Origin of the sequence: Paenibacillus sp., from assembly GCF_048976745.1 — a bacterium.
Classification (GTDB): Bacteria; Bacillota; Bacilli; order Paenibacillales; family Paenibacillaceae; genus Paenibacillus.
Map to the genome: position 1 here is coordinate 1499457 of NZ_JBHGUU010000006.1, position 197706 is coordinate 1697162.

Here is a 197706-nt window from a genome sequence, read left to right on the forward strand (position 1 = left end):
TCTTGCCCATGAGTGGTGTAAGGGTCTAATGCAACATCACCGATTAATCCCAGTTCCGGGAATGCCTGCTTAAGCTGGCGGGCTGCCCGACAAATCAAATTATCCGGATTTGTCGCCTCACTCCCATCAGCATCTTTTTTTCCTGACTCGATAACAGGAAATAACGCAACTGCTGGAATTCCCAATTCTACGGCCTGTCCTACATGCTCAGTAAGACGATCTAGTCCGACTCGCCACTGCCCCGGCATTGAAACAATTTCTTCTGGCTCTCCCGATTGTTCCCGAACAAAAACAGGCCAAATGAAATCATTAGCCGACAACCGATTTTCGGCTACCAATCTGCGACTCCAATCGTTGTTTCGATTTCTTCTCATCCGAATTGACGGAAAACTCCCCATCGATATCTCCCCTACTCTAAATGCTCTCTGAGCTACTTATTATTCTGCCATGCTTGCTTGAGTTTAATAGTTAAACTTACTAGTTCTTCATCACTTATATCTTCACCACTTTACGTTTTACCATAAGAGTCAGAAAATTCTTATTATTTTCCATAATTATTCCTCTCCTAAGTTATCTTTTTCCTATTGGTTTCACTATTACTCAATCATATACCGACATTGAAACAAAAACTCGATTTTCGGCTGGAATTAACTTTTTCCTGTCGATATAATACCTTTGATTACTGCCTTGAACCCTAACAGACGTAACTATCCTCATTAAGGTATAAGGTATACTACTTTACAAATATAAAATCCACTAAAATTAGCGACTTCAATGGGCCCATGTTCTTGTCCCTCGACATTTATTGTTGTCGTGGTTGTTTATTGTCAGTTTTCAAGGTCATTTATTTAAAACTGAAGTTAGCAGATCGTACATATAAGAATCTCTCGCCGTTTGAGTTAGAGACCATAGACAGTAGATTAATTAACTTGAGATCACATTTGTTGGAAAGATATCATCTGGACCCTTGATATGGCTGTGTGCAAATTACATCCGATGTGTATGCTCATATTTCTAAAAAGCTAGAAAAGAGAAACATTGACAAATATGAAGAGTACACTTCCCGTATTTTTGGATCAGAGAATCAAAAACCGGGGGACGTTTGGGGGACGCAACCTCAATAGAAGTGCAATCTCCTCAAAACGTCCCCCGGCTAGATACTTCAAAACCCCGTAGTTACAAGGTTTTTTCTATTAGTACAACGTGATATATTGATCGCGTTCCCATTGGTGGACTTGTGTTCTATACATATCCCACTCAATTTCTTTCAGCTCATAGAAGTGAGCCAAGGCGTGGTCGCCGAGCGCATCACAGATGACTTCGCTGCGGATCAATTCGTTCAATGCTTCTTTCAGGTCAGCTGGCAAGCTTGGAATGCCTTCTTCCACACGCTCTTCTTCTGACATGATGTAGATGTTACGGTCAATTGGAGCTGGTAAGGAAAGCTCACGTTTGATTCCGTCCAAACCTGCTTTCAACAAAACAGCCAAAGCCAGGTAAGGGTTAGCAGCCGGATCCGGGTTACGAACTTCAACACGTGTGCTCAGACCACGGGAAGCTGGAATACGGATCATTGGGCTACGGTTACTAGCAGACCATGCTACATAACAAGGAGCTTCATAACCTGGTACCAGACGTTTGTATGAGTTCACAGTTGGGTTAGTAATTGCTGCAAACGCACGCGCATGCTTCAGAGTTCCAGCCATGAAGTGACGAGCAGTTTTGCTCAGACCCAACTCGTCCGACTCATCAACGAATGCGTTCTCATTGCCTTTGAACAAGGATTGGTTACAGTGCATACCGGATCCGTTCATACCAAACAGCGGTTTCGGCATGAATGTAGCATGTAAACCATGCTGACGTGCAATCGTTTTAACAACGAGTTTGAACGTTTGGATCTGGTCAGCTGCTTTCAGAGCATCAGCATATTTAAAGTCAATCTCATGCTGACCTGGAGCTACCTCATGGTGGGAAGCTTCGATTTCAAAGCCCATTTCTTCAAGTGTGATAACAATGTCACGACGACAGTTTTCACCAAGATCCGTAGGGGCAAGGTCGAAATAACCACCTTGGTCATTCAGTTCGTTAGTTGGGTTCCCTTTTTCGTCTGTTTTAAACAAGAAGAATTCCGGTTCAGGACCAACGTTGAAGGAAGTGAATCCCATATCTTGAGCTTCCTTCAGGTTACGCTTCAAGATGCCACGTGGATCTCCTGGGAATGGATTACCATCTGGAAGATATACGTCGCAAATCAGGCGTGCAACACGATTCTCTGCAACCCATGGGAAAATAAGCCAAGAATCAAGATCTGGATAGAGATACATGTCGGACTCTTCAATACGTACATAACCTTCAATGGAAGATCCATCGAACATCATTTTGTTATCCAGAGCCTTAGTCAACTGGCTCACAGGAATCTCAACGTTTTTGATAGCTCCAAGCAAATCGGTAAATTGCAATCGAATGAATCGTACGTTTTCTTCTTTCGAAATGCGGAGAATGTCTTCTTTTGTATAACTCACTATAACCTCTCCCTTTCTTATCTGCGTATTTGGTTTGCCTGTTATATTTGTACATGAGAAAGTTCCACGGGTCAAGGAGTCTCACACCAAAAGTGCATGTTTTCCCCTCACTCGCCAAGTTATGCGAATTTACTTTTTATTAAAGAATCGGGAAAGCTCTCCCTGAATGAGAGATACTTGTCCAGGTCTCTTACCTGATACAAGCTGCTGCTTCAGCAAGCGGTGCAACTGCGTATCGGACAACTCTCTGCGTTTAACTTCAGTATCTGGCGTGATAACTGTAGCTTCCTCGGATTCTTTCGATACAGGATTCATCACTTGTTTGATCCCCGCGATGTTAACTCCCTTTTCAATCAAAGCCTTGATCTCTAGCAATCTCTCTACGTCATTAAAAGAGAACAAACGTTGATTACCTGACGTTCTCGCAGGAACGATCAAGCTGTGCTGCTCATAATAACGAATCTGACGTGCAGACAGATCCGTAAGTTTCATTACAATACCAATCGGGAATAAGGCCATATTTCTGCGAATTTCATCACCCATGTTCATCAACCTTCCAGTCATCTATTCTTCACCCTATTGTACATTTAGTTGTTACCAAGTGTCAATGACGTGTTAGATAAACTCACAATAATTTACGATCTTTCATGGTCTGTAATGCCATCAAAACGCCATATTTGACATGAGAGTACGTTAATCCGCCTTGCATATACCCGATATACGGCTCCCGAATAGGCGCGTCGGCTGATAATTCCAGACTTCCACCCTGAATGAACGTACCTGCCGCCATAATGACAGGATGTTCATAACCAGGCATATCCCACGGTTCAGGAACCACATGACTATCTACAGCTGCTGCACGCTGAATCCCCTGCACAAAAGCAATTAAATGCTCAGCGGAGCTGAACTGAACAGCCTGAATCAGATCTGTACGAGCTTCATTCCAGGCGGGTTTGGTTACAAATCCGGATTCAGCAAACATCGCGGCAGCAAATGTACTTCCTTTAATAGCTTGTCCTACAATTGTCGGAGCCATGTAAAGTCCTTGGTAGATGCCACGTGTTGTCCCCAGCATGGCTCCCACTTCTCCCCCGATTCCCGGGGCTGTCAGGCGATAAGCTGCAAGCTGTACGTACTGTTCCTTCCCACATATGTATCCACCGGTTTCCGCAATGCCTCCACCAGGATTCTTGATCAGTGATCCGGCCATCAGATCAACTCCGACTTCTGTCGGTTCACGTTCCTCCGTGAATTCACCGTAACAATTATCCACAAATACGATGACATCTTCCTTCATTGCTTTAACACGTGTAACCATCTCAGCGATCTCAGCAACACAGAAGGATGAGCGCCAGTCATAACCACGTGAACGTTGAATCCCAATGACTTTTGTAGCCGGTGTTATGCTTTTCTCAACTGCTTCCCAGTCCACTCCACCTTCAGCAGTTAAGGCCGTCTCCCGATAGCCGATGCCAAAATCGCGTAAGGAACCTGTGCCATCACCGGGTTTGCCAATCACTTTATGCAATGTGTCATAAGGCTTACCCGTGATGTACAATAATTCGTCACCTGGGCGCAATACTCCAAACAGAGCTGTGCTAATCGTATGTGTACCTGAAGCAAAATGAGGACGTACCAATGCGGCTTCCGCACCGAACACATCAGCATATACTTCATCAAGCACTTCACGCCCACGATCGTTATACGCATAACCTGTTGAACCTGCAAAGTGAAAATCACTTACTTTACGCTGTTGGAAAGCATTAATCACCTTCCATTGATTGTGATCTGTGATTCGATCAATCTGTTGAAGTTGTCCTTCAATCTGACGCTCCACTTGATGTTGAAGTTCAGATATTTCTGAATCAAAACTTACCATCTTACTTCATTCCCCTTCATAGCACGAATCTGACGTTAAATATCCATTATCGTGTCAACTTATCACATCAATATGTCATGAGTATTACAATTCAATGAAATCTTCAAGCATATAACCAAATTTCTCGTATTCACCTTTTTGCAATTCCACTTCATAAATGACATCATTTTCTTCAAAACTGGTATCCACTACATCACCAATTTTGTAGAGTACCGACGTAAGATCGCCACGCTCTGCTGGAATACGGAAACGTTTTGTGTCACCTGTCAGCTCTGTCTGAATTAATTCACGGATTTTTAGCAGATCTTCCGAGTCTAATGCGCTTACTTTGATATGATCCTTATCCAATGGAAGCATCTCAAGTTGTTCTGGTGTACACGCATCTTTTTTGTTATACAGGACTAACTGCGGCTTGTCCCCTGAACCTAGTTCTTGCAGAATCGTGTTAACCGTCCGCATCTGATCTTCACGCATAGCTGATGAGGCATCCACAACATGCAGGATCAGATCTGCTTCATTCACTTCCTCCAGCGTTGCCCGGAATGCTGCAATCAGATCATGCGGGAGATTTTGAATAAATCCAACGGTGTCGGTAAGTACGATCTCTTTGCCACTTGGAAGTTCCATCGTACGTGATGTCGGATCCAATGTAGCGAATAACTGATCTTGAATATACACATCTGCAGCCGTCAACTGCTTGAGCAAGGTTGATTTGCCAGCATTGGTATAACCAACAAGGGCCACCTGAACAATACCTGTCTTTTTGCGGCGTTCACGATGCAACTTGCGATGACGAGTCAATTCTTCCAGATGACGCTTCAGATCATCGATGCGACCACGAATGTGACGACGGTCCGTTTCCAGCTTGCTTTCACCCGGACCTCTTGTTCCGATTCCCCCGCCCAGTCTGGAAAGGTTCTTACCGTGTCCCGACAAACGTGGCAGCAAGTAGCTATGTTGAGCCAATTCCACTTGAATAATACCTTCTCTGGTGTTGGCACGTTGTGCAAAGATGTCCAAAATTAATTGGGTACGGTCAATAATTTTGAGATCGAGGGTTTCTTCCAGATTTCGAACCTGTGCGCCTGACAATTCCTGATCAAATATAGCTGTAGTTGCTCCGAGTTCCTCTGCAATCGCACGAAGCTCTTCTACCTTACCTTTACCAATGAACCATTTGGTATCCCGTTTTTCCCTGTTCTGAGAAAGCACACTTAGTACTTCCACTCCGGCTGTCTCAGCAAGTTTCACCAGTTCCTCTAAAGAGTACTCCGGATTGATACCTGTACGTTTTACATCATCCGTAACAAGACTCACCAAGACGGCGCGATCTTTTTTGACCATATCTGTATCATGCGTGCCATTTGTCATGTATATGTTCACTCCCTCTAATTACTGATCCGTTGATATACATTACCACGAATATGCCATGGCATGCCTTAAGCCGAACCGGTTGGCCCGGCCGGCTGGTGTAAAAACTATATTATCGCTTACTTTCGCTCAAAGTTCAAATCCTCTGTCCGGATTGTCATCAGCTCCAGTTTCCCTGGACTGCCTTCTGAGTATTGTTCCAACAAACGAACCGCCTGATGCCTAATCGAACGCTCAATGGCATTACGAACGTATCTGGCGTTACTGAACGCGTGCAGCGAATCATTTTTTTCCTGAAGCAAATGCTGCTTTAGTTTGAGTATGGTCTGAGGCATTAGAATATAATCACGCTCTTTGGCCATAATCTCAGAGATTTGAATCAACTGATCAATGCTATAGTCTGGAAACTCCACTTGAATGGGAAAGCGAGAAGGTAATCCAGGATTCGTCTGAAGAAAAAAATCAATTTCTTCCGAGTACCCGGCAAGAATCAGTATAAACTGATTTTTGTTATCTTCCATAGACTTTACAAGCGTATCAATGGCTTCCTTTCCAAAATCCTTCTCTCCCCCGCGGGCCAAACTGTAAGCTTCATCAATGAACAATATCCCACCGAGTGCCTTCTTAACCAGATCTCTTGTTTTCTGCGCCGTGTGACCGATATATTCTCCAACCAGATCCGCACGCTCTACTTCAATAAGATGACCTTTACTCAACACACCCATCTTCTGAAAAAGTTTGGCAACGATCCTCGCTACAGTTGTCTTACCAGTCCCCGGATTGCCTTTGAAGATCATATGATACACGTGCGCACCACTAAGTAAGCCTGCTTCAGTACGCATCTGAGCAATCTGTAGAAAAGCATAGATCTCAAATACCAGGTCTTTGATATTTTCAAGTCCAACCAGTTGCTCCAATTCACCCTGTATCTCCTGGAAGTGCGCATGTTTGGTTATGCTCTTGGCTGCCTGTACTGACGCTGCTTCATCTTTGACCAACATCTGAGGTTCCTGGTTGCGCAACACAATATTAATTTGTCTGGATGGTCTGCCTCCTGGTTGCTCTCCTGCAGCCATGACCCGTCCGTTCATTCGCCATCACCTCTATTTTATCGGGCTGAACTCTCCTGATTATTAATGTATTCTATCAGGTGCTCCAATATTAGAAGGATCATGAAGAATTCTACGGCCAGGTACATGTCTCAAATCTGAATGTTTTTTCGAAACTCTCCGTTCTCAAATAAACTTTGTCTGTGCTTTAGTGATAACTGAAAGTATGGGAATACATGTGCATCAATGGCATGCAGCAGTTCCTTTGCCGTCTTGTTAGCCAAGTCATAATCACCTGTCGTAATATGCTTCCGCGACAATGCATCTTCAAGCTCATCCTCATCCAGCAAAAATACTTCTCCATCTTTCAGCACAACGACATCCAGATACAGGTCATCAAACCAAGGAACACCCTGATCCGTTATCCCCTGACTACGACATGTATCAATATACCATTCCACAATCCGTTCCTGATCGTCAAACATCGCCGTAACTACAAAATGTTCTCCCTTCGGATAGTATTGCAGCCAGGAATAACCTTTATCTGCGATACAGAAGGTGCTGCCTCCATAGGTTTTCCACAAAGGTTCTTTCAAATCCTGTATGGTGTACAGCGTAATATAACCTGTGAAAATTTTGGATTGAACGAACCGGCATGTGAATTGTCGGTTCGTAATCCGGCGCCAGTTCGCGCGGTCCCCGAATTTCCGTTTCATACGAACCCCTCTTTGCCGACTACAGGTCCGTGACCTGCTCTGATGTTATTGGTGAACAATGTAATAACGTCCGCATGATGGGTTCCAGCGCTCTGGACCCGCCCTTGCACAACGTATTACGAATAGTTACAGCTTACCATATTTAAGGTTTACACTCAAAATCAAGCTTTGTCCCACTTATTCATTAAATGATCTTCTATTCAAGAAGGTCCGTATAACAAAAAAACTGCTTCACCGGGTTCCCGGGAAACAGTTTTTCAAATTTGCTATGATGTAGCTATTTAGTCATTCATTGGCTTAACCGCCGGTTCCAGCTTGAGAATCTGCAGGTGTGTCTGTTCCTCCAGTGTCACCACTCGTTCCGCTGTCCGGAGTTACAACCTCGCCCGGTGTTGTTACGCCCCCATCATCGGAGCCTTCACCGGTACTGCCTGGCTCTGTGGTCCCCTGACCAGGTGGAGTCGTGTTTCCTCCCCCAGGTTGACCGTTTCCTTGGCCGGGTCCACCGTTATTACCATTATTACCGTTGTTTCCGTTATTACCATTTCCATTTCCATTTCCATTTCCGTTGTTGCCATTTTCATTGCCATTCCCATTACCGTTATTACCGTTCGAGTTGCCATTATCCGGTGAACCATTGTCTGGATTCTCCGTACCTGGCTGCTCAGGATTGGTTTCTGTCCCAGGATCTATACCAGGATCAGGTTCCTCCGGTGTCATTTCCTGCGCTTCAATCATCAGGGAAATGGTGTTGGAAGGATCCGTCTCCTGTCCTGATGCCAAGTCGTAGGCTGTCACATAGTACTCGTAGGTCAGACCTGGCAGCGCACTTAAATCTTGCGCACTCGTCGATCCTACGGAATCAATGAGATGCGTGAACTGGCCTTCGGAAGTTTCTTTACGATACACCCGATATTGCGTGCTCGCGTCACCCGTCCCAGTCCAACTCAGTGATACGGTTTGAGCATTTGGATCATATGATCCACTCAGACCACTAACAGACAGAGCTGGTTGTTCTGGTTCTTCTACTGGCGGAGGTGCTTGCCCTCCAGCGGGTGTTTTGAATTGCTTCACTGGAACGCCTTTCAAAGCGTCTCCCATGACTTTGGCAAAGAAAGCTGCGGACAGCTTACTGCTGTTCTTAAGCATATGATTGGCATCCGGATTGTCATAACCCATCCAGACTGCGGCAGTCCACTCCGGTGTGTATCCAACGAACCATACATCACGGTTGGCACTGTTGCCAGAGATACCACTTTGAACAGTTCCTGTTTTACCCGCTACCGGACGATCCAGACGCGCTGAACGTCCCGTACCGTCATTAACAACGTTCTGCAGCATCTGTGTAAGCTGATACGCATTTTGCTCGCTCATGACTCGTGTTGTGTCCGAGTTATCGTGTTTGTACGTAGTTTTGCCGGCGCTATCCTTTATTTCCTTAATCGAATAAGCTTGTCGGTATTCTCCGAGGTTGGCAAATGCACTATAGGCTTGCGCCATTTCCAGTGTATTTGTACCTTTACTTAGACCACCGAGGGCAATCGCCAAGTTTTTGTCTTCATCTGTCAGCTGTATACCTACACTCTTGGCAAAATTAATGCCTGTGTTAACGCCTATTTTATCAAGTAGCCAAACCGCTGGAATATTTTCCGATTTCGTAATGGCTTCCGTCATACTGATCGTCGAAGAATATCCATGCAAGTTACCCGGACAATAGTTACCAAAACATTGCTTCGCATTACTCAGCGCCGAATTGGCACTGTAATTTCCTGATTCAAGAGCCGGTGCATACGAGACAATCGGTTTGAAAGCAGAACCTGGTTGTCTTCGACTCTGCGTTACACGACTATAACCTTTAGTCTGATAATCACGCCCACCCAAGAGGGCAACGAGACTGCCATTCTCGTGATTCATGATAACCATGGAGCCTTGAACCTGTTGATCGTCTTTACTAGCCTCGAAGAGACTATCATCTGTGAAGGCAGTTTCCATGGCTGTTTGAGCCTGAGCATCCATGGTTGTATAGATTTTGTATCCGCCAATATTCAGATCATCTTCCGTTTTACCTGTTACTCGTTCAGCTTCACGGAGCACATAATCAATAAAGGCTTGATACTTCATGTCTTTCTCAGGTCGCTTGTAGTTATAGTTAACTTCTTTTGCTTCATCCATCTCAGCCTTGGTAATGTAGCCTTGTTCATACATCAGCTGCAATACCACACCACGGCGTGCTTTAGAGTCGTTTGGATTACTTACAGGGTTATAGGCAGACGGCCCTTTCGGCATAGCTGCCAATGTTGCAATTTGCCACAACTTCAACCTCTTGAGATCGGTAACTCCAAAATAAAATTCAGATGCCGCTTTAATCCCGTAACGCTGATGGCCGAAGAAAATCCGATTCAGATACATCGTCAGGATTTCGTCTTTTGTGTACTTGCGCTCTAATGCCATGGCAATCGATACTTCCGTTGCTTTACGGAAGAATGTCTTGTCACGGGACAAGAACATGTTCTTCGCAAGCTGCTGGGTAAGTGTACTACCGCCTTCCACCATGGAACGAGCCATGACGTCCTTAACCGCCGCACGCCCAATGGACCAGATATCCACACCTTGGTGATCGTAGAAACGTTTATCTTCCGTCGCAACAAATGCTTGCTTCACCAGTTCAGGAATATCATCTTCTTTGACAGGTTCCAGCTTCTGAATGGAGAGTTCCCCCATGAGTTGGCCATTGCGATCATATACTTTTGAAGTTTCATTAATTGTGGTTTTGTCCTTGTTGGCTTTGAGCAGATTTTCACCACTCACCATAATAAATAAATATCCACCTAGTGCACAGAATATGGCGATTGCCATTGTGAAAAACAGTGTCCATCCAACGCGTTTACCCGTAATTTTTTTCTTTTTAGAGGTCTTTGGCTTCGCTTTTTTGGGTGACTTGTTGTTGTTGTTGCGATTGTTAGACCTCGACAACGGATCGTTTGGCATGTTACCTCCTGACTCCCTTTCGGTTGCATAAATTCTATTCGTCTGTGGGCTCAAGCATATATTAAACATATTTTGCCCGGAATGAAAAGAACAACCCTTTATTCAGGTTGCTCTGTTTCAATACCTATACTTGTAGACGAAATGGTTGGTGAAAAGGTTTCGTAATTTTTTAAGCTTCGCCGCTGTTATCTTGCTGCATCAGCGATACGCTGCGTTGCGGCGTGAACGTGGAGATGGCATGCTTGTAGACCATTTGCTGGCGTCCGTCGCTGTCAATGACGATCGTAAAATTGTCAAATGCCTTGATCGTCCCGCGGATTTGGAAGCCGTTGGTCAGATAGACCGTAGCAGGAATATTTTCTTTCCGCAGTTGGTTCAAGAACGTATCTTGGATGTTGATGGACTTGTTCATTAGCCGTACCCCCATTGGTTCATTTGAATTCGTGTTCAAGTAATATTCAATATCGCTGAGTAGCTTTCGTGCTATTATATCATGAACAGTTTCATATAATCCACAAAAACCCCTTGTCTGCTATTTTACACCCATTCTTGGCGAGGTGGACAAATAGAAGACTTATCCATTATACACCGCTTGTCAGTTTTGCAAAAGAGGGACAAATTCTTCATTTCAAACCATATTAATTCGTTGTTTGGGGAATTATTAATCTCTATCATCTGTTCTAGTGATAAATAAAAACCTCTATCCTTTTAATAACTTAAAGGTAGAGGTTTACATATCTTGATCTAATCGATGCCTGTCAGAAGAATACTAATAAACGCTTAAATCAATCAAATTTCCGTGTAATTAATTCACTTATCTGCTTGTATTTCCCTTCAAAATCCTGGGTATCGGTCATGTCCACCCATTCAATATCCTTCATATGGCGGAACCAGGAAAGCTGTCTTTTGGCAAACCGGCGTGTATCTCTCTTCAACCACTCCACCGCAGCTTCCCAACTCACTTCCCCTTGCAAGAACGCTGCAATTTCCTTATATCCCAGCCCTTGCATGGAAATATGACCTCTGGCCACTCCGCGTTCCAACAGGGACTTCACCTCATCTACCAGACCTTGTTCGATCATCAGATCAATCCGTTCTTCCACCCGGGCGTACAACTTCTGCCGATCCATTGTCAAACCAACAATAAGAAGGTCATAAGGTGACTCTTTCTTCTGTACGGCCAGCTGATCAGACCACTTCTCACCTGTAAGGTGATGGATCTCAAGCGCACGTACAATTCGCCGCTGGTCATTCGGATGCAGACGATCCGCACTAACTGAATCCACTTCCCTCAATCGATCATGAAGGGCCTGTGCTCCGTGTTGCTCTGCATAGATGAATTGTTCCTCTCTGAACGCTTCATCTGAACCACTATCCGAAAATTGAAAGCCGTAACATACGGATTCCACATAGAGACCGGTGCCACCTACGATAAAAGGCATTTTGCCGCGTTCATGAATTTCACCAATCAATCGGGTGCAACTCTCCTGAAACTCGGCTACAGAATACGGGTACTCCGGTTCATGAATATCAATGAGATGATGAGGTACACCCTTCATTTCTTCAGAGGTAATCTTGGCTGTTCCAATATCCATTTCACGATATACCTGCATCGAATCCCCTGAGATAATCTCACAATTGAAGGCTTGGGCAAGCTCGATGCTCATTCTTGTTTTACCTACTGCTGTTGGCCCAACCAGCACAAGCAGTTTAGGTTTTGGTTTAACTTCCACGTTCAACATTAATCACTCCGTACAGGGTTTTTGCATTCGCCCGATCAAGTATTTCAAATCCGAGCCTGTCAAACTCCGCGCTGCCGCGCTTTTCTTTCATCACTACCCGTTTACGGGCAACACGTCTCGCTTCCATAATGCTCTGTTCATCCAGCGCGTGAGCATTGGCATAATTACGCAAGGGCTGTATAGCACTTGAATCCATCATCGGTTCACGGAACATGGGGTCAAAATATACCGTGTCACAGCTTCGATCCGGCATGGAACGCAATAACTCAAGATGATCCACATGCCGCAGATCTATGCGCCGGAAAGCCTCATCCACCAAAGGCTGATTGCTCTTATAATGAGACATGCCCTCCAGGAGCAGAGTATAGAGCGGTTGCGAACTTTCACAGGCGATGACCCGTCCACGCTCACCAGCCGCAACCGAAAATACCAGCGCATCTGAACCGAGTCCAGCGGTACAATCAACAATCGTGTCTCCCTCAAGCACCGAACCAGCTTCCAGCATGGGATCGGCTTCCCCTCTTAGCACACGTTTAGCGCGAACAAATCCCATGCTGGGGTGAAATTCAAGCTCCGTCCCATCTTTGCGATACAAACGCGCTCTGCCATTGAGCACGACCAGTATTTCGTTGATACCATAATGTTCGATCAGTCTGGGTAAAGACGTTCTATTTCGCGGTACGTAGATACCTCCTGTCGTTTCGGCGAGCTTGCGCGCACGCTCCACCTGAGAGGCAATCTCCTTGTCACCGGTTGTAATGTACATAATGTCCCCCTAAATAGCTACATCACTCGTTTAAATAATTTTTCCAGATCATATGTTGAAAATGAAACCACAATCGGCCGCCCATGCGGACAAGTGTACGGCTGACGACACGAACCCAGACGCTGAATCAGCACTTCTGCTTCCTGATCCGTCAGCTTCTGGTTGGCTTTGATGGACGCCTTGCAGGAGCACATAATGGATGCGGCTTCCCGCATCTTGGCCACGTCTATGCTGCGTTCACTAAGGACCCATTCGGACATTTCTTCGATAATGTCTTTCTCGTCCCCTTTGGGGAACCAGAATGGATGAGAGCGTACACGGAACGTCTGTCCACCAAAATGTTCCAAATATACACCTGCCTGCTCGAACCAAGCCAGCCTTGTTTTCAGTTTTTCGGTCTCTGAAGGTGTGAACTCCAGCGTAATCGGCAGCAGTAACTCTTGTGAGGCCTGGGCAGGATTACCAAATTTCTCGTAATAGTACTCATAATTCACACGTTCATGGGCAGCATGCTGATCAATCAAATATAAACCTTGGTCATTTTGCGCGATCAAATACGTACCATGATGCTGTCCGATCAGACTCAGCTCCGGAAATGCGGGCATGGATGCATCCGATTTCATAGCAGCAGCAAGTTTGGTGGCATCAGGCAGATTTGAATTTTTCCACGTTCGTTCTTCTCTCGCAATCGAAGATGGATTGTAGGGTGAACGTGCTTCTCTAACCGGTGAAGTTACGGAATTGGACCGATAGGTAGCCGGGTTGCCTTTAGCCAGTGGTTTCTCTGTTGCTACACGATCTTGAGAAGAAGGGTCAGTCTTTGTAGAAGTTTCAGAAGAACCTGTACTTACATCCGTAGTCCCTTCCGGCACGTTAGCGGTTGTATGTCCCACATCATGACTAGTCCCCTTTTGCAAAATATCCCCGCTCCAACTTTCTAACTGCTCAGGGGGATGTGTAACCTCAGGTGGAGCTTCGGGCAAAGGCACTGCCTGTCCCTGTTCAGATGCAGTCTGTTCTGCGGACACATCCGCCGGAGCATCCAAATCCAGACCATCATCTTCCGCAATCAACTTTAACAATGCACTGGCAGGTTTCCCGAGTGGACCTTGTTGTCCATATCCTTCTGCTTCAGACTGGTCTTTCAGCGGACCACGTGGAAAGAGGAATTGCTCCTGAATAAAGGAACTATCATCTCCACGTCGGATCTGCTGTTTTTTGACCTGAGGAATCAATACCTCCTGCCGGAGTATCCCTCGTAACGTCGTCTCCACGAATTCATACAGTTCCGGTTCCTTGCTGAAGCGAACCTCCAGTTTGGCCGGATGCACGTTCACATCCACAAGGGACGGATGCATCTCCAACTGCACCACGACAAGTGGGAAGCGATTGATGGGCAGCAAGGTATGATAGGCTTTGAGAATCGCCTGATTGAGACCGTAATTGCGAACAAATCGCCCATTAACAATCGTTGACATCCCCCCACGATTCGCTCGTGTCCATTCTGGCAGGCTTATCAGCCCGCTTACCCTGTAGTCCAGACTTTCTCCCTGGATGGGAAGCATCGCCTTCGCTGCACTTGTACCATAGATTGCTGCAACCACTTGTAGCAGATCACCATTTCCCAACGTTTGAAGCAATACATTCTCATTATGGCGCAATCTGAACGAAATGTTGGGGTGAGACATCGCCATCCGGTAAAGAACATCTGATATATGTCCCAGTTCCGTCTGGATCGTTTTCATATATTTGAGTCTGGCTGGTGTATTGTAAAATAGTTCTCTCACTGCAAAATCTGTACCTTGGGGTGAGGTTGCATCTTCATGAGAGATTAGGTTCCCACCTTCAATTACAATGCGGCGTCCTCGCCCGTCATTGTCACTTGCCGATAATACCTCTACCTTGGACACAGCTGCAATACTCGCCAAGGCTTCTCCGCGGAATCCAAGACTTGTGATCTGGAACAGATCCCGGCCATGAATTATTTTGCTTGTCGCATGACGATAAAAGGCAGTTTCCATATCCTCTGGCTCGATACCTGAACCATTATCTTTGACACGAATACTGAGGAGTCCGCCCTCTTCCACTGTTACTTCAATCTTGGTGGCGCCTGCATCCACCGAGTTTTCGAGCAACTCTTTGACAACCGAAGCAGGCCGTTCGACCACTTCACCCGCCGCAATCTGGTTGGCAATATGTTCATCTAACACATGTATTTTCGCCACAGGTTTTCCCCTCCCTTATTATCAGGATAATTGCTGTGCCTTCAATTTGAGATCGTTTAGTATCTGCATCGCCTGAAGAGGCGTCATATTCATGACATCGATATCTTTCATCGTACGGATGAATTCTCGTGCTGGCTTATCTTCCACTACAGCTACATCCGTTTTCGTTGCCACGTCCGGCTCATCATCTCCAAAGATGGACAGTTGAACCACATCCGAATGGTTTGCGCTGGACTGTCCTTTGCTGCTTGATTTCTTGGTATGCGACGTTCCAGCCCCGGCTAAATCTTCTATAGAAGGTGTGTGATCTGCACTTTCCGCAGTATCATGCTCCCGGAGCATAGAAGCCGAATCCGTGTTCCGGAATTCTACACCTTTTACATTCTGGCCTGCTTCCTGCTTCTCATTCCCGATATATTCACTACCCACAGCTACTTGCGCAGCCGCATGTTCGAACCCATGCAACAGTCCATTCGCCCGCTCAATAATGCTATCAGGCAGACCTGCAAGGCGTGCACAATAGATACCATAACTGCTGCTGGCTGCTCCGGCAATCAATTTGCGCAAGAAATTAACCTTGTCCCCGCTCTCCTGTACCGCCATGGAGTAGTTGGCCAACTTGTCCAGACTCTCCTCCAGATGAGCAAGCTCATGGAAATGTGTAGATACAAGGGCTTTACAACCGATAATATCATGTACATATTCTATAACAGACTGAGCAATCGCCATACCTTCGCTGGTTGACGTTCCCCGTCCCAATTCATCGATAATAATCAGACTGCGTGGTGTCGCTTTGTCCGTCATGACCTGAATGTCGGCCATCTCCACCATGAATGTACTTTGTCCGCCTATGAGATCATCCGCAGCACCAATCCGTGTGAAAATGCGATCCATGATCGGCACTTCGGCCTGACCTGCAGGCACAAAACAACCCACTTGAGCCAAAATGGAGATTAAAGCGACCTGTCGCATATACGTACTCTTACCCGCCATATTTGGTCCAGTAATCAGCAGAATACGCGCCTCTTCCTTGGTCATTGCCGTGTGATTGGCAATAAATGCACCATCTCGCATGACCGCTTCGACAACGGGATGACGTCCTTCCTCCACAACCAGATCATAACCGTCGGTCAGCGTAGGCCGTACAAAGTTTCGCTCAGCACTGATCACCGCAAAAGATTGATACACATCAATCTCGGCTACCTGTTCGGCAAGCTTCTGCAGTCTTGCAATCTCATTGTTCAGCCGCTCACGCAGTTCTGCAAACAATCCATACTCAATATCAACCATTTTGTCCTGAGCTTCGAGAATCAGCGTCTCTTTTTCCTTCAACTCCGGTGTAATGTAACGTTCTGCGTTGGCAAGTGTCTGTTTACGTTCATAACGCCCCTCTGGCAACGCGGACAGATTGGACTTGGTGATCTCGATATAATAACCAAACACTTTGTTATATCCAATCTTCAGCGATCGAATGCCTGTCGCTTCACGCTCTCGCGCTTCCAGCTCGGCAATCCACTGTTTTCCGTTGACCGAAGCCTCACGCAATTCATCCAGACGTTCATGGTACCCTTCACGAATCAGACCTCCGTCCCTTACAGATACAGGCGGCTCGTCCACAATGGCTTGCCCAATCGCTTCACACAGATCATTGCAATCATCCATCGTTTCAGCAATATGCTGCAATGTTGCGGAAGATGATCCTGCGCAATGTTGACGAAGTCCTGGAATTTTCTCCAGTGATGATTTGAGCGCATTCAAGTCACGACCATTGGCATTACCAAACGCAATCCGGCCTACCAAGCGCTCCAGATCATAGATGTCTTTGAGTTCTGCCCGCAGGTCTTCACGCAATATAAATTGGTTGTACAGCGTGTCCACTGCTTCAAGACGCTCATTAATCTTCCCCTTTTGCAATAATGGCTTATCGACCCAGCGACGCAGCATTCTTGCACCCATGGACGTCTCCGTCCGATCAAGCAACCAGAGTAATGAACCTTTTTTGGAGCGTTCACGCACGGTTTCCACCAATTCGAGATTCCGGCGGGTAAATGGGTCCAAGATCATATAATGATCCGGCTCATACGTTGAGATTTGAGTTAATTGTCCCAGAGAACGTTTCTGTGTCTCACTCAAATAGGAGAAAAGTCGTGCAATGCACGCTTGACGTTCAGGCTCCAGTCTTGCCCATACGGCCTCGCCAAACTGCTGACGGACCAGGTCTTCCTTATTCTTTGTCCATGATGTGTAGACCACAGGGCGACCGATTGGTGACGCCTCGGCCTCAACTGTTTCAAGCAGCGCAGCATCACCTACCAGCTCCGATGGTTCGTAGATGCCGATTTCATCCTTCAGCCATTCCTTGGAGTAGGGTACGGATGTCACATACAACTCACCCGTTGACAGATCACAGGCTGCGAGTGCCAACGTATTTTGATTACCTGTAAGGCAGACCATGTAGTTGTTGGACTTGTCCCCCAGTGTCTTACCTTCCATTACCGTTCCGGGTGTAACCACACGTACAATTTCGCGTCGTACCATACCTTTAGTTACACTCGCATCTTCCATCTGTTCACATATCGCAACTTTATATCCTTTTTCAATCAGACGCTGTATGTAATTGTCAGCCGAATGATAAGGTACACCACACATTGGAATTTTGTCATCCGCGCCCCCGTTGCGTGCGGTCAGCGTGATTTCTAGTTCACGAGCTGCATTAATCGCATCCTCGAAGAACATTTCATAGAAGTCACCCAGTCTAAAAAATAAAAAAGCATCTTGTGCTTCGGCTTTCACTTGCAAATATTGTTGAATCATTGGCGTATACTGAGCCATGATGAATATCCTCCATCCCGTTCCTATAATGTCAGGAAGAAACGCGTCCTGGAAGGACAATAAGACGGTCAGGCACTGTCTTTGCGCCTCCGCCTTATATGTTGGCTATTCGCCAGTTCCTTCAAGGGTTGCTGCTCCATATCTTCCGTAATTACCACTTATAAAGGTTGTTCAATAAGTCCGCGACTTTTTGAACACGCACTAAAAATGACTTGTTTCTTATTATATCAAAAAAACGTGCGTTCTTCATGAACCTGCCCGAATATTCCAGAGTTTACGGATATCCCGGCTCTCATCCCAGGTTCTTCCCAGTTTAAATTGAAGGAGTAACGGAGATGCATACCTTTCATAACGTGCATATCCATCCAACCTCTTCAGATCATCTACCAAAGCTGGAATGTATTCCTTGATCACTTCGCGCCTTCCTTCATAAAAAGCGGTATGAACCTCCGCTTTCTCCAACGGACGCTGCCGTAATTGAGTATACCCGCTCGCGATTAGACCTGCCAAGGCCACAACACCCTTTGCAACAAGGGGCGACACAAGAAAGCTCGGTAACGTACGATACTCAAACCCACCGTAAGATTTCAGGCGAAAATCACCAAGTGCTCCATAACGCGGCCGTCTTCCCGATCCACGCGGATCTTGAAGAAATGCCAGTGGTAAGGCCAGATAATTATCCAGTGCGCGGAGCAGGTCTCCGGTAAGATTCACGCCGCTAAAATGAATATGACCGCCTAAAGGTAACCCCCGCTGTGGCATCCCTCCTGCCTGCCAGATGAGCGAGTGATCACTAATGCTGCGGGAAGCGGCTGCAAATGCCCTCATCAGATGAGCCAATAGCTCTCGTGGTTCGGAGCTGGGAGCGGGTCGCAATTCGGCAACCGGATATATGCGCCGGCCACCAATCGTCACGGAATCACAGCCTGCCATTCCGGTACGTTCAAGAAATCTGGAGGCGGGTACGATTTTGGATTCCGGCATCTGCACCAGCAGAAACTCGGGGTCCATGCCGAGGATGGGCGCGGTTCTGTGACTACGCTCCTCGTCCAGCAGTTCCTGATGCTGCTTCCAGCTTTCCCTGTAGGTAGCCGCAAGGTTGGTCACCCCTTTCCACGGACTCGGATCGATCGCAATGACTGCACACCCCCCGTTCCCTGAGGATTCCATTCGAACGGCTCCATGATCCAGTCCCAGCGTGTACAGCGTTTTGATCGCAAGTCGCTCTATACGCTTGAACAAGGTTGAACTCACTTCACGCTCCAACAGCGTTTCCTGTGCCCCTCCCATGCCACTGGTATCCTTGCGCTTGATCCGAATCGCCTGCAGGCAGCTTATCTCTGCATCATAGCGTACACGCAAGCCTGGTTCGCGTTTGCGCCGATCATGCAGTGACAACACTTCAATGCCTGCCTGTTTCAACCGTTCTGCACGCTCTCCAGAAGTCATCTTTTCATATCGGAGTAATGCCTCCTCCGCTTGTTCCATCACATTCATTACGTCCCCCCTCCCGGATCATGCAATTAAAATAAAAATAACCCCGCAATGCGGAGCCTTCCCGTGAAAGGTATTCCAGGCATATGGCGAGGCTCGTTAACACCCATTTTTCAATATTTAAGAAGAAAGAGGGCTTACGCCCTCTTCATCGCGCCTTCTGGCGCATATGATACCTTAGGTTAACAAATACATGATGAATCAAACTCACAGCTCATCGTCGAGCAGATCGGGATCGAGATCGTCATAATCTCCATCGCCACTGCCAAAGTCATAGTCCTTGTCTTCGTAATCACCGCAACCATCTGTGCAGACCTTTACACAAACTTTGGTTTCGGCAACGAGTTCCACAGCGAATTCCCGTTCTACCCGGATAATTACACTGCTTCCACCTGCGGATACTGTGGCTTCCACACAGCTAGGTTCCTGCGTTGCATCCGCAGATACCTCCACTGTGGAAGTCCGGTGTTTCGGGTCCAGATAGGACAAAGGCACATGTTCTACATACGAGACCGTTTCTTTGGCTACATCCGTCTGCGAATTCTTGTCATAGGAATACCAAATGTTGATATCGTAAGTACCAATAACTTCAATTCCGTCACCCGCTGATACGGCTTCATATTGGTGGTTGATAATCCAAGCCCCCAAAATACTTGTCGGACCATTTGGCGGAGTCACGGTATGTGTTACGGTAGAGAACTTACGACCTTTGCCGCAGATCGCCTTCGTGATAATCTCTCTACATTGATGTTTATGACTCAATGACATCTTTAAACCTCCTCCATACAATCATTCACTACAAGTGTATGCAGGGCATTCGTCTAGGGTGACAACTATTTTCTATTATTCGTTTGTAGATTGGGACCGGTCCGAGATTGGGGACGGTGCTTTGTCCTTCTTCGCGACTTTCAGATACAGCGCGAGTTCGCGGCACAACTGGAGAATTGCGGAACGAATCTCGAATTCTTCCCTTGTATCCGGCAGTTCCATACGTTTGAATTCTTCTTGCACATCCGCAAGAAGTTTTTCAGTTCGTCCGGTGTAAGATTCGGTAAGAACATCCTGACTAAGTTGATCGAACAGCTCCGACACCATTTCCGCATGTGGCATCTTCTGATAGATCTGGGACACCAGATGCATCATATGCTGGATGGAGTCCAGCTGCGTTTTGCGCATATAAAAGTAGACACTCCATTCCTCATTCGGATGAATCACCTGATTCTCCAGAGAACGCTTGGCTGCATCAATACCGCCAAGAATCGCTTTATCCGCTTCAATCAGCTCTCTCCCCGCCCATGCTTCATTGGGATTACGCAGCGTGGCTGCGAATTCCTTGAAAATCTTCGAAAAGAGTTCATCGATTCGTTTGCGAATGCGTAACATCTGTGGATCCGCTGCCGGCATATAGGCCAGATTAACCGCCATTGCGGAACCAAGACCAATCAGAAGCAAAGCAATTTGTACGAGGACAACATGCACGTCCATTTCCCCGCCGCCGAACACCCGAAACACTACGACTGAACCTGTTACAATACCTTCCTTGAAGCCAACCCGGACAATAACCGGGAATGCGATCAATATGTATACGGCCAGTACCCAGTAATGGAAGCCTAGAAAGTGAAAAAGTACACTTGCAAATAAAAGTCCAACTACTGAAGCAAAAAATCGGGCCGATATGGTACGAATACTTCGTTTTCTCGTTACATCCACCCCGAGAATGGCAAGCAATCCCGCTGAGGTTGGTCCTGGCAAGCCGCACCAGTCCGCAATCAGCACGGCCATTAATGCGGCAATTGCGGTTTTTATTACCCTAAAACCCATTTAACATTCCATCTCCTCTAAGCTGCAAAAAAATTCTTAGCCAGCTCGTCGCCTCATTCATTTATCATGACTAGTATGTCTCATCCAAATGTAACCTAGACGACATCAACCGACATGCGCATGCATGCCGGTCACAGCAACACGCCCCGAATGAGGGACGCTGGCAAGTTAGATCGTTGCGACAGAACCTCAAGGCCCTCTTCTCCAATCATCGCATTCATTCCGGATCTGTGCGGAATATTCATACTAAATATGGTACTTGATTTCTCGGTATCGGGCAACGTGACACCCCTTGTGAAATTGTATACATATGATACCCGGTCACATTACGAGTAAAACACGTCCGAATCACCTGCGGCCAGCCAGCATTTTACGTTCTGCATAGACAACAAGTTGATACATGGCTGTTGCAACTGCTGCAATAATTAACAGACTTGATAATACAAGTGTAAAGTTGAATACCTGGAATCCGTAGATAATGAGATAACCGAGCCCTTGTTTGGCGACCAGAAACTCACCCACAATTACACCCACCCAGGCCATGCCCACGTTCACTTTCAAAGTGGATACAATCGCTGGAAAAGAAGCGGGCAATACAACTTTGGTAAAAATCTCGGAACGTTCTCCACCAAACGTACGAATCACTTTAATATAATTGGGATCCACTTCATTGAAGCTGTTATACACCACCAGTGTTGTAATAATGACCGTGATGGACAACGTAGTCATAACAATTGCCGTGAAACCCGCGCCAAACATAACAATAAAGATCGGGCCAAGGGCTACCTTTGGCATACTGTTAAACACAACCATATAGGGGTCCAGCACTTTGGACAAAAAAGGAGACCACCAAATTAAAACTGCGAGCAAGGTTCCAACGAGTGTTCCCAGCAAAAAACCAACTGCCGTTTCCCCTACGGTTACCCCAACATGAGCCCATAATTCGCCACTAGCGATGTCCTTGCCGATCTGAGCAAAAATCTTACTTGGATAACTGAATAACAGTACATCAATCCAACGAAGTCTGCCTGCCACTTCCCATAACAAGAACATACATACGAGCATAGATAACTGTACGGCAAGCACTTGGTGTCGCCATCTGGCCACTTGCTGAATATGATTCCGATGCAGCTGTCCCATCCATTCGTCACGCTTTTCCTGCTTCGGATTCGTTTGATTCACGCGTCTTTCTCACCTCCCCCGGGCTGGTCCAGTTCACTCCATAATGCCTGAAACAGCTCATTGAACCCTTCTTGCTCCCTGGCATGGAAGGGCTGGGCCTTTCGAATTCCATCGGGAATGATAAATTCACGACGGATGCGGCCAGGATTGCGATCAAGTACAATGACGCGATCACTGACCGCAATGGCCTCAGACAAATCATGGGTGACAAGTACAGAGGTTTTGCCAAACTGTTTTAACGTATCTGAGACGAGATCCTCCAATTGCAGCTTGGTTTGATAATCAAGTGCTGAGAAGGGTTCATCCAGCAATAAAATTCCTGGGTCTGTCGCCAGCGTGCGCACCAGGGCTACTCGCTGTCTCATACCTCCTGAAAGCTCTGAAGGGTACTGACTCTCCGTTCCGGCCAGCCCCATACTTACCAGCAGTTCCCGTACACGCTCACGGCTCCGTTCATCCAGTCTGCCTGTCAGTTCAAGACCGATCAATGAATTATCCAGAATGGTCCGCCATGGAAACAGGTAGTCTTGTTGAAGCATATAACCAATCTGTGCTGAAGGGCCACCAACGAGTTTCCCTTTAACCTTGACCTCTCCTCGAGTGGGTGTGAGCAGCCCGGCGATGATCGACAACAGTGTCGTTTTACCGCATCCGCTCGGTCCAACCAGACTGACAAACTCTCCTTTTTGGATCTCCAGACTCAAGTCTTCAATCACCAATGAAGCTTCCCGCTCGCTGACGTATACTTGAGAGATCCCCTCCAGTCGGATCACACTTTCGGATTCAGGCATTCTGCTCACTTCCTTTCCTGAATACCCATCACTTTGATTTCGCAGCTTCTTCCGCATAGGCATTATCCACAATTGCATTCAAATCCACGCGTTCTTTCAACTCGCCGGCGGCACTCATGACATCAAGCAGATTATTCCACTCTTCCTCATCAATAATTGGGTCCGTTGCATAGCTGCCCTGTTCCTTATAACGGTTCACACTGCTTACCAAAATGGCTGGATCGATGTCTTTGAAAAAAGGAGAAATAACTTCAGCAATCTCTTCAGCCGTATGGGAGTCCACCCATGTCTGCGCTTTGTGCAGACCATCTGTAAACTTCTGTACGATATCCTTATTGTCATTAAGATAACTCTGTTTCGTCATGAAGACGGTGTAAGGCAGAAGACCACTTTCTGTTCCGAACGATGCAACAACCTTGCCCCGACCTTCTTGTTCAAAAATCGATGCCTGGGGTTCGAACAGTTGAACATAATCTCCCGTGCCTGAGGCAAAAGCAGACGCAATGTTGGCAAAATCCACATTCTGTATCAGCTCCAGATCACTTTGCGGATTGATGCCATGTTTTTTGAGAGCGAACTCTCCGGCCATTTGTGGCATGCCGCCTTTGCGTTGACCGAGAAATGTGGAATCCCTCAGTTGGTCCCAATCAAAGCTGCCTTCCGTGTTACGAGCGAACAGAAAAGTACCATCCGTCTGGGTGAGCTGGGCAAAGTTAATGACCGGATCTTCCGCTCCCTGCTGATAGACGTATATGGACGTCTCTGCTCCTACAAGTGCGATATCCACCGAACCTGCGAGTAATGCTGCCATCGTTTTGTCACCGCCAGCAGTCGTCTGAATGTCCACCTCAAGTCCCTGCTCCTCAAAAAAGCCTTGAGCCACGGCCACATACTCCGGTGCGTAAAATACCGAACGAGTCACTTCGCCAATCGTAATTTTGGCTTCATTCTCTTCCTTGTTACAGCTGGTGAGCGCCACAATGATAATCAGCAGAATAACGATGCCCCGGACGAACCATGGCGTATATTTCATGTTGTTTCCCTCCTTCACTGGTTTCAGCAGTTTCTCTCTATTATGGATATGCCGATGCCCAGCAAAAGGTTAAGAACTTGAATGCAAAAAAGAGCCGGGCAATCATGCCCGACTCTCTAGCTCTTCAAATTGTTATTCAATATGCTGTTTAAGGGATACCTACAGCTTGTAGATCTCAGCGTATTTGGCTTCCAGATAATCGGCAAGATAATCCGGGTTCAACTCTTCACCCGTTACGGCAACAATCAATTCGGAAGGTGTGCGGCTTTTGCCATACCGATAGATCTTGTCTGTAAGCCATTCCTTAATTGGAATCAGATTACCTTCGGCAATAAGGGTATCAAACTCCGGCATTTCCTTTCGCAATGTATGTAGAATTTGAGCTGCATACATATTGCCCAGAGAATACGAAGCAAAGTAACCAAAGTCGCCACCAGACCAATGAACATCCTGAAGAACGCCGTCTCCATCATTCGTTGGCATAATACCGAGGTATTCCTTGTATTTTGCATTCCAGGTCTCTGGCAGGTCCTTCACTTCGAGGCCATCGTTGAATAACATTTTCTCAATCTCATATCGGATAATAATGTGCAGGTTATACGTCAGTTCATCCGCTTCAATCCGAATAAGTGAACTCTCCACCCGGTTGATTGCACGATAGAAATCTTCCAGTTCAACCTCGCTCAATTGCGGGAAATGCTGCTGCAGATCTTGGTAATAACGTGTCCAGAATGGCAAGCTGCGACCAATCATGTTTTCCCAAAGACGGGACTGAGACTCATGAATCCCCATGGACGTTCCTTCAGCAAGAAGAGTACCTGCCAGACTGTCATCAATATTTTGCTCGTATAGGGCATGTCCGCCCTCATGCAGTGAACTGAAGACTGCGCTTGCTACATCATCTTGCAGATAATGTGTCGTGATTCGCACATCACCAGGGTTAAGGCCCGTTGCAAAAGGATGAACACTCTCATCCAATCGTCCAGCTTCAAAGTCATAACCCATTTGTTCCAGGATGAACAGACTGAACTTCTCCTGCTGTTTGGTGTCAAACAACTGATTCAGGAACTCTGTATTTGGTTTGCTGTCCGAAGCATTAATCTTCTCTTGCAAAGGTACCAAACGTGCTTTGAGTCGGGCAAATACAGCATCCACTTTCTCAACGGTCAGATCCGGTTCATACATGTCAAGCAGCGTATCATAACGCGTATCCTTTACACCCCAATAATCAATAAACTCTTGTTTGAGCTTAACGATATCTGTCAGATATGGCGAAAAACCTGCAAAATCACTGTTATGCTTGGCATCTTCCCATGCGGATTCGGATTTGGCCGCAAGCACGGTATAGGCTTGTACTTTCTCAGGTGGTACGGATTGACTGCGATCATATTCTTTCTTGCAATCTTCAACCAGACGACGATCTATATCTTGGAGTTGTTCCAATACCGCTGGAGTAGTCAATACATCAAGGTAAGTTTTCATGTCAGCCGAGGTTTGCAGCTTAAATGCTTCCGTGGACAACATACCCAGCGTCTCTGAACGAGTCGGAACGCCTTTTTTCGGCGCACCTGTACGCAGATCCCAGTGAAGCAAACCAATGGCTTCATGGTAACTCTTGATTTTACGAGCCAGATTACGGAAGGATTCCAGATGTTCCTGTGTTTGTTTATCCATTGTTAACGTCCACCTCTTCAAAAAAAATGTATGTACCCTATTGATGATACTTTTTGCATTGCGTATAATCAACTTTTAACAGAGGCAAATTGCATTATCCTCCTGAAGATACGTGTTCAAAAAGTCTGGTTTTCATTACCGAGAAGATAGAAATGCATTTCAACTTCAATGCTGATGATGCCCTCAGACATGACTTGTAATCAAAAGTGGACTTTTTGAACAACTTCTAAAAGGTTGGAGTAATGCCATCTGCTGACGGTGATATACTTTTAAAGTAAAGGCGCGTAGGACAAGCTGCATCAATTGCAAGTGGCCGTGCTCGTCGTATTGGATAACAGGAGGCAATGGACATGAACAACATTCAAGAGATTTTGGCTTACAACAAATCATTTGTCGAGACTAAAGAATACGAGAAGTATACGGCTAGCAAGTTTCCAACCAAAAAGATGGTCATCATCACCTGTATGGATACCCGTCTTGTAGAGATGCTGCCGAAAGCGATGAACCTGAAAAATGGCGATGTAAAAATCATCAAAAATGCAGGTGCAATTATCTCCCAACCTTTTGGTAGTGTTATGCGTTCTGTATTGGTTGCTATCTATGAATTGGGCGCTGACGAGGTGTTGGTGGTAGGTCATACAGAATGTGGTATGGCTTCCCTGCATGCTGAAACGATGATTGGTCACATGACGGAACGTGGAATTTCCGAAGAGGTCATGTCTACGCTTGAAAATTCCGGCATTCGTCTGCAAAAGTGGCTGCGCGGGTTTGACAGCGTTGAAGAAGGGGTAAAAGGAACCGTGGACGTAATCAAGAAGCATCCATTACTTCCTCCCAATGTACCCGTTCACGGCATGGTTATCGATTCTGCCACAGGTGAGCTTAATCTTGTCGCTGAGGGGTATGGACAACAGGCATCTCTCTAAATGGTTTGGAGTGCGGACCTTATGGTTCGCACTTTTTTTGTCTAAATTAAGGCAGTTGCTCTGTCAGGTTGTCAAACCATACAGTTTCAGTGTACACTTTTTATGAAAGCGGTCAAAGAAATTAAAATCGTTTATTTTTCTGACCTAGCCCTAATATTAAGGAGACATGTGCATGAACATACTTTCCTACGGATTGCTCGGGCTGCTTACCCGCGAGGAGTCATCGGGTTATGATCTGATGCTGAAGATTCAGCCTCATTGGCAGGCCAAACACAGCCAGATCTACCCCCTCCTGTCCAAGATGGAAAACGATGAGTTACTGGCCTCCCGCTGGGTACAACAGTCTGACAAACCGGACAAGAAAATGTACGCAGTTACGGAAAAAGGCATTGAGAAGCTCTTGGAATGGATGATTACTCCTGTTACCGCACCGGTTACACGCGATGAATTTAATTTGCGTATTTTGTGCGTCGGCATAGCGGAAGACGGAAGCATGAGACGCATTCTGAATGAGCGTAAAAGCTGGTTTATGGAACGCATACGTTATTTCGAGGATTTGAAGTCACGTATACCTCTGGATAATCTTCGTGTAGGCAACCGAGATTTTGGAAGCTACATCCTGGTACAAAAAGGTTTAATGCATGCGCAAACAGGGCTTGAATGGTGTAACTGGGTTACCCAATTACTTGATGGCCAAGCTGCAATTCAAGACCCAAGTCCAAGCGTTTCAGAAATTTAATCAAAATTTGAAACGTTCCTGCAAGTTGACCGTATTACTTGAGTAAGGCCCATTTTTGGGTGTTCAAACAAATTAATCGGGGGGTTACGATCTTTACAATGAAGAAAAAATTTGGAGTTAAACATCTAATGATGGTATTTATGGCCTTTACATTATTGTTCGCAACAGTGGGAGTAACAAATCCGGATTCTGCGGATGCAAGACGTGGTGGCGGATTCAAATCCGGTACAAAAAGTTATACCAACACACCTAAGAAATCCGATTCCAACAGCAACGTGAATCAATCCAATTCCGGTAATAACTCCGGTACTGGTGCAGCCGCAACCCGTGGTGGTGGATTCTTCGGCGGTGGCGGTGGCTTCATGAAAGGCATGATGCTTGGTGGTCTTGCTGGTATGATGTTTGGCGGACTGTTCGGTGGCATGGGCGCCCTGGGTAACATCCTTGGATTGCTCGTGAACGTTGCAGCAATCATGTTGATTGTTATGCTGGCTATGGCACTCTTCAGAGCCATCTCCAATCGTCGTAAACCTGCAGCGGATGGCCGTTATGACCGCCGCAATGATCGTGATGATGACCGTAACAGAAACGGACGGTACTAATCTCTATGGTTCTGAGCATGGATGAAATTGTGAATGCAATCTGTATTCATATGGCAGAACGTAAGGGTGTACGTCCAACGGATGTGAACGTAGAACTGAGCTGGGAAGAAGATACCGGTTATTCCGCTGAAGTATGGATTCAAGGCCGCAGTCAATATCTGGTGGAGTCCAATATGATTGAAGCGATTCTTCGTTACCTGCATAGTGAATACAACATCCGGGCGTACCGTGAGAACGTACGACTTGATCTGGATGAAGAGATCACAGCGATCGTCAATCAATAATATTAGGTCAAGCCATGACCTGTTATACAAAAGACCGTCTCCGCTCTGTCGCCTGACAGAGATGGAAGACGGTCTTTTTGTTTCTGGAGTTTGTACTGTACTAGGATTGAAGTTTAACCAGACTGTAATTCTTTTTACCTTTACGGATAATGATAAATTTACCGCCAATGGCATGCTCTGCGGACACCGTAAATTCAAGCTCCGTGATTTTCTCACCATTCATGGAGATTGCACCTTTGGTAACATCCTCACGCGCTTGGCGCTTGGATGGCTCCAGACCCAGATCCACGAGCCAGTCCACGATATTTTTGGCTTCGCCGTCCGTCTCAAATGTTGGCATTTCCTTGAAACCCTGCTCGATTTCATCGGCTGTCAGGGAACGGATATCACCACTGAACAGCGCCGCTGTAATACGCTTAGCCTGTTCGAGCATTTCTTCCCCGTGAACGAATTTTGTCATTTCTTCCGCGAGTGCTTTCTGTGCTTCACGTCTGTGCGGCTCTGTCTCTACCTTTTCAGCCAAAGCTTCAATTTCTTCTTTGCTCAGGAAGGTAAAGTATTTCAAGTATTTGATCACGTCACGGTCATCTGTATTCGCCCAGAACTGGTAGAATTCAAATGGTGTCGTTTTGTTCGGATCAAGCCAGATTGCGCCGCCAGCTGTTTTACCAAATTTCGTACCGTCGGATTTGAGCATGAGCGGAATGGTCAGACCGTACGCCTTCGCTTCAGATCCTTCTTTTTTACGAATCAGATCAAGACCACTCGTGATATTCCCCCATTGATCGGAACCGCCGATTTGAAGCTGTACATCTTCGTTCTGGAACAGGTGCAGGTAGTCGAGGGATTGAAGGATCTGGTAGGAAAACTCGGTAAACGAGATTCCGCCTTCCAGTCTGCTCGCAACGACATCCTTAGCCAGCATGGTGTTGAGGTTAAAGTTTTTGCCGTAGTCACGCAAGAATTCAATGACATTGATTTTGTGCGTCCAATCGTAGTTGTTCACCATGCGAACCTGATTATCACCGTCTGTTACAAACAACTTCTTCATCTGTGCTGTCAGTGCATCCACATTCTCCTGCACTTGCTCCATCGTTTGCAAAGAACGTTCTGCCTGACGACCACTTGGATCACCAATCGTGCCTGTAGCTCCCCCAATCAGAATGACTGGACGATGTCCTGCCAGTTGAAACCGTTTCAGCATCATGAAGGGAATGAGATGTCCGATATGCATGCTATCCCCCGTAGGGTCAACACCGCAGTACAAAGAAACGGACTTCGTTTCAGTCAATTCACGTAATCCCTCTGCATCCGTCTGCTGGTTAATGGCGTCACGCCACTGTAGTTCATCAATAATATTCATTCGTATAACCCCTTTTCCATCCTCAAAATTCAGTCATGATCTACGTTAAATTACGAATTTACACGCTGGAACGGCTTTTTTGGACACAAAAAAATCGCCTCCTTGTCTTCATTAGACACAGGGACGATTATCATAACCGTGGTACCACCCAAATTGCATGAACAACACATAACCTTAACACGTTATCCATACCACTTTTGGCAATATATCGTTTGCCCATCCGCTTGGCATTACCCAAGTACTCCAGAGTGTAATTCGCAGCCCTTGTATGTATCAGGTTCCATCAACCCCTGACTTTCTGTAACAGGGACAAAGCCGCTACTGCGCTCTATCAACGTGATTCATGTATTCAATTTATAGCAAGTATAGCCGAACGTTCAAGTCATTGCAAGACCAAGTATGCAATCTTTGAACAAACAACGGATGCATAATTGAAACCAGTTTATATAATCATCATGTTCAATTTTCCGTGATAATAACCATAGGCTTTCTCCGCGATCTGATCCTCATTGTTCCAAAATTGCTGATCCAGCGCATCTAACTGATCCTCTTGTTCCTTTGTCAGTAATTTAGGAATATTCCACAGTTCAGTAAGCCTTTCATCCTCTTTCAGATGCTCCAAGCAGCCGTATGCTGACGTTATAATCTCCACGACTTGAGTCGCACCAATGGTATGTAATGCCCGCAACGCGTAACGGTATACCTCTTCCCCCCAGTTGCAGAAAAACTGAATCAAACCGCCATTAAAGACATCTGCCTCCAATAGCCATAGAGCAGCAATTTCCTGCTCGTTCAAAGTTAACGAAGCCCATTCTTGTCCAGATTCATTCTTTTTTTCGACAAATGATACGGCATAGTCATACCAGACATCATGGATATCTTGCTCACTCACGTGCCACACCTCACTTTTCCCTATTTCATGCCCTCTAACTCCTGGCGTTTACCCGTCTGATGCCATTGGAAATACGGATCACCGATCTGTTGGAAGGCTTCCTGCATGCCCCTGTTCAGTTCCTCCATCACTTCATCTGAATAGTTCAGATGCGTCCGTATATTATCCACGCCATGTCTTTCCATCAATTGTACATGCGTCGCAGTGAAAATAATATCCTCCAGCAACCAGTAGATGACTTCGTCTGACTGTTTCATCCGTTTCTCCAACGAGACGAGACCACGTTCGTATATTCGAACCGTATATGTATTTTTTCCGCTCTCTACATAGGGGACACCATCCCATTTTAAGGTCTCGAACAAGCGGTTAACATATTTCTCCATCTGTTCCCTGGGGAAAGATGTTCGTTCTAACAACTGCAAAAGGATCTCAGCTAATTGTTGTTTGCTTAAGATGTTGGACAATGAATACACCTGCCTATAGAAGTAACATCGATGATGATATCTAAAAAATGAAAAAGCTGCCCAAGGCAGCCTTTTCTTTCATCCTGTTCAATCAGGTCCCACAAAAAGTCTGGTACGAAGTATTGCATTGTGCAGGTAGTTCAGCATATTCAGCCTGTTCGGGTGAATGCGCAAATGGATCTGAAAGAACAGCCAAAAGCTTCTGCATCACGCTAAGATCTCCATGATTCTCTGCTCGCTCAAGCGCCTCTTCGACCCGATGATTGCGGGGAATGACGGCTGGATTGTTTGTTCGCATCAACTGTACAGAGACTTCCTTCTCTCCTTGCTGTCTGTCCAATCTGGCTTGCCAACGTTCATGCCATTCAGCAAATTCTGACGTGCCAAACCAAGCTGTTCCTTCCAATGTATCAAAGGTCAAAGCCAGGAACGTATTGGTGTAATCTGCACCATGCTTCTCCATAAGTTCAAGAAGATCCTTGATCAATGCCTCATCTTCGGCCTCTTCATCCAATAAGCCCAGTTTGGCACGCATCCCCTTGAGCCAGTGATGATGGTACAATTCAGAAAATTGTGCGATGGCATCCTGCGCGAGTTGCACCGCCTGCTCTTCATCTTCATGCAACAACGGCAGAAGTGTCTCCGCAAATCGAGCCAAATTCCATCCTGCAATATAAGGTTGATTGCCATAAGCATAGCGACCTTGTCTGTCAATGGAGCTAAATACCGTTGACGGATTGTAAACATCCATAAAGGCGCATGGACCATAATCAATGGTCTCACCACTAATGGCCATGTTATCGGTGTTCATCACACCATGAATGAAACCAATACGCTGCCACTGGGCAATGAGAGCCGCCTGCCGCTTAATCACTTCCTGAAGGAGCAGAAGATAACAATTTTCGGCTTGAGCAACCTCAGGAAAATGTCGATGCAACGTGTAATCAGCCAACGCCCGAAGATCTTCTATAGACCCCCATCTTGCTGCGTACTGAAAGGTGGCCACCCTGATATGACTCGAAGCCACACGGGTCAAGATCGCCCCAGGCCGCTCTGTTTCGCGAATAATGTTTTCTCCAGTAGACACCACCGCCAGACTGCGTGTTGTGGGAATACCGAGTGCATACATCGCTTCACTAATGATATATTCACGCAACATAGGCCCTACAGCAGCCCGTCCATCTCCACCACGGGAGTAGGGTGTTCTTCCTGAACCTTTCAGCTGGATATCCACTCGCTCGCCCTGTGGCGTAATCTGTTCTCCCAGCAGCAAAGCCCGTCCATCACCAAGCATGTTAAAATTGCCGAATTGATGTCCTGCGTAGGCTTGAGCTAAGGGCTCGGCCCCTTCCGGAATCAGGTTCCCTGCAAAAATTTGTGCGCCTTCATCACTATCAAGAGATTCCACATTCAGCCCCAGACTGGATGCAAGCAGTCTATTAAAAATGATTAGCTTTGGTGATTCAACAGGTACTGCGCCCTGACTTGTAAAAAAGGGTTGCGGTAACTGCGCATAACTATTGTCCAAATTCCAGCCTTTGTTCGACGTCTCTTGTTGCATGGTGCTCACAACTCCTTTTCTGTATCCAGGGGATATCCCTTGGTTTTATTTTAGCCTTGTGAAGCAATGCTCATTTATGTAGTCGCATGGAAATTCAATTCAAAAGGTTGTTGACTTAAACGAACATCTAAAATGTTCTTGATGAAACTTTAGCATATTTACATCCCTTTTGCATTCCTCATGAACAGTAACTTTGATGTGGGAACTAACTCATCGTAGGTTTGACAAAAAAAATCCAAGTGGCCTCTCTGGCAAGTGGAGTCAATTCCTTTCATTCCACTTCCCAGAAAAACCGTCTTGGATCTACTCCGTCTACACGATGACATGTATGTTATTTCAAGAATTACGTGTGTGCTTCCTGAACCTGTACGGGTTGTACAGGCAAGCTTTCTTTTTTGAAACCGAGGTTAAAGAACACATTGAGCAGGATCGCTGACAAGCTTCCTGTAATAATACCGTCACTCACAATGATGCGAATACTTTGAGGAAGCTGGGCAAACAGATCGGGTACAGCGGTAACGCCAAGTCCAAGAGAAACGGAGCAAGCCACGATTAACAGATTGGATTGTTTGCCAAAGTCGACGTTTTGCAGCATTTTGATCCCGGATGAGACGACCATCCCGAACAGGACAACCGTCGCTCCTCCGAGGACAGCACTTGGAATAATGGTTGCAAAAGCAGCTACCTTTGGAATGAGTCCCAGAAAGATCAGAATACCTCCGGCTGCAACAACAACATTGGTCGTTTTCACCTTCGAGAGCTGAACCAAACCAACATTCTGTGCAAAGGTATTGTATGGAAAAGCATTAAATATGCCGCCGAGAATAAACGCGAGACCTTCAGCTCGATATCCCCGTGCCAGATCTTTCTCGTTAATGGGTTGATCACAGATTTTGCTCAAAGCCATAAATACACCTGTTGATTCGATGATCACAACCGTACCTACAATAATCATTGTAATGATCGGGCCAATTTCGAAGGTAGGCCATCCGAAGTAAAAGGGTTGGGGCAAATGGAACCAGGAGGCATCCTGCACAGCGGTAAAATTCACTTTTCCCATGAAGGCTGCGATGAGGGTCCCCACAATAATGCCAAGGAGAACAGCCAGGGATTTCACAAAACCGCGAGCATATCGATTCAGAATTAGAATGAAAAGTAATACGCCAAAAGATAAGGCCAAATTGTCCAAACTTCCAAAATTCTCGCTGTTTGCTCCACCCGCCATGTTTTTAATGCCGGTTGGAATTAAAGCAAGACCGATGATGGTTACCACTGTACCGATCACAACGGGTGGAAACAATTTGACGATTTTGCTGAAAAACACGGCAAAGATGACGATAAACAAACCCGCTGCAATGATCGACCCATATATGGCAGGAATTCCGTATTGCGATCCAATCGCAATCATGGGTGTCACGGCTACAAAAGAACTTCCGAGCACCGCTGGCAAGCCAATACCCAGATACTTCCCTTTCCGAGCCTGAAGCCAGGTTGCAATCCCGCACGTTAACAGGTCAATGGATACCAGATACGCCAACTGCTCTGCCGTCAGATTTAGTGCTCTGCCCACAAGCAAAGGTACCAGAATTGCTCCCGCATACATCGCGAGTACATGCTGAATCCCCAGTGAAAATACTCTCATCTTTTTCGTTTCTTTCATCCCACGTTGCCCCCCTGAAATTAGAATCAACTGAACCGCTGCAAAATCATGTTATGTTGATTCACATTATATAAATTATTCAGGGAAGTTCCATGATTCATAACATAGAATTGTGACAAGAGATAAAGAGCACAACTATAATTGGGCATCTTATACAAAAGGCACTCTCATACCGTTTAATCGGCGTTATGTTAGCTGACACAGAAAATTTGAAAGTGCGCTTTGACAGCCAAAGAAAAGAAAGATCAATGAGCAGTTCACTTCAATTATTCATGTAAAAATATAACTTCTGGACATCACTTTATTTCATATTCTCAGCTTGTCCAGTTGAGAGGCTTAATGTTAAAACGTTGCTCCATGACCTCTCCGTTCTGGTGAACCATCTCCGTGAAACACACTTCTTCTCTGTTCATCAGAACAACGGATGAAGCTCTGGTCCCATAGTCGAATTTCTCACTTCTAACGAAGATGGGTGATAACAAACGTTCCCACTCCAATGGAACACCTGTATGAGGCAGAAGTTCGTCGACGGAAGGATCTGCCATTTGCAGCAAACCTAATATTTGTTCAGCAAGAGTATCTTCGTCCACGTTTTTCCCTTGGATAATTTTCTCCAGCCCTTCTCTCCCACGTTTCACCTTGGGCCAATCTGTATTGATCAAGTGATTACTAATCCCGTATATTCCCGGTTTCAACTTCATCACGACATTACCCACATTCGAATAATAATAGAGGTTCTCCGGATTACCCACTAACAAATTGTAGCCAGGATAATGATCTCGGCTTTGCTCCGCATGTTGGATATATTGCTCAGGTGTGGACGTTCCCTTTAAAAAGTCAGCAACCAGATCTCCTCTTGAGCCCTTGGCATGCACCTCTTCATTCGGATCACGATAATTCGTAACTGCAGCCAGACGCCCACCGGTGGTTACGCCCATCCAAGTTCCCATTTTTGACAAGTCTCGCCCTGCCAATATTTGAGGGTAATCTTCCCAATAATGTGCTTGAGCCGTAGGTCTGTGATAGAATTCATCTCTGTTTGATCCCAGTATAAGCGGATACGTTGGATGCATGTTGTACGCAAATAAAATTAAACACATGGGAATCTTCAACTCCTATAGTCGTCAAACCTCTATAATTGCAGCTTTATATCGCATAATCAACGACAATGACATCTTCCACCCAACCATCGAGTGAAGCTACAAATGCCTGATGGGCAGGATGTGGTCCATAAGCACGCAGTCCGTCCTGATCTGCAAACGTCACTCTCAATCCAATCGTATAACCTTGAATACGGTCTGTTTCTTCCGTTACATTAATCCCTGCGGTCAACGCGATAATCCCCGGGATTTGTTCCTGTAAAGCGAGCAACTGGTCCACCAGCTCCTGCTGTTTGGCTAGCGTAGTTTTATCGTTAAATTTAAAAACAACCAAATGTTCAATCATCTTGTCACTTCTCCTCTGTCCATCGAATAGTAATGCGATTTCATTCATGAAGTTAACTCATCAAGTTAATTCAACAATTCCAATCCGCCCATCATATAGGGAACAACTCGCTGAGCCAAGTCAGCAGGCGATTCCTGTCTTCCATCCATATTCCAACGATACGTCATTCCATAGATCGACCAGCTTAGCATGGTTGCCGTTATTTTCAGCGTTTTGAGATCTACACGCTTCGCCACTTTGCTCATGAGTTCAAGCAGAAATTGTTCCAGCTGTGTTTTAATGTTTTCTTCAATTATCGGTGCAACCGTCTCATATTTCTTGATGCAATTATTGCTTGAGACGTGATAATCACATAATGAAAATATAAGTTGCTGTATCGTTTCTGCTGATATCCGGGCATCCGGGTCTACCCTTTTCGTAACATATTCCATAAAAGCATCTGATAACAAGGCTTCAAGCAGTGCATATTTATCCTGAAAATGGGCGTAAAATGTGGCTCTGTTAATTGTGGCTTGTTCCGTAATATTCTGAATCGTAATGCTGTTGAAATTTTTAAGATTTAATTGGTGCAAAAACGCATCAAGGATTAATTGCCGAGTGCGAATGACACGCGGATCGTTCGAGTTTGGAGACAATACACCGGACATGTCCCAATCCTCCTTTGTACACAACATATTTGCCTAGACTCCTTCATTATAGATAAGTGCTATTGGTTCAACAAGTGAAAGTAAGTGCAAAGACACCATACAATAATCCGTGTCTTTCGCTTAAGCAACAAAACAATAAAACTGTTGGTTGAGTAGGCTTGTTGGGATTGTTAACATAGCACTCGTACCCACTGAGAGGTACAACATAATGGAGGTGCATATGTTGAGTAATCCACAATATAACATTATTTCTACAGAGCGTTTGTTTCAACCATACACCGTTGCAAAGCTAACCCTGTCCTCGCGCATTGTCATGTCTCCCATGGCTCGATCCTTCTCCCCCGATGGTGTCCCGGGCCCCGATGTAGCCACATATTATCGTCGACGTGCCGAGCATGGTGTTGGACTCATTATTACCGAAGGCGCAACTATTGAGCATCCGTCTGCATCAAGTGAGCCTAGAATCCCTCATATGTATGGAGAAGCAGCTCTCCAAGGCTGGTCTGAAGTGGTCAAACAAGTTCATGATGCTGGCGGCAAAATCTTTCCTCAGATTTTACACATGGGCATCGTTCGTCCTTCTGGATCTGATCCACACCCGGAAGCTGTATCACTAAGTCCATCGGGAATTGATATGGAAGGTACTCAAGTAGGTTCGCCCATGACGGAGGCAGAGATCGCAACGGTGATTCAAGCTTATGCTGATGCAGCCGTTAATGCGCAACGCATCGGTTTTGACGGAATTGAGCTTCACGGTGCACACGGTTTTCTGATCGATCAGTTCTTCTGGAAAACGACGAATAGGAGAACAGACCGCTACGGTGGTGACCTTCGGAAAAGAACTCAATTTGCGATTGAACTTGTCATGGCAGTTCGTGCTGCTGTAGGTCCTGATTTCCCTATTGCAATGCGGATTTCCCAATGGAAGATGAATGATTATCAAGCCCGACTATTCGACACACCGGAACAACTGGAACAATTCCTCCGTTTGCTGGTTGACGCAGGTGTAGATATCTTCCACTGCTCCACACGACGCTTTTGGGAGCCCGAGTTTGAAGGATCTGATCTTGGATTTGCAGGGTGGGTGCGGAAGCTAAGTGGTCAAACCACGATAACGGTCGGTTCTGTAGGCATGGCAGATGAGCCTGGAGCAGAAGGCGATGAAGTCAAACATCCGGGGATGAGCGAACTTATGAAGCGATATGAGCAACAGGAGTTTGACCTGGTAGCGGTCGGACGTGCACTCCTTGGTGATCCGGCATGGGCTGCCAAAATACGCGAAGGCCGCGTATCTGAAATTCAGGACTTTACACCTGAAGCACTGGCTACGCTATACTAAGAACAATAACTTATTGTTCCAGACATTTTTTTCTCCCATATATGTAGGTTTGAACTCATGAATCAACTATACTATGCAAAGGGCTCGCTTTCCCTCCGGGATTGCGGGTAATTTGTTTTTGGAGATATCTGTACGATCAAACCCTTCGAGCAATAGCAATATCGTTCAAGAAAATTCCTTCTTTGCAACCTATAATGACATTAACATACCAGAAAGAAGGTGCATCATGACTCGGGAAGTCCGGACTGTGGTATTTGATACCGACTTACAGCTAGAAGCTTATCAGTTTGAAGGCATTATGCAGAAGTTTCCCAATCACTTTCATGACTATTACGTCATTGGATTTATTGAGCAAGGCAAGCGTCACCTCGTCTGCAACAATGAAGAATACATTTTGAATAGCGGAGACATGATTGTCTTTAATCCACATGATCCTCATGCCTGCGAACAGGTTGATGGCAGAACCCTCGATTATCGCTGTATCAACGTCCAGCCTGAGGTTATGCGAGAGTACGCGAGAGAGATTACCGGACAAGCTTACTTGCCACGGTTTACATCCCCCGTTCTCTACCAAAGTGAACTTGTGGGTTCCCTGCATGAGCTGCATCAGACGATTCTGGAGGAGCAATCGGATTTCTGTAAAGAAGAATTGTTACTCTTGCTGCTGGATCAGTTGATGCGAGATTATTCGGATGCTGAACCGCCTGTTTCCACTCAGGATGTTACTATGGAGATCAGACGCATATGCGAGTACATCGAATCTCATTACATGGAGAGCATCTCATTAAATGAGTTAGCCGACTTGACGGAGATGAGCAAATATCACCTGCTGCGCTTGTTCACTCGCCAGAAAGGCATATCACCATACCGCTACCTGGAGACCATTCGTATTAATCAGGCCAAACGCTTCTTAGAACAGGGTCAGCTTCCGATTGAAGTAGCCGCACAGACAGGATTTAGCGACCAGAGCCACTTCACGAATTTTTTCAAAAAACTGATTGGCCTGACGCCCAAGCAATACAGACGTATCTTCAATCATGATACCGAGCCGAAACGAACCACCGATCACATCGTATGACGAGTCATCATAACACCAAGGCCTCTACCGGACATTTACTCGCTTTGTTTACCATAGTGATCTGGGGCACCACTTTTGTCTCAACGAAGGTGCTGCTGATTGACTTTACCCCAGTGGAAATTTTGTTCTTTCGCTTCCTGATCGGGTATTTGGTCCTCTTGCTGATCTATCCGCGTTCACTGCGGACCGCCTCATTCAGAGAAGAATGCTTGTTTATCGGAGCAGGAATATGTGGAGTGACTCTATATTTTCTCATTGAAAATATTGCGTTGCTGTACACAACCGCTTCCAACGTGGGTGTTATTGTCTCCATTGCCCCGTTCTTCACTGCCGTACTCGCACACTTCTTCCTGGATGGTGAGAAGTTAACACGCCGCTTTCTTATCGGATTTGGAGTTGCATTGAGCGGCATCCTACTCATCGCACTGAATGGCAGTTTTGTGCTGCAACTGAATCCGGCAGGTGATCTGCTTGCTTTTATAGCACCTGCGGTATGGGCGATTTATTCCGTATTAATGCGTAAAATTGGCCAGCTTCGCTATCACACTATTGGTGCGACTCGCAAAGTATTTTTCTATGGCCTGATCTTCATGCTGCCAGCTCTTTTTCTATTCGAATTCCATTGGGAACTCGGGCGCTTCACAAGTATGACCAATCTTTCTAATTTTCTTTACCTCGGTCTGGGTGCCTCCGCGCTGTGTTTCGTGACCTGGAACCGGGCTGTAAATCTTCTCGGAGCTATGCAAACGAGTGTATATATCTATCTGGTGCCTGTCATTACTGTCGTGTCATCTGCACTCATTCTTCGGGAACAGATCACCTGGGTGATTGTAATTGGTGCGTTCTTAACATTATTCGGCTCCTACATTTCAGAGCGCAAAGTACACACGCTTAACAACAAAAACACTAATCCGCGGAGGGCTTAGTGTTTGCTTCATTTCATTTTTTTACTATATAACTGGAAATCGTGGTTGACCACCGTTGACATGAGCAGAAGTCATTCATTTTATCTCATTCAATTGAGACAGCAGAATCTCCAGTTCCTCTTGCTCCAGATGACGCCATTGCCCCCGCTCCAGTTGATTCAACGTAATATTCATAATTCGGATACGCTCCAGCTTCAATACGCGGTACCCCAAGGCTTTGCACATTCTGCGGATCTGCAGGTTAAGCCCCTGTGTCAAAATAATCCGAAATACATGTTCACTCTGCCTATGCACTTCGCAGGGCTTGGTCACCACGTTCAGAATCTCAACACCTTCGGACATGGACTTTACAAATTCAGCGGTTACGGGTTTATCTACAGTCACTACATACTCTTTATCATGATTATGCTCTGAACGCATCATTTTGTTCACAATGCCACCATCATTCGTAAGCAAAATCAACCCTTCCGATGCCTTATCCAGCCTACCTATCGCAAATATGCGAGAAGGATAATTCATATATTGAATGATATTCCCTTCCACATGTGCTGCTGATGTGCTGACAATACCGATGGGTTTATTTAGAGCAATATAGACAGGTTCGCTGTCATTACGAGGAATCTCATTGCCATCAATAAGGACCACATCATGAGGTTCAACTTCGGCTCCTTTTTCACAAACCCTGCCATTGATCGTTATGCGTCCGGCTGCTATTAATCGGTTCGTTTCCCTGCGGGAGCAGAATCCCGTTTCACTTATGTATTTGTTAATTAACATGTGTCACCGCTTCTCATCTGTAATAGTTCAGCTGGTTCATTGATTAATGATTCGTTCATTAACTTCACGCAAGAGTTAGTACCTTGTACTGATTCTTATTCCACATCATCTCATTTATACTGAAATGAAGCAATGAATGGTTATATGACAGCACATAGAGCAGTACATAGGAAAGCTACTATACACACTGAAGGGAGTTTCACATGTACAACGTTACTCGATTTACAGTTGACCCCGATGATCCACACCAAGACTCTGGCATGTGGATTGGTGGAGAGATGGCATATGTTGCAGACTGGCCGCTCAACCCTGATGGGCAACCTTTATTGCATCTGTTCTCCATCCATTGCAACACACTTTCACAGCAGGTCCATATCCCTTCTTTACCAGAAGATAAATATATCTCGGTCTTCTCGACCTACTCCGCTTCCGAATACTTTCTGGATCAGGTAACCTATACGGGGGATGAGCTGGAATGGAACGAGAATATTCTCGCCGGATGCACTTATGTCTCGGTATCTTCGAATCCACTAACTTCCGTATGTCCCGTTCCACCCATTCCATTAAGCGGCGTACGTTTGATTGAAATGGAGCTTCACGATCAGGAGTTTCCTGCATTTTCATTCTTTTCTCCCACTTTACCGAACAGTGTGAAAGGAATTGACCATCTGCTAGAGGAATATCAACTGGTGTGTCAGATATATTCCGGGGATTTTCCTGATCCATATCGGGATATATTGGGTCTTTCTGATGCAAATGGTTATTTATTTTTGCGAAGGGGTCCAGCGTCAGCTCACGCACCATTCGATGGAATTTTCTTTGTGCAGACTGCTTAATCGTGATACCTAAGGGCAGATTCATCATAAAGAACGGCTAATCAGAACGTTTCCTGTCTACTCAGACAGTAAACGTTTTTTTTATATATGTACGGTTTACAATCCTTGATCCTTACCAGTGACAACACTGTCAGAGTCATATGAATTGGATCGGATTTAACCTTCTACACGAAATCGTTTTAGAAAAATATATACGACGAGGAATATTTTCAGTCTTCAAAACTTAACATTATTTTACAATAAAAAGCATGTACATTTGGGCAATTATGGTTTAAGTTATATATGAAATAAACATTAATTACATAATATAAAATTTTTATCCAACTAGGAGGCAGACTTTTGAAAAGAATATTCGCTCTAAGCTGCGGTTTTTATCTGTTAATCGGCATAACCAGCGTTGTGCTCGGTGCCCTTCTCCCTGTTTTGTTGTCATATTATGAGCGCGGTTACAGTGATGGCGGATTTTTGTTATTTCTGCAGTTTCTCGGATTTCTTGTCGGTGTACTTGTAGCTCCTGCCCTGACAGCCCGTATCGGAAGAAAAACCATGCTGACCCTTGCCTTGATCTGTATTGTGGCTGCTTATGCTGTTCTCGGATTTTTGCCGTCTTGGACCAGCGTTCTTCTGCTTACCATTCTCATAGGCTTTGGCTCAGGCATTATTGAGCCTTCCGTTGGAGCATTCACGATTGAATTCACTGAGAATCAGAAGGCAGTCGCCATGTCCAAGCTGGATGTTTTCTTTGCACTTGGAGCACTTCTTATCCCGGCTGTCGCTGCTTTATTTATCTGGATGGATCTATGGCATCTTACTTTCTATGTCGTATCCGGGTTGTCACTGGTTCTCATGCTCCTGTGGATCACCATGCCCCGTCCAGCCGCACGATATCTGGAACAGGCTGGCGAGAATACAGTGGCACATGCAGCTGGTAAAACTAGATATTCGAGAAAACAGTTGGGGCTACTAATGATTTTTGTCATCTTCTTTTTCATCTACATGGGACTTGAACTGGGACTGATGAACTTCCTGCCCTCCATTCTCGTAGAACGATTGCAGCTTCAGGAATCTGTCGCATCACTGAGTGTCTCCATCCTGTGGATCGCGATGATTATCGGCCGTCTTTTCTCAGGAAAAATAGCGGAAGCGGTCAATTACATGCCTTTCCTGATCTGGAGTACGATCGGCACGCTTATGTTCGCAGTTGCTATGGTATTTGTAACGGGTCAGTGGGCAACGTACGTGCTGATCTTCGGAACCGGTTTGTTCATGTCAGGGCTGTTCTGTATCGCACTCGTCTATGCAAATGTTCTGATTCCCGGCATGACCGAACGCACAACCAGTATCCTCATCGCATCGGGTGGTATTGGAGGTGCCGTCTTGCAGTATGTGACTGGATGGAGTATGAGTACCTTGCCTGTTGTGAATACCATCTGGATTTTGGCCGGATTCTGTCTGATCCTGCTTCTCACATTGATGGTCTCTCATCTATGGACGGTAAAAAATAATGCAGTACGTGCTGCTCTCACACAACATAGTAAGCAAATGTAAACTTTATTCCTTAAGGGAGGTGATGCCCGCATCATCCGGAATTGTTGAGCTTCGTTCGAGTTAGTACACCATAATATTGGAGGAAATCGTATGCAAACTTTGACCAACAACCGCTTCGTAGCCGGAAAAGGGATTAAGTTGATTGACGATTCAGGTGTTGAATACCTCGATGGCGTGTCAGGTACGTTTAATCTGTCACTGGGCTATAATCACCCACATGTAGTCAGCAAAATTCAGGAACAAGTCGGCAATCTGACGCATATGTCTTCCTCCTTCACTGAACCATACGTAAATGAAGTACTTGATCACTTAATCGAATATGCTCCAAACGACATTAATGCCGGATGGATGCGGGATATTACCGGTTCAACTGCAAACGAATGTGCGACCAAAATTGCACAGAAGTATACTAAATCGACAGACATCATCAGCCTGTATCTATCCCATCATGGGCAGACCCAATTTGCCACCGGGATTTCAGGGAATGCCTTTAGACGGAAACGGTTCCCTAATTCAGCTGTACCTAACGCTGTTCATGTACCTGCCCCATACTGTTATCGCTGCCCATTCAAATCCTCAAACGGAGACTGCGGCTATCAATGCGTTGAAGCTATCTCTGATGCAATAGAATATGCAAGTTCCGGCTCAGTCGCCTGCATGATCATCGAACCCATTCTTGGGAATGGCGGCAATATTATTCCTCCTGCTGGATATTTCAAACGACTGCGTAAACTGTGTGATGAGTACAACATGCTTCTCATTGCCGACGAAGTTCAGACCGGCATTGGTCGTACGGGAACCATGTTTGCCAGCGAACTGTTTGATATCCAGCCTGACATGATTACCCTTGCAAAAGGTCTTGGCGGAATCGGCGTACCTGTGGCTGCAGTATTAATGCAATCCCGATTGGATGTGCTCGAAAAGCACGAACACTCCTTCACCTCTGGAAGCAATCTGATCTCCGTAACCGCTGCCAAATCCACCCTGGAGGTGGTATCCGAACCCGGATTTCTGGATGCCGTGAAACGCAAAGGTGAAATTCTGGGTGAATTGCTGCATGAATTGGCTGTGAAATACCCAAGTATCGGGGAAGCTCGTGGCGTCGGGTTAATGTGGGGCTTGGAGATCATAGGTGACGGTAATGAACCGGATACACTAAAAACCAATGCCATTGTTGACCGTGCTTTTACAGATGAGCATCTGATCCTGAGAAGTTCAAGATATGGCTTCGGTAACGTGGTTAAGGTCCGGCCTTCCCTTACCACAACCGAAGACGAACTGGTAGAGATTGTGGAGCGGCTTGATTCGGTGCTTGCCAGCGTTAATTAAAACATTTCAATGCAACTGTTCGAAGTGGTCGTTTCGGTTACGAATCGTTCTTATGATCGCTGTTATCCACGGATTTTCTTGATTTTCCTTTCCCAAGGGAAAATAATTATAAGGAGGTTATATCATGCTTGCATTGGTATACAAATCAGCCTGGGATGTCGCGCTTGAAGAACGTCCTGTCCCGGAAATCACAAGAGATAATCAGGTGTTGGTTCGGATTCGGGCGACAGGTGTGTGCGGTACCGATCTCGGTATTGTCAGCGGCAAATATCATGCGGTCCCTTCTGTCATTCTCGGTCATGAGTCCGCAGGGGAAGTCATTGATGTTGGCTCTGCGGTATCGACATTACAACCGGGTGACCGTGTTGTGATCGATCCTACCTACTATTGTGGACAATGTGACATGTGCAGAACAGGCAGACAAAATCATTGCACACATAAATCGGTTACGGAGACGGGTGTAAGTGCTGACGGGACATTTACAGATTATTATGTGACCGAAGATCGCTTTTTGTACAAATTAAAGGATCATGTGAGCTATGAGGAAGCGACGTTGACGGAACCGCTCAGTTGTATGCTGACGGGAATTAATCAGATCCAACTCCTGCCGAATTTCAGAACGATCATCCTCGGTGCAGGTCCGATTGGCATTCTGTACAGTTACGCGCTCGCTTCCAAAGGGGTTACTGGCTGTCTGGTCGACATCTCGGAGGAACGCTTGGCGATTGCCGACTCCATTGCACCCGATCGCTGGCAGGTTCATTCATCCTTCGAAAATGCAATAGAATCGCTGTCACCTGCAACCCATCAGGTTGATATGATTGTGGATACTACAGGTGTCGTAGGTACACAAGTACTCTCCCAGCTCGCCAGTGGCGGTTATCTGATGCTGGTAGGTCTAAGAGATGGAAATACGTCCTTTAATCCAAAAGAAGTCGTGGATCGTAGTCTGAAAATTATTGGCTCCATCGATTCTCTGGGCACATTCGCAACAGCACATTATATGATTGAGCAAGAGATCATTCCGGCTAAAAAAATCATTACCCACTCCTTCCCGTTAGAGGATTACGAAGAAGCATTCCGCACACTTGGCTGCGATATCCAGGGGCGCACACTTCAAGCCTCTTCACATGCAATCAAAGTTGTACTGCAATCCAGTGGTTCCCGTTTCTAAAGTGGAAAGCCATCCATGAATGGATTAGATTAGATATATATACTTACACAATCCTGGAGGAGGAATACAACATGGTAGCAAACCAAGAATTTGGCGGACTGGGTGCAGCCGATGATAACATCATTCAAGCAGTTATTTTTGATATGGATGGTGTACTGATTGACAGCGAACCGATATATTTCGAGATTGAGCGCAGCTCCTTTGCCCATTTTGGTGCAGTGATGACGGATGAAGAACACCACACTTATGTTGGAGTTACACTGGAGTCCATGTGGCAGCACGTTTTGGACAAACATCAACTGACGGCTACGCTGGAAGAAGTATTGGCATATCATCAGCATAATGTGATGCAAACCATGCTGGCTCATTCAAACTTGAAGGCAATGCCTTCCGTGGAACGCTGGTTAAGCTGGCTGCATGAGCAACACATTCCCATAGCCGTTGCTTCTTCCTCTCCACGTGCACTGATTGATTTGATCATGGACAAGACCGGACTTGGGCAATACTTTGAGGTACGAATGACCGGAGAGGAAGTCGAACATGGCAAGCCTGCACCAGATATTTTCCTGACCACAGCTGAAATGATTGGTGCATCCCCGTCGAATTGTCTGGTGATCGAGGACTCTCGCAATGGTGTTCAGGCGGCCAAAAGTGCAGGCATGCGCTGCATCGGCTATAACAATCCGGGTTCAGGCAATCAGGACTTGTCCAAAGCCGATCTTCAGATTTCCAGTTACGATGAGTTATGGACCTTGAAGGATAAAATGCCTTTTGAAGGCAGATCGCCAAGCCTAGCCAAGCTACGCTGAGAAGGTCGCCTGATCAGATCGTAATTTCTTAATGAGTATATAGAAAAAAACAGCCGGACCCGCTTCAATTCTTTCGAATTGGAGCGGGTCCGGCTTTGCTTGCTGCAATGGGTGTTACATTAGAACACATGTTGTAATATCAACTAAACCGAAAGATCGAGACTTCCACCCAGATTCGGATGAGGAGCCGGAAGTGACTTTAACATTTCCGTCATTTGCTGACCCTGCTGCTGTGCCATGTCTTTCGACATAGACATCACTTTCAAGCTTGCCGACTGCATTACTGAAGCCTGGCTCATCGCCATTGATAATGCTGCAATATCCATGCTCTGTACTCCTTTCTCTATCTTACTTATGGGCGTACTTATTATATATCGGTCAGTAAGGTTCAATTGTTGAAGAAATACACAAATCTACTTATATGTAAGCAGACTTCATCGGTTCTAGTTGATCTGTTAAACTCATGTGAGAGAGATGATCATGAATGGAAAAAAAGTTTGTTGTCCTATTCACGCTACTATGTGGTGACTGTCTTGGAACTTTCGGTATATTTATCTATTGGGTCCTGTCCGGGATTATGAAATAAACAAATGCCAAACAGGCAACTGCCCATCCGGGAGTTGCCTGATTCATTTCACTTTATACACTCATATATAAGTTTACTTACCCCTCAATCAATCCATACTTCACAAAACTATGATACAATCCATCTTCCTTAACGGTTCCCGTAATATCGTCGGCAATAGCTTTCAGACCTGGCTTTGCATTGCCCATCGCAATGCCGACATTACAAAACTCCAGCATCTCGGCATCATTCATGCCATCCCCGATGGCGAATGTATCCTCCTGGGACATGCCCAGATGCTTCAGCAGATCGAAGATTGCAATCGCTTTGTGAATGCCAGGGATCATCAGCTCACCACTTCCTTCACCAAAGATCGGCACCGTGCACTGAATGACTTCGAATTTGCCTTCGAACTCCTGCTTGATTTGTTCAAACGGGATCACCGAGCTCTCCAAGAAACATACTTTGTTCACGTCATCCTTGTACAGGTCTGCCTCTCCATACGTCAATCCGGCAATAAACGGATGCGGTTTCAACTCCTTCTTCTCTCGGGCTACCGGATCATTCTCCACATCACCATAAATGCGGCGTTCCAGGTGAGGTTGAAGATTGCTACTCGCATACAATGCCGAATTGGATTCAAGGTAGAAGTCAATGCCATGTTCATTGAAGAAATCGACCATATGTCGAACATCTTCCGCTGTGACCCTTTTGTGATATAGCACGTCCTTACCAAACTCCACATAGCCCCCACCTGCACCGATCAGACCGTCAAATCCGACATCCCAGATCGAATCATAAATCTCCGCCTTGGAGCGACCCGTACATAAATAGAGCAGATGCCCATTCTCTCTGGCCTGTTTACATGCCTTCTGTGCTGACAACGGAATATTTCCGTCATCATCTACCAAGGTACCGTCAATATCAATAAAAACAATTTTCTGCTTCATATCTTGCATTTGCCTAGCCCCCATTATGTATGTTGTCTATGTCTAACCGAGCGAGTGCCGAGAGGCATTTTCCTTATACCAAATTACCTATTCCATGCTGTTCGCTGATCGATCAACTTTTCCAAAAATCCAGCAAAAGAATCCGCGTATACTTCAGGTTCCCCATTAAAGTAATCCAAACGCATCACTTTATACTCTCCAAGGTGATCAGCCGTCTGCGTATCAAAGTAATAATATTCATCCTCGTCCGGTACAAACAGCTCCAGTTTCCCTTCCTTCTTGGCGTCTTCATCGGCAAGTCGGTATCTATATAAAATGTCAACATCTGTATACTCTCGGTGTTCTGAAGACGTAATCGTCAGAATTTCTGTTCCACTTCTACAATCCAGCTTTCTTGTACTTAATGATTCGGGAACCAGCGTATAGCCTCCGTATGCTCCAGTTTCTCAATCAGACTTGAATACATGGATGGATCTCCCCCGTTACTATCAAAATGTTATTTTCCTTCAATACATTCCAATGGTCACTTACATGCCAACTTGTCCATATGTACCGTTTGCCAATCGTCATCATCCTGCTCAGTAATAACCGTAAACCCTTGGCGTTTCCAGAAGTCTACGGCTCCTGGCAAAAAGCGATGTGTATGCAGATACAGTGTCGTATAGTGCATGTCCTTCACCACATTCTCCAGTTCTTTTACCAGCATCGAACCGATGCCGTATCTGCGATACGCAGGATCTACATAACATTTCACAATTTCGGCTGCAGACTCGGCAACATATCGACCGTCAACGGCTTCAATACGTCCATCATATGGTAATATCCCAATAGATCCGACGATGCCAGCATCCCCCATCATTGCAACGAGAAAGATCGAACCATCGGAATCCAGATAATGTTCTCTGAACTGCTCGAAGTCGAGAGGTAATCTCGTATGATCCAGCATCGGGAACACTTCTCTGCGTACACGCATGGCAAAATCAATAGCATCATCAATCTGGTGTACCTGAACTGGTGTTACTGTCAGTATATTCTGAAGTTGTGTCAATACATCCACATTCCTTATCCTCTGTAATAGGAGCTCTTACTGGCCCTTCCTTGAATCATATTCCTGCCAGAGCGGCCCTCTTCCTCTCATCTTACCGAATTTATCCCGTCCTATCAATCTATCTACACTACTAACCAAATTGAATAAGTGCCCTCGCAGTCTGATAGAGTTCGCATACGATAAGGCGTGTCACAATTCCATATTGGAGGGAGAAACACTCATGTGGTTATGGTTAGGTGTTTTTGGTTTCATTTTGCTAACAATCATCGTGTTCGTGTATCGTTATCTGGACCAACGTGCCGAGAGCAAGTTTCACCCTCATGCTCCCAAGCAGCTCTTAGTCAAATTCAAGAAAGGTACAACGGAGGATGAGATGCACACCCTTCACAAAAAAGGGAGATGTAAGGTCGCTGAGACTTATGAAGATTTAGGATGGTACCGTGTGGAATCCCGCAAAAAAATGCACCGGATCCTTAAACATTACAAAGATCATGAGCTGATTGAACATGCTGAGCCGAATTACCTTGTTGAGGCATCCTTCATCCCTAATGATCCGTTCTTTCCTTACCAGTATAACCTGTCAAAAATTAATACACCCGCCGCATGGGACATTACGCAAAGTAACAGCTCGGTCAAAATCGCCATCATCGATACCGGTGTACAGCTAAACCACCCTGAATTGGCTTCCAAGCTTCTCCCCGGTTATGATTATGTGGATTATGATAACATCCCTGAGGATGGGAACGGCCACGGCACCCATGTAGCCGGGATCGCTGCCTCCGTTACCAACAATGGTGTGGGTATCGCAGGTGTTGCACCACTCGCATCCATCGTTCCGCTCCGGGTACTGGATAACAACGGGCAGGGAACGGTAGGGAATGTCGGTAACGGGCTTGTTTACGCTGCCAATAACGGTGTACAGGTTGTTAACCTGAGCCTCGGTGGTCCGATGGGAGATGCTTTCCTTCAAGCTGCCGTACAGTATGCTTGGGATCGGGGAGCCGTGATTATTGCCGCAGCCGGTAACGACAACACTTCATTTCCGATTGTACCCGCATCGTATCCCAACGTCATTGCTGTCGCTTCAACCAACCCCTCCGATCTCAAATCCAATTTCTCCAACTATGGTTCCTGGGTGGATATGGCTGCCCCGGGTGATACCATTCTATCCACATACCTGGGTGGTTCCTATGCTTATCTTAGCGGAACCTCCATGGCTGCTCCTCATGTGGCTGGAGTGGCTGCACTTCTTGCTGCACGTGGGAAAACCAATGCCCAGATTCGGGATGCGCTTTGTTTTGCTTCTGATCCGGTATCCGGCTCCGGGATCTATTGGACGTATGGTCGACTGAATGCCTATCAGAGCTTGCAGGTCCCATAATACACCTACTATCGATCATAATTGTTCAATGTCATATCCTTACTATGTTAAGAATAAAAAACGAAGGGGCATCTGTATGTGAGATGCTCCTTCGTTCGTTAAAACGTATTCCTTGTTAAACTTTTGCCGCCCAAAGCTCTATTTCAATTTTAATCTCTGGTAGACCTAACTCCGTAATATATCCAATCGTCATTGCAGGATACTCCGTACCGAATAGTTGTCCCCACTCGGCATATAAGAAATCCCAATCGATTTTCTCGGTTGCCCAGACGTTCACTTTGATAATATGTTCAGCATCTAAATGCTCCGATTCGAGCACTGTTTTAATATTATTAAATGTATTGGTAACTTGCTCATTCAGACTTTCTGGAAAGAGTCCACTGCGATCTGCTCCAATTTGACCCGAAGTCACAAATAACTCTGCATTCCTCGGGATTCTTGTAATATGCGTGTACTGACCTACAGGAGCCGGCATATTTGTTGGATTTTTTCTAGTAATTTTGTCCATATTCATTTGTAATACCTCGTCATTTCCTAAGATTTTTCTGCGTTATTTCCTAGTTTTCTTCCGATTTTGGGCAGACTTCACCCTTGGAATAGATTCTAGAAAAAGACAGCAGTGGAGTATCCATATCCCGAAGATATAAACGCAAGTGATTTTTTCTTCATGAGTGGATGCTCCTCCCTTCTTAAGTGACAAGATTATCTTGATTTTTATTATATCCAAAACCCACATTATGGGTCAACTTCATCCCCTCATAAACAAAGAGCAATCTCGTAATAACGAGACTGCCCTTTATCTATTCTACAACGCAGAACACCTTGTATCAGAAATACTGTGCACCATTATTCGCGATAACATCTTTGTACCAGTGAAAACTTTTCTTTTTCACTCTGCGAAGTGTGCCCGTACCATCATTATTTCTGTCTACATAGATGTAGCCATAACGTTTCTTCATCTCTCCGGTACCCGCACTGACCAGGTCAATCGGTCCCCAGCTTGTATAACCTATGAGCTCTACACCGTCTTGAATCGCTTCAGCCATCTCGGCAAAATGACTATTCAAATATTCGATGCGATAGTCATCTTCAACGGCGTCATTGTCTAACAACACATCGGTTGCCCCAAGTCCATTTTCTACGATAAACAAAGGTTTGCCATAGCGGTCATACAGCTGATTACACGTAATTCGAAGCCCCTTTGGATCAATCGTCCATCCCCACTCGGATGCTTTCAGATACGGGTTCTTCACTGAGCCAAATACATTACCTTCAGTCGAATCTTTCAAAATTTCAGGGTCCGTACTTGTACAACGGCTTGCATAATAGCTAAAACCGATATAATCGACCGTATTCTGCATCAAAGTCTCTGCATCTTCCGGTTGCATCTCAATCCGAATGTCATTTTCCCTGAAAAATCTCTTCGTATAACCTGGATAAGCTCCCTTCGACTGCACGTCGATGAAGAAGAACGACTCACGATCTTTCTCCATAGCCTTCCATACGTCATCCGGGTTAGAGCTATATGGATAGACCATTCCTGCGGCTAGCATACAGCCGATCTGTGCATCCGGAATAATCTCATGACAAGCCTTAACTGCAAGTGCACTGGCTACCAATTCATGATGCGCTGCCTGATACAGGACCCGATCTTTGTCTTCACCCTCCTGTAGAACAATACCCGCCCCAATGTAAGGGAGATGTAACAGCATATTGATCTCATTAAACGTCATCCAGTACTTCACTTTATCCTTGTAACGATTGAATAACGTCGTCGCATATTTCTCAAAGAAACCAATCATCTTGCGATTCTTCCAACCGCCGTAGTTCTCAACAAGATGCACAGGTACATCGAAATGGCAGATCGTTACCACAGGTTCAATGTTGTATTTTAATAACTCATCAAAGACATCGTCATAAAATTGCAAGCCTGCTTCGTTTGGCTCCGTTTCATCACCATTAGGGAAAATCCGTGCCCAGGCGATGGAAAGCCTGAGACACTTAAATCCCATTTCTGCAAATAAAGCAATATCTTCCTTATATCGATGATAGAAGTCAATGGCTTCATGTGAAGGATAGAATTCCCCTGCTTTTGGCTCATACGAATCCAGATTACCCAGAGCAATATTCCATCGATTGGCACCAATCGGAATCAGATCTACAGTAGTTAACCCTTTGCCACCTTCCAGATAGGCACCTTCCAACTGATTCGCTGCGGTTGCTCCTCCCCAGAGAAAATTCTCCGGGAAGGCTGTAAATTTTTCATTCATTGAGGCGTTCCTCCTAAACCATCTGTAATTTCAATTAGCTTAATACCGTGATCAATTTATCTTTCTCATGAACAGATGCCTCTTTCGTTCCCACAATGTCCAGATAATTTGAAGTGTTCGTAACAATGATCGGTGTTACCGTCTCATATCCTGCGTCCTTAATCGCTTGCAGATCAAACTCAACAATCAGGTCACCTGCGTTAACACGGTCTCCATCTTTCACATGGGTTGTAAAATGTTCGCCTTTCAGCTTGACTGTATCCTGTCCGATATGGATCAGCATCTCTACACCATCATCGCTTACAAGACCAATAGCATGTTTGGTACGATATACGGTTTGAACGACACCTGTGATCGGAGATACCACTCTGCCACTGGTTGGACGAATTGCAATCCCTTTACCCATGTGCTCTCCTGCAAACGTTATGTCATTAATTTCGTTCAGTGCAACAACTTCACCAGCCATTGGACTTACAATTTCATATCTGCTGTTCGGATTTGGATCAAGTACAGGTGCTGGAGTAGCCACTTTTTCCACTGGATCTTTGAATCCAACCACATACGTCAATACGAAACCAAGAACGAATGCAATCAATGAAGCAACTATAGCCATGTAGAACGCGAAGTCTAATCCTGTTTCTTTATTAATAAAAGTGGGATAACCGAATACGCCAAGTCCGCCAATCATGTATATCTTCGAACCTGCATAACCGAGAATACCGCCTCCGATCCCCCCAGCAATACAACTCATAATAAACGGTTTTTTCAATGGAAGCGTAACACCATAAATCGCAGGCTCTGTTACTCCAAATATACCGGAGATAAATGCTGGTACACTGAGTGTTTTTATTTTCGTATTTTTTGTTTTGAATAACACGGCAAGTACAGCACCGATTTGAGCAAAAGAAGCAGCAAATGACATTGCGATAACCGGATCAGCGCCTGACGTACTAAGATTCAATAATGCAACCGGAACCAGTCCCCAGTGAAGTCCGAATAATACAAACACTTGCCATAGTCCACCGATAATCAATCCTGTAGCAATAGGACTTAATTCATAAATATTAGTAGCTCCCGCGCCAATCAGTTGTCCTGCCCATGTGGAGATTGGACCAATGACCAAAAAAGTCGCTGGAACAATTACAAGCAAGGTGAAAAAGGGAACAAGGAATGTGCTTACCACTTTCGGAATAACGTTCTTGAAGAATCTTTCTAATTTTACAGCTACAAATGTCGCTATAATGATTGGGATAACCGATGAAGCGTAGTCCATCAAGATAACCGGCATACCCAAGAACGTAATGTGGATAGGTGATTCAAACAATGTACCTGTAAACAAGGTGTACAGTGGATCTCCTGCCTTAAGACCGCCCAATGTCGGATAAACAAGAGATGCACCTATCGCCATACCCAGGAATGGTGAACCGCCAAACTTCTTGATTGCAGTGTAACCCAGGAAGATTGGGAAGAAGTAGAACAGACAGTCCCCCGTTGCTTTCAATAATTGATACGTTCCGGAATCCTGAGTTAACCATCCAAAGGCTACAAACATCTCATTAAAACCTTTGATCATCCCTGTTGCAGCCAGCAAACCGAGTAATGGTGTGAACACACCGGAGATCATGTCGATGAATCGACTGAACAATCCAACTTTCTTGCCTGAGTTGTCTGCTTCCTCCTCAAACTGACCTTCGGTTGGGAAATTGCCCGCTTTTACAACTGCTTTATATACATCCGGCACTTCGTTGCCGATAACGACTTGATACTGTCCACCACTTTGCATGACGGTAATAACACCTGGCAGATTTTTAAGCTCTTCTGTTTTGGCTACGCTTTCATCTTTCAGTTTAAACCGCAGTCTTGTTACGCAATGGAACACACTGTTTACATTCTCGCGACCACCTACACGTGACAGAATGTCCTTAGCTAATTGATCGTAGTTGCTCATTGTAATTCTCCCTCTCTAAGTAGACTCCCCAAGCCTTTTGAAACAAATAAAACCTGAACCACTGAACATACACAACATACCGGATCGTCCGGAAATCAGTCGTGTTATTCAGCAATTCAGGTTTTGCCCTTAACGGTTGCAACCCTGTAAGGCTGTACACATTGGTATTTAATTATTTGGATTACGAAAGTAAGTTGCATTCCACATCCTCTAACTGAGGATGGTCGGAATTGCCTGATTGAACAGTTACAACCCGATTGATGTATGCGCTTACTTCTTGAACTCATCATAGTACATCTGAACTACATTTGCAACACTTATTTTATTAAATTTACAAATACATTGGAGTGAGCGAAAATGAAGGTCGGATATACACGAGCTCAAAGCATATTGGAGAGAATAAAAAAACCTGAACATCTGAATGTATGGAACATCCGGTTAACGGTATATTCTGTCATTCAATCGTTCAGGTTTTGCCCTGTGGTTGCAACCCTGCAAGCTGATCTATGGGATTATTCAGAAGTTGCGTTCACAACTCTCTCAATATGAATCGTTAAGTACATCAATTCTTCGTCAGTGAGTTGATACGTGTAGTTGCTTTCAATGAATTTCTTGATTTTCTCCGAGCATTTGTGTGCTGATGGATACTTTTTCTGAATCATCAGGAACAATTCATCATCGTTGTTGCTCTTGTAATGTTTTCCCTTCACCAAACGTTGCGCGAAAAACTTCAAATGCGTGACAAAGCGATAAAATGTCAGTGAGTTCTCATCAAAATCAATCTTGAAATGATACTTGATGATCGTCAGGATTTCCTGCATGACCTGCGTCATACTCTTGATGTTGGGCATTTCCTCGTTCAAAGCTGCATTGACAAAGTGAAGTGCCATAAAACCGGCTTCGTCCTCGGGCAAGATCACACCAAACTGATCACAGATCATATTGAGTGCTTCCATTCCGACTTCATATTCCTCTTTGTATAACTGTTTTGTCTCCCAAATTAACCCGTTGCGTATGGGCAGATTCTTGTGATACCGCTCAATGGCAAAGTGAATATGATCTGTGAGATGCAAGTAAATGCTCTCATTTAATTTCTTGCCAAGTTTTAATTTGGCGTACGCGATGATTTCCTCGGATACTTTCATGTATTCCAGCGGAATACTTGAGATTAATGCCTTGAAGTTTTCCTGAATATCTTCATTCTGTAAAGTAAATATCTTATCGATATGCTGCTCGGAAACCATATCACCCGCCCGTTTTTGGTAAGCAATTCCCCGGCCAATAATAATAACTTCCCGTTGTTCGTCATTCATTGCAACTACAGCATTATTGTTCAGCACCTTCTCGATTTTCACTTTATCACTCCAATATACAGAAAAAGACAAACCAGTCCCTTTTCTCAAGGTAAACGGCTTTGCCTGATTCAACAGTTACAACCCGATATGTTGTATGCGCTTCCCTCATACTATTACAAAATTCTACACAGTGCAACAAAAAGTTAATATCACACTAGCATGACTCTCGATCTAGGTAAATATACTCATAGGAGTGAACAAAACAAGAATTATTTTACATGTATTCAAGGTTTATTTTTATTACTCTCTTTTTCCAGTTCCGCTTCAATTCTTCGATTAATCATGTCCATTTGTTCTGAATCCAAACGATCGACTTGCGTGTACTCTTTATCCATCTCGTACTCTTGCGCCTCGCTTTTGTTCATTAGCCCCATATGATTCTTGATGTCCCGGATATCTTCACGCATACGCATCGTCTGGCGATAATGGTCTACAACAAGCGCAAAAATAATGCCCCCGGCCACCATTGGACCAAATGGGAACAAATAACATAATACAAGCCCTATGAGCAAAAAAATAACAAAATACATATGTAATGCCCCTCTCATATAAAAAGTCTACTCTGCTAAACTCGATTTTTCTCAGATGCGTGACTCTAATCTAGCCTTATAAAATCGGAGTTTTCACTTGGATATTAGCTTTATCATTTCATCCAAAACAAGCTTTTCTTCATTCAAGCCATCTGATATCTGATTTCTGATCCTAGATAAAGAATTCTGGTCTTTTGTTTTGTTATATTTTAAAGTCATGTTTTGAATAATTTCGAATCTTCTCACTATGTTTTTATAACTTTCGGAAACATGTTCATACTTTAGTCTATTTTCATGAATTAAGTAATTAATTCGGCTCAACATTAGTTTCTTGTGTTCCAAAAATAAATGAAAAGCTCTTTTGTCTAATCGTTTGGTTTCGTCCTCTATCATTTTATCTACTGAAAATAATATTGCATTTTGACCAAATAGCGTTTTTTCTTTGAATGAAACATCCAGTGTAATAACTGAATTGAGATAATTTTCAATCGACATTATAATTTGGGGAAGATTTAAAGTATATTCCTCCTCCTCTTTCTTACTTAGTAAGTGAATGTTCAGAAAAAAATGATTGTTTCCTTTCATCGCGTTATATCCTTGTGCAACTTCTTCAAATGTACACTCCGTCTGTACATATTTCCCATCCGATAAATTGTCAGCGATCAAGAACTTCTTACTCTCCCAGTCGAACCCATAAATAAAAATCTCATGTAAATGAGACCATTTTAGATAGGCTGTAGAAGCAGATATGAAGTATCGATCAACATACAAGTAAACATAATGACCTAATTTTAATGAATCCACTATGAAATCTACTATCGAATCCCACTTACTCTCTATAACGAAACGAGGAACTACATGATGATTTAACCAAGGACAATTATCCATTAATAAATGATGGTTATCAAAAAAAAATGTATCCCAATCATACACATAGCGAATTTGAATGAAATTATTGTAAAACCAGGGTAAGCACTTTTTATTGTTAGATAAAATGGATGAAATACTACCATATACATTAAATGTGTTGATAATAGTATCTTGAATGGGTAATTCCATTTTCACCATAATAACGTCTCTCCCTAGACTTTGTTGTTAAACTTTCAGCATTATTTTAAGCCGAGATTATCTATTCCTAAAATAAATACCGGATTTCTTTCAGTCTGAAAGTCAGAAATTCCATTTTCAATGAGAGATCCTATTCTACTCCATGTTTAACAAAAGGGGAAATAGGCACTTTGTACGAACAAGTTTATTCATCCTCCATTTAATAATCCTTTAATTTCAAAATAATGTACATATGCAATAATTTAAAGGCTGAACTCATTTGTTTATGTTAGAACGTAGAAATCTAATGGAAAAGTGCTATTTTAACAAGCATGAATCACCTGTGATTATTTTAAATATTTGAATTTTTAACAAAAATATACTAAAATACAAATAAACAAGTATTACTCTCCCATAATCAAGATAGATGAGTAAAAAATTTATTAGTGAAGGGAGCACCACTGATGAAAACATTGCCTCTTTGTGATCCTCTCATTTCAAACTATCCTCAACATGCCTTTTATCTTTCCATTATTTCTGACCATAAGGAGTGCCAGCCTTGGATTTACTCCAATTATACGAATCTGTTTCTATCCGATTGGAAAAATGATGAGATTTTCCTGGACTTCTACGTACAGACACCGGAACATCACTTTAATCCCTGGTTCAAAGACTCACAGCGACTGCACCGTGATCTTATCCTGGGGTCAATTCCCGATTTTATCTCATTTATTAAGGATCAGATCGACTCCGGGCACTACATATGGACCCATGTGGATGAATATTATATTCCTGATACGCCTTCGTATCGCAAGTATCGGTTCGTACATGCCGTTATGATCTATGGATATGATGACACCACACGGGAGTTTCAGCTTGCTGGATTCTTCAAGCATCGGATTTATTCTCGTACAACCGTCTCTTATGATGATCTGAAGACGGCGTTCGAGCATTGTGATATCTATGATGATTATCTTAACTTCACACATCTGTTAAAGATTAACCCGGAGTACCACAACGGCAAAATTTATGAATTTTCCCTCTCCTACTTTGCCGAATGTATGGAAAACTATTATACCTCTCGTAATGAAACGGAAAGCTTCAAGAGCTTTTATACGCCAACGCTTTATGTGGATCGCACCTTCGGTCTGGATATCTATAATAAACTTATCATGTTTTTTGAGATGATGCTTTCCAAGCAGCGAACCATTGATACACGGTTGTTGTATACCCTTAAAGAACACAAAAAATTTATGAACCTCAAAATTAAATATATAGAACAGGAAGGCCACTATGTTTTTCCCGCAAAGTTCAAAGATAACTATATTCAAGTTGAACAAGAAACAACGATTATTCTCAACCAGTTTTTGAAATACGGCATGACCCAACGTGAGGATAATATCATCAGCTTGATGGCCAGATTAGGTGCTCTGTATCACTTGGAGAAAGAAACACTTGAGCTGTTATTAAATGATTTCAACAGACAGGGTGTTCGTAGCAGCAAACCGATATTAAGCCAAAGCTGACGGTCCGCTTTGGCTCAAACGCTGGAGAAGGTCCGATTGCTGTCCTTCTCCATTTAAGTCCTGAAGACTGACCATTTCCCGGTATAACCCCTCTCGATTCAACAGTTGATCATGCGTTCCTGATTCAACCATCTCGCCTTTGTGCATGACAAAAATCAAATCAGCATTTTGAATCGTTGATAGACGATGAGCAATAACGATGGTTGTTTTTCCTTCACGGTAACGGTCAACGGCTTGCTGCAGACGCCTTTCTGTCGTCACGTCCAGCGCAGAAGTCGCTTCATCCAATATCAGAATGTCTCTGTTCTGAATCAAGGCTCTGGCGATGGCGAGACGCTGACGCTGGCCTCCAGACAAGGTGATTCCCCGATCACCAATAAAAGTATCGTATCCCTCCGGCAGACTCAGGATATATTCATCGATTTGTGCGGCCTCGCAAGCTGATCTCATCAAGTTCGCAGACTGCTCCTCTTCTGTTCCCATTAACAGATTGTTTTGAATGGTATCCGGAAAAAAATAAGGTTCCTGAAATACAATGCCTATACGCTCGGTCCAGTCTGAACGGTACAATTGGTTGAGCGGCTTACCATTCACCAGTATACGACCTGCATCCGGATCGAAATAACGGATGAGGAGCTGGGCAATGGTTGATTTTCCGGAACCGCTGGTACCAACAATGGCGATTTTAAGTCCCATAGGAATGTCGAAGGTCAGATTATTCAATATAACATTTCGCCCTGGCTCATAGCTAAAGTCAACATGGTTAAAAGATAAACTTTGCAACGGCAAAGGTACAGGGGTGTTGCCTTCATCCATTTGCTCCCCTTCCATCACGTTGAGCAGTCTTTCCACGCTGGCGCCGCCTGCGGACCAGTCCATGAATGAATTGAACAGATCCTGTAAGTATTGGATAAACTGGAATCCTAGCTGGAACAGGACAACGAACATGCCGATAGATAATTCCCCTTGTAGGACCAGCCAACCTCCATATCCAAGAATGAGCACTCTTACCCCCCAGTTCAGAGGTTCGCTAGTGATCATTTTGAGATTCATTTGTTTACCTTCATGCATCACTTTCTCATAATACGTGTTGTACAGCTTGTCATATCTCTCTTTTTCCCAGTCCAGTCTGTGATAAGCCAGCACTTCTCGGGTGGACGAGATCCCTTGCTCAATATGAACGAGCACACCGGATTTTGCCTTCTGAACATGACCGGCTGCCTTCTTTAGTTTAACTGCGAAAACTCTGCCAAGACTCACGTATGCCACACCCAGTATAAAACAGGCAATCAGCATGACTGGACTGACCATCCCAATCATGACGGCTACAAACAGAACAACAAATAGCTGCTGAATACCGCGAGGAATCTGATTTCCGATCATATCGGCAACCTTGTCCAAATCCTGGGTAATGTAATGCACATATGTGGCTATGCGTTCTTTTTGCAATTGACGTATTGGGATTCTGTATACATAGGACATAAAGTCTTCAGCCATCTGAGACTGGATAACAGACTGATTTCGATGCATCATGTGCGGAGCATAGGTAAAAAGCACAGCATATAAAAGGAAAGCCAGCACAAAAAGACAGACAATCTCTGGCACAAGCTCATATTGGCCTTGTAATAAAATATCGTCAATGAGGCGCTGCTGGAGACCAATAATACTCAGGAAAGACAAAGATTCCAGGGACATCAGAATGACGGAGATGAGCAGTAATGATGGACGTGACAGGATATATTTTTTCAGAAAATGAATATGCTTTTTCAGCGACAAGCTCACCCCTCCTCTCCCGAATTCAGCTGATAGTAAACGCCCTGTCTTCTCATCAATTCCTCATGGCTTCCCATTTCCCGGATTTGCCCATGTTCAAGCACAACAATTACATCGTAATCCTTGATGGTAGATAACCGATGAGCAACCGCAATGGTTGTCCTTCCTAACAGGAGACGTTCCAGTGCTTGCTGTACTTCTTGTTCACTCGCTGTATCCAGCGCGGACGTTGCCTCATCAAGCAATAAAATGGAAGGTTTCTTGATAAACATACGTGCAATGGATATACGCTGCTTCTGACCTCCGGACAAGTTAACGCCTCTTTCCCCGAGCAGCGTGTCATATCCATCCGGCTGAGCCGAGATGAAATCATGTGCATATGCGGCCTTGGCCGCCTGGATCATGTCTTCTTCTGTCGCGTCCGGATGACCAAAAAGAATGTTATTGCGAATGGTATCGCCAAAAAGATACGTTTCCTGGGACACATATCCTATACTTTCTCGCAATTGTGCAAATGAAAGTTTTTGTATGGGTACACTGTCCAAAAGTATTTCGCCCTGCTGCGGATCGTAAAAACGAACCAGAAGCTGAAGCAGGGTAGATTTTCCGTGCCCACTTGGACCTACGATGGCCACTCGTTGACCCGCCTTAATCATCAAATTAAAATCCGAGAGCACTTCCGGACCATTGTTGTACCGATATGTGACATGGTCGAACCGAATCTCTCCGCTGATTTCCTTTAACGAGATAGGTGTGGCCACTTCGTCAACCTCGGGTTCTGTTTGCATGAAGCGATGGATTCTGGAAGCTTGATGCATCAGAACTTTTTGTTCCGTAATAACCGTAATGACCAGGGTTACCGTTTGCATAACCTGAAAATAGTAAAGCAAATACGCCGACATCTCTCCTACGCTCAACGCCTGTTCCTTGACCAAGTGAATCCCGTACAGGATGACTGCCACTCCACCAACGTAATAGGATAATCGGCGTATCGTGCCCCTCCAGAAAGCCATCCATAACATGCGAACCCGTCCATCCAGAAAAGGCTGCAAGTGTCCCTTGAACCGTTTCCAATCCCAGTCCTCGGCTCCGTGGGCACGCATTTCGGTCAGCGCTGACACACTCTCGTATACCTTTTGATTATAGGCTATGCGCTGTTCCGTATTCTGTTTGGCCAAGATGGTAGCCTTTCTTTCGATGGATGGTCCAACCAGGTAATAGAGAAGCAGGCACGGCACCATGATCAGTGTTAATGGAATGCTAATGGCACACATCACTGTGATGGATACAATAGAGACTACAATGTTTTGGATCGTATGCGGAAGAAGAAACCGATAGAAGTCCTGCAGGATACTCACTTCTGTATTCATGAACGACAAGCTTTCGCCAACAGGACGTTGTTGGAAATAAGAATACCCCAGCTTCCTCATATGACTAAAAATATCGTATTGCAAATCTCTTGCCGCTTTCTCCTGAATGGACCTCTGCAACAGATTTTGCCATGCCATCAGACCAAACATCAGAAACATGCCGGCAACCAACAGAATAATGAGCCACCGGAATCGGATCACATCAGCGGATGGAACGATGATATCGATGAAATACTGAACGCCCTTGGGAATGGAAACCTGAATGCATGTGACTCCAATACCACAACACACCAGCAGCCAAAACATGCCATAGTATTTTTGCACATATGACAGGACCCATCGATAAGTTTGAAATAGTGAGTCTTGCTGAGGTACCGATTGCTTAGCGTGTATTGCTGTTGAGACATTATCCTTCATATGTCACCCTCATACTTTGCGCCCCTATCAAGGCAGCAACCTGTGATCTATTAAATTCAGCTTTCCATTCGCCAGCAACAGCCGATCATTGTGATACATCAGACTTGCAGAACGCAAATCCCGAAAAGCCCTTTCCAGGGGCAGCCAATCATTGGCGGTATAACCGTAGGATAGTCCTGCAATGTCCATCATTTGATCCGTTGCCTGAAAAAGAGTCTCTGATGCCAAAATTTTAAGATTATTGATGTGAATATTAAACCGCGGCGCTTCAAGCAGCTTCATATTCCCCTGATTGGAATGCTCTTCGTACTGTCTGATCATATCGTTCAGATATATGTTGACCGTGTCCAACTGCAGTCGAACCCTGGCAAGCCTTGCATAGAGCAAATCAGAATGCAAATTGAAGCGGGAACGATTTTGCGGATTACGAATGAGTTGTATTAACCCTTCGTATACTCCCTTAGCGGCTCCAAGCCAACAGGCAGACCATAAAATATGTCCCATGGGAATCATCGTCTGTACAGCCAACTGTTTGAAGCCTGTCGCTGCATCAATCATCTGCTCTTCTCCAATTGAGCCACGAATGTGCATGCTTACACTGCCGGTCCCTCTCATCCCCATGGCCTGCCAATCGGAGACACTCTCCAGCTCCAGTTGATGGCGTTCGGCAAAAACCAGTTGGACATCACTGTCGGGACTTTGATCAGAAGGTTTCATTGTGATAAGAAACCAGTCGGCATGCTCACCGCCGGTTACAACTGGAGCTTCTCGGTCAATATAGAGTGAGCTTCCATTGGTAACCATCGGACTTTGGGACGAGAGCAAGTGCCCCCCTTTTCCCTTTTCAGTTGTGACTGAGGCGATTAAGGGCTGTTCCTCCCGTAGCCTGGACAGAAGATGATCTGAAACATCATTCTGGTCTTGACGGATCAATACCTCCACCTGCTGGATGTGCATGGCCCATATCATTCCCGTGGATAAACACCCGCTTGCCAAAAGTTCTGCCATAGAGGACAAGGAACGGAGCGAAGGCCGTTCCCCGCCTGACAGGCTAGGAATTGATGCTGACATCAGACTTGCAGACTTCAAGTCAGCTATATTTTCTTTTGGAAAGGACCCATCTCGGTCATGTTCACCGGCTCTTTCAGCAAAGCGTTTTGCCGCCATTCTTACCTCTGACAATGTGTCGGTGTCGGTGACTTCGGACACTTCATACGAATAATCCATATCAAAATCCCTTTCACTTAAATGGATTTGGTCAGAAATGCTTCATCTTTTCCCTGGAACGATCGGATTGCTCTTCTGGAGTTTGGACGGTCGATTCGTGTCGAATAATCGTTCCTCCAAGGAATTCTGCCAACGGATAGCAATATCTTCACTGTTGTACGGATACACCTGATGGAGGAATTCCCGATCTTTAATATTCAGCTTGTCCAAGAATCCATCCGGTCCGGCCTCGCCATACAGGGTCTGCGTATAATGCAGGGCATAGAATACTTCCTTTTGAAAATTCAAATCCTGAGCCCGCTGCAGAACCTTATCCCAATCCACATTCACTTGAGGGCTATTCAGGAAACGGTGAATGTCCATGAATTTGTAGAGCAGGATATCCTTGTACGCCATAACATCCAGTTCACTTGTTGCTTCGCGGGTAAGATGGATAAGCATGAATAACAGCAGATCTTCCCATTCCAAGGTGCGAACAGGATGCCCTGCGACATCAATAAGCTGGCTTCTCTCCAACATCTGCTGCACTGCCGTATCTGTTCGACGGCTGGTCATGAGATCAAGCGAAAATTGCAAATCAAGCGCATGATATTCGAGAAACGGACTATTTTCTATATATTTGATCAAAGGAATGACTTCATGGGACACCATCGATCGGATCATGATTTCTCTGCGAGGCAACGGGGTAACCGAATTCGTTTTATAGTTAATCATCCCCTGGACATATCCCATTTCCTTCATAATCGCTATCGCTTCATCAATCTGACTTGAATGTATGAGCATATCATTATCTTTGAAATCCCGGCTTCCCAGATCCCCATAGGCTACTTGGGAAAGTACGATACCTTTCAGCAAACTGTATTGAATGCTCCGCTTGTCCAGCTCATGGCAAATATCAAGGGTAAATCTGCACTGTTGTTCGCCTCGCATTTTTTGCATATGATACATTTGCTTGACCGAACTAACGAATTTGCCGTAGACCGCCTTCTCCGTGCCTTCCTCCAAAAAGTAACGCTCGATATTTTGCCATGCGGTTCCCATCACACCATGGGTGTGCAGCATGCCGAATACTCGGCTCCAGTCCATGTGAGCAGTCATTAACTGACGAAAATCTTCAACCTCCACATTGCGAAGAGCAGGCTTTGAACACAATAAAACCAATCTTTCTTCATCGGTTAGGGTAGAATCTGATGACATGGCAAACAGCTCCTTTCGCCTTGCAAGAGAATTATTTCTGCCCGACAATAAAAATATTGTTTCCACGCGATACAAGTTCTTCTACGTCAAGATACTGGGATTCAATCTCCAAAATGCTCTCGAACACAACCGGATCGGACAAAATCTCGCTCAAAGTTTGGGTGTTACCCTCAATCTGCGTCTCCAGAAATCCAGGATAAATGAAGGCAGGAAAACCTTTGAGATTTAATACCTTCAACCCGCATTCAAGGTAATATTCTTGAAGCTGTTTGGGAGTAAACATATAAATATCGGGCATTTCGAGCGTGAAGCGCCCCTTGCCGCCCGTTAACTTCCTTGCCTCTTCAATTCTGCCCAGGGAAATATTAAAGTACAGGGCATGGTACAGATTAGGTGTAAACGATACCAAGTATCCCTTGGGCTTAAGCAACTTTACGACTTCATGCAGCATTTTAAGCGGCTCTTCCACAAATCCCAATACGTTATGAAAGTTAAAGCAGACATCCACGGATGCAGGCTGTACGCCTTCAATAGCATGAAGGTCACCTTGCCTGATCGTCCATCTGTCCTGAAGATCATTCGCTTCGCGTTTGGCCATCGCTTGTCTCAGCATGTCTTCCGACAGATCATACGTATATCCGGTGCTCTCCGGATATTCTTGAAGGACTTTAAGCGACCAGCGGCCAGTCCCTCCACCCGCATCAAAAAACGTGAACCCGGCAGGTAATCGGTCCAGGACCTCTTTTTTGAAAACTTTCCATAACAGCTGGTCGGAGAGCTGCCAATATGCCTGTTCCTCTACCAAGTCGTATTTGTCCGCTTTATTTTTGAAATACGCAATGGTGTCGTGTGTTGTTTTGCTCATCTTAAATCCCCCTTCTCCAATTGTTGAACTGGTTTATCATTTTCCGATTGCAGATACAACTGGATACCCACGGAATCAATCCAGCTGAAGGCTTCCAAATTCTGTTCTGCCATTTGCTTTAATTCTTTGACAGCTACCCAACGTCCGTCACGAGCCTGATCGCCGGACTGCAAGGCTATGCCTTCAGCTTCGCAGCGAAAATATACGCCCATCGAATCGATGGGTCCTTCCAGTGTCTGGTAGACAGCAAAAGGTTGAATACCCTCCAGTAAACCTGTGTTTGTTCTTACCTGCAGATACGTATCCTTACCTGCAATGCGAGTCAATTCAAGACCTGTTTCTTCTCTGACCTCCCGTTTCAGTCCATCGATCATGGACTCGTACTCTTCGAGTTGCCCTCCGGGCAGTTCCCACGCTTTAGGTTGATTGGGCTTGTCCCGAATCTGTAAATACAGTTGAAGCTCACCGTTCACCACTCTTTCGATCATAGCGCGTACGTTAACGTACATGTTGCCCCTCCCCGGACAGGAATTCGCCCATCACGTCATCCAGCTTCAACTGAAGATTGAATTGGAGATGATAAGCCTTGTACTGCCTCGTAATTTTACGTGTGTACCCCAGCAATCGTTTGGCGATGTCGCCGCCCAGTCCACCGCTGGAGAATGAAAAGATATGAGTGAGATACTGTGTCTCAAAAATTCGTTCCTGCAGGGATTGTACAAACGGTTGTCTGCTGGCCGGCATGACATTATTAACAGCATCCTTACCCAGCAGAACAAACGCGCCAACCGTCCAGCATCCATGCCGTCCAATAAGACCGGATCGGGAGATATACGGAGTGGCATGTACCATCAATTCATCCTCAACAAACATCAATAACGCCGTGTCATCGGTAATGACGGAGTACCCTGCATCCATTGCTTTCTGGGCAATCGTCGATTTACCGGCTCCGCTTGCTCCCAGAAAAATAATTGCTTTTCCGTCTTCGCCTACAACGCACACCGAATGCAAGAGAAATGCGTTCATGTCCATCAATTTGGGAAAAAGAGAAATCCGTTGAGAAAATTCCCACGACCGATCTTCATATTCGTCATACCCCGTCCGCTGAACGAAATGCAATCTGCTGTTCCAACCCGAATCCCAGTCGATATTATAATTGAACTGAAGACTTGAACGGATATTCACCCGGTCTAGGGTCCAGATTACTTCGTCTAGTTCCGGGTTGTTAATCCAAGGACTTGTATCCCAAGCTTCAATCCTGCAGTGATGATCAATCTGTTCCGGCTGATCATCTATTAAAACGTGTGAGTACCATTGTCTGGTACGTTCCTCAAGCGCATGAAGACGAGATGCAAAATCCACCTGTACATGAAAGGGACCGTAACAATAAATATACAGAAGAGTTCCTCCTTCCTTAATCTCTTCGGACCTTTCCGGTAGCGGTTCTCGGAAGGGTTTGCACAATTTCCACCCTTTTAGGCACCTTGTAGGCGGATAACTTGGAACGGCACAAACGCAAAATGTCCTTAGCTTCAACAGGTGTATCCGATTTGCGAGGAATGATGTAAGCCACCAGTGCTTCGCCGAGCCAGGGGTCGGCCTCTCCTTTGACGATGGCTTGCTCCAGCGGAAAGTGTTCCATGATCAGTCGCTCGATTTCCTCCGGATGCACTTGTTTACCTCCTGTTTTGATCAACAGTTTGGTTCTTCCCAGTATCCACAGATTATTTTGTTCGTCCAAGTAACCGCGATCTCCTGTACGAAGCCATCCGTTTTGCAGAACTCTATCCGTCTCTGTTGTATTGAGATAATATCCCTTCATGATGCTGGGACTGTGAACCCATATATCACCTGGTTCATGAACACCTAAGCCATTCCCTTCTTCATCCCTGATGGAGATTTCAACCCCGCGTATGGCTTGTCCTACATTAGATGGTTCGTATACTTCCGGAATGATCCTGGTTGTAATCCGCGGACCGGCCTCCGTTTGGCCGTACGTTTGCACCATTTTCACATGAGATGGCAGTTTCTTGCGAATGGATTCCAGTATGTTAGGCGTAACTTGTCCTCCCCCAAAGCAGATATAACGCAGATCGGGAAGCGATTTATAATCGGATTTCAGCAGGCTCAACGCTTGCAGCATTGTCGGTACTGCAGTAACAACGGTAATGTCTTGCTCTTGCATCGTTCTCATAAATGAACTGGGTAGAAACAGACCTGTCATAATGACCAATTCTCCGCCCAGGTACAAGTGGCTCAAGAACTGGGAGGTATTGCAATAGCCGAAAGGCATAGGCAGCGTGATCAGCACTTTATCTTTCTCCGTCAGTGACAGAGATTCGCAATGAGCCTTCACATTGGTAATCAGGTTATGGTGAGTGTGCTGCACAATTTTGGGATTCCCTGTCGTTCCCGACGTTTGCAGCATTAAGGCAACTTCGTCTGCAAGACGAGGTTTGTAAATGGGTTTCGTGTCCACAGATGGTGCCTGCCAATCTTCCAGGCTCAGGACTGACAAGTTCTGATTACTTAGCTTGGATTTCATCTGGTGAGTAGTGATACAGAGAGCAGCGTCTACCGTACGGTACGCCAGCCTGATTTCTGCCTCGGAACTGCCGGAATAAAGCGGCATGATTACCGCTCCCAGTAAAGTAACAGCAAAGTAAGCATGGATATAGGCAGGAGAGTTGGGCAGGCAGATCACCACCACTTCGCCTTCCCTAACACGATCCTCGATCTTTAACTGCAAGGCCGCGGTTGTGGACAAAAGCTGCTTATACGTCCATTTCTCCTCGCCGAATGTTACAGCAATCCGATCCGTACTCCGCTCTGCCTGATGTAACAGTATTTCACCGATACACCGGAGCTCCATATCCTTCATCCACTCGCCTCCTTTGCGTACATCTCGTCTAACCTCTGCTGTCCATTTGAAAGATTTGCCCGCTGACATTGGCCACGTGTTCGGACAACAGATAGAGAATAAAATTCGCTGTCTCCTCCGGTGTGGAAATGCGGGACAAAAGACTCTCATCGAGAGCCTTTTGATATTTTCCGGCATGATGCCGGTTCAGATTGGTTCGCATAAATCCCGGACAGATTGCATTAACAGCAATGCCGAATGAACCCAACTCACGTGCCATTGATTTGGTCAGAGCATTAAGTCCGGCCTTGGAAGCTGCATAATTGCTTTGCTGTGAGCTTCCTACAATACCGCGGTAAGAGGACACGTGAATGATTTTCCCCCTGCCTCGTGCCTTCATCAGCTGGCTGACCTTCTGAGAGACGAGAAATGCGCCATCCAGATTTACCTGCATAACATCGCGCCATTGAGCATAACTCATCTCATCAAAAGAGGCATCGTTGATAATTCCGGCATTATATATCAGCCCATCCACCCATTCCAGTCGATCCATCAGTAGTTGTAATGATTCATCCAAAAGTTCTGTTTTCGTGACATCCAGATGACCGACATGCAGACGATTTTGTATATCCGAAGGATTTTCATGAATATGAATAGGGGTTTGGTTATAGGTGGCAGCGACAATCGCCCCTTCTTGCAGCATTTTTTCAAGAAGACACCCTCCAAGCGTTCCCGAACCCCCAACAAGAAGCAATCGAAGTCCTTGAAGAGAAATGTGCACGAATATTCATCCTTTACGCTGTCTTGGTATCAACGAAGGCCGTTAACACTTCAACATTCTCAAATAGTTGCGGTGTAAGTTCGTCATCCTCAATCGTAATTTGAAACTCATCCTCGATCTTGATGATCAACTGAAGAATCATAATGGAGTCCAATTGCAGATCAGAAACCAGATTCTCTTTTCCCGAAAAAACATAATTTTCTTCAATCCGATCCTCAAGCTCTTCTTTTACGAGCCTGCACACCGTTTCATAATGCGACATACGCTCACCCTCAGATATAGAATGATTTGGAAATACAGCTTATATCATGTATTCCCCTGGCGATAAGGAATAAAATAATCGAACTTGGGACCATCCATACTCAGTCTTTCCTGATGAACAATCGTCAAGTTAACATCGTCAGGCAGTTTGTGCAGAAGTTCTTGCTGCAATAGGAACTCGGCTGCTTCCTGAAATCCCTTGCCAGGTACAAGGTAAAATATAAATTGCTTTTCCTGCACTTGCATTACACGGAATTGTCGAACGGCATCCGGGAAATTCCGGTTGACCTTGGTTACCGCATAATGAAACAGAATCGGATTGGCGATCCAATCACCTGATCGAATATATTGGGTTGCTCGCCCACCGGTCACTTCGATGACGGGATATCGCGATCCGCAGTCACATTTCTGTTCAGACAGCCTGCCAATATCTCCCGTGTCATAACGGATCAATGGCCAGATTCGATTGGTCAAGTCGGTAATCACAACGTTTCCATAGCCATCTTTATCCGAATTCACAATTTCCACATACAATTGATCGCTAGACAAGTGCAGATTACCGCTTTTGCAGCTCATGCCAATACACCAAAATTCGCGGGAACCATAGTGGTTATAAACAATGGGACCGAAGGCCTCTTCGATCGCCTTGCGCTGATAGTCAAATAACATCTCTCCGTTAATTTCGATATATTTAAACGGAAGTTTGCTCCGATCCAGCTTTCGCTCCAGCAGATGGTTCGCGAATAGATAGAGTGCGGTAGATACGGACAGCATCCACTGTGGACGATACTTCAGCAAAGCTTCATAATAGTCGTCCAGTCGTTCCGGGGACAGATCAAGCATGGACAGATACATGACCTCATGGTAAATGGATATGGGATCGGTTGACAGATCATCTTCATTGAAGGCATAGAACATTGCATAAGGATCTTTAGGTCCAACACCTCCATTCCTGTTTCGAAGTCCCCATAAGAGGCGCGCTTTTTTCCATTTTTCTTCAACTGATTTATAACATTTGAGCGGTTGTCCCGTGGAACCACTGGTATATTCGACATAGAGTTTGGCCTCGGCGTCCGTAAGCAGCGATTCTTCTCTGCCGGTCAGTTCAGATTTCTCCAATATGGGTATCTGCTCAAAACTGGCTTGGCTCCAACCGGCATCGGTAACGCCTTGTAACCTTTGTGTGTAGAATGAAGAATTTGCTGTTGCGTGTTCGATTAAACCTAGTAGCTTGTCCTGAAAATGATCCCACTTGGTTATCATCAATGGTTTCCCACCTTATGGTTTCAAAGTCACATTGGTTCTCGGGAACTGAACGGCACTCCATATATATGGCATCTCCAGCAAACCATGGATCAATCGCTCCCATCCGACGCCAAAGCCCGATGTTTCCCTGTAGTTGTCAAGCGTTCTGGACTGGAGATAACATGCGTAATCTTCCTCAGGAAGGTTAAACACTTCCGCTTTTTCTTTCAATTGGTCAAGGGTACCCACACGCTGACCGCTACCGATCGTTTCCCGATATCCCGGCCAGATATAATCCGTGTTGTTTGCAACGCGTCTGTCCCGCCCCTTCATTTCGGCGTGGTAGAACGGTACCTCAAGCAGAGGAAACTCACTAATGGCCAAGAATCCGCCATAAATCTCGGTGAGTCGGACTTCTTCCCATGAACCGAAATGTTCAAGTGTGAATTTGTTGTAGATTTCATCTTTTGTATCTTCGTAAAGTGCAGCTAAAGCTTCTTCAAAGGTTAATTCAGTGATTTTTTGACTGCGACTGACTTCGTCAAGCTGATTCAGACGATCCTGGGAAAGGAAAACACTCAGATCCGCTTCATTATGTTTGAGCAAATCCTGAATGACTCTAAACAACAATTGACGGATTATCTCCTTGTTGGCTGCTTGATCCACCGCGCCTTCATATTCGATATGGTGAAACTCGGACAGATGGGATGCATCCACATTTTCCTTGCGGAATGAGTTATACACGGAATATACATGATCTACCTGGTGCTGGAGCACCGACAATTCCAGATAAATTTGTGAGGACTCTGATAAAAATGCCTTGTTCGGCAGGTCAAACCACTCCAAAGAAATAGGGCATACATCGGTTGTATAACTGATCGCCTCGCGACCATATACGGCACCCGGGGAAGAAATCATTCGAGTCGTCAAAGGCAGCAGTGTGAACAGGGCTTTCATTTCTCCGAAAAACAGATTGCTTGACATATTGATCTGATGATTAATTCTGGCGATAGCGCCCCAATACTTCTGTTCGCTGAAGCTCGTGACCCGATTCTCAGCTTCTGCCAGCGTGTATTGCCCTGCAAGTACATTGTCCAATGCATCATATATGTTGTTCCCGCGATATCCCAACTTCTTGTCTTTCTTCGTGTAATAAGGTCCTAACATAAGATCATCTCTCCTCATATGGATATTATTTGGGGTTAATCAATCAAACCTGGCCGGCAATATAATTTTGTCGTTTATTCCTTCTGCTTACCTTGCGGGGTGTGACCCAGTACAAGATTCAACAGGTGTTGCCAAACCTCCCATCCCTTGTGCGTTCAGTAATTTTCACTCAAATACACTTGCGAGGTCTTCATGACATTCCGAATGTTATCGATGTGCATACTCGCCGAGGAAACAGGCCAATCCCCACGAATGAGACCAAGACTTGCCAGCCTGATGCACGTTGTGCCCATTAACAGAGGTAGTACCGCGATCTCTTCGGCCAGCAGGGAATGATGTTCTTGATAGCCTTCAAAAAATTGCTGGAACGGCTGAGGTTCCAATTCATGAACGGCTTCAAAACGCGAGCTGCCGGTTCGGTAGGTGATGCCGGAAAAAGTAAGTAATCCTTCAGCCAGATCCACAAGAGAATCGGTGAAGCATGCATTGTCAAAATCAATCAGCGCCGATACCGAGCCATCGGATGAGAAAATGAAATTCATCGGATTCAAGTCTCCGTGCGCAATCGATGTCACCGCTTCTGCTCTGTCAGTGTGCTGAACAGACCACTCGTCAACCAGTTTCTTGCAAACCTGGACAAAATGCTGCACATCCTTCTGCTCCTCTTTACTCATTTCATTGCGTTTCTGCATGTACTTTTTAAGCAAAAGTACAAGTACATCCTTTGTGGAAGCATACGGAGATTGCTCAGGCAACTTCAGGCCTTGAGATGCATATACCGACGCAGCCTTTGTCCGAAATTCACCCAATACCGCCCCGGCAGCACGTATCTGTTGAGGCTGGGCATTATACATCGAACCGTTTGGTATATACGATTGAAGGTACAATGTACTTTGATTACCTGCATGTACAATCAGTTCCTTGGATCTAGTTAACTGAACGGCAGGGACCCGAACCGCTTTCAGAGCCAGTTCATGCTGGAGCTGAATTATGCTCACGGCGTGCTCAATGGATCGGATATACCAAGGGATTTCTTTCAAAAAGTAGAGGTTTCCCTCCCGATCTTCAACGAGGGCTTTTCTGGACGTCTCCGAAACCCGGTTTATCGGAACGACAGTACCATTCATATTGAGATAAGGGTACGTTGTGTATTCCATGATGCCGTACTGCTCTAACGCTTGCGATAGCACATCCTCCGGGATAAGTCCTCTGCTGAGTTCTAACGGTTTTAGCAACAGCATCCTCCCCTTTGACCAAAGTAGACCCTTAATGAACACTCCATGTGTTGAACTTTTGTGTGAGCAAAATAACCAATTGTCGTCCAAGTCCGGCCATTCGTGTACTAACAGGATGTTCTGGATTTGCAAGTACAAATGGAATGCCTTCGTTCCCCTTCGCGCTAATTTCAGGTATTATAGGAAACGTGTCGAGCACTTGCAGACCGTTCGGAACAGCCAGCATGCCATGGGTATCCCCCGAAAAAATCGCAGTGGAATGCCCGCAGCATTCGCATTGGAACTGAGACATATTTTCGACGATACCAAGCAACGGCACCTCCATCCGTCGTATCAAGTCGATTCCTTTCTGAGTATCTGCAAAGCTTACTGTCTGAGGCGTTGTAATCAGAAGACAGCGTCCTTGCAACAGACGAAGCAATTGATGGTGAATCTCGGAAGTCCCTGGAGGCATATCGACAATTAATAGATCTACATCCCAACGGGCTTTTATCAGTAACTGATCCAGCGCGCCTTCCAAATATTTGCCTGAAAGAGATCTGCTGAGGCCGTTGTTTTCAATCAGTCCAGAGGATGAGATGCAAATCCCTGCGTAGGTTCCCGGGTGGATTCCCAGTCCTTCTGCTACCATCGGCTCTTCTTCAACTCCGGACACCATGGTAGGTATACTTGGCCCTTCAAAATCTGCATCAAACAGTCCTACTCTTAACCCTGGTAATGAATATGCTAAATTTACGGCGAAAGTGGATTTTCCGACTCCGCCCTTTCCGCTATAAATGAAAAGTACGTCCATGGCATCCTCCCTCGCCCCTAATAGAAAAGCTACGCATTTTGCTGCAACGTATGGATCATGTTCACAATGTTGCTCATGGAAGCAAACGTATCATTAATCATGTACTCGTCGGGAATAGTCATTTCAAACTTCTCTTCCAGTTCCAGAAGCAAATCAATCGCTTTCATAGAATCGAGACCTGCACTTTTCAGATCGTCCGTCATCTCCAGATCACGATGAATTTTCTGCTTTACCAGCGCAGCGACTTCATGTTCAATTTGTTCGATGCTCATGAATAGTCCTCCCTTCATACATTTCATTCAGATGCGTTCTTCGTGTCAGAGCAAGCTGTGATACATGCTTCACGTTTCCCTCATCCACCACTATTTCAACGGGAATGTCCCTGCTCAGAAATCCCAATAAACTGGCCGTGATCCCATAAGCCCCAACATTCGGAACGTAGACCTGCTCTTCCAATTGTAAGGAAGGCATGATTGCTTTTTTGTTAAAAAAATCAAGGGGCGTGCACAGCGGTCCTACAACGTGGGTCGACTCCGGATAAGGGTCGCTCTTCTCTGTGACGGGCATGATGTCATACTGGACACGTGGTATGCGTCCAAGCCCCGCCATCCCGCCCAGATGGTGAATGCCGCTGTCCAGAACGATAAAATGGCTGCCCTTGCTTTCCTTGATATCCGTAACGGAGCTAACCAGAACACCACATGCGGCCGAAAGATATCGTCCGGACTCATAGGCTATAGCAGGCTCTCCCGTTCTCCATCCCGGCATATGCTCATCGAGTGCAGTCTCCAGTTGGACCTTGATTCCACTAAAATCCGGGGAGGTGCCTGACACAGCATAAGGATGTCCAAATCCACCTCCTAAATCCACGAATTGGAGTGGTATTCCGGTCTCCTTGGATATTCTCGCAATCACCTGGATGGAAGAGAGAAAAGATTCCGCAAGTCTCTCTGCATTTGCTGTATTGCTGCCATTAAAAATATGAAAACCGGCAATACGAATTTCGTCGCATTCCTGCACTTCCTTCAGCTCTCGCAACAGCTTCTGCTCATCCGTTCCAAACTGAGAGGGTGTGCCCGTCATGGCCAGTCCAGCATCAGCCAAGCCCTGATCGGGATTAATTCGCATAATGACTTGAATTGGAGGTGTACCAGAGGGCACTACCGATCTCAATCTTTCCAGCTCCTTCATTGATTCTGCCGAGAAGAATTGTACTCCCTGTGCAACAGCCACCTTCAATTCCGATTTGCTCTTCCCAGGACCAGTGTACAGTACATCCCGGGGAAGTCCTCCGGCTTCTAACACGGAATTCAGCTCACCCAGTGATGAAACTTCAGCCCTGCACCCCATATCTAACAACTGCTTAACGATTGCAGGGTGAGGATTGGCCTTCAGAGAGTAATACAACATGGAAGGCTCGGGTAATGCGTCTTTCAACCTGTTGCAGGATTGGCGAAGAATATTCAAGTCGTATATATATAACGGACTGCCGTATTTCGACCGCAATTCTCCATAGTTCAAACGCTTCACTCCTTTCCCAGGTCTGTTTTCAGCTTGTTTTTATCAATTTTACCGTTCGAGGTTAAAGGTAACTGGTCTGTGACATAGATTTGTGTTGGCATCTTATAATCTTCCAGCCGCATTCGTAATTCGTCGAGGATGCTTTCCGCAGTCCGTGTGGAACTTACTGCAAGAATAGGCACAGCAGCGTCTCCAGTCAGTACCAACGCGGCTTGTGCGACGCCATCGATGTCGACTGCTGCCAGTTCGATCTCCGTAGGACTTATACGGAAGCCGTTCTGCTTGTACATATCATCCTTACGAGCGTAGAAATACAAGAAACCTTCATCGTCCATCCAGAAGTAGTCCCCCGTATGCAAGCTCCGTTCAGGAGAATCCATATTTCGAAAAACGTGCTGTGTTCGCTGCGGATCATTCCAGTAACCCATCATGACATGTGGACCATGCACAACTAATTCGCCTACCTTATATGGTGGCAATTGCAACCCTCTCTCATCGATCACCGTGCAATTTGTACCCGGAAGAGATGTTCCGACAGAACCCGGTTTATCAGCGAGAAATTCCGGCTGGAGGATGGACACACGTTTACACTCCGTTAGTCCGTACATCAGATGTAGCCGAGCATTCGGAAAAAATGTATTGAATTCGTTTACATAAGTTTGGGGAAGTGCAGCCCCTGTATTGGTAATGAAACGAATCTCCGGTAATTGTGTCATCTGTCTGCGCATAAGTTTGATCAGTGCTTCTCCCATGCTGGGTACAATCGGTAACCCGGTAATACTCCATTCCCTAATTTTTGGGATGAGCGCCGGACCCACATCAGATCGCTGACCCAAGGCTATCGTTGCACCTTGATTAAAAGCCAGAAAAACCTGATACATCCCGTAATCAAAAGACAAAGGAAGAAAATTGCCGATTACGTCATCTGTTTCTATATTCAGGCAAGACTGAATGCTTTCCAGTACAAAAAGCATGTTGGAGTGGTGTGATACCACGGCCTTGGGCCGGCCTGTACTTCCCGATGTATACAGCAAACAGGCAACTTCATTACCAGTGCCATCTTCGTACTTCGGGTCATCTAATCTGCTTTGCTCCATTGCATGTGCGGTCACGTCACTTTCTGATATGACCTTAATCCCCATATACGAGGACATCGCCAACTTTTCAACAAAAGCATCGGTCGTTAGCAGATAGGAAGCTTGCGAATCTTTAACAATGTAGTCCAATTGATATCTCGTTGTACTCTCATGCAGTAGAATATATGTTGCTCCAAGCCTGGAGGCAGCAAAAATGGATGAGACGATAAATTTGCCATGAGGCAAAAGCAGTATGATTCGCTCGCCTGTTTTTACACCACAGGATTGCAGATAAAGGGATATACGATCCCTCTCCTGACTTAGTTGACTATAAGTAAAATGGCCTTCGTCTGTGATCAAAGCTGCTTTATGCGGATATCGTTGTTCTGACTGATCTAACAACTCACATAATCGTTTCAATTCAGACCCTCATTCCATGAATTCGCAGTGTTTATTTTTTCACGATTTCTGTGATACAATTATTCGCATAACATGTCGTTAATATGTTGTTTGGTGAATAGTAGTTAATTAAATTGCCTTGAACAATAGTCGATTTTCATATTTTTCCTGTTATTTCTATGAAGAAGATACCATACCCGACATTCTCCACTCGATCTGTTCCACTGTAGCAAAACATTCATACAACAGGTCCTCGTCACGGAAAGTAATACCAAACTCCTCTTCTAGTGCAACAATTAGTGAAATATACTTTATTGAGTCGAACCCGAGATTCTCTAATCGCTCATCCAGAGGAATGTCCAAGTGATATCCAAGTATATTGTGAACAATCTGAATGATTTTGGCTTCAATCATCGAGTTAGCTACTTGTTCCATCACTGATTTCCTCCCTGCTCTTATTGCACAGATGTTTGCGATGTTCACTTGGAGAGAGCCCGTAATATTTTTTATAGTAACCGGCGAACTGTGAACTAGAGATATAACCGACAGACTTCGTTATTTCATTGATCGTCAGATCGGTATGCTTAAGCAGTTCGCGTCCCTTTTGCACCCTAATTTTCTGAAGAGATTTAATGGGTGAACACCCGAATACTTTCTTGTATGTGTTACTTAAATAGACCGGGTTACAGCCGATTCGTGCTGCCATGTCTTCAAGCGTAAGTGGCTCAGAATATTGACTTCGTATCATGCGATGAATAATAATTAATCGGTTGTCAATTTTCCCTTTTAAATTATCAGTGCTCTGGTTCATCATCCGGTACATATTGAAAAATTTTGTGAATTCAAGGGATAGTTGTTTGCTGTACTCAGGTTTGTACGTGTTCTGTCCAAACATCTCTATTACGAATTTCACAAACAACTTAACTCCTTCGTCTTGTCTGGACAATACCATTGGAAAACCAAAGCGCATTTTAGGCAAGTTCTTCAAGGTCAGAACGCTGATTACGACAGGTACTGATAATCGGTTTAACAGGACGATATCATTGCCTACAAACAAGTCATTGGAGGAAATATAGTACAAGGTATCACGATACCTCGTTTCAAAAGACTGTTCGGTAAACGCTACCATTATTCTATTGGGCTCCGTACATACTGTTTCAGAATAGCCGGGAGCCATTATCATTTTGGGCATCATACTGTACAAATTCCATGTCATCAAAAGTCGCCCTCCCATTTGAAGAAATTGGAATGTTTTATTAAATGTTAGTTGATTTTCAGACTAAAATCAACAATATTATACATAAATGTGAAATTGATCATAATCTGCAGAAGTAAACAATACGATGTCGAGGTATGGTTCGCCACCAAAATTCGCAAAAATAAAAATACCCATACACTGCACACTTTTTTTGAACGTGTGTAGTGTATGGGTACCGGATTAGAACACTAGAAGACTTGAAAACTCTTATCTTAACTGGAATAACTTTATTTTAACTTAACGTCCAATCAGCACCCATCCCCACTTCATCCGGCGCAATCCCATCGCGCAGATCCATGAGATCAGCAGCGCCACAACATAAGATAGAATGATACCCAGGCTGAAATGCCGAGCCAGTTCATCTGTGAATTCACGTCTCCAGAAGAGCAGTACGAGTGGATGCATTAAAAATACACCAAACGCAACGGTACCTAAGGAGTCCAGAACATGCGTAGCTTTACGAACTTCAGTATGTTTTCCTGTGCCCATTCGTTCACTAAAGATCAGCAGGAGCAAGCAGGCTGACAACGTAAACAGATTTCGGAACAGGAACAGCACGGTATAGGTTAACACCGGGTATGCAGTAAAAGCGGTTTTGATATAAGCATTACCATATATAAAAATGGCACCTCCGCTCAACAACGCAGCTATAAGCACGTAACGGTACGTATACAGTTTATTCAATGCCCACTCAAAGTTCAGCCCAACCCATGCGCCAAATCCAATCACGATCAGATAACTGGGTAACAAACTTCCTGTCCGTTCGAAGTGAAACTGCAAATGCAGTGCATAGAAGATCGCTTGGCCCGCAATAAAGAATAATGGCAAATAACGATTAAACAAACGATAGCGAGTAAGGGACAAAAGCCATGGAAAAACGATATAAAATTGAAGAATAATCAAAAAAAAGTACAAGTGCGTATGAGCGGTTCCCAGCACTAATTGTTTGGCAAATTGAACACCGTGGGACAAAGGTTCTTTGCCCGCAAGCAACTGTTTAATGGCAAAATAAATAAAGGACCATACCACATAGGGCACACCTACATAGAACAAACGCTTTTTGTAAAAAGCGAGCATCCAACCCTTCTCATTCACCTTGGAGCTGTAGTTGTAAAACAAAACCAAGGATGACAGGAACAGAAACGCTGGAACAGCAAATTGCAGGAACGTGTTCCAGAAGTAATACACATCATGATCTAACGTGTGTTTGGGGTAATGCGCAACTGCTGTTGAAGTCGCATGGATGGCTACCACTGCCATGATGGCAAAAGCACGATAGAGATCCAGATACTCAATACGCCGGGGCCGATTAACCGGTTGATTCATAAAGATAACCTCACTTGTGCCTGATATGGGATGATAGTTTCCGGCCGCAATCCAGATTCTATGCTTCATTTTAATCAGCACGCGAGGGTATTACAATCATAATCTATATTATTTTCGTTATATTCCATCATTATTCTGCATTATTCGACATTTTCTATCCAGAATCGTTCAACAACGTTGCCATTGGACTCCACATAGTCTTCATCCCGAATGCCACCATTTCGAAGGATAACTCTTCTGGATGGCTCATTAATCGCATCACATACGACCAATACTTTGGTGATTCCAAGCTCACTCGTTTTCTCTAAAGACAGCCTGAGAATTTCGGAACCGTAGCCACTGTGCCGCTCCCCCGGACGAATACCATATCCAATATGCCCTCCACTGTTGAACAATTTATCGTTAAGCTCTTGCCTTATATTGACGGCACCCACGATTTGTTGACTCTCCGTGACCAGCCAGTATGTACTGTCTTTGACCCAGCCTTCCGGAATGTCGATCCCTTGTTCATTGCGCTGCAAAAACGCCAACATCTCATCGAACGCATAAGGATCTTTGGAAATGACCCAAGGTACCATCAATTCTCCACTTCTGATCCAGTCTTCATAAAATGCCAAATATGCATCTTTATATGCTCGTGATGGTTTAATTAATCTAACGTGTTCTTTCCCCATGATCATTACATCCTCCCAACAGATCTTGAAACTGCCACGCTCTCTCTTCTAAGACACAACGTACTCACTCTTCCATCAGACAAGTACGAATAAGGACCTGCGTGTGAGCAGATCCTCTTCAACTGTACATCTTACCACTTATTCTATACTATACGGACTCTGTCAAAGTAACTTCCTGAATATCTTGTTCCTTCTGCACATCCGTGTCCTTGTAAGTGAATTGGTAACTTCCAGATCCCAATGTGACTTCAACATCATCTCCAATGTTGTGAATAACCTGAATCTCACTTACCTGATTGAGCGGTTTCCCTTGCTCCAGAACGAGCTGTGCACCTGCTCCAGGAAGACGTACCGTACCTCTCGTATTAACAGGAATATGCACCCGTATCTCCATTTTTCCCTCTGCCAGCCGGTGCCAGCTTGAAGCCACTTGACCATACATTGTCCCCAAACTTGCTTCCACCCAATCCAGTCCAAGTCCAGGTTGCGGCTCAATATGCACCTTTCGGAATCCTGGCTGATGTTCATCGGACCGGATTCCGGCAACATAACGATACAACCATTCCCCAATCGCCCCGTACGCATAGTGGTTAAATGAGTTCATATCCGCACTCCAGAGACTGCCGTCCTCTTTGATCCCATCCCAATGTTCCCAGACGGTTGTTGCCCCTTGAGTCACCTGATATAGCCAGGACGGATAATCCTCTTGAAAAAGTAATGTATACGCCAGATCGTGAAGACCTGCGTCACTTAGCACCGGGTTCAGATAAGGTGTGCCCACGAATCCTGTGGTAAGATGATTCCCCGCCTCTTTCACAAGTTTCGCCAATTGATCGACAGCACGAGTTCGGGCATTGGCGTCCAACAGGTCGAATTGCAGCGCGAGTACATGCGCTGTTTGTGTTGGAACAGCAATTTTGCCATTCGGAGTTACAAATTCATTTCGAAATGCATGAACAATGTTGGTATGCAAATGCTTGTAATATTCAGCATCATCTGTCTTTCCAAGTACCTCAGCCGCCTTTTGAGTTAACGAAACCGAATAGGCATAGAATGCCGTTGCCACATAATCCGTGTCCGTTGCGCCGACATAACTATCAGGCTTGGAGTCCAGCCCCAGCCAATCGCCAAAGTGAAATCCCGTGTTCCACAGATACGGATTGTCACCCTGCACGTGAATGTACTCAACCCACCGTTTCATACTCTCATATTGCTCTGCCAGTAATCTGGCATCCCCATACATCTCATAGATGGTCCAAGGACAGATGACTGCTGCATCACCCCAGGCGGCAGAGGAATGACTGGTGTCACCCCATCCTTCTGACGTGGAACTTCTCAGATCCGGAACGAAGAATGGAATACCTCCATCTTCTCCCTGGTCTGCTTCCAGATCCCGCAACCACTTAGTGAAGAAGGGCGCCGTATTCATGAGGTAGGAAGACGTGCGGACAAACATCTGTGCATCGCCAGTCCACCCGAGCCGTTCATCCCGTTGTGGACAGTCTGTTGGCACATCAAGAAAATTACCCTTTTGCCCCCACAATATGTTGTGATGCAGTTGGTTCACCAATGGGCTGGAGCATGAGAACTGACCTGTTTGCTCCATATCCGAATGCAGCACTATGCCGGTGAATTCATCCAGACTGAGATGCTCCGGGAAACCAATCAGCTTCACATATCGGAACCCCTGGAACGTAAAATGCGGTTCATATGTTTCCACGCCATCCCCCTTGCAGGTGTAGCGAATACACTGCTTGGCGGCGCGAAGATTATCGGTGTAGAAGTTGCCTTCACGATCCAATATCTCAGCATGGTGCAGTTCTACCGTCTGACCCGCCTCACCTTGAATGCTGAATCTCACCCATCCCACCATATTCTGCCCCATGTCTAATACACGATCTCCCTGTGGGGTTGTTAACAGGGCGATTGGCTGTAGTTGTTCCACTTGAGTGACGGGCACATTTTCCTGCGCAATGATGATATCCTTCGAGTGTTCCAATATGTTCACGGACGACCAATTCACTTGAGATGAATCCGACCAATCGGACTCCATTCGTGCATCATACGTCTCCCCCATATAGATGTCCGACATGCGAATGGCACTTGGAGCAGCCATCCACTCCCCATTGGATAGCATACATTCCTCTGATCCATCTGCGTATTTCATATGCAGTTCCAGCAGCAATGCGGATGTCGAACCGAATATCTTGCGTTCTTTGTTCCAGCCAAGATACCCTTTGTACCAGCCATCTCCCAGATTGGCACCTAGAGTATTTTGCCCTTGTTGTAGCAGATGAGTAACATCATAGGTTTGATATTGTAATCGCTTACGATAAGAGGTCCAGCCAGGTGTAAAATAATCTTCTCCGACTCTTGTATTGTTCATATGCAACTCATATAATCCAAGTGCTGTCACATATATGCGCGCCGACGTAACCGGTTTTTCCACATTAAATTGCTTGCGCATCCGCGGGCATGACGGTTCCACATCGTCCGTTGGTTGAGCTGTAATCCATTCCGCTTGCCAGCGATTGTTACTGTCCATTAGTCCCATCTCGAAATAAGCCGTTTCGGACCAGTTCGAATTATTTCCTGCATCATCCCATGCCCGAATCCGATAGTAGTATCGCGTTCGCGGAGAAGGCAGAAATTGTTTTAATTCCACATGTATGGATTGATCCGTACTCATCTCGCCAGAATCCCATGTAATCCCCTCAAAAATTTCTGTCATCGACAGTTGAATCTGGTAAGCGGATTGCATACAATTCCGACGATTGGACTGCAATTGCCAGCTTAATCTCGGTGATTTTACATCAAGACCAATCGGGTTGACTCTATACTCACAGCGAAGGTGATTAACGTTGAACATCAGCAGATCGTCCTTTCCATCTTGGCTTCCCATTCCGGGTTACGATATAATTATATCGATCCTGCTGTCGTAAATACCCGGTAAACCAGACTATTTCATCCGGTGATTCAGCCATCTGTGTGAGGAGGTAACTTGTGAATTCATCTGTACAACTCATGAAAAGCGAATACTTTTTGCATAATCATCTACAGCTTTTTGTCAACCGCTGCTCTGAAGATTTTATGGTTCCTTTTCACGCACATGATTTTATTGAGTATAGCTATGTTGCCGAAGGAAAGGGCTTTCATCATATCGGTGAAGATGTCCTTCCGGTGACAAAGGGCATGCTGTTTGTCATTCCTGTCGGCGTCCCTCATGTCTTTCGTCCTGTGAGTACCAACGTGACCGAGCATCCCTTAATCATTTATAATTGCCTGTTTAATACCGAATTGATCAACACGCTGACAGCCATCATTCAGGAAAAAGAAATCATTCAACATCTGATCGCTCTGGCGCAAAATCAGGTTTCTTATATATCTGTTGTGGATCACAACGACCGGATTGAAGAACTAATGGTGAAGTTATACCGTGAATCCTCGGTTCAGGATATCGGTTCATCTACCATGTTATACACCCTGGTAAGCCAGTTGGTATTGATGACCTACAGAAAACTTTATCAAGAGGATCAGGATGAAGAGAATCATTCCACCGGTTTTGATTACATCCTTCACTATATCAAGGAACACGTAAGCAATCGTATTCGGATGTCTGATCTGGTCCGTATATCAGGCTGGAGCGAAAAACAGATTGGGCGAATGTTTCTGCGGCATACCGGACAGACCTTTAGCGGCCACCTGCAACACCTGCGTATACAAAAAAGCTGCGATCTTCTAAAGAGTTCACAGCACAAAGTCAGCCTGATTGCAGAGCTGGTCGGATATCGGGATATGGATTCATTCTATGCTGCATTCAAAAAAATAACAGGCGAAACACCTCTCGCCTATCGCAAAAAATCCAGAGCTCAGCACTCTGGACAATAAGGTTAACTTTCAGACATTGACAACTTGTAACACTTCATCTATGTATGCCTTGGCCTCTTTCCATGAAGACATCAACGGAAAGTTGTATTGCTCACGCTCCTGTATATTCCACGGATGCGGGATACAGATGACCTTTTTTCCGTCCTCATGCGCAGGAATCAGATTATGTGCTCCATCATCAATGAGCAGATCGAATCCGAGCAAGTTTTTTCTTTTACATGTAATAAACTGTTCTGCGGTTATAAAAGGCATGTGCTGCTGAAGCCAGTTCCACTTCTCAACAACTGTTTTTGGTTCTGCTGCCGTCACGACAATGACATCATAAGCATCGTTCAGCTTTCGCATCTCATCTACAACATACTCATCATATAATTCCAATTCCTCGAACAGACCCGGCCGACCATAAAATACATCGTGCGTACTCTCCGGATGACGCAAATGGGATGTATCCCAATGAATCATATCCTCATAACGCAACGGATGGGTCGGGAAGTTGAGATTGTTGTGATATATAGCCCGCTTGACCAGATGACATATGGTGTCATCCATATCTACAGCAATAATAGGCTTCTTCATGGTTATCCCTCCCCCAATACGATCACAGTATACCATCCGGTATGTTATGAAGCCATCCTTTTTACCTTGAAGTGCCATAAGCCGTTGATGAGAATTCTGCGAGATGATATTAAAAAGGCGCCCCGGCGCCGTCATACCAGCTACGCCCGGGGTGCCTGTATAGGTTGATCTATTCCAAGTTCTCGCCATTCGAGGCAATGACTTTTTGGTACCAGCCAAAGCTCTTTTTCTTATACCGATTCAATGTGCCTTGTCCGTTATCGTCCTGGTCCACGTAGATCACGCCATAACGCTTGGACATTTCCGAAGTGGATGCGCTGATGATATCAATCGCTCCCCAGTTCGTATAGCCCATCAGGTCCACACCATCCATAACGGCTTCTTTCATTTGGGTAATATGTTTTCTCAGATAATCAATACGATAATCATCGTTAATGGAACCATCTGCTTCAACCGTATCTTTCGCGCCTAGTCCGTTCTCGACCACGAATAATGGCAATTGGTACCGATCGTACAGCTCTTTCAATGCCACACGCAGACCAATCGGATCAAGCTGCCAACCCCACTCCGTACGCTCCAGATTCGGATTCTTGATCGTACTGTACAAGTTGCCTCCAGTTACTCCATATTCCTCTGGATTAACTGCGGATACCAGGGATGTGTAATAACTGAATGAGATGAAGTCAACCGTATGCTTACGCAGGATCTCCTCATCTCCGGGTTCCATGGCAATGGTAATGCCGTTCTCTGCCCAGTACCGAGCCATGAATGTTGGATAACTGCCACGAACTTGTACATCGGTATGCAGCAGGTTCAGCTGGTTATCGATCTGTGCTTGCAGCACATCCTCTGGTTTCGACGTTGCCGGGTAGTGAATCATGCGTGCAAGCATACATCCAATCTGAAAATCCGGGTTAATCTGACGCGCCTTCTCCGTTACCAGGCTGCTGGCTACAAATTGATGATGAAGCGCCTGATAAGAAGCCTGCATCGTGTTCTCCACACGGTCTTCAATAATACCGCCACCTGTGAACGGTTCAATTATGGTCGTGTTAATCTCATTAAACGTCAACCAGTATTTTACTTTGTCCTTGTAACGGGTCATCACTGTTTCAGCATATCTCACAAAATGTCCAATCACTTCGCGGCCCGCCCAGCCGTTATATTTCAGGACAAGTGCCATAGGCATTTCATAATGTGAGAGTGTTACAAGTGGTTCAATATCATATTTACGGAGCTCATCGAACACTTCGTCATAGAAACGAAGTCCCTCTTCATTCGGCTCGGCATCATAACCATTCGGGAAAATGCGCGGCCAGTTGATGGACAGTCGGAATGTCTTGAAGCCCAGCTCGGCGAAGAGTGCAATATCTTCTTTGAAACGGTGGTAAAAATCAATCCCGTAACGCTTCGGATAACCTTCTGCGCTGTGATGTGCCATTGCTTTCTCCACCGTTGCACTCGTAACATGCATCAGTTCTCTAAGGTTGGTGTAATCCTTTTTCTCAAAATAAGGAACCATGTCGGCTGTCGACCATCCTTTGCCGCCAGCGTCGAATCCACCTTCAGCCTGATTGGCGGCAATAGCGCCGCCCCATAGAAAACCTTCCGGAAACCCTTGTCGATTCATCATGTCTATCTCTCCTCTGCGGATTGATTTAATCTGTGCTGTTAGCCAATAATCTTGAGAAGATTAGATTTCAGCTTTTAATACGTCTTCACCCATCGTGATTTCGCCCAATTTCACAGGCAGTACTTGCTTGTAATCCGCTGTATTGGTAACCACCATAGCGGTTGTGATGTCGTATTCTTTGGCAATCTCGGCCAGTTCAAATGTGAGTAACTTGTCTCCAACCTGTACACGTGCTCCTGTAACAACATGTGCATCAAAATACTGCCCACGCAGCTTCACGGTGTTAATTCCAACATGAATCAACAATTCCATCCCGTTATCACTACGGACAACGATTGCATGTTTCGTTTTGAACACATTCATGATGGTTCCTGTCACTGGAGATACCAATTCACCCACCGTTGGAACAAATGCCACACCTTTACCCATCAATTCATCACCAAACGTTGGGTCATTAACTTCTTGAAGCGGGATCGCTTTACCTGTCATCGGTGCAACGGCTACCGCATCACCCGTTGGTGTTGGAACGCCCATATCGTCCACATTCTCGCTTGCAGCATCGCTGGAAGCTACTTTCGCTGGTACAGAAGAAGCACCTGGTGAGAATTGAGCCAACGCCTCAGCGTCTCCTTCTTCTTCCTTAATACCAAATATCGTAGACATAATCGTACCCACAACAAAGGCCAAAACCATACCCCCAAAGGAATACCAGAAGGTTTGTCCGATCAGGGAAGGAAGTCCAGGAAGACCACCGTTACCCGCAAGCACATACGCTTTTGCGCCAAAAGCAAGGGCAAATCCGCCACCCACTGCACTACCAATCATGGCTGCGGCAAATGGTTTTTTGTATTTCATGTTTACGCCATACATAGCCGGCTCCGTTACACCCATCAGAGCTGTAAAGCTCGTGGATAATGCCACGGTTTTGAGTTTTTTATCTTTTGCCCGGAAGAATACGCCGAGTGTTGCACCAGCCTGACCCATATTGGAGATAAAGGTCAATGGCAAGAATTTATCGAAGCCGAGTGTAGCAATATTGCTCAGAATGATCGGCACAAGTGCATAGTGCATTCCTGTCATAATAATGAGCGCCATCGCACCGCCCAGTACGATACCTGCAATCAATCCGCCTTCATTCAGCAGCCAGTTAATGCCGCCTGACAATCCGCTACCTACGAATGTACCTAATGGACCGATCGCAATCAGCGTTACCGGAACCATCACAAGCAAAGTAATAAGTGGCACAAGCAATAGCTTGAGAGCAGCAGGGATAACGCGGTCAACCCATTTCTCAACATAGGACATCAACCATACAGCGAGTAAAATCGGAATAACCGATGAAGCATAACTTACAGCCGTAACCGGGATTCCCAAAAATCCAACCGATTCACCGCTAGATAACAATGCTGTCATGTCTGGATACATCAGTGCCGTACCCAGTGCAATCGCAACAAACGGGTTACTGCCGAATTTACGAGCAGCGCTGACTGCGATCAGTAAAGGCAGGTAATGGAATACACCGTCACCGATAGCCGAAAGAATACGGTACGTATCCGTTCCAGCAGACATCCAACCCAAGGATACGAACAAAGCGAGTAATCCTTTGAGCATCCCTGCCGCGGTAATCGCCGGAAGCATCGGAGCAAAGACACCTGCGATGGTCTCAAAAATTTTCAGCACTACATTTTGTTTTTTATCCGACTTGGGCTCTTTATTTTCTGTAGTTTGCTGGATCGCCGGATGTTCCTTCACCATAGCGTCGAATACTTTTGACACGTCATTGCCGATAATGACCTGGAATTGATCGCCGGAAATATTCGTTCCCATGACCTTATCCAGTTTATTGAGTGAGCCTTTATCGACCTTATCGTTGTCTTTCAGATCAAAGCGCAGTCGAGTAACGCAGTGATACACCGAGTTAATATTGTTTGTTCCCCCAACGGCTTTGATGATCTCCTGTGCCGCTTCCTGATGTTTCATGATGTTTCCTCCTCATTTTTCCAATAAAAAATACCCGAACGAATATAGCGCATATTGATGGCGCTATCTCATTCGGGTATTGCCTGATTGAACAGTAACAAGCCCATAGGATATGCAGTTGTAATTTCATTCTATTGCGTGGACTTAAGCATCCCGCTTGGTTTTCATCAGACGTTCCAGATGGAGCGTTAGATATAACTGCTCAGAGTGAGTCATGTCATACTGATAGTTCTTATGGATAAAAGTCTCGATCTTGCCAATACATTTGAATGTCTCCGGATAGTTTTTCCGAACCACTTCATATAAATACTCCTCAGCATCATCATGTGAAGAATGAGTAATGACACGCTGACAGAAATACTTCAAATGGGTGATGAAGCGGAAATAGTTGACGCTATCTTCATCCAATTCGATGTTGAAGTGATATTTGATAATATTCATAATCTCCTGCAACAGCTGCATCAAATGAGTGACATCGTTCATGGAATCATTCACTTCCGCATTGATGAAATGCAATGCAATATTACAAATTTCATCTTTGGGGAACTCAATATCCAATCTTTCCTTCAGCAAGGTCAGTGCTTCTCTAGCCACATCGTACTCCGCCTTATAAAAGTGCTGAACTTCCCAAGAAAGTGGATTACGAGTAATCATTCCTTTTTCCAAGCGTTGAACAGCAAAGTGAATGTGATCCGACAGCGAGACATAGATCCCGTCACTGATGGTTTTGTTCAGTTGCGTTCGTGCCAGTGTCACAATATCATCGGTTGCCTGCAGAATCTCAATAGGCACTTCAGCTACGATGGATTTAAATTTCTCATAGATCGATGCATCCTGAAGACGGAATACCTTCTCAATCCGCTCTTCATCAATCTCATCGCCTGCTTTGAACTTGAATCCGATACCCCGGCCGAGGATCAGTAGTTCCTGATTTTTGTCATCCACGGTACTGACAATATTGTTATTAAATATCTGTTTAATAATCATTCTGGACCCACCTGGTTTTTTTTGAGGAATAAAAAAGGGCAAAACCAAAACAGAAATAATAAAATCATTTCCATAGTGGTTTTGCCCGCATTACCGGTAACAAGCCTCGGATCTAATTTATCATAAGCTGAAAACGGTGTCAACAGGAAACCGATGTTTGCGTTTATATGGTTATGCAACATTTTACTTTTATGGTACATTGAAAGATATGTGCGTACTGACATTTAATAATATGACCTAAACTTAACAGGAGGATTCATTTTGAAAAAAATCGTTTCATTGACCGCATTTGTCGCTACCATGTCACTATTGTTGTCTGCCCCACTCACCTTGGCCGCAAATTCCAATAACCTCTCATTGATAGAGAGTCAAGAGTCTGCTGAGCACCTAGATTCGGAGACAAAAAAACTTTTAAGTGAAGAACTAGTTAAACTCGTGGGAAAACAGAACATTCAATTCACCACAATAGATACATCATTTGATCCGTGGGTCATTAACGGAACTATTGATGGAACCGGGTTCGCCTATTTCACACAAACATACGATCCCGATACTAATCGTGTCGCGTCCACCCATATCATGTATGATAACGCTGACCTAGATAAAGTCATGGATAATGCGCTGCGCCTGAAGCTTAATGCCTTCCTAAAAACATTTGAAGATGAAGATATCTTCATTAAAGGTGGTTTCTGGCGTTTCAAAGCCAATGATCCAGAACATGGACATTTGCTCCAGAACTACTGGGTCATCTTTGGACCAAGTCAACAACTTTACATCGATGTGGACAAAGGTAATCAAATGTCGGCAATTCTGCAATATAAAATCGTTGATTCCTATGCCTGGATGACAAACATAGCACGAAATTCACTCAAAACACTTGGAATTCCCTCAGTAAAAGCTTTTGATTACACCTTATTTACTGTAGAAGGAAAAGATATGTTATGGCAGTATCGGGATGACGACAATCTAAATTATGTGCATATCGGCAGCAAGACCGGAAAAGTATGGAAAGTCACTAACGAACTAGGTATTAACTGGAATAATGATACTGATTTCAAAAAGTCTTTCGCCAAGCCCAAGCTCAGCAAAAACAAAGCACTATCCATCGCTGCACCTACAGTCAGATCTATATTTGGTATTAAGCTAAAAGGTTACTCCGTTCGTATCCAAAACAACGAATACACCTTCACGAAAAAAGGAGCCACAACGCTTATCGGTAAAATCAATACAAAAGGCGCATTTTATTCGTTTGAAGCCCTTCCTGACAACGGGGTAAGAAATTAAACTTACATAATAAAAAAAACAGGCGGCTTGAACTCCGATTTCCGGGACATCTAGCCGTTCTTTTTTACTATTAATCAGCATCTATCTAAATTCGCATAAGAAATACTCCGCTTTAAGATGACAGTCGATTTGATCTTATCATCATAAAGCGGAGAGGTATCATCAATCTCCGCATGACGTACTTATAAGGCAGCCCTTCTCTCGAAGGGCCTTTCAACCTTACTGGAAGGTCACATTAATCTGTACAATCTCCGAACGACTGCTTGTACGAATTGGAGGTCCCCAGAATCCGAATCCTGAGGTTACGATGGAGTGCATGGAACCCTTTTGCAGATACCCCCAATCATTCTCGTAAATAGCCTGTGTGATGAACTGAGCCGGTGCGATCTGACCACGATGGGTGTGACCGGACACCACCAGATCTACATTGTTTTGTTCCGCGATATCCAGATCATACGGCTGGTGATCCATCATAAGTACCGGTTGGCTCAAGTCCGTATTTTGCATTAAAGTAGCGACTTCTGCACGATCCTTCTCTGTCCGGTCTTTCCGTCCAATGAGGGTGATCTTGTCATCCAGTACAATCTTGTCATCATATAAAACTTGCATGTTGCTCTTCTCCAGCGCAGCGATCAGATCTTCGATCGGACCATCGAATTTGTCGTGATTCCCAAGAGAAGCATAAACACCGTATGGAGCCTGAATATCACTGATAATATCCGCAATTCCGCTATTCAGATACATATCCAGATTGTCATCAATAATATCTCCAGGATACAGCACCAGATCAGGCTTCAGCGCATTAATCTCCTCCACCATGCGTTTGGCATGTGCAGGACCAGATAGAAGTCCGAAGTGCATATCGGCAGCCATGACAATGTTAAGCTTGTCTACACCTTCTACTTTTTTATCAATCTGGATATTATACGTTCTCACTACCGGGCTGTAGGCGTTGAAAATTCCATACCCCATTGTGGACACTAACAGCACCAGTGTAACAACACCCGCCCATTTCTGTGTGTGATGTCTGGGAATACGGGTTAATCTCAGCAACCACATTGTAAGGTGAACAATAGGCAGGATCAGCAATAACAACGAGAAGATCGCCAGCCAGTAAGAACCGATGATACTGAGAAATGAGATGCTTCCAAACACACGTGCCAAAATGAAGGAAACAGCAAGGAATATAAGTCCTATAATATAAAACCATCGAAATCTGGCGGACACAACTGGTTTCATCCAACTCCAACCGCTCCAGCCTATGTAGAACACTAATAATCCATATACGACCAAAAACAATATCCCCGCTAATACAAACATTCCCGGTCTAACCTCCACGTCAATAAGTTGTATTCTGAATTTTCATCACGGATGTAGTTCCGTCTGAACAAGTATAACGTAGTTGAAGAGTCAGATCATCTGTTTGCCCAACCCAGATTCGTACATTTTATTACAATTTGATGATATTCAAATTCGAACGATTTACGAGAAAAAAGCACCCTTGCAGGTGCCATGAAGTTGAATTCATGAACGACTGCAAGAATGCTATATGTTTGAAACGGATATTACTCGTTTGTGTCCATCCACTGGAAGTGGAATGAACCTTCTTTGTCCACACGTTTGAAGGTGTGAGCACCGAAGTAGTCACGTTGTGCTTGCAGCAAGTTTGCTGGCAAACGCTCTGTACGGTAGCTGTCGTAGTAAGAAAGAGCGCTGGAGAAGCCTGGTACCGGAATACCTTGTTGCACAGCAGCCGCTATAACTTCACGCCATGCACCTTGATAAGACTCAACGATGTTTTGGAAGTATGGATCAAGCAGCAGGTTTTTCAGAGCTGCATCTTTGTCATATGCTTCTTTGATGTTTTGCAGGAATTGTGAACGGATGATACATCCGCCACGGAAGATCATGGCAATGTTACCGTATTTCAGATCCCAGCCGTACTCATCGGAAGCTGCACGCATTTGTGCAAATCCTTGTGCATAGGATACGATTTTACTTGCAAACAATGCTTTACGCACGTTCTCGATGAACGCTTTTTTGTCGCCAGAGAATGCTTCAGTCGCTGGTCCATTCAGGATTTTGCTAGCTGCTACACGCTCGTCCTTCATGGCAGACAGGAAACGGGAGAATACGGATTCCGTAATCATGGATAATGGAACGCCGAGATCCAGCGCACTTTGGCTTGTCCATTTACCTGTTCCTTTTTGTCCAGCCGCGTCCAGGATAACGTCAACCATTGGTTTACCCGTTTCAGGATCGTATTTGGAGAAGATGTCTGCCGTGATTTCGATCAGGTAGCTGTCCAACTCCCCCTGATTCCACTCCGTGAAGATCTCATGCAACTCTTCAACTGAAACGTTCAATACAGATTTGAGCAAGTGATAAGCTTCGCCAATCAACTGCATATCTCCGTACTCGATACCGTTATGCACCATTTTCACATAGTGTCCGGCACCGTCTGGTCCGATGTATGTGCTGCAAGCGTCATCGCCAACTTTGGCGGAGATCGCTGTCAGGATCGGTTCTACCAACTGATAAGCACTTTCCTGACCACCTGGCATGATTGCCGGGCCTTTCAGCGCGCCTTCTTCACCACCGGATACACCTGCTCCGATGAAGCGGAAACCTTTTTCTTCCAGCTCTTTACTGCGGCGTTGTGTGTCAGGGAAGTAAGCATTACCTCCATCGATAATAATGTCGCCTTGATCCAGATGAGGAAGCAGTTGTTCAATCGTTGCATCTGTTGCTTTACCTGCTTGTACCATGATCAGAATTTTACGCGGAGACTCCAGGGATTCCACGAATTCTTCAATAGTGAACGCACCTGTCAGGTTTTTACCTTCTGCTTCTTTCAGAAGATCGTTCGTTTTCTCCGGGGAACGGTTAAATACCGCTACCGAGAAACCTTTGCTTTCAATATTCAAAGCCAGGTTTTTCCCCATTACTGCCAATCCAATAACACCAATCTGTTGTTTACTCATTATGTCCTCCCAATGCTCCATGTTTTATATAGTTTTATTGTAAGTTGAAACGAATATATGTTCAGTGATTATTGTACTGTTTTTTTCCAGTCAGCTGCAAATTTGTCCATACCTTGATCTGTCAGCGGATGTTTGGAGATCTGTTCAATGACGGAGAATGGAACAGTAGCAATATGTGCTCCAGCCATCGCTACACGTGTAACGTGATCCGGATGTCTTACAGAAGCCGCAATAATCTGTGCATCCAGGTTATGTGTACGGAACAATTCAGCAATTTTGGTAACCAATTGTACGCCATCTTCGGAGATATCATCAAGACGTCCCAGGAATGGGGATACATATGTTGCACCAGCACGAGCAGCCAGAAGCGCCTGGTTCACCGTGAAGATCAACGTTACGTTGGTTTTCACGCCTTTTTTGGTCAAGTAACGGCAAGCTTCAAGTCCTGCAAGTGTCATTGGCAATTTGATCGTAATGTTTTTGTCACTGTTGTTAATTTTGATCAATTCTTCTGCTTGCGCGATCATTTCTTCAGCAGTAAGGGCATCTGGTGTCACTTCCGCAGAAACGGACTCCACTTCAGGTACCAAACGCAAGATTTCTTCAATACGATCTTCGAATTTCACGCCTTCTTTGGCTACCAAAGATGGGTTTGTTGTTACGCCTGACAATACACCGATTTTGTATGCTTTTTGGATATCTTCCACGTTAGCTGTATCGATAAAAAATTTCATGATTGAATTACCTCCAGATATATTTTTTATTTTGGTTTAGAGATTTGCATTAACCGCCAAGGGTATGCTATTTGTAACTACAGACTCCTGATCCGCCGGCTCATCAAACCACCAGTGGTGACCATCTTCTTCAAGCATAACATCTGATTCAGCCGGTCCATAGCTACCCGCAGGATACAGGTGAAGTGGCAACAGATTTTCCTGGAATGCATCCAGAATTGGCTGCACCCATGCCCATGACAATTCTACTTCATCCCAGTGGGCAAAGAATGTTGGATCACCCAGCAAAGCATCACGAATCAGATTCTCGTAAGCTTCCGCAAGGTCACCTTTGTCCGGAGAAAGATCAATATGAACCGGTTTGAATTCACCTTTATTCTCAGGATCACTTGCATTCAGTTGCAATGTCATGCTCTGATCCGGACTCATCTCGATGACGAGCAGGTTTGGCTTGGAACCCTTGTTTTTCAGCACATTAGTCTGTCCTGAAGGTTCTTTGAATTCAATCACGATACGTGTTGATTTCTCCTTCATTCTTTTACCCGTGCGAATGTAAAACGGAACACCACGCCAGAAGAAATCATCAATTTGCAATTTGGCAGCAATGAATGTGTCATTCATCGTATTCTCGGCTACACCCGGTTCAGCAGTATACGCATTAACCGGTTTACCTTGAATGTTGCCTGCTGCATACTGTCCACGGATGATGTTTGCGCCCACAGTTTGTTTTTGTAACGGCTGGATCGATTCCATAATGTGCTTTTTCTTCAATCCAACTTTTTCGGAAGTACTGTTGTATGGAAGCTGAATTGCCATCATCATGAGCAATTGCAACATATGATTCTGGAACATGTCTCGGACTGCACCTACATGATCATAATAGGATGCACGTTCTTCGACACCTACAGTCTCATTCGCCGTAATTTGCACGTTGGAGATGTAACGGTTGTTCCATAACGCCTTCATGATTGGGTTACTCTGATGCAACGTCTCCAGGCGCTGTACCATCGGTTTGCCCAAATAGTGGTCGATCCGATAAATCTCTTCCTCCGTGAACGATTCGCTTAATTTGCGATTAAGGTCTCGGGCGGATTGCAGATCGTGACCAAATGGCTTCTCGATGACGAGACGCTTCCAGCCCTCCGTGGAACCCAGCCCGCTTTCTTGAATATTCTCGGCAATCGGCTCGAAAAATTCTGGTCCAACTGAGAGATAAAACAAGCGATTGGACGGAATGCCAAGCTCGGCTTCTCTTTGTTCAACTAATCCCAACAGCTTTATATAATCTTCCTTATGGCTTATATTCAATACACTGTAGCGAAAAGCTTTCACAAATGACTTCACAACTCCAGGATCAGCCTGGCGTCTGGAAAATTCATTTAATGATTTTTCCACTTGTGCCTGAAAGAATTCATCAGACCACTCTCTACGCCCCAGACCAATCAATGAGAAGGTTTCAGGAAGCTTCTGCTCAAGATATAAGTTATATAAGGCAGGATATATTTTTCTTTTGGCTAAATCGCCAGTAGCACCAAATAAAACAATGGTAGTTGGTTCCATCTCACCGTTCTCCTTCCAAGTAACTCTGGTTTCTTTGTTGTAGTTACACTATAATACGTTTTATAGCCATACAAGTAATTAATATATTTCACAGGAGCTATAGACCACATCTATGACTACAAATTACGAACTATATAAAGTCTTTTATTGGGCCGCCAAAACGGGAAGTTTGACACAGGCTGCAAAAGCACTGTACATCACTCAACCCAGCGTCAGTCATGCCATCAAGCAGTTGGAAGATAGTTTTGGTCTCACCTTGTTTTATCGAAATTCCAAGGGTGTAGCGTTGACACAGGAAGGTGCCAGTCTGTATTCCTATATTGAACAATCCCAGATTCTGATCTCACTTGCAGAAGAAAAAATGGCTGCATTGAAGAATCTGGACAATGGTGAACTTCGGATTGGTGGCAGTGACTCCCTGTTCAAGCATTACATGCTGGCATACCTGGAGGAATTCCACACGTTGTATCCAAACATCAAGCTACATCTGAGTCATGGAACCACGCCGGAAGTCATTACCTTTCTCAAAGAGGGCAAGATCGATCTTGGCGTGGTCCGGATGCCCATTGTTGATCCACAGCTTGAAGTCAGAGAGAGCATTCAGTTGAAAGACTGTTTTGTAGCTGGAGAACGTTATGCTCAGCTAAAGGGCAAAGTCATGACACTTGAGATGCTTCTAGAGCATCAACTGATCCTCTTCTCCCGGAACAGCCGGGTTCGTATGGCTATAACGGAGTTGTTTAACAGCTATAATTACACGTTGAAGCCTGAGATTGAGGTCGGTAGCGTTGATCTGTTGATTGAGTTTGCGCGTCGAGGACTGGGTATTTCCTATGTCACACGAGAATTTATCTCCAAAGAGCTGGAGGAAGGTTCTCTCTTCGAAATTCAGCTTGATGTGCCACTCCCCCCCTCCCATGTTGGAATTATGACCAAGCGCAATATGCCGATTTCTCTGGCTGCCAACCGGTTTATGGAGCTCATTTTCAAATCCTGAGTGGTTATAATGTCCAAAGGTACAACCAAGAGCCCCACCATCCAGTTAGGGATGATGAGGCTCTTTGGCCTGCATGATGTTTATCTTACGAGTAGTGACTGACCAGATAGGACGCGTCCAATATAAGGGCAACCTTGCCATTACCAAGGATCGTTGCGCCAGAAAGATGGTTCATCGCACCCAGATACGTACCAAGTGTCTTAATAACCACTTCCTGATTTCCTATGATCTCATCTACTGCATATGCTGCAATTTTGTCGACGGAACGCACAATCACCAGTGGAATGGTCTTGGATTTACGGTCCATTCGTGGATAGTTAAGTCTGTCACAGAGTCGGTGAAAGGGTACAATTCGTCCATGATTCAGAATCGCTTGTTGCCCTTGGATCATCTGAATATCTTCAGGTGAAATTCGGACAATCTCGGACACGTTGTACATCGGCAAGATCAGTACACGACCCGATACTTTGACTAAAAGACCTTTAATAATTGCCAAAGTGAGCGGCAGACGAATCGTAAACGTGGTTCCAACACCAACCTCCGTATCAATATCAATGATACCGTTAAGCCGCCCGATCTGGCTGCGAACGATGTCCATTCCAACACCGCGTCCTGATACTTCGCTTACAGAAGAAGCTGTAGAGAAACCGGGCTCAAATATGAGATGCACAGCCTCCTGTGTTGTTAGTCGTGCAGCCTGTTCCTCACTAATGATGCCTTTGCCCAAAGCGGAAGCTTTGATCTTCTCCCCATCGATCCCTTTACCATCATCCGAAAAACGAATGACGACATGGTTTTCTTCATGAAACGAAGTTAATGTAATACGTCCTTTGGACGGCTTACCGGTCTCCGCCCGAACCTGTGCACTTTCAATACCATGATCAGCACTGTTGCGGATGAGATGGATCAGCGGGTCACTCAATTCTTCAATAATCATCCGGTCAAGTTCAGTCTCTCCACCTTGAATAACCAGTTCCAGATCCTTACCCAGCTTCTGCGAAAGGTCACGAACCAATCTCGGGAAGCGACTGAATAGTTGATCAATGGGTAACATCCGTGTCTTCATTACACCTTCTTGGAGTTCCTTTATAACCCTGCCCATATGATCGGATACACCACTAATACTCTGGATGAGTGAGGAAGACTCCTTACGCGCACCCGATCCACTCAAATCTGCAAGGGATGTCTGATCAATTAACAGTTCACCGACCAAATTCATCAAATGGTCCAGACGTTCAACATTGACACGAACTGTAGGTTGAGCAGCTTTCACTTTCTCATCCGATCCAGATGTAGTCACGGTAGTCAAACTTGGTTTTGTTTGCTCTGGTTCTGAGATTAATTCAAGTGGTGCAGAAGTCGCTGCAACTTCATTGGATTCCAGCAGATATGGATCAATCTCCAACATATGAATATCCAAGTCTGTAGACAATTCTGCCTTAAGCTGCTGTGAGTCCTTTGAAGTAGCTACGATAATGATGAACTGACCATAATGATCATCTTCATTCGCGCCCGGTTGGCTCTCCATGAGAGAAGTTGCAACTACCGTACCACATATGTCCTCAATGCGTTGTCGCAAAATATGATATCTGGCCGCTTTCATCAAACATTTCTGCTCCAGCACAATGTGAATGGACAATAGCTGCTTGCCTGATGCAATAGCTACCTGTGCAACAATCGATTCTGCTGGTTGCAATTGAGGCGTTACAAGTTTCCCGACGATTGCCGGGGTTTGAATTAGATCTTTTATTTCTCTTACTACAGCTCGAAAGTCTCCATAGGCTTCTCCACGGATATATTGATCACGAAGCACCTTCATGGCGTCCAAAGAGCGGAACAGCGTATCAATTAGCTCCGAAGTCATCTCAGGTTTTTTCTCCCGGACCCATTCAAGGGCATACTCCACTTCATGTGTGAGGTCGCTTAATTCACGAAAATCCATTGTGGATGCCGATCCCTTGATGGTATGAGCTGCCCGAAACAACGTTTGAACCAGTTCTACAGAAGGCGAAAGCTCCAATGCCAGCAAAGACTGATCCATACGTTCCAGTTGATCATTCAGTTCTTCGATAAAGATGTCACGGTAGGCAGACAAATCCATCATTCGTACATACCTCCCTAACCGCCCAATATTTCGTCCAGTTTCAAAATGCCCACAAGCTTGTCTTTCTGTTGACCCACACCATGGAATAAGCCTTCACGGTTACGACCGTAACCTCCGGTTGGCGGATGTATTTCCGAATATGTGGTTACCTTGTTCACCCGATCCACGATCAAGCCAATATACTCATCCTGATACCGAACTACGATAATGCGAGTTGCTCTGGTATCCGCTTCATCCGGCATACCCAGCAGATTCCGCAGGCTCATCACACATACAACCTTGCCACGCAGATTAACTACCCCTTTAATCTCTGGACGGCTGAATGGGATATCCGTAATGCTGAGCATTTTAATAATTTCGTGAATTTCTTCGATTCGAATGGCGCAAGTCTCTGCACCTACAGACAGCTCAATATATTGTTCCTTCTGAAGTGACGTCATCGATTCACCCTCAATCAATTTGGTTTATTGGGTTTTGAAGGCAGCTGCAGAATTCGCCAGTTCTTCCGCCAGATGTGCCAAAGACTGGCAGGTTGCCGCAGTCTCTTCTGACGCAGCCGCAGATTCCTCACTGGAAGCCGAGATGGATTCAACAGAACTCATCACTTCTGCCGCTTGAGCCGCCTCTTCTTCACATGCAGCTGCGATTTCGTTTACTTTCTGCGAGGAGTTATTGACCATATCAATAATCTGATCAAACGCCTGTCCAGTCATGGAAGACTGTTCAACACTGGCTGCTACGGCCTGTACACTCTGTCTCGTGTTTTCCTGCATCGCTTTGATGATGGCTGTAATTTCTTTGGTCGCCTCACCGCTTCGTTCTGCAAGCTTACGGACTTCATCTGCGACTACGGCGAATCCTCGCCCTTGCTCTCCCGCACGCGCCGCTTCAATAGCAGCATTCAGCGCCAGCAGATTGGTCTGCTCAGCGATATCGTCAATCACTTCAATGATGTCACCGATTTTACGAGAATCATCTTCAAGCTTGGTCATTTTTGTATTAACAGCTTGCATACCTTCCAACGAAGTCTGTACAACAAGTCCACCTTCACGGGCAGTCTTCACGGTATCGTTCGACAGTTCTGCCGCTTCTTCCGCACTTGCAGCGACGGAGTTAATGGCAAGTGAAAGCTCCTTGAACAATTCGGAGATATTTCCTGCCTCACTGGATTGGCTCGTGCTTGTACTTGCAATTTCCTGTGTGCTGGCTGAGATCTGTTCCGAAGAAGCGGCAACACTTTGGGAGTTCAACACGATATTGTTGATTAACTCTTTCAGATTATCAACCATCTGATTCAGTGCCACAGCCAGTTGACCCACTTCATCTTTGCTCGAGATGTCTGACTTAAGGGTCAGATTTCCTTCGGCAACTTCTTTAGCCAGACCCAGCATGGCCATGAGTGGTTTTGAAATGGAGCGAGAGATGATATATCCAATGAGGATACTGAAGAGTACCGACAGAACCACAAGGACTATCGTTATTTTAAATGCTTGTGAATAGGCGGCTTGAGATTCTACATTCGCCTGATCAGCCAAACTTTCATTAAGGTCAATCAATTGGGTAAGGAGTTCAACAACCTTGTCTCCTTGTGGTTTAAGCTCAGATTTAAGATAGATATTAAAGGCACTTTGATCATCTGTGAGAGCCAGATTAGTCGCTCGTTCAAACAAGGTTAAATATCCCGGATATTCGGCATCAAAATTACGGAGCAATTCGACTTCTTCAGGGGTTGTTGCAAGCGGACGATAGATGGTTAGGCGATCATTCACACTCTGACGGATCGAAGCGATGTTCTCCGTGATCCGAGTTTTTTCACTTTCGACGGTTTCGACGCTCAAATCGCGCACATTCACACGCATTCTTTGATAATCAATCTGAGCAGAGGATAATTCTTTCACAGAGATTAGATTGTTGTTATACATCTCTTGCATTCGTTCATTCGTACTTCTCAATGTTACTACCGAGTGGACCCCAAGCGCCGCAAGGATTATCGACACAATTAAAAATGCTGAGATAATCTTTGTTGCTGTTTTCAAGTTTCCAAACCACTTCATGTAATCTCCTCCTAGGCATCTTAGTGTCCAGTTATGTATATAACGCTAGGTAAACCCTTCTTCTGGTCGCGCTCCAGACAACTTACGATTTATTTCGACATAAATATATTAAAATTGAATAGAAGATTTTTATTTCTATAAATTTTCACTATTATGAATTTTTATTTCGGATATAAAGAATCTACTTTTTATTATTTTTTATACTTATTACCTATTAAATTTTTATTTTCATTTGCATATATACGTATATTCAACAATCTTCATTGAATTACATGTACATCTCCTCACAAATTCACATGGGATATGGTCTTCTTATATTTACATATGAAGTTGTATAGTTCTTCCGTCTAACACATATCGTATTTCATGCAAAAAAAATTATATGTTTTGATGTTTATACTCCACATTACAAGACTTAAGTCTAACGAATGCATACTCATATTGAGTCCATATTCCCATAAAAAAACCAAACTCGAATCAACAAAGTTTGGTTTCGAAGCAAAAAAAACACACTTTTAATTAACACAAAACCCATTTAAAACTAAATTCTTATGTGTTATATAACTGCTCCAGTTCCATTAAGCGGTCTTTGATCCTAAGCGGGATAATGCCAAACAGGTTATCCCACGTCATGAACATCTCTGGTCTTAATACATATTCTTCAAACTCCATGGTAGGTACGAACGATTTGGTCTGTAGATAACGCTCCACCTGAGCATCGATCTGTTCATTCGTTTCAAAATAACCCTGAAACAGCTCATTCACAAGTAGCCCATCACATCCAGCTTCCAAACCCGCTGCACTATACAGGTTAGGCAATAATTCAAATACCACCGGAAGTGGTGAGAAAGCATGTTTGCCAGGCTGCGAGTACAGATATACATGATGTCCAACCACATTGACCCGTTCCTTCAATAATCCCCGTAGTACCTTCCCATGAAAGCTGGCTTCACAGTCCACTACCTCTCCGTCATGACCCACATAAACCCATACATGCTCCATTTCATACAGATGTCCAATCTCATAATCCCACCAAATTGCATATTCAATCACATATTGTACTACCTCGCTTGGAAACTCAATGTCCCTTTTAAACGATGGTGAAGGCCCGGATTGATGCAACACAGAAATGCCAACAAAATCTGGATAAAAGGGTTCGTTTCTGTCAAACATCAAGACTGGTGCATAACTCATTGCAGTTTCAAGCGTTTCCATTTCTGACATGTTCATTCATGAGTCCTCCGTATATGTTGGATTTTCATACTATACTAACAGAGAACGTAACACACCGACTCAGACATTTTGAATTTTTTTCTAATATAATGCCAACCCCCTCCATGGATTTCGTACGATAATTACATCGACACATCAAAAAAACCTGCAACTGTTATTCTCCAGTTACAGGCTCTGTACTTTGATCATGAATAAGGAATTTTGAATTAAGACTTCAGCTTATTAGATGGTGACACGGACGTCTTGGAAGGTGAGGTCGATTCATCAGATACCTGCGTATCACATCCTATTGGCGGGCCCAGAATGGCATCATTCTTAATGGACGCAACAGCTCTGGCATACGCCTCTTCATCCAAACAGTACGCGCGGTGAGCCACCTCCGGCGGTGTAGCTGCCAAGAAATCCGCTCCAAACACAATATCAGGCGTAGGTTGATCAAAGATCGTTAATACATATACATTATCCGTCTCAGCGACAAACCAGTGAAACCAGCCTTTCGGAAATACTACAACCTGACCCGGTTTCAGACGATAGGTCAATCGTTCACGCGTAAACGGATTGAAGACTGACGCTGTAATCTCACCAGTGATGACTATAACCATTTCTGTAACATTGGTGTGCCAGTGCGGCTGCACAATAATTCCTTTGCTTAAGTGCACGTTGAAGAAACCATTCGCAATGGACGGTAACTGTTCTCCAAACAACTGGGTTACATAGTTGCGTGAATCCCGCTGATAATTGACAACCGCATTGGAATCGGCAGCTAATGGAACATTCGGGGCTTGCAAAATCGGATTCATCATACGATCATTTCTCCTCCTTGAGCATACATCTCATTGTTGTACTGTATGCCGGAGAGTAGAAAGATAATACCGTTGACTTGTTATACATTCTTTCCATCCGAAACTGCAGGTTTCTTGAATCATGTCTTAAAGAGTTAGACTTGGCCAGGGAATCTGCCTCCAGCTGCGATGCCTTGGGGTGATATGCGATCAATCTGCTTCATCTCATCATCCGTAAGCGAAACTTCTAACGCGCCTAAGTTTTCGTGAACTCTTTCCAGGTTGCGAGTCCCCGGGATCGGAACGATATGCTCTCCCTTTCCAAGTAACCAGGCCAGAGCAAGTTGAGAAACGGTGCATCCTTTTTGCTTAGCCATCTCTTGGATCAATCCAACAACCTCCAGATTTTTCTGAAAGTTCTCACCTTGGAAACGCGGATAGTGACGACGATAATCATCTTCCGCCAAATCGTCTATAGATCGGATCTGACCAGTCAGGAAGCCACGTCCCAATGGGCTGTATGGAACCAAGCCGATGTTCAATTCATGCAGGACAGGCATAATCTCATCCTCAAGTTCCCGACTCCACAATGAATATTCCGTCTGCAACGCTGTGATCGGATGAACAGCATGTGCACGCCGAATGATCTCTACTGGCGCCTCGGACAAACCAATATATCGGATCTTTCCCTGTTGAACCAGATCGGCAAGCGTGCCTACCGTCTCTTCAATGGGGGTATTCGGATCAGGACGATGTTGATAATATAGATCAATATAATCCATTCCCAGGTTGTAGAGACTCGCATCTACTGACTTTTTGATGTAGGCCGGATCTCCCTTGGGGCCCTGCGTGTGCGTAATACCGAATTTGGTGGCAACAACAACTTCGGCTCTTCGACCTTGAAGCGCACGCCCAAGCAGTTTTTCATTTCCTCCAAATCGCTGTTTTTCATACTCTCCGTACAGATCCGCCGTATCAAACATGGTGACTCCTGCATCCAGTGCACCCTGAATGGTATGTACCGATTCGTCATTATCCGGCATCATCATCACACCCAGGCCGAGCCCTGATATACGTAATTTGTCTTTGCCTAACGTTCTTGTCTTGAGCATGAGGCTTCCTCTTTTCATCTTAAAATAGAAACGATAAATAGCTACGAGTGAGCTTAAGTTCATTCTATTTTAATACCGAGACACCAACCACACTCCGTGTAAGCTAGTAAAGAAATTACTAGTCTAGTCAACCTTCTACATAAGAACAGGGACGTAAATACAACAATGAATGCCTGATTGGCTGTTCAGATTATTCATGGAAAAGATATCGTACGCATGCACAACACCATCTGCCCGTTCCGTCGTTTCAAGCAGAACACGATTGACTTGTTTTAATTCAACTTGGTGCAGGTTCCAGATCGTTCGGAAGTCCATACTTTCTTCACTCAGTTGTTTCACGATGCTGCCAAATCCGGGGTCACTCGGATACTTATCATAATACGTACGAAAAACAGCTACCGAGTGCCGTGCGAATTCATCCCAATTGTGCATGCGCTCCTTCAGCGTTTCATCCAAGAATAAAATCCGCATCAATAGACGCTCATTCATATTCATCGACGAGAACTTAAAGAGGTACGTATCCGCTGCTTCATTCCAGGCAAGCACCTCAGAGCGTTCATTGGTAATAAAGGAAGGATGAGTCAACTGACTAATAATACTCTGCCAACCTGGGTCCAGTTGTGAATACGAAGCAAGGAATTCATGTTCCGCATTCGGGTCCCATAAGTCAAACAGATGAATCTTCTCTTCCGGGGTTAACCGAAGCGCGTTCGCTATGCTTTGTATCACTTCTCGTGAAGCTGCCAACTCCCTACCTTGTTCAAGCCACGTGTAGTACGTTGCGCTGACACCAGCTAATACCGCTACTTCTTCCCGCCTTAGTCCCGGTGTTCTTCGCTGTCCATAAGATCCTGACAATCCAACTTGTTCCGGTTGAATGCGGCTTCTACGTGATTTCAAAAACTCACCCAGTTTTTTGCTACGGCTCATACCTGCATCCATAGACATCGTTCCTTTTTATAAAAGTATTCAGGCCTATTCGACTCTATCCCAAAATGGTAGTCTCTGAATGACTTGGATATAATCCATTTATTGTTAGTTCTTCAGAATACCTGATTTACAAGTAGCTTAGCATCAAATGGTGCAGAACGAAAATACAAGCAGTGTTTGAAGGAAATTCGTCAATTAAGTCAACTAGAGCAGTTGCAGCAGAATTAGGAACTACGTCCAAGATGATTCGGTAGAAGTTAATCACGAGGAATTATATGAGGTATTTGACGTTTGAAAGATTTCTAGGGATTTCACCATTAAACCGTTGTTTACGCAAAAAGGGCCCTGTTATCAAAAGTGCAGGACCATTTTTTGTATGAATACAATTTCTTTCACGATATGTCCGCCGGCCTCAAGTGTCATAACTAACCAGATAATGATGAAGTTCCGTGTTATAACACCCTATACTGTGCTCAATTAATCTGCCTTCTCCGTCGAAGGAGTTACGAAGGCGCTTGAGCACATGCGTTCCCAGGGAGATCTTCAGTAGTTGGCATACTTCAGGAGCTGCCGGCTCTACAAAGAAACGGTCTTTGAAGTTCTCCAGCAAAATGTCGTTCTCCTCCAGTGATTCATAGAGCGATTGGATGTCTCCATTCATTTCCTCTTTGCCTCCGCCGGGCAATGCAGCTGCTGCCAAGAAGTGTATCAGATGAATATAAGGTTGTCCGTTAAGAATGTAGAGCCTTTCAATCCGCTGGCAATATGGCCCGTAGAGACCATACTCCTCCGTACCGGCATCATTCGTGAGTAACCGGGAATTCAGAACTTTCTTTTCCAGCTTATGGCCCTCTTCTACGAGTAGCTCCGTAAACCGTTTACCCTTTGAGAGCTTCTGATGAGAGGTATTGCGCATCACAATTGTGCCAACACCGCTTTTCTTCTGCACGTAACCTTCCTGTGACAGCTCTTGGACTGCACCGCGGACTGTCATTTTACTGACGCCAAATTCTTTCTCCAGCTGTGGTTCAGAGGGGATGATGCTTCCAAGAGGATATACTCCATGTAGAATCCGATCTTTGAGAATTTTTTGGATTTGCTGATATAACGGACCTTGCTTGCGCTTTAGAGACACTCACTGTTCACTACCTTTCAACATCTGAGGGATGGTCCGACAGCGCGCGGAGCACCTCATTCTCGGTAAAAAGCGCTGTATCGCCTTGAGTGGTATGGGCCAGCATCGCTGCCGCCACTGCCATATTAACCGTATACTCCTGTGGGTATTGCTGCAATTCCCCATGGATGATGGTGCTAGCAAATACATCGCCGGCACCGATCCGGTCGTACACCGGGAAAGTCATCTTGCGGGAAAATACAAACGTACCTTGATGATAGATATATCCTGTCAAGGAATGCGTATGGTCCGTGTTAATCTCTCGGTGGGTTCCTGCTACCGTTCCGATTCCAAAGCGCTTTGCAACTTCAGGGATCGCTTGCTTCATCTGTGTTATTCTATCATATTCTTCGGTTCCGATGCCAAGAATACACTTCGCATCCTTCTCATTCATTAGCACCAGATCTGCCAGACTCAGCAGTTCCTCATAATGCGGGCGGGCCTTGACATAACCATCTGTCCCCCATAACGCTGGACGGTAATTACAATCAAATACAACCTTGCCCCCAACACTCCTCACTTCCTCAGCAAGCCGTTTCATCTGCTTGCGCACGCCATCATTCATAGCCAGCGTAATGCCACATAAATGAAGAACATCGACCCGCGATGCAAGATCTTTCATATCATAATTAGCCGCGTCCGCAGTATTGAAACTACTGCCCAACCGGTCTGTGTACGTGACTCTGCCAGGGCGGGCTCCAAAGCCATTCTCCAGAAAGTACATCCCAAGGTGTTTACCGCCCTGGCTAATAAGAGAGGTATCCACTCCAAGCTTGCGCAGATAAGCGATCGCCGCTTCGCCCACCGGAGTTTCCGGCAAAGTTGTAATAAGAGCACCGTTATGGCCGTATCTGGCTAGTGCTGCCGTTACATTCACCCCGCTGCCGGAAAACGAATACTCCAGCCTGCTGCTCTGGACCAGTGTTTCGTAGCCCGGGACCTGCAGCCGCATCATCACTTCACCAAAAGCAGCAACCTTAGGCATACTGGTCCACCAGCGATTTCATTATTTTGAGCAGTCTGCGGACATCCTGTACGTTTGTACTTCCGGTCTGCGACTCAATAATTGAAGAATAAACATGGGGTATAACATGAGGTACGTCTGCCTGTAGTGCAATCTCTAGAATGGGTCCAAAGTTATTGAGATCGATTCCGCCTGTAGGCTCCAGAGCAAACCCCGCTTCCCCACAAGCTTTGGCAACCGCACGGTACTCCTCTTGGAGCTTCAACCCCTGCATCGGATAATATTTGAGCGCATTCCCTCCCATGTCACGAACCAGTGCAATAGCCGCATGAACTGGAACTATAGCCTGCGGATTGGTGACCGAACTGATCGGGCCAGTCGATATATTTACATAACCTGGCTGTCCGCATGGAGATACCAGGCAGTTAATCCAGCTGTCTTTAGGTCCCAGATTGGCACGGGTTGCCCCCACTGCCGGGAATACCTGATTGATATGGCTGCCCGGATAGCTCGCGGCAATCTCCGTCACAACTGCAGCCTGACGACTGTCTCCAGCCCCGAGTCCGATGGATACGGCATCTTGAATCGCCTGACCATATTCAGTCATGGCAGCTACAGCTTCCTCCGACGTAGCATAATTTTTGGAGAGCACACCAACAAGTACATATCCTTCCGCAGCCTCGTACACATCCTTGGCGTTTCCGATACTCCCGGCCAATACATTCATTGCGGCCCTATTCTTATACAGACACTGCTGAATATGACTCATTCCGGTTTGCCTCCCACGATTTCATGTATTCTGCTGACGATGACCTGCATATCATCCCCTTGCAGCGACCTTGGATCAATATCAAAATAACCTTGCTTGACGCCATAGTCTCGGGTATATACCGCAATTAATCCTTCACGCAGCTGGTCATTCACTTTCTTCGCATCCACCCCGGCAAGAGAGGAATCAATCTGGATACGCCCCCGAAAAATCGATCTGCCGGCTTCATCCTGCACGATACGGACCGAAACACCAGGAAGTCTGACAAGTGGCTGAAGAGCCTCCAGCTTCTGCTTCTCTCGTTCGCTATTATCGGCTTTGTCCTGGTATTCCTCTAGAGCTTGAAGTAACCCAAAAATGGTCTCTTTACCAACCTTCATGCTGCGGCCAACCCCGTGTAGCTGTATCTTTAGCCACTCCACGTATTTCTTTTTGCCGGCGACAATGCCGGAAGTAGGTCCTTCGATAGCTTTCGATCCGCTGTAAATGGCCAGATCCGAACATTGGATATATTTGCGCAGATCCTCTTCCGCTGCCGCATCAACAATCAGCGGCACCCCTCTATGCTGCGCAACCTCCCAGGCCTCTTCCACAGAAATCATGTTTTTCTGCACAGCATGATGGGATTTAACATAAAGAATGGCTGCAGTGTGTTCACCAATTGCCTGATTGATATGCTCCTTGCGGCCTTCATTGGCGTATCCGACCTCCACTACTCGACCGCCGCCAAGGAATACCATGGTTTCAATCGGTGCTCCATATTGCACATTATGACCCTTTAGCATAACAATTTCATTTTTCAATACCGGTTCCTGGTGCAGACGAAGGCTGAGACGCGGATCTCCGCCGGTCACAATGGCTGCCACCGACAGCGCGATACCACTGGATGCGGAGTTCACCACAACGGCGCTTTCCGAACCAAGTAACTGTGCAATATATTCTCCGGATTTTTCCACAAGATCTGCAATCTCCACGTACCGCTGTCCGCCTTGTTTCATCGCATCCATGACTGAATCCGTTGGTGAGGAAACGCCAAGGATACTCATCCTCCCACTGGCATTAATAACACGCTTCAAACCATATTTAGCCTGTAATGAGTGACCCATTAGCATAGACTCCTTTAGCCTCAATATAGTGTTGTGTAACCCGGACATCACCTTCCGAGTCCTCAAGTTGCTTTTGTCCTTCTTCCAGGGAAAACAAAGTCAGGTTCGCCTGCTGTCCCACTCTGATCTGTCCGAGCTCCGGCTTACCGAGCCACGCCGCCGGACTTCTTGTAACCGCGTGGATGACCTCTTCCAGACTATAGCCGAGGTACAGAAATTTCGTCAGCACATTCGACATACAATATACCGGACCATTCATACGGTTGCCTCGATAAATGTCCGTACTGATTGTATTTAGCGCAATGCCTGCAGCCTTGGCCTGTTCTGCGATCCGGAAGGAGAAGCTCGCTGTGCCATGCCCCACATCCAGATGAACTCCCCGAGCAGCAGCATCCAGTAATTCTTGCAGCGGTGTGCCATCCGGATGAAACAGATTGTTGGACTTGCCGTTAAGGTAATGGGTAATTACATCGCCCGACTGTAACAGCTCCAACACATCAGAGATAGCGGGCGGAGCTGAACCGATGTGAACCATGAGCGGAAGCTTCGTTTCTTCCGAGAGTGTACGTGCCAACTTGAGCGGCAGTATGCCGCTGTCTTTGACGACACTTTGACTGATGCGGGCTTTCAGGCCAACAATGAAATCAGGATAAGCCGCTGCCGCCTCCAAGACCTTCGCCCGGTTAATCCATTCCAGCTGCGACAGTTCATCCGTCCGTTCGAGCCCGATTCTTGAAATGTTCAACAGAGCAAATACTTGTGTAACAGCCTTTCGTTTTGCGGTATAGAAAGCGCCAATTCGGTCTGCACCGCAGCTGCCGGCATCTACAAGCGTTGTTACACCCTGCTTCACACCAATTTCGTCGATATCATCGCCATAGGGATCAAGCTCCTGGACAGCATGCACATGCAGATCAATCCACCCACTGGACGTATATAACCCTGAACAATCTAGCTCATTTTCTCCTTCAGCCTGTCCTGGCGGTGTAATGGCGGTGATGATCCCGTCCTGAATGGCGATATCCATCATTCGCCCGTCAACAAACTGCAAATTGCGCAGCACATTCTCTGTGCCCACTCATCCCATCTCCTTTTTCAACCCCGGTGTACAGGCAAATTCCAAAAATGATTCATGACATGTAAATCCGTACTTCCCATTCGTCAAAAATAAACCTGATGAGCTACTTTATTCTAAAGATTATAATGTTATAATGTTTATACTAGCACAACTGTAATCCAGAAGAGAACAGTGAATTTAATCCGAAAATCTTAAAGACTGGAGGGAATGATTCATGGCAGATTCAGCACGTAAGTCATCCTTGCTCAACAGATTCAGGCTCAGCTGGAATCATTTCAAATCAAGGCTTCTGATGAAATATGCTTTTTCTTACATTCTCATATTTCTTATCCCTCTGACTGGTGTAACTATTTTTGTGTATGAAAACGCTGTCAAAGGATTGCGTGTAGAGATTGAACAATCCAATGTCAATCAGCTTAACCAGGTGAAGAATACAATAGATAACCGTATGAAGGAACTTCAGGAAATAGCGGGGAGAATCGCCTATGACAAACACCTGACCCCTTATATGGTAAAGCAACCCTATTACAGCTTCGAAGCGATTCAGGCGCTGGCGAATTACAAAGCTAGCAGCAGCATTGCAGAGGATTTGCTTCTCTATTTCCATAACGATGCCAACATCTATTCGTCCCGCGGTCTGGCTAATCTGGATGTCACATTTAATAGCTTCTATCAGTTCGAGCATTGGAATCCCGAAGAGTTGCGGCGAGACTTGAATGAAACCAGGCAGCCCCTGGTCCGTGCCGTTGAGAATGTGAAGGTTAATTCCCGAGTGGAACCGATGCTCGTCATGCTTGTACCTGTTAAACCGAATGACCCGTATCCATATGGAACCGTTGTTTATTTGATGAAAGAATCTAACCTTACCGGGGTTATGGATTCGATTTTGAGTGATTTTTCAGGAAGCAGCTATATCTTCAGTCCCTCCGGAGAGGTGTTAACCGCGAACAGTCATGGCATCAGCCTTCCCCAGAACGAAATTGAGCATCTAGCTTCGCTTGAGCCCGGTATTCATAATTTGAAGATGGACGGAGAACAATACTCCGTTGTTTCTGTTCAATCTGAAGAAAATGGCTGGACCTATGTGACTACGATGCCAAGCTTCCAGTTCTTCAGCCGTGTCGCCCATGTCCAGACCCTGATCCTGATCGTCTTTTGTATTACCGTCATTATGGGCATAGCTGCCGCGTTACTGTTAGCGAAACGGCAGTACCATCCGATCAGGGATTTAATGGACAAGATGAGAGGCAGCGACAATGATGCTTCCAATCTCCGCAATGAATGGGAATGGATACGCCAGACCCTCCATAATTACAGTGTGAAAATTGATTTTCAGGAGCCCTTTGTCCGCAATCAGTGCATGCTGCTGTTACTCAAACACGGCAAGCCAGACGATCCAGAGATCGAAAAGATGATTCTAAGCGCAGGATTTAGACATCCTCAAGGACAAGGGCTCTATTTCTCCGCAATTCTGTCCTGGGATGATACTGTGCCCGGGGGCAAGTCCTGGCAAGAACGCCATCTGTTGCAGGAAATACTCAGCAATGTATGTCTTCCAGGTCCCAATGCTCAGATCTTCGGTGTAGAATTCTCGGTCAAAGATCAGTTTGCCCTGATTATTTCGCTTCCCGGTGAGTCGGACAAGCCGATTCAAAGCCAGTTGGAACAGAGTATTGAAGCCATTCAAACGTTAATCCGCGAGCACTCGCAGCTATCTCTGAGTATCGGTGTTGGCATGGCCTACCAGGACTTGGCACGTCTTAACCAATCCTTCATTGAAGCGGCTGCAGCTCTGGAGCACCGGATCATCCGGCGCAGCGGTCAAGTTACTTATTTTGAGCAGCTTGCAGAGCTGAGCCCTTCTGCTTCCGAAAGCTTCTGGATTCCACGCAAATCCATGCTGAAACTGGAGCAGAGTCTAAAGCAGGGCAACGAATCAGTAACCGTCCAAATGATTGCCGATATCATTCATATGATCAAAGAGGAACCGTTGCAGGTTCATCTACTACGCTGTATCTGTTTCGATCTGCTGAACGCTTTTCTACGCACCGCCTCAGAGTTTGGTATGAACGAAGTGTTCGCCAATATGCCGGAATTAACTTCCTTCGAAACTCTTGAAGAGCTGGAAAGCCGTTTGCTCTGTCTGGCCGCTGACATCTGCGCGCAGGTGGAGCTGAATACAAAGACAAGCGAGTCTACATTAATGGATGACATTCTGGTTTACGTGGATCAACAGTTTGCAGACTACACACTCAGCCTGGAGCATGTGGCGCTTAAGTTTGCCATTTCAACTTCTTATCTAAGCCGGAGCTTCAAAGAGAAAACCGGCAGCAATTTCTCACAATATATCTGGCAGCGTCGTGTGGATGAAGTCATGCAACTCCTGGAGAATACTAGCGCACCGCTCAAAGAAATTATCGAGCAGGTCGGTTATATGGATGCGCCAAATTTCATCCGCAAGTTCAAAAAAGAAATCGGTCTGACACCAGGGCAATATCGCAAGGAACATGCTTTGAGAGGGACTACTACAAAAAGACCTGTTTAAGTTGGCGGAACTTCCGCCCTTTCTGTACTACATTCTTTTATTCGAAGATACCGCTTCACTTTATCGTTTATTTTGCTGCTGCCCTTCCTTAAGGATGTGCTCTACCAGCTCATCCAGCGGAACAGTTGCAAGCGCAATCGCCGTATCTGTTACCCCGTAATAGATATAGAGCAGTCCATCTTTGACCACATTTCCAGTCGGGAAGATGACATTGGGGATCTGAAATCCAAATTTCTCATAATACGTCTCTGGCTCCATAATAAAATGATGCGTCCGGGCAATGATTTTCTCCGGCTTCTCCAAATCCAGCAACATGGCTCCCACACGGTAAACAATGTCCTCATCGACACCATGATAGAGCACCAGCCAGCCCTTTTCCGTACGGATCGGGGGTGTTGATCCACCAATCTTCCGCGATTCCCAAGAGAGGTTCTGGGCGGTAGCGAGCAGCTTGGGCTCTTCCCAGTTCACGAGATCCTCAGAGCAGGTAATCCACATGGCCGCCTTATCCGTACCGTAAGCTTCTCCCACATATTCCTCGGGGCGGCGCAGCAGTACAAATTTGCCCCCAATTTTCTCGGGGAACAGAATGTTGTCCCGGTCATTAATATCAAGAGGTGTTGTGTCCGCCACATACTCCCAATCCAGCAGATTATCTGATTTCAAAATGGAGGACCGGGTTAGCCAATGTCCCTCCTCGTCCCCCCACCCGTCCGGATATTCCGGAATAGAGCGAAGGGGGACGCCTGCCCCGGTAGGGTAATAACTCATGGCACAGGGGCGAAGAGCGTAGTTCAGATAGAAGGTTCCGTCAATTTTGACAATCCGCGGGTCCTGTACACTACCATAAGGGAACCCCAGCATGTCTGGTGTCACTATTGGTTCATCCTTCACGTGGGTGAAGTTCACCCCGTCTTCACTCTCAAGCAGACCCAAGTAATTTTTGCATGGCGTTAGGGAACCAGCGGTGCGCTCAATCATATAAAATTTGCCGTTATCAATGATAACGGCAGGGTTGAAAACCGTAACCTTGCGCCATTCATAGTTGCCCGGGACAACAATGGGATTATTCGGATGTCTCGTGATTTGCATGTCTAATCCTCCTGCATTTAATGTTCAGGAACGCGTTTTATGCTTATATCTCATTTTTTACAACTTTCTGCGCATGGGCCTGATTAGTTGGATTTCCAGCGATCATAGGCAGCCTGGTTGATTTCAACCATACGATCTCCACCCATTTTTTTGACGGTAGCCACATAATTGTCCCAGTCCGTAAGCGGCTCGGCTCCGGTGATGAATTTCGCTTCCATCTGATTCACATATGTCTTCAAATCAGAATTCAGGCTACTGATTTCGGTCTGCTCTTCCACGGTAAGAAACAAAGTTGGAAACGGAATTCGTGCGCCTTTATCGAGAAGCTTCTGCTTGGTCTCCTTCTCTACCCAGAGGTCAAAGTCTGTCTTCAGCCCCTTATTAATATCATCCATGGACAGAGTTGGAGCGGGAATGCCGTAGTTAGGTGTCAGCGTTGCCCGATAATCTTCCATTTCCTTTCCATCTGGTACTGGCAAGTACTGTTTGACCCGATTCTCTTTATCGGTATACTCCCAGAGAATGCCCTCTGGACCTTTATTGAAGAACATGGCACCTTCATAGGAGTAAAGATAATCCACCCAGCGCATAGAGGCTTCAGGTGCAGGATTGCTCTCCGTGATCGCAAAGGCGCCACTTGTAATCCCCCTGTTCTTTGCAATCGCTGGAGCAGCAACTGATTCACTGTGGACAGGTGCAAACATCGGGTCTGCCGTCGAAGGCTCTCCCCCTTTGCTCATGTAGGCATGCCAGTCCGAAAAGAGGGCGATTTGATTGTTCTGTGCTTTGGCCTTCTTTTGCTCCGCTGTTTGTGAGAAGCTCTCATGATCCAGCAGGTCTTCAGACCACAGGCGGTTCATATAGGTCAGATATTCCTTGTAGCCTTCTTCAAGCGGTGTATAATGCACCTTATCCGCATCGTCTACATAAATTTCTTCTTCATACATGCCGAAGGCACCCAGCAGCCATGTACGGATATCGCGGAGGTTCGCAGCGGGTGTTGTCACGGAAGAGATCGGAATTTCGTCGGCTATGCCATTCCCGTTTGGGTCTTCCTCTTTCACACGCTTCAGATAGGTATACAACTCCTCAGTCGTTTCGGGAAGTTTATCGATATTAAGGGCCTCTAGGAAGTCCCCGTTATACCACATCGGATTGCGGTACCAGTGCTGGCTCAGTTCTACGACCGGCAAGGAATAGATGTGCCCATCCGGTGCAGTAATCGATTTGCGCACATCCGGATTATCCTCCAGCAGCGCCTTGAAATTCGGAGCATACTCTTCGATGAGATCTTCCAGTGGGATGAGTATCCCCTGCTCTCCATAATTCATCTGCTCTGCAGTTGTTAAACCGGCAGCATAGAGGATATCCGGATAATCCCCACTGGCGAGCACCAGATTTTTCTTGGTTTCAAAACTGTCTTTCGGTGCGTTCTTGTACTCCAGCGTTATACCAGTCTTCTCCTCCATCTGCTGAAGCACCGCCATGTTCTCCCAATTCTGAATCCCTACATCTGGCGCCATAAGCGACAGAGTAACGGGTTCATTCACAATCGGGAAGCCTTCATTATTCACAGCAACTTTCCCAAGATTGTTGTTTGCTTTACTTTCGTTTGAATTACTGCATCCTGCCAGTAATGTCAGAACTAAAGCCGAAGATAGCAGAAGCTTCCATGGTTTGCGTGTGGTTGGCATTCATAATTCCTCCCTTGTTATCATCACATTTCAACGGGTTTAGCCTTTAACAGAGCCTATCATGACCCCTTGGACAAAGTAACGCTGCAGGAACGGATAGATGGCCACGATGGGCAATGTGGAGACAACGATGACTCCATATTTAATCAGCGATGCCGTTTCTGCCTTATTATTCATGGCAGTCGCCACCTCGCCGTTGATGGATGCGCCCGTGGTTTCGGCCGACATTTCCTGAAGGACAAGAATCTGACGCAGAACCATCTGCAGTGGATACTTCGATTCATCATTTAAATAGATTAGGGACGGGAAGTAGCTGTTCCAGTGACTTACACCATAGAACAGGGCCATAACGGCTACAATCGGTGCCGACAGTGGTAGAACAATGCGAATGAACAGCTTGAAATTCGTACAGCCGTCGATATGTGCTGCTTCCTGAAGTTCCTTCGGGATGGTCGTCTGAAAAAAGGTGCGGGCCACGACGATATTCCAGACCGAAGCAGCCACTGGCAGAATCAATGCCCACATGCTGTTCATAAGTCCGAGGTTCTTGACTAGGAGATACGTCGGCACAATTCCGCCGCTGAAGAACATGGTGAACAGAATGAGCCCCATGAACAACTGGCGCCCGACAAAATCAGATCTGCTGAGCGCATACGAGGCCGGCAAAGTGACCGCGAGATTAAGCAGAGTACCCACCACTGTGTAAATAATTGTGTTCCAATAGCCACTCCATATCTTGGGATTCTCAAACACAAGCTTGTAACCGTCCAGTGTTACATTCTTCGGAAACAACCACATCGCTCCCGAATTGACGTCCTGCGGTGAACTGATGGAAGCGCTGAGAATATAGATGAGCGGATAGAGAACAACCAGCAGTGACAGACCTAAATAAATATAAGTGCTGATCAGAAAAAGCTTGTCCCCCCTGGATTCTTTCATCGCAGTAACCAAAGACTTCAACTCCTTTCCTACCAGATCTACCAGAGGCTGTTCTCACTGGTGCGTTTGGCGATCTGGTTGACCGTAACAAGCAATATAACGTTGATTACCGAGTTGAATAATCCGACAGCCGTTGAGAAGCTATATTGGGCGTTCACCAAACCGGCGCGGTATACATAGGTGGATATTACATCGGAAGCTTCCATATTGAGTGAATTCTGCAGCAGCAAAATCTTCTCGAAGCCAAGGCCCAGTATATTACCCATATTCAAGATCAGCATGATCGTAATTGTGGGTAATATCGTCGGCAGATTGATATGCAGCACCCGTTTGATTCGGCTTGCTCCATCCATAATGGCCGCTTCATGGAGCTGGGGATCTACGCCTGACAGAGCCGCGAGATAGATAATGGTTCCCCATCCGGTGCTCTGCCAGACGCCGGAGAATACATACACCGTCTTAAACCATGCGGGATCAGTCAGAAATTGTGCTGGTTCAAGACCAATGAACTCGATGAACCGAACAATCATTCCGCTTGAGGGTGATAAAAAGGTAATGATCATACCAGCCATGACAACTACAGAAATGAAGTGAGGTGCATAGGTTACAGTCTGGACTGATTTCTTAAACGGGCCGTTCCGGACTTCATTGAAGGCCAGCGCCAAAATGATAGGCAGGGGAAATCCGATGGCAAGTTCATAGAAACTGATACTGAACGTGTTCCAAAGCAGATCCCAGAAAAAATAAGAATTGAAGAACCGTTCAAAATGGTCAAAACCTACCCATTCGCTGCCTGTAATTCCTTTCGAGGGTACAAAATTCTTAAAAGCAATCTGAATGCCGTACATCGGACCATAATGAAAAACGAGGAAATACAATAACACGGGGAGCATGAACAGATATAACTCCCAATTTTTCCAAATCCTTTTGCCAAGGGAATTCCTCTTCAATGAAGGATTTACGGGTACTGCAATGTGACTCTCCTCCATTCTCCCACTCCTTTCTATATCTTTTTCATTGGATAGGAATATGTTGCTGCTATGCATCCTTGCCAACTCCATTTTGGTAACGCTTACACATTGGAGTATAGTGAAATGAAGATGACACAGTAAATATGTAGGTTCTGCATTGTCATGAAAAGGGTGTGTAAAACCGCGCTACTGCGGTATTTTCCGTTCTGCTCTGATGTGGATGGTTGCAGATGGAGCAAGGCTGCAAATATGTGAATTGCGAACCTCCTTTCAAGCTGCAAAAGATACATATTGTGATCATCGAGCTTACCTAAGGTAGGTTTCGACATACGCAAATGGAACGAAGCAGATAACACGCTGCTTCGTTCCATTTGAACAATCAGTATGACAAGTTCCCTCTCCTTTAATGGATGGAAAACACTTCTTTTTTTAATAATTCTTCTGGCTCCTGCCCTATCTTATCACTGTGAAAATAATCGCGTATAACGCCATCTTGAAGATAGTTGGCGATCGATACCATAATCATCCCTTGATCAAGTGCCAGATAAGCTTTTGCAAGTTCTCCCGTTTCAACATTGACTGAGTCATAGAACCCATATTTGCCAAACATTTTGAAGCTCTTTAAAGCTTTGATGTTCTTTCGAACAGCTTCAGGAGCATAATCCAGGGCAAGGAATGTTGCGTGTGCTGTTACCGTTGCTCCGTCTTTATAACCTGAGGTACCTAACGGCGTTGCTGCAAACTCACTGTAACCTGTCGGAGTTGCAGAAGGTGAAAAACCCCATGCCGCATACCCTTTTTCTTTGGCATATTCGATCTGCAATTCGACATGACGCTGGTTGTTCAATCCCAAAGCTTGAGTACCCAGGTCTTTTTCCTTTATAACCATACCGGGCATAAGAGCTTCAAACATACTGCCTCCCCAGCTTGGCACGAACTTTGTATCCTTGTATACATAACTTCCTTCAAACACATCCACTCCATCGTACTTAACGGATTTGCCTTGAGGAATCTGAGCTTGCCAATCCCATTCCTGAGGTAATGTGCGATACATCTTCCACCAATGTTCTTGAGGAACGTCACCTTTCCCAATAGCAATATAACTGCCTACACGTGGTTCCGTGTAAAACATTCCATAATGGTGGTCCGTCAGCGCGCCTTTAGCCACATCATAACCTCCGCGGAATTGGCCGACTTCCGGATCATATAGCGGAGTATAGTTCATATTTTCAACCAACTTGCTTGTTTCCCCATGCAGTTCATCATAGGCTTGCCCAACAACAATTAAACCAGCGGATAACCAGCCATTATCGACTTGGGAAATAAATTGTCCCCAATCTTTCTTCACTGAACCGTCATCCGTGTTATACCAATTATAAAATAGGCCGTTCCACTTTTCTAACTTTTCGAGGGTATTTATAGTCGTTTGCAGGCTTTGTACAGCTTCTTTCTTAGAAATAATGCCCAATTGTTGCGCTGAAACGGTGCTCATCATATACATTGCGATGTTTGTGGGTGAGGTACGCTTGGCTTCTTCTGTCCCGTTTTCAGTGAGCCGTACTTCATCGTAAGTCAAGCCGGTGTTCTGATCCGTATAGTCCTCAAAAAACGTATAGGTTTTATATGCAATCGCTTTCAATTCTGCTCGAAATCCAATTAAATGGCTTGAGTCACCTGCTGAAGCCATAGACGTTAAAGACAGGCTAGCTAACAGACAAATAGTTAAGATAACGTAGAACTTTTTTGCTTTTTTCATAATTTTCTCCCTTCAAATGGATTCGAAACGTTTCGTGTATATGTTATCATAAATTTCCCATTTCAGTAAACTACAAAATAAAACGCTTACAAATTTTATATGTAATATGGATCAACGATAGATATAAAATCGAAACGTTTCATTATTGGGGCAACATTAGGGTAGCACACGCAGGATAATATGACGTATTTGTCCGTATGAAGTTCTGTTTTATTCTAAATTAAATGGATAGAAGCCTGACTCCATAGGAATCAGGCCTAATCCTGTCTCACATCCATGCTGAACCGTCTAAGTTACTACAACTGTTGTTCCACAATACTCGCAGTCCGTTGATAGCTTAGGAAGTACTTTTGCCTTCGCCCCACATCCCGGGCAACTTACTGAAATAGGCCTTTGCGGCTCCTCTACTTTTTCTTCGACCTTCTCTTCAGCGTTTTCCTTATCTGAAAAATTGATCTCTGTATAGTTAATGGTATTATGACTGCTATAACTCACGGTGTTGCTATTGTAGCTTGAATAAGTATGCGGATTCGCATTCTCGCGATCAAGATGGCCTCCATAATCTCCCCCATAAAACTTTCGTTCCGGGCCACGCTTTTTCTTACCTCGTTTTCTCCTAAGCAATTTAATGCCCAAAAACAAAAATAAAGTTTCAATGATCATAATTTCAACGACAACAACTATATTCAATTGATCTACAATATTTTCTTCCATAAGCAATCTTATGGGTATAGCAATCGCAAAAAACATAAAAAAGAGTCCGAAAAACTTCCTTAACAACACGTTTCCTCCTTAAAACATCACACTATACCTAGCAGTGTAAACTGCAACCATCCGTAAAGAAGTCATTTAGTCAGCTACACAGTTTACGAGATCCTCATCGTTGTTCCGCAATACTCACAATCCGAGGATAAAGTAGGATATACCCTTACCTTGGCTCCACATCCTGAACAATTCACGGCTACAGATTCTTGAGGTGCCTCGTCATATTTCACACGATGCTGATCTTCGTGGTATTGCTTATCATTCGAATCGTAACGATGATATGGATCAGTCTTAGAATGAGATTTAGGTCGACCACACATTTTAATGCCCGTAACAAGTACGATAACCCCAGGAATAAAAAGAATAATCGTACTGATAATGGCCGTTTCTGTTCCTTCGGATATTAATATTAAAGATAACAGGATCGTCACGGACGAAAGGATAATGAATAAAATGCCAAAAAACTTCTTCACCGCGTTTCCTCCTTTAAACATCACACTCTACCTAGCAGTGTATATTACAAGTATCCGTAAAAGAAGTCATTTAGTCAGCTAAACAGCTTACGAGACCCTCATCGTTGTTCCGCAATACTCACATTCTGCAGAAGAATTAGGATATACCTTTACTCTAGCTCCACATCCTGTACATATTACGGATACAGGTTCTTGAGATTCCTCGACATCTTCATACTCCTCTTGATAGTTACCTCCGTCATATTGCACATTACTACTAGAATCGTCATCATAATGTTGATTGGCTTTAGGTTGAAATTTAGGTCGACCACACATTTTAATTCCTATTACAAGCAAAACAATTCCACTAACAAAAAGTACAAATGCATTAATAATTGCTACATCAGTTCCCTCAGATAGTTCAAATAAAGAGAACAGAATTGTTATACATGAAATTATAATAAATATAATCCCAATTTTCTTTTTCAAAGTTTCTCCTCCTGCAACTTATGATTTACTTGTTATGATCTGTTGATTGCGCTCTTTCAATCGGAATCTTAGTTGGGAGAGTTGCGAAGCAAAACGTTCACTATTTACCAATTCCCCTGCTTCGTACTGATTTGCAAGTTCATTGTTCATCAATTCAATGTCCATCAAGATCTGGCGGTCATTTTTCTCAAGGGAATCCGGTGAGATTGGGTCACTGTACTTCACCAGTTCAATTAATGATTGAACGGTTTTCCGCTCCTCTTCCACAGTTAGAACGGGATGTTGCATCATAGTGTGAAGCAATTGCTGTAAAGCATTTTCGATTGATTGTAAATTTCCGATTTTTGTATGTTCATCTGCTTCATGACGGCGCGAACTCTGAATATAGATCATAATGATTCCGCACAAAATAATTGCGATCGCAATCGTTACCGTATGTAACAATACGAACCAGCGAAGCGCATGATCTGCTGAACCTGATAACAAGGTGTAGATCATCACACATATCAGATAAATAACCAATACTACACCTAACGCTATGTAACCTGGAACAAACCGTTTAAAACGATCCATATTCTGCATGATGAACCGTGCGTAGATCCAAATAGCCGTAATCGCTACATAAGAGGCGACGAGATTCATCCAAAACGAAAATAATAGAAGCGCATGATTAAACACCGTAAAAGAAACGATTGAGGATACTAACAAGCATATTAAATAGACGACATCCAAAATCAAGAGATTGCTCCGTTTTACCATCACTATGCCTGTCCTCCTTCTTGCAGATTGTTTCCGCAATCGAGACAGAACTTCTGGCCGGGTTTTACTTCATGTTGGCACCGACTACATTTCAAGCTCAAACTTGTGCCACAGTTGCCACAGAATTTTGTATGACCGGAATTCATATGGTTACAATTTGGACATGGGCTAGGCATCGGTTGATGACATTGGATACATTCCAATGCGTTCTCCGCATTATCCGCGCCACATGAAGGACATGCATGGTATTTGTCACCACAGTTAGGACAGAATTTGCTTCCCTTTGGCAAGGCATGTCCACAATTGTTGCAATCTGTTGTTGCTGCGGCTGCGGATTGTTCAGCTAATGAATTGCCACATTTGCTGCAAAATGAGCTGTTCTCCTGGTTCGGATGATGACAATGCTTACATATGTGTACCGCAGGCGTTTCCTTAGTAGACATCACTTTAGACATCTGGGACATCTCACTACTGAAAGAACCACCAAGACCAACCCCCATGCCCATACCAAGCCCTGCGCCCATGATGTCTGACTGCATGCTTCCTTCATTTTTGGCTGCACCTTCAAGCGTGTCAAAAGAACGTTCTTGCTGATATGTGTACCCAATGATATCCATCTCAGCTTTGCGTGCCAACGCTTCTCTTAATCGAATGACGGAAGGGTCTTCTTCGGGCAGATTGACATTGTGAATATACAGGTTGATTAACTCAATACCAAATTCTTCAAAAGTAGAAGCTACCGTATCTGCAAAATGTCGTGATATTTCGGCGATATATGCATTGATCTCCAAAACACTTACTTTTCTATGTATTAGATATGATGACAACATGGAGTTAATATTCATGATAATCAAACCACGGAAGTAATTAATCATATTAGCTTGGTTAAACTCAGGCAGTGTTCCCACAAGCTTGACCAAAAATTTTCGTGAATCCGAAATTTTAATTCCCATTTGTCCAAATGTTCTCACGGGAACAATAATATTATACTTGGGATCCTGGATCTGAATTGGATTCGCTGTTCCCCATTTAACGTCCAATGCGCTTACTTGATTGACATACCATACTTCTGCTGCAAAAGGTGATTTTCCTCCGAACGGAAGGTTAACGAGTCGGTTCAAGATCGGGATATTCGCTGTACTCAGCGTATGCCTTCCGGGTCCAAACATATCAAGTGCTCTTCCATCCTTGAAAAGAATTGCTTGTTGAGATTGATTCACAATTAACTGGGTCCATGTTCCCAGTTCATTCTCAGGATGTTTCCAAGCAAACACATCAGGTGAGCCATCATACTTAATTACGTCAATAATCGCCATGTTTAATTCCTCAATTCACTATTAGATTACTATAATTTACCAAAAAGTTCTTTTGCTAAAACACTCATTCTACATTATTTCCTATATTTAATTATTTTTCATCTACTTGTTCCATGTTTAGGCATTGATATTTTACCATTTCTAACCTTATTACGCACTAGCATAGTTCATTTTTCATATGATATTTTTCCTATATTGGCATGTTCATATTAGTAAAAACCTTTTCCACATGGTAATAGGAAAGAGGTTAATAGAGTGTTCATATACAATCCATCTAATTCAAGAAATGCTCCACAGCTGAAACAGGATCTGCTATGAACTCTTCAAAGGTAGCTATCGTTCCATATTCTTGATGTTCAATGTCTGCATATCCAATCATTTTTTTGCTCGGATTCCAAACAATCAGAATATGTGAGTATTGATCAACGTTTGAGGATATACGCAGCAGCTTCTGTCTGCCCATTTTCATCTCCACGGTATCAATCAGATGAAAGAATTCTATATCGGATGCCTGACTCATTATCTGGTAAGTCTATTCTCCGGAGACCGCCGGTTAGAAAATCAATAAGCAGCTGGGGTAGTTTATAAGACTTTAATATATGCAGTTTGTTGCTCATATTTTTTATGTTCTCTTGGTTTGAGTTATCCCTCCAGAGGCTTATTCGCTAAATCTTCAGATCGATGAACTAAGCTACGATGTTTGTTAGCCCATGCATATCAATTACAATAACTTTCCAAGCTAATGTTCTAGGCACCTACTACTTCCAACTCAGAAATGAGAATGAAACATTATATCCTGTAAGACATGAAGCCATTCAATATGGAAGTCAAACAGTAACAATTCGAGGGGCCTATGGTTATCAACAAATATATGCATCATCTCCGAATGGCCTCGGTGGTGGTTATTTCAATATTCATTATTAATCCTAACTAAATTATTTAGGATTCAGGAAGAAATGATTTCAGGCTGGCTCAGAGATAGCCTTACAGACACAATGCCAATAACCTACATCGGTCATCACTAAGCTCTCTCATGCTTTACTACCCTTATCTAAGACTCGAACAAAAGCAGCCGATCACGTGAACTGCACCCCATTTGTTAGACAACTAACAATGGAGGTGCAGTTTTTTTGCCTAAATTCAGTTTAGATGAGAAATTGAAAGCCATTCATAGATATCAAAATGGTGCTGAAGGAATCAAAAGTATTGCAAAATCATTACGAATAAATCATGAAACTTTACGTATGTGGATTAGGCAATACGAATATCACGGCGTCAAAGCTTTTGAAAAGAGCTATACAGCTTACACTAAGACATTTAAACTAGACGTACTCACCTATATGAATGAGAATGGGACGTCTCCAAATGAAGCTGCGGTCATATTCAATATACCCTCTCCTGGGATTATTAGAAAATGGCGTATTCAATTCAATGAGGATGGAATGGACGGCCTGAAATCAAAGAAAAAGGGGCGCCCACTCATGAAAAATACGAACAAAAATATGACGAAGAAGCTAGAACCTGCCGATGAATCAGTCGAAGTTCTACAAGCTGAATTAGAACGTTTACGTATGGAAAACGCTTATTTAAAAAAGTTGAATGCCTTAGTTCAAAACAAGGAAAAATCACCAAACAAGACAAAGCGCAAGTAGTCTACGAATTAAGGCTTGAATTCCCGGTGGTTGCATTGCTAGCGTTCGCTGAAGTCCCACGTAGCACCTTCTATTACTGGGTGAAACAGTTTGACAAGCCCGATCTAGACGCAGACCTGAAACTCCTTATTCAATCCATTTACGAGGAACATCAGGGGCGTTATGGCTATCGTCGTATCCGTGATGAACTAGTTAATCGTGAACACCGAGTTAACCATAAAAAAGTACAGCGTATCATGAAAGAATTAGGCCTGAAATCAGTAGTGCGTATAAAAAGATATCGTTCCTATAAAGGAACAGTGGGTAAAATTGCACCAAACGTACTGGATCGTAACTTTCAGGCAGAAAAACCAAATAAGAAATGGGTTACCGATATTACGGAATTTAAGTTGTTTGGAGAAAAACTTTATCTATCACCTGTTCTAGATTTATTTAACGGTGAAATTATCACTTACACAGTAGGATCTCGCCCTACCTATTCATTAGTCTCCGACATGCTAAATAAAGCTTTTAAACGCTTATCCAATGAGGATAAGCTCCTCCTGCATTCGGATCAGGGCTGGCACTACCAGATGAAGCAGTATCAACATGCTTTGAAGGAACGGGCGATAATCCAGAGCATGTCACGCAAAGGAAATTGCTACGATAATGCAGTAATGGAGAACTTCTTCGGCATTATGAAGTCAGAATTTCTCTATCTTAATGAGTTTGAAAGTGTAGATGACTTTAAGCAAGAACTAGCACGATACATCGATTACTACAATCACAAACGCATCAAGTCAAAATTAAAAGGCATGAGCCCGGTACAATACCGAGTTCATGCCAAACAGGTTGCATAATAATATTTGTCTAACTTTAAGGGGTCACTTCACACGTTGATCAGCTGCTTTTTGGTGTTTTCATATGCTCAAGCTAGCCCAGGCTTCCCTGGAATTTTTTTCTCCTCGTCTCTCATAATAACCTTACTTCAATAGCGAGTACGATGCTCTACCAGAAGATACCACACATTATTCATTGCTCTTTAAAGTAATATCCAATATGTTCCGATACTCTATAAGCATTTGATTAAGTGCTTTCCCCGTATTCAGATGTTTTACTACTTGATTTTTGAGATACTGAGAACTTAACTCAAGCGCTGAATAATCTTCACTTAGAGAGCAAAGCTTATTTTTAAAGTCACTTTCATTCCGCTGCACATGAACAATAAACTGATCCCTTTCGTGCTCATTTTTAAATAAAAGTATGACTTTAAAAAAACTTTTACGTGAAATCCCTTCTTTATCGTTATTCTCAATGTAAAAAAAATCGCTCAGTTTATGAGTCGTACTACCTTCAATAAAATATCCAAAGTCATAATCCTCTAAAAACTGAGCCCTACTCTTTTCAGGAATAACCGTTGGGTATCGCCCACTATCAAGAACAACGATTCGTCCCCTAAATTGTTGAATACCTTGATATTGAATATCAAACTGTCGATACAAGGTTTCTGGGTCGTTCATCGCATAGGCGTAAAAATCAGGGTATTGCTCAAGTCCATCATTTTCGTCCTCATAAAGTACAATTTTAAATTCAGGCTTATAGATGTTGGAGTAAATATAACCCTCTGAACATTCATCTAATACCCATTCTTCTTTGTGTTCAAGCCGCTTAATAATTTGTTCTAAAGGAGAGTTCATCAACATAAACCTTTTCTTCCAAAGATACTCAATATAGTTTATGTCTGCGACTTTATCTATATCAGTATTTGTATCCCCTATCCTTGTATAAATGTGACCTGAACGAACCTTTCTTCCGTAGCTTGAAAAATCCTCAATCAGGAAGTAAGGAGTAGTTGTGCTATTTTTTATAATAATAACATCTACTTCTTCTTGCATAATCATTAAAGATTGCATTTTAATACTAGGACGAATTCCAGCGGAAAATTTTTTGTGTTTTAAGAAATCTATCATTTGTTGCTGATTTCTTCGATTTTCATCATCTTTTACTCCCACAATTTCGAACGTTTGGTCTCTAATTCCAAAGATAATATAAGAATCTCGATCAACTAAGTTATTAGCCATACAAATTATATCGTGTAATAGGTTAGCTGCATTAAGGTGATACTTCTCTTTAAAATCCCAATATTCCCCTTCACGTTTAGTTTGAATTAACATTAGAATTTCTTCCCTTAAGTCAAGACTATTCATTTTATTTTCCTTTCAAATTTTTTATATGAGTGCAATGTTAAAGAAACTTCAGTATTCTTAAATTCGAAATAAACCAAAATTTTTCAGATAGATTATCAATGTGACGTAGATCTTTAAGTGAGGTCCCCTTTTTCCCAATAATTCCACCTTATTCGGTACTGCTGATTAATATAATAGATGAAAGCTCTCTTTTGGATCACACCCATCCTTTTGCTTGTTAGCCGCTCTGTCGGAAGGCTAAACCCTACACCTTTTTATGGAATCAGGAAGAAAAATAATTATTTCTCATGAATTTTATGGCTGTATAGTAGTCCGAGCGCTTAAACGATTGTCAAAATTAACTTTCTCAAACGCAAGCACCTTTTAGTTGGGATATTTTATTTTTCCCAAATGAGGAGATGAATACGGTTTTGAACTAACCTGCCCGTTAGCTTAATAAACAGATTAATATTTTAATCGACATAGTACCATGTTCTTAACCTTTCCAGCAAATACTAAGTTCTTGCGTTAGGTCCGAAAAACCTTTTCTTGATACAGAAAAATCGTTATTCAAGCGAAGTTTTAAATTTATGTGGCTTTTATCTCGCCATGGAAGTTCCATCATGATGCTATTTAGATATCTACCTAATCCGAAATGACACAATGTTATTGTCCTTTTCGGCAAAGGAACCAAGTTCTTGTCCTCAGCTTGGGACAAGAACTTGGTTCCTTAATACAAAAAAGCCGCTATATTAGCGACTTTGAAAGGAACAATTTTTTTGTCCCTCGACATCATATCATGAAAGTCTTGAGGTTCAAGCCCCTTTAGATATTCAGGCATTACTTCATTTTTCTGACTAACTGCAATTGTGTACGCCCGCTCTCCATCCTTCTCCTGAATGGTCACATCTGCTCCTTGGTCTACCAGATATCGAACCATCTTCATGTTATTAAGTCGTGCAGCTACCGTGAGAGGCGTGGCCTTGTACGGATACACCATATCCGGTTCATTGTAATTGACGTCTACTCCTTGATCCAGCAAGTACTGGACTGTCTTCATATCGTGATCAGCTACCGCTTTGCATAACGTTTTGCCTCCATATTTTCGAATATCCAACTCCAGTTCATTCAGCACGGTTATATTCTTTTTGTTACCATAGTAGGCTTCATCATATGCACTGGATTTGACCCGATTAAGTCCATTTAACTTGGCACCTTGCTGGTACAGGTATCGCACCATTTCTGCTCCACAATATCTAACTGCCTTCAGGATCGCCGGATTATTTTTCACATTCAGATTAACTCCTTGCTCCACCAACAACTTAACCACTTCCGATTGATTACAGATTAAGGCAAGGTCGAGTGGCGTTAATGTTATGTATTTACTAAGTGTAATCTCTTCTTCGAGAACCATCCCCTGTTTAATGAATTGTTCTACTGCAACGGTACCCCCTCATATATTGCCTTGGCATGATCAGGAAGTGTTTCGAACGTTCCTTGATTTCCGATTTTGAACAAAAAAGATTCCTCCTATCACTTGTTGATAACCCCTACTTCGAGTTGTTTAAAGTCTTCCTCCGAAAGCTTTTTCTGAAATTTTTCGATATAAGCTGTAATCTCCTTATTAATAGCTCGATACTCCGAATCTTTAGGAACAATATTCTCCTCTGGTCTCAGGTTACCGTAATATAATTCTTCTATTATATTTCCCACATCACAGTCCCCTTTCTCTTATACCTGTCTGGTACTCTTCTCATGACAATTATATAAGATTGCCAGACAATACTGGGGATTTATGCGATATTCGCATGTGACTCGTATCGCTTTCGTCGAAGATCGCATTTTACATGCTTTCTTTGACATAATAATGCAATGCTTGTTGAGCCCCACCTCGGGAGTATGCTAAGATAATGGACACCTATTTCCATAAAATCTAACAAATCAACCGCACAGAAAGGACACTATGAATCCTTCATCACTGTCATCCAAGTTACAACAGATTATTCCACCACTGGATCTGCGAAGCTGCCTCGTCAGCGTACGCGGTGAGATCATGTACGAACACTACCGCAACCAAGAGGCTGCGACCCATATTGCAAAAATCAATTCATGTACCAAGAGTGTGCTGTCCGCACTCATCTGTATAGCGATGGATAAAGGCTTGTTGCCAGAGGCATCAACCCCAATCTCCACCTTTTTCCCACAGCTGACATCCGATCCTGACCCGCGTAAACCAGCGATTACACTGGAACAACTGCTCACCATGACAGCCGGATTCAACTGGGATGAGTTCGGCGGGCAGAATTCATTCCCTCGCATGACCCGCACCGATCATTGGGTGAATTTTGCGTTGGAACAACGCTTAAGCCATGAACCGGGTACATATATGGAGTACAACTCAGGAGTATCACAGATTCTATCCGCCATCCTGATGCAAAATGCAGGCATGAATGTAGCCGAGTTCGCAGAACGATATCTCTTTGGCCCGTTGGGCATTAAGGATTATGAATGGGAAAGTGACCCACAAGGTGTCCATACTGGCGGATTCGGTCTGAAGATGTTGCCCGCAGATCTGCTAAAATTCGGCAAGCTCTTTTTGCAGCAAGGGATGTGGGAGGGGCAGTCTCTCATTTCAAGTCATCTTGTCACCCGTTCTACGCAGCCTTTCATTACAGTACCTCCACCGAATTACGGCAGTTATGCTTGGCATTGGTGGGTGGATGTCTATCCGAACGAAAGGTCTGCCGCCGAAGATATTGCTGCTGAAGACACCCAACCCAATCTCCATTACTATTACGCGCGAGGGTTTGGTGGTCAGTATGTATATATTGTGCCAGAGCTAGAACTCGTTACCGTGTTAACCAATGACAAACGAAAGAAAGAGAAACCTCCGCTGGATGTTTTCCCTCGTTTAATCGCTCCGGAGCTATGGAAAATGTTATAAATGTAATCCGTTCTTTTATCTTGTTCGACCCATGGTTATAATCAAGAACCCCCAACCTTATGTAGGCTTAACCGCCCGTAGGCTGAGGGTTTATTTGTCATAAGAATGCCTCTTCGATAGCAATTGTTATTGGATACGGACCAGACTCTTGATTAGAGACCACAACCAGTTGCAGATCATAGCCCGGATACACCGAAGACATAAACGACACCCCTGGATCAAACCCCATAACATGAAATTTGAAAATGTCTTCTCCCTTACGGTCAATCCAGATCCCCTGCCCATAGTACTCTTCATCCTCTTGTTGGACATGCGGTGTTAATAACTGACGTGTCGTCTCGACATTTAATAATTGGTGACCCAGCAAAGCATCCCAAAATCGAATCATGTCTGGTGCCGTAACATATGCCCCACCATCTGATCCACCTTTGACAGGAATGGAGAACATATTGGTGTTCCATGAGCCATCTTCATGATCGATATACCCTAATGCTGTGTTGCGCGGAAGCTGATCTGTTACGAAATAACCGGAGCCCTTCATGCCACAACTTTTAAAAATGTGCTCTGCCACATAATCTGTAAACTCCAGTCCTGAATGCTGTTCCACGATAAGCCCCAGCACAATAAAACCCGCATTGTTGTAGTGAAAACGTTCACCCGGAGCAGACTTCATTGGCAGATGCTGAAACATGGGCAGAAAGTCACTTAAACGCCTCATCCCGTAAACCGGTCTGTCTTTCCACAATTCTGAAAAGTCATCCATCACATCTTCATCGAAATAATCTGGAATACCTGACGTGTGTGTTAACAACTGTTGGATGGTAATTCCCTCGTCCCATAACGGAAACTCCACATCCAACACATCGTTCAGTTTGGAATTGGCAGACAACTTCCCCGTTTCAATGAGCTGGCATATACTCACTGCCGTGAAGATCTTACATCCTGATGCAATGCCAAAGCGTGTATCCACCTGATTGGCAAGCTCCTCACTGCGATTCGCATAACCACGTTTCATATTCAAAAGGGTTTTCCCGGCTTGCTGAAGTAATACAACACCCGAAAAATTCACACGTTCCATGACTTCTTCTACTTTTGTTGTCAACTCTACTGCATTCAACATGTTGTTTTTCACCTACTCGTCTATGTATTCATTACATTCTCATTCTTAATTCTTCGTCATCCCCTGCATACCTGCCAAATTTTCATAAAAAGAAGGATTATCCCCATTTAAATGGAAATAACCCTTCTTCATACAACGTAAGATTAGGTTGGACCTCGTATGCTCAAATACTGTTCAATCACTTGTTGCACTCATTCTACGCCTCAGAACTTCCTGCACTCTTCTTCATTTCACGGGGAGACCTTGTATTAATCAGATAATATAGTGTGGCATAGATTGTGATGATAAACGTGCCAAAAAACAGGCTGAACGCTAGAGACGGGCGGCTTACACTTTCGTGCATCAGCTCAATTAGCGTCTCGCGGTTCGTCAGTGCATCCCAGCTATTCAGTCGATATACACGTCCAAGCAATACGCCATAACTTCCCAGAGCACAGCCAGCCAGTACAAAGATCCATGATGCCCAGCGTCCAATGCGGTGATAGATCACTTCCTGAAGCTGATACATCGACAGGAATCCAAGCAGTAGCCCTGTCCAGACAAACATTAATACAACACTTAAGTCGTACCAATAGGTATAGTCCACCCCATTACCACTATAATACCGGGAACTTCTCGCTGTCAGATGAACCAGATCCGTAACAATATACGAAGAGTTCGGGAAGAATAACAACCACAGCAGCCCACTTGCGACTGCAAGCCATACAGCACCTTTCCATTTCACATGACTTAGAAGGTAAGCTGCATACGAGAATACAAAAGGAATCCAGCCCAAGAACAGATTCCAGATCAGAAAGCGGAAATAACGCTGATCCAGCCAATCTGCCGCTACGTAGTACAAACCAAGCGTTACTATTGTGACCACACTAAGGAAAATAAATATGCGAATATAATTCAGTTTTCTCAATGATTCTAACCTCACTTATGTACATAAATTTACTACTCTCCAAGCATACTAGAATCATACCATTTACCAAAGGAGAATCAAATTTACAATGAATCCAAATTCCATGAACCCTCAGAATGCAGTACAGCCTACATTAAATACAAATCCAAATATCAGCCCTAACTTGAATCATGGTGGTCATGAGATGTTCGATGTGCATGAGATTCTGGCATCCACCATTAACGTGCTGGATCAATATATGATCTTTCGTACATTTGTGCAGAGCCAGGAACTGATTGGCATTCTGGACCGGCAGTATAACTTCATTTTATCCCAATACAATCTGACAGCAGAGTGTTTTTCATCCGGACAGAAGCCGCATCAAGAGACAGCAACCTACATGATTCCCAACATCGTACCACCGGTATATGGCCTTAAGCCATCAGCACCAAAAAAGCCAAATCAGAGCTTGGCTGATGTAAAAGATGCCGGGATTAGCGGTCATATGCTGGGACTGATCAAGTCACATGCGAGTCTGCTCGGCATGTCCTGCAGCGAGATCACAAATGGAACGGTTCGCCGTGTCATTGCTTCACAGATCCAGCATTTTATCGAGATGGCTTATGAAATTTTCATGTTCCAAAATAAAAACGCCTATTATCAAGTACCTCAACTCACACCAAGTGATACACAACAGATGCTTCAGGCGTACATTCCAGCAACCGGAGCACCTCAGATGCCTATTAGCAATAAACCACTGCATTAAATAGAAAACGAAGTCCGTTTACCGAGAACAGTCTCTATAACCCATTTGGGGTTTAGGGGCTGTTCTTTGATTTTTTACAATCTTTTTCCTACTGAAGACTCTTGATTCACTTACCAGAAACTGGTTTAATCAAAGTCTAATCCGTACATATTCAACTTATGGAACATACGTATAGAATATAGGTAAAATGCAGTTTACAGTTATACGCGAATTCAAATGGCTTTCTTGATTAAGGGGAGGTATACAAATGAGATGGAAGCAACCTGCTAAACTCGGTTTACTGGCTTTGGCTCTCGGCTGTACTGCGCTTGGCTCGACATTTATGACCTCATCCACACTGGCTGCACCAGTCCCCGCTTCCAATGCGGTGTATCATCAATTCCAGACCTATCGAACAGAAGCAGTGAAATCCACACAAAGTCTGGTTAAAGCACGTAAATATCTCATGAATCATATTGATAAAGTTGGTCCTTGGCAGGCAACACTAATGACCCTGCAATTGGAGAACATGCAGAACGTGAAGCTGGCTGATATGGAATACAACATGTATACGGAACAGTTTCAACAGGCCATATCTCAAGCCCATGAACAACTTGGTTACGAACAGAAGCTTACATATAGTCGGCTGCTCAAGGAAATTAAAGATCCGGCAGTGAAGAAACTTTTGCAGGAAGCATCCGATCTCGGGTTCAAACTGGAATCCAGTGAAGGCTTGTATTACCCCATCATCAATTATGAGATATACCAGAAGTTCAAACCCTTCGTCAAGGCAGATATTGCCGCGTACATTGATATTATGGCTACCGAGTCCAATCAAATGACAACTGCAGATGCTGGCATCATCATTCCCTGGAATGAATTAATTCAGCGTACATTGGAGAAAGAAGCCTTTTTGACCAACTTCCCGCATTCCAATCGTACATCAACAGTGAAGCAGTGGTTATTTGTAGAATATCTATTTTACGGAAGTGACAATACGCCTGCTTATGATTGGTACACGGATGAAGAAATCCGCACCATCGACCCTGAGGTGAAAAAGGCTTACGAGAAAGCTTTGGCTAAGCGGGAGCCCAATACGAAGAGTGTTCTTTTGGATGCCATGGAAAAGATTTTATTCGTTCTCAATCAGAACAATGATGAGCTTACACCAGAAGTCAGAGCAATTATTGAATCTGTTGAACGACACTTTGCCCTTGAATAATAAGGTGGAGCAAAGCACAAATGGAGTTCAAAAAAAGCGGCAATCCTCGTAACAGAGGTTGTCGCTTTTCCGTTTATATATCGAGTCCTTTCGTTCTGATCAAAGACTTGTCGTGTGTACCGATGTAAGTTTGTTCGGATTCACGACGAGGTAAACACCCTCAATCCGCTCCCCGGAAGAGTCCAATTCCAAACAGAGTACCTCGGACAACTGTCCTTCTTTCATCAACGCGAGTTGAAGTTCGCCATTGATCCACATCGGTACCCATTCTCTTTCACGCAATCGCGTAAGGACCCGCCGTGAAGTCAGAAGGGCAAGCACGCCTTTGTGAACACTCATCGTTCTCATAACAGTATGCACAACGCCACCGCCATCGGCTGTAAATACAGGTTGATCCGCCAATAATTCGAGCATGGCAGAGACATCATAACGAAGGAAAGCCGTTGTAAACCGGCTCAGCAATTCGCCTTTGGCTAACATATCTGCATCACTCTGCTCGATCGGCGGAAGTCTTTCAGGCAAGTTCCGTCTGGCGCGGCTAAAGATTTGACGGCAGTTACTCTCCGTTTTGCCCAGCCAATCCGCTATTTCGGAATAATCATACTGGAACGCTTCACGAAGTACAAAAACAGCACGTTCCATGGGCGAAAGCCTCTCCAACATGACCAGATAGGCGTAGGATATCATCTCTTTTTTCTGCATCGTTTCCTCTGGCATATTTTCCACTTCACTGTCACCAAGCGGCTCTGGCAGCCACTCCCCAATATAACTTTCCCGCTGGTTGCGGGCGGAATTCAGCAGATTCAAACTTCGGTTCACAACGAGTCTGGCAATGTAGGACTTCGGATTATGAATAGCCTGAGCAGACGTGCTCTGAATCCCCGCAAAACAATCCTGCACAATATCTTCAGCTTCTACCACACTGCCCAGCATGCGGTAAGCTATTGAAAATGCATAATTTTTATAACGAATATATAACTCACCAACGTCCAGAGAAGACACTTCTGGCTCATTGGTATGGGGATTGAAATTCATGAGAATGGCCTCCTCTGGCATGTGCGTGTATTTTTAGTTAAAGCAGCCCGGATACATTCCGGTTGTAATCGCAATCCGGTTCCAGTTGTTAATCGTGTTAATGGCAAAGATCAGATCCACCAGCTCGGATTCACTGAAATGTTCACGCACCTTATCGTACAACGCAAGGGGTACACCCTGCTCCGAGATTCGAGTCACGGCTTCAGCCAGCTCCAGCATAACACGTTCTTGATCCGTGAATAAAGGTACTTCACGCCACACACTTAGCAAGAGAATATGATCCGCGTAATCTCCCAATTTCATCAGATCTTTGGCATGCATATCGAGACAAAAGGCGCAGCCATTGATCTGGGACACCCGTATTTTCAACAGCTCGTATAACACTTTGTCTTCAAATTGCCCGGATATATATTGCTCCATTGCCATCATCGCTTTAAAAGCGCCTGGACTCACTGCTCTGTAGTTCGTTCTTAAATTCATTTTTCATTCGCCTCCGTCATTTGGTCTACATACTGAAGACAAATGACAGTTGGGATCTGTGACATTCTTGGCGAATTTTTTAATATTAACATCTGACGTAATGAAAATCCGGAAATTTCCGTATTCATGTATGGTTTTTACTGAGCTGTTTGTGATTTCAACCAAAAGTAGGTTGGATATATTGATATTTTGACCAAAAGAGTAGTAACATACGGCTAATCAAGTTAAGTTTTCTAACATAAAAGAGAATCGTTTTATTCATATCAGCAAGGAGTGTTTACTATGATAACTTCCAACACAAACCATAATGCGACGTCTGAATTGCCTAGAGGCTGTACATTCACTGCAGAAGACTGGCATGTATTATCCCAATATTGGTATCCGGTAGCACAAGCAACTGAAGTAACAGACAAACCACTTGCTGCTCAGTTGCTGGATGTGAAGCTGGTTCTTTATCGTAGTAATGATCAGGTTGTCGTAGCCAAGGATCTTTGTTTTCACCGCGGGGCCCCACTTAGCAAAGGTTGGGTAGAGAATGGCGAGATTGTCTGTCCTTACCACGGTTTCCGTTATAATTGTGAAGGAAAATGTACGGCCGTACCTGCGCACCCAAGCTCCAAGATTTCGCCAAAACTCAAACTTATCGTGTACCCGGCAGTTGAACGTTATGGCTTAATCTGGACCACTTTGGCGGGAACGGAAGAACAGATCCCCTCCTTCCCGGGATGGGATGATCCAGATTATATCAATATTTTGCCACCCAACTTTGACATTGCTGGTTCTTCTGGACGACAAATGGAGGGTTTTCTGGATGTATCCCATTTTGCCTATGTGCATACCGAAACGTTTGGTGACCGAAACAACACAGAAGTCCCCCAATACAAAGTGAAACGCGAAGGTAATGAGTTGCTGGCCGAGTATTGGAGTACGGTGAGTAACTATGGCAAAGGGCAAGATCTTGTTGCGCCAGAAGGTTTCCAATGGTTGCGCGAGTTTCGGGTGTTCCCGCCCTTTGCGGCTTCTCTGACAGTACATTTCCCAGGTGACGACAAGCTGAATATTCTGAATTGTGCTTCGCCGATCTCTGCCCGTTATACCCGTTTATTCTGTCCAATCACACGCAACTTTGATAAAGACGCTCCGATTGAAGACACAATCAAGTTCAACTTGCAGGTATTTGAAGAAGACCGTGAGATGGTCGAGTCACAGAAACCGGAGGACCTCCCCCTTGATCTGCATGCAGAAGCCCATATTCCCGCAGACCGTACTTCGATTGCTTATCGTCAGTTATTAACGGAGCTTGGATTGGGACGAAATTACACATCGTAAATTAAATACTGATAAAAACTCTTCAAAAGGCTAATTATTCTGATATAGCGCGTCTCAGATTCTTTAGATTACGGGTCACGCTTCAACGCCTTGATTAAGATGCCTACGATTCGTTAACACTCCATGCTTCGGACACGTTCAGGTATGCATCGGCTTTCAGCAGGTTTGAAGACAACTTTAATCCAAAAATAAGAAGCATTCCTTGGCGGAAGCTTCTTTTTCTATACCCAATTTAACTGAAGTACCTATGTGTATTAGATAAACCTTGCTTAATAAACGTCATCTTTCCTCTTGATTATTCGTATTCACAGGAAGCTCTGTATAATAGGGGCAGCCCGGCTCATGAATAATACGCGGATCAACCCAAGTACCCCAGTACGGAAGACGATTCACGTAAGGTTGCATGTTTGGTTGGTTGTTTGGCTGAGAGTCTGGTTGTACGTACGGTTGCATGTTGGGTTCTGTGTTGGCCTGCATGTTTGGTTGCATATTTGGCTGTACGTTCGGTTGTACATTAGGCATTACGTAAGGCTGATGATTCACATTTGGAGCGCTGCTAGAGACAGGAGCAGTTGAATTCTGGCAATCGGCCGGCGGGCCAATAAACACTGTTTTTTGGATGGGAGCCAGCGCTTCTTGAACTTTTTTCTCGTCCAGACAGTACGTATAAGCCAAAAGTTTTGCAGGGGTAAGACGCAGGATGTCTGAGCCAAATATCGCCTCAGGCACAGGAGCATCAAAGATGGCGAGTAAATGCGTATGATCTACCGTAGCCACTTCATAGTGCCACCAGCCTTGAGGTACATTAGCTACCTGACCTGGTGTAATCGGGAAATGAAGCAACTCGTTCGTAAACGGATTAATGAGTGACACGACTGCTGCACCGCTGATGCAGTATACCAGTTCGGTTGCATTCTGATGAATATGAGGTTCAACTACATTGCCTGTGCTGAGGAAAATATCCAGTAAAGAAGTATTGCCGAGGGTGTTTAACTGATTGATGGATAGAGAATTAATGTAGTTGTTCTCATCCTTCTTGAATAAGGGGTTCTTGCTTAAATCATAAGTAAATTGAGTGCTTGGTAAAGTGTAATCCATGTATGAAGTTGCCAAAATAAAACGCCTGCCCTTCGCTCTCGGTTTAGGTCATAACCTATATGCCAGCTTATGCCTAGCGCCCAGATACGTGACATTTCCACCAATTTTCATCGTATAACCAATGAGCCCTGACTCGGACATCCCGAGCAGGGCTTATACGTTATTAAGTTTCTTCTTCGGCCAAGATATGCTCCAAACTGATTCCTAATGGAGTACTGTTGAGATTCACACTCTGAAGCCAGGTCATCCGCTTTACCATGTCCGGCGTTTCCTCGATTAAACTATTAGTTACACTTAAATAACGCAGCTTCTTTAGTTGCTCCAGTTCAGGCGGAAGCTCACGAATGCCCGAGTACCCTATATCCAGAGCCACCAGTTCACTCAATTCACCAATCTCGGCTGGAATATATTTCAGACCAAGATCCCACTTCTCCTTCGGCTTCCACCCCGTTGGAACATGATATGAACTACCGCAATAAATTCTAAGCTCTCGAAGTTGTTTTAATTTCCCAATGTCTTGGTGAATACCTTCCAAGTCCGCTGTCATGATCTCCAATTCTTCCAATGATGTCAGTTCAAAAAGGGCTGAAGGAAGCGTACTAACATCCTGCTCAAAAATCGTCAAACGTTTCAAGTGCTTCAATTCCCGAATCCGTTCCGGAATCTCTTTCAAGTAATGTGAACTAATATTCAACACATCAGTCTGATGCCTGATTGCATCGTCCAGTAAGCAATGAATATCCTGATGTCGTTCTAACCTAAAAAACAACCCCGTGATACGCTCCATTAGCTTAATTGCTTCTTCTTGTGTAATGTGCATGCCATACATATTCTCATGAGCAACCGTGTAGAAGTAATCGCTCCCATCCTCTTTCAGAAAACAAAGATCGTCCGGCAATGAAGGGTATAACCAGTCATGAAAACGATTGGCTTCCTCCTTAAGGATCTGCCCGGATTCAGTCGTACAACGATATATGTAATAGCTGCCTTCTGCATACATGGCACCACTCTGCATCATCATTTCTTCCATCGTACAGCTTTCAATCAGGTACGGTTCGAGCCTCTGTAACACTTTGGCAACTCCTACAGGTGTGCCTTCTTCTGCATACTGTCTGTCAACCAGCATAAACCGGTCTGTCTTCTCGATCAATTCGTCAATCAACAGTTCATAGGCAGTTCCTCTTGGATCCGTGTGAAAAGCTACGGCTACCATATGTTCCCCCCTCATGGCACTATATTCATTAATCTGTAATCTGCTGTATCATCTGAAACCACTGTGGCATAGGCTGATATCATTAATCCGGTTATTGGAGGCTTGTTACATGGCATACGGCCCTGGTTCAGTGTCATCCCCGCAACCTGCGGGTTATCCTTACCCTTATTATCCGCCACCGCCACCTTATCCTTACCCTTATCCCTATCCCTACCCGCCTATCGTTCCTGTTCCACTTCCATATCCGATCGGCGGTCCTTGGTGGCATGGTGGATATCCCGGCGGTGGTTACCCTGGTGGACACCCTGGTCATTTCCCAGGAGGTGGCTATCCCGGTGGACCTCACGGAGGCGGACCTGGTGGTCCGGGTGGACACGGTGGACCTCCAGGCGGCGGATTTCACGGACATCGTTTCTTCTCGTGGTAATCATGAGACTTATGCAAAGTATAGGTTCATATCAGATAAAGGAGCTGCTTCGGCAGCTTCTTTGTTATTAAGAAATTGTCTAATCATGCAGGATTTAATACGTGATCTCATCCATCATCTTCAGATTACGGTTCGACATACTGAGGAGATCCGTAAAGGTAGGTGTAAGATAATATACAAAGTCTGGATCGTGAACATACATGATAATCTGCCCATAGGTGCCTTCCGCCGTTGGATCAAAATCAAGCATCAGATACAGTGAACCTCCCGCGATCGTTGCAAAAGGAATCCATGATTTATGGAACAGGTATGGCCTGATCTCCGGGTCCAACTGGCTGATCTCTTCAGCAGAATAATACTCTTCCAGCTTCTCATCTACTTCACAGAAGTATTGTTTGGTCTCTCTAATCTCTTCCAATGACATCAGATAAAAGGGGGTACATCGGCCCTTCTCGGCATCACCAGGGTACAGCACATGCAACCCGTAGCCACTGCCGTCTTTCCTTTGGTAAAAGGTACGAAAATCACCAGGCAGTCTAATGCCATACTCCTTTTCAAACAAATTGAGACTTTCCTCGGATGCACCTTCCCGATGTTGATATTCTTCGAACAATTGCCGAATCTCTTGATCCTGTATTTTCTCACCCAGCAAGCGATTCAGCTCGTCCATTAACACGTTTAATGATACATTCCGCTCCACGCTCACTACACCTCCCTATCTCAGCCCTTCTCTTCTTGCACATATTGATGATATTCCCAAAACGCTTCTTCCTCTCCGCCGCCTTCAATCAGAACCATAACTGCGTAAGATAACATATTAAGCCATTGTTCCATCATTGCCACCTGTTCGTCCGAAATGAGGTTGTTGCTGCGAAGCATGCCCTCAGGTTCAACAGCCCAAGCATGTGCCATGTGAGTAATTCCCCATAGACATGCCATGACTTCCCGATCAAGTGAAGGCCGTGCAAGTTCTGGTGCCAGAACCCGCAGTATCTCCATCAACTCATGAAAATTCTGCTCAATCAAATGTCCACGAAAGGGCCGCAGACTGCCAATAAAACCGTTCTCCATTCTGGGATGACTCAGATCATCATAAGAAAAGGAGTGACATTTTAATAACATTACTGCCTCTTCACGTTCCATTCCTTCACCCCTAACTAGGTCAAAATGCTAACTTACCAGCGCAGAGGTTCTTCTCCACGCCACAACACATATCGCTCCAGCTCACGAAGAGTTCCTGTACCGATCCCGTACTCGTCCATTTCTTTGGAATGAAGATCGAGCACATGCAGCATGCCACCATAGGTGCCAACTGCAAGTTTGGATTGTTCCGGCGATACGACGAGAGAATAGATGGTACTGCCCACAAAATGACGCCACACTTCCTTACCCTCGCCATTCACACAATACAGATAACCATATGCATCTCCAAGCACCATGCCTGCCTCTGTTTCAACCGCTGCATACACACGTGCATTTTCATTCATGATCGGCCAATCTTCCTTCGTTTCGTTACCTTGTATGTCTTCCAGCGGAACCTGTATCGTAACTCCGTTATAGAAATGACATGCGTTAAACCAGACGTTCTGGTTATCACTGGTGAATGCCGCGTAATGAGGATAGCTCGATTCCGGATAGAGGGAGTATGTCTTGTTCAGCTGGCGGTCCATCACCATATGATTACTCCCTTGGCTACCATATGCTAACCATCGACCATCCCGAGATACCGCTGCATGTCCCATGTCTAACTGTGTATCCTCTAGCTCATACTCTTCGATCTCAGCCAGATCGGGATGAAGCAAGGTCACCTGAGCTTGTGTGACGAGATATATCCCGTATCTTGAATGGATGAGTAGTGCTCTCCCTTCATCCATAGGTATAAGTCCTTCAAGTGTCCGTTCTGGATGCTCACAGTCCGCAAGTGATTCAATTCGAGGTAAGGACGACTGTATCCGGGCTTGAATATCTTCCCATCGATAGGTCGCTATCTCTTGTCCTTCCAACCTGCGATCCGGCTGACGAATAATACGAACCCCATCCGGTCCTGCAAGCGCATAGTCCAATCCGTCTGCTGAGCAACCTGCAAAAGTATATGGAGAGATCAACTGCCCTCCGTGCTGATCCATCGTATAGATCTGACCATTCTCCGTGAAGATACCCGTATTACATACACACGTCTCTTCGTTCAGATAACCTACAACATTGACAGCCTGCATGGAAGCCTGAAATGCCTCACTCAATGGCCACGTCGCTGCTGGCAGCTCACGTCGCAGCATCTCCAAGTCACCGTGGAGATTGGCCTGTCTCACCATATGGAATACTTCAGCACTCATTCCGCTTCTGGAGTCTCCCTCCAGCTCCGATTCATCTGGCTGCTCTCCCTGCATGCCTTTCCGTACAAATGCATTGACATCCCTTGCATAACGCTTGCCTTCATTACGCCATTTTTCCGCGATGTCCTCTTTTAACCAACCCATCATTTCCCTCCACTCTAACCCTATTCATATGCGGTACAATGATGTGCTTGCAAAAACAGACTGATATCATTATCTGTCGCCTCTTCAGCACCGTTTTTTTCTTCATAGAACAGGGCAACTTCTCTCCCATTTGCATAGTTAAAACGTACATATCCTCCCATCCACGCCATAAACAGCTTGCACATGTACTCATTCTCCAACACTGCGTCCCACTTAAATTCCGTTTTGCACATATCCGCCAGTGCTTTCATTGAACTTCCCTGTTCCGTCCCTGTAAAATGATAAAATGCATGCTTACGCAGCTCATTCCACGGTTCAAAATAAAGTGGCGTTATCGGTTTATCCTGATGGTAATACCCACAATAGATCCGGTCCAGCGTTTCGCCAAATTCAGTCTCAGAGCATGTCCATAAGGTGATATTTTCATCATGACGCGGTAGCCACAGCAGCCCCTCAACTTCAGGATGAACAGCAAGGAAATCTCCATCTACAGAACTGCCGATGGTGATGCACTGCGCAAGTTGATGCTGACTTATAGGCGATTCATCCGTATGTATCCAAAAATCATATTCAACAAAAGGTTTCAGCACTTCCGTGTCCGGTCTCTGAACATTCATCCACCCCGTGTATGTGCCTTCCCCGTATTGTTCAATCCAGGTACGGTATGACAAAGGTAGCGAGACGGCGTGCTGTTGTTCAAAGTGATCCAGTTCTTCTGCTGGAACCGGCTTAAGTGCACGGGATACGATATACATTTGTCGACATCTCCCATCTCAGTTTGGTTCATTCGTATACAGATCTAAGCCAGTTCTTCCTGTACAATGTCAGTCCATACCCCTTTACGATTCAGAATGCGAATGGCAAATGCATCATATCCATCACGTTTGACCTGATCAAAATCCATGCGCTCTCCCGTAATCAGTTCATACGTACCATGCTCATCTACATCTTCGCCAAACTCATCATCCCAAGGCACATTGTAGTAGGCCGTCAACTCTACCTCAAAGATATCCTCTCCTTCAACATCCAGATAAGGGCGAAGTGGTCTGTCATGTAGTGCTTCTTCCGAATAAGTTTCACATAACATGGCATCATATCCGTGCTTGGCGGCATCAATGAGCAGATAGCGCTCACCCGTGACCGTATGCTCCGCATATACAAGAAGTGGTGTCGAATCATGCCAGGTAATCAGATCATCTTCGGTTAAGTCACCATAATAAAAGATATGGAATTTATCATGACCATCACTCGTTTGAAGTTTGCCTTTCCACTCCACTTCATCGGATTTAATGTCTTCTTCCTTCCTAATTAATCCTTCCAGATAAGCAGGTCCGTGCTGTACACCATACGCATTCATCATCTCGCCTCCGATTTGTTCATTCGAATGGTAACCACTTTGTGTTCCTCATCCACCGTCAGTTTCACATCAATGTTAAGCTTGTCGCGAAATAACGCAGTAATATTGATATACGGATCGCGGGCAGCTTCGCTACTACCGCCACTATTACGGCTCATTCCCTGATGAATGATGGACTTCACCAATTCGTTATCCGCTTTGGCGGTATTATCGTAGGTGTAGATCACCTGCCCATCCTGATCATACAGATTTAAGACCGTTGTAAAGTCATTGGCGTTCTCATACTGTTTCTCGGTCTGCACATAGTTGTGGTCCGTATGTTGGTAGTTTACAGTACCGGCCAGATACGGATTATCCCCACCGGGCTTCACTTCATACTCCCGATAGGCCAGATTAAACAGATATTGGAGGTGACTCATGTCGATCCGGTAATAAAACTGACGGTTATCCTCTTGTTTATCCATCGCTGCAAAACTGTTAACAAGTGGCCAAGCCCCATAGGACTCGCCATTCACATCAACAGCGAGAGCATAGTCAGATAAGACTGTCTCTTTTTGAAATACACCAAATGTCTGTAAAATAAAATAAGCCGGAATCATCAACATACCCAGAATAATTGCAAAGATGCTAAGTTTAAATCGTCGTTTCATGTCTTCTCTCCCTTGCAGCTATAACGCTTCACTTCGCTTTTAGTCTCATCCAGTCTTGTGCTGAAGCTTCGACAGTGTACGCACAACCACATCCCTGTTCTTCGCATCCTTAATATAAGCCGGGATACTGTGTGAAGCTGTCTTTAAAGGCATATTCCCAGGTTTTTCACGCAGATCTGCGGAAACATAAGCGATGAGATAATTCAGATGCTCCCGATTCACAGCCCATATGATTTTCCCTCTGAACTCATCCAAAAAGTATAGCTCCAACCCGAATACAGGGTCTTTTCCTGCACGAATCTCGGAAAAACACCTTCCGTATATCGGCTTGGCATGTAATTCAACCTGATTAACAGAACCACAATAGGGACATTCCATTTGCGTTGCTCGGTGAGACGTCTTCTTCTCGCCTGTGACCTCCACGTTAAACCAACGTTCACATATAGCACAATTGCCTTTGGCGTTATATTGATACACCGGTTCTTCAAGAGCTTGAGCGTAACATTCGAAACATTTCCATCCCAGTTGATTGTTCCGTTGTTCAATAAATGCGTGTCCACCGCATTTTGGACATTTCACATCAACCCTATCGCCCCGACGAAGTACCGAATAGAAGCTGTACTTATACGCACTCTCATCTTCGAAACGTTTCATTCCGTATCCACCTTTCTCCTCAAACTACGACACACATAGGCTCAAGATGCTCAACATTTACCAATCCCATCTCTTTAAAATTATATGAAACTCCGTTCCTCAGCACAAGAATTGAAGGCAGATTGTTGGAATTGACACTAATATGACATACCAAGTGTGTGCCTCATCACACCGGTTCCTGCCTCTATAACGTAATCTATACCTGAATCACTACTGTAAAGAAAGAATACTTGCTTTTTAGATTGTGAAAAATATCACTTGAGTAAAGGTTGTGCAACTATGTTTTCCTTACTGAATGTATATAAATACTCTCTTATATTTGCCATCTTCACGGCCACACTGTCTCATTGCAGTTCTACCAATCAGGTTAAACCGGTTCACCATCATGAAGTTTTGCCTTCTGCTGTTAGCCAAGCACCGGTAGACCCGATCATTCGAAGAGAAGGTACCACGGTATATATTGAAATGACGGCTCAAGTTACCGATATCGAAATCTCCAACGGTGTGATCTACAACGCTTGGACATTTAATGGTACCGTACCTGGTCCCATTCTGCGTGTGACAGAAGGAGATACACTGGTGTTCACGTTAAAAAACAGAGATTCCAGCTTGCCTCACTCCATGGATTTTCACGCTGTACATACCGCTCCCAGCAGCAATTTTATTGATGTTATGCCAGGCGAGGAAGGCACATTCACCTATCCAACCTCGTCCCCTGGTGTATTCATGTATCACTGTGGAACCAAACCGGTCCTTGCCCATATCGCGAACGGGATGTACGGCATGATTATTGTGGAACCCAAGGCTGGGTACCCTTCTGATCATGTGGTTGATCGTGAGTATACCCTTGTTCAGAGTGAATGGTATAAGGAGCATGACTACGAAGCTTTTATGAACGGAGAACCGGATTATGTCGTATTTAACGGTAATGATTATGGATTGACCGAACACCCCCTGTTAGCCAAAGTAGGAGATACGGTGCGAATCTATGTCAGTAATGCGGGACCCAATGAAGTCTCATCCTTCCACGTTGTCGGTACAATTATGGACCGTGTATATACCGATGGGAATCCACGAAACATCCAGTATGGAATACAGACGGTTATGCTTCCCGCAAGTGGTGGAGCTGTCGTAGAGTTTACCGTGACCGAAGAAGGGGATTATGCGATTGTAACCCATCAGTTCAACCATGTCGCCAAAGGAGCTTCCGCTGTTCTCCGTGTGACCAAGGATGGCACGGATCACGGTGGAACCGCCATGTCTCACTGAGACATGACCATAGATAATGGTTATCCCCCCCCCATTCTGAAAAATTTCGAGGAGATGAAACGATGATCTGTGCGCACGAAGCGAAGGATGCCTGTTTCTCCAAAGTATCTCTGTTCCAGCATCTTGATCCATCCGAATCTGCATTGCTGATCTCCCTTCTGCATACCCGTGAATATAACAAAGGGGAAGTTGTCGTCCAAGAGGGCGAACGCTCAGATACGCTCTACGTGGTTCATCAGGGATGTGTGAAGTTATCCAAAACCAATGATAATGGCAAGGAACATATTATACGATTCCTGTTTCCCGGTGATTTCTTCGGACAAGATTCCCTGTTACACCAAAAATCACATGCTGCGAACGCTGAAGTTCTGGAACCTTCGGCCATCTGTTCCATCAACAAACATGACTTTGACCAGTTACTTGAACATGATCCGAAGCTTGCTTATCATTTCCTGCTTGCCATTTCCAATCTTCTGCGTGAAACCGATGAATGGAACAGCTCGCTCAGTATAATGACAACGGAACAGAAGATTGCCAAGCTGCTTTTGTTCTTCCACAATCGAAATCATGCAAAACACGAAATCCGCTTGCCTGTTTTCAAAAAAGATATGGCTCTGCTGCTTGGTATTACACCCGAAACACTTAGTCGCAAACTTGCCATGATGCAAACTCAGGGACTGCTTCAGGTTACAGGGAACTGCATTCTTATTCTTCAGCTGGAACAGCTCAGGGAAAGAATTGAACCGCCTGACCTGAGCTAATGACTGGGTAAGGAAGTTTGAGGTACGGAGGAAGCAGTTTTCGCCAAAAAAAAGAGTATCCGATCAGAAGCCTCTCTGTTCGGATACTCTTTCGTATGGTCAGGTCATTCATATATCCAACAACAGCGACACAAGCAATCCCATCGATGCAATCAAACCCACTACAGGTCCGCCCTCTTCAAAGGCTTCCGGCATCATCGTTGAGCAGATCATCGCAATGATTCCACCACCTGCAAATGCACCAATCGCTGCACCCATCTCCTCTGGAAGCTGTTCCAGAAACAGATATCCACCCAGTGCTGCAAGCGCGGAGATCAACAGTACACTCAGCCACATCAATATGATTTTGCCACGACTGTACTGGCCTTGTAGTCCAACCGTACTGGACAGACCCTCAGGGATGTTACTGACAAAGATCGATACTACCAAAACCACACTGACACCATTTCCGGCCAGCAAGCTGGCTCCAAGCATGATGGATTCCGGGATAGCATCCATTACCGTGCCCGCAAAGATTCCAAGCCCGCTTTGATTCGAGTCTCCCGACTTTGCCGAACGTTTACGCCCTGCCCCTCCCTTTGCAGAAACGAGCAGGTCAAACAGGGTATACACGACGGCACCCGCCGTAAATCCAATGGCTGTAGGTATAATTCCGCCATCATTCAGCGCATCTCCGAGAAGTTCAAAGGTCGCTGCACCAATTAATGTTCCTGTCCCAAAAGCCATGATCCAGCCAATGACTCGTTTGGGAATCTTCAGAAACAATGCTGCGAGAGCGCCAATGACTACAGCTGAGGCAGAGATGCCGCCCCACATGAATGCAGTCCACATCCGGGCCGACCCCTCTCTTGTTCAATCATATTCTATCCTTCCATTAACCCTGGTTGAGCAATCAAAAACAGTGATGTGGCTTTACGGTGATCTATATCACCTGATGTGTTCAAAAATCACGTTATGATAAAATGATGTCGTCGTTCAGCAATATGAACACAGAGAGGAGAGATTCTCATGAGTAGGGTCAACAAAGATACAACAGCGGAGTTTCTGCAACAGTTCCCCATCTTCCAGGACCTTAGCCCCGAGGAATTAAAGCAAGTCGAAGATATCGCCATTTCCAGAAGCATTCCGAAGAAATCAGTTATTTTCAGCGAAGGAAGCGAAAAGGAAGCTGTTTTTTTCATCCGTACCGGCATTGTAAAGGCCTATAAAACCGATGAAAACGGCCATGAACAGATCGTCTCTTTCCTCAAAACAGGAGATATGTTCCCACACACCGGCTTTTTTAACGCGCATCCATACCCGGCTACCGCAGAAGCCATAACCCCTACCGAACTATCGGCCATACCTGTCCGACTTTTCGAACGATTAATGCTGAGTACACCCTCCATTGCGATCAAAATTATGCGCGTGCTTGGTGATAAAATAAGAGAATTACAGGATAAGCTGCAGGTGCTCTCTGGTCAGGATGTACGTAACCGTGTGCTTTCCTTCCTCCTTATGCTCGCAGAGCAGCACGGACAGACACATGGAGATCAAGTGATCATCAACCTGCCCATGACACATCAGGAGTTTGCCAATTCCATCGGTACAACAAGGGAAACAGCAAATCGGCTTTTAAACCAGCTTACAAAAGAGAATTTGCTCGAAGTGGATCGCAACCGGATTATCATTCATGATTTGCAAGCTTTGAAGCAACAAAGGGATGGGTGATCACCCTGTACCCCTAATTATACTGTTTTCTCTCCCATACTCTTAAACTAAAATGTGTCTGCACACCAAATAAGGCGAGTCTATGACATTAAAGAAGGTGTGAGCAGGCTCACACAGCCCTATCCTCACGTTTTCTATAATCAAATTGTACCACCCACTATCCCTATTTGGAGGAAAGACACATGAACACCTATGCAGCTACCATTAATGCCACGGAGTATCCACCGCATTTGAAACACAAAGTTATTTTCGAAACGTTTGATCAGTTGCAACCGCAGGAATCCATGCTGCTCATTAACGATCACGATCCTAAGCCCCTTCGATTCCAGTTCCAGTCCACACATCCCGATGCCTTCAACTGGGAGTATATTGAGCAGGGTCCTACAACCTTCCAGGTCAAAATCAGCAAATTATAGATTGGAGCTGAACCGCTATGGCGCACGTTGAAATCATTGACGATACTACACTCCGCATCACGCTGCGGCTGGAAGACGCCACAACCATGGTTCAGATGGCACAGCGGGAACAAGCGGAATATGCGCAAGAGATTATCACCATTTACGAAAAAATGCCTGTATTCGAATACACTCATTTCTGTTTTTACGCCTATGACAGTGCAAGACTATTTGAGCGTGTGCTCGGCATGGATCCGAAAGCCTATCTGTCCTTCTCCCTCGATGCGCCGGAGTCATTCTTCTATGCGCTGTACGGTGGAATGGCGGCCCTGTATGAATCATCTCTACAGTTGGTACAGCAGGTGAATGTAGCCAGTGTAGGATCGGATGTGAATGCACATGTCTCCATCTGATGTTCATATTGTTGAATTGGATGTGCGTCCTCATCTGAGTAAAAAGCTGGAGCCGTTTCAGCTAATCATGGACACGGTCAGAGGCCTTCAGCATGAAGATGTGTTTGTACTACACGCTCCATTCAAACCAACACCACTGCTCGGTATTCTCAAGCTGAAGGGGTATTCCAGTACATCTGAACGCAGAAGTTCAGATCACTGGGTTACCACGTTTGTGCACAAAAAAAACAAAACGGGTGCAGCAGCTTGTTCTGCAGTGGTTTTATCTGGGTCGGAAGTTAATTCGGAACCCGATTCAGACGAAGAATCCGCTTCATGCCATGGACATCCGGAAGAACAAACTGTAGCCATTGAAAACACGGAACCTCCACAATCTCCCACCGTTATACTGGACAATCGCGGATTGGAACCACCACAACCCATGATCCGAACACTTGCCGCACTGGAGCGTTGCAAACCTGGGGAAATTGTGCTGATTCACAATGACCGTGTACCTGTTTTCCTGATTGAAGAGTTGAACAACCTCGGTTGCCTCTTTACGGTTGAGGATCAAGCCGATGGTACAGCCAAAGTGAGAATTGAAAAAGGGTAAGGAGGCAATAGCCATGTCCAGGTTGCCGTTTCTTTTTATCATCACGGGCATCTTTGGATTTGTAATGTATCATGCATTCTCCCTGCTCTCGCTGACAGGCTGGCTTGGTGATGAACTCAGAGGACCCGAAGGCTGGTTTCATGCCCATCTGTTTGTGCTCGGGTGGGCGACCATGCTGGCCATGGGTGCCGTTTATCAGTTGATACATGTTATTTTGCAATCCAATATTTACAGTCTGTTTCTCGGTTATTGTCATTATTTCTTGTTCAGTTTCGGTATTGTGGGGATGTTATACGGCTTCATCCGTGCAGATGTCATCTGGATTGCGGGTTCTGCTACACTCACGCTCTCTGGCATTCTGTTGTTTGGATGGAATATGGCCGTTACGCTCTTCCGTGCCTCACAGTGGAATCCAGTAACGATCAGTGCAGCTTGTTCCTGTCTTTATCTGGTTCTTACCGGGATTTCCGGTATGCTGATGGGTCTGAATTTTGCATTTGGTGATTGGAATGGTCTGCATGAACGCTTATTCGGTGCACATATCTGGATGGGTACACTCGGATGGTTTGGCATGTTAATTACCGGATTCAGTTACAAAATGCTGCCCATGTTCTACCTGTCCCATCATTATTCCAATCGATTGCAGAATGTGGTCCTCATTCTGTGGAATGCAGCTGTAATCACAGGCGTTGTCGCATTTCTGACTGGGTTCAAGGGAGGATTGCTCTGGTTCGCTCTTTTGCTTCTAACCGCAGCCCTTCTCTTCTATGTGTATCACTTGGAGCAAATTCAGGAGAAACGGCACAAAAGCAACCCGGGTCCGGGCATTAGCTGGTCTGTGTATGTAAGCCGTGCGTTGGCTGTATATGCAGTTGCCCTACTGATCTATTCCTCGCAAGGGACTGAACTGCTGCTTCATCCACGTGTTGTTCTGCTGTCTGGATGGGTATATCTCGGGGGCTGGGTGTCTCTCAACATACTTGGTTATGCCTCCAAAATCGTGCCTTTTCTATGGTGGACCCACAAATATGGCAAGCAGGCAGGCAGACCCGGAACACCATTGATGGCAGGTATGCTGAGTGAACAGTATGTCAATTGGGGTATGCTCGCCATGGTCGCTGGAAGCCTGTTGCTTGTCAGTGGAATTCTGATTAATCTGGCTGAGGTCATGATGGTTGGAGGGACGATCTTGTCTCTTGTCTCCATCGTTTATATAACAAATATTGCTCTGGTATTCAGACGTTAACATAAATAAGGTGGACTGGAGAGTGAACATGATGGAACAAACCACGCTTTTGCTAGAATGTCTCAAGGAAGTATATGATCCTGAATTAGGTGTTAATATCGTTGACCTGGGTCTGGTATATGAAGTACGGGAAGAACCTGAACGGGTACATGTACGGATGACACTGACAACACCAGGTTGTCCGTTACACGATACGATTGTTGGTGCGGTAAAATGGGTTTTGCAGGAAAATACGGATAAGACTGATATTGATGTACAAGTGGTATGGGAGCCACAATGGTCTCCCCAGCTGATGTCGAATGAGGCCAAGGAAATGTTGGGATACTTCTAATTAGAATGACAATAGACCGGATGAATGAACAAGTTGGCAGCAGAATACGAAAAAGCGTACTTCAGATCTGATGTTCTCAGACCCAGGTATGCTTTTTTTGTTTTGCGATAGGAACAGACACTTGATCAAGATATTCTTAAAAAAAACAAATAAGGAAACTCCAGAAAAGAGTTCCCCCATGTTAAGTACCGATCAGTGAATCATTTTATCGATTCCTTGATATTAGATGTCAGATGTCCTTTGCATAGGATGCTGCTGGCACTTTGTTTAACACCACGAACAAACGAACTTCCTGATCTCCTGTATTATGGAATGCAAACTCCACCTCACCGCCACAATGGATCACATCCTCTTGTTTCACCTCTTGTTCTTTTCCATCCAGAATAAGTGTGCCTGTGCCTTCGACCACCAGCAAAATAACGTCTGTGCCCGGATGTTTATGAACGGGAAGCTGCTGTCCTGGCAGAAAATGAAGGACAAAGGTCACCCCACCACCCTGTTGGAATAATACCCGTTTCGTAAAACGATCCTCGCTGAATGCTTTGACTTCTTGCAATGACGTAATACTCATGATTAATCTTCCTCCTCGATAATATAATCTGTGAATACATTCATCTTATCGCAAGAAAGCCCGCATTTCCTTGATCTGAATCAAGGAATGCAGGCAATGAACAGATCATGGTCGGTCCTTACGACCCTTTGTTTTTAAGATGGTTACACCATCATTTTGCGCAGAGAAGCGATATATCTCGAACGTATAACGATGAAATAAAACGTCTGTGCAAGTACAAAGGCACCAAATACAGTCAACACCGGCATCGTATAATTGGTAATACCGAATTCAGTAAGAAATGGCTTAACCACGACCAACGTTTCAATGAGAGCTACCCCGATCGGTAAAAAGAACAGAATGGCAATCTGAACGGTGGATGATCGTTTCATCTCTTGGAAACTGAGACCCATTTTCGAAAGAGAATGCACCATCTTTCCATCCGCTTCAAGATCGGTATGCAGTCTGAAATACAGAAAGCTTGCGGAAGAGATGGAGAAGATCAATCCGATAAATATGCCCAAGAAGGTAAATAGTGCTGTCCCCTGTCTAAATCTTTCAAAATCACCGTACCGCGTACTCAGATATCCGGAGTAATTCTCATCCGAAGCATTATCGCTTCGAATGGTATCTGCGAACGAAAGTAACTGATCGCTAACCATGGCTTCCGAGGAGTGCCGGTCAGGTACTGCATGACCCCAGGCAGGAATCTGATACAGAACTTTGCCAGATAACCTATTTTCATGGACCTGTTGTGTGATCTCTTCAAACTTCTCATCCGGGAGGACAACTACACCTGTTGAATAGATTAAGGTTGCAAACCTTGGCTCCACATCTGTAGCTGTAACTCTTGCTTGCATTGGGCCAGCTTCCAGATTCAAGGTCAATGTGTCTCCTTCCGAAAAATTGCGAAACCTGTTTCGATCGATCTGAGCCTGATCCTTCTCATTCCGGGAATCTACGAACAATGCTGAATTTGAATCCAATTGGAATGTCTCTTTTCCTAGAATTGTATTGAATCGGTTGTAGTGACTAAGCGGCATGACTGAGACAGCACTCTGATCTGCATCAGACCAGAAGTACTCCAGATACACTTGCTGATAATCCAAGCCTGCGGTTTCAAGTGCTGAATTAATAGCGCTCATATCCATTTGATCCGTAGGTGTGTACACATTGTACTGGATTGCAAAATCGTTATTGGTAAACTGCTCCCGGTTCTCTTGATCCAGTGACAAAATCACAACTGCACTCATCGAAGCAATCGCAATGACTACCGTCACCATAAAGAGCATGCGAGCATTATCCTTCATTTTGTAACTCATCTCTGAGATCCACAACAGACGAGTACCATGCCATACCGTTTTACGATTACGCTTTAATAAGTGGATGATGAGCACGGAAAGTTGGGAGTAGAAAAAATACGTCCCCGCGATGCCTGTCACTGCTGCGAGCAAGATCGTACCGCCGCTCAATTTACTGCGGAGTACTACAAATCCGATTGTAAGTAATGTCAGGCCCAGAAGTGAGAAGAACCACGAAGCTTTGGGTTCTTTTTTAGGTTTGCTGGTCCCTGTCAAAAGCTCTAACGTCCGTTTGTTTCCGATAAATATCAATGTGAAAAGTGAAATGCAGAAAAATAATAACAGAAATGCCCCGATCGTAATCAGAATCGCTTTCACCGGAAAATAAAAGGGCAGATCATCCATCCCGATAAAACGAGTGGTTAACATCAGAAACAGCTTCGACAACAACATGCCTCCGCCTATACCGGCAATGATGGACAAACAGCCGATCAACATGTTTTCCAAAATGACCAATTTCCGAATCTGTGCGGGCTCTGCACCAAGTATGGTCAGAATACCAAACTCTTTGTTCCGTGATTTGAGAAAAGCACTGATAGAATACATGACAAAGAAAAATGCAAACACATATACAATGATCGAAGCCACCTGCATCCCCGTAGCAGTTGTGTCACCCATCGGCAACTCTTTTACATATGGATGATAGATAAACACCGCATAAGCGAAGAAAATCATGACCATAAACACACTACTTAGAAAAAAAGCAATGTACGCTCGCCCATTCCGGCGAATATTGTTAAACGCGAACTGAGGAAAGCTCATGTGAATTCCCTCCCCAGAAGGATAAAGTATCGATGATTCGCTGGAAAAACGTCTGCCGATTATCTCCACGGTGTACCTCGGCTGCCAGTTTCCCGTCCTTGATGAATACAATTCGGTTGCAATAACTTGCCGCAAGCGGGTCATGTGTGACCAACATAATGGTCGTTTTCTCCTCCTGATTAATCTGTTCAAGCGACTCCATGACAGCCTGAGATGAAGTGGAATCCAACGCGCCGGTGGGTTCATCCGCCAATACAATTGAAGGCATATTGATCATGGATCTCGCAATGGCTGTGCGCTGTCGCTGACCGCCCGAGATTTCGTAGACTCGTTTATCCAGAATACGATCAATCCCCAGCTTGGTTGTAATACGATCAAGTCTGTTCTCCATCTCTTTCAGTTTGACCTTGTCCAATGTCAATGGGAGTACAATATTCTCTGCTACAGTCAGCGTGTCCAGCAGATTGAAATCCTGAAAGACAAATCCGAGTTCCCGACGCCGGAACATGGCAAGTTCTTTCTTTTTCATATCAAACGGATTCATGCCATTAATCAGCACCTTGCCTGAGCTGGGTTCATCAATGGTAGAGACCATGTTTAACAACGTTGTTTTGCCACTGCCCGACGGACCCATAATACCCACAAACTCACCTTGCTTGATTGTCAGATGAATATCACTAAGGGCTTGAGTCTGCACTTTGCCCTGATATACTTTGTTCAGTCCCGATACTTGTAACATTTCCATGTGTATTCCCCTCCTGATTCATCATTCTTTATTCGTCATTTCTAATCTTATCCTAACTGACCTCCTGTAAAGGTGCTATCGAATTACCTTAAACTTCCCTTACAGCCCGTTTAAGGTTCTGTTCCCCTGCTCCCCTATCCCACTTCTGTGCATGTAAAAAAGCACCTCACCCATATCATGGGCAAAGCGCTCTTTACTTCGGAACCTTCGTATGAACCCAACTGAATCTAACCAACGTTCCCTCATTCGGCTCCGAAAACAACTCTACACGGTTACCCAGACGTGCACTGATCTCACGGACCAGATATAACCCCATCCCTGTGGATTCGTGATATTGCCTGCCCCGTTCGCCTGTAAAATAAGGATTGAACACACGATGAATATCCTCCGACGAGATACCGATTCCCTCATCCTGAATGTCTAGAATTGTACACTCTTCCTGCTTATAGCCGGTAATGATGACTTTTTTGCCTGATTTGCTATCGGAATAGTTCACGGCATTTGTCAGGATCTGGGTGAACATGAACCGCAGCCACTTGGAATCACTGTAGATTTGAAGGTCCTCCTCCATCCGGATATCCGGCGTAACGCCTTTGCGTATAAACAAACGTCGGTTCTCTGCGATGCTACTCCGAAGTACCTCATGAAGAGACAGCAGCTCCACGCGAAAATCCCCTTCGAACTGTTCAAGCCGCGATGAATGTAAAACCATTTCAAGCCCTTTGCGCATTTTATCCAGCTCATCCTGAATACTGCCAGCCGTCTCATCTTCCACATCTTCCAAAGTCAGTTGGATAATAGACAACGGGGTCTTCATCTGATGAACCCAACGATTCATGAATACCACCTGCTGTTCCTTGCTAGCACGTAACTGATTTATCTCATTCTGACGATTACGCTCCAGTTCATGTAACAATTCCTGGATGGCCTCTGGCACAACCGAATCTCCAAGTGTTTGAAAAGACTCGTTTACCAACATACGTGGTTGTTGAAGTAGATGATAATATGCTCGTAGCTGGAAGTATCGTATGACCAGATAGACCATCAGCACCACGGTACTGATCAGCATGCCATAGAGGATAATTTTCAGCGGGCGACCTTCACCAGAAAGCCAATATACACACGGAACCAGTAACATCTGCAGCACATAAAATCCAGCTAACATCTGATGGTCTTTCAGGAAAAGTCTCATTTCCCTGTCCCCTGTGCGGATGAACCCAGATCCAACACGCGATAACCCGCTCCGCGAATCGTCTCCAAAATCTCTTCCGCACCCAGCTCCTTCAACTTCCGGCGAACGCGTGTAATATAGACATTCAACGTATTATCATCAATAAAATGCTGATCTTCCCACATCTGTTCAAGTAATTTTTCCCGGCTGACCACTCGCCCTGCCTTCGTCATCAGTGCTTCCACCAATATGGCTTCCTTCTGTGTCAGCTCTGTTGAGCGTTCGTCATATTCCAATACGAATCGTTCAGGGTAGAGGATCATGGAACCATTCTTCACTTTCACTTCCTGCTGCATGGCAGCATAAGAACCATAGGCTCTGCGCAGCTGACTGCGGACTTTGGCAAGAACGACTTCATATTGAAAAGGTTTTGTAATATAATCATCCGCCCCATGCTCCAACGCCATAATCTGATCCATACCACTGTCACGAGCAGATATGAATAAAATGGGACATATGGAATGTGTGCGTATCTGTCTGCACCAGTAGTAGCCATCGTATTGAGGCAAGTTCACATCCATCAGCACCAGATCCGGTGCCATCTTCACAAATTCATCCAGTACATGACGGAAATCATCTGTGACCTGTACCTCGAATCCATTTCGGGTCAGATAAGCCGCCAGCAATCCTGCAAGCTTGGCATCATCTTCAACCAACATTATCGACTGCATCGTTAACCCTCTTTCCGTTTCCTGACGTCAGTGTATCACATCTAGTTACCCATTTTAGTTGGAAACGGCTTGCAAATAAAGGGTCAGACCACAAGACGCCCCCTCTTCTCTGCCAAATCAATGATAGCTTCCACCCCTGAATTAAACTCCAGAAAGTCCTGCTCCACTCCATCGCTGAATATAACACCATCCTCTGGCATCTGGGATACAATGTGCAATGGTTGCTTTGAATGAATCTGCCCAAACACCAGATTGGCCGCAGTCGTCCGGCTTGGGAACGGTTCACGTACTGAAAAATATAAGAAGGGTGCATCCCAGTTAAAATGATTCAGGTCCTGCCTGCTTCCCTGAATGGATGCGGATGCTGCAGCAACCTCGGATTCGGAATTCATGTTCTGCCATGCTGCCGATCCAACAATTCCGGTGGCTCCGGCTAGCACACTTTTGAACCAGCCTGTTGATCCCATGCCTGTGGATACAATGATACCACTGGAGGATTGTTGTTCCGCGGATGTACCCAAACGAACTTCATAACGTGCCGATACATGTGTCTTCCGACCAATGAACAGATCGTTCACACCATATAGATACTGTCCATCATTGAGTTCTACTTTGGCAAGAGTGACTTCTTTCAAGGCTCGTTGTTTTCGAATGACATCAGGAACAATAAAGCTCAGATCCTCCACGGTAAAAGGTAATAACACGCCATCCCACCGCATCGGGTCCGGGTTCACACCAATGAGTGGCTGCTCGGTTACGTATTTGAGGGTATTGGCTACAAGCCCATCCTGTCCAACCACAACCACGATATCCTGCTCTCCAAAGATAAAATTGGGTACATGTTCCCGATCAATCGTCTGAACCCGTCCCAATTGTCCCAGTTGCTGCTGCGCCTGCTGCACAGATAACCGGTAACGACGGTCTTCCTCCATATAATCACTGAAGTCTGCGCCCAGACGTTCAATATAGAACTGAGCTTGCTGCACCGTGTTATATCGAACCACCAACTCTTCCAGTCTAGTCCGGCGCTTCACCAGAATCAGCTTGTGTTCACTCATCTCGCTCGACCTCCCTGATCTCTGACCGGCGCGGGAGACATCAATCCCTGCAACAGATCCGGCGAGATATTCAGCTGTCCGATCTTGCCTGCATTTTCAGCCAGTTCCTGGAACGCAAGTGCGATCAGCTTATCCGAATTCATGCCCATGTTTGCCATCGCTTGCAGTACATTTGGCTGTACGTTTTGCAATGAATTCATCACGGCAGCAATCTCATACGCTTTGGCATCCGCTTCCGCATTGTGATTGGCAATGGTTAACTCAATCAGTTGCTGCTTACGTTCCTCCATCGCCGTATTGAACTGAAGCTGTTCCTGCTCCATCTCATTTTGTTTCTGTTTTACCGAACGTTCTGCCTGCAATTGGGTCTCACGGATTTGCTGTTTCTTTGTCTCCACAGCAATTTCGGTGTTCAGTTCGTTCTCTTTCACTCTTCGTTCTTGTTCAATCGATGCATTGCGACGCACATACAGCGCTTCATCTGCCTGACGCAAGATCTCTTCCCGCGCTTGTGCTTCCAATGCGCGCATCGTCTCTTTATTGGGCAGAATGGCCAGGATGGATAGACTCATTAGTTCAACGCCGAGTTTCTCAAGTTCTTCACTTTGCACAACTTCGCGTTTCATGCTGCTTGCCAGCCGTTCACTGGATTGAATGGCCTCCTTCAACGGCATTTTCTCCAGATATTTCTTGGTTAGTACTTTCGCTGTGGTGATCACCCGTTGGTCCAGTTTTCCGGGGTCGTCGGAAATATACCGATTCTTGCGCAAATTGTACGTGTAATTCAGGCTTTGCGTTATTTTCAGATAATCCACAATGCGATAGCTTAGCTGCCCTTGCACAGTAACGGTCTGATAGTCCGCTGTAATCTCTTCGAACATGAATGGTACATCCACCGAGGACACGGGTAACACCACCACCGATGTGGTCGGTTCATAATAATAGAAGGATAATCCGACACCTTGACGTTGTACCTTACCATTTTTCACCTTCATGACATATTCACTGGGTTGAAACTTCGCGAATCGGAATCCAAACATGGCTCATTCCCCATTTCTTAATATTGTCGTTTTGATATTATCGAAATGATAACAAATGAAATTGATATTGTCAATACGACATTAACAAATTATTCATATGCCTATTTGGAGAAAGGAATGAAGTCTAGACCTCATTTTTTCCCGAAAAAAAATAAAGAGATCGAATCAGTTGATCCGATCTCTTTACCTGCTTCCTATTTTCTAATACAGCTGTTCCATCAGTCTGGCGACTGCAACAGCCCCTTGTGCACGGTTCGCTGTTTCTTTCGGAGCAAACGTGCCATCAGGCATGCCGTTCAGCAGTCCAAGTTGTTGCATTGAGGCTACGGCTCCTTTTGCATACCCGGCGATCTCGGCGTTATCTACAAATAAAGTATTTCCTTGTGCAGCATTGTTCCCATCCTGATCACGTTGCACAACCTTCAAAGCTCTGTTCAGCATAACGGCCATATCTTCTCGTGAAATACGTTCATTCGCTCCAAAGCTTCCATCCGCCCGGCCTTGAATAATGTTCATTTCAATGCCAAGTCTTACTGAGTCGGCATACCACTGCCCTTCCTTCACATCCGTTGGGAGCGAAATGGATGCATCGTACTGGCGTGTATCACCAATGCCTTTAATGATCATTTGCAAAAATTGTGCTCTGGTCAGTTCACCTTGCGGGGCAAAACGTGTTGCACTCATCCCCGTAATAATCCCTTTACCGTAGAGGTTCTGCACTTCTTGGAGAGCCCAATTGTGATTTTGCAGATCATGTAAAGGCACTTCAACTTCTGCAATAACATAACTGCCGGATTCCAACGGTTTGAACGCCATCGTTTTTGTCTTGTCATCGTACTTGGAGTACATAACAGGTTTCATTTCTCCACCTGGAGATATGGAATGTACGACCATAACTACATCATTCTGCTTAGGTTGCTCTACACTGGATAGAACAACTTCAACCGCTCTGTTTGTCCATTGCAATGGCTTATTGTTCATTAACAGATTCACATCAACAATCGCATGATTACCGATCGCTGCTTTTTGAGATGTGGACAGTGTATCTGTCGATCCTTTTGCTACTACGATGTCGAACGTTCCCGCAGTCTCCGCAATGGTTAGCGGGAGTGATTTCAGAGGAACACGAACGGTAGTCGGTCCTACGACTACATTTAGGGATTGCACTTCCTCGGAACGAACCCATGTTGCCAGTTGGCTTGCAGCCAATTGGAATGTGACTGTCTTGGCTGAATCAGGCACATCTGCGATCAGCTTCAGCGTACGATTTCCTGTATCCATGGACTTCAGTGCCTGAGTTAATTGGGATGCATCCGGACGAATCGAGTACTTGTCATCCCCGGTTGCTGTTCCTTTTACCGTTATTGAACCCTTCACTGGTCCAGTGCCAGATCCAACTGGCGGGGTTACAGCCGGATTTCCCGTCGAAGGAGCTGTTCCCGGGTTAGATGGTTGTGAAGGTACACTTGGTTGGGAGGGCTGACCAGGGTCAGGTGTAGTATCTTGACGCACAAGCTTGCTCACAGCATCTTGTAACGCTTGATCCGCTTTGCTTAGATCTTGCGTGGAAGATTCCACATCCACAATGAGCTCCTTCGCTTCAGAAAGCATCTTACTGAACACATTCCAGCTTGCAGTCGTGTATTCGGTTTGCTTTAATTTCTCAGCGGCATCTACAGTGGCTTGCAGTGCCGATTTATCCGCCGGGAACGTACCGTATGCTTCAAATTCCATGAATCCTACCCATGTGGGACCTGTTTTAATCGTTACCCGAATGTAACGTCCCTCCGTGCCTTCTGGAAGTACATGGCTAGGTGCGGTCGATACAACAACATCACTTGTGGTGTCCACTACTTTCACAAAATTTTGGTTATCATTGGACACTTCGATTGTATATTTGATGCCGCCACTCCACATCGACATTTCCAACTTGCGCAAGTTTGCGACTTGTCCCAAATCCACTTGCCACCAGCTGCGGATACTCTTATCTGTCCCCCATGAAGTGTTCGGATTGTTGTCAATCGCACCTTCAGGAGAGTTGGCTTGATTGCCTCCGGTCCCTGCACTGCTTGAAGCCGTTGCTGTTTTGCCCGTTGTTAAAGCCTCCAGAGAGACCAGACTAGTAAAGGCTTGTTTCAACGAACTTAGTGCTGAATTCACCTCAGACTGGACAACAGCATTATTATCTCGGACCTGAATCGCTGCCTGCAAAGATTGCTGCAATACAGACCAGCTCCGGCGTGTATAGGAAGATTCATTCTGTTGCTGCATTTGTTGAATGTACTGGTGCAGTTGTGTTTTGTCCACATTGGATAGACCTTGAATGGCATCATGCAAACGTTTAACCGCTGTATTCGCATCCGTCTGTGTTGCTCTTGGATCATTCAAGACCTGATCAGCGCCTTCCAGTGCTTTGGTCAATACCGCCCAAGTGGCCGCAGACCAGTCAGTCTGCTGATACGTACGCGCTTCCGCTAATTTGGCTCGTAGCTCGTCAAGTTGCGGTGGAATCACCTGCATTTGCTGCATCACATGTTCCAATCCTGTTGTTGCTGCATCTGTATCTGCTTGAGTCACCCCACCCGGCGTGTATGCCTGTTGGTATGTTGCATTCGCTGAGGAGATTGCTGGAGCCAGAGTACCCCAAGTTTCCGGAGTAAAATCAGTCTCGACCAGTGATTTGGCTCGTGTAAGTGCCGCAGCCAGTTGCTGTCGATCTGCGGGCAGAGTACCCAATCCACGTTTGTACACATCAAGGGACCATAACGCTCTGCCTTCATACGAATGCCCGCCGTTGGCCGGAAATTCATCGTAATCAAACATCGCCTGGTTCTCCCATGCATTCCCTTCGGATGCAATCCAGCCTACACCGGCCGGAATCCAAGCTGGCTCCCAGTAGAAGAACCCTGCGCCATGATTATTCGGCACGTTCGCAATCATGTCCATAATGCCCGCGATGGCATCATATTGACCTTGAACGGTTGCAGGGAAGTCTGCTCCCCCTACATGAAGCGCTTCGTCCGACCCAATGATGTTACCGTGTGCATCCCCGTTTTTATATGAAAATGGATACGATGTCTCGGCAATAATCACGTCTTTTTCGAATTTGTTAGATACTTCATTCATGGTCTTCTGCACATCGGCAAATGTCCCATGCCAGAACGGATAATAGGAAAGTCCGATGATATCGTACTTGAGTTCGCGTTTCTGCAGCTCGCTGAAATACCAGTCAAACGTATCCGCCTTGCCACCTTCAGCCAGATGGATCATGATCTTCACCTTATCCGCGTTATTGGTGACCTCTCCTTCTACTGCACGTACAGCATCAATTCCGCTTTTCAGCAATGCAACATTTTCGTTGAAATTCACGTCACTGCTCAAGCCGTTCAGAAGACCACTGTTGATCTCGTTACCAATCTGCACCATATCAGGCATGGCGCCCTCTGCTTTCATGTCTCCCACAACTTCAACCGTATAGTTGTATACTTCCTGCTTCAGCTCTTCAAAGGAAAGACCTTCCCAAGCTTTAGGACGAAGCTGCTGACCCGGATGAGCCCACTCATCCGAGTAGTGGAAGTCCAACAGGATCTTCATGCCTTTTTCTTTCACCCGTTTGGCCAAACGAATAACATCTTCTTTATCGTTGTAGCCCCCTGATTTCTGTGGATCATTCCACAGACGAAGACGTACATAATTGACACCGCGATCCTTGAGAATATCAAGTAAATCACGCTCTGTACCGTTGCTGTCCACGTATTTTCCGCCTTTGTCCTCAATGGCAGTCAACGTGGATATATCGACACCTCTAACATAGTCTTCACGATATCCCTCAACGATTACCTTGGCTTCAGGCCGAGGCTCTGGAGGCGCACCATATACTGTCCCTGTTACCGTAAAGTTTCCCGCAGAAGCGTATTCCAAAGGGTCGATAGTATCCCATGTCACAGGCACCATTCCTGATTTTTCATTCCCATACCATGCCTTTACCTGGTTTGGCAGAACTGGCGCACTTCTTGTTACGGTTTTCACTTCGACTGGATCATATTCCGTAATGTTAGCCGGTTCAGTGCCTTCTGCTTCTCCCCATACTTTGAACTCCAATATTTCCGGCCAGACGCCTTCACCCTTGAAAAAGGAAATGTTCAGTCTGATGTATCGTACACCTTTCTGCTCGAAAGACAGATCCGCGATCTGTTCAGGATCGGCATTTTCACTTTGATCAACAACTTTGGTCCATGCCTGCTGGTCAGCAGACGTTTCTACCATATATTTTACAACCGTGTTTTCTCTCCAAGTTATTTCCGCTCCGGACAGATTGTAGTCTTGACCCAGATCAATCATGGCCCACTGTGGTTGTTCCGTTGTCACTCCAGCTGTAGCAGCCCAATGCGTATCACCTTTGCCATCAACCAAATGGTCTTTGTTACTTCCCCACTCCAAATATTCTGTGCTTACCGTAACCGCCTTGTTATGTGCCACGTTCACTTTTGTCTCTTCCGCAGCCGCTGGACGAACCATTAAGCCCAGATCACAGAACAGCATCAGTAACACCAAACACCCGCTTATGTACCTTTTGTTCACTCTTGATCTCCCCCTTTTTGTGTTTGATTGTGCATGGATCAATGAATGTGATGAACCCTCCTCATTGTAAGCGCTTAATAGTGATAGGCGACACGGCATAATCCAAAGGAAACAGCAGTTATTTTAACAATATGATCCTGTGACAGTTACATTTGAGCTATATTAATCACACTATTTTGCAAAAGAAACAAAAAAATCTGTCCGTCCACCGGAAGGCAGAAACGAACAGATTTTCAGGTATATGATCATTGTTACACTTAACTTATTTGGTGAGTTTCAATTCAAGTTGTACTTGGATATCATTTTCGGTCGAGAGCACAACCGAGTGCGGATTTTTCATTCCGAAATCTTCAAACGTTACCATCGATGTCGCCGACAACAATACTTCATTATTCTCATAAGCAGCTTTTGCATCAAAAGTTACTTCTTTTTCAATGCCTTTAACCGTAATGGTACCATTCATTTTGATATCAACCGTTTGACCGACAGGCCATTCCGCAGGCACCCCTTCAAATGAAGTCGCTGTAAATGTTGCCTGTGGATATGTCGCTATGTCGAAGAAATCGGCTTGCTTCACGTGACCATCACGCTGTCCATTTCCGGAATCAATTCCGTCCATCTCAATCTGTCCATCTGCTTTCATCTGAGAAGCATCGTCTACATTAATTGTCCAATTCCCTGTTACCTGCTCGTCTACAAAATTAACCGTCTCCTGTGAAGTAGTTACAGAAAAGTATACTTTGGAACCTTCACTGATGCTCCAGTCTCCGTTCAATTGCTCTGCTCCCGCAGTTTCATTAGCGACAACCGCACCTGTACTATCTACTGAGGTTGTGGAAGTCGCTGTGCTGGCAGGAAGCACCTGCTCAATCTCAACATTGTTCCCCAAGTAACTATTGGCGAGATAGTAACCACCGCCACCAATTACGGCAACCGCCGCCACACCTGTAATAAGCCATGCTTTTGCTTTCTTGTTCATCTGTATGTTTCCTCCAGTATATTATTGTTTAGGTTGCTTGTTGGAGTGAATCATATCAATTGAATGTGTCAGGAAGAAGTCAAGATAAGACAAGTCCCATATTTTTTTCAAATCCGCAATACAGGATTGGCTTTACGCTCTTGCTCATGTAAAATCAGTACAAGTTTACTAAGCGAAAGGAGAACGCTTTTCTTGAAATCCATACTTATCGTCGAGGATGAGCAAGCTATTGCACGAGTACTGGCTGCTTATCTGAGAAAAGCAGAATTTGAAGTTCATCATGCAGCAGATGGACCGACTGCACTTACCCTTTTTGATACCGTAACGCCTTCCCTGGTATTACTTGATGTGATGCTGCCAGGAATGGACGGATGGGATCTGCTGCGGATTATTCGTGAAAAAAGTGCTTGTCCCGTGATCATGCTAACCGCACTGGATGACATTTCAGACCGCCTCAACGGATTAAATGCCGGTGCGGACGATTATATGAGCAAACCTTTTGTACCGGAAGAAGTGGTCGCCAGAGTGAATGCGGTGTTGCGCCGTAATCCACATTGGACTTCAGGTGGTGAAGAGAAACGTTCCTTTGGAAATCTCGTCATTGATCTTGCTGCCAAGCAGGTGCTCCTGAACGGTGCAGAGGTTGCACTCACACCTCGTGACCTGTCGTTACTGTTCTTCCTCTCCGATTATCCGAATCGTACATTTACCAGGGATCATCTTATTGAACAGGTATGGGGGATGGACTATGATGGCAGTGACCGTGCTGTGGACCTATCGATTAAACGACTACGTCAAGCCCTCTCCCACTGGTCGCCAGAGACGGGAGAGATTCGGACGTTGCGAGGAATGGGGTATCAATTTTGGATCGCAAACTGAAACAGAAGAAACCCAAACGAACGATATCCATTCTGTCACATTGGACACTGCGATATTTTCTGATTTTGTGCATTGGTTTCACGATTATTGTGGCAGGTGCACTCTACTGGATTCGTACAACCTCCATTGAGAAAAGTCTCAAAACCGCAGAACTGCTTGGTCTTGAGATTGCCGATCATGTGACCAGTGAAAATAATATGCTTCGGGTTCCACCCGATCTGGACAGACTGGTAACCAAGCGAGAGAAACTATTTAATACAGATCATTATTTTTGTGTCATGATCCTGGACAACAACAATCAGTTGATTTTTTCCCAGCCTAAAATGGAGCAAAAAGATGTGCATTATCGTTTGTCTGACGACTATCTTGAACCGCGAAACAACAAATATGCAGGTGTAACGGTCAACATATCCGAGGGTGATCAAACCTTGGGTAAAGTGTGGGTTATGCAGTCCAAACAATCCATTACATTTGGTCCAGAGACCATATGGCTCGTGGCTCTAATTCTTGGTGGACTAATCCTCTGTGGATGGTTTACCATCTATCTCCTGTCCAATAAGTTATCCAGACCTATTCGTCAGGTCGCCTATGCCGCTGAACAGATCCGTGGTGGCAATTATGATGTGAGCCTTGACTTGAATACACGAGAGCGTGAGATCAATGAACTTGTCAATTCATTCCGAGATATGGCGACTCGTCTCCGTCAACTCGAAGAATGGCGTACACTTTCGCTGGCAGGGGTCAGTCATGAACTCAAGACACCGGTAACTTCCATCAAGGGGCTCGTTATGGCAGTACGTGACGATGTCGTGAGTCCACAGGAAGGGAAAGAATTTTTGGATATCGCTTTGAAGGAATCTGAACGTATGGAGCGTATGGTCGCAGATTTGCTTGACTATAACGCCATGGCTGCAGGAAGTGTTGCCGTTCGCAAGGAACGGACGGATCTGAAGCTGTTGGTCGGTGAGATTATCTATCAGTGGAAGATTGCCTACGAGGATAAAATGCCAGAGGTTCAGCTGCACGCCCCTCCAAATACGTTTTTCACTATGGGGGATGCTCTCCGCATTCAGCAGATCATTGTTAATTTGCTCAATAACGCACTTCATGCCACAGCTCCTGAACAAAAGGCTGTCTTCGATATTTATCTACACGCAGAAGAACAGATGCTGTACGTTGATGTCAAGGACAACGGCACAGGGATAGCAGCCGAAGACCAACCCAAAATTTTCGAACGCTTCTATCGTGGAGAACTCAAGAAACGTCGTAACCGCGGCCTGGGTCTAGGATTAACATATAGTCGGCTACTCGCTCAGGAACAAGGCGGTGAACTGACACTTGTCTCCAGCAGCCCGGAAGGCAGCATGTTCAGATTAAGCCTGCCACGCTGGACTGCAACACAAGAAGCCCTCAATACTGAAAAAGCATACAGAGCAGCCGTTAAAGCATAACGCAACACGCTAAAATGCAAATAGCCTAGCGCTCCACTATTGGAGACTGGGCTATTTGTCAGTGCTTCTTATTATTTTATTCCAAAAGCAGTCAGCACTCTAAGACACGTGGCCTGTATTCATCGTAAGCATCCGAGATCAGTTGCTTATGAAGTATACTACTGGCAATGATCGCTTTCCGCTTTGCTTTCAAAACGATCTGCTCGATATCCGCGTAACTGCACCCTGCCAAGCGTTCACATATGTAATCTTCCAACCGGGTCTCCTGTTCAAATGCCCCCACCAGCTTGCTGATATACAATTTGCGACTTGAATCATCAGGCATACCGTAAGTCATCTTGGTATCAAAACGCCGCCATATGGCATGATCCAGCTGAGTTTCCAGATTGGTTGCAGCCACCAGAATACTGTCCCCATCAAATTCGTCCAAACACTGCAACAACGTATTGACGACACGAGCCATTTCTTTCACTTCATCATTGCTCTCACGTGTCCGACCTATCGCATCGAATTCATCCAGAAATAACACACAGGGATTCATTCGTGCATATTCGAATAACTTGCGAACATTACTGCCCGTCTCCCCAAGATGGCTATGAATGATTGCATCTAATCTTACAAGTACCAGTGGCAGATCAAGGCGCTCCGCCAGATGTGATGCCGTTAATGTTTTTCCCGTACCAGGAGGCCCAAACATGACCATTTTGTTGGGGATCGATACATCATGCGCTCTGAACTTCTCTTTCATGCCCAGAATGGTGATGAATTCGTTAATGATACGCTCATTTTCAGCGGAAAATACAATATGCTGGGCTTTGCGCCTACACTCTTTTGGCGTGTAAAAAGCAGCCATATCGATCCCTTTTGCTCGGGGGATCCGGTTTATATGATTTAATTTGCTCATGTATACATATGCTCCTTCATTTATAGTTCCAGTCTGTGATTTTTACAGAATTACTCAGATTTTAATCGTAATTATTACTATTAAATAATACCATACTACTGCCTTTTTGCAAATATAACCACAGCATGTACACTATTTTGCCACAGAAGGAAGTCCTTTGGTTGCAAGCTTCAATAAAATTTGCTATTCTAAATATGCATCGTTGTGTATAACGCAAAAAAGCTCTCCAAATTTCATGAGAGCAAAAATTTTCCAGATTCGCAAGCGGCAACTTGTTGTATCTGGTTTTCTTTATACCAACGAATGTAATCCAATTAAAGTGAGGTTAACAATCATGGCAAAAGACGTATTGTGTGAAGTTAATTCCTGTCGTCACTGGGCTCAAGAAAACAAATGTAACGCTTCTTCGATCTACATCGTGAGCCACAGTTCCAAAGAAGCAAGTCAGTCTGCTGAAACAGACTGCAAGACTTTTGAAGTAAAATAAGTCGTTTCATGTGAACCATTTAAAGGAGCCCTTACCGGTTCCTTTTTTCTTTGTCTATTGTAACAAGAATGATAATTATTATCAAGCCCTAATCTGTAAAAATCCTTCTCACCTCTTAAATGCACATTGGACAGATCACCTACGTACACTACGTAAGAAGTCATTCTGCCCATGAACGATTAGAACCAAGAGGTGAATAACAATGCCTGTTAAAAGTGGCACACAGTATCGTGAACGAATTGATGCACAGTCCGTCCCTTGCTGGTACAAAGGTAACCTTATTACTGGAAAACGCTCTGAACATGTAGCATTTGCTGGTTTAATGGAAACTCAGATGCACATGTATGATCTGCAATCTGATCCCAAATTTGCGGAAACGATGACGTATGCCTCTCCAGCAGACGGCAAACCTGTGGGCATATCCTTCCTGCCTCCAACAAGTGCCGACGACCTCCGTAAACGACGGGAAGGAATGAATATCTGGGCAAATTTCCATCATGGCTTTCTTGGTCGCTCACCCGATTACATGAATACAGCCATCATGTCCTTTTACACAGGTGCCGATCTCCTGAACGAATTATCTACCCAATATGCAGAAAATCTAAAGAATTATTATGCCTACTGTCGTGATCATGATATTACGCTATCCCATGCCTTCATTCAGCCCTATGCCAGCAAAATCTCTGGGCAATTGGATGCCACTGAGGATGCCATTGCCGCAAAGGTCGTAGACCGCACCGAGGAAGGCCTCATTATTAGCGGAGCATTCATGATGGCTACACAAGCTGCCACTTCGGATGAAATTTTTGTCTATCCTTCACCTTCTCCCGCCCCATTTGATGACGAAAATCCATTTGCATTCTCTTTTGCTGTCCCTAATGATCTTCCGGGAATCACTCTGGTATGCAGGGATACCTACGCAGCCGAATCTCACACCAATTATCCCCTGAGTTCCAGATATGAAGAAATGGACAATATCGTCATCTTTGACCGGGTGCTCGTTCCGCATGAACGGATATTTTTTGCAGGAAGTGAGGAAATGTCCTCGCGTCTCTTCAGTGGTAGCAACTTTCATATTCACGCAGGTCATCAGGTACTGTGTCGTTATATTGCCAAGACGGAATTTGTTCTCGGTACAATCCAGCTTCTCACGGATACGCTGGATCTGAATACGGAAGCACATGTTATAGAGAAAACTGCACGTGTGTTCGCAGGTCTTGAATCGTTAAAAGCATTGGCTTTGGCCGCGGAGGCAGGTGCCATACCAGACGGACGAGGATTTGTATTACCTGCACCCAAACCATTAATGGCAGCCAATCTCCTTTTCCCGAAACTTTATCCTGAGATGATTGAAATTCTGCAACTCTTGGGTTCAAGCGGGGTGATTATGATCCCTCAGGATGAAGAATTTCAATCCGATATCGCTCCTTCACTGAATATATATCTGAAAGGGAACGATATGGCTTCTCATGAACGCAACGCTCTGTTTCGCCTGATCTGGGAGCTTGGGGCTGGATCATTCGGGGGCAGACAGACCCAATTCGAACGCTTCTTTTTTGGCAATGTGCTTACGGTATCCAATCGATTATACTCCGTCTACAACAAAGAGCAGACCAATCGTCAGCTCGTTCGTGATTTTCTATCCAACACCAGTAAATAAAAGAATTTTTATACCAGATGGTCATAGACCGTCATCAGTTCAGAGGCTGGTCTGCTTGCATCCATATCCCGCAATGCAGGCTGGTCTCCGTAACCGATATGGAATACCCCTAACACCTTCTCTGCACTTGTCAAACCCATCAAATTCATAAACACAGGATGTTGTTGATAATCATTGATTTTCCAGACCGCATTCAAGCCCTGTTCCGCAGCCAGAATACTAAAACGTTTGCTCCAGGCTTTGGCCGGCAGAAGATCATCCTCACGGGCATTCATAGGCGCCACGACAACCAGATGTGTAGGGATCGCTTCCGTGTATTGATATGTAGCCCAATCGCCATAGCGATCAGCCAGATGGGGTGGATAGCTCTGTCTGACCGCTTCCAGATATAACTGTCTCCCTTCGCCTGCAAACAACATAAACCTCCAAGGCTCTGAACTCATCACATATAATGAAGGATCAGCTTCATCAAGCAACTTTCGTATAACCGACTGGGGCACTGGCAACGGACTGAACTCGCAAGTTCCTGCACGTCGTTTGCCGCTGCTTATATCTTGACTTAGACTGGTAGACATGGCAACTTCCCCTCCTCTATCTGCATGATATATCCTTATCCTTCAACCGCCTTCACATCAACCATGTTTTCTTCGGTTCAACGGCTTCCGTTCTCCAGCGATCTACCTCTTCGTGTATACGCGCTTTATCACGTGTCGTAAATTGCTCTGACTCCACCACTTCTGCTTGCGGCATGCTATCACGTATCAAGCGAATGTAGTCCATGGAACGTATCAGAGACTGGCGTCCAGGGATGTACCTGATTTTGCGTCCTTCCAACAAGCAGTATATTTCGATCATACCCGGTAATTTCCCGAACGCTTCCCAACAAAATACACTGACCATATGCTGAAACGCCTCAACTACGTTTGGATCATGGACAACCATATATTTCTGAATAAGCAGCGAATCCCAGCCTTCAGGCTGCCAGGCCGCCTGAAATATCATCGATAAATGCATGGACAATGAAGGTAACTCCGTTCTCCACTGTTCAAAAAGAATGGCTGGATGCTTCAGATCATCGTTCATTGCAATGGCAAGTGACAATTCATCCGTGATCTTGTTCTTCACATCCCAGTAATGGAGAACTGATTCGAAACCATCCGTCTTTCTGGGCCACCACTTCTCAAGTAAATACTGCACAGGTACTTCTTTGCGAACATCCGGGCAGAGACTATAAAAGGCATTGACCGCATGGCTCACCGCATATTGTACACGGTGCCTCCATTGCAGTGGAGGACGCTGCTCAGACACTGGTTCAGGGCGGATGAACCGGTGTGGGCTGCGCAGCATTTCTTCCAATCTGTAATCTTCAAGCAGACACCCGGGAAGGTCATTCCTTCCGACCGGCATTGCTGCCTGAACATTATGTCTTAACATGATCTTTAGGACACCTGTAATCCGGCAGCAGCAAAACGTTTGCCAAAGTCACGGCATGTATCTTTTTCCTGCTCAAGCGGACTGTATTCTATTTTTAACATTTCTGGAGATACCTCCGCCCCACGCTCTTGCAGCTTGGCAGCCGCGAGATCAACTGCACCACAGAACTGCTCATACGAAGTATCACCACTACCAAACACCGCTGCTCTCTTACCGCTCAAGTCTAGTTCATCCAACTCCTCATAGAAATCAAGGAATTCATCTGGCAACTCCCCGTCTCCCCAGGTGTAAACGCCAATCATGAATCCGTCATAGTCCAATACATCGGATGCATTACAATCCGTTACAGATTTCAGGTCTGCCTCGTGGCCTCCCTGGTTAATTCCTTCGACAATCAGTTCTGCAATTTCTTCTGTATTTCCCGTCATGCTTGCATAAGCCACTAACAATTTAGCCATCTATTTTTCCCTCACTTTAGTTTGATCAAGTTAATATTCTCTCTGAAGAAAGAATGAATTTGAATTAACAAAATCATATGTGATAATGATTATCATTGTCAAATTAAATTTTTGGTTATCTTTGTTTTTCAGTATATGGCGCATGTTGGATTTCAACACAGCCAAAATACCTCACCCTTTTAAGGTCAGATGTAATCCCTTCCTCCAATGATCCCGTCCCCCAACTGGCGTACAAGCCCTTTTTTGTTGTACAATAGTATCCAAATGACTTTTGAAGGATGGATAAATCATTATGTACGTAGCTAAGAATTGGAAGGACTATGAAGTAATCGATACAGGAGGCGGCGAGAAACTGGAGCGTTGGGGAGATGTGATTTTACGCAGACCCGATCCACAGATTATTTGGCCCCTTGAGCAAGAGACCAATGAATGGCGGCAAGTGCACGGTCACTATCATCGCAGCTCTTCCGGCGGCGGTAACTGGGATATGAAAAAACCCATTCCCGAGCGCTGGACGATCGGATACGAAAACCTGAAATTCCACATTAAACCTACCAGCTTTAAGCACACGGGCCTGTTCCCTGAACAAGCCGCCAACTGGAGCTGGATGATGGATAAAATCTCCAATGCAGGACGCCCTATTTCTGTCTTGAACCTGTTTGCCTACACAGGTGGAGCAACGGTAGCCGCAGCATACGCAGGGGCTTCTGTCGTGCATGTGGATGCAGCTAAAGGCATGGTTCAATGGGCCAAGGAAAATGTTCAATTATCCGGACTGGCTGATCGCCCTGTTCGTTTTATTACAGATGATGTATTCAAATTTGTACAACGGGAACAACGGCGCGGAAATCGTTATGATGCTATTATCATGGACCCTCCTTCTTATGGCCGCGGTCCGAATGGTGAGACATGGAAACTGGAAGAGAACCTTTATCCTTTCTTGAAGTCATGTATGACGATCTTGTCAGATAATCCATTATTCATGCTGGTGAACTCCTACACTACGGGCATCTCCTCCACCGTTCTGCGCAACATGCTGACCATGACGATGTCTGCTCAGTACGGCGGTGACATAACCGCAGGTGAAATCGGTCTGCCGATCACACGCAGTGGTCTTGATCTGCCTTGTGGTATTCTGGGCCGTTGGGAGTCTTAATCATGTCAGAACATCGGCATGATCACGATGCGATTCCGATTCTGTTCGAAGACAACCATCTGTTAGGTATTACGAAACCGGTCAATGTACCTACCCAGGAAGATGCATCAGGTGATCCGGATTTGCTTACATTGCTGAAGCAAGATCTGAAAGAACGATATAACAAACCTGGCAATGTCTATCTCGGGTTAGTACACCGACTTGATCGTCCGGTTGGAGGGGCAATGATCTTTGCCAAGACCTCCAAAGCAGCTTCGAGATTGTCCGAGACGGTGCGAGGACGTCATTTCCGTAAAATATATGCGGCTGTTGTACATGGCAAGTTGCCTGCACAGCAGGGAACGTTAAAGCACACACTCCTGAAAGATTCACGCACCAATACCGTTACTGTTGTACCTAAAGGTACGGCTGGCGGTAAGGATGCTGTTCTGGATTACCGTGTTATCGGGGAGACAGACCGTTACAGCCTCGTCCATATCGAACTGCACACCGGCAGATCTCATCAGATTCGGGTGCAAATGAAAGAAATCGGCTGCCCTCTGTACGGGGATCAGAAGTACGGCGCAAGCGTGAATAAACCCGGGCAACAGATCGCTCTCTGGTCAGCGATTGCAGCTTTTCCGCATCCGGTTACCAAGGAAGAAGTTATTTTGCAATCGTTGCCTGCAAGAGAATTTCCCTGGGCAGAATGGCCAGCTGCTGTGTACCAAAAAGCTTTTGAACAACCTCTATAAGAGCACAAGATCAGGTTAGATCTGTCCATATCACGTGTCGTTCAGATTCTGTATCTGAACGACACGTTTTTTAATATTTTCAGCTATATACCTAACATACAGAGAGGAGACATCAGGATGACCCCGTTTACCAAACAAGTCATTGCGATCATCGCGGCGATTCCCGAAGGTAAAGTGATGACTTACGGTCAGATTGCAGCCCATGCCGGTAGTCCAAGAGCCGCGAGACAAGTCGTACGTATCCTGCACTCCATGAGCCGCAAGGAACGCCTTCCCTGGCACCGTGTCGTTAACGCAAAAGGCGAAATCTCCATACCGGACGAACACTCGCGCCTGATGCAGGAAACGGAGCTGATTAGCGAAGGTGTGGAGTTTCAACTGAACGGAACCATTAATCTTCATCGGTTCGGACATGAGCCGGATCCTGTATTTCTCATTGATCCAACGATCCAGCCCGAATAGGACGCCATCTCCTACTCCTCATATCGCAAACACCAAAAAAAGAGAACTCAGGCAGTTAGGGTTACCCCTTTTCAACTGCTAGAGTTCTCTTTTTTGGTATTTATCTGATATCCGTTATGCTGTTGCCGTCACTTTTTCCTGTTCTACCGTAACAGGTTCAACAGCTGGTTTTGTTTTACGAATAAAGAACGCCATAATTAAAGCAACCACGGTCATTCCGGTAGCCACGATGAATGCATAGTTAACACCATAAATCGTTGCATCTGCTGTAGCAGCTAACATCGCTGTCTTATTATTAGGGTCAACTTGGCCAGCAGCCACTGCATCCGCCAGATGTGTTTTGAGCTTGCTACTCATGATGGTAACGAGAATGGCTGTACCGATCGCACCGGCAACTGTACGCAATGTATTGGACATCGCAGTACCATGCGCGTTCAGACGTTGAGGCAGTTGATTCAGACCTGCTGTCTGGATCGGCATCATCAGCATCGACATACCGAACATACGAGCCGTGTAAATAAACATCATGTAACCATAAGTAGTATCAATTGCCAAGCGACTCAGTCCCCAAGTTGTAATTGCCGTAATGGCAAGACCTGCAACCGAAAGCCAGCGTGCGCCCACCTTATCAAATATGCGACCTGTAATTGGGGACATAATCCCCATCAATATCGCACCGGGCATCATCAGCAGTCCTGATTCAATCGGTGAGAAACCACGAATATTTTGCAGGAAAATAGGAAGCAGGATCATACCTGCAAACATCGCCATTGTCACGAGCATATTGATAATTGTGGTTAATGTATACATGTTGTACTTGAAAATACGGAACTCAAGGAGCGGATGATCTGTGGTCAGTTGACGAATAACGAACAGAATCAGGGATATCGCACCGACCACGAGGCATCCAATGACAATTGCACTGCCCCATCCATCGGTACCCGCATCACTGAATCCGTAGAGCAAACTGCCAAAACCAAGTGTAGATAAAATAACGCCTGGATAATCCAGTTTAGGTCTGGATTGACGTGTTACGTTTTTGACAAAAGCAATACCGATTGCCGTTGCAATAATAGAAAATGGCAAGATGATGTAGAACAACAATCTCCAGGAATAATGCTCAACCACATAACCTGAAAGTGTAGGCCCAATCGCAGGAGCCAGAATCATCGCGATCCCCATGGTTCCCATGGCTTGACCACGTTTCTCAATCGGGAAGATGGTCAGAAATACAACGGTCATCAGAGGCATCAGGATCCCTGCACCTGCCGCTTGAATAACACGACCTACCATCAGAATGGTGAAGGTTGGACTAAGACCACAGACTAATGTACCTATGGTAAAGAGAGTCATGGCTGTAATGAAAATTTGACGCGTTGAGAATTTGGCAATCAGATATGCCGTAACCGGAATCAGCACACCGTTCACGAGCATGTAACCCGTAGTTAACCATTGGGCTTTGTTTGCATTAATCGCGAGGTCTTCCATGATTTTAGGAAGCGCTACATTCATCAGGGTTTGGTTCAGGAATGCTACAAAGGCACCAATTAACAATGCAGCTACAATCGGGCCTTTCTTGATGTTGTCCATCGCGGAGGATGGAGCTGCAGCAGTAGTCGTACTCATATGTTGTTCATCTCTCTTCCTTGTAACTTTTCAATCATCTGACTATGAATTCTAAGTAGGTGTTCAAGGTCTTCCTTCGATATATCCAGAATGGGCGACACTCTCTCCATCCATAAATGGTGTGTTTCCTGTTGGACCTGTTCCCCTTTATCCGTAATCTGCAGCTTAACGGATCGGCGGTCTGCATCCGAACGTGTCCGAATAATATACTCGCCTTTGACCAGTCGCTCCACAACTGCGCTCATGGAACTACTTCCCATATGGCATAGTTCAGCCACTTCGTTGATGCCGATGGAAGGACGCTCCCTCAGAATGGATAACACCATAAACTGGATCGAAGTCAGCTCGATCTCCTTGTTTTCATTCCAAAATGCTCGAAAAAGCATTTGATTCACTTGGCGGAACGAATTAATAATATAGAATACTTCATACGTATCAGTCATTGATTCACCCTTTTACTTTTGGAATATAATATTTCGTACACGAAATATCAGGGGAACAATTATTTATTATAACAAAAATATTTACATAGTCAACTCTTTACATATGAATTTACAAAAATAATATTAGGACATACTAACTGTGTTAGATTCACGCCTTTAATCAAATTGGCTGGACACAGTGTGTATCATATGTAATTTGTAATTAAAATAACCATAGGGCTCCTGCATGAAACGAGCAGGTACGCCTATGGTTATTCAGAAGAATCAGCATTGTATTATACCGAAGTGGATAATGCAGGCTCTTTGGTTTTGGGTGTTGTCATTTTGCCTAACAGATATACCAGCAATTGTTGGTTGTGCATCGAAATGTTACTGAGAACAGAGTTCATGAATTCATTACGGATGGTGATCCCCCGCTCAGTCTCCATTCTTCCTTTCTCTGAAAGAGATATCCACACAATGCGTCGATCCTGATTATCCCGATTCCTGTGAATCAGATCATTCTTCTCCATCCGATCGAGCAGCATGGTTACGGCAGCTGGCGTAGTCGCCAGATAAGGAATCAGATCCGAAGGTTTCATCTTCTGATGATCCTCAAGCACCTCCAGTACAGCCAGCTGAGCCTCCGTTAATGAGGGTGCCAGCTCTTGATCCATATGCAGTTTATAATCTTTGGTTAGTCTGGACCAGCACTTGGCAAAATCGGAATTATACATCTTGCATCGCTCCTCTCTGCAACCGGTTATCACTTCACCTGCTTAAGTTTTCGCCCTCCAAAGCCGCATTCCTGCTGCCTTTTTTCAATTTCCTAGCGATCGACCGTAATCGACGAAGGTTGTTAAACTTCGCATGAATGTGATCTTCTAATCCGCCTTCGAACAACAAAAAAAGACTCTTCGCATGACAGGATTAGCTGCGCTGCGAAAAGTCTTGTTTGCTTGTTTTTATGAAGATGATGCTGGTTGATTCTCATTGAAGTCCCTCAGAAGTTCAACGATCTCGTCCTGTTTATCCACAGGAACAAGCAGTTTGCCAATATGTTTGCGCTCCGTAATCGGAACACCTTCCGAAGAGATCGGATACACTTGGCCTTCCTTGGTCATTACAGTGATCTTACGTTGCTCTTTGCAATAAAACGCTCCAACAATACGGCTGCCATTCGGTTTCACGCGTTTGCCTTCCTTGAACTCGAATGTGGCAAGCCCCTTGCCTCCACGACTCTGCACAGCGTAATCCAGGAGTAATGAACGTTTACCATATCCCAAATCGGACAACACGGCAACTTCACCTTCATCTCCTTCAACCCATAGGGCGGATACAACTTCATCGGTATCTCTCAACTGAATACCACGAACACCACCGGATACACGTCCCATAGGATTGACCTCATCCTCACGGAAACGAATTGCCATGGCTTCTTTTGTAATCAACATAATATCTTGGTTACCAGTACTCAGATGCACAGATAACACTTCATCGTCCTTGCCCACTTTACAAGCCGCAACTGCACCGGAACGTTTGGTAACGTAATCCTTCAGTTCCGTTCGTTTCACCTGCCCTCTTCGCGTGACGAAGACCAGACTGTGATTTGGCTCTTCAAAGGATTTCACAGCAAGCACACTTGCAATCCGGTCGTCTTTCGCAAGGGGAATGACATTCACAATGGCTGTGCCTGGATCTTTCCACTTGAATTCAGGTACCTGATGAACAGGTAACAGGAAGTACTGACCTTTCCTCGTAAAGACAAGCAGATTCTCCAGCGTATTGACTTCCAGAACCTGCGCAATATAATCGCCGTCTTTTACACCACTTCCGCTCCGTTCACCACCAGAACGTGTAAAGGACTGCATGCCTGTACGTTTCACGTATCCTTCCTTGGATAACGTAACAAATACATCTTCCGCGTTCACAAGTACTTCGAGATTAACCTTAAGTTCTTCCACTTCACCCTGAATCGCAGAACGACGGTCTATACCGTATTTCTCACGAATCTCCATCAATTCCTTGCGGATGACTCCGATAAGCTTGCGGTCACTATCCAGAATGGATCGTAATTGCGCAATCTTTTTCATCAGTTCACCGAGTTCCTTCTCCAGAGAATTAATCTCCAGATTTGTCAAACGGTACAATTGCAAAGTAAGGATGGAATCCGCTTGACGTTCCGTGAACCCAAACATCCACATCAGGTTATTTTGAGCATCCTGCCGGTTCTTTGACGCTTTGATCGCTGCAATGACCTCGTCAAGGATGTTCAGAGCTTTAACCAAGCCCTCCAGCACATGTGCACGGTCTTCCGCTTTCTCCAGCTCAAACCGGGTACGGAATGTTACAACTTCCCGCTGGTGGGCAATGTAAGCCTCCAGGATTGATTTCAATCCCATTTGCTGTGGTGCTTTATTCACAATCGCAACCATATTGAAGTTGTAAGTGACCTGAAGGTCGGTTTTCTTCAGCAAATAAGCCAAAATACCTTGTGCGTCCGCTTCTTTTTTCAGCTCAACCACGATCCGTAGTCCTTCACGTCCGCTCTCATCACGTACTTCGGCAATACCTTCAACCTTCTTCTCAAGTCGAATGTTCTCCATCGCTGTAACCAGTCGAGACTTCACAACTTGATAAGGAATTTCGGTAATGACGATCTGCTGCTTGCCACCACGCATGTTTTCAATATCGGTTTTGGACCGGATATAGATCCGTCCCTTACCTGTGCGATAGGCATCCAGAATGCCGTCACCGCCCATAATCAGTCCGCCGGTTGGAAAGTCAGGACCTTTCATGAACATCATGATCTCGTCCAGCTCAATCGACGGTTTCTCCATTACAGCGATGGAAGCATCAATGACTTCACGCAAATTGTGTGGAGGAATCTCCGTTGCAAACCCTGAGGAGATACCGCTGACACCATTAACCAGCAAGTTCGGATAACGGGATGGCAATACAACCGGTTCTTTGGCCGTATTATCAAAATTATCCTTAAACAGCACCGTCCGTTTCTCGATATCGCGAAGCATCTCCATCGCGATGGGCGACAAACGGGCCTCCGTATACCGCATCGCCGCTGCCGGGTCATCATCCTGTGATCCCCAGTTACCATGACCATCCACGAGCATATGGCCCATTTTCCATGGCTGAGCCATCCGCACCATGCCCTCATAGATGGAGGAGTCACCATGTGGATGATAATTACCCATTACGTCCCCAACGGTTTTGGCAGACTTGCGGTAAGTCTTGTCAGGCGTATTACCTGAATCGTACATGGCGTACAGAATACGCCGTTGTACTGGCTTCAACCCATCCCGTACATCGGGAATGGCTCGATCTTGAATAATATATTTGGAGTAGCGACCGAAACGGTCCCCTACGACCTCTTCGAGAAAGGCCGGCATAAATTGTTCTGATGGACTCATTCCAAGCACCTTCTATTCTTCGTACTCTGTAAAGTCGACGTTCTCTACAATCCAGCGTTTCCGCGGATCAACCTTATCACCCATGAGCGTAGATACACGACGTTCTGCTTTTGCTGCATCAACAATCTGTACCTTCAGCATCGCACGAGTTTCCGGATTCATTGTTGTCTCCCACAGTTGATCCGGATTCATCTCACCAAGACCTTTATAACGTTGAAGTTCAACATTATTACCGAATTCCTTCATATAATTCGCCAGTTCTTCATCCGTCCATGCATATCGAACACTCGCGAGCTTACCAGACTTACGAGTAAGTTTGTACAATGGCGGCTGAGCAATATACACTTTGCCTGCATCAATCAAAGGCTTCATATAACGATAAAAGAAGGTCAACAACAGCACCTGAATATGTGCGCCGTCCGTATCTGCATCGGTCATAATGATAATTTTGGAATAATTGCTGTCTTCAACTGCAAATTCGGTTCCTATGCCCGCCCCGATCGCCGCTGTAATGGCACGGTATTCTTCATTTTTGAGAATGTCCGCCAGCTTCGATTTTTCCGGATTGAGCGGTTTTCCCTTGAGGGGCAATATAGCCTGAATCTTCGAGTCGCGTCCCTGCTTGGCAGAACCACCTGCGGAATCACCTTCGACAATAAACAACTCATTTCGGGTAAAATCCTTGGATTGCGCCGGCGTCAGCTTGCCGTTCAGGTTGGAACTTTCACTACGTTTCTTGCCTGTACGCATATCATCACGTGCTTTTCGAGCTGCTTCTCTGGCTCTGGAGGCTTGAACCGCTTTGCGAATTAACGTTTGCGCTACCTGCGGGTTTTCTTCCAGGAACCTCTGAATATTCTCGGACACGACCGAATCCACAGCACTCCGTGCAGTTGCACTCCCAAGCTGATCCTTCGTTTGCCCTACGAACTCAACCTCGGACATTTTGACACTGATGACGGCCATCATACCTTCACGCAGATCATTACCTTCGAGGTTTTTGTCTTTTTCCTTAATCATGCTGGTACGCCGTGCGTAATCATTCATTACACGAGTATACGCAGCCCTGAATCCGGTCTCATGAGTACCGCCACCCCGAGTAGGGATGGAGTTCACGAACGAAGCCAGTGTTTCCGTATAACCTGCGTTATACTGGATGGCCACTTCAACTTCAATGTCATCCTTCTCCGCATAGAAGTGAATAACATCATGCAGCACATCTTTATTTTCGTTAAGAAAAGCAACAAACTGGCTTGCTCCGCCTTCGTACATGTATTCATCCTGATTGCCCGAACGTTCGTCCTTGAGCACAATTCTCAGACCTGAATTCAGAAAAGCAATCTCCTGAAGGCGTTCTGCCAATGTATCATAATTAAATTGAATGCCGTTCTGGAACACCCGAATATCCGGTTTAAATGTAACTTTTGTACCTGTCCGATTGGTATTGCCCAACACTTCGAGACCGGAGACCGGTTCACCGACATGTTCAATCCCTTTTTTGTCCTTCCAATACTCGAATCGCTGACGATGAATCTTGCCATCACGGAAAATCTCGACTTCAAGCCACTCGGACAATGCGTTTGTAACTGACGCACCTACACCGTGCAAACCGCCTGATTTTTTGTATCCTGATCCACCGAACTTTCCGCCTGCGTGCAAAATCGTAAACACGACCTGGGGAGTAGGAATCCCTGTTTTATGTATACCTGTCGGAATTCCCCTTCCGTTATCCTGAACCGTAATAGAACCGTCCTTATGCAGCGTGATATCGATTTTGGAGCAGAATTTGGCGAGATGTTCGTCGACAGCGTTGTCGACAATTTCCCATACCAAATGATGTAAACCCGAAGTGCTGGTGCTGCCGATGTACATCCCCGGCCGTTTCCGTACCGCTACCAACCCTTCAAGTACTTGAATGTCGTCCGCGTCGTAGCCTGAAGACCCCTGTCCTCCGCCTGTCGAACCTGCCGACATATCGATTTGCTCGACCATTCATGCTCCCCCTTCTTAACTTGCAACTAAAAAAATGCCTAAAATGCAAACAGATGTTTTCTTATCCTTGTCCATTTTAATTCAAGATATCCCGTTTCGTAAAGACAAGGAATGACACAATGAGTGAAGCAACGCCCCAAACACTAAGAACAATAAGGGAAAAACCTAAATTCATACCCTCGATTGGCGGTAATCCACCTGACAAATAATCAGGAAGTTCGAGGTTAACCATGAACAGATATTTTGCTGTCTGCCAAGATGCAGCCATACTGGTCAAGATTGTTCCTGCAATCAGAGCGGCCATCATGATCACGATACTTGCAGCTGTACTTCGTACAAGTACAGATACCATAAAAGCAAGCATAGCCACAATTACACTCACAAACCAGATCAGTCCTGCCTGCATAAGCATATACAACCACTGGTCTACAGCATGCACTGCCGACATATCAACATCTGTTCCCACAACCTTGAATCCTGTGAAGATGGGCATGTTGAAGCCTTTGTAGCCAAAGACCGCGCCCGATATGACATAACATATAATGTAGGCTGATACCACAATGATCGAAACAAACATAATCAGCGTAATTAATTTGCTCAGAAGCACTTTCCAACGTCTAACCGGACGCGTTAAAAGCATTTTAATCGTACCTGTCGTACGTTCACCGGAAACAAGATCTGAAGCAATAGCCATGATTAACAGTGGAATAAACAATCCAACTGCGTTGTTCATGAACTCCCGTGTAAAGGTAACACCGCCCGGTTCTTTGGGATTGATGTCGTTTTCGAGATAATACTGCATCTGTTGGATATACACGGTTCTATATTTCTTGTACTCTTCAGGTACCCGATCGCTACCGAGCGAGTTTTGATTGTCTGTGATGGCCTGTTGCAGTTCAAGACGCCAATCGCCGCCAAACTTGTCACGATTATTCTCCGCAGATTTCATCTGGGCATACGTAAACATCGGTACGAGGATCGCAAGTACAATAAATATAATATAAAGCCGTTTTTTCTTCACCATCTTAATCGTTTCATTCCGGATCAGCGGCATGATATTACTCAATGGATTCACCTTCTGTCATTTTTAAGAATAGTTGTTCGAGCGTAGGCTGAATCCGCTGCACCCCTTCAACCTGAATACCAGCTTGAACCATCTGTTGCACCAGATCGGGAATTCGATCTTCATGCATCTCGGCAACCACAGCATTGGGTCCAAGGCCCGCAACAATCGTATCATCCATCACATCCGCAGGTCGACTTACCAGAGCAATGCCTGCATCCAGTAACATCTTTTTACCTTGCTCCAGTGGTGAAACGTGCCATATGGCCAACTTGGAATGATCTTCAATCAGTTCGCTTACACCTCCAACGGCAAGCACACGCCCCGCACTGATAATCGCTACTCTGTCACAGAGAAGCTGGATCTCACTTAACAAGTGACTGCTGACAAATACAGCCATACCTTCACTCGCAAGTTGTTTGATAAAGACACGAAGTTCCTTAATGCCTTTTGGATCAAGGCCATTCGTCGGTTCATCCAGAATGAGCAGGCGAGGCCGCCCAAGTAACGCTTGTGCAATACCGAGCCGCTGACGCATACCCAATGAGTATGTTCTGACTTTATCGTGAATGCGCTGATCCAATCGTACAATATCCACGACTTCCTGGATACGGTCATTATCCACTCCTGGTTGCATGCGTGCAAAATGCTCCAGGTTCTCCCATCCGGTCAGATATGTATACACCTCGGGGTTTTCAACAATGGAGCCCACGTATCTCAAAGCACGCTCAGGGTCCCGATTCACATCATAACCACAGACTTTAATTTTTCCTTCTGTCGGTTTGATCAGATCTACCAACATCCGTATTGTTGTTGTTTTCCCAGCACCGTTGGGACCGAGAAATCCAAAGATTTCACCAGGTTTTACGTCAAATGTAACGTCTTTAATGATCCACTTGCGCCCGATCCGCTTCTTCAGATGCTGTACAGACAGGACGGAATCATACTGCTGCTCTGCCATTTATTTTCCGCTCCCTTCTGCCGGTGTATCCGCCTGGAATTCCTGGGCAATCCGAACTGCAATTTGCTCATAACCTTGTCCGTTTGGATGAAAATGATCTGACGAGAGATACTCCCCCAGATGATTTTCAAATAAATCGAATGTTGGGACAAGTGTCATCTTGTCCTCATTGTTCAAAATAGCCAGTGCAGCATCGTTCCAAGCATCAACAACTGCATTACCTGGCTTCTCCAATTCCTTCACATCACCAAATGGATTATACAACCCTATGTACGCAATCTGTGCATCGGGATTGATTTCTTTTACTTTCTTCAATATCTCTTGAAGGCGTTTGGACGTTTCCGGTAAAGCCGCTGCCAGCTGCTCTGCTGTTGGCGGATCTTCCCCCTGTAGAACTTGCCCTCCCTGGAACAGATCATTCGCGCCAATCGAGAGCAAAATAAAATTGGACTGCTGCAGAACATAACGAACACCTTGCTCATCCAATTTTTTCAATAAAGCATCCGTTCTCAAACCGTTTACACCCAGGTTATTAAGAACCTGAACGTCATATCCTTTATCTTTCAGCAGGTTCCCTGCACGTCTAACAAAGCCAAGTCCTTCATCATCCCCGGTACCTCTTGCCAGGGAATCACCGATGACAGCCATCCGAATCTTGCCATCTTCCACTATAGCCGGTTCTCCTTCTTTATCCTTAGATGGAGCAGTTGCCTCCTGGCCTGTAGTTAACGCGGAATCTCCCTCGGGAAAAATCACGTCTTTTATGGCGTATCCAAACCCAAATAACAACAACAAGGTTGCCAAGATGGATACTGTACTTACGGTTCTCCAGATCCATGGTGCTGAATCAAGGCTTTTTTTCTTTTTCATCATCACATCTCCGCTCATGTACACCAATCCGGGTGCCTAATAATTTATAATGACTTTACATTAAGGCGTGTCTGAAAATCCGCTTGCTTCGGAGTTTTCAGACACGCCTTAATGATGCTATTCCTAATTAACATAAATGTTCTGTCGTTAATTTGCAAATTTTGGCGCTGTATTCGCAGAATTCATTTTTCTTATCCCATTTTACGGAAAAAAGGTTATGCCACACACAGATTTGAACTGTGTGTGGCATAACCTTGTGGAAAAGAAATACATACTTTCTTCATTATAATGAATTACTTACCGATAAACTCTTGAGCCCAGTATCCGTTATAGTACCCTACACCGATATGCGTAAAGTTTTTGCTCAGGATATTGGCACGGTGTCCTGCACTATTCATCCAGGCTGTTACAACTTCCTGAGGTGTTTTTTGTCCTTTGGCAATGTTCTCACCTGCGTAGCTGTAAGTTACTCCAAATTGTTTCATCATATCAAATGGAGAACCATACGTAGGAGACTGGTGATCAAAATAGTTATTGTTACTCATGTCTTTTACTTTGGCCACAGCTACTTTGTCCAGAAGAGCATCAGAAGCAAGTGCGCTCAAACCTGCCTTTGCACGTTCAGCATTGACCAGTTTAACAACTTGACCAGCAAAATCAGATTGCGTAGTTTCGCTGCCACTGTTACTTGTGTTACCTGTGTTACCCGTATTTGAAGAATCTTTAGCCGGTGTAGTTGCCGGTTTTTCTTCTTGAACTGGTTGTGCTGGTTTAGTCGGTTGTTCAGGCTTAGTTGTTGGCTCAGCCGGTTTTGTTGTTGGTTGAGTTGGTTTTGTGGTCGGCTCAGCCGGTTTTGTTGTTGGTTCAGCAGGTTTCGTCGTTTGGTCAGGCTGCGTAGCAGGTTTCTCTACAATTTGCCCGTCGGATACGGTGTACCCATTTTGTTTGAGCCATTTCTCGATATAAGCTTTCAAGCTGTCTGTACTTGTAATTTTGTACGTTGTGATAGTCTTATATGTTGAATCTGCAGCAGACGCGGAAGCAGGAAGCATTACCCCTACGGCCAGTAAGGCTGTCAGACTACTCGTTACGACAGTTTTCATCCATTTCTTTTTCAAATTCATTCATCTCCTTAAGATTAGTTATTACAACTTTGTAATTAATACTCTAGCAGTATATCAATTCGACAGGAGATTGTGAACCTATAAAATATGGAAAAGTAACTTTTTTGTCATTTTATAGAATGTATCAGATTCGCCCTTGAGGCTCATCTTGTAATCATCTATCCCCGATGATACAACCATAAAAAAAAGACATTCGGACTAAAAATGCTAGTCGAATGTCGCTTCACCATCTATTTATCATTCACCACACCAGGAGGTGCAGATCAGGATATCATGAGAATTTCCATGCAATAGAAGAAACTTTTTTACTATAGAAGAACTTTACTGAACCGATAGCCTCTCTTCTGAAAACCAATGTGCTCATAAAAAGAGTACGTTGTTGAAGTCACTTCACGGTTCGCACCCGTGACAAACAGTTGTTTACCACCTTGCTGTCTGCCCCAATCTTCGGCACGAGCCATCAGACGACGGCCAATACCACCGCCACGATGTTCTTGACCTACAATCAGGGAAGTAATTTGTGCGGCAGGTTCTGGATAGGCATGACTTTGCACACATTGCAAGCCAATCACACCAATAATTTGTTCATCCACTTCGGCAACAAGCATGCACGCATTTGGATTGGTTTCCAAACATTCAATGCGTTCTTTCATGACATTGGCTGTTGTCGGATAGCTGACCTCTCGCATCAGTCCCGTTACCGCTTCAGCATCTCGCAGTTCACACTCTCGGATCATCAGTACAGGGGCCTCAACATTATTGGACATGATTTACCTCCACTTTCAGCATATTAGCGGCTTGCACCGCTGTTTTACGAGCTTCTTCCACATCTTGGCCAGCACTTAGGGCTACAGCCATTCGGCGTCCTACTTTGGTCTCAGGTTTGCCAAATACACGAATCTGAGTACGAGGAAGAGCCAACGCTTCTTCAATCCCGCCTACAGTAAAGTCAGATGTTTCATCATTAGCCTTCAGCGTTGCTGAAGCTCCCGGTGTCAACAGATGTACATCTGTGACCGGAAAACCAAGAATTGCACGTACATGCAGCGCAAACTCGGAACTGTCTTGCGTCACCATTGTAACCATACCTGTGTCATGCGGCCGAGGAGATACCTCGCTGAACACCACACCATCCGATGTGAGGAACAATTCCACTCCAAACAATCCATAACCGCCAAGTTCATCCGTGACGGATTTGGCAATATGACAAGCCTGCTCCCATTGTTCAGGAGTCATTGCATGAGGTTGCCAGGATTCGACATAATCCCCATCCTTCTGAATGTGGCCGATCGGAGGACAGAATACGGTGCCTGATACAGACCTAACGGTAAGTAATGTAATCTCACTGTCAAATTGCACAAAGCTCTCCACGATAACACGAACGGATTTGCCACGAGCCCCCGAAAGAGCAATGTTCCAGCAATCCTCGACGTCGCCCGGTGTTCGGCATACACTCTGCCCTTTGCCGGAAGAACTCATCAATGGTTTAATGACACAAGGTGTGCCAAGCTCACGTACGGCTTCCTGAAGTTGTTCCAGGTTGTCCGCAAAAAGGTAGTCAGCTGTTGGAAGTTTCAGTTGTTCGGCTGCAAGACGACGGATGCCTTCGCGATCCATCGTTAGACGTGCAGCTCGGGCAGTAGGTACTACACAAAATCCCTCTTCCTCAAGCTCCAGTAAAGCTTCTGTTGCAATAGCTTCAATCTCAGGTACGATGTAATGAGGTTTTTCTTTACGGATCAATTGTTTCAAAGCTTCGGCATCCAGCATGTCGATGCAGTAAGACCGGTGCGCGACCTGCATTGCAGGTGCGTTCTCATAACGATCAACAGCGATCGTCTCTACTCCCAGTCGTTGGGCCTCAATAACGACCTCTTTTCCCAATTCTCCACTGCCCAGTAACAGCATTTTTTTGGCTTGAGCCGTAAAAGGAGCACCCCACATGTTCTTTCCAATCCTCCCAAAGAGAAATCTTCTATATCTGTCTCTCTATTTTCGGGGTTTTGGTTAAAGATTGCAAGAGTGCTCCCTATTTTTCTTGTGAATTTTACAAGATTTTTTGTGTTTTTTCGATCAAATTTTACAATTACTGCTCACAGATTCGATACTCCTTCCATTCCTCCCAAAATTAAGGAAATGTTAAAAGAGCAGACTTTAATACTCCAGTGAATCGAAATACGCAAACAAATCCCAAGTTTAAAGACTTGGGATTTGTCGATTTTTTTCTCGGAAGATTTCATTATGGGAAGAAACATAAGCCATCTTAGGTGCGTCTGGCGTCATATATTGTTTCGCACTATTAACTGCCACGATCGCATCATTGAAAGCTCCTGCAATGAGTCTGACTTTACTCTCATGGGTTGCACAGTCTCCTGCTGCATAAACACCTGGAAGGCTTGTCTCTGCATGGTGGCTCATGAGAACCATTCCGTCGTTCATCTCCAGGCCACAACTGGCCAGATCACTTAAATTGCTTTTATATCCATGACTAATGACAACTTCATCCACTTCCAACACCACATTGTCCTGACTTTCCTTATGCGTAATCACAACCTGTTGGATATGATTAGCATGACTATGAAGCTGTGTGATGTTATATGGTGTTCTCACATCCGTTATGTTGTTCATTTCGCTTACATTTCGTTCCATTGCACGGAACTCATTATTCCGGTGGATTACGACTACTTTTCGAGCAAGTTTAGCAAGTTCAATTGCCCAATCTACCGCACTATTGCCGCCTCCTGAAATGAGCACACGTTTCCCTGAAAAATGTTCTGGATTTTGCACGGTGTAATGAAGATTTTCATACTCACATTCCATTGGCTCCTGCAGCTCCAACTTCTGAATCTCTGCGATACCGTGGCCTACTGAAACAATGATTGTATGCGTATAATGTATCTCACCTCCAGTGGTATACATACTCCATATTCCGTTATCCATTTGAGTGAACCTTTCCACTTTGCAATTCAATACAACCGTTGGATTAAACGTATTGGCCTGCTGAACTAGCCACTCAATCAACTTTGAACATTTCATAGGTGGTAGGCCGCCTACATCCCAAATTGTTTTTTCCGAATAGGTATGCAGGAATCCACCAAGCTGGTCTTTACCTTCGATGATTTTAACTTTCATATCACGCATCCCTGCGTAAAAAGCCGCATACATTCCGGCAGGGCCGCCTCCAATGATGGTTACATCATAGATATCTTCTTCATTCATTTTAAACACACCCTGTTAATTTAGTTATGAATTCGAGATACATGTAACTTTAAGAGTTTGCTTTATTTGTTTTTTTCTTCAAAAGCAGCAACAATATCATCAATGACATATTCATCGGAAAGTGGAGACATTCCTAGATTGAACCATTCCTTGCCACCCACCATGTAGACGTGGTCCTGCTTGACTGCTTTCAGATTTTTCCATAACGATGAAGATAACATATCTTCAAATTTCTTTTTAATTTCCGGATTAGTCTCATCATCCAACTGAACGATCAGATGATCTGCATCGTATTCAGGCAATACTTCCAAGGACACGGACATGGCAGTTTGATCTTTCGGGAAATTAGGAAGTGGATTCATTCCCAATCGTTTGTGGACAAAGTTTCCTCGGTCAAGGTTCTCCCCATGAAGTACGATTTCTTTTTCCATCACTCTAATGTAGAGAACAGTCTCCTCACCAATCAGCTTATTCAATTTGGCAGCAGCTACCTTCTCCTTATCCACCAAATCCTGAATCACCTTTTCTGCCTGTTCTTCTTTGTCCAAAATTTTGGCCATATCCCGCAGTTCATCGCGCCAATCATCACGCTGTGGCAAAAGTACGGTAGGTGCTATCAGAGCAAGCTGATCATAGTCCTTTTTGGACCACCAGTCAGGAGCGATAATTAAATCCGGAGCTGCCTCCATCAGGGCTTCAAAATTAGGCGTTCTTCCTATTCCCATTTTCATCGTGTTTGCAAATGGCTCTTGCAAGTAAGAAGGAAAATCCTCATGGTAGTTCTGTACAGCAATGGGTACGATGCCAAGTGAATATAAAAATTCTGGATATACAACAGACAATCCAACTATTTTTTGTGGGTTCAACGGAATTTCAACTTCTCCCATTTCCGTGTTCACTTTTTTCACCTGACTGGCCTCTGTTGTTGAAGAATTGGCGGTACCCGCTTCTTGTCCCTCGCTCGAGGATGCTTCTTTGCCTGCTGCCCCACAAGCAGAAATAACGAGCATCAACATCATTGTGCATATTACGGTTAACCATCTAAATCTCATTCTCTATGTACCCCCTATAGGTCATTAATATATGACAATGTCTAATCAATAATAATTATCATTATCATTTGATATAGGAGTAAGTATATTAAAATATGTTTAGGTATGATATTGACTATTCAGACTTTTTACTATGGACGATCTTGCCATAACTTTAATATTTCATCCAACATAAGCTCATGGGTAAACGCGGTGTAGTCCAGCAGAACGCTCGACAAGAGGATATCCATTCTGCCCTTCTGTACCGCTAACAACGCAAGCCATTCTTCAGACTTCCGCACAGCAGACCATGTCTGCCTCGATGTCTCATCCTCACCCACAATCAGTAATATTCTTTCGACGTTGAGAACAGATAACTCCTTAATGGTCACTGTGCCCCGTTCCCAATAAGTCTCAGCTCCCTCGGGAGCTTCCATTTGCATATCAACGTAAAAAACGGAAGCAATGCTCCTTGGGCCTAACATCTGCAACGCTTCACCATGAACTTTGAGTACAACCAGTTTGTCTTTTCGTATGAAATCTGTAAGCTGATTCTTAATGATCTCTGCCTTCTCTTCATATCTTTGAAGCCACACCTCTGCAATATCCGACCTGTCCAAAAAACTTGCAACATATCTCAAATGCTCTCTCCAATCGCCTTTTTCCCAAGGGAGGTCACACACAGGAGCAATGGAATGAAGCTGAGTTTGCAAAGCCTCAGACTCCGTCCCCATCGTAATAATATAATCAGGTTTAACTAATCGAAGCTGTTCCAGCCAGGTGGTCTCACTCTCTGCGAGTGGCATAACTTTGTCCGTTTCATATTTACGTCTATAATAGTATGTCCATGGATGACTTGTTGGCGCGGCACATGGAATGATCTGCAAAGCAAGCAGTATACCAATGCTCAAAGAATGAACTGCAGCAATTTTTTGTTTGCTATTACGTATAAACGCTGCTGGTGGAATGCCAGAGATTTGTTTGAATTTACGCCGGAAATACGTCTCATCCTGATAACCCACGTACGTTGCCACATCCTTGAGTCGATAACTGTGATCATTTCTCATTAAGATCTGGGCTTGTTTAATTCGATATAAAGTCAAATAATCAACGGGACTGTAGCCAAACCTTTTCTTGAATAAACGCATGAAGTGTCGCGGGCTCATTCGTGCCACATTTGCTAATTCCTCAATGGTTAATCTATTCGAATAATTATGCTCAATGTAGGCTCTGACATGTTCAATTGGGGAAGCCAAATCCGTCTTTTCTGCACAGGCCACGTCGTAAAACATGGTATACAATAGTTCCTGAAAACGAATCTGACCATAGTACCTTTGCAAACCATCCTTCTTTAATGTGTGGTGATAAATCATCTGACAGATCACGCCAACAGCAACGGGGGAAGATGAGCTGACCTCGCCATTCACTTCATTACGTAAAAGTTGTTTCATCATATCAAGGGCTGTTACACCCTCCTGCTCCAATGTGTACATGACATCAAAACTCATGTGATACACACCTCGTTCATCCAACGAATGCACATTTGCCTCAACCAGTTGTCCTGGGAAAGCGATGTACAGTCCCCCCGCCTTCAATTCGATGAAACTGCCATCGATCTTTAACCACCCTTGGCCACTGGCTATAAATAATAACATGTATGTTTCAATGAAGTGTTTCCTTAGAAGCCACTCCGTTGCAGTACCACTTGTGTGATTCACGTGAATGAGCCTAAAATTCATATGATCCAGGTGATCAAAATGCTCTGATTTTATTTCGTTGTTGTCCCTCTGCATTGATCCCCCTCCAGCCATGAACGATTGTATTGATTTCATTCTTCAAAAATATAACATACCACACTATCGATTAAAAAAAACACTCCGGCTATCCTCTAACCTGGCTTCAATAAATAAGATGCACTTATTGATGCACTTATTATTGAAGGATCAGGCTAAAGAACGCCAGAGTGTTATAAATTCAACTGTGTTCAGACGCTTCAAAGGCGTCCAAAGGTTTCATTATAAAAATCTGTATTGAGCTTCTATTAATCCATTATAAACGCCTTGTTTTTCGATAAGCTGCTCATGGCTTCCTTCTTCTTTAATTTCACCATGATCCAGGACGATAATGTTATCTGCATTCCGGATGGTTGAGAGACGGTGAGCGACCATAAAGGACGTTCTTCCCTGCAACAGCACCTTCAATGCTTCCTGGATTTTAAGCTCTGTTTCCGTATCGATACTGGCTGTAGCTTCATCCAGAATCAATATGCGCGGATCTGCAAGGAGTGCACGGGCAAAGGATAACAATTGTCGCTGTCCCATGGATAATACGTTTCCGCGTTCCTCTACTTCGGTATCATATCCACCAGGCAGCTTCATGATGAACTCATGTGCATTGACTGCTTTGGCCGCATCCTCCACCTCTTCATTCGTTGCATCCAGTCGTCCAAATCGAATATTGTCACGAATCGTACCCGAGAAAATGAAGGTATCCTGCAAGACAATGCTGATTTGGCTGCGTAAACTCTCTACTGTTACATCCCTAACGTCCTGTCCGTCAATGGTGAGACGTCCGCCGGATATATCATAGAAACGACTGATCAGATTGATGATCGTACTTTTACCTGAACCCGTATGACCAACAAGTGCAATCGATTGACCTGCAGCCGCCGAGAAGCTGATACCTTTGAGCGCCTGTCTGCCCTTCTCGTATTCGAACACCACATTTTCGAACGCGATATCTCCCTTAATAGAAGGAAGTGGCTTGGCACCCGGTTTATCTGCGATACTTGGCTTTTCATCCATGAATTCGAAGATACGCTCCGATGATGCCATGGCAACCAATAGCTGATTGTACATCTGACCCAGACGGTTGATCGGGTCCCAGAAGTTGCCGACATAGTTGGCAAAAGCAACGAGTAATCCCACGGTCAACTGACCATCCTGAATCAGATAGGCACCAAACCAGAAGAGGATTAATGTACCGAATCCGCCGGTAATCTCGATCAGTGGTCCGAAGCCCTGGTTCATCGCTGACGCTTTATCCCATGACTTTTTGCTGGACAGATTCATGTTGTCAAAATACTTCATGTTCTCTTTTTCCTGTGTATAAGCCTGAGTCACGCGAATCCCCTGAATGGATTCATTCAAGTGAGAGTTAATCCGGGAGTTCTTCATGCGTACATCCTGCCAGGCACGACGGATTAGCACCCGCAGCTTGGTTGAGATGATAAACATGATTGGCACCGTAATGATTACGGCGAGACCCAGTTTCCAGTTAATCAACAGCAAGATCACAATGATCCCGAGCAGTTGCACACAGTCGATCATGACGTTAACTGCACCGTTGGTGAATAGATCCTGTAGGGAGTTGATATCATTCGTCACACGAACCAGTACGGAACCTGCAGGTCTTTTGTCAAAAAAGTTAAAGGACAGCTTCTGGATATGCTTGAACAGATCCGAGCGAAGGTCGTAAATAACACGCTGTCCGATAATGTTTGTCAGTTTGATCCGGTACGTGTTGGCAGCCCACTGAATGAGATACAACAAAAATATGGAGCCTGCAATAAGATAAAGCATCGTCATGCTTGGCAACCCTGTTGCCGGTGCGATGGCTCGGTCAATCGCCAGACTGATCAGAAAAGGTACGGATAATTTCGTAATGGTACCCAGAATCATCATTAGAATAACGAGTGGCAACAGTTGTTTCGCATAAGGTTTCATGTAGGCAAATAAACGTCCAAATTCTTTCCAGTTAAACGGTTTTTCAATAATTTCATCATCCTGATACACAAATCGTTCATTCAGTTTCTTCTCAGAGGCACTTTTGGCCTCGCGCCTGTCGGCTATCGTTTCGGCACTCATGAATTCACCTGCTCCCCAGCCTCCCGCTTACCGCGGGCAATATAATCTGCATATTGAATTTTGTAAACATCCTGGTATGGTCCAGGCACTTCAATGAGTTCGGTATGTTTACCGCGTTGTACCACGCGACCTTCATCCAGTACCAGGATCTCGTCTGCGTGCCGCAGAGATGAAATCCGGTGTGCAATAATAAATGTCGTTCTGCCGCGCATTACTTCCTGAAAACCGGATTGAATCTCATGTTCCGTCTCCATGTCCACGGCGCTGGTTGCATCATCAAGTACCAGGATTTTCGGATTTTTCAGCAAAGCCCTTGCGATCGCAATCCGCTGTTTCTGTCCACCTGATAATCCCATGCCGCGTTCACCAACCACCGTGTCATATCCGTCCGGGAACTCCATAATGAAGTCATGAGCCTTGGCCAGCTTGGCTGCACGGATAATCTCATCCATGGTGACATTCTTAAGTCCGTAGGAAATATTATTGCGAATACTGGATGAGAACAGGAATGTTTCCTGGAAAACAGAAGCGATCTGACTCCTCAAACTGCGAATGCCTATATCTTTGATGTTTTTGCCATCCAGCTTGATCGTACCCGAGTTGACGTTATATGCACGCATCAGAAGCTGAATGATGGTTGATTTACCTGACCCTGTCCCCCCGAGGAAACCGATTACAGAACCGGGTGCAGCATCAAAATTAATATCGGTTACCGCTGGCATTTTGTTGCCGTAGGCAAAGGTGACGGATTCAAATGTCACATGGCCGTTCACTTGGTCTGCCTCGACTATGACCGGATCTTGCGTTTCTTCCACATCCACTGGCGTATTAAGCAGTTCGAGCACCCGTTCACCTGAAGCTTTGGATTGCGTATAGTTGTTGATATGGAACCCCAGATTCCACATTGGACCGATTATGTACCAGATCAAACTGAAAAAGGCAACGAGTTCACCGAGTGTCAGCGTCTTCTGTATAACCATTCTTCCACCAATCACCAGCAACAGCACGATGCTCACCGAAGCAAGAATCTCCATGATCGGAAAATAGCGACTCCACAATGTTGCGGCATGAATCTGATTTGTCTTGTAACGTTCATTGCGTGTGGAGAATTTCTCCACTTCATAAGGCTCACGTGCAAAGGATTTTACCGTACGTACGCCAGTGATATTCTCCTGTACCGCTGTCGTCAGTGAACTGAGCGCCAGCCGCATCTCCTGAAACGCAGGGTGAATTTTGGATTCGAATCTCAGCGCAACGAAGGCAAGTAATGGGATGCATATGAGTGTGAACAGCGTAAGCTGCCAACTCATGGTCATCATCATGATTGCGCCGAATACGACCATCAAAACCATGTTGAGAATCTGGGCGAAACCAAATCCGATAAAGTTACGGATGGCTTCCAAATCTCCCGTGAGGCGGGACATCAGATCACCTGTCTTGGCCGTATCATAATAACGGAAGGATAAAAATTGAAGCTTTTCATAACATGCGTTACGAAGTCTGTACGCCAGAAAGTTACCCAAGCGTCCACCAAAAAAGCCATGTAAAAACTGCATTCCCGCTTTCAAAATCACTACACCTAACACAGTCAAGGCAATTATGGGAACGTCTTCAAAAGTGCGCGGAACAATAACATCATCAATCAGTATCCTCAGCATGTACGGATACACCAACCCAAGTGCGGTCGCTAAGGCGAGGAACAAGATTGATACAAATAAATACGTTCGCTTTTCCCAAAAAAAGGTTTGCAGTTGCCTAAGAACATCCATGTTTCTCCTCCTCTTATGTCGTTCAAAAATACTATGAACATTTATGAAGTTTATCACCGTACCCCATTCGCGGCAAAGCGAATAACAGACCATATTCTGCCTGCTTTCAGCTTATTGACGCATTAACGAAGGTAAATACCCACCTTTCAATCAAATGTTTGAATATTCTCTTTATTTCAGGTTGTTCGTACCAAAAAAAGGCTCCCTGTATGCCTTTTCGGCAGGGGCCTTTTTGGATTGGTTTGCGTAACATTTTCAATGTGTTGCTGAATCATTCATTTTTTTACAAATACTTCCAGAGAATACGCGTTATGCCTTGATTTTAACTGCGTTCAATCTGTTCCAATTGTACAGACAAGCTGGTCCATTGCTCGGCCGGAATTCCGCTCTCCAGCGTATCTTGAATTCCGCTCACCGCCTCGTCCAGACGTTCTTCCAACTGTCGGGATTGGTGTTGCAATGATTGACAGATCTGGTTGTCATAAAACTGAATCAGTTTGTCTTGTGCAGCAGGAAGAACTTCAATAATCATTTGTTTGAGGACCGGATCAAGTGCCTCCTGTAACCGCTGACGCCCATCCCCTTCGAAGAACTGTTTTGGATTGCGGAAATGATTCAAATAGCTTTTCCATCCCGACGGTTCTTCCAGACGAACTTCTTCAAGCACAGGTGTACTCCAGCTTTCGTTCAGTGGCAGTGACACATCCACGCCCCCTGATAACTGTCTCACCTCATCTATACAATCCGTAACTTGCTTCATTAGCCAAGTCTGACCTGCCTGTTCAAGTCTGAGGGTGGTAGCGAGCAGTTCCTGCTCCAGTTCAATGGCAATCATACGCAACAGTTCACGTCCACAGGCTGCAAAAGCCGTCTTCAGATTGCCCCGATCCTCCCGAAGTACGGATGGATGGAAGGCTTCTGCCATGAATAGGCCCAGGCGGTAGGCAAGGCGCTGCCGCACATGGAAGAGCAGCTCTGCTGTTTCCTGTGACAACTCTTCCTTCATGGATCGTGCTGCAAGTTGCTGTATGCGCTGGCGTGACTGTCCCAGGATGGTCTCCAGTTCGTTCCGCCGCTGCTGCAATACTTCCTCCCCCTGTGCCGCATCCTCCGCGCGTTTTTTCAACCGCTGAATGACACGTACCATCTCTTCGGAAGCGCCACCGACGGCAAGATCGGCTAATTCTCTGCCTGCAAATTGGTTAAACTCTTCCTCAAAACGAATAAAACCGGATTGCTCAAGCAGCTTCGAATCACCTGCCATCTTACCTTCCATCGCCATTATGCTGGATACCGGGAAGAGTCGTGGTGCCCGAATTCCATTACTGCGCAGTTGGTTGCTCACATGATCGAGAACCTGCTCCAGTTCTTCTTCAGAGGAAGACAGGTCACTGGCATTCACAACAAAGAACATCTGATCCATGGCAGAACTATCCTTGACACGTCCCAACTGATTCAGGAACTGGCGATCTCCTTGAGAGAACGCATGGTTGTAATACGTTACAAAAATGAGGGCATCCGCATTTTTCATATAATTGAAGGTTACACCCGTATGACGAGCATTCACGGAGTCCGCTCCTGGTGTGTCTACCAATACAATGCCTTGTTCAGTTACATCGCAACTGTAGTACAGATCAATACTGTCTACAAAACAGGACTTTTTCTCGTTTGCAACAAAGTTACGATACCCGTCCAGATCCACCAGCACATCCTGACCTAACTGGTCCGCTGTTTCTTCCCAACCGGCTGCTGCCGCCTGCAAAAAGCTGTAATGCGGGCGCCCTGCAGGATGTACATCCTGTGGCGAGAGGGAACGTACTCGCTTCTGCCACTCGGTTCCCGGCTCACCCAGTCCAAGCAGACGGAAGGAATAGGCGAGGTCTTCCTGGAAGGCATCCCGGGTCTTCATGCGGACCCGGGCTGTTCCATGCTCCGCGCCCCCGGCAGGTGCCATGATCCGGTTAATCGCCGCTGTTGTTGGATGCGGCGAGACGGGTAGTACCGCTTCGCCCAGCAACGCATTGGCGAAGGAGGATTTACCGGCGCTGAATGCTCCGAACAGCGCCAAAGTGAACGTGCCGCCCGCAAGCGAAGCCGCGCGTGCACGCAGATCCCGTACCGCCGACCCCATGGCGGGGTACGGCTCCACCAGCGCAGCAGCGGCTTCGAGCCGTGCCGCTGCTGCGTCCAGGCGTCGGCGGCGTTCAGCGCCAGCCGCCGCCGTTGGCCCTGGCACTGCCGCTGCGGCTGCGCGCTGCTGCGGCGGTGGCTCAGACGTCTGTGGCTGCGCCGCCACTGACGTTG

177 protein-coding genes and 1 other annotated feature (1 of these 178 cut by a window edge) are annotated in these 197706 nt (G+C 45.1%); of the genes, 39 read left to right on the forward strand and 138 right to left on the reverse strand.

Annotated features, from left to right (window positions below; genetic code table 11):
* The 20 genes from hemB to ACE3K2_RS13330 form a co-directional block, all read right to left on the reverse strand.
* Nucleotides 1-398 carry the 5' end (the start) of a porphobilinogen synthase gene (gene hemB / locus ACE3K2_RS13235; RefSeq protein WP_421890607.1) on the reverse strand. Its footprint begins 598 nt before the window's first position, so only the first 398 of its 996 coding nucleotides appear in the window; it begins with the start codon at nt 396-398; its stop codon lies beyond the left edge, outside the window.
* Nucleotides 399-1193: 795 nt separating this feature from the next.
* On the reverse strand, nt 1194-2522 hold the full coding sequence (gene glnA, locus ACE3K2_RS13240) for a type I glutamate--ammonia ligase (protein WP_091029299.1): 1329 nt from the start codon (nt 2520-2522) through the stop codon (nt 1194-1196).
* 129 nt (nt 2523-2651) lie between these two features.
* Entirely contained in the window at nt 2652-3065 is a 414-nt protein-coding gene (locus ACE3K2_RS13245; RefSeq protein WP_056689944.1) for a MerR family transcriptional regulator, read from the reverse strand.
* An 82-nt stretch (nt 3066-3147) separates the two neighbouring features.
* Entirely contained in the window at nt 3148-4401 is a 1254-nt protein-coding gene (locus tag ACE3K2_RS13250; protein WP_421890610.1) for an aminotransferase class I/II-fold pyridoxal phosphate-dependent enzyme, read from the reverse strand.
* 84 nt (nt 4402-4485) lie between these two features.
* Entirely contained in the window at nt 4486-5772 is a 1287-nt protein-coding gene (gene hflX, locus ACE3K2_RS13255) for a GTPase HflX (RefSeq protein WP_421890613.1), read from the reverse strand.
* Between the two features lie 119 nt (nt 5773-5891).
* Complete coding sequence (locus ACE3K2_RS13260; protein ID WP_339307626.1) at nt 5892-6863, reverse strand: AAA family ATPase; 972 nt, start codon at nt 6861-6863, stop codon at nt 5892-5894.
* A 110-nt stretch (nt 6864-6973) separates the two neighbouring features.
* Entirely contained in the window at nt 6974-7537 is a 564-nt protein-coding gene (locus ACE3K2_RS13265; protein WP_062835000.1) for a DUF402 domain-containing protein, read from the reverse strand.
* Nucleotides 7538-7834: 297 nt separating this feature from the next.
* A complete protein-coding gene (locus ACE3K2_RS13270; protein WP_421890616.1) occupies nt 7835-10525 on the reverse strand; it encodes a PBP1A family penicillin-binding protein in 2691 nt (896 codons plus the stop codon).
* A gap of 169 nt (nt 10526-10694) precedes the next feature.
* Complete coding sequence (gene hfq / locus ACE3K2_RS13275; RefSeq protein ID WP_017687918.1) at nt 10695-10937, reverse strand: RNA chaperone Hfq; 243 nt, start codon at nt 10935-10937, stop codon at nt 10695-10697.
* A gap of 373 nt (nt 10938-11310) precedes the next feature.
* On the reverse strand, nt 11311-12267 hold the full coding sequence (gene miaA / locus ACE3K2_RS13280) for a tRNA (adenosine(37)-N6)-dimethylallyltransferase MiaA (protein ID WP_421890620.1): 957 nt from the start codon (nt 12265-12267) through the stop codon (nt 11311-11313).
* A complete protein-coding gene (locus tag ACE3K2_RS13285; protein WP_421890623.1) occupies nt 12248-13033 on the reverse strand; it encodes a class I SAM-dependent methyltransferase in 786 nt (261 codons plus the stop codon). The genes miaA and ACE3K2_RS13285 overlap by 20 nt, the downstream gene beginning before the upstream one ends.
* Before the next feature lie 17 nt (nt 13034-13050).
* Nucleotides 13051-15258 (reverse strand): DNA mismatch repair endonuclease MutL, encoded by a 2208-nt coding sequence (mutL, locus tag ACE3K2_RS13290; protein ID WP_421890627.1) that lies wholly within the window; start codon nt 15256-15258, stop codon nt 13051-13053.
* A 21-nt stretch (nt 15259-15279) separates the two neighbouring features.
* Nucleotides 15280-18090 (reverse strand): DNA mismatch repair protein MutS, encoded by a 2811-nt coding sequence (gene mutS, locus ACE3K2_RS13295; RefSeq protein ID WP_421890630.1) that lies wholly within the window; start codon nt 18088-18090, stop codon nt 15280-15282.
* Between the two features lie 246 nt (nt 18091-18336).
* Nucleotides 18337-19587 (reverse strand): putative amidoligase domain-containing protein, encoded by a 1251-nt coding sequence (locus ACE3K2_RS13300; protein WP_421890633.1) that lies wholly within the window; start codon nt 19585-19587, stop codon nt 18337-18339.
* A 204-nt stretch (nt 19588-19791) separates the two neighbouring features.
* A complete protein-coding gene (locus ACE3K2_RS13305; protein WP_062835006.1) occupies nt 19792-20352 on the reverse strand; it encodes an outer spore coat protein CotE in 561 nt (186 codons plus the stop codon).
* Between the two features lie 75 nt (nt 20353-20427).
* Nucleotides 20428-21405, reverse strand: a complete 978-nt coding sequence (locus ACE3K2_RS13310) for an aromatic acid exporter family protein (protein WP_091029278.1) — start codon at nt 21403-21405, stop codon at nt 20428-20430.
* Nucleotides 21406-21753: 348 nt separating this feature from the next.
* Entirely contained in the window at nt 21754-22545 is a 792-nt protein-coding gene (locus tag ACE3K2_RS13315; RefSeq protein WP_253442648.1) for an ABC transporter permease, read from the reverse strand.
* Between the two features lie 38 nt (nt 22546-22583).
* Nucleotides 22584-23378 (reverse strand): ABC transporter ATP-binding protein, encoded by a 795-nt coding sequence (locus tag ACE3K2_RS13320; RefSeq protein WP_421890636.1) that lies wholly within the window; start codon nt 23376-23378, stop codon nt 22584-22586.
* A gap of 28 nt (nt 23379-23406) precedes the next feature.
* Complete coding sequence (locus ACE3K2_RS13325; protein WP_421890639.1) at nt 23407-24411, reverse strand: ABC transporter substrate-binding protein; 1005 nt, start codon at nt 24409-24411, stop codon at nt 23407-23409.
* 159 nt (nt 24412-24570) lie between these two features.
* The gene (locus tag ACE3K2_RS13330) at nt 24571-26085 is read right to left on the reverse strand and encodes a carboxypeptidase M32 (protein ID WP_421890641.1); all 1515 of its coding nucleotides are present in this window, start codon (nt 26083-26085) and stop codon (nt 24571-24573) included.
* Between the two features lie 350 nt (nt 26086-26435).
* Between ACE3K2_RS13330 and ACE3K2_RS13335 the strand changes: the two genes are divergently transcribed.
* The 4 genes from ACE3K2_RS13335 to ACE3K2_RS13350 all read left to right on the forward strand — a co-directional run bounded on the left by ACE3K2_RS13335 (nt 26436) and on the right by ACE3K2_RS13350 (nt 28636).
* A complete protein-coding gene (locus ACE3K2_RS13335) occupies nt 26436-27011 on the forward strand; it encodes a beta-class carbonic anhydrase (protein ID WP_421890644.1) in 576 nt (191 codons plus the stop codon).
* A gap of 172 nt (nt 27012-27183) precedes the next feature.
* A complete protein-coding gene (locus ACE3K2_RS13340) occupies nt 27184-27750 on the forward strand; it encodes a PadR family transcriptional regulator (RefSeq protein WP_017687905.1) in 567 nt (188 codons plus the stop codon).
* A 98-nt stretch (nt 27751-27848) separates the two neighbouring features.
* The gene (locus ACE3K2_RS13345; RefSeq protein WP_124116370.1) at nt 27849-28352 is read left to right on the forward strand and encodes a hypothetical protein; all 504 of its coding nucleotides are present in this window, start codon (nt 27849-27851) and stop codon (nt 28350-28352) included.
* Nucleotides 28353-28357: 5 nt separating this feature from the next.
* Entirely contained in the window at nt 28358-28636 is a 279-nt protein-coding gene (locus tag ACE3K2_RS13350; protein ID WP_017687903.1) for a YxcD family protein, read from the forward strand.
* Between the two features lie 100 nt (nt 28637-28736).
* On the opposite strand, the gene tyrS is transcribed toward ACE3K2_RS13350, so the two are convergent.
* From tyrS to ACE3K2_RS13390, 8 genes are all read right to left on the reverse strand, one after another.
* Nucleotides 28737-29999, reverse strand: coding sequence for a tyrosine--tRNA ligase (gene tyrS, locus ACE3K2_RS13355; protein ID WP_091011938.1), 1263 nt, complete (start codon nt 29997-29999; stop codon nt 28737-28739).
* A gap of 116 nt (nt 30000-30115) precedes the next feature.
* Nucleotides 30116-30343 (reverse strand) — a binding site (T-box leader).
* Between the two features lie 98 nt (nt 30344-30441).
* Nucleotides 30442-30891 carry a DMP19 family protein gene (locus tag ACE3K2_RS13360; protein WP_421890648.1) on the reverse strand — a complete coding sequence of 150 codons (450 nt, stop codon included), beginning with the start codon at nt 30889-30891 and terminating at the stop codon, nt 30442-30444.
* A 20-nt stretch (nt 30892-30911) separates the two neighbouring features.
* Nucleotides 30912-31355 (reverse strand): Imm63 family immunity protein, encoded by a 444-nt coding sequence (locus tag ACE3K2_RS13365; RefSeq protein ID WP_421890652.1) that lies wholly within the window; start codon nt 31353-31355, stop codon nt 30912-30914.
* 91 nt (nt 31356-31446) lie between these two features.
* The gene (locus tag ACE3K2_RS13370; RefSeq protein ID WP_421890655.1) at nt 31447-32916 is read right to left on the reverse strand and encodes a protein adenylyltransferase SelO; all 1470 of its coding nucleotides are present in this window, start codon (nt 32914-32916) and stop codon (nt 31447-31449) included.
* A gap of 343 nt (nt 32917-33259) precedes the next feature.
* A complete protein-coding gene (locus ACE3K2_RS13375) occupies nt 33260-34576 on the reverse strand; it encodes a nucleobase:cation symporter-2 family protein (RefSeq protein WP_421890658.1) in 1317 nt (438 codons plus the stop codon).
* Between the two features lie 314 nt (nt 34577-34890).
* On the reverse strand, nt 34891-35676 hold the full coding sequence (locus ACE3K2_RS13380) for an NRDE family protein (protein ID WP_421890661.1): 786 nt from the start codon (nt 35674-35676) through the stop codon (nt 34891-34893).
* A gap of 46 nt (nt 35677-35722) precedes the next feature.
* A complete protein-coding gene (locus tag ACE3K2_RS13385) occupies nt 35723-36022 on the reverse strand; it encodes a Dabb family protein (protein ID WP_421890664.1) in 300 nt (99 codons plus the stop codon).
* Nucleotides 36023-36087: 65 nt separating this feature from the next.
* A complete protein-coding gene (locus ACE3K2_RS13390; protein ID WP_421890666.1) occupies nt 36088-36669 on the reverse strand; it encodes a TetR/AcrR family transcriptional regulator in 582 nt (193 codons plus the stop codon).
* Nucleotides 36670-36892: 223 nt separating this feature from the next.
* On the opposite strand from ACE3K2_RS13390, the gene ACE3K2_RS13395 reads away from it, so the two are divergent.
* The 3 genes from ACE3K2_RS13395 (at nt 36893) to ACE3K2_RS13405 (ending at nt 40012) form a co-directional block, all read left to right on the forward strand.
* The gene (locus ACE3K2_RS13395; RefSeq protein ID WP_421891231.1) at nt 36893-38008 is read left to right on the forward strand and encodes an NADH:flavin oxidoreductase; all 1116 of its coding nucleotides are present in this window, start codon (nt 36893-36895) and stop codon (nt 38006-38008) included.
* 226 nt (nt 38009-38234) lie between these two features.
* Nucleotides 38235-39086, forward strand: coding sequence for an AraC family ligand binding domain-containing protein (locus ACE3K2_RS13400; protein WP_421890669.1), 852 nt, complete (start codon nt 38235-38237; stop codon nt 39084-39086).
* Nucleotides 39083-40012 carry a DMT family transporter gene (locus tag ACE3K2_RS13405; RefSeq protein ID WP_421890672.1) on the forward strand — a complete coding sequence of 310 codons (930 nt, stop codon included), beginning with the start codon at nt 39083-39085 and terminating at the stop codon, nt 40010-40012. Before ACE3K2_RS13400 ends, ACE3K2_RS13405 begins: the two co-directional genes overlap by 4 nt.
* Before the next feature lie 75 nt (nt 40013-40087).
* On the opposite strand, the gene ACE3K2_RS13410 is transcribed toward ACE3K2_RS13405, so the two are convergent.
* On the reverse strand, nt 40088-40789 hold the full coding sequence (locus ACE3K2_RS13410) for a pseudouridine synthase (protein WP_421890676.1): 702 nt from the start codon (nt 40787-40789) through the stop codon (nt 40088-40090).
* Between the two features lie 203 nt (nt 40790-40992).
* Between ACE3K2_RS13410 and ACE3K2_RS13415 the strand changes: the two genes are divergently transcribed.
* From ACE3K2_RS13415 to ACE3K2_RS13435, 5 genes are all read left to right on the forward strand, one after another.
* Nucleotides 40993-41625, forward strand: a complete 633-nt coding sequence (locus ACE3K2_RS13415; protein WP_421890679.1) for a hypothetical protein — start codon at nt 40993-40995, stop codon at nt 41623-41625.
* Nucleotides 41626-41964: 339 nt separating this feature from the next.
* Nucleotides 41965-43173: an MFS transporter gene (locus tag ACE3K2_RS13420; RefSeq protein ID WP_421890682.1), complete on the forward strand. Its 1209-nt coding sequence runs from the start codon at nt 41965-41967 to the stop codon at nt 43171-43173.
* Nucleotides 43174-43263: 90 nt separating this feature from the next.
* Complete coding sequence (locus ACE3K2_RS13425; protein WP_421890686.1) at nt 43264-44502, forward strand: aspartate aminotransferase family protein; 1239 nt, start codon at nt 43264-43266, stop codon at nt 44500-44502.
* A 124-nt stretch (nt 44503-44626) separates the two neighbouring features.
* The gene (locus ACE3K2_RS13430; protein ID WP_421890689.1) at nt 44627-45676 is read left to right on the forward strand and encodes a zinc-dependent alcohol dehydrogenase; all 1050 of its coding nucleotides are present in this window, start codon (nt 44627-44629) and stop codon (nt 45674-45676) included.
* Nucleotides 45677-45747: 71 nt separating this feature from the next.
* Complete coding sequence (locus ACE3K2_RS13435; RefSeq protein WP_421890692.1) at nt 45748-46485, forward strand: HAD family hydrolase; 738 nt, start codon at nt 45748-45750, stop codon at nt 46483-46485.
* A 143-nt stretch (nt 46486-46628) separates the two neighbouring features.
* On the opposite strand, the gene ACE3K2_RS13440 is transcribed toward ACE3K2_RS13435, so the two are convergent.
* The 3 genes from ACE3K2_RS13440 to ACE3K2_RS13450 form a co-directional block, all read right to left on the reverse strand.
* The gene (locus ACE3K2_RS13440) at nt 46629-46811 is read right to left on the reverse strand and encodes a YjfB family protein (protein ID WP_421890695.1); all 183 of its coding nucleotides are present in this window, start codon (nt 46809-46811) and stop codon (nt 46629-46631) included.
* 337 nt (nt 46812-47148) lie between these two features.
* Nucleotides 47149-48009 carry a Cof-type HAD-IIB family hydrolase gene (locus ACE3K2_RS13445; RefSeq protein WP_421890698.1) on the reverse strand — a complete coding sequence of 287 codons (861 nt, stop codon included), beginning with the start codon at nt 48007-48009 and terminating at the stop codon, nt 47149-47151.
* 514 nt (nt 48010-48523) lie between these two features.
* Entirely contained in the window at nt 48524-49057 is a 534-nt protein-coding gene (locus ACE3K2_RS13450) for a GNAT family N-acetyltransferase (RefSeq protein ID WP_421890700.1), read from the reverse strand.
* A 211-nt stretch (nt 49058-49268) separates the two neighbouring features.
* Here ACE3K2_RS13450 and ACE3K2_RS13455 point away from each other — a divergent pair, with 211 nt between their 5' ends.
* On the forward strand, nt 49269-50429 hold the full coding sequence (locus tag ACE3K2_RS13455) for a S8 family peptidase (protein ID WP_421890703.1): 1161 nt from the start codon (nt 49269-49271) through the stop codon (nt 50427-50429).
* 115 nt (nt 50430-50544) lie between these two features.
* Here the strand turns inward: ACE3K2_RS13455 and ACE3K2_RS13460 are convergent, their stop codons facing one another.
* The 6 genes from ACE3K2_RS13460 to ACE3K2_RS13485 all read right to left on the reverse strand — a co-directional run bounded on the left by ACE3K2_RS13460 (nt 50545) and on the right by ACE3K2_RS13485 (nt 57600).
* Nucleotides 50545-50943, reverse strand: a complete 399-nt coding sequence (locus tag ACE3K2_RS13460) for a RidA family protein (RefSeq protein ID WP_421890706.1) — start codon at nt 50941-50943, stop codon at nt 50545-50547.
* 313 nt (nt 50944-51256) lie between these two features.
* A complete protein-coding gene (locus ACE3K2_RS13465) occupies nt 51257-52699 on the reverse strand; it encodes a 6-phospho-beta-glucosidase (RefSeq protein WP_421890709.1) in 1443 nt (480 codons plus the stop codon).
* A gap of 34 nt (nt 52700-52733) precedes the next feature.
* Entirely contained in the window at nt 52734-54647 is a 1914-nt protein-coding gene (locus ACE3K2_RS13470) for a beta-glucoside-specific PTS transporter subunit IIABC (RefSeq protein ID WP_421890712.1), read from the reverse strand.
* 512 nt (nt 54648-55159) lie between these two features.
* Nucleotides 55160-56002: a BglG family transcription antiterminator LicT gene (licT, locus tag ACE3K2_RS13475; RefSeq protein WP_421890714.1), complete on the reverse strand. Its 843-nt coding sequence runs from the start codon at nt 56000-56002 to the stop codon at nt 55160-55162.
* Between the two features lie 224 nt (nt 56003-56226).
* Nucleotides 56227-56532, reverse strand: a complete 306-nt coding sequence (locus ACE3K2_RS13480; protein WP_421890717.1) for a hypothetical protein — start codon at nt 56530-56532, stop codon at nt 56227-56229.
* Nucleotides 56533-56625: 93 nt separating this feature from the next.
* The gene (locus ACE3K2_RS13485; RefSeq protein WP_421890720.1) at nt 56626-57600 is read right to left on the reverse strand and encodes a hypothetical protein; all 975 of its coding nucleotides are present in this window, start codon (nt 57598-57600) and stop codon (nt 56626-56628) included.
* A 443-nt stretch (nt 57601-58043) separates the two neighbouring features.
* On the opposite strand from ACE3K2_RS13485, the gene ACE3K2_RS13490 reads away from it, so the two are divergent.
* Complete coding sequence (locus ACE3K2_RS13490) at nt 58044-59105, forward strand: hypothetical protein (RefSeq protein WP_421890722.1); 1062 nt, start codon at nt 58044-58046, stop codon at nt 59103-59105.
* Here the strand turns inward: ACE3K2_RS13490 and ACE3K2_RS13495 are convergent.
* From ACE3K2_RS13495 to ACE3K2_RS13600, 22 genes are all read right to left on the reverse strand, one after another.
* Nucleotides 59091-60881, reverse strand: a complete 1791-nt coding sequence (locus ACE3K2_RS13495) for an ABC transporter ATP-binding protein (protein WP_421890724.1) — start codon at nt 60879-60881, stop codon at nt 59091-59093. The two genes, ACE3K2_RS13490 and ACE3K2_RS13495, sit on opposite strands and share 15 nt — an antisense overlap.
* A gap of 2 nt (nt 60882-60883) precedes the next feature.
* On the reverse strand, nt 60884-62665 hold the full coding sequence (locus tag ACE3K2_RS13500) for an ABC transporter ATP-binding protein (protein WP_421890727.1): 1782 nt from the start codon (nt 62663-62665) through the stop codon (nt 60884-60886).
* A 27-nt stretch (nt 62666-62692) separates the two neighbouring features.
* On the reverse strand, nt 62693-63892 hold the full coding sequence (locus ACE3K2_RS13505; RefSeq protein WP_421890729.1) for an acyl-CoA dehydrogenase family protein: 1200 nt from the start codon (nt 63890-63892) through the stop codon (nt 62693-62695).
* A 42-nt stretch (nt 63893-63934) separates the two neighbouring features.
* Nucleotides 63935-65089, reverse strand: coding sequence for a nucleotidyltransferase domain-containing protein (locus ACE3K2_RS13510; RefSeq protein WP_421890731.1), 1155 nt, complete (start codon nt 65087-65089; stop codon nt 63935-63937).
* Between the two features lie 31 nt (nt 65090-65120).
* Nucleotides 65121-65954: a class I SAM-dependent methyltransferase gene (locus ACE3K2_RS13515; protein ID WP_421890734.1), complete on the reverse strand. Its 834-nt coding sequence runs from the start codon at nt 65952-65954 to the stop codon at nt 65121-65123.
* Complete coding sequence (locus tag ACE3K2_RS13520) at nt 65951-66463, reverse strand: NUDIX hydrolase (RefSeq protein WP_421890737.1); 513 nt, start codon at nt 66461-66463, stop codon at nt 65951-65953. The genes ACE3K2_RS13515 and ACE3K2_RS13520 overlap by 4 nt, the downstream gene beginning before the upstream one ends.
* A complete protein-coding gene (locus ACE3K2_RS13525; RefSeq protein ID WP_421890741.1) occupies nt 66453-67316 on the reverse strand; it encodes a hypothetical protein in 864 nt (287 codons plus the stop codon). The genes ACE3K2_RS13520 and ACE3K2_RS13525 overlap by 11 nt, the downstream gene beginning before the upstream one ends.
* Before the next feature lie 52 nt (nt 67317-67368).
* A complete protein-coding gene (locus tag ACE3K2_RS13530; protein WP_421890744.1) occupies nt 67369-68835 on the reverse strand; it encodes a class I adenylate-forming enzyme family protein in 1467 nt (488 codons plus the stop codon).
* A 28-nt stretch (nt 68836-68863) separates the two neighbouring features.
* Nucleotides 68864-69595, reverse strand: a complete 732-nt coding sequence (locus tag ACE3K2_RS13535; RefSeq protein WP_421890747.1) for an SDR family oxidoreductase — start codon at nt 69593-69595, stop codon at nt 68864-68866.
* A gap of 13 nt (nt 69596-69608) precedes the next feature.
* Entirely contained in the window at nt 69609-69857 is a 249-nt protein-coding gene (locus ACE3K2_RS13540) for a phosphopantetheine-binding protein (protein WP_036672821.1), read from the reverse strand.
* Between the two features lie 44 nt (nt 69858-69901).
* Nucleotides 69902-71119 carry a phenylacetate--CoA ligase family protein gene (locus ACE3K2_RS13545; protein ID WP_421890750.1) on the reverse strand — a complete coding sequence of 406 codons (1218 nt, stop codon included), beginning with the start codon at nt 71117-71119 and terminating at the stop codon, nt 69902-69904.
* 15 nt (nt 71120-71134) lie between these two features.
* On the reverse strand, nt 71135-72268 hold the full coding sequence (locus ACE3K2_RS13550; RefSeq protein ID WP_421890753.1) for an amino acid--tRNA ligase-related protein: 1134 nt from the start codon (nt 72266-72268) through the stop codon (nt 71135-71137).
* Between the two features lie 155 nt (nt 72269-72423).
* On the reverse strand, nt 72424-73503 hold the full coding sequence (locus ACE3K2_RS13555; RefSeq protein ID WP_421890756.1) for a phosphotransferase enzyme family protein: 1080 nt from the start codon (nt 73501-73503) through the stop codon (nt 72424-72426).
* Between the two features lie 31 nt (nt 73504-73534).
* Nucleotides 73535-74296 (reverse strand): P-loop NTPase, encoded by a 762-nt coding sequence (locus tag ACE3K2_RS13560; RefSeq protein ID WP_421890759.1) that lies wholly within the window; start codon nt 74294-74296, stop codon nt 73535-73537.
* Nucleotides 74297-74325: 29 nt separating this feature from the next.
* Complete coding sequence (locus ACE3K2_RS13565) at nt 74326-74568, reverse strand: phosphopantetheine-binding protein (protein ID WP_421890762.1); 243 nt, start codon at nt 74566-74568, stop codon at nt 74326-74328.
* Nucleotides 74549-75817, reverse strand: coding sequence for a hypothetical protein (locus ACE3K2_RS13570; RefSeq protein WP_421890765.1), 1269 nt, complete (start codon nt 75815-75817; stop codon nt 74549-74551). Before ACE3K2_RS13570 ends, ACE3K2_RS13565 begins: the two co-directional genes overlap by 20 nt.
* A 5-nt stretch (nt 75818-75822) precedes the next feature.
* Entirely contained in the window at nt 75823-77313 is a 1491-nt protein-coding gene (locus ACE3K2_RS13575; RefSeq protein WP_421890768.1) for a class I adenylate-forming enzyme family protein, read from the reverse strand.
* Between the two features lie 156 nt (nt 77314-77469).
* Nucleotides 77470-77727 (reverse strand): acyl carrier protein, encoded by a 258-nt coding sequence (locus ACE3K2_RS13580; protein ID WP_421890771.1) that lies wholly within the window; start codon nt 77725-77727, stop codon nt 77470-77472.
* The gene (locus ACE3K2_RS13585) at nt 77711-78508 is read right to left on the reverse strand and encodes a helix-turn-helix domain-containing protein (protein WP_421891234.1); all 798 of its coding nucleotides are present in this window, start codon (nt 78506-78508) and stop codon (nt 77711-77713) included. Before ACE3K2_RS13585 ends, ACE3K2_RS13580 begins: the two co-directional genes overlap by 17 nt.
* 279 nt (nt 78509-78787) lie before the next feature.
* Complete coding sequence (locus ACE3K2_RS13590; RefSeq protein ID WP_421890774.1) at nt 78788-79876, reverse strand: acyltransferase; 1089 nt, start codon at nt 79874-79876, stop codon at nt 78788-78790.
* Nucleotides 79877-80016: 140 nt separating this feature from the next.
* A complete protein-coding gene (locus ACE3K2_RS13595; protein ID WP_421890777.1) occupies nt 80017-80556 on the reverse strand; it encodes a GNAT family N-acetyltransferase in 540 nt (179 codons plus the stop codon).
* A gap of 142 nt (nt 80557-80698) precedes the next feature.
* On the reverse strand, nt 80699-83419 hold the full coding sequence (locus ACE3K2_RS13600; RefSeq protein WP_421890779.1) for a family 78 glycoside hydrolase catalytic domain: 2721 nt from the start codon (nt 83417-83419) through the stop codon (nt 80699-80701).
* 134 nt (nt 83420-83553) lie between these two features.
* Between ACE3K2_RS13600 and ACE3K2_RS13605 the strand changes: the two genes are divergently transcribed.
* Nucleotides 83554-84438, forward strand: a complete 885-nt coding sequence (locus tag ACE3K2_RS13605) for a helix-turn-helix domain-containing protein (RefSeq protein WP_421890781.1) — start codon at nt 83554-83556, stop codon at nt 84436-84438.
* Between the two features lie 9 nt (nt 84439-84447).
* Here the strand turns inward: ACE3K2_RS13605 and ACE3K2_RS13610 are convergent, their stop codons facing one another.
* From ACE3K2_RS13610 to licT (ACE3K2_RS13625), 4 genes are all read right to left on the reverse strand, one after another.
* Nucleotides 84448-85014, reverse strand: a complete 567-nt coding sequence (locus tag ACE3K2_RS13610) for a 5' nucleotidase, NT5C type (protein WP_421890784.1) — start codon at nt 85012-85014, stop codon at nt 84448-84450.
* A 169-nt stretch (nt 85015-85183) separates the two neighbouring features.
* Nucleotides 85184-86647, reverse strand: a complete 1464-nt coding sequence (locus tag ACE3K2_RS13615) for a glycoside hydrolase family 1 protein (protein WP_421890788.1) — start codon at nt 86645-86647, stop codon at nt 85184-85186.
* Between the two features lie 60 nt (nt 86648-86707).
* A complete protein-coding gene (locus ACE3K2_RS13620) occupies nt 86708-88627 on the reverse strand; it encodes a beta-glucoside-specific PTS transporter subunit IIABC (RefSeq protein WP_421890791.1) in 1920 nt (639 codons plus the stop codon).
* Between the two features lie 144 nt (nt 88628-88771).
* On the reverse strand, nt 88772-89614 hold the full coding sequence (gene licT / locus ACE3K2_RS13625) for a BglG family transcription antiterminator LicT (RefSeq protein ID WP_105599281.1): 843 nt from the start codon (nt 89612-89614) through the stop codon (nt 88772-88774).
* Between the two features lie 261 nt (nt 89615-89875).
* Here licT (ACE3K2_RS13625) and ACE3K2_RS13630 point away from each other — a divergent pair, with 261 nt between their 5' ends.
* Complete coding sequence (locus ACE3K2_RS13630) at nt 89876-90898, forward strand: hypothetical protein (RefSeq protein ID WP_421890794.1); 1023 nt, start codon at nt 89876-89878, stop codon at nt 90896-90898.
* A 219-nt stretch (nt 90899-91117) separates the two neighbouring features.
* Here ACE3K2_RS13630 and ACE3K2_RS13635 read toward each other — a convergent pair whose 3' ends face one another.
* From ACE3K2_RS13635 to zwf, 4 genes are all read right to left on the reverse strand, one after another.
* Complete coding sequence (locus tag ACE3K2_RS13635) at nt 91118-92218, reverse strand: metallophosphoesterase (protein WP_421890797.1); 1101 nt, start codon at nt 92216-92218, stop codon at nt 91118-91120.
* A gap of 245 nt (nt 92219-92463) precedes the next feature.
* Entirely contained in the window at nt 92464-93882 is a 1419-nt protein-coding gene (gene gndA / locus ACE3K2_RS13640; protein ID WP_421890800.1) for an NADP-dependent phosphogluconate dehydrogenase, read from the reverse strand.
* Between the two features lie 68 nt (nt 93883-93950).
* Nucleotides 93951-94616, reverse strand: a complete 666-nt coding sequence (gene fsa, locus ACE3K2_RS13645) for a fructose-6-phosphate aldolase (protein ID WP_062835043.1) — start codon at nt 94614-94616, stop codon at nt 93951-93953.
* A 36-nt stretch (nt 94617-94652) separates the two neighbouring features.
* The gene (zwf, locus tag ACE3K2_RS13650; protein ID WP_421890804.1) at nt 94653-96176 is read right to left on the reverse strand and encodes a glucose-6-phosphate dehydrogenase; all 1524 of its coding nucleotides are present in this window, start codon (nt 96174-96176) and stop codon (nt 94653-94655) included.
* Between the two features lie 112 nt (nt 96177-96288).
* Here zwf and ACE3K2_RS13655 point away from each other — a divergent pair, with 112 nt between their 5' ends.
* The gene (locus ACE3K2_RS13655; RefSeq protein ID WP_421890807.1) at nt 96289-97173 is read left to right on the forward strand and encodes a LysR family transcriptional regulator; all 885 of its coding nucleotides are present in this window, start codon (nt 96289-96291) and stop codon (nt 97171-97173) included.
* 85 nt (nt 97174-97258) lie between these two features.
* On the opposite strand, the gene ACE3K2_RS13660 is transcribed toward ACE3K2_RS13655, so the two are convergent.
* The 12 genes from ACE3K2_RS13660 to ACE3K2_RS13715 all read right to left on the reverse strand — a co-directional run bounded on the left by ACE3K2_RS13660 (nt 97259) and on the right by ACE3K2_RS13715 (nt 110431).
* Nucleotides 97259-99277 (reverse strand): chemotaxis protein CheA, encoded by a 2019-nt coding sequence (locus tag ACE3K2_RS13660; RefSeq protein ID WP_421890810.1) that lies wholly within the window; start codon nt 99275-99277, stop codon nt 97259-97261.
* A gap of 14 nt (nt 99278-99291) precedes the next feature.
* A complete protein-coding gene (locus tag ACE3K2_RS13665; protein WP_421890812.1) occupies nt 99292-99717 on the reverse strand; it encodes a chemotaxis protein CheW in 426 nt (141 codons plus the stop codon).
* A gap of 24 nt (nt 99718-99741) precedes the next feature.
* Nucleotides 99742-101331: a methyl-accepting chemotaxis protein gene (locus ACE3K2_RS13670; RefSeq protein WP_421890814.1), complete on the reverse strand. Its 1590-nt coding sequence runs from the start codon at nt 101329-101331 to the stop codon at nt 99742-99744.
* Between the two features lie 549 nt (nt 101332-101880).
* Complete coding sequence (locus tag ACE3K2_RS13675) at nt 101881-102561, reverse strand: hypothetical protein (RefSeq protein ID WP_421890817.1); 681 nt, start codon at nt 102559-102561, stop codon at nt 101881-101883.
* Nucleotides 102562-102770: 209 nt separating this feature from the next.
* The gene (locus ACE3K2_RS13680; protein WP_421890820.1) at nt 102771-103367 is read right to left on the reverse strand and encodes a cupin domain-containing protein; all 597 of its coding nucleotides are present in this window, start codon (nt 103365-103367) and stop codon (nt 102771-102773) included.
* A gap of 134 nt (nt 103368-103501) precedes the next feature.
* Nucleotides 103502-104458, reverse strand: coding sequence for an aldo/keto reductase (locus ACE3K2_RS13685; RefSeq protein WP_421890823.1), 957 nt, complete (start codon nt 104456-104458; stop codon nt 103502-103504).
* A gap of 135 nt (nt 104459-104593) precedes the next feature.
* The gene (locus ACE3K2_RS13690; protein ID WP_421890826.1) at nt 104594-105388 is read right to left on the reverse strand and encodes a helix-turn-helix transcriptional regulator; all 795 of its coding nucleotides are present in this window, start codon (nt 105386-105388) and stop codon (nt 104594-104596) included.
* A 412-nt stretch (nt 105389-105800) separates the two neighbouring features.
* Nucleotides 105801-106523, reverse strand: a complete 723-nt coding sequence (locus ACE3K2_RS13695; RefSeq protein ID WP_421890829.1) for a GntR family transcriptional regulator — start codon at nt 106521-106523, stop codon at nt 105801-105803.
* A 10-nt stretch (nt 106524-106533) separates the two neighbouring features.
* Nucleotides 106534-107547, reverse strand: coding sequence for a sugar kinase (locus tag ACE3K2_RS13700; protein ID WP_421890832.1), 1014 nt, complete (start codon nt 107545-107547; stop codon nt 106534-106536).
* Nucleotides 107540-108295, reverse strand: coding sequence for a 2-dehydro-3-deoxy-phosphogluconate aldolase (dagF, locus tag ACE3K2_RS13705; protein WP_421890835.1), 756 nt, complete (start codon nt 108293-108295; stop codon nt 107540-107542). Before dagF ends, ACE3K2_RS13700 begins: the two co-directional genes overlap by 8 nt.
* Nucleotides 108292-109401, reverse strand: coding sequence for a DgaE family pyridoxal phosphate-dependent ammonia lyase (locus ACE3K2_RS13710; protein WP_421890838.1), 1110 nt, complete (start codon nt 109399-109401; stop codon nt 108292-108294). Before ACE3K2_RS13710 ends, dagF begins: the two co-directional genes overlap by 4 nt.
* Nucleotides 109379-110431 (reverse strand): amidohydrolase/deacetylase family metallohydrolase, encoded by a 1053-nt coding sequence (locus tag ACE3K2_RS13715; protein WP_421891237.1) that lies wholly within the window; start codon nt 110429-110431, stop codon nt 109379-109381. Before ACE3K2_RS13715 ends, ACE3K2_RS13710 begins: the two co-directional genes overlap by 23 nt.
* A 262-nt stretch (nt 110432-110693) precedes the next feature.
* Here ACE3K2_RS13715 and ACE3K2_RS13720 point away from each other — a divergent pair, with 262 nt between their 5' ends.
* Nucleotides 110694-113024: a helix-turn-helix domain-containing protein gene (locus ACE3K2_RS13720; RefSeq protein WP_421890841.1), complete on the forward strand. Its 2331-nt coding sequence runs from the start codon at nt 110694-110696 to the stop codon at nt 113022-113024.
* Between the two features lie 60 nt (nt 113025-113084).
* On the opposite strand, the gene ACE3K2_RS13725 is transcribed toward ACE3K2_RS13720, so the two are convergent.
* From ACE3K2_RS13725 to ACE3K2_RS13775, 11 genes are all read right to left on the reverse strand, one after another.
* A complete protein-coding gene (locus tag ACE3K2_RS13725) occupies nt 113085-114116 on the reverse strand; it encodes a glycosidase (protein WP_421890844.1) in 1032 nt (343 codons plus the stop codon).
* An 83-nt stretch (nt 114117-114199) separates the two neighbouring features.
* Nucleotides 114200-115810, reverse strand: coding sequence for an extracellular solute-binding protein (locus tag ACE3K2_RS13730; RefSeq protein WP_421890847.1), 1611 nt, complete (start codon nt 115808-115810; stop codon nt 114200-114202).
* Between the two features lie 39 nt (nt 115811-115849).
* Complete coding sequence (locus tag ACE3K2_RS13735) at nt 115850-116761, reverse strand: carbohydrate ABC transporter permease (protein WP_421890850.1); 912 nt, start codon at nt 116759-116761, stop codon at nt 115850-115852.
* 26 nt (nt 116762-116787) lie between these two features.
* Complete coding sequence (locus ACE3K2_RS13740) at nt 116788-117738, reverse strand: ABC transporter permease (RefSeq protein ID WP_421890853.1); 951 nt, start codon at nt 117736-117738, stop codon at nt 116788-116790.
* Nucleotides 117739-118123: 385 nt separating this feature from the next.
* Nucleotides 118124-119476, reverse strand: coding sequence for a glucoamylase family protein (locus ACE3K2_RS13745; RefSeq protein WP_421890855.1), 1353 nt, complete (start codon nt 119474-119476; stop codon nt 118124-118126).
* A 288-nt stretch (nt 119477-119764) separates the two neighbouring features.
* Nucleotides 119765-120256, reverse strand: coding sequence for a hypothetical protein (locus tag ACE3K2_RS13750; protein ID WP_421890859.1), 492 nt, complete (start codon nt 120254-120256; stop codon nt 119765-119767).
* An 86-nt stretch (nt 120257-120342) separates the two neighbouring features.
* Nucleotides 120343-120714: a hypothetical protein gene (locus ACE3K2_RS13755; protein ID WP_421890862.1), complete on the reverse strand. Its 372-nt coding sequence runs from the start codon at nt 120712-120714 to the stop codon at nt 120343-120345.
* Between the two features lie 87 nt (nt 120715-120801).
* Nucleotides 120802-121182, reverse strand: coding sequence for a hypothetical protein (locus ACE3K2_RS13760; protein WP_421890865.1), 381 nt, complete (start codon nt 121180-121182; stop codon nt 120802-120804).
* Between the two features lie 18 nt (nt 121183-121200).
* Entirely contained in the window at nt 121201-121944 is a 744-nt protein-coding gene (locus ACE3K2_RS13765) for a hypothetical protein (protein WP_421890867.1), read from the reverse strand.
* Nucleotides 121944-123257 (reverse strand): SPFH domain-containing protein, encoded by a 1314-nt coding sequence (locus ACE3K2_RS13770; protein WP_421890870.1) that lies wholly within the window; start codon nt 123255-123257, stop codon nt 121944-121946. Before ACE3K2_RS13770 ends, ACE3K2_RS13765 begins: the two co-directional genes overlap by 1 nt.
* Nucleotides 123258-123531: 274 nt before the next feature.
* Nucleotides 123532-123777 (reverse strand): hypothetical protein, encoded by a 246-nt coding sequence (locus tag ACE3K2_RS13775; protein WP_421890873.1) that lies wholly within the window; start codon nt 123775-123777, stop codon nt 123532-123534.
* 610 nt (nt 123778-124387) lie between these two features.
* Between ACE3K2_RS13775 and ACE3K2_RS13780 the strand changes: the two genes are divergently transcribed.
* A protein-coding gene (locus tag ACE3K2_RS13780) for an IS3 family transposase (protein ID WP_421890876.1) occupies nt 124388-125748 on the forward strand; the annotation gives its coding sequence in 2 pieces (ribosomal slippage) (nt 124388-124844 and nt 124844-125748; 1362 coding nt in all).
* Between the two features lie 168 nt (nt 125749-125916).
* On the opposite strand, the gene ACE3K2_RS13785 is transcribed toward ACE3K2_RS13780, so the two are convergent.
* The 3 genes from ACE3K2_RS13785 to ACE3K2_RS13795 form a co-directional block, all read right to left on the reverse strand.
* Nucleotides 125917-127062 carry an ATP-binding protein gene (locus ACE3K2_RS13785; protein WP_421890879.1) on the reverse strand — a complete coding sequence of 382 codons (1146 nt, stop codon included), beginning with the start codon at nt 127060-127062 and terminating at the stop codon, nt 125917-125919.
* Between the two features lie 742 nt (nt 127063-127804).
* Complete coding sequence (locus ACE3K2_RS13790; protein ID WP_421890881.1) at nt 127805-128488, reverse strand: ankyrin repeat domain-containing protein; 684 nt, start codon at nt 128486-128488, stop codon at nt 127805-127807.
* A gap of 119 nt (nt 128489-128607) precedes the next feature.
* Nucleotides 128608-128787 carry a DUF6809 family protein gene (locus ACE3K2_RS13795; protein ID WP_421890884.1) on the reverse strand — a complete coding sequence of 60 codons (180 nt, stop codon included), beginning with the start codon at nt 128785-128787 and terminating at the stop codon, nt 128608-128610.
* Nucleotides 128788-129037: 250 nt separating this feature from the next.
* Here ACE3K2_RS13795 and ACE3K2_RS13800 point away from each other — a divergent pair, with 250 nt between their 5' ends.
* Nucleotides 129038-130018: a serine hydrolase domain-containing protein gene (locus ACE3K2_RS13800; protein WP_421890887.1), complete on the forward strand. Its 981-nt coding sequence runs from the start codon at nt 129038-129040 to the stop codon at nt 130016-130018.
* 97 nt (nt 130019-130115) lie between these two features.
* Here the strand turns inward: ACE3K2_RS13800 and ACE3K2_RS13805 are convergent, their stop codons facing one another.
* The gene (locus ACE3K2_RS13805) at nt 130116-131138 is read right to left on the reverse strand and encodes a serine hydrolase domain-containing protein (protein WP_421890889.1); all 1023 of its coding nucleotides are present in this window, start codon (nt 131136-131138) and stop codon (nt 130116-130118) included.
* A gap of 196 nt (nt 131139-131334) precedes the next feature.
* Entirely contained in the window at nt 131335-132045 is a 711-nt protein-coding gene (locus ACE3K2_RS13810) for a DUF1361 domain-containing protein (RefSeq protein WP_421890891.1), read from the reverse strand.
* Nucleotides 132046-132148: 103 nt separating this feature from the next.
* On the opposite strand from ACE3K2_RS13810, the gene ACE3K2_RS13815 reads away from it, so the two are divergent.
* Nucleotides 132149-132790 (forward strand): spore coat protein, encoded by a 642-nt coding sequence (locus ACE3K2_RS13815; protein WP_421891240.1) that lies wholly within the window; start codon nt 132149-132151, stop codon nt 132788-132790.
* Between the two features lie 247 nt (nt 132791-133037).
* Nucleotides 133038-133991 (forward strand): hypothetical protein, encoded by a 954-nt coding sequence (locus tag ACE3K2_RS13820; RefSeq protein WP_421890894.1) that lies wholly within the window; start codon nt 133038-133040, stop codon nt 133989-133991.
* A 99-nt stretch (nt 133992-134090) separates the two neighbouring features.
* Here ACE3K2_RS13820 and ACE3K2_RS13825 read toward each other — a convergent pair whose 3' ends face one another.
* Both ACE3K2_RS13825 and ACE3K2_RS13830 read right to left on the reverse strand, forming a co-directional pair.
* Nucleotides 134091-135026, reverse strand: a complete 936-nt coding sequence (locus ACE3K2_RS13825) for a sigma-70 family RNA polymerase sigma factor (RefSeq protein ID WP_421890896.1) — start codon at nt 135024-135026, stop codon at nt 134091-134093.
* A 33-nt stretch (nt 135027-135059) separates the two neighbouring features.
* Nucleotides 135060-135506, reverse strand: coding sequence for a carboxymuconolactone decarboxylase family protein (locus tag ACE3K2_RS13830; RefSeq protein WP_421890899.1), 447 nt, complete (start codon nt 135504-135506; stop codon nt 135060-135062).
* Between the two features lie 282 nt (nt 135507-135788).
* On the opposite strand from ACE3K2_RS13830, the gene ACE3K2_RS13835 reads away from it, so the two are divergent.
* The gene (locus ACE3K2_RS13835) at nt 135789-136835 is read left to right on the forward strand and encodes a Rieske 2Fe-2S domain-containing protein (protein ID WP_421890901.1); all 1047 of its coding nucleotides are present in this window, start codon (nt 135789-135791) and stop codon (nt 136833-136835) included.
* A 279-nt stretch (nt 136836-137114) separates the two neighbouring features.
* Here ACE3K2_RS13835 and ACE3K2_RS13840 read toward each other — a convergent pair whose 3' ends face one another.
* Together ACE3K2_RS13840 and ACE3K2_RS13845 are read right to left on the reverse strand one after the other, a co-directional pair.
* Complete coding sequence (locus ACE3K2_RS13840) at nt 137115-137948, reverse strand: cupin domain-containing protein (RefSeq protein ID WP_421890904.1); 834 nt, start codon at nt 137946-137948, stop codon at nt 137115-137117.
* Between the two features lie 148 nt (nt 137949-138096).
* A complete protein-coding gene (locus tag ACE3K2_RS13845) occupies nt 138097-139146 on the reverse strand; it encodes a leucine-rich repeat domain-containing protein (protein WP_421890906.1) in 1050 nt (349 codons plus the stop codon).
* 109 nt (nt 139147-139255) lie between these two features.
* Between ACE3K2_RS13845 and ACE3K2_RS13850 the strand changes: the two genes are divergently transcribed.
* Nucleotides 139256-139573 (forward strand): hypothetical protein, encoded by a 318-nt coding sequence (locus ACE3K2_RS13850; protein ID WP_421890909.1) that lies wholly within the window; start codon nt 139256-139258, stop codon nt 139571-139573.
* A gap of 94 nt (nt 139574-139667) precedes the next feature.
* Here ACE3K2_RS13850 and ACE3K2_RS13855 read toward each other — a convergent pair whose 3' ends face one another.
* From ACE3K2_RS13855 to ACE3K2_RS13885, 7 genes are read right to left on the reverse strand one after another with little or no spacing between them, the layout of a single operon-like run.
* Nucleotides 139668-140273, reverse strand: coding sequence for an SMI1/KNR4 family protein (locus ACE3K2_RS13855; protein WP_421890912.1), 606 nt, complete (start codon nt 140271-140273; stop codon nt 139668-139670).
* A 20-nt stretch (nt 140274-140293) separates the two neighbouring features.
* A complete protein-coding gene (locus ACE3K2_RS13860; protein WP_421890915.1) occupies nt 140294-140716 on the reverse strand; it encodes a hypothetical protein in 423 nt (140 codons plus the stop codon).
* A 32-nt stretch (nt 140717-140748) separates the two neighbouring features.
* A complete protein-coding gene (locus ACE3K2_RS13865) occupies nt 140749-142053 on the reverse strand; it encodes a hypothetical protein (protein WP_421890917.1) in 1305 nt (434 codons plus the stop codon).
* A gap of 17 nt (nt 142054-142070) precedes the next feature.
* A complete protein-coding gene (locus ACE3K2_RS13870) occupies nt 142071-142805 on the reverse strand; it encodes a hypothetical protein (protein WP_421890919.1) in 735 nt (244 codons plus the stop codon).
* A 44-nt stretch (nt 142806-142849) separates the two neighbouring features.
* Entirely contained in the window at nt 142850-143410 is a 561-nt protein-coding gene (locus tag ACE3K2_RS13875; RefSeq protein WP_421890921.1) for a hypothetical protein, read from the reverse strand.
* Nucleotides 143407-144057, reverse strand: coding sequence for a hypothetical protein (locus ACE3K2_RS13880; RefSeq protein ID WP_421890924.1), 651 nt, complete (start codon nt 144055-144057; stop codon nt 143407-143409). Before ACE3K2_RS13880 ends, ACE3K2_RS13875 begins: the two co-directional genes overlap by 4 nt.
* A gap of 45 nt (nt 144058-144102) precedes the next feature.
* Nucleotides 144103-144711 carry a hypothetical protein gene (locus ACE3K2_RS13885; protein WP_421890927.1) on the reverse strand — a complete coding sequence of 203 codons (609 nt, stop codon included), beginning with the start codon at nt 144709-144711 and terminating at the stop codon, nt 144103-144105.
* 279 nt (nt 144712-144990) lie between these two features.
* Between ACE3K2_RS13885 and ACE3K2_RS13890 the strand changes: the two genes are divergently transcribed.
* On the forward strand, nt 144991-145980 hold the full coding sequence (locus ACE3K2_RS13890; protein WP_421890930.1) for a multicopper oxidase domain-containing protein: 990 nt from the start codon (nt 144991-144993) through the stop codon (nt 145978-145980).
* 62 nt (nt 145981-146042) lie between these two features.
* Nucleotides 146043-146741 carry a Crp/Fnr family transcriptional regulator gene (locus tag ACE3K2_RS13895; protein WP_421890933.1) on the forward strand — a complete coding sequence of 233 codons (699 nt, stop codon included), beginning with the start codon at nt 146043-146045 and terminating at the stop codon, nt 146739-146741.
* 108 nt (nt 146742-146849) lie between these two features.
* Here the strand turns inward: ACE3K2_RS13895 and ACE3K2_RS13900 are convergent, their stop codons facing one another.
* On the reverse strand, nt 146850-147572 hold the full coding sequence (locus tag ACE3K2_RS13900) for a ZIP family metal transporter (RefSeq protein WP_421890936.1): 723 nt from the start codon (nt 147570-147572) through the stop codon (nt 146850-146852).
* Nucleotides 147573-147749: 177 nt separating this feature from the next.
* On the opposite strand from ACE3K2_RS13900, the gene ACE3K2_RS13905 reads away from it, so the two are divergent.
* The 6 genes from ACE3K2_RS13905 to ACE3K2_RS13930 all read left to right on the forward strand — a co-directional run bounded on the left by ACE3K2_RS13905 (nt 147750) and on the right by ACE3K2_RS13930 (nt 151428).
* Nucleotides 147750-148451, forward strand: coding sequence for a Crp/Fnr family transcriptional regulator (locus tag ACE3K2_RS13905; RefSeq protein WP_421890939.1), 702 nt, complete (start codon nt 147750-147752; stop codon nt 148449-148451).
* Nucleotides 148452-148633: 182 nt separating this feature from the next.
* The gene (locus ACE3K2_RS13910; protein ID WP_421890942.1) at nt 148634-148867 is read left to right on the forward strand and encodes a DUF2249 domain-containing protein; all 234 of its coding nucleotides are present in this window, start codon (nt 148634-148636) and stop codon (nt 148865-148867) included.
* 17 nt (nt 148868-148884) lie between these two features.
* Nucleotides 148885-149259: a hypothetical protein gene (locus ACE3K2_RS13915; protein ID WP_421890944.1), complete on the forward strand. Its 375-nt coding sequence runs from the start codon at nt 148885-148887 to the stop codon at nt 149257-149259.
* Entirely contained in the window at nt 149246-149851 is a 606-nt protein-coding gene (locus ACE3K2_RS13920) for a DUF2249 domain-containing protein (protein ID WP_421890946.1), read from the forward strand. The genes ACE3K2_RS13915 and ACE3K2_RS13920 overlap by 14 nt, the downstream gene beginning before the upstream one ends.
* Before the next feature lie 13 nt (nt 149852-149864).
* Complete coding sequence (locus tag ACE3K2_RS13925) at nt 149865-151097, forward strand: hypothetical protein (RefSeq protein ID WP_421890949.1); 1233 nt, start codon at nt 149865-149867, stop codon at nt 151095-151097.
* Between the two features lie 31 nt (nt 151098-151128).
* Nucleotides 151129-151428, forward strand: a complete 300-nt coding sequence (locus tag ACE3K2_RS13930; RefSeq protein ID WP_421891243.1) for a metal-sulfur cluster assembly factor — start codon at nt 151129-151131, stop codon at nt 151426-151428.
* Nucleotides 151429-151657: 229 nt separating this feature from the next.
* Here the strand turns inward: ACE3K2_RS13930 and ACE3K2_RS13935 are convergent, their stop codons facing one another.
* The 9 genes from ACE3K2_RS13935 to ACE3K2_RS13975 all read right to left on the reverse strand — a co-directional run bounded on the left by ACE3K2_RS13935 (nt 151658) and on the right by ACE3K2_RS13975 (nt 164406).
* Complete coding sequence (locus ACE3K2_RS13935) at nt 151658-151999, reverse strand: cupin domain-containing protein (RefSeq protein ID WP_421890951.1); 342 nt, start codon at nt 151997-151999, stop codon at nt 151658-151660.
* Between the two features lie 143 nt (nt 152000-152142).
* Nucleotides 152143-154101 (reverse strand): ABC transporter permease, encoded by a 1959-nt coding sequence (locus tag ACE3K2_RS13940; protein WP_421890954.1) that lies wholly within the window; start codon nt 154099-154101, stop codon nt 152143-152145.
* Entirely contained in the window at nt 154076-154846 is a 771-nt protein-coding gene (locus ACE3K2_RS13945) for an ABC transporter ATP-binding protein (protein ID WP_421890957.1), read from the reverse strand. The genes ACE3K2_RS13940 and ACE3K2_RS13945 overlap by 26 nt, the downstream gene beginning before the upstream one ends.
* 193 nt (nt 154847-155039) lie before the next feature.
* A complete protein-coding gene (locus tag ACE3K2_RS13950) occupies nt 155040-156038 on the reverse strand; it encodes a sensor histidine kinase (protein WP_421890960.1) in 999 nt (332 codons plus the stop codon).
* Nucleotides 156035-156748 (reverse strand): response regulator transcription factor, encoded by a 714-nt coding sequence (locus tag ACE3K2_RS13955; RefSeq protein WP_421890963.1) that lies wholly within the window; start codon nt 156746-156748, stop codon nt 156035-156037. Before ACE3K2_RS13955 ends, ACE3K2_RS13950 begins: the two co-directional genes overlap by 4 nt.
* A gap of 83 nt (nt 156749-156831) precedes the next feature.
* Nucleotides 156832-157806: a sugar kinase gene (locus ACE3K2_RS13960; protein WP_421890966.1), complete on the reverse strand. Its 975-nt coding sequence runs from the start codon at nt 157804-157806 to the stop codon at nt 156832-156834.
* Complete coding sequence (locus ACE3K2_RS13965) at nt 157803-158846, reverse strand: SPFH domain-containing protein (protein WP_421890969.1); 1044 nt, start codon at nt 158844-158846, stop codon at nt 157803-157805. Before ACE3K2_RS13965 ends, ACE3K2_RS13960 begins: the two co-directional genes overlap by 4 nt.
* Nucleotides 158847-159047: 201 nt before the next feature.
* Nucleotides 159048-163427, reverse strand: coding sequence for a glycosyl hydrolase 53 family protein (locus tag ACE3K2_RS13970; RefSeq protein WP_421890972.1), 4380 nt, complete (start codon nt 163425-163427; stop codon nt 159048-159050).
* Nucleotides 163428-163689: 262 nt separating this feature from the next.
* Nucleotides 163690-164406, reverse strand: coding sequence for a YceI family protein (locus tag ACE3K2_RS13975; protein ID WP_421890975.1), 717 nt, complete (start codon nt 164404-164406; stop codon nt 163690-163692).
* 192 nt (nt 164407-164598) lie between these two features.
* Between ACE3K2_RS13975 and ACE3K2_RS13980 the strand changes: the two genes are divergently transcribed.
* Both ACE3K2_RS13980 and ACE3K2_RS13985 read left to right on the forward strand, forming a co-directional pair.
* Nucleotides 164599-165285 (forward strand): response regulator transcription factor, encoded by a 687-nt coding sequence (locus tag ACE3K2_RS13980; protein ID WP_036613325.1) that lies wholly within the window; start codon nt 164599-164601, stop codon nt 165283-165285.
* Nucleotides 165270-166736, forward strand: a complete 1467-nt coding sequence (locus tag ACE3K2_RS13985; protein WP_421890978.1) for a HAMP domain-containing sensor histidine kinase — start codon at nt 165270-165272, stop codon at nt 166734-166736. Before ACE3K2_RS13980 ends, ACE3K2_RS13985 begins: the two co-directional genes overlap by 16 nt.
* 91 nt (nt 166737-166827) lie before the next feature.
* Here ACE3K2_RS13985 and ACE3K2_RS13990 read toward each other — a convergent pair whose 3' ends face one another.
* Nucleotides 166828-167640 (reverse strand): AAA family ATPase, encoded by an 813-nt coding sequence (locus ACE3K2_RS13990; protein WP_421890981.1) that lies wholly within the window; start codon nt 167638-167640, stop codon nt 166828-166830.
* 334 nt (nt 167641-167974) lie between these two features.
* Between ACE3K2_RS13990 and ACE3K2_RS13995 the strand changes: the two genes are divergently transcribed.
* Both ACE3K2_RS13995 and ACE3K2_RS14000 read left to right on the forward strand, forming a co-directional pair.
* Nucleotides 167975-168127, forward strand: a complete 153-nt coding sequence (locus tag ACE3K2_RS13995; protein ID WP_074095586.1) for a DUF1540 domain-containing protein — start codon at nt 167975-167977, stop codon at nt 168125-168127.
* Nucleotides 168128-168329: 202 nt separating this feature from the next.
* Nucleotides 168330-169787, forward strand: a complete 1458-nt coding sequence (locus ACE3K2_RS14000; protein WP_421890984.1) for a 4-hydroxyphenylacetate 3-hydroxylase family protein — start codon at nt 168330-168332, stop codon at nt 169785-169787.
* 8 nt (nt 169788-169795) lie between these two features.
* Here ACE3K2_RS14000 and ACE3K2_RS14005 read toward each other — a convergent pair whose 3' ends face one another.
* The 3 genes from ACE3K2_RS14005 to ACE3K2_RS14015 are packed head-to-tail and all read right to left on the reverse strand — an operon-like array spanning nt 169796 to nt 171679.
* Entirely contained in the window at nt 169796-170362 is a 567-nt protein-coding gene (locus tag ACE3K2_RS14005; RefSeq protein ID WP_421890987.1) for a nitroreductase family protein, read from the reverse strand.
* Between the two features lie 52 nt (nt 170363-170414).
* A complete protein-coding gene (locus ACE3K2_RS14010) occupies nt 170415-171221 on the reverse strand; it encodes a hypothetical protein (RefSeq protein ID WP_421890991.1) in 807 nt (268 codons plus the stop codon).
* A gap of 5 nt (nt 171222-171226) precedes the next feature.
* Entirely contained in the window at nt 171227-171679 is a 453-nt protein-coding gene (locus ACE3K2_RS14015; RefSeq protein WP_421890994.1) for a flavodoxin, read from the reverse strand.
* Nucleotides 171680-171971: 292 nt separating this feature from the next.
* Here ACE3K2_RS14015 and ACE3K2_RS14020 point away from each other — a divergent pair, with 292 nt between their 5' ends.
* From ACE3K2_RS14020 to ACE3K2_RS14030, 3 genes are all read left to right on the forward strand, one after another.
* Complete coding sequence (locus tag ACE3K2_RS14020; protein ID WP_017687801.1) at nt 171972-172835, forward strand: class I SAM-dependent methyltransferase; 864 nt, start codon at nt 171972-171974, stop codon at nt 172833-172835.
* A 2-nt stretch (nt 172836-172837) separates the two neighbouring features.
* A complete protein-coding gene (locus tag ACE3K2_RS14025; protein ID WP_421890997.1) occupies nt 172838-173569 on the forward strand; it encodes an RluA family pseudouridine synthase in 732 nt (243 codons plus the stop codon).
* Between the two features lie 117 nt (nt 173570-173686).
* Entirely contained in the window at nt 173687-174031 is a 345-nt protein-coding gene (locus tag ACE3K2_RS14030) for an MGMT family protein (RefSeq protein WP_421891000.1), read from the forward strand.
* A gap of 114 nt (nt 174032-174145) precedes the next feature.
* On the opposite strand, the gene ACE3K2_RS14035 is transcribed toward ACE3K2_RS14030, so the two are convergent.
* From ACE3K2_RS14035 to ACE3K2_RS14115, 17 genes are all read right to left on the reverse strand, one after another.
* Nucleotides 174146-175657 (reverse strand): DHA2 family efflux MFS transporter permease subunit, encoded by a 1512-nt coding sequence (locus tag ACE3K2_RS14035; RefSeq protein ID WP_421891003.1) that lies wholly within the window; start codon nt 175655-175657, stop codon nt 174146-174148.
* Nucleotides 175654-176100 carry a MarR family winged helix-turn-helix transcriptional regulator gene (locus tag ACE3K2_RS14040; RefSeq protein ID WP_421891006.1) on the reverse strand — a complete coding sequence of 149 codons (447 nt, stop codon included), beginning with the start codon at nt 176098-176100 and terminating at the stop codon, nt 175654-175656. Before ACE3K2_RS14040 ends, ACE3K2_RS14035 begins: the two co-directional genes overlap by 4 nt.
* Before the next feature lie 275 nt (nt 176101-176375).
* Complete coding sequence (locus ACE3K2_RS14045; protein WP_421891008.1) at nt 176376-176816, reverse strand: MarR family winged helix-turn-helix transcriptional regulator; 441 nt, start codon at nt 176814-176816, stop codon at nt 176376-176378.
* Nucleotides 176817-177044: 228 nt separating this feature from the next.
* Complete coding sequence (gene gyrA, locus ACE3K2_RS14050; RefSeq protein ID WP_421891010.1) at nt 177045-179507, reverse strand: DNA gyrase subunit A; 2463 nt, start codon at nt 179505-179507, stop codon at nt 177045-177047.
* A 12-nt stretch (nt 179508-179519) separates the two neighbouring features.
* Nucleotides 179520-181499: a DNA topoisomerase IV subunit B gene (gene parE / locus ACE3K2_RS14055; RefSeq protein ID WP_421891012.1), complete on the reverse strand. Its 1980-nt coding sequence runs from the start codon at nt 181497-181499 to the stop codon at nt 179520-179522.
* A gap of 76 nt (nt 181500-181575) precedes the next feature.
* Nucleotides 181576-182565: an ABC transporter permease gene (locus ACE3K2_RS14060; RefSeq protein WP_253438348.1), complete on the reverse strand. Its 990-nt coding sequence runs from the start codon at nt 182563-182565 to the stop codon at nt 181576-181578.
* Nucleotides 182558-183523 carry an ABC transporter ATP-binding protein gene (locus ACE3K2_RS14065; RefSeq protein WP_421891014.1) on the reverse strand — a complete coding sequence of 322 codons (966 nt, stop codon included), beginning with the start codon at nt 183521-183523 and terminating at the stop codon, nt 182558-182560. The genes ACE3K2_RS14060 and ACE3K2_RS14065 overlap by 8 nt, the downstream gene beginning before the upstream one ends.
* Entirely contained in the window at nt 183524-184396 is an 873-nt protein-coding gene (locus tag ACE3K2_RS14070; RefSeq protein ID WP_421891016.1) for a GDSL-type esterase/lipase family protein, read from the reverse strand.
* Nucleotides 184397-184686: 290 nt separating this feature from the next.
* Nucleotides 184687-185511, reverse strand: coding sequence for a CAP domain-containing protein (locus ACE3K2_RS14075; RefSeq protein WP_421891018.1), 825 nt, complete (start codon nt 185509-185511; stop codon nt 184687-184689).
* Between the two features lie 314 nt (nt 185512-185825).
* The gene (locus tag ACE3K2_RS14080) at nt 185826-186284 is read right to left on the reverse strand and encodes a GNAT family N-acetyltransferase (RefSeq protein WP_253438357.1); all 459 of its coding nucleotides are present in this window, start codon (nt 186282-186284) and stop codon (nt 185826-185828) included.
* Entirely contained in the window at nt 186274-187461 is a 1188-nt protein-coding gene (purT, locus tag ACE3K2_RS14085) for a formate-dependent phosphoribosylglycinamide formyltransferase (protein ID WP_421891022.1), read from the reverse strand. The genes ACE3K2_RS14080 and purT overlap by 11 nt, the downstream gene beginning before the upstream one ends.
* A 252-nt stretch (nt 187462-187713) precedes the next feature.
* Nucleotides 187714-188736 (reverse strand): NAD(P)/FAD-dependent oxidoreductase, encoded by a 1023-nt coding sequence (locus tag ACE3K2_RS14090; RefSeq protein WP_421891025.1) that lies wholly within the window; start codon nt 188734-188736, stop codon nt 187714-187716.
* Nucleotides 188737-188798: 62 nt separating this feature from the next.
* Nucleotides 188799-189788 carry an ABC transporter substrate-binding protein gene (locus ACE3K2_RS14095; protein WP_421891028.1) on the reverse strand — a complete coding sequence of 330 codons (990 nt, stop codon included), beginning with the start codon at nt 189786-189788 and terminating at the stop codon, nt 188799-188801.
* A gap of 131 nt (nt 189789-189919) precedes the next feature.
* On the reverse strand, nt 189920-191560 hold the full coding sequence (locus ACE3K2_RS14100) for a helix-turn-helix domain-containing protein (protein ID WP_421891031.1): 1641 nt from the start codon (nt 191558-191560) through the stop codon (nt 189920-189922).
* A gap of 222 nt (nt 191561-191782) precedes the next feature.
* Nucleotides 191783-193633: an ABC transporter ATP-binding protein gene (locus ACE3K2_RS14105; RefSeq protein ID WP_421891035.1), complete on the reverse strand. Its 1851-nt coding sequence runs from the start codon at nt 193631-193633 to the stop codon at nt 191783-191785.
* Complete coding sequence (locus ACE3K2_RS14110) at nt 193630-195402, reverse strand: ABC transporter ATP-binding protein (RefSeq protein ID WP_315935991.1); 1773 nt, start codon at nt 195400-195402, stop codon at nt 193630-193632. Before ACE3K2_RS14110 ends, ACE3K2_RS14105 begins: the two co-directional genes overlap by 4 nt.
* Nucleotides 195403-195724: 322 nt before the next feature.
* A partial coding sequence (locus ACE3K2_RS14115) for a dynamin family protein (RefSeq protein ID WP_421891039.1) occupies nt 195725-197706 on the reverse strand: 1982 nt, incomplete at its 5' end.

Coding starts and splice junctions, on each gene's coding strand:
- ACE3K2_RS13995 (WP_074095586.1), top strand. CDS start 167,975: ATGGCAAAAGACGTATTGTGTGAAGTTAATTCCTGTCGTCACTGGGCT.
- ACE3K2_RS13315 (WP_253442648.1), bottom strand. CDS start 22,545: ATGGGACAGCTGCATCGGAATCATATTCAGCAAGTGGCCAGATGGCGA.
- ACE3K2_RS13845 (WP_421890906.1), bottom strand. CDS start 139,146: ATGGTAGCCGTAGCTTTTCACACGGATCCAAGAGGAACTGCCTATGAA.
- ACE3K2_RS13720 (WP_421890841.1), top strand. CDS start 110,694: ATGGCAGATTCAGCACGTAAGTCATCCTTGCTCAACAGATTCAGGCTC.
- ACE3K2_RS14030 (WP_421891000.1), top strand. CDS start 173,687: ATGACCCCGTTTACCAAACAAGTCATTGCGATCATCGCGGCGATTCCC.
- ACE3K2_RS13510 (WP_421890731.1), bottom strand. CDS start 65,089: ATGTCATCAGATTCTACCCTAACCGATGAAGAAAGATTGGTTTTATTG.
- ACE3K2_RS13410 (WP_421890676.1), bottom strand. CDS start 40,789: ATGTTAATTAACAAATACATAAGTGAAACGGGATTCTGCTCCCGCAGG.
- ACE3K2_RS14110 (WP_315935991.1), bottom strand. CDS start 195,402: ATGGATGTTCTTAGGCAACTGCAAACCTTTTTTTGGGAAAAGCGAACG.
- ACE3K2_RS13380 (WP_421890661.1), bottom strand. CDS start 35,676: ATGTGTTTAATTTTATTTGCGTACAACATGCATCCAACGTATCCGCTT.
- parE (WP_421891012.1), bottom strand. CDS start 181,499: ATGGTCGAGCAAATCGATATGTCGGCAGGTTCGACAGGCGGAGGACAG.
- ACE3K2_RS14010 (WP_421890991.1), bottom strand. CDS start 171,221: ATGTTAAGACATAATGTTCAGGCAGCAATGCCGGTCGGAAGGAATGAC.
- licT (WP_105599281.1), bottom strand. CDS start 89,614: ATGATTATTAAACAGATATTTAATAACAATATTGTCAGTACCGTGGAT.
- ACE3K2_RS14015 (WP_421890994.1), bottom strand. CDS start 171,679: ATGGCTAAATTGTTAGTGGCTTATGCAAGCATGACGGGAAATACAGAA.
- ACE3K2_RS13730 (WP_421890847.1), bottom strand. CDS start 115,810: ATGCCAACCACACGCAAACCATGGAAGCTTCTGCTATCTTCGGCTTTA.
- ACE3K2_RS13785 (WP_421890879.1), bottom strand. CDS start 127,062: ATGTTAATTCAAACTAAACGTGAAGGGGAATATTGGGATTTTAAAGAG.
- ACE3K2_RS13990 (WP_421890981.1), bottom strand. CDS start 167,640: ATGAGCAAATTAAATCATATAAACCGGATCCCCCGAGCAAAAGGGATC.
- ACE3K2_RS13930 (WP_421891243.1), top strand. CDS start 151,129: ATGGAACAAACCACGCTTTTGCTAGAATGTCTCAAGGAAGTATATGAT.
- ACE3K2_RS13435 (WP_421890692.1), top strand. CDS start 45,748: ATGGTAGCAAACCAAGAATTTGGCGGACTGGGTGCAGCCGATGATAAC.
- ACE3K2_RS14025 (WP_421890997.1), top strand. CDS start 172,838: ATGTCAGAACATCGGCATGATCACGATGCGATTCCGATTCTGTTCGAA.
- ACE3K2_RS14095 (WP_421891028.1), bottom strand. CDS start 189,788: ATGAGATTTAGATGGTTAACCGTAATATGCACAATGATGTTGATGCTC.
- ACE3K2_RS13340 (WP_017687905.1), top strand. CDS start 27,184: ATGAACATACTTTCCTACGGATTGCTCGGGCTGCTTACCCGCGAGGAG.
- ACE3K2_RS13400 (WP_421890669.1), top strand. CDS start 38,235: ATGACTCGGGAAGTCCGGACTGTGGTATTTGATACCGACTTACAGCTA.
- ACE3K2_RS13480 (WP_421890717.1), bottom strand. CDS start 56,532: ATGTATTTTGTTATTTTTTTGCTCATAGGGCTTGTATTATGTTATTTG.
- ACE3K2_RS13265 (WP_062835000.1), bottom strand. CDS start 7,537: ATGAAACGGAAATTCGGGGACCGCGCGAACTGGCGCCGGATTACGAAC.
- ACE3K2_RS13485 (WP_421890720.1), bottom strand. CDS start 57,600: ATGGTGAAAATGGAATTACCCATTCAAGATACTATTATCAACACATTT.
- ACE3K2_RS13440 (WP_421890695.1), bottom strand. CDS start 46,811: ATGGATATTGCAGCATTATCAATGGCGATGAGCCAGGCTTCAGTAATG.
- ACE3K2_RS13370 (WP_421890655.1), bottom strand. CDS start 32,916: ATGCAACAAGAGACGTCGAACAAAGGCTGGAATTTGGACAATAGTTAT.
- ACE3K2_RS14080 (WP_253438357.1), bottom strand. CDS start 186,284: ATGTCCAATAATGTTGAGGCCCCTGTACTGATGATCCGAGAGTGTGAA.
- ACE3K2_RS13945 (WP_421890957.1), bottom strand. CDS start 154,846: ATGGAAATGTTACAAGTATCGGGACTGAACAAAGTATATCAGGGCAAA.
- ACE3K2_RS13285 (WP_421890623.1), bottom strand. CDS start 13,033: ATGTACATTACAACCGGTGACAAGGAGATTGCCTCTCAGGTGGAGCGT.
- ACE3K2_RS13660 (WP_421890810.1), bottom strand. CDS start 99,277: ATGATGGATTTGTCTGCCTACCGTGACATCTTTATCGAAGAACTGAAT.
- ACE3K2_RS13860 (WP_421890915.1), bottom strand. CDS start 140,716: ATGGAACGTGAAGAGGCAGTAATGTTATTAAAATGTCACTCCTTTTCT.
- fsa (WP_062835043.1), bottom strand. CDS start 94,616: ATGAAATTTTTTATCGATACAGCTAACGTGGAAGATATCCAAAAAGCA.
- ACE3K2_RS13245 (WP_056689944.1), bottom strand. CDS start 3,065: ATGGGTGATGAAATTCGCAGAAATATGGCCTTATTCCCGATTGGTATT.
- ACE3K2_RS13460 (WP_421890706.1), bottom strand. CDS start 50,943: ATGAATATGGACAAAATTACTAGAAAAAATCCAACAAATATGCCGGCT.
- ACE3K2_RS14005 (WP_421890987.1), bottom strand. CDS start 170,362: ATGTCTACCAGTCTAAGTCAAGATATAAGCAGCGGCAAACGACGTGCA.
- tyrS (WP_091011938.1), bottom strand. CDS start 29,999: ATGAATATTATTGATGAACTACAGTGGCGTGACGCCATTAACCAGCAG.
- ACE3K2_RS13560 (WP_421890759.1), bottom strand. CDS start 74,296: ATGGACGTACTTTTCATTTATAGCGGAAAGGGCGGAGTCGGAAAATCC.
- ACE3K2_RS13620 (WP_421890791.1), bottom strand. CDS start 88,627: ATGAAACATCAGGAAGCGGCACAGGAGATCATCAAAGCCGTTGGGGGA.
- ACE3K2_RS13935 (WP_421890951.1), bottom strand. CDS start 151,999: ATGAGTATTACGTCATTGCAAGAAGTCAAAGCATTCAGCGAGGATCGT.
- ACE3K2_RS13940 (WP_421890954.1), bottom strand. CDS start 154,101: ATGAGCTTTCCTCAGTTCGCGTTTAACAATATTCGCCGGAATGGGCGA.
- ACE3K2_RS13490 (WP_421890722.1), top strand. CDS start 58,044: ATGAAAACATTGCCTCTTTGTGATCCTCTCATTTCAAACTATCCTCAA.
- ACE3K2_RS13790 (WP_421890881.1), bottom strand. CDS start 128,488: ATGGTTCTCGAAGAAGAGATTACACTTAGTAAATACATAACATTAACG.
- ACE3K2_RS13580 (WP_421890771.1), bottom strand. CDS start 77,727: ATGGAACAAGTAGCTAACTCGATGATTGAAGCCAAAATCATTCAGATT.
- ACE3K2_RS13260 (WP_339307626.1), bottom strand. CDS start 6,863: ATGAACGGACGGGTCATGGCTGCAGGAGAGCAACCAGGAGGCAGACCA.
- ACE3K2_RS13585 (WP_421891234.1), bottom strand. CDS start 78,508: ATGACATGGAATTTGTACAGTATGATGCCCAAAATGATAATGGCTCCC.
- ACE3K2_RS13800 (WP_421890887.1), top strand. CDS start 129,038: ATGAATCCTTCATCACTGTCATCCAAGTTACAACAGATTATTCCACCA.
- ACE3K2_RS13430 (WP_421890689.1), top strand. CDS start 44,627: ATGCTTGCATTGGTATACAAATCAGCCTGGGATGTCGCGCTTGAAGAA.
- ACE3K2_RS13500 (WP_421890727.1), bottom strand. CDS start 62,665: ATGAAGGATAATGTCTCAACAGCAATACACGCTAAGCAATCGGTACCT.
- ACE3K2_RS14000 (WP_421890984.1), top strand. CDS start 168,330: ATGCCTGTTAAAAGTGGCACACAGTATCGTGAACGAATTGATGCACAG.
- ACE3K2_RS13715 (WP_421891237.1), bottom strand. CDS start 110,431: ATGATGGATATCGCCATTCAGGACGGGATCATCACCGCCATTACACCG.
- ACE3K2_RS13690 (WP_421890826.1), bottom strand. CDS start 105,388: ATGAGCCGTAGCAAAAAACTGGGTGAGTTTTTGAAATCACGTAGAAGC.
- ACE3K2_RS13590 (WP_421890774.1), bottom strand. CDS start 79,876: ATGAATCAACCGGTTAATCGGCCCCGGCGTATTGAGTATCTGGATCTC.
- ACE3K2_RS13305 (WP_062835006.1), bottom strand. CDS start 20,352: ATGTCATTGAGTCATAAACATCAATGTAGAGAGATTATCACGAAGGCG.
- ACE3K2_RS13345 (WP_124116370.1), top strand. CDS start 27,849: ATGAAGAAAAAATTTGGAGTTAAACATCTAATGATGGTATTTATGGCC.
- ACE3K2_RS14090 (WP_421891025.1), bottom strand. CDS start 188,736: ATGAATGAAGAAGATATCTATGATGTAACCATCATTGGAGGCGGCCCT.
- ACE3K2_RS13595 (WP_421890777.1), bottom strand. CDS start 80,556: ATGATCATGGGGAAAGAACACGTTAGATTAATTAAACCATCACGAGCA.
- gndA (WP_421890800.1), bottom strand. CDS start 93,882: ATGAGTAAACAACAGATTGGTGTTATTGGATTGGCAGTAATGGGGAAA.
- ACE3K2_RS13405 (WP_421890672.1), top strand. CDS start 39,083: ATGACGAGTCATCATAACACCAAGGCCTCTACCGGACATTTACTCGCT.
- ACE3K2_RS13835 (WP_421890901.1), top strand. CDS start 135,789: ATGATAACTTCCAACACAAACCATAATGCGACGTCTGAATTGCCTAGA.
- ACE3K2_RS13815 (WP_421891240.1), top strand. CDS start 132,149: ATGAACCCTCAGAATGCAGTACAGCCTACATTAAATACAAATCCAAAT.
- ACE3K2_RS13520 (WP_421890737.1), bottom strand. CDS start 66,463: ATGTACGTTAACGTACGCGCTATGATCGAAAGAGTGGTGAACGGTGAG.
- ACE3K2_RS13425 (WP_421890686.1), top strand. CDS start 43,264: ATGCAAACTTTGACCAACAACCGCTTCGTAGCCGGAAAAGGGATTAAG.
- ACE3K2_RS13725 (WP_421890844.1), bottom strand. CDS start 114,116: ATGCAAATCACGAGACATCCGAATAATCCCATTGTTGTCCCGGGCAAC.
- ACE3K2_RS13390 (WP_421890666.1), bottom strand. CDS start 36,669: ATGTCCGGTGTATTGTCTCCAAACTCGAACGATCCGCGTGTCATTCGC.
- ACE3K2_RS13965 (WP_421890969.1), bottom strand. CDS start 158,846: ATGTTTGGATTCCGATTCGCGAAGTTTCAACCCAGTGAATATGTCATG.
- ACE3K2_RS13635 (WP_421890797.1), bottom strand. CDS start 92,218: ATGTTTGTATTAGCGGGGATATTGTTTTTGGTCGTATATGGATTATTA.
- ACE3K2_RS13895 (WP_421890933.1), top strand. CDS start 146,043: ATGATCTGTGCGCACGAAGCGAAGGATGCCTGTTTCTCCAAAGTATCT.
- ACE3K2_RS14070 (WP_421891016.1), bottom strand. CDS start 184,396: ATGATGAAAAAGAAAAAAAGCCTTGATTCAGCACCATGGATCTGGAGA.
- ACE3K2_RS13675 (WP_421890817.1), bottom strand. CDS start 102,561: ATGAACATGTCAGAAATGGAAACGCTTGAAACTGCAATGAGTTATGCA.
- ACE3K2_RS13350 (WP_017687903.1), top strand. CDS start 28,358: ATGGTTCTGAGCATGGATGAAATTGTGAATGCAATCTGTATTCATATG.
- ACE3K2_RS13710 (WP_421890838.1), bottom strand. CDS start 109,401: ATGGGTCACTCATTACAGGCTAAATATGGTTTGAAGCGTGTTATTAAT.
- purT (WP_421891022.1), bottom strand. CDS start 187,461: ATGTGGGGTGCTCCTTTTACGGCTCAAGCCAAAAAAATGCTGTTACTG.
- ACE3K2_RS13865 (WP_421890917.1), bottom strand. CDS start 142,053: ATGATGGGTTGGTTAAAAGAGGACATCGCGGAAAAATGGCGTAATGAA.
- ACE3K2_RS13470 (WP_421890712.1), bottom strand. CDS start 54,647: ATGAGCAACTACGATCAATTAGCTAAGGACATTCTGTCACGTGTAGGT.
- ACE3K2_RS13820 (WP_421890894.1), top strand. CDS start 133,038: ATGAGATGGAAGCAACCTGCTAAACTCGGTTTACTGGCTTTGGCTCTC.
- mutS (WP_421890630.1), bottom strand. CDS start 18,090: ATGGCTCAGTATACGCCAATGATTCAACAATATTTGCAAGTGAAAGCC.
- dagF (WP_421890835.1), bottom strand. CDS start 108,295: ATGAGTCATATTCAGCAGTGTCTGTATAAGAATAGGGCCGCAATGAAT.
- ACE3K2_RS13665 (WP_421890812.1), bottom strand. CDS start 99,717: ATGACGTCACTTCAGAAGGAACAATATATTGAGCTGTCTGTAGGTGCA.
- ACE3K2_RS13455 (WP_421890703.1), top strand. CDS start 49,269: ATGTGGTTATGGTTAGGTGTTTTTGGTTTCATTTTGCTAACAATCATC.
- ACE3K2_RS13955 (WP_421890963.1), bottom strand. CDS start 156,748: ATGCAGTCGATAATGTTGGTTGAAGATGATGCCAAGCTTGCAGGATTG.
- ACE3K2_RS13905 (WP_421890939.1), top strand. CDS start 147,750: ATGAGTAGGGTCAACAAAGATACAACAGCGGAGTTTCTGCAACAGTTC.
- ACE3K2_RS13540 (WP_036672821.1), bottom strand. CDS start 69,857: ATGTCGCATTATGAAACGGTGTGCAGGCTCGTAAAAGAAGAGCTTGAG.
- ACE3K2_RS13975 (WP_421890975.1), bottom strand. CDS start 164,406: ATGAACAAGAAAGCAAAAGCATGGCTTATTACAGGTGTGGCGGCGGTT.
- ACE3K2_RS13890 (WP_421890930.1), top strand. CDS start 144,991: ATGTTTTCCTTACTGAATGTATATAAATACTCTCTTATATTTGCCATC.
- ACE3K2_RS13880 (WP_421890924.1), bottom strand. CDS start 144,057: ATGAAACGACGATTTAAACTTAGCATCTTTGCAATTATTCTGGGTATG.
- ACE3K2_RS13655 (WP_421890807.1), top strand. CDS start 96,289: ATGACTACAAATTACGAACTATATAAAGTCTTTTATTGGGCCGCCAAA.
- ACE3K2_RS13270 (WP_421890616.1), bottom strand. CDS start 10,525: ATGCCAAACGATCCGTTGTCGAGGTCTAACAATCGCAACAACAACAAC.
- ACE3K2_RS13870 (WP_421890919.1), bottom strand. CDS start 142,805: ATGTATATCGTATCCCGTGCACTTAAGCCGGTTCCAGCAGAAGAACTG.
- ACE3K2_RS13375 (WP_421890658.1), bottom strand. CDS start 34,576: ATGAAAGAAACGAAAAAGATGAGAGTATTTTCACTGGGGATTCAGCAT.
- ACE3K2_RS13670 (WP_421890814.1), bottom strand. CDS start 101,331: ATGAAGTGGTTTGGAAACTTGAAAACAGCAACAAAGATTATCTCAGCA.
- ACE3K2_RS13885 (WP_421890927.1), bottom strand. CDS start 144,711: ATGAAACGTTTCGAAGATGAGAGTGCGTATAAGTACAGCTTCTATTCG.
- ACE3K2_RS13775 (WP_421890873.1), bottom strand. CDS start 123,777: ATGAGTCAGGCATCCGATATAGAATTCTTTCATCTGATTGATACCGTG.
- ACE3K2_RS13915 (WP_421890944.1), top strand. CDS start 148,885: ATGGCGCACGTTGAAATCATTGACGATACTACACTCCGCATCACGCTG.
- ACE3K2_RS13875 (WP_421890921.1), bottom strand. CDS start 143,410: ATGATGAATGCGTATGGTGTACAGCACGGACCTGCTTATCTGGAAGGA.
- hflX (WP_421890613.1), bottom strand. CDS start 5,772: ATGACAAATGGCACGCATGATACAGATATGGTCAAAAAAGATCGCGCC.
- ACE3K2_RS13950 (WP_421890960.1), bottom strand. CDS start 156,038: ATGAGACTTTTCCTGAAAGACCATCAGATGTTAGCTGGATTTTATGTG.
- ACE3K2_RS13900 (WP_421890936.1), bottom strand. CDS start 147,572: ATGTGGACTGCATTCATGTGGGGCGGCATCTCTGCCTCAGCTGTAGTC.
- ACE3K2_RS13310 (WP_091029278.1), bottom strand. CDS start 21,405: ATGGGTTTTAGGGTAATAAAAACCGCAATTGCCGCATTAATGGCCGTG.
- ACE3K2_RS13250 (WP_421890610.1), bottom strand. CDS start 4,401: ATGGTAAGTTTTGATTCAGAAATATCTGAACTTCAACATCAAGTGGAG.
- ACE3K2_RS13330 (WP_421890641.1), bottom strand. CDS start 26,085: ATGGATAAACAAACACAGGAACATCTGGAATCCTTCCGTAATCTGGCT.
- ACE3K2_RS13745 (WP_421890855.1), bottom strand. CDS start 119,476: ATGAAAAAAGCAAAAAAGTTCTACGTTATCTTAACTATTTGTCTGTTA.
- ACE3K2_RS13925 (WP_421890949.1), top strand. CDS start 149,865: ATGTCCAGGTTGCCGTTTCTTTTTATCATCACGGGCATCTTTGGATTT.
- ACE3K2_RS14100 (WP_421891031.1), bottom strand. CDS start 191,560: ATGCAGAGGGACAACAACGAAATAAAATCAGAGCATTTTGATCACCTG.
- ACE3K2_RS13920 (WP_421890946.1), top strand. CDS start 149,246: ATGTCTCCATCTGATGTTCATATTGTTGAATTGGATGTGCGTCCTCAT.
- ACE3K2_RS13615 (WP_421890788.1), bottom strand. CDS start 86,647: ATGATGAATCGACAAGGGTTTCCGGAAGGTTTTCTATGGGGCGGCGCT.
- ACE3K2_RS13545 (WP_421890750.1), bottom strand. CDS start 71,119: ATGATAACCAAGTGGGATCATTTTCAGGACAAGCTACTAGGTTTAATC.
- miaA (WP_421890620.1), bottom strand. CDS start 12,267: ATGTTGAACGTGGAAGTTAAACCAAAACCTAAACTGCTTGTGCTGGTT.
- ACE3K2_RS13740 (WP_421890853.1), bottom strand. CDS start 117,738: ATGGAGGAGAGTCACATTGCAGTACCCGTAAATCCTTCATTGAAGAGG.
- ACE3K2_RS13685 (WP_421890823.1), bottom strand. CDS start 104,458: ATGCTCAAGACAAGAACGTTAGGCAAAGACAAATTACGTATATCAGGG.
- ACE3K2_RS13960 (WP_421890966.1), bottom strand. CDS start 157,806: ATGAGTGAACACAAGCTGATTCTGGTGAAGCGCCGGACTAGACTGGAA.
- hfq (WP_017687918.1), bottom strand. CDS start 10,937: ATGAACAAGTCCATCAACATCCAAGATACGTTCTTGAACCAACTGCGG.
- ACE3K2_RS13385 (WP_421890664.1), bottom strand. CDS start 36,022: ATGATTGAACATTTGGTTGTTTTTAAATTTAACGATAAAACTACGCTA.
- gyrA (WP_421891010.1), bottom strand. CDS start 179,507: ATGAGTCCATCAGAACAATTTATGCCGGCCTTTCTCGAAGAGGTCGTA.
- ACE3K2_RS14045 (WP_421891008.1), bottom strand. CDS start 176,816: ATGTATAATTCCGATTTTGCCAAGTGCTGGTCCAGACTAACCAAAGAT.
- ACE3K2_RS14040 (WP_421891006.1), bottom strand. CDS start 176,100: ATGACTGATACGTATGAAGTATTCTATATTATTAATTCGTTCCGCCAA.
- ACE3K2_RS13530 (WP_421890744.1), bottom strand. CDS start 68,835: ATGAAGGATATGGAGCTCCGGTGTATCGGTGAAATACTGTTACATCAG.
- ACE3K2_RS13465 (WP_421890709.1), bottom strand. CDS start 52,699: ATGAATGAAAAATTTACAGCCTTCCCGGAGAATTTTCTCTGGGGAGGA.
- ACE3K2_RS13610 (WP_421890784.1), bottom strand. CDS start 85,014: ATGAAGAAGCCTATTATTGCTGTAGATATGGATGACACCATATGTCAT.
- ACE3K2_RS13700 (WP_421890832.1), bottom strand. CDS start 107,547: ATGCCTAAGGTTGCTGCTTTTGGTGAAGTGATGATGCGGCTGCAGGTC.
- ACE3K2_RS13300 (WP_421890633.1), bottom strand. CDS start 19,587: ATGAATGTGATGGAACAAGCGGAGGAGGCATTACTCCGATATGAAAAG.
- ACE3K2_RS13830 (WP_421890899.1), bottom strand. CDS start 135,506: ATGAATTTAAGAACGAACTACAGAGCAGTGAGTCCAGGCGCTTTTAAA.
- ACE3K2_RS13505 (WP_421890729.1), bottom strand. CDS start 63,892: ATGGATTATTCGTATGAAGTGTCCGAAGTCACCGACACCGACACATTG.
- ACE3K2_RS13805 (WP_421890889.1), bottom strand. CDS start 131,138: ATGTTGAATGCAGTAGAGTTGACAACAAAAGTAGAAGAAGTCATGGAA.
- ACE3K2_RS13910 (WP_421890942.1), top strand. CDS start 148,634: ATGAACACCTATGCAGCTACCATTAATGCCACGGAGTATCCACCGCAT.
- ACE3K2_RS13515 (WP_421890734.1), bottom strand. CDS start 65,954: ATGAGCAAAACAACACACGACACCATTGCGTATTTCAAAAATAAAGCG.
- ACE3K2_RS14035 (WP_421891003.1), bottom strand. CDS start 175,657: ATGAGTACGACTACTGCTGCAGCTCCATCCTCCGCGATGGACAACATC.
- ACE3K2_RS13600 (WP_421890779.1), bottom strand. CDS start 83,419: ATGTTCAACGTTAATCACCTTCGCTGTGAGTATAGAGTCAACCCGATT.
- ACE3K2_RS13850 (WP_421890909.1), top strand. CDS start 139,256: ATGGCATACGGCCCTGGTTCAGTGTCATCCCCGCAACCTGCGGGTTAT.
- ACE3K2_RS13550 (WP_421890753.1), bottom strand. CDS start 72,268: ATGTTAGGACCTTATTACACGAAGAAAGACAAGAAGTTGGGATATCGC.
- ACE3K2_RS13325 (WP_421890639.1), bottom strand. CDS start 24,411: ATGAAATATACGCCATGGTTCGTCCGGGGCATCGTTATTCTGCTGATT.
- ACE3K2_RS13320 (WP_421890636.1), bottom strand. CDS start 23,378: ATGCCTGAATCCGAAAGTGTGATCCGACTGGAGGGGATCTCTCAAGTA.
- ACE3K2_RS14065 (WP_421891014.1), bottom strand. CDS start 183,523: ATGGCAGAGCAGCAGTATGATTCCGTCCTGTCTGTACAGCATCTGAAG.
- ACE3K2_RS13680 (WP_421890820.1), bottom strand. CDS start 103,367: ATGATGAATCCGATTTTGCAAGCCCCGAATGTTCCATTAGCTGCCGAT.
- ACE3K2_RS14105 (WP_421891035.1), bottom strand. CDS start 193,633: ATGAGTGCCGAAACGATAGCCGACAGGCGCGAGGCCAAAAGTGCCTCT.
- ACE3K2_RS13335 (WP_421890644.1), top strand. CDS start 26,436: ATGAACAACATTCAAGAGATTTTGGCTTACAACAAATCATTTGTCGAG.
- ACE3K2_RS13770 (WP_421890870.1), bottom strand. CDS start 123,257: ATGGCGATTATTGACGTAATTAAGTATGATGGCTCACCTGATGTGTTT.
- ACE3K2_RS13415 (WP_421890679.1), top strand. CDS start 40,993: ATGTACAACGTTACTCGATTTACAGTTGACCCCGATGATCCACACCAA.
- ACE3K2_RS13825 (WP_421890896.1), bottom strand. CDS start 135,026: ATGAATTTCAATCCCCATACCAATGAGCCAGAAGTGTCTTCTCTGGAC.
- ACE3K2_RS13445 (WP_421890698.1), bottom strand. CDS start 48,009: ATGCAAGATATGAAGCAGAAAATTGTTTTTATTGATATTGACGGTACC.
- ACE3K2_RS14020 (WP_017687801.1), top strand. CDS start 171,972: ATGTACGTAGCTAAGAATTGGAAGGACTATGAAGTAATCGATACAGGA.
- zwf (WP_421890804.1), bottom strand. CDS start 96,176: ATGGAACCAACTACCATTGTTTTATTTGGTGCTACTGGCGATTTAGCC.
- ACE3K2_RS13565 (WP_421890762.1), bottom strand. CDS start 74,568: ATGAGCATCGAACAAATTGAACATGAAGTCGCTGCGCTGGTAAAGCAG.